The 206212-nt window shown below is 31.7% G+C and carries 164 protein-coding genes and 9 tRNA genes; 105 read left to right on the top strand and 68 right to left on the bottom strand.

All coding sequences use genetic code 11. The features are described 5' to 3' along the window. Positions 1 to 243: 243 nt before the first annotated feature. From ACOSP6_RS02915 to ACOSP6_RS02940, 6 genes are all read left to right on the top strand, one after another. Positions 244 to 1650 (top strand): glycogen synthase, encoded by a 1407-nt coding sequence (locus ACOSP6_RS02915; protein WP_422092892.1) that lies wholly within the window; start codon positions 244 to 246, stop codon positions 1648 to 1650. Positions 1651 to 1660: 10 nt separating this feature from the next. Beyond that, positions 1661 to 2935 carry a glucose-1-phosphate adenylyltransferase gene (locus tag ACOSP6_RS02920; protein ID WP_422092893.1) on the top strand — a complete coding sequence of 425 codons (1275 nt, stop codon included), beginning with the start codon at positions 1661 to 1663 and terminating at the stop codon, positions 2933 to 2935. A gap of 14 nt (positions 2936 to 2949) precedes the next feature. Next, on the top strand, positions 2950 to 4863 hold the full coding sequence (gene glgB, locus ACOSP6_RS02925; protein WP_422092894.1) for a 1,4-alpha-glucan branching protein GlgB: 1914 nt from the start codon (positions 2950 to 2952) through the stop codon (positions 4861 to 4863). A gap of 111 nt (positions 4864 to 4974) precedes the next feature. Continuing rightward, complete coding sequence (locus tag ACOSP6_RS02930; protein ID WP_422092895.1) at positions 4975 to 7377, top strand: glycoside hydrolase family 31 protein; 2403 nt, start codon at positions 4975 to 4977, stop codon at positions 7375 to 7377. A gap of 59 nt (positions 7378 to 7436) precedes the next feature. After that, positions 7437 to 9533, top strand: a complete 2097-nt coding sequence (gene pta / locus ACOSP6_RS02935) for a phosphate acetyltransferase (protein ID WP_422092896.1) — start codon at positions 7437 to 7439, stop codon at positions 9531 to 9533. Between the two features lie 3 nt (positions 9534 to 9536). Further along, a complete protein-coding gene (locus tag ACOSP6_RS02940) occupies positions 9537 to 10715 on the top strand; it encodes an acetate/propionate family kinase (RefSeq protein ID WP_422092897.1) in 1179 nt (392 codons plus the stop codon). Here the strand turns inward: ACOSP6_RS02940 and ACOSP6_RS02945 are convergent. Next, positions 10710 to 11870 (bottom strand): pyridoxal-phosphate-dependent aminotransferase family protein, encoded by a 1161-nt coding sequence (locus ACOSP6_RS02945; protein WP_422092898.1) that lies wholly within the window; start codon positions 11868 to 11870, stop codon positions 10710 to 10712. The two genes, ACOSP6_RS02940 and ACOSP6_RS02945, sit on opposite strands and share 6 nt — an antisense overlap. 260 nt (positions 11871 to 12130) lie before the next feature. Here ACOSP6_RS02945 and ACOSP6_RS02950 point away from each other — a divergent pair, with 260 nt between their 5' ends. Beyond that, complete coding sequence (locus tag ACOSP6_RS02950) at positions 12131 to 12847, top strand: tRNA pseudouridine(38-40) synthase TruA (RefSeq protein WP_422092899.1); 717 nt, start codon at positions 12131 to 12133, stop codon at positions 12845 to 12847. Between the two features lie 37 nt (positions 12848 to 12884). Here ACOSP6_RS02950 and ACOSP6_RS02955 read toward each other — a convergent pair whose 3' ends face one another. The 7 genes from ACOSP6_RS02955 to ACOSP6_RS02985 form a co-directional block, all read right to left on the bottom strand. Further along, the gene (locus tag ACOSP6_RS02955; protein WP_422092900.1) at positions 12885 to 13583 is read right to left on the bottom strand and encodes a hypothetical protein; all 699 of its coding nucleotides are present in this window, start codon (positions 13581 to 13583) and stop codon (positions 12885 to 12887) included. A gap of 274 nt (positions 13584 to 13857) precedes the next feature. Beyond that, the gene (locus tag ACOSP6_RS02960; RefSeq protein ID WP_422092901.1) at positions 13858 to 14550 is read right to left on the bottom strand and encodes a hypothetical protein; all 693 of its coding nucleotides are present in this window, start codon (positions 14548 to 14550) and stop codon (positions 13858 to 13860) included. Between the two features lie 19 nt (positions 14551 to 14569). Beyond that, complete coding sequence (locus tag ACOSP6_RS02965) at positions 14570 to 15628, bottom strand: GTP pyrophosphokinase (RefSeq protein ID WP_422092902.1); 1059 nt, start codon at positions 15626 to 15628, stop codon at positions 14570 to 14572. Positions 15629 to 15664: 36 nt separating this feature from the next. Further along, a complete protein-coding gene (locus ACOSP6_RS02970) occupies positions 15665 to 16660 on the bottom strand; it encodes a carboxylesterase family protein (protein ID WP_422093049.1) in 996 nt (331 codons plus the stop codon). Between the two features lie 141 nt (positions 16661 to 16801). Beyond that, positions 16802 to 18049, bottom strand: a complete 1248-nt coding sequence (locus tag ACOSP6_RS02975; protein WP_422092903.1) for a glycosyl hydrolase family 18 protein — start codon at positions 18047 to 18049, stop codon at positions 16802 to 16804. Between the two features lie 45 nt (positions 18050 to 18094). Continuing rightward, positions 18095 to 18379, bottom strand: coding sequence for a hypothetical protein (locus ACOSP6_RS02980; protein ID WP_422092904.1), 285 nt, complete (start codon positions 18377 to 18379; stop codon positions 18095 to 18097). Positions 18380 to 18543: 164 nt separating this feature from the next. Continuing rightward, on the bottom strand, positions 18544 to 19686 hold the full coding sequence (locus ACOSP6_RS02985) for an acyl-CoA dehydrogenase (RefSeq protein ID WP_422092905.1): 1143 nt from the start codon (positions 19684 to 19686) through the stop codon (positions 18544 to 18546). A gap of 94 nt (positions 19687 to 19780) precedes the next feature. Between ACOSP6_RS02985 and ACOSP6_RS02990 the strand changes: the two genes are divergently transcribed. From ACOSP6_RS02990 to rfbB, 31 genes are all read left to right on the top strand, one after another. Beyond that, positions 19781 to 20842 carry an anhydro-N-acetylmuramic acid kinase gene (locus tag ACOSP6_RS02990; protein WP_422092906.1) on the top strand — a complete coding sequence of 354 codons (1062 nt, stop codon included), beginning with the start codon at positions 19781 to 19783 and terminating at the stop codon, positions 20840 to 20842. Between the two features lie 147 nt (positions 20843 to 20989). Then, on the top strand, positions 20990 to 22216 hold the full coding sequence (locus ACOSP6_RS02995) for a Glu/Leu/Phe/Val dehydrogenase dimerization domain-containing protein (RefSeq protein WP_422092907.1): 1227 nt from the start codon (positions 20990 to 20992) through the stop codon (positions 22214 to 22216). A gap of 14 nt (positions 22217 to 22230) precedes the next feature. Then, complete coding sequence (gene nhaB / locus ACOSP6_RS03000) at positions 22231 to 23703, top strand: sodium/proton antiporter NhaB (protein ID WP_422092908.1); 1473 nt, start codon at positions 22231 to 22233, stop codon at positions 23701 to 23703. Between the two features lie 111 nt (positions 23704 to 23814). Next, positions 23815 to 24504 carry a MotA/TolQ/ExbB proton channel family protein gene (locus ACOSP6_RS03005; protein ID WP_422092909.1) on the top strand — a complete coding sequence of 230 codons (690 nt, stop codon included), beginning with the start codon at positions 23815 to 23817 and terminating at the stop codon, positions 24502 to 24504. Continuing rightward, positions 24504 to 24896 carry an ExbD/TolR family protein gene (locus ACOSP6_RS03010; RefSeq protein WP_422092910.1) on the top strand — a complete coding sequence of 131 codons (393 nt, stop codon included), beginning with the start codon at positions 24504 to 24506 and terminating at the stop codon, positions 24894 to 24896. Before ACOSP6_RS03005 ends, ACOSP6_RS03010 begins: the two co-directional genes overlap by 1 nt. Positions 24897 to 24900: 4 nt before the next feature. After that, the gene (locus tag ACOSP6_RS03015) at positions 24901 to 25734 is read left to right on the top strand and encodes an energy transducer TonB (protein WP_422092911.1); all 834 of its coding nucleotides are present in this window, start codon (positions 24901 to 24903) and stop codon (positions 25732 to 25734) included. A gap of 3 nt (positions 25735 to 25737) precedes the next feature. Continuing rightward, positions 25738 to 26949 carry a bifunctional folylpolyglutamate synthase/dihydrofolate synthase gene (locus tag ACOSP6_RS03020; RefSeq protein WP_422092912.1) on the top strand — a complete coding sequence of 404 codons (1212 nt, stop codon included), beginning with the start codon at positions 25738 to 25740 and terminating at the stop codon, positions 26947 to 26949. A gap of 70 nt (positions 26950 to 27019) precedes the next feature. After that, positions 27020 to 27094, top strand: a tRNA-Val gene (locus ACOSP6_RS03025). An 18-nt stretch (positions 27095 to 27112) separates the two neighbouring features. Beyond that, positions 27113 to 27187, top strand: a tRNA-Val gene (locus ACOSP6_RS03030). 102 nt (positions 27188 to 27289) lie between these two features. Then, on the top strand, positions 27290 to 28273 hold the full coding sequence (locus tag ACOSP6_RS03035; protein ID WP_422092913.1) for an SDR family oxidoreductase: 984 nt from the start codon (positions 27290 to 27292) through the stop codon (positions 28271 to 28273). A 9-nt stretch (positions 28274 to 28282) separates the two neighbouring features. After that, positions 28283 to 29563 carry a nucleotide sugar dehydrogenase gene (locus ACOSP6_RS03040; protein ID WP_422092914.1) on the top strand — a complete coding sequence of 427 codons (1281 nt, stop codon included), beginning with the start codon at positions 28283 to 28285 and terminating at the stop codon, positions 29561 to 29563. Then, positions 29564 to 30532 carry a Gfo/Idh/MocA family protein gene (locus ACOSP6_RS03045; RefSeq protein ID WP_422092915.1) on the top strand — a complete coding sequence of 323 codons (969 nt, stop codon included), beginning with the start codon at positions 29564 to 29566 and terminating at the stop codon, positions 30530 to 30532. 7 nt (positions 30533 to 30539) lie between these two features. Further along, positions 30540 to 31592 (top strand): non-hydrolyzing UDP-N-acetylglucosamine 2-epimerase, encoded by a 1053-nt coding sequence (wecB, locus tag ACOSP6_RS03050; protein WP_422092916.1) that lies wholly within the window; start codon positions 30540 to 30542, stop codon positions 31590 to 31592. 83 nt (positions 31593 to 31675) lie between these two features. Continuing rightward, positions 31676 to 32107, top strand: coding sequence for an adenylyltransferase/cytidyltransferase family protein (locus ACOSP6_RS03055; RefSeq protein ID WP_422092917.1), 432 nt, complete (start codon positions 31676 to 31678; stop codon positions 32105 to 32107). A gap of 3 nt (positions 32108 to 32110) precedes the next feature. Next, positions 32111 to 33433 (top strand): UDP-glucose dehydrogenase family protein, encoded by a 1323-nt coding sequence (locus ACOSP6_RS03060; RefSeq protein WP_422092918.1) that lies wholly within the window; start codon positions 32111 to 32113, stop codon positions 33431 to 33433. A gap of 1 nt (position 33434) precedes the next feature. Next, positions 33435 to 34409: a type I phosphomannose isomerase catalytic subunit gene (locus ACOSP6_RS03065; protein WP_422093050.1), complete on the top strand. Its 975-nt coding sequence runs from the start codon at positions 33435 to 33437 to the stop codon at positions 34407 to 34409. Position 34410: 1 nt separating this feature from the next. Beyond that, complete coding sequence (locus tag ACOSP6_RS03070) at positions 34411 to 35427, top strand: mannose-1-phosphate guanylyltransferase (protein ID WP_422092919.1); 1017 nt, start codon at positions 34411 to 34413, stop codon at positions 35425 to 35427. A 9-nt stretch (positions 35428 to 35436) separates the two neighbouring features. Beyond that, entirely contained in the window at positions 35437 to 36489 is a 1053-nt protein-coding gene (locus ACOSP6_RS03075; protein ID WP_422092920.1) for a glycosyltransferase family 4 protein, read from the top strand. Beyond that, positions 36486 to 37052: an acyltransferase gene (locus ACOSP6_RS03080; protein ID WP_422092921.1), complete on the top strand. Its 567-nt coding sequence runs from the start codon at positions 36486 to 36488 to the stop codon at positions 37050 to 37052. The genes ACOSP6_RS03075 and ACOSP6_RS03080 overlap by 4 nt, the downstream gene beginning before the upstream one ends. 316 nt (positions 37053 to 37368) lie before the next feature. Continuing rightward, positions 37369 to 38187 (top strand): hypothetical protein, encoded by an 819-nt coding sequence (locus ACOSP6_RS03085; RefSeq protein ID WP_422095696.1) that lies wholly within the window; start codon positions 37369 to 37371, stop codon positions 38185 to 38187. After that, positions 38153 to 39178, top strand: a complete 1026-nt coding sequence (locus ACOSP6_RS03090; protein ID WP_422092923.1) for a hypothetical protein — start codon at positions 38153 to 38155, stop codon at positions 39176 to 39178. Before ACOSP6_RS03085 ends, ACOSP6_RS03090 begins: the two co-directional genes overlap by 35 nt. Beyond that, positions 39178 to 40272, top strand: a complete 1095-nt coding sequence (locus tag ACOSP6_RS03095; RefSeq protein ID WP_422092924.1) for an alkaline phosphatase family protein — start codon at positions 39178 to 39180, stop codon at positions 40270 to 40272. The genes ACOSP6_RS03090 and ACOSP6_RS03095 overlap by 1 nt, the downstream gene beginning before the upstream one ends. Next, a complete protein-coding gene (locus ACOSP6_RS03100; RefSeq protein ID WP_422092925.1) occupies positions 40253 to 41359 on the top strand; it encodes a hypothetical protein in 1107 nt (368 codons plus the stop codon). Before ACOSP6_RS03095 ends, ACOSP6_RS03100 begins: the two co-directional genes overlap by 20 nt. A gap of 7 nt (positions 41360 to 41366) precedes the next feature. After that, positions 41367 to 42260 (top strand): hypothetical protein, encoded by an 894-nt coding sequence (locus tag ACOSP6_RS03105; protein ID WP_422092926.1) that lies wholly within the window; start codon positions 41367 to 41369, stop codon positions 42258 to 42260. Further along, entirely contained in the window at positions 42260 to 43150 is an 891-nt protein-coding gene (locus ACOSP6_RS03110) for an NAD-dependent epimerase/dehydratase family protein (protein WP_422092927.1), read from the top strand. The genes ACOSP6_RS03105 and ACOSP6_RS03110 overlap by 1 nt, the downstream gene beginning before the upstream one ends. After that, positions 43150 to 44127: a UDP-GlcNAc--UDP-phosphate GlcNAc-1-phosphate transferase gene (locus tag ACOSP6_RS03115; RefSeq protein WP_422092928.1), complete on the top strand. Its 978-nt coding sequence runs from the start codon at positions 43150 to 43152 to the stop codon at positions 44125 to 44127. The genes ACOSP6_RS03110 and ACOSP6_RS03115 overlap by 1 nt, the downstream gene beginning before the upstream one ends. 1 nt (position 44128) lies before the next feature. Continuing rightward, entirely contained in the window at positions 44129 to 44713 is a 585-nt protein-coding gene (locus ACOSP6_RS03120; RefSeq protein ID WP_422092929.1) for an acetyltransferase, read from the top strand. Between the two features lie 54 nt (positions 44714 to 44767). Next, positions 44768 to 45643 (top strand): glucose-1-phosphate thymidylyltransferase RfbA, encoded by an 876-nt coding sequence (gene rfbA, locus ACOSP6_RS03125; protein ID WP_422092930.1) that lies wholly within the window; start codon positions 44768 to 44770, stop codon positions 45641 to 45643. Positions 45644 to 45645: 2 nt separating this feature from the next. Next, positions 45646 to 46200 (top strand): dTDP-4-dehydrorhamnose 3,5-epimerase, encoded by a 555-nt coding sequence (gene rfbC, locus ACOSP6_RS03130; RefSeq protein WP_422093051.1) that lies wholly within the window; start codon positions 45646 to 45648, stop codon positions 46198 to 46200. Position 46201: 1 nt separating this feature from the next. Further along, a complete protein-coding gene (gene rfbD / locus ACOSP6_RS03135; RefSeq protein WP_422092931.1) occupies positions 46202 to 47053 on the top strand; it encodes a dTDP-4-dehydrorhamnose reductase in 852 nt (283 codons plus the stop codon). Between the two features lie 4 nt (positions 47054 to 47057). Next, positions 47058 to 48119 carry a dTDP-glucose 4,6-dehydratase gene (rfbB, locus tag ACOSP6_RS03140; protein ID WP_422092932.1) on the top strand — a complete coding sequence of 354 codons (1062 nt, stop codon included), beginning with the start codon at positions 47058 to 47060 and terminating at the stop codon, positions 48117 to 48119. Between the two features lie 44 nt (positions 48120 to 48163). On the opposite strand, the gene ACOSP6_RS03145 is transcribed toward rfbB, so the two are convergent. The 6 genes from ACOSP6_RS03145 to porU all read right to left on the bottom strand — a co-directional run bounded on the left by ACOSP6_RS03145 (position 48164) and on the right by porU (position 58027). After that, entirely contained in the window at positions 48164 to 50044 is a 1881-nt protein-coding gene (locus ACOSP6_RS03145) for a LysM peptidoglycan-binding domain-containing protein (protein WP_422092933.1), read from the bottom strand. A 36-nt stretch (positions 50045 to 50080) separates the two neighbouring features. Beyond that, positions 50081 to 51616: a glutamine-hydrolyzing GMP synthase gene (gene guaA / locus ACOSP6_RS03150; protein WP_422092934.1), complete on the bottom strand. Its 1536-nt coding sequence runs from the start codon at positions 51614 to 51616 to the stop codon at positions 50081 to 50083. Positions 51617 to 51665: 49 nt separating this feature from the next. Beyond that, positions 51666 to 52727, bottom strand: a complete 1062-nt coding sequence (locus ACOSP6_RS03155; RefSeq protein ID WP_422092935.1) for a 3-oxoacyl-ACP synthase III family protein — start codon at positions 52725 to 52727, stop codon at positions 51666 to 51668. A gap of 227 nt (positions 52728 to 52954) precedes the next feature. Continuing rightward, positions 52955 to 53437, bottom strand: a complete 483-nt coding sequence (cdd, locus tag ACOSP6_RS03160; protein WP_422092936.1) for a cytidine deaminase — start codon at positions 53435 to 53437, stop codon at positions 52955 to 52957. A 72-nt stretch (positions 53438 to 53509) separates the two neighbouring features. Then, on the bottom strand, positions 53510 to 54607 hold the full coding sequence (gene porV / locus ACOSP6_RS03165; protein WP_422092937.1) for a type IX secretion system outer membrane channel protein PorV: 1098 nt from the start codon (positions 54605 to 54607) through the stop codon (positions 53510 to 53512). 39 nt (positions 54608 to 54646) lie between these two features. Then, positions 54647 to 58027, bottom strand: coding sequence for a type IX secretion system sortase PorU (gene porU / locus ACOSP6_RS03170; protein WP_422092938.1), 3381 nt, complete (start codon positions 58025 to 58027; stop codon positions 54647 to 54649). Between the two features lie 186 nt (positions 58028 to 58213). Between porU and gldJ the strand changes: the two genes are divergently transcribed. Both gldJ and ACOSP6_RS03180 read left to right on the top strand, forming a co-directional pair. Then, a complete protein-coding gene (gldJ, locus tag ACOSP6_RS03175) occupies positions 58214 to 59920 on the top strand; it encodes a gliding motility lipoprotein GldJ (RefSeq protein WP_422092939.1) in 1707 nt (568 codons plus the stop codon). Positions 59921 to 60003: 83 nt separating this feature from the next. Then, positions 60004 to 61263 (top strand): UDP-N-acetylmuramoyl-tripeptide--D-alanyl-D-alanine ligase, encoded by a 1260-nt coding sequence (locus ACOSP6_RS03180; protein ID WP_422092940.1) that lies wholly within the window; start codon positions 60004 to 60006, stop codon positions 61261 to 61263. Here ACOSP6_RS03180 and ACOSP6_RS03185 read toward each other — a convergent pair. Next, the gene (locus ACOSP6_RS03185) at positions 61256 to 62107 is read right to left on the bottom strand and encodes an N-acetylglucosamine kinase (protein ID WP_422092941.1); all 852 of its coding nucleotides are present in this window, start codon (positions 62105 to 62107) and stop codon (positions 61256 to 61258) included. The two genes, ACOSP6_RS03180 and ACOSP6_RS03185, sit on opposite strands and share 8 nt — an antisense overlap. Positions 62108 to 62250: 143 nt before the next feature. Here ACOSP6_RS03185 and ACOSP6_RS03190 point away from each other — a divergent pair, with 143 nt between their 5' ends. Continuing rightward, positions 62251 to 62988 (top strand): tyrosine-protein phosphatase, encoded by a 738-nt coding sequence (locus ACOSP6_RS03190; protein WP_422092942.1) that lies wholly within the window; start codon positions 62251 to 62253, stop codon positions 62986 to 62988. A gap of 34 nt (positions 62989 to 63022) precedes the next feature. Here the strand turns inward: ACOSP6_RS03190 and ACOSP6_RS03195 are convergent, their stop codons facing one another. The 5 genes from ACOSP6_RS03195 to ccsA are packed head-to-tail and all read right to left on the bottom strand — an operon-like array spanning position 63023 to position 71926. Next, positions 63023 to 65437 (bottom strand): GumC family protein, encoded by a 2415-nt coding sequence (locus ACOSP6_RS03195; RefSeq protein WP_422092943.1) that lies wholly within the window; start codon positions 65435 to 65437, stop codon positions 63023 to 63025. 10 nt (positions 65438 to 65447) lie between these two features. Further along, positions 65448 to 66218, bottom strand: coding sequence for a polysaccharide biosynthesis/export family protein (locus ACOSP6_RS03200; protein ID WP_422092944.1), 771 nt, complete (start codon positions 66216 to 66218; stop codon positions 65448 to 65450). 28 nt (positions 66219 to 66246) lie between these two features. Beyond that, positions 66247 to 68148, bottom strand: a complete 1902-nt coding sequence (locus ACOSP6_RS03205; protein WP_422092945.1) for a polysaccharide biosynthesis protein — start codon at positions 68146 to 68148, stop codon at positions 66247 to 66249. A gap of 54 nt (positions 68149 to 68202) precedes the next feature. Continuing rightward, entirely contained in the window at positions 68203 to 68718 is a 516-nt protein-coding gene (locus ACOSP6_RS03210; RefSeq protein ID WP_422092946.1) for a DUF2892 domain-containing protein, read from the bottom strand. 49 nt (positions 68719 to 68767) lie between these two features. Continuing rightward, on the bottom strand, positions 68768 to 71926 hold the full coding sequence (gene ccsA, locus ACOSP6_RS03215) for a cytochrome c biogenesis protein CcsA (protein WP_422092947.1): 3159 nt from the start codon (positions 71924 to 71926) through the stop codon (positions 68768 to 68770). Between the two features lie 174 nt (positions 71927 to 72100). On the opposite strand from ccsA, the gene ACOSP6_RS03220 reads away from it, so the two are divergent. Then, complete coding sequence (locus ACOSP6_RS03220; RefSeq protein WP_422092948.1) at positions 72101 to 74866, top strand: M16 family metallopeptidase; 2766 nt, start codon at positions 72101 to 72103, stop codon at positions 74864 to 74866. A 56-nt stretch (positions 74867 to 74922) separates the two neighbouring features. Here the strand turns inward: ACOSP6_RS03220 and ACOSP6_RS03225 are convergent, their stop codons facing one another. The 13 genes from ACOSP6_RS03225 to ACOSP6_RS03285 all read right to left on the bottom strand — a co-directional run bounded on the left by ACOSP6_RS03225 (position 74923) and on the right by ACOSP6_RS03285 (position 84669). After that, the gene (locus ACOSP6_RS03225; RefSeq protein ID WP_422092949.1) at positions 74923 to 75801 is read right to left on the bottom strand and encodes a phosphatidylserine decarboxylase; all 879 of its coding nucleotides are present in this window, start codon (positions 75799 to 75801) and stop codon (positions 74923 to 74925) included. A 2-nt stretch (positions 75802 to 75803) separates the two neighbouring features. Further along, on the bottom strand, positions 75804 to 77867 hold the full coding sequence (scpA, locus tag ACOSP6_RS03230; RefSeq protein ID WP_422092950.1) for a methylmalonyl-CoA mutase: 2064 nt from the start codon (positions 77865 to 77867) through the stop codon (positions 75804 to 75806). Beyond that, entirely contained in the window at positions 77860 to 79206 is a 1347-nt protein-coding gene (locus tag ACOSP6_RS03235) for a methylmalonyl-CoA mutase subunit beta (RefSeq protein ID WP_422092951.1), read from the bottom strand. Before ACOSP6_RS03235 ends, scpA begins: the two co-directional genes overlap by 8 nt. After that, a complete protein-coding gene (locus ACOSP6_RS03240; RefSeq protein ID WP_422092952.1) occupies positions 79206 to 79523 on the bottom strand; it encodes an FtsB family cell division protein in 318 nt (105 codons plus the stop codon). Before ACOSP6_RS03240 ends, ACOSP6_RS03235 begins: the two co-directional genes overlap by 1 nt. 2 nt (positions 79524 to 79525) lie before the next feature. Further along, positions 79526 to 80131 carry a uridine kinase gene (udk, locus tag ACOSP6_RS03245; RefSeq protein WP_422093052.1) on the bottom strand — a complete coding sequence of 202 codons (606 nt, stop codon included), beginning with the start codon at positions 80129 to 80131 and terminating at the stop codon, positions 79526 to 79528. 88 nt (positions 80132 to 80219) lie between these two features. Further along, a tRNA-Thr gene (locus ACOSP6_RS03250) sits at positions 80220 to 80293 on the bottom strand. A 76-nt stretch (positions 80294 to 80369) separates the two neighbouring features. Beyond that, entirely contained in the window at positions 80370 to 81200 is an 831-nt protein-coding gene (locus ACOSP6_RS03255) for a universal stress protein (RefSeq protein ID WP_422092953.1), read from the bottom strand. 124 nt (positions 81201 to 81324) lie between these two features. Then, positions 81325 to 82623: a cryptochrome/photolyase family protein gene (locus ACOSP6_RS03260; protein WP_422092954.1), complete on the bottom strand. Its 1299-nt coding sequence runs from the start codon at positions 82621 to 82623 to the stop codon at positions 81325 to 81327. Next, a complete protein-coding gene (locus ACOSP6_RS03265) occupies positions 82616 to 83083 on the bottom strand; it encodes an SRPBCC family protein (RefSeq protein ID WP_422092955.1) in 468 nt (155 codons plus the stop codon). Before ACOSP6_RS03265 ends, ACOSP6_RS03260 begins: the two co-directional genes overlap by 8 nt. 1 nt (position 83084) lies before the next feature. After that, positions 83085 to 83546 (bottom strand): TspO/MBR family protein, encoded by a 462-nt coding sequence (locus ACOSP6_RS03270; protein WP_422092956.1) that lies wholly within the window; start codon positions 83544 to 83546, stop codon positions 83085 to 83087. After that, the gene (locus tag ACOSP6_RS03275) at positions 83543 to 84016 is read right to left on the bottom strand and encodes a glutathione peroxidase (protein WP_422092957.1); all 474 of its coding nucleotides are present in this window, start codon (positions 84014 to 84016) and stop codon (positions 83543 to 83545) included. Before ACOSP6_RS03275 ends, ACOSP6_RS03270 begins: the two co-directional genes overlap by 4 nt. 43 nt (positions 84017 to 84059) lie before the next feature. Next, on the bottom strand, positions 84060 to 84284 hold the full coding sequence (locus tag ACOSP6_RS03280) for a hypothetical protein (protein WP_422092958.1): 225 nt from the start codon (positions 84282 to 84284) through the stop codon (positions 84060 to 84062). Positions 84285 to 84594: 310 nt separating this feature from the next. Next, positions 84595 to 84669 (bottom strand) — tRNA-Pro (locus ACOSP6_RS03285). Between the two features lie 210 nt (positions 84670 to 84879). Here ACOSP6_RS03285 and trxB point away from each other — a divergent pair. The 5 genes from trxB to ACOSP6_RS03310 all read left to right on the top strand — a co-directional run bounded on the left by trxB (position 84880) and on the right by ACOSP6_RS03310 (position 89154). Beyond that, the gene (gene trxB, locus ACOSP6_RS03290; protein ID WP_422092959.1) at positions 84880 to 85827 is read left to right on the top strand and encodes a thioredoxin-disulfide reductase; all 948 of its coding nucleotides are present in this window, start codon (positions 84880 to 84882) and stop codon (positions 85825 to 85827) included. Between the two features lie 150 nt (positions 85828 to 85977). After that, entirely contained in the window at positions 85978 to 86526 is a 549-nt protein-coding gene (locus ACOSP6_RS03295) for an RNA polymerase sigma factor (RefSeq protein WP_422092960.1), read from the top strand. Between the two features lie 4 nt (positions 86527 to 86530). Continuing rightward, positions 86531 to 87322: a HEAT repeat domain-containing protein gene (locus tag ACOSP6_RS03300; RefSeq protein ID WP_422092961.1), complete on the top strand. Its 792-nt coding sequence runs from the start codon at positions 86531 to 86533 to the stop codon at positions 87320 to 87322. Positions 87323 to 87413: 91 nt separating this feature from the next. Next, positions 87414 to 88328 (top strand): hypothetical protein, encoded by a 915-nt coding sequence (locus tag ACOSP6_RS03305; protein WP_422092962.1) that lies wholly within the window; start codon positions 87414 to 87416, stop codon positions 88326 to 88328. A gap of 4 nt (positions 88329 to 88332) precedes the next feature. Then, complete coding sequence (locus ACOSP6_RS03310) at positions 88333 to 89154, top strand: DUF4097 family beta strand repeat-containing protein (RefSeq protein ID WP_422092963.1); 822 nt, start codon at positions 88333 to 88335, stop codon at positions 89152 to 89154. Positions 89155 to 89238: 84 nt separating this feature from the next. On the opposite strand, the gene ACOSP6_RS03315 is transcribed toward ACOSP6_RS03310, so the two are convergent. Next, entirely contained in the window at positions 89239 to 90387 is a 1149-nt protein-coding gene (locus ACOSP6_RS03315; protein WP_422092964.1) for a histidine decarboxylase, read from the bottom strand. 159 nt (positions 90388 to 90546) lie between these two features. On the opposite strand from ACOSP6_RS03315, the gene ACOSP6_RS03320 reads away from it, so the two are divergent. Beyond that, entirely contained in the window at positions 90547 to 90999 is a 453-nt protein-coding gene (locus tag ACOSP6_RS03320) for an Lrp/AsnC family transcriptional regulator (protein ID WP_422092965.1), read from the top strand. A gap of 88 nt (positions 91000 to 91087) precedes the next feature. Here the strand turns inward: ACOSP6_RS03320 and ACOSP6_RS03325 are convergent, their stop codons facing one another. The 6 genes from ACOSP6_RS03325 to ACOSP6_RS03350 all read right to left on the bottom strand — a co-directional run bounded on the left by ACOSP6_RS03325 (position 91088) and on the right by ACOSP6_RS03350 (position 100193). Further along, complete coding sequence (locus ACOSP6_RS03325; protein ID WP_422092966.1) at positions 91088 to 93181, bottom strand: DUF2306 domain-containing protein; 2094 nt, start codon at positions 93179 to 93181, stop codon at positions 91088 to 91090. Positions 93182 to 93329: 148 nt separating this feature from the next. After that, positions 93330 to 94076: a LytTR family transcriptional regulator DNA-binding domain-containing protein gene (locus tag ACOSP6_RS03330; protein WP_422092967.1), complete on the bottom strand. Its 747-nt coding sequence runs from the start codon at positions 94074 to 94076 to the stop codon at positions 93330 to 93332. Between the two features lie 195 nt (positions 94077 to 94271). Then, on the bottom strand, positions 94272 to 96083 hold the full coding sequence (locus tag ACOSP6_RS03335; RefSeq protein WP_422092968.1) for an acyl-CoA dehydrogenase family protein: 1812 nt from the start codon (positions 96081 to 96083) through the stop codon (positions 94272 to 94274). A gap of 28 nt (positions 96084 to 96111) precedes the next feature. After that, a complete protein-coding gene (locus ACOSP6_RS03340) occupies positions 96112 to 97302 on the bottom strand; it encodes an acetyl-CoA C-acyltransferase (protein WP_422092969.1) in 1191 nt (396 codons plus the stop codon). A gap of 3 nt (positions 97303 to 97305) precedes the next feature. Continuing rightward, positions 97306 to 99714, bottom strand: a complete 2409-nt coding sequence (locus ACOSP6_RS03345; protein WP_422092970.1) for a 3-hydroxyacyl-CoA dehydrogenase NAD-binding domain-containing protein — start codon at positions 99712 to 99714, stop codon at positions 97306 to 97308. A gap of 20 nt (positions 99715 to 99734) precedes the next feature. Beyond that, positions 99735 to 100193 carry a MarR family winged helix-turn-helix transcriptional regulator gene (locus tag ACOSP6_RS03350; RefSeq protein WP_422092971.1) on the bottom strand — a complete coding sequence of 153 codons (459 nt, stop codon included), beginning with the start codon at positions 100191 to 100193 and terminating at the stop codon, positions 99735 to 99737. A gap of 298 nt (positions 100194 to 100491) precedes the next feature. Between ACOSP6_RS03350 and ACOSP6_RS03355 the strand changes: the two genes are divergently transcribed. The 5 genes from ACOSP6_RS03355 (at position 100492) to ACOSP6_RS03375 (ending at position 105610) form a co-directional block, all read left to right on the top strand. Next, on the top strand, positions 100492 to 101421 hold the full coding sequence (locus tag ACOSP6_RS03355; protein WP_422092972.1) for an ABC transporter ATP-binding protein: 930 nt from the start codon (positions 100492 to 100494) through the stop codon (positions 101419 to 101421). A gap of 4 nt (positions 101422 to 101425) precedes the next feature. Then, complete coding sequence (locus ACOSP6_RS03360) at positions 101426 to 102751, top strand: ABC transporter permease (protein ID WP_422092973.1); 1326 nt, start codon at positions 101426 to 101428, stop codon at positions 102749 to 102751. Between the two features lie 153 nt (positions 102752 to 102904). After that, positions 102905 to 103603 (top strand): mechanosensitive ion channel family protein, encoded by a 699-nt coding sequence (locus ACOSP6_RS03365; RefSeq protein ID WP_422092974.1) that lies wholly within the window; start codon positions 102905 to 102907, stop codon positions 103601 to 103603. A 633-nt stretch (positions 103604 to 104236) separates the two neighbouring features. Beyond that, the gene (locus ACOSP6_RS03370; RefSeq protein WP_422092975.1) at positions 104237 to 105400 is read left to right on the top strand and encodes a sigma-54-dependent transcriptional regulator; all 1164 of its coding nucleotides are present in this window, start codon (positions 104237 to 104239) and stop codon (positions 105398 to 105400) included. Between the two features lie 21 nt (positions 105401 to 105421). Further along, the gene (locus ACOSP6_RS03375) at positions 105422 to 105610 is read left to right on the top strand and encodes a hypothetical protein (protein ID WP_422092976.1); all 189 of its coding nucleotides are present in this window, start codon (positions 105422 to 105424) and stop codon (positions 105608 to 105610) included. 53 nt (positions 105611 to 105663) lie between these two features. Here ACOSP6_RS03375 and katG read toward each other — a convergent pair whose 3' ends face one another. Next, positions 105664 to 107868, bottom strand: coding sequence for a catalase/peroxidase HPI (gene katG / locus ACOSP6_RS03380; RefSeq protein ID WP_422092977.1), 2205 nt, complete (start codon positions 107866 to 107868; stop codon positions 105664 to 105666). 291 nt (positions 107869 to 108159) lie between these two features. Between katG and ACOSP6_RS03385 the strand changes: the two genes are divergently transcribed. From ACOSP6_RS03385 to ACOSP6_RS03395, 3 genes are all read left to right on the top strand, one after another. After that, positions 108160 to 108801, top strand: coding sequence for a peroxiredoxin (locus ACOSP6_RS03385; protein ID WP_422092978.1), 642 nt, complete (start codon positions 108160 to 108162; stop codon positions 108799 to 108801). Positions 108802 to 108889: 88 nt separating this feature from the next. After that, on the top strand, positions 108890 to 109198 hold the full coding sequence (locus ACOSP6_RS03390) for a thioredoxin family protein (RefSeq protein WP_422092979.1): 309 nt from the start codon (positions 108890 to 108892) through the stop codon (positions 109196 to 109198). A gap of 1 nt (position 109199) precedes the next feature. Then, a complete protein-coding gene (locus ACOSP6_RS03395) occupies positions 109200 to 109457 on the top strand; it encodes a DUF6952 family protein (RefSeq protein ID WP_100923960.1) in 258 nt (85 codons plus the stop codon). Between the two features lie 35 nt (positions 109458 to 109492). On the opposite strand, the gene ACOSP6_RS03400 is transcribed toward ACOSP6_RS03395, so the two are convergent. From ACOSP6_RS03400 to ACOSP6_RS03415, 4 genes are all read right to left on the bottom strand, one after another. After that, on the bottom strand, positions 109493 to 109993 hold the full coding sequence (locus tag ACOSP6_RS03400; RefSeq protein ID WP_422092980.1) for a cupin domain-containing protein: 501 nt from the start codon (positions 109991 to 109993) through the stop codon (positions 109493 to 109495). Beyond that, a complete protein-coding gene (locus tag ACOSP6_RS03405; protein ID WP_422095697.1) occupies positions 109983 to 110147 on the bottom strand; it encodes a hypothetical protein in 165 nt (54 codons plus the stop codon). The genes ACOSP6_RS03400 and ACOSP6_RS03405 overlap by 11 nt, the downstream gene beginning before the upstream one ends. Further along, positions 110140 to 111582, bottom strand: coding sequence for a sodium:solute symporter (locus ACOSP6_RS03410; protein WP_422092981.1), 1443 nt, complete (start codon positions 111580 to 111582; stop codon positions 110140 to 110142). The genes ACOSP6_RS03405 and ACOSP6_RS03410 overlap by 8 nt, the downstream gene beginning before the upstream one ends. Before the next feature lie 92 nt (positions 111583 to 111674). Next, positions 111675 to 112307: an NAD(P)H-dependent oxidoreductase gene (locus tag ACOSP6_RS03415; RefSeq protein WP_422092982.1), complete on the bottom strand. Its 633-nt coding sequence runs from the start codon at positions 112305 to 112307 to the stop codon at positions 111675 to 111677. A gap of 214 nt (positions 112308 to 112521) precedes the next feature. On the opposite strand from ACOSP6_RS03415, the gene ACOSP6_RS03420 reads away from it, so the two are divergent. Together ACOSP6_RS03420 and ACOSP6_RS03425 are read left to right on the top strand one after the other, a co-directional pair. Further along, positions 112522 to 113823: a DUF2851 family protein gene (locus tag ACOSP6_RS03420; RefSeq protein ID WP_422092983.1), complete on the top strand. Its 1302-nt coding sequence runs from the start codon at positions 112522 to 112524 to the stop codon at positions 113821 to 113823. A 54-nt stretch (positions 113824 to 113877) separates the two neighbouring features. Then, positions 113878 to 114639 carry an SH3 domain-containing protein gene (locus ACOSP6_RS03425; RefSeq protein WP_422092984.1) on the top strand — a complete coding sequence of 254 codons (762 nt, stop codon included), beginning with the start codon at positions 113878 to 113880 and terminating at the stop codon, positions 114637 to 114639. A gap of 55 nt (positions 114640 to 114694) precedes the next feature. Here ACOSP6_RS03425 and ACOSP6_RS03430 read toward each other — a convergent pair whose 3' ends face one another. The 4 genes from ACOSP6_RS03430 to ACOSP6_RS03445 all read right to left on the bottom strand — a co-directional run bounded on the left by ACOSP6_RS03430 (position 114695) and on the right by ACOSP6_RS03445 (position 123426). Next, a complete protein-coding gene (locus tag ACOSP6_RS03430) occupies positions 114695 to 117130 on the bottom strand; it encodes a zinc-dependent metalloprotease (RefSeq protein ID WP_422092985.1) in 2436 nt (811 codons plus the stop codon). A 135-nt stretch (positions 117131 to 117265) separates the two neighbouring features. Beyond that, entirely contained in the window at positions 117266 to 119719 is a 2454-nt protein-coding gene (locus tag ACOSP6_RS03435; RefSeq protein ID WP_422092986.1) for an alpha-ketoacid dehydrogenase subunit alpha/beta, read from the bottom strand. 117 nt (positions 119720 to 119836) lie between these two features. Then, complete coding sequence (locus ACOSP6_RS03440; protein ID WP_422092987.1) at positions 119837 to 122620, bottom strand: aminopeptidase; 2784 nt, start codon at positions 122618 to 122620, stop codon at positions 119837 to 119839. 98 nt (positions 122621 to 122718) lie between these two features. Further along, positions 122719 to 123426 (bottom strand): TIGR00730 family Rossman fold protein, encoded by a 708-nt coding sequence (locus ACOSP6_RS03445; protein WP_422092988.1) that lies wholly within the window; start codon positions 123424 to 123426, stop codon positions 122719 to 122721. Between the two features lie 265 nt (positions 123427 to 123691). Here ACOSP6_RS03445 and ACOSP6_RS03450 point away from each other — a divergent pair, with 265 nt between their 5' ends. Further along, positions 123692 to 126193: a hypothetical protein gene (locus ACOSP6_RS03450; protein WP_422092989.1), complete on the top strand. Its 2502-nt coding sequence runs from the start codon at positions 123692 to 123694 to the stop codon at positions 126191 to 126193. Positions 126194 to 126466: 273 nt separating this feature from the next. On the opposite strand, the gene ACOSP6_RS03455 is transcribed toward ACOSP6_RS03450, so the two are convergent. Then, a complete protein-coding gene (locus tag ACOSP6_RS03455; protein ID WP_422092990.1) occupies positions 126467 to 129166 on the bottom strand; it encodes a CHAT domain-containing protein in 2700 nt (899 codons plus the stop codon). 3 nt (positions 129167 to 129169) lie between these two features. Next, positions 129170 to 129568, bottom strand: coding sequence for a hypothetical protein (locus ACOSP6_RS03460; protein WP_422092991.1), 399 nt, complete (start codon positions 129566 to 129568; stop codon positions 129170 to 129172). 102 nt (positions 129569 to 129670) lie between these two features. Between ACOSP6_RS03460 and ACOSP6_RS03465 the strand changes: the two genes are divergently transcribed. Together ACOSP6_RS03465 and ACOSP6_RS03470 are read left to right on the top strand one after the other, a co-directional pair. Then, a complete protein-coding gene (locus ACOSP6_RS03465; RefSeq protein ID WP_422092992.1) occupies positions 129671 to 130231 on the top strand; it encodes an RNA polymerase sigma factor in 561 nt (186 codons plus the stop codon). Continuing rightward, positions 130228 to 131037 (top strand): tetratricopeptide repeat protein, encoded by an 810-nt coding sequence (locus ACOSP6_RS03470; RefSeq protein ID WP_422092993.1) that lies wholly within the window; start codon positions 130228 to 130230, stop codon positions 131035 to 131037. Before ACOSP6_RS03465 ends, ACOSP6_RS03470 begins: the two co-directional genes overlap by 4 nt. A 491-nt stretch (positions 131038 to 131528) precedes the next feature. On the opposite strand, the gene uvrA is transcribed toward ACOSP6_RS03470, so the two are convergent. The 3 genes from uvrA to ACOSP6_RS03485 form a co-directional block, all read right to left on the bottom strand. Beyond that, the gene (uvrA, locus tag ACOSP6_RS03475; RefSeq protein ID WP_422092994.1) at positions 131529 to 134351 is read right to left on the bottom strand and encodes an excinuclease ABC subunit UvrA; all 2823 of its coding nucleotides are present in this window, start codon (positions 134349 to 134351) and stop codon (positions 131529 to 131531) included. Between the two features lie 82 nt (positions 134352 to 134433). Next, complete coding sequence (locus tag ACOSP6_RS03480; RefSeq protein ID WP_422092995.1) at positions 134434 to 135156, bottom strand: tetratricopeptide repeat protein; 723 nt, start codon at positions 135154 to 135156, stop codon at positions 134434 to 134436. Further along, on the bottom strand, positions 135156 to 135743 hold the full coding sequence (locus ACOSP6_RS03485) for an RNA polymerase sigma factor (protein ID WP_422092996.1): 588 nt from the start codon (positions 135741 to 135743) through the stop codon (positions 135156 to 135158). Before ACOSP6_RS03485 ends, ACOSP6_RS03480 begins: the two co-directional genes overlap by 1 nt. A gap of 93 nt (positions 135744 to 135836) precedes the next feature. On the opposite strand from ACOSP6_RS03485, the gene ACOSP6_RS03490 reads away from it, so the two are divergent. From ACOSP6_RS03490 to ACOSP6_RS03645, 32 genes are all read left to right on the top strand, one after another. Beyond that, positions 135837 to 136799, top strand: coding sequence for a hypothetical protein (locus ACOSP6_RS03490; protein WP_422092997.1), 963 nt, complete (start codon positions 135837 to 135839; stop codon positions 136797 to 136799). Positions 136800 to 136978: 179 nt separating this feature from the next. Next, on the top strand, positions 136979 to 138958 hold the full coding sequence (locus tag ACOSP6_RS03495; protein WP_422092998.1) for a DUF7619 domain-containing protein: 1980 nt from the start codon (positions 136979 to 136981) through the stop codon (positions 138956 to 138958). A 3-nt stretch (positions 138959 to 138961) separates the two neighbouring features. Next, entirely contained in the window at positions 138962 to 141448 is a 2487-nt protein-coding gene (locus ACOSP6_RS03500; RefSeq protein ID WP_422092999.1) for a CHAT domain-containing protein, read from the top strand. Continuing rightward, the gene (locus ACOSP6_RS03505; protein ID WP_422093000.1) at positions 141448 to 141672 is read left to right on the top strand and encodes a PspC domain-containing protein; all 225 of its coding nucleotides are present in this window, start codon (positions 141448 to 141450) and stop codon (positions 141670 to 141672) included. The genes ACOSP6_RS03500 and ACOSP6_RS03505 overlap by 1 nt, the downstream gene beginning before the upstream one ends. Continuing rightward, positions 141669 to 142673: a potassium channel family protein gene (locus ACOSP6_RS03510; RefSeq protein WP_422093001.1), complete on the top strand. Its 1005-nt coding sequence runs from the start codon at positions 141669 to 141671 to the stop codon at positions 142671 to 142673. The genes ACOSP6_RS03505 and ACOSP6_RS03510 overlap by 4 nt, the downstream gene beginning before the upstream one ends. Before the next feature lie 174 nt (positions 142674 to 142847). Continuing rightward, a complete protein-coding gene (locus ACOSP6_RS03515) occupies positions 142848 to 144536 on the top strand; it encodes an alanine/glycine:cation symporter family protein (protein ID WP_422093002.1) in 1689 nt (562 codons plus the stop codon). A gap of 25 nt (positions 144537 to 144561) precedes the next feature. Continuing rightward, positions 144562 to 145428 (top strand): ComEA family DNA-binding protein, encoded by an 867-nt coding sequence (locus tag ACOSP6_RS03520; RefSeq protein WP_422093003.1) that lies wholly within the window; start codon positions 144562 to 144564, stop codon positions 145426 to 145428. Positions 145429 to 145458: 30 nt separating this feature from the next. Continuing rightward, positions 145459 to 146616 carry an acyl-CoA dehydrogenase family protein gene (locus tag ACOSP6_RS03525; RefSeq protein WP_422093004.1) on the top strand — a complete coding sequence of 386 codons (1158 nt, stop codon included), beginning with the start codon at positions 145459 to 145461 and terminating at the stop codon, positions 146614 to 146616. Positions 146617 to 146801: 185 nt separating this feature from the next. Next, the gene (locus ACOSP6_RS03530) at positions 146802 to 148184 is read left to right on the top strand and encodes an alpha-amylase (protein WP_422093005.1); all 1383 of its coding nucleotides are present in this window, start codon (positions 146802 to 146804) and stop codon (positions 148182 to 148184) included. 138 nt (positions 148185 to 148322) lie between these two features. Beyond that, positions 148323 to 148520, top strand: a complete 198-nt coding sequence (rpsU, locus tag ACOSP6_RS03535) for a 30S ribosomal protein S21 (RefSeq protein WP_422093006.1) — start codon at positions 148323 to 148325, stop codon at positions 148518 to 148520. A 42-nt stretch (positions 148521 to 148562) separates the two neighbouring features. Continuing rightward, positions 148563 to 149486, top strand: coding sequence for a tyrosine-type recombinase/integrase (locus ACOSP6_RS03540; protein ID WP_422093007.1), 924 nt, complete (start codon positions 148563 to 148565; stop codon positions 149484 to 149486). Between the two features lie 5 nt (positions 149487 to 149491). Continuing rightward, a complete protein-coding gene (locus tag ACOSP6_RS03545; protein WP_422093008.1) occupies positions 149492 to 149800 on the top strand; it encodes an HPF/RaiA family ribosome-associated protein in 309 nt (102 codons plus the stop codon). Positions 149801 to 149897: 97 nt separating this feature from the next. After that, positions 149898 to 149971 (top strand) — tRNA-Thr (locus tag ACOSP6_RS03550). A gap of 43 nt (positions 149972 to 150014) precedes the next feature. Further along, a tRNA-Tyr gene (locus ACOSP6_RS03555) sits at positions 150015 to 150097 on the top strand. Between the two features lie 23 nt (positions 150098 to 150120). Further along, a tRNA-Gly gene (locus ACOSP6_RS03560) sits at positions 150121 to 150193 on the top strand. Positions 150194 to 150206: 13 nt separating this feature from the next. Next, positions 150207 to 150279, top strand: a tRNA-Thr gene (locus ACOSP6_RS03565). A 62-nt stretch (positions 150280 to 150341) separates the two neighbouring features. After that, a complete protein-coding gene (gene tuf, locus ACOSP6_RS03570; RefSeq protein ID WP_422093009.1) occupies positions 150342 to 151529 on the top strand; it encodes an elongation factor Tu in 1188 nt (395 codons plus the stop codon). Positions 151530 to 151582: 53 nt separating this feature from the next. Then, positions 151583 to 151655 (top strand) — tRNA-Trp (locus ACOSP6_RS03575). Positions 151656 to 151672: 17 nt separating this feature from the next. Next, positions 151673 to 151864, top strand: coding sequence for a preprotein translocase subunit SecE (secE, locus tag ACOSP6_RS03580; RefSeq protein ID WP_422093010.1), 192 nt, complete (start codon positions 151673 to 151675; stop codon positions 151862 to 151864). Between the two features lie 3 nt (positions 151865 to 151867). Beyond that, the gene (nusG, locus tag ACOSP6_RS03585; RefSeq protein ID WP_422093011.1) at positions 151868 to 152416 is read left to right on the top strand and encodes a transcription termination/antitermination protein NusG; all 549 of its coding nucleotides are present in this window, start codon (positions 151868 to 151870) and stop codon (positions 152414 to 152416) included. 66 nt (positions 152417 to 152482) lie between these two features. Then, complete coding sequence (gene rplK, locus ACOSP6_RS03590) at positions 152483 to 152920, top strand: 50S ribosomal protein L11 (RefSeq protein ID WP_422093012.1); 438 nt, start codon at positions 152483 to 152485, stop codon at positions 152918 to 152920. 17 nt (positions 152921 to 152937) lie between these two features. Beyond that, on the top strand, positions 152938 to 153630 hold the full coding sequence (rplA, locus tag ACOSP6_RS03595) for a 50S ribosomal protein L1 (RefSeq protein ID WP_422093013.1): 693 nt from the start codon (positions 152938 to 152940) through the stop codon (positions 153628 to 153630). A 20-nt stretch (positions 153631 to 153650) separates the two neighbouring features. Continuing rightward, positions 153651 to 154169 (top strand): 50S ribosomal protein L10, encoded by a 519-nt coding sequence (gene rplJ / locus ACOSP6_RS03600; protein ID WP_422093014.1) that lies wholly within the window; start codon positions 153651 to 153653, stop codon positions 154167 to 154169. Positions 154170 to 154215: 46 nt separating this feature from the next. Then, positions 154216 to 154593: a 50S ribosomal protein L7/L12 gene (rplL, locus tag ACOSP6_RS03605; RefSeq protein ID WP_422093015.1), complete on the top strand. Its 378-nt coding sequence runs from the start codon at positions 154216 to 154218 to the stop codon at positions 154591 to 154593. Between the two features lie 245 nt (positions 154594 to 154838). Next, on the top strand, positions 154839 to 158648 hold the full coding sequence (rpoB, locus tag ACOSP6_RS03610) for a DNA-directed RNA polymerase subunit beta (protein ID WP_422093016.1): 3810 nt from the start codon (positions 154839 to 154841) through the stop codon (positions 158646 to 158648). 100 nt (positions 158649 to 158748) lie between these two features. After that, the gene (gene rpoC, locus ACOSP6_RS03615) at positions 158749 to 163020 is read left to right on the top strand and encodes a DNA-directed RNA polymerase subunit beta' (protein WP_422093017.1); all 4272 of its coding nucleotides are present in this window, start codon (positions 158749 to 158751) and stop codon (positions 163018 to 163020) included. A 56-nt stretch (positions 163021 to 163076) separates the two neighbouring features. Then, positions 163077 to 163385, top strand: a complete 309-nt coding sequence (locus tag ACOSP6_RS03620) for a DUF3467 domain-containing protein (RefSeq protein ID WP_422093018.1) — start codon at positions 163077 to 163079, stop codon at positions 163383 to 163385. 70 nt (positions 163386 to 163455) lie between these two features. After that, positions 163456 to 165285 (top strand): DUF885 domain-containing protein, encoded by a 1830-nt coding sequence (locus ACOSP6_RS03625; protein WP_422093019.1) that lies wholly within the window; start codon positions 163456 to 163458, stop codon positions 165283 to 165285. 144 nt (positions 165286 to 165429) lie between these two features. Further along, positions 165430 to 168588: a hypothetical protein gene (locus ACOSP6_RS03630; RefSeq protein ID WP_422093020.1), complete on the top strand. Its 3159-nt coding sequence runs from the start codon at positions 165430 to 165432 to the stop codon at positions 168586 to 168588. A gap of 6 nt (positions 168589 to 168594) precedes the next feature. Continuing rightward, positions 168595 to 173319 (top strand): DUF6443 domain-containing protein, encoded by a 4725-nt coding sequence (locus ACOSP6_RS03635; RefSeq protein ID WP_422093021.1) that lies wholly within the window; start codon positions 168595 to 168597, stop codon positions 173317 to 173319. Between the two features lie 10 nt (positions 173320 to 173329). Then, positions 173330 to 173683: a hypothetical protein gene (locus ACOSP6_RS03640; protein WP_422093022.1), complete on the top strand. Its 354-nt coding sequence runs from the start codon at positions 173330 to 173332 to the stop codon at positions 173681 to 173683. Positions 173684 to 174024: 341 nt separating this feature from the next. Further along, on the top strand, positions 174025 to 174288 hold the full coding sequence (locus tag ACOSP6_RS03645) for a hypothetical protein (protein WP_422093023.1): 264 nt from the start codon (positions 174025 to 174027) through the stop codon (positions 174286 to 174288). A gap of 728 nt (positions 174289 to 175016) precedes the next feature. Here the strand turns inward: ACOSP6_RS03645 and ACOSP6_RS03650 are convergent. The 9 genes from ACOSP6_RS03650 to ACOSP6_RS03690 all read right to left on the bottom strand — a co-directional run bounded on the left by ACOSP6_RS03650 (position 175017) and on the right by ACOSP6_RS03690 (position 183366). Beyond that, a complete protein-coding gene (locus ACOSP6_RS03650; protein WP_422093024.1) occupies positions 175017 to 175733 on the bottom strand; it encodes a DUF4369 domain-containing protein in 717 nt (238 codons plus the stop codon). Between the two features lie 37 nt (positions 175734 to 175770). Next, entirely contained in the window at positions 175771 to 177039 is a 1269-nt protein-coding gene (locus ACOSP6_RS03655; RefSeq protein WP_422093025.1) for a DUF819 domain-containing protein, read from the bottom strand. Between the two features lie 34 nt (positions 177040 to 177073). Next, positions 177074 to 177739, bottom strand: a complete 666-nt coding sequence (locus ACOSP6_RS03660) for a DUF2490 domain-containing protein (protein WP_422093026.1) — start codon at positions 177737 to 177739, stop codon at positions 177074 to 177076. A gap of 77 nt (positions 177740 to 177816) precedes the next feature. Beyond that, positions 177817 to 181023, bottom strand: a complete 3207-nt coding sequence (locus ACOSP6_RS03665) for a VPS10 domain-containing protein (RefSeq protein WP_422093027.1) — start codon at positions 181021 to 181023, stop codon at positions 177817 to 177819. Between the two features lie 84 nt (positions 181024 to 181107). After that, positions 181108 to 181275 (bottom strand): Arc family DNA binding domain-containing protein, encoded by a 168-nt coding sequence (locus tag ACOSP6_RS03670; protein ID WP_348724320.1) that lies wholly within the window; start codon positions 181273 to 181275, stop codon positions 181108 to 181110. A gap of 74 nt (positions 181276 to 181349) precedes the next feature. After that, positions 181350 to 181850 (bottom strand): hypothetical protein, encoded by a 501-nt coding sequence (locus ACOSP6_RS03675; protein WP_422093028.1) that lies wholly within the window; start codon positions 181848 to 181850, stop codon positions 181350 to 181352. A gap of 14 nt (positions 181851 to 181864) precedes the next feature. Beyond that, positions 181865 to 182023 (bottom strand): DUF4177 domain-containing protein, encoded by a 159-nt coding sequence (locus ACOSP6_RS03680; protein ID WP_422093029.1) that lies wholly within the window; start codon positions 182021 to 182023, stop codon positions 181865 to 181867. A 2-nt stretch (positions 182024 to 182025) separates the two neighbouring features. After that, on the bottom strand, positions 182026 to 182493 hold the full coding sequence (locus ACOSP6_RS03685) for a hypothetical protein (RefSeq protein ID WP_422093030.1): 468 nt from the start codon (positions 182491 to 182493) through the stop codon (positions 182026 to 182028). Positions 182494 to 182505: 12 nt separating this feature from the next. After that, on the bottom strand, positions 182506 to 183366 hold the full coding sequence (locus ACOSP6_RS03690; RefSeq protein WP_422093031.1) for an SPFH domain-containing protein: 861 nt from the start codon (positions 183364 to 183366) through the stop codon (positions 182506 to 182508). 116 nt (positions 183367 to 183482) lie between these two features. Between ACOSP6_RS03690 and ACOSP6_RS03695 the strand changes: the two genes are divergently transcribed. The 3 genes from ACOSP6_RS03695 to ACOSP6_RS03705 all read left to right on the top strand — a co-directional run bounded on the left by ACOSP6_RS03695 (position 183483) and on the right by ACOSP6_RS03705 (position 185553). Beyond that, positions 183483 to 184265, top strand: coding sequence for a S1/P1 nuclease (locus tag ACOSP6_RS03695; protein ID WP_422093032.1), 783 nt, complete (start codon positions 183483 to 183485; stop codon positions 184263 to 184265). Positions 184266 to 184372: 107 nt separating this feature from the next. Further along, the gene (locus ACOSP6_RS03700; protein WP_422093033.1) at positions 184373 to 184933 is read left to right on the top strand and encodes a TlpA disulfide reductase family protein; all 561 of its coding nucleotides are present in this window, start codon (positions 184373 to 184375) and stop codon (positions 184931 to 184933) included. A 5-nt stretch (positions 184934 to 184938) separates the two neighbouring features. Then, the gene (locus ACOSP6_RS03705; RefSeq protein WP_422093034.1) at positions 184939 to 185553 is read left to right on the top strand and encodes a thioredoxin family protein; all 615 of its coding nucleotides are present in this window, start codon (positions 184939 to 184941) and stop codon (positions 185551 to 185553) included. Between the two features lie 53 nt (positions 185554 to 185606). On the opposite strand, the gene tsaD is transcribed toward ACOSP6_RS03705, so the two are convergent. Beyond that, entirely contained in the window at positions 185607 to 186635 is a 1029-nt protein-coding gene (gene tsaD / locus ACOSP6_RS03710) for a tRNA (adenosine(37)-N6)-threonylcarbamoyltransferase complex transferase subunit TsaD (protein WP_422093035.1), read from the bottom strand. A 187-nt stretch (positions 186636 to 186822) separates the two neighbouring features. Between tsaD and ACOSP6_RS03715 the strand changes: the two genes are divergently transcribed. From ACOSP6_RS03715 to ACOSP6_RS03735, 5 genes are all read left to right on the top strand, one after another. Continuing rightward, positions 186823 to 191238, top strand: a complete 4416-nt coding sequence (locus ACOSP6_RS03715; RefSeq protein ID WP_422093036.1) for a translocation/assembly module TamB domain-containing protein — start codon at positions 186823 to 186825, stop codon at positions 191236 to 191238. Then, the gene (locus ACOSP6_RS03720) at positions 191222 to 192145 is read left to right on the top strand and encodes a DUF368 domain-containing protein (protein WP_422093037.1); all 924 of its coding nucleotides are present in this window, start codon (positions 191222 to 191224) and stop codon (positions 192143 to 192145) included. The genes ACOSP6_RS03715 and ACOSP6_RS03720 overlap by 17 nt, the downstream gene beginning before the upstream one ends. Positions 192146 to 192159: 14 nt before the next feature. After that, entirely contained in the window at positions 192160 to 193170 is a 1011-nt protein-coding gene (locus ACOSP6_RS03725) for a DUF368 domain-containing protein (RefSeq protein ID WP_422093038.1), read from the top strand. After that, positions 193148 to 193909: a shikimate dehydrogenase family protein gene (locus ACOSP6_RS03730; RefSeq protein ID WP_422093039.1), complete on the top strand. Its 762-nt coding sequence runs from the start codon at positions 193148 to 193150 to the stop codon at positions 193907 to 193909. The genes ACOSP6_RS03725 and ACOSP6_RS03730 overlap by 23 nt, the downstream gene beginning before the upstream one ends. Before the next feature lie 111 nt (positions 193910 to 194020). Continuing rightward, positions 194021 to 195874, top strand: a complete 1854-nt coding sequence (locus ACOSP6_RS03735; protein ID WP_422093040.1) for a DUF349 domain-containing protein — start codon at positions 194021 to 194023, stop codon at positions 195872 to 195874. A gap of 50 nt (positions 195875 to 195924) precedes the next feature. Here ACOSP6_RS03735 and ACOSP6_RS03740 read toward each other — a convergent pair whose 3' ends face one another. From ACOSP6_RS03740 to mtaB, 4 genes are read right to left on the bottom strand one after another with little or no spacing between them, the layout of a single operon-like run. Continuing rightward, positions 195925 to 196869 carry a lytic transglycosylase domain-containing protein gene (locus ACOSP6_RS03740; protein ID WP_422093041.1) on the bottom strand — a complete coding sequence of 315 codons (945 nt, stop codon included), beginning with the start codon at positions 196867 to 196869 and terminating at the stop codon, positions 195925 to 195927. 12 nt (positions 196870 to 196881) lie between these two features. After that, on the bottom strand, positions 196882 to 197553 hold the full coding sequence (locus ACOSP6_RS03745; RefSeq protein WP_422093042.1) for an alpha/beta hydrolase: 672 nt from the start codon (positions 197551 to 197553) through the stop codon (positions 196882 to 196884). 3 nt (positions 197554 to 197556) lie between these two features. Further along, positions 197557 to 198291 (bottom strand): DUF6438 domain-containing protein, encoded by a 735-nt coding sequence (locus ACOSP6_RS03750; RefSeq protein ID WP_422093043.1) that lies wholly within the window; start codon positions 198289 to 198291, stop codon positions 197557 to 197559. Positions 198292 to 198329: 38 nt separating this feature from the next. After that, complete coding sequence (gene mtaB, locus ACOSP6_RS03755) at positions 198330 to 199664, bottom strand: tRNA (N(6)-L-threonylcarbamoyladenosine(37)-C(2))-methylthiotransferase MtaB (protein ID WP_422093044.1); 1335 nt, start codon at positions 199662 to 199664, stop codon at positions 198330 to 198332. A gap of 40 nt (positions 199665 to 199704) precedes the next feature. On the opposite strand from mtaB, the gene ACOSP6_RS03760 reads away from it, so the two are divergent. The 4 genes from ACOSP6_RS03760 to ACOSP6_RS03775 all read left to right on the top strand — a co-directional run bounded on the left by ACOSP6_RS03760 (position 199705) and on the right by ACOSP6_RS03775 (position 206076). Beyond that, positions 199705 to 200205 carry a GNAT family N-acetyltransferase gene (locus ACOSP6_RS03760; protein ID WP_422093045.1) on the top strand — a complete coding sequence of 167 codons (501 nt, stop codon included), beginning with the start codon at positions 199705 to 199707 and terminating at the stop codon, positions 200203 to 200205. Next, entirely contained in the window at positions 200202 to 200519 is a 318-nt protein-coding gene (locus tag ACOSP6_RS03765) for an antibiotic biosynthesis monooxygenase family protein (RefSeq protein ID WP_422093046.1), read from the top strand. Before ACOSP6_RS03760 ends, ACOSP6_RS03765 begins: the two co-directional genes overlap by 4 nt. After that, complete coding sequence (locus tag ACOSP6_RS03770; RefSeq protein ID WP_422093047.1) at positions 200503 to 202104, top strand: ABC transporter substrate-binding protein; 1602 nt, start codon at positions 200503 to 200505, stop codon at positions 202102 to 202104. Before ACOSP6_RS03765 ends, ACOSP6_RS03770 begins: the two co-directional genes overlap by 17 nt. Positions 202105 to 202263: 159 nt before the next feature. Beyond that, positions 202264 to 206076, top strand: coding sequence for a M36 family metallopeptidase (locus ACOSP6_RS03775; protein ID WP_422093048.1), 3813 nt, complete (start codon positions 202264 to 202266; stop codon positions 206074 to 206076). Positions 206077 to 206212 lie beyond the last annotated feature (136 nt).

A 206212-nucleotide genomic window follows, 5' to 3' on the forward strand; every position in this document is an offset into this window, starting at 1 on the left:
TGGTGGGAGAGTAGGTCGTCGCCTTTCTTTTAAATAAAAAACGCTCAATTTTATATTGAGCGTTTTTTTTTGATCAAAACTGAGTCACTATATATCGTTATAGTTAAAGCTATGTAAGTTATAGCTAAAAAATTACTTTATTTTTATCAAGTTCACACTTTTAATAGCTTTTTTTTAATAATTATTTTATCTCATTCTAGAAGGTATTACTTAAATTTAAAGGAATATTAATACCTCTCTCTAATGAAAGTTCTCCATGCAAGTTTTGAATGTTATCCGATAGCCAAGGTTGGTGGTCTAGCGGATGTAGTAGGCTCACTTCCTGCTTATCAATCAACATTAGGAATAGAGTCTGATGTAGTCATCCCTTACTACAGCAATGAGTTTGTAAGAAAGCAGATAAAGAATGAAATCTTTTCAGGCAATATATCTATAGGTAGCAAAGAATATGATTATAAGGTATACAACATAGTTAATAAGAAAATTAAATATGGTTTATATTTTATATATATAGAAGGGTTATTAGATAGAGAAGCTGTTTATGGATATGATGATGAAACCGATAGGTATATTGGCTTTCAGTTAGCTGTGTTAGATTGGTTAAATAAGGAGAAATTAAATTTTGATGTAATTCATTGTCATGATCACCATACTGCTTTAATTCCCTTTATGATTAATAATTGTTATGATTTTAGAGGACTTAGTAACACTTCAACTATTGTAACTATTCACAATGCTCAATATCAAGGGCAGTTTTCACACGATAGAATGGATATTATCCCAGCTTTTGATTTTAGTGACGCCGGTCTTTTGGATTGGTATGGCTCAATTAATCCATTAGCAACGGGGATAAAATGCGCTTCAAAGGTAAATACAGTTTCTCCTTCATACATGGAAGAATTAAAAAGTCAGGCCAATGGTCTAGAAGGGTTGTTAAGAACAGAATCAGATAAGTGTACAGGAATTTTGAATGGAATTGATACTGATTTTTGGAATACAGAGACAGACAAGATGCTACCAAAGAATTATAAAGTTAGTAATGTAGTGTCAGGGAAAAAGGCGAATAAGAAAGTATTATGTGAAAAATATGGATTCGATACGGAATTACCGTTATTTGGCTTTATAGGACGATTAGTAGGAGAAAAGTCTGCCGACTTACTTCCTGAAGCTATACGTGAAGCATTAAAAGATAATAAGGAAATTAGTATATTTATATTAGGATCTGGTCATAAAGAAATAGAAGATCAATTAATTGAATTAAAAGATCATTTTAAAGGTAACTTTAATGTACATATCGGTTATGATGAAAAACTTTCACATCTAGTATATGCTGCATCAGATTATCTATTAATGCCATCAAGAGTGGAACCTTGTGGTTTGAACCAGATGTATTCTTTACGTTACGGAACAATACCAATTGTCAGAAGAACAGGGGGACTTAAAGATACTGTTATTGATATAGGAGATGAAGGATTTGGTATTTGTCATGATCAAGCTTCGGTTTGGGATATTTGTTATTCCGTAGGAAGAGCTGTTGAGTTGTATAAAGATGTAAATTCATTTAGAAAGATACAAAAGCGAATAATGAAAATAGATAATTCTTGGGCCAAATCAGCTCAAGAGTACATCGACTTATACAAATCAATTTAACAGACCGACCATGATAAACAAAAAAGTTTTAGCCATTATTTTAGGGGGAGGACAAGGTACTCGTCTATCACCACTTACAGACAATAGATCAAAACCAGCAGTTTCTATAGCAGGTAAATATCGTTTGGTAGATATTCCAATTTCCAATTGTATTCATTGCGATATTAAAAGAATGTTTGTTCTCACACAGTTCAATTCTGCGTCTTTAAATAGACATATAAAAAACACGTATACATTTAGTACATTCAGTGAAGCTTTTGTGGATATAATGGCTGCTGAACAAACTCCTGAAAATAAAACATGGTTCCAGGGTACAGCAGATGCAGTTAGACAATCAATGCACCATGTTTTGAATCACGAGTTCGAATATGCTTTAATTCTTTCAGGTGATCAATTGTATCAAATGGATTTTGATGATATGCTTGATCAACATATAAATAAGAAAGCTGAGATTAGTATAGCAACGCTTCCTGTCAACGCAAGCGACGCCACTGGATTTGGAATATTGAAGACTGATGATGAAAGCTTTATTTCTTCTTTTGTTGAAAAACCTTCCTCAGAACAGTTAAAAGGGTGGGAATCGGAAGTGGATGATGAAATGAAGTCTCAAGAGAGAAATTATTTGGCTTCTATGGGAATTTATATTTTCAATCGTGAATTGCTGGTTGAACTAATGTCTAATCCTGATACAATCGATTTTGGAAAGGAAATTATTCCTCAATCCATAGGAAAAAACAAAGTTCTTGCTTATCAATATAAAGGCTATTGGACAGATATTGGAACAATTACTTCTTTTTTTGAAGCGAATATAGGACTAACTGAAGAAGTCCCTCAATTCGACTTATTCAATACTTCGAAAAATGTTTTAACAAGGCCAAGAATTCTTCCACCGTCTAAAATTTATGGAACACTATTAGATAAATCAATGATTGCGGATGGTTGTATCATCAACGCAAAAAATATTGAAAACTCCGTTATTGGAATTCGTTCCAGAATAGGAAAAGGTTGTGATATAAAAAGTACTTATATGATTGGTGCAAATGTATATCAAGAAATAGATGAAATTGAAAAAGATAAGGAAAAAGGTATACCATATATAGGTGTTGGAGAGAATTGTATTATCGAAAACGCAATTATTGATAAAGATGCTAGAATAGGAAACAATGTTGTACTAAAAGGAGGAAAGCATTTGAAAGATGTAACTGAAGATGCTTATGTAATCAAAGATGGAATAATAGTAGTAAGAAGAAGAGCTATTATACCGGAAGGATTTACAATTCAATAAGCCTATTATTTTTTATGAGTAAAGTTATTGCACATAGTTTTTTTACAGATTTTGATATCAATTTATTTAAAGGAGGAAAACATTACCGACTATATGAAAAGTTAGGGGCTCATATTACTACTGTAAACGGAGAGGAAGGAACTTACTTTGCAGTTTGGGCACCTTCGGCTAAGTCTGTTTCAGTTGTTGGTGATTTTAATTTTTGGAATGAAGAAGAACATCCATTAAATGTCCGTTGGGATGAATCTGGGATTTGGGAAGGTTTTATTCCTAAAGTAGGAAAAGGAAATTTATATAAATATAAAATTCATTCAAATAATGATGGAATTGTTACCGAAAAAGCAGATCCTTTTGCTAGACGATGTGAACATCCACCGAAAACTGCTTCTGTAGTTTGGGATGATCCTTTCATTTGGGGAGATGCTAATTGGATGAAGAAACGTCATAAACATAATGCTATTAATGCTCCTTATTCGGTTTATGAAGTGCATCTTTCGTCTTGGAAAAAGAAATTCGACGATAACAATCGATCTTTATCTTATGTTGAAATGGCCGATGAATTAGTTTCCTATGTAAAGGAAATGCAATTTACACATGTAGAATTAATGCCCGTAATGGAATATCCGTACGATCCTTCTTGGGGTTATCAAATTACAGGATATTTTGCCCCAACTTCACGTTTCGGTTATCCTGATGATTTTAAATTCTTAATAGATAAGTTTCATCAAAATGACATTGGTGTAATTTTAGACTGGGTTCCTTCTCATTTTCCTGAAGATGCTCATGGACTAGGTTTATTTGATGGAACACATTTATACGAACATCCAGATAAAAGAAAGGGATATCATCCAGATTGGAAAAGTTTGATTTTCAATTATGGTAGAAACGAAGTAAAAAGTTTTTTAATTAGTAATGCTATCTTTTGGTTAGATCAATACCATGTAGATGGATTAAGAGTAGACGCTGTAGCTTCGATGATATTTTTGGATTATTCTAGAAATTATGGAGAGTGGGAACCGAATATGTTTGGTGGAAATGAATATCTAGAAGCAATTGATTTTCTGAAAGAATTAAATGAAGAAGTTTATAAAAGTTTTCCTGATGTTCAAACCATCGCTGAAGAATCAACAGCTTTTCCTAAAATTTCAAGACCAACGTATTTAGGTGGTTTAGGTTTTGGAATGAAATGGATGATGGGTTGGATGCACGATTCTCTTCAATATTTTAAGAAAGAGCCTATCTATAGGAAACATCATCAAAACGATCTTACGTTTAGTATGACCTATGCATTTACCGAAAACTTTATGTTACCATTATCTCACGACGAAGTTGTATATGGTAAGAAAAGCATTATTGGAAGAATGCCTGGAGACGAATGGCAAAAGTTTGCGAATTTAAGATTGCTATATAGTTATATGTTTACACATCCTGGAGCAAAACTTTTGTTTATGGGAGCGGAATTTGGGCAGCATGGAGAGTGGAATTTTCAAGAGAGTTTAGATTGGTACGTTCTTGAATATGATTTTCACTCGGGTGTTCAAAAATTAGTAAAAGATTTAAATTCTTTATACAGAAAATATCCTGCTTTATACGAAAAGCAGTTCGAGCAAGACGGATTTGAATGGATTAGTTATGACGATCACGAAAACTCCGTGATTAGCTACATAAGAAAAGGAACTAACGAAAACGAACTTTTAGTTGTAGTGTGTAACATGACGCCAATTCCAAGATCAAATTATAGAATCGGTTTATCGCAATCGGGAAAATTGACTCAGATATTTAATAGTGATTATAAAAAGTATGGCGGTAGTGGTGTATCAAATAAAAAACACATTGATATTGATAAAATACATTGGAATCACAGAGAATATTCAGTAGAAATTACACTTCCTCCATTAGGAGCGTTGGTTTTTAAAATTGATAAATAACCATATAAAACGATTTCGTAAAAACAATAAATAATTGTTTTACAATTCAATACGATGTCGTTTTTTTATAAATAAGTTGAATCATAGAAATAATCCTAAAATTTAAGTAATATGATTATTAATACAGAGCTAGAGTATAAGGGGAATTTATTTCCAGGAAGAATCAATTCTTTCTCCCAGGATGTCGATAAAATTTACTTTAAAACAGAAAACGGAGTCATTCTTCAAGTTACTGTATTAAGAGGAAGTGTGATTCGTTTTAGGTATGCGACTGATAATAATTTCGAAAAGGATTTTTCATATGCTATAAGCGAAGATGGAGCTCGTGGTTACAGCAAACTAGAAGTTGAAGAGCATAATGATTGTTATAAAATTATTACGATAAAAATTATCATTAGGATTGATAAGGCTGATTTAAAAGTTTCGATTTTTGATGTTAATGGAAATGTTGTTTGTAAAGATGATTGGGGTTTTCATTGGGAACAAAGCTATGAGTTTGGAGGAAACATTGTGAAAATGAGCAAAGCTGCTCCTCAAGGAGAATGTTATTATGGTTTAGGTGATAAACCAATGCATTTAAACTTGAAAGGAAAACGAATTGAAAATTGGGCAACAGATCAATATGCTTTTGGTAAAGATCAAGACCCTTTATATAAAAGTGTTCCTTTTTATGTAGGAATGCATGAAGAACGAGCTTATGGAATTTTCTTCGATAATACATTTAAAACATTCTTTGATTTTTGTCACGAACGTAGAAATGTGACAAGTTTCTGGGCACATGGTGGAGAAATGAATTATTATTTCTTTTATGGTCCAGATATGGAAGATGTTGTTACACGATATACTGATTTAACAGGAAAACCTGAACTGCCGCCATTATGGGCATTAGGTTATCATCAATGTAAATGGAGTTATTACCCAGAATCAAAAGTAAAAGAAGTAACAAGTAAATTCAGAGAATTGAGAATTCCTTGTGATGGAATATACTTGGATATTGATTATATGGAAGGTTTCCGTTGTTTTACTTGGAATAAAGAGTATTTCCCAGATCCAAAACGCATGGTAAAGGAACTCGCTGATGACGGGTTTAAAACAATTGCGATTATTGATCCCGGAATTAAAATAGATGATGATTACTGGGTGTACAAAGAGGCAATGGAAAATGATTATTTCTGTAAAAGGGCTGATGGTCCTTACATGCGAGGAAAAGTTTGGCCAGGTGAATGTTATTTCCCAGATTTTACAAATCCAAAAGTGAGAACTTGGTGGTCAGGTTTATTCAAAGAAATTATAGACGAAATTGGTGTTAAAGGAATTTGGAATGATATGAATGAACCTGCTGTAATGGAGGTTCCAGGAAAAACTTTCCCAAATGACGTACGTCATAATTATGACGGTCATCATTGTAGTCATAGAAAAGCACATAATATTTACGGAACTCAAATGGCGAGAGCTACTTATGAAGGAGTAAAGAAATACGCATATCCACTTCGTCCATTCATTATTACACGTTCAGCTTATTCAGGAGCGCAACGTTTCACATCTTCATGGACAGGCGATAATATTGCAACTTGGGAACATTTATGGATTGCCAATATTCAAGCGCAACGAATGAGTATGAGTGGAATGTCATTTACTGGAAGTGATATCGGTGGTTTTGCTGAACATCCAACAGGAGAATTATATGCAAGATGGATTCAGTTAGGTGTTTTCCATCCTTTCTGTAGAACACATTCTTCCGGAGATCATGGAAATCAAGAACCTTGGACTTTCGGTCAAGAAGTAATTGACGTTACCCGTAAGTATGTGGAATTGCGTTACCAACTACTTCCGTATTTATATACCATGTTTTGGGAATATGCGGAATATGGAGTGCCAATGTTAAAGTCATTGGTATTATTTGATCAATACGATCCGCAAACTCATTACAGAACTGATGAATTTGTTTTTGGTAATCAAATTTTAGTTTGCCCAATTCAAGAACCAAATTCTAAAGGAAGAAGAATGTATATTCCAAAAGGTCATTGGTATAACTATTGGACAAAAGAGTATGTTACTGGTGGTTTGGAGCAATGGGTAGATGCAGAGTTGGATACAATCCCGATGTTTATTAAAGAAGGAGCAATTATACCTAAATATCCAGTTCAACAGTATGTTGGAGAGAAAAAAATCGAAGAACTTAGATTAGAGGTTTACTTTAAACTTGGTGAAAAAGAAGTGTCTAAAGTCTTCGAAGATGCTCAAGATGGATATGACTATATGAAAGGTAGATATAGCTTACGTTCTTTTCGATTTACGGGTAAAGAAAAAGAAGTTATTATCCAACAACATAAAGACGGAACTTTTGTTACCGAGTATGAAACAATGCTTTTTGAATTTTTCGGATTACCTTTTGATATCAAGGAAGTTGAGATTGATAATGTAGTGGTAGATTTAAAATCTGTAGATTTTGATCCTAAAAATAATACAGTAAGAATTCCTAAAGGTTTTACGGAAATTCATCTAGTTGGATAAAACTCTCATAGAGTAGGATGCTTTATTAAAATTAAACTAATTTTGCACAAAATTACAATATGAATAAAGCAATCTATATCGCAGCTAGTGGTGCCAATTCAGGAAAATCAATGTTAAGTCTTGGTTTAATGCAATTATTATTGCGTAATAAACCTAAAGTAGGTTATTTCAGACCAATAATTGATAATCCAGTTGAAGGGAAAAAAGATAATCACGTAAATACGATTGTTAGTTTTTTCAATCTAAAGTGTGATTATGAAGATACGTATGCTTTTACCAGATCTGAACTTATTGATTTACTGAATGATGATAAAGAAGATGAAGTTATCAATGAAATCTTAAGTAAATATAAAAAGCTTGAAGAGGAAAATGACTTCGTGATTGTGGAAGGAACAGATTTCTCAGATCATGGTGCTGTGATTGAAATGGATTTAAACGTTTTAATCGCAAAAAACCTTGGAATTCCTGTTATTATTGTTTCTGGTGGAATCGATAAAACTTTGGAGGATTTTATTCAAGGTTTACGAATTACGTATGATTCATTTACCAATAAAGAAGTTGAAGTAATTGCTGTGATTGCCAACAAAGTTCAAGAGAAAAATGTTGACATTATCATTAATGGAATTGGTGAGAATTTACCAAAGTCATTATTAATTAATGCGATTCCAATAAATAGTAAGTTAGATAATCCAACGATTCATGAAATTTCTAAAGCTCTTGAAGCTGAAGTTCTTTTTGGTGAAGAATTACTAAACTCAACAACAGGTGAAATAAAAGTAGGAGCAATGCAGCTTTCTCACTTTTTAAATCATCTTACTGAGGAAGCCGTAGTAATTACACCTGCTGATCGTTCAGATATTTTACTTGGGACTTTACAAGCAAATATTTCAAGTCGTTATCCAACAGTATCTGGTATAATTTTGACAGGTGATATGGATTTAAGTCCTTCTGTAATTGAATTAATTACCGGATTAGAGAAAATCGTTCCTATTCTAAAAGTAAAAGGAGGAACTTTCGGAATTGCTTCAAAATTAGGTTCAATTCGTTCTCACATTTATGCGGAGAATAAAAATAAAATCAAATTATCCATTAGTACTTTCGAAAAGTATGTTGATGTAGATGCTTTAAGTGATAAGTTAATTACATACAAAGGAACAAACGTGCTTACACCAAGAATGTTCCAGTATAATCTGTTAAAAAGAGCGAAACAACAAAGAAAACATATTGTATTACCTGAAGGAAATGACGATAGAATACTAACAGCAGCTTCACAATTGCAAAAACTAGATATTGTCGATTTAACAATTCTAGGGAAAAAAGTAAATGTTGAGACCGCTGTAAAAAGATTGAATATTTCATTCGATTTTGAAAAGACAAAAATCATAGATCCAATTTCATCAGAATATTTTGAAGATTTTTCTAAAACTTTATATGAATTAAGAAAACACAAAGGATTAAGTCCAGCAATGGCAGAAGATTTAATGGCAGATGTTTCTTATTTCGGAACTATGATGGTGTATAAAGGTTTAGCAGACGGAATGGTTTCTGGAGCTGCTCATACAACTCAGCATACAATTAAACCATCATTACAATTTGTAAAAACAAAACCTGGTTTTTCAGTAGTTTCTTCAATTTTCTTTATGTGTTTAGAAGATAGAGTTTCTGTATTTGGTGATTGTGCAATTAATCCAAATCCAACTTCAGAGCAATTAGCTGAAATCGCAATTTCTTCTGCAGATTCAAGTATTGCATTCGGAATTGATCCAAAGATTGCGATGTTATCATATTCTTCAGGAAGTTCTGGAAAAGGTGAAGATGTAGATACTGTAAGAAAAGCTACAGAAATTGTAAAACAAAAACGTCCTGATTTAAAAGTAGAAGGACCAATTCAATATGATGCAGCTGTTGATCCTACAGTTGGTAAAAAGAAATTGCCAAACTCGGAAGTAGCAGGACAGGCGAATGTGTTAATTTTCCCAGATTTAAATACAGGGAATAATACGTATAAAGCAGTTCAAAGAGAAACAGGAGCATTAGCAATAGGTCCAATGTTACAAGGATTGAAAAAACCAGTAAACGATTTAAGTAGGGGCTGTACAATTGATGATATTTACAATACCATTATTCTAACAGCAATTCAAGCACAAGAAAATTAGTATATGAAAGTATTAGTTTTAAATTCAGGAAGTTCATCTATAAAATATCAATTATTTACAATGCCAGAAGAAAAAGTAATTTGTTCTGGTTTGATTGAAAGAATTGGTTTAGAAGAAGGAGGAGTTCATTACGAATCAGCAAATGATGAAGTTACTGAACATATTAAAATTGAAAATCATAGAGTTGGTTTAGAAAAGGTAGTTGCTTTACTTTTAGATGAAAAGATTGGTGTTATTTCTTCTACTGATGAAATTGAAATCGTTGGTCATAGAGTTGTACATGGTGGAAGTTCTTTCACAAGCACAACTGAAGTTACGGAAGAAGTAAAAAGTAAAATCGAAGATTTATTTTCTTTAGCTCCTCAGCATAATCCAGCAAACCTTGAAGGAATTAAAGTTGCTGAAGCGATTTTCACCAAAGCAAAACAAGTTGCGGTTTTCGATACAGCATTTCATCAAAGTATTCCGGAGAAAGCATATATGTATGCAATTCCTAAAAAGTTTTTAAATGAAAACAAGATTCGTTTATATGGATTTCATGGAACTAGCCACAAATATGTTTCTGAAAAGGCCATCGAGTATTTAGGGAAAAAAGAATCTAAAATAATCACAGTTCATTTAGGAAATGGGTGTAGTATTTCAGCTATTGAAAATGGGAAAAGTATTGATCACAGTTTGGGATTTGGACCGGTTACAGGTTTGGTAATGGGAACAAGAAGTGGAGACATTGATCATACATTGATATTCTATTTAGTGAATAATTTAGGTTATGATATTAATACTGTAAATACACTTTTACAAAAAGAAAGTGGAATGTTTGGATTAACAGGACATAGCGATTTACGTGATATTGAAGCGGAAGCATCTAAAGGAAATAAAGATTGCCAGTTAGCCTTAGACATTAATACCTACAGAATAAAAAAATATATTGGATCATACATTGCTGCAATGAATGGAGTTGATGCCATCGTATTTACGGCAGGTATAGGTGAAAACTCTTCATTAGTTAGAGAGAAAGTTTGTGAAGATTTAGAGTTTTTTGGAATAGAAATCGACACAGATAAAAATAGTATTAGAGCTAAAGAATTAACGGAAATTCACACTGAAAATTCTAAAGTAAAACTATTAGTGATTCCAACTAATGAAGAATTAGAAATTGCAAAGCAGGCTTTTACTTTATAAATTTTCTAAGAAAGTTCCAATGCTTTCTCCAAGAGTAAAAGAGTAGTTTTGTTTGGCAAGAGCAAATTCAATAGCACTAAGTGTAGCAACAATATCACTTTTGTTAATAGCTCCCATATGTCCAACTCTAAAATATTGAGTTTTTATTTCTGAATGTAAACCACCAGCTAAAATTACTCCGTACTCACTAATATCTTTTCTAAATTGATTTCCATCAATTCCATCTGGATAATAAATGGCACTCATTGTATTTGCAGCGATTTTTTCTCTTTTTGGAACTAACTGTAAATCTATTTTTTGAATAGCTTTTCTAAATGCTTTTGCACACGTAAGATGCGATTCAACTCTATTTTCAATTCCTTCAGCATTGATGAGACTTAAACTAACTTCTAATGCACGAATTAAATTTACTGGAGGTGTTCCAAAGTATGAAGGACGTCTTTCCTCATAAGCTTCCATAATCGGTAACCAATTGGTAAAACTTCCATAATAATTTTGAACAGGAGTTTTTCTGTTTTTCCATACATGCATAGCTTTTTCAGAAACTACTAATAAAGCTAAACCTGGAGGAACTCCAATTGCTTTTTGAGAACCAGTTAACACAACATCAATTCCCCATTCTTCTTGTGGAGTACTTTCACCAGCAGTTGCACAAACACCATCTAGCACAGTTAGTGTATTATATTTTTTTGCTATTTCTGCAATAGGTTTAGGATCTGTTAATACACCAGTCGAAGTATCAACATGAGTAATAGTAACTAACTTATAATTTTTAGAAGATAGTTCTTCTTCAATTTTCTCTAAAGGAACAATCTCTCCAATTTCAGCTTGTAAAACAGTTACATTTGCTCCATAAGTTGCTAAAATATTTTTATAACGTTCTCCAAAATATCCAGTAGAAATTACTAATGCATTATCTCCTGGTTCGAGTAAATTACTTACGGCCATATCCATTGCTAAAGTTCCACTCCCTGCTACAATAAAAGGTTGTCCTTTTGGAGCCAACCAAATTTTTCTCATTAATTCTATAGCGTTTCCAAAGCTTTCAATAAAGTTAGGCGCAACATGACTTGTAGTTACTTCTCCCATGGCTCTTAGTACCGAAGGATCAACTTCAATTGGGCCAGGAATCATTAATAATTTTCTGTTTTTCATGAAATTGTGGTCTAAAAAATAAATGTTATTGCTGTGAAATTACAGAATAGTTTTTACTAAAACCTTATAGTAATGAAAGTTTACGAGTATCATAAAAATGAGCTATTTATTTTATGATTTTCTGATTTTGAAATAGTGAATTTTATGCATTTGTAGCGTTGTAAGTTTGTTAGCTTTGCAATATGAATTACAATTACTCATATTTAGTTAGGTTTCAATATTTAGGTTTCCGATTTCATGGTTGGCAAAAGCAACCGAATTTGAAAACAGTTCATTGGGCTTTGGATAAAACATTAAAATTTGTTTGCAAAGGAATTCGGTTTAAAACAATTGGAGTTGGAAGGACGGATGCGAAAGTATCTTCAACAAATTATGCGTATCAATTATTCATAGATGAAAGGTTAGAAGAAGGAAGTTTTGTCGAAAGTTTTAATATTAACTCTCCTTCTGATATTCGAGTTGTTGAGGTTCAAGAATTAAAGGATGAGAAGTTTAATATTATTCAACATCCAAAAATAAAAGAGTATCGCTATTATTTTTCCCATGGAGAAAAGAATCATCCGTATTGTGCACCTTTTTTGGTAGGATATTTACAAACTTTAGATATCGAATTGATGAAAAAAGCAGCCAAGTTATTTGAGGGTTTTCATAATTTTAAACATTATTGCACAAAACCAACTGAAGAGACAAAAGTTGAACGTACTATTGATAGTTGCGAAATTATTGAAAATACAGAATTAACTGCTTCTTTTTTTCCTGAGAAAAGTTATGTTTTAATTATAAAAGGACAAGGTTTTTTACGAAATCAAATTCGACTAATAATGGGAGCATTAGCCGAGGTTGGAAAAGGAAATTATGATTTAAATTTTATAAAAGAAAGTTTAGATGGTAATACAGAAATAGATTTCTTAAAGACTATCGCACCAGCTTCTGGTTTGCATTTACATAGCGTTCATTTTAAAAATAAGAAAATATAAACGCTGAGTAAATTAACGATACAAAAAATCTTAAAATTTAATAATCTACAAAATCTTCATTATTGATATTAAATTCAAATTCAGTTAAATCTGAAGAATTGGTTGCATTCATGTCAATTAAAACACGTTGTCTTTGTCCATCATTAGTTTCTCTTTTCAACATTACTTGCCAATCAGAGTTTTTATCTATGTAGAATAAACGAGTGATTTCGACTCCAGTTTCATTTAAATTGTTTACCGGTCTAAAATATGGTTTGTCTATTCTAATAGGTAAAAATTGGACATCAGGAGCAAGTGTTATTTTAAGTTGAACAGGAAATAAAAATAAAGCATCAAAATTTAGTTCATTTTCTTCTCCTAACTTTTCAATTCTAGTAGGATAACCAGGATAATTTAATAAGCTAAAGTTATCATCTGAATTGAAATCTATCTCTAAAGTATATCGATCTCCATCACCACTAGTTTCAAAAGTAACATCGTAATATCCGTTAGAATCAGTATAAACTGAATCTACATATCTAATAAATTCAATATTGGGAAAAGTTCCAAACCCGGGAATAGTGTTGTACTCTCCAATTCTCAATTTTTTATTTACAACTGGTAAATCATTCTCAGCATCATACATTCTACCAAAAACTCTAGTTTTTATATTGCTAGGTAGAACGGTGTCTTCGCATGAAGAAAGTATTGCAATCATTACAAAAAGTACAAAGAAATAATTGATTTTAGAGGTCATTAAAAGTTGTCTTTAGAGATGTTTGGTTTTAACTTGTTAGTATTAAATGATAATATTATCGATTTAATATCGAGCGCAAATCTAGTCTTTTTTTAAAAACAAATGATTGTCACTTTGTTGAATTATAGTTAAAATTTTTGCATTAATTAGTAAGAGGTTTTTATGAGCTAGTTGATAGCTGATCGTTCTTTTAATAAAAGAAACAACCTTAACCTTAGTAAGGTCTTTATATGATAATAAGCATGGATAAAAACTCTACTTAAAATGGATTTAATTAATTTGGGAAGTCATGAATTCTTACAAAAGAACGTGTAACTGCACTATCAGAATTCAATAATGTCAATACAATTTTATTTTCCAAAAAATTAATCTTCCAGAAACTTCTTTTTAGTTTATCTCCGTAAGGAATTAATTCTATTTCAGGTTTATGACCGTGAACATTATATACACCGCTAAATTTTCCTAGACTGGAGTTGATGTTAAATCGCCTATCCCATCTCAAAAATAGAAATCCATTGTCATTGAAAAGACTTCCTTTACCCTCAAAACTTTCCAACTTCCATAAACCTAAAAGTTGATCTCCGTATGTTTTTGGCAGTTTAGTGGATTTTTTAAGAATCACTTTTACGGGTTGGCCTTCTTCAGTTCTCGTCCAAGTCATTGATTCCCCATTTATGTTCACAACAAAAGGAGGAGCGGTGTCGTTAACACCGTTTGTGTTTATTACGGTTAATTCTTTAGTTTCTTTATTTAAATTCCAAGTTCCTATAGAATGTTGAAACCATCCATTACCTGATTCTTGAGTGAAGTCAGCATTAAATTTCATCCACCTTGCATTTGGTGTCATTTCTTGGTTTCCAATTTGAACAGATTTTACAACCCATAAACCTTCAATTGATGATTTATTTTGTTGACAACCTATAAAAAGTGACATAATTATAACAGCAATAAAAGTGAAGTTTTTCATAGTAGTAGTTTGTAATTGGTTAAAAATTTTCTTCTTTATGTATGTTTTGAAGTTCTATTTGACTTTTAATACGTTCAATCTCCACTTCTTTAGAATTTGCATTTTTTAATACAGATAGCGCCGAGGTTAATTCTAAATTATTCGGAGCATTTCCGGTTTCGGAGATATAGGTATTTCGAATTGTCATTAAACGAGTTGGAGTTGCAATTTTATAGAGTTTACCAATTGTAGTAATTCCTCTACTAAATAAAGCTCTTATAATGGGGTATAGTTCCGTTAAAGCACATTGAATACCAATATCTGCCAAGACTTTTGGTGCATTTTCAAAAGTAATAGTGTCTTTTTCGTCAAAGATTGCTGTTTTTTGACTGTAAATAAGTTCTTCATATAATAAGTCAAAATGTTCATCAATGACTGCAATTTCACGACTTAATATTTGAAATCTCCTCTTGGCTGAAAAGTGTGGACGTGTTTCAGGTTTATAAGAAAGTACATGTTCAAGTTCACTCCACAATTCTTGCGCTAACGTTCTCACCTGTATCTCGAATACAGGTCGATCTTTTGGAGGGATAACACTTTGTTTTAGTTTCATCATGTAATGAATAGAGCAGTAGCCACTTTCTTTGTGCTTGTTTTCAATATGTGATAATCCTAAGTTTTTTAGTTTGTCGGCTTCATAAAAAGCTTCGGGTGGATTATGCTCATCAATTTCTAAAACAGATGAATTTCTTAATTCTCGATCAATCAAAGAAAGTTGTGAAGGAAAATAAACTAAAATTCTAACTCCTAATGCATCATGCATTTTCTGAATACTTTTTATAGATAGTTGATCTGGAAAAAGATTTGGTTTACGATGAATTTTTTCAATGGCTTTCTCAGGATCTTTTATCCTGGACATAATCATTCTTATTGGAGAAGGAGTTGCGACGCCATCTCCCAGCGTGTATTTATTCCAATATTGTGGCTTTTCAAGTTCCTTTAAATAGTTGTTAAGTTCTAAAAGAGTTGGAGACAATATTGTTGATTCATAATTATTGTACTCTTCTATAAAGTTGTGTAGTTTTTTGGCTAGTTTCATTTGAGATTAATTCTTTATAACCTATTTATTTGGTATTTACTCTTTTAATATTCTTATAATAAAAGTTATCATATCCTCTCCATTCCGATTATCAATTTCCATTTTAGGTATGTAAGCTTTACAAGTAACATTATTAATTTCAGCATTGTCTAATAAAGCCTTTGCATGTAAAGGGTGATGCAAAATATCATCTCCATTTTCAGGATATTTATATTCCACATCAGTATTTTCTACATATATTTCAGGATCGTCATTTGATAGTAAACTTAACATGTCCAAACTGTTGATGTTGTCCTTAATATCCAAATTATCCAAATCTTCTAGCTTTATTATACCATAAAAATCTAGTATTGTTTTTTCTGTAACCAGATTCTTAATTGCATCAAAATTCATTCCAAGGTTTTCGTATTCCTTAAATGTAGAGTTGTGCCAATTGATAACATTATAACTAGATTGTGTTGATAAAGCAACAATTCCGTTAACTCGTGTCGATTCTTTTAAAATTGGATCGCTCGATGTGTTTTTAGCTAAATCATCGCTTAATCCAATCCACAAACTAGTACCAGCGCCTGCAGAACTGCCCATTAATAAAATTTTGTTCTTATCAATATTAAAGGAACCTGAATAATAGCGGATGAATTGAAGTGCTCTTTTACTATCATTTAGAGAATTTAAAACCCCTTTTCTGTCTTTTGCTCCAATGAAACGATAATTTATGGATGCTACTGAAATTTTTTGATGTAATAAATGATTAACAAAATTTTGAAACCCAATTTCGTTGTAATGAATAGATTTATCTCCTCCTGTAAATCCGCCTCCATGAATAAAAATCACCAGAGGAGTAGGAGCTAGAGAATTAGGAGAGAAAAAATCTATTAGATTTCTCTCATGATTTCCATAGCTTATATTTCTATAGAAACTTGAGGAAGCACTTAGGTTAAAAGGCGAAGTGTTTTGAATTAAATTTAATGAATCTGATTCTTGTTCTCTAATCGCATTTGAACAAGATGATAATGAACTTAGAATAATGATTGATAATAAAAGTCATTTCATAAGGGATGATTATCTTTTGATTTATCTATAGGTAGAGGTATTTAGTTGTATATAAAGATAATCAATAAGTTACTTAATGATTTTGTTTAAAATTGCAATTTTTGATGCTTTTCAGTGCGATTAGTTTTTGGATAAATCAGTAGTTTTTTCTTGAATGGAAAATTTTTCAGTTAATAAATTCCAGAGTTCCGGATTACCATTGTCGTAACCCAAAGCCCAAATTCCAACACCACCTATTTTTTTCTTTTTAATCCAATCATATTTAATAGTTAAAGATTTTTTGTCCTCAAAAAATAGTTGTCGATATCCTTGGTTATTATCATTTAAAATAAGATAACTCGAAGAGCTATTAGTGTCAAATTTTGGAGTAATTTTTAAGGAGTCGATATAATATTTTTTAATAGAATTATATTTCGGATGAGATTTGAATTTGGTTACAGCAGTTCCGATTTCTGGCTTGTTGGTATACCATTCGGCTCCATAATAAGGTAATCCTACAATTAGTTTTTGTAGAGATACACCTTGCTTGTTATAATAATCAACGGAGTATTCAATACCATTTCCAAAGAGTTTACTTTTTTGAAGAGGTGAAACTGGGCCTGTAGTTTTACTAAAACTACCATAATAATCATATCCCATTAACGTATAGAAATCTATAGATGCATCGATACTTTTAATATCAAAAACATGATGCCAGTCTTCTGCATAAAGGCAAATGGATATCATGTATTTTGGGTTTATTTTTTTTAATCTCTTAGAGACTTCTAAAATAAAGTTTGTGAAGTCTTTTTTGTTTTTTTTAGTAACACCTTCAAAATCGATATTAATTCCATTTACATTTCTTAATGCAAGTAGATTTGAAAGGCTATCAATTAATGTTTTTTGAGCTTTTGGATTTTCTAAAAAAGTAGTATTGTTTTTGTTTCCGAAATTTGAAACAGAAAGAAATACTTTACAATTATTAGCTTTGGCACTGTCAATTAAGGCTGTAGTTTTCCATTGATGAATGTTTTTATAACTTCCAGTTTGTGGTTCTATGGAATAAGAAAAATAGGAAATTCCCCAGAGAATAGAAAAGTTGTAATTTTTCCATGAAGACCCATTTGAATAAAGATGCCAACCGAAAGTTTTAATATCGGGATGAATCTGTCCTTTTTTATACAAAACTTTCTGATGAGTAATTTTGTTCAAACTATCCCATTGTGCCTCACTCTTTAAATTAAAGTCTTCAAATTGTTGTTCGATTAAACCTCTATGAGTTAGTAACTCTTTTTGATTTTTTGAAACAGTCGAAATCTCTTTTTCACTTGTATTAAAACATGAAGTTAGTAGAAATGATAGTATAAGAATCGTTATTAGTGTTTTCATTTAGCTTAGGTATAAGAGGTGGTTAGTTTTTTGGTTATTAAATAGTCAAATTGATTTTATTATTGCCATGCCTACTAAAAAAAATAATAGCCAAAATATGATTCCAAGAATTCTTGTTTTTTCAGCTTGCTTGATCTTTTTTTCAAATCCGTATTTTTTAAATCTATCCATTTCGGACTCTGTTGCATCATCATTTCTCCATGAAGGTGCTGTTGTAAAAAAAGGCAGTATAAAAAATGTCCACCATTCTTCATTCGTTAATGGAGCTTCTTTTCTCTTTTGTTTAAGTTCTTCTGATAGCTTGCGTTCAAATTCGGTTTCTTTTTTCAAAATGGATAAATGATTTATTTATAACTTTCTATGGAAATTACATTTTACAACATAATTAAAAATTCTAGAAAGGTAGATTGGTTGTCTTCACAAGATAGTAATAAAGTAGTATAAAAAAAGCCCATCATTATTGATGAGCTTTTAAAAATATAGGTAGTTTAAAACTATTCTTTAATTAAACTTCTAGAAATTACAATTTTTTGAATTTCAGAAGTTCCTTCGTAAATCTGAGTAATTTTTGCATCACGCATTAAACGCTCAACATGGTATTCTTTTACGAAACCATTTCCACCGTGAATCTGTACAGCTTCAACAGTGTGTTCCATCGCTATTTTAGAAGCATATAATTTTGCCATAGCTCCAGAACGATCATAGTTATTACCAGAGTCTTTATCACAAGCAGCTTGCATTACTAAATGACGAGCAGCTGTAATATCAGTGTACATATCTGCTAATTTAAATGCGATTGCTTGGTGATTGCAAATTTCAGTTCCAAAAGCTTTACGCTCTTTAGAATATTTTAATGCTAATTCATAAGCTCCTGAAGCAATACCTAATGCTTGAGCAGCAATACCAATTCGTCCACCAGATAAAGTTTTCATTGCGAATTTAAATCCGAACCCATCTTCACCAATTCTATTCTCTTTAGGAACTTTTACATCGTTAAATTGTAACGTGTGTGTATCAGAACCACGAATTCCTAATTTATCTTCTTTAGGTCCGATGTGGAATCCTTCCATTCCTTTTTCAACGATGAAAGCATTAATACCTCTGTGTCCTTTAGCTCTATCTGTTTGAGCAATTACTAAATATACATCAGAACGTCCACCATTTGTAATCCAGTTTTTAGTTCCGTTTAATAAGTAGTAATCTCCTTTATCTTCTGCAGTTGTTGCTTGAGAAGTTGCATCCGACCCAGCTTCTGGCTCGCTTAAACAAAAAGCTCCGATAGACTCACCAGTTGCCAACTTCGTTAAATATTTTTGTTTTTGCTCTTCTGTTCCGTATGCTTCTAAACCGTAACATACTAAAGAGTTGTTTACAGATACCATTACAGAAGCAGAAGCATCTATTTTAGAAAGCTCTTCCATAATTAATACGTAAGAAATAGTATCCATTCCGCTTCCTCCGTACTTTGGATCTACCATAACACCCATAAATCCAAGCTCTCCCATTTTACGAACTAATTCGTTCGGGAATTCTTGTTTTTCATCTCTTTCAATAACACCTGGTAATAATTCATTTTGTGCAAAGTCTCGAGCAGCATCACGTATCATTAAATGCTCTTCTGTAAGATTAAAATCCATTCTAAATCGTTGTAGTTATAAATTATTCTTAAAAAATGTTCCCAAAGATACTCCTTTAATATTATTTTTTCAAAAGCTTTTATATTTTTACTTTATGCAGAATGAGTATAAATATGTAATCGGATTAATGTCCGGAACTTCGCTAGACGGATTAGATTTGGTTTATGTCAAATTCCATCAAGAAAATTTCCAAGATTTTACAATTATTCATGGAGAAACTAAGTCCTATTCAAAATATTGGAAAGAAACACTGCAAACCGCAATTCATAATTCCAAAGAGAAACTAGATGCTATAAATATTGAATATGGTAAACTTCTTGGGGATTTAACTAATGAGTTTATAAATGAGAAAGACATTGACATTATTGATTTTATTGCTTCTCATGGGCACACCGTTTTTCATCAGCCAGATAAAGGAATAACATTGCAAATTGGAGACGGACAAACTTTAGCAAACGTAACTCAGCAAAAGGTGATTTGCGATTTTCGAACGCAAGATGTTCAATTAAAAGGCCAAGGAGCTCCGTTAGTACCAATTGGTGATAAATTATTGTTTTCGGAATATGATTACTGTTTAAATCTTGGAGGTTTTGCCAATATTTCGTTTGATAAAGGTAACGAAAGAATTGCCTTTGATATTTGTCCTGTGAATATTGTTTTGAATCACTATACCAATAAAATCGGGTTGGAGTACGATGAAGGTGGTGTGTTAGCATCTTCTGGAAAAATTAATACAGATTTATTAATTGAGTTGAACTCTTTACCATTCTATAAAAAAAATCCGCCTAAATCACTAGGTTTAGAATGGGTGCAACAAGTTGTCTTTCCGATAATTGACAGTTTAGAAACAGACATACCATCAATTTTAAGAACATTTATAGTGCACTCGGCGGAACAAATTGGTAAGATTTTTGATAAGTCAGATAAGGTTTTAGTTACGGGAGGAGGAGCTTATAATACCTATTTAATCGAAGAAATTGAAAATTATTCTAATACTAAAATAGCGAAAGCAGATGCAAAAATAATCGAGTTTAAAGAGGCTTTAATTTTTGCATTGCTAGGTTTATTAAGGAATAATAACAAGGTAAATTGTCTAAGTTCTGTTACTGGAGCAATAAAAGATCACTCATCAGGTAAAATTTTTAGTCCGAATTAAAGGAAAAACTAGTTTTTCTAATTAAGTTTGTAGGGTTAGAATTATAATAAAAAAATAAACAAAATGACACAACTTTAGCTTACATGATTTTAAAATAAACAAAACACACAACCAAACTTTTAAACAAACCTTAACTTATTTTAAATCATGAAAGAATTATTAAAAAAATACGAAGAAAAGCAACCAGAAATAGTTTTTAATTGGAAAGACTCTGAAACCGAGGCAGAAGGATGGACAGTAATCAATTCTCTTAGAGGAGGAGCTGCTGGAGGAGGAACAAGAATGCGTAAAGGATTGGACAAATATGAAGTAATGTCACTTGCCAAAACGATGGAAGTGAAGTTTACTGTTTCAGGTCCTGCAATTGGTGGAGCAAAATCAGGAATCAACTTTGATCCACATGATCCTAGAAAAGAAGGGGTTTTAAGAAGATGGTATCAAGCAGTATCTCCTTTATTAAAGAACTATTATGGTACAGGAGGAGATTTGAATGTAGATGAAATCCACGAAGTTATTCCGATTACCGAGGATTGTGGTGTTTGGCATCCACAGGAAGGAGTTTTTAATGGGCATTTTAAACCAACGGAAGCTGATAAAATTAATAGAATCGGCCAATTGCGTCATGGTGTAATTAAAGTGTTAGAAAATGAACATTATTCACCATCGGTTCAGAAAAAATATACAGTAGCAGATATGATTACTGGTTATGGTGTTGCTGAAGCGGTAAAACATTACTATAATATTTACGGAGGAAGTGTTGTTGGTAAGAGAGCTGTTGTTCAAGGTTTTGGAAATGTAGGTTCTGCTGCGGCGTATTATTTAGCTCAAATGGGAGCTAAAGTAGTTGGTATTATTGATAGAGTAGGAGGGGTTATAAATGAAGAAGGATTTTCTTTCGAGGAAATTAAGGAGATGTTTTTAAATAAAGACGGAAACACATTGGTTTCTGAGCACATGATTCCTTTTGAGGAGATGAATGAGAGGGTGTGGAATTTACCTTGTGAAATTTTTGCTCCTTGCGCTGCTTCTCGTTTAATTACTGAAAAACAAATCAATCAAATGATAAATACAGGATTAGAAGTGGTTTCTTGTGGGGCAAATGTTCCTTTTGCTGATAAGGAGATTTTCTTCGGTCCGATTATGGAAGAAACTGATAAAAAAGTAAGTTTAATTCCAGATTTTATTTCGAATTGTGGAATGGCAAGAGTATTTGCTTATTTCATGGAGAAAAGAGTTTCAATGAATGACGAAGCTATTTTCCATGATACTTCTAATACTATTCGAAAGGCTTTAGAAATCGCTTTTGCAAAGAATTCTTCAAAAACACGCATAAGCGAAACAGCGTTTGAAATAGCGCTTAAAGAATTAATTTAAAATAAAAACAAATTATGTTGAAACATTTTTTAGGAAATAGCCCCAAATGGTTTAAAATGACCATGATAGGTTTCTTAATTTTTAATGTGTTTTCCTTTTTTATATTAGGAAAAACAATAACGGCTTGGTTGTTTATTGGTGAGTTTATTTTCACTTTGGCTATGGCATTGAAATGTTATCCATTACAATCAGGTGGTTTGTTAGCAATTGAAGCATTGGCTTTAGGACTAACGACTCCAAAAAATGCTTATCACGAGGTAGATCAAAACCTAGAGGTAGTATTACTTTTAGTATTCATGGTAGCAGGTATCTACTTTATGAAGCCTTTACTGATGTATATTTTTAGTAAAGTGTTTACAAAAATAAAATCAAAATTAATTCTTTCCTTACTTTTTGTGTTCTTGGCTGCAATTTTATCAGCTTTTTTAGATGCACTTACAGTAACTGCAGTATTAATTAGTGTAGCTGTAGGATTTTATGGTGTTTATCATAAGATTCACTCAAGCGCAGTAGCTGATTACGATGATGATGGTATTTTAGATAGAAAAGAATTAAGTGGAGAAACATTAGAACAATTTAGAAGTTTCCTAAGAAGTTTAATAATGCACGGAGTTGTAGGTACAGCTCTTGGTGGAGTTTGTACGTTAGTAGGAGAACCACAGAATTTATTAATTGGAGAACGTTTAGGATGGGACTTTATTGAGTTTTTCATAATGATGGCACCAATTACAATTCCTGTTTTAGCTGCGGGATTATTGACCACAGTTGTTTTAGAAACAACAGGTTGGTTTGGTTTTGGTGCAAAATTACCAGAAGTAGCTGCTGAAATTATAGAGAGTTATACTATCGAGGAAGATAAAAAACGTACAGATAAAGAAAAGTATGGGCTTGTTGTTCAGGGTGTTTCTGCAGTATTGTTAATTTTAGGCTTAGCTTTACACATTGCACCAGTTGGATTTATTGGTTTAGCATTGATTATTGTGCAAACAGCGTTTATGGGTATTATCGATGAACATAAATTAGGACACGCTTTTGAGGAGGCATTACCATTTACAGGTTTATTAGTTGTCTTTTTCGTTATTGTAGCAATGATACACGATCAGCATTTGTTCAAACCAATTATAGATTGGGCTTTAAAACAAGATCCTGCATCACAGCCAGGTTTGTTCTATATCGCAAACGGATTTTTATCGGCAATTAGTGATAATGTATTTGTTGCAACTGTATACGTTGGAGAAGTAGAAAGTGCCTTCAAAAACGGTGTTATTACTAGAGAACATTTTGAGAAATTAGCTGTTGCTATTAACACAGGTACAAATTTACCAAGTGTTGCAACACCTAATGGTCAAGCTGCATTTTTATTCTTGTTAACATCATCTTTGGCTCCGTTAATTAATTTATCGTATGGTAAAATGGTTAAAATGGCTTTGCCATATACAATTGTTTTAGGAGGCTTAGGATATTTAATGGTGAAAATCATGTTGTAAGCATCATAATTATAAAGAAATATTAAAATCCTGAATTTTTAGAATTCAGGATTTATTTTTTATACTTTTAATCAAAAGAAAACGTTTAACGAAAAACATTAAATCTGTTTTATGCTTTTATTCATTCAGGAAGTTGCTAAAGAAATTTTAGACGAGGAAACACAAGAGAAAACATTGTCGATATTTCAATTAATAAAAGATGGAGGTGTCGGAGGGCAAATAATCATTGCTTTATTATTTGTGCTCTTAGGAGTGGCTCTGTATATTTATTTTGAACGTTTTTTTGCTATTAAAGCTGCAGCTCAAGTTGATAAAGATTTTATGAATCAAATTCGTGATTTTGTAGTAAATGGTCAGTTAGATGCAGCGAAAGCTTTATGTCAAAATACAGATAGTCCAACTTCTCGTTTAATCGGAAAAGGAATTTCAAGAATAGGAAAACCTTTAGAAGATATTAATACAGCAATTGAAAATGCGGGTAAGCTTGAGATTTATAAATTAGAAAAAAATGTTTCTGTTGTTGCTACAATTGCGGGTGCTGCACCAATGATTGGGTTTTTAGGAACGGTAATCGGTATGATTGTTGCGATTCATGAAATTGCAAATTCGGGAGGGCAAATAGATATTAAAATGCTTTCGGATGGATTATATACAGCAATGACAACAACAGTTGCTGGTTTAATAGTAGGTATCGTTGCTTATATTGCGTATAATCATTTGGTGGTAAGAACAGATAAAGTTGTCTATCAAATGGAAGCAAAGTCTGTAGAGTTTTTAGATTTATTAAATGAACCTGTATAATGAATTTAAGAGGTAGAAATAAAGTAGATCCAAATTTTAACATGTCGTCAATGACAGATATTGTATTTCTGTTATTAATATTCTTCATGTTAACTTCTACTTTGGTTACAGTAAGCGCGATAGATGTTTTACTACCTAAAGCTGGCGGTAAAACAGAAAATAAAACATCTGTTGCCGTCACAATCACAGAGAGCTCTGATTTTTATATAGATAAGTCTAAAGTAACGTCCACTAATTTGGAACAAGAATTGCTTTTAAAAGTAGGGGAGAATAAGGAGAAAACGGTAGTTATAAGAGGAGATCAAAATGTTCCTTATAAAAATGTGATGAGAGTTATTGATATCGCTAATAGAAATAAATTAAAAATGATATTAGCAGTAAAAGGAAAGTAGTTATATGCAATTATTTGATACCAAACATAAAAGAAAATCAGCAATGATAACAGCAGCGATATTATTGATGCTACTATTTATTATGTATGGTTTTGGTATGAAATATATGGATCCGCCAATCGAGTATGGAGTTGCAATTAATTTTGGTGATTCTAATGTTGGAAGCGGCCCACCAGTTGAAAAGGTGAAAACTACTCAGCCTAAACAAGAAGAGGTAAAAGAGGAGCTGGAGGAGGTTGAAGAAGAATCTCAAGAAACGCCTAAAGAAGAAGTAACAGAAGAATTTATTACCGATGATTCGTCTAAAGATGTTCCTGTAGTTGAGAAAAAGGAAGATGAGAAAGTTGAGGAGGTTGAAGAAAAGAAAGAAGAAGTAAAACCAAAACCGAAGCCGAAACCTTCAAAAGCAGCAACAGATGCTTTGAATAGTTTATTAAAAGGAAATTCTCCTGACGGAGACAAGGCAAAAGGAGAAGGTGACGATAAACAACAAGGTGTGAAAGGAGATAAAAACGGAGATCCAGATAGTAATAAATACTATGGAAATACTGGAGGAGGTTCTGGAGGTAATTATAATTTATCAGGTAGGACTGCTTTATCAAAGCCTGTTGAAAAACCAGATTGTCAAGAGGAGGGGACAGTTTATGTTACTATAAAAGTTGATCAAAATGGAAATGTAATAGAGGCAAATCCGGGAGCAAAAGGAACAACCAATTCAGCAAAGTGCTTATTAGATGCAGCAAAAAAAGCAGCGTTAAAAACTAAATGGAATGCAGATGGGAAAGCTCCTGAAACACAGAAAGGAACCATTATTTATAAATTTACGCTATCTAAATAATTTATGACATACCAAGAAACTGTAAATTGGATGTTTCAGCAGTTACCGATGTATCAAAATCAAGGTAAAACTGCATATAAGAAAGATTTATCAAACACAATTAAACTTTCTAACTATTTAAAAAATCCCGAAAAAAAGTTTAAATCAATACACGTGGGTGGAACAAATGGTAAAGGTTCTACTAGTCATATGATTGCATCAATTTTGCAAGAAGCAGGTTACAAAGTAGGTTTATATACTTCTCCACATTTAAAAAGCTTTACTGAAAGAATTCGTATTAATGGAAAAGAAATTTCTGAGGACGCTGTTCTAGATTTTATCACAAATCATAAAGTTTTTTTTGAAGAAAATAGATTGTCATTTTTTGAAATGACGGTTGGAATGGCTTTCGATTATTTTGCTAAAGAACAAGTTGATATTGCGGTCGTTGAGGTCGGTTTAGGAGGTCGACTAGATTCAACCAATGTCATTACCCCAGAGATATCGGTAATAACCAACATCGGCATGGATCATGTTCAGATATTGGGTGATACTATGGAGAAAATAGCAGGAGAAAAAGCAGGTATTATAAAACCAAATATTCCCGTAATTATTGGAGAGAAACAAGAAGAGATTGAAGAGGTTTTTAAAACAAAAGCGCAAGAATGTAATTCTCGAATTTATTTTGCTTCTAAATTTATTAAAGAAGAATATAAAACCGATTTATTGGGGAGTTATCAAAAACACAATGCTAAAACAGCAGTTTGTGCTATTCGTAATCTGCGAAATTTTGTTGTGAGTGATGACGATATTATTGCTGGCTTATTAAATGTTAAGATAAATACAGGTTTAAGAGGTAGGTGGGAAGTGTTAAACGAAGTTCCTAAGGTGATTTGTGATACAGCTCACAATAAAGAAGGCTTAACGTATGTTTTACAACAATTAAAAAAAGAAAAATATAAGAACTTACATATCGTGATGGGGGTAGTTTCAGATAAAGACTTGAATGAAATCTTACCGTTATTTCCTAAAGAAGCTACGTATTATTTTTCAAAACCTAATATTCCTAGAGGACTTTCGGCGGAAATTTTAAAAAAAACTTCGAAGGAATATAAGCTGATGGGTGATGTTTATGAATCTTTATTAGATGCTTATGATCAGGCTCTTAAAGGTTCTTCAGAAAATGACTTAATCTTTGTAGGAGGTAGTACTTTTACCGTCGCAGAAATTTTATAAATAAAAAATCACAAAAAAATATTGTCAGAATTCAAAACTGTCTTATATTTGCCTCCGCAATAGCAAATAAGGGCGCGTAGCTCAGTTGGTTCAGAGCACTTGGTTTACACCCAAGGGGTCAGGGGTTCGAATCCCTTCGCGCCCACAACCTTAAATGCTATTCGGGCGCGTAGCTCAGTTGGTTCAGAGCACTTGGTTTACACCCAAGGGGTCAGGGGTTCGAATCCCTTCGCGCCCACAGAGGCCTTCAGATTTTCTGAAGGCTTTTTTTATTTCACTTCACTATATTGTTTCCTATAGTTTTCGTAGGTTTGTTTATTGGAATAGTTAGAGTAATATTATGAATATTGAACTTTCGAATAAAAAAATTTTAGTTACCGGAGGTGCTGGTTTTATTGGTTCTAATCTTTGTGAAGAACTTTTAAATAAAGGGAATAAAGTAGTTTGTTTAGATAACTTTGCTACTGGTAAAAGAGAAAATGTAGAAATATTTTTAGGTAATTCCTTATTTGAATTAATCGAAGGTGACATTAGAAATTTAGAAGATTGTAGAAAAGCAGTAAAAGGTGTAGACTATGTCTTACACCAAGCAGCTCTAGGTTCTGTGCCAAGGTCAATAAAAGATCCCATTACCTCTAATGATGTTAATGTTAGTGGTTTTTTAAATATGTTAATTGCTGCTAGAGATGAAGGAGTGAAGCGTTTTGTATATGCGGCTAGCTCCTCTACTTATGGTGATTCTGAAGCACTTCCTAAAGTTGAAGATAAGATAGGGAAGCCTTTATCTCCTTATGCAATTACGAAATATGTCAATGAATTGTATGCTGATGTATTTTCGAAAACTTATGGTCTGGAAACAATTGGTTTGCGTTATTTTAATGTTTTTGGAAGAAAGCAAGATCCAAATGGAGCTTATGCGGCTGTTATTCCTAAGTTCGTAGGTCAATTTATGAGAGGTGAATCTCCGGTAATCAATGGGGATGGTACTTATTCTAGAGATTTTACTTATATCGATAATGTTATACAAGCTAATTTACTTTCTCTAGTTGTTGATGGTTCAGATGCTATTAATACTGTTTATAATGTGGCTTATGGGGAAAGAAATACGTTGAATGATCTAGTTGAGTATCTTAAAAAATATTTACCAGAATTTGATAGTTCTATTCAAAGTATTGAGGTTAAACATGGTCCGAATAGGCAGGGTGATATTCCGCATTCGTTAGCAAGTATTGAAAAGGCTAAAGAATTATTAAATTACAAACCTAAATTTTCATTAGAACAAGGATTGAAAGAGGCGGTAAAATGGTACTGGGAAAATTTGTAAGATTTTTTTATGAGCAAAATTAAAATAGGTGTTGTAGGTTTAGGTTATGTGGGATTGCCACTTGCCAGACTATTTGCTACAAAGTATTCAGTTATTGGGTTCGATATAGATCAAGCTCGAGTTGATGAATTAATGAATGGAGTTGACTCAACTTTAGAGGTTGACAATGATTTGTTAAAATCGGTTTTACAAATTGATAATTCCAATAAAGGACTTTTCTGTTCAACTGACATAAATGCTTTATCAGGTTGTAATTATTACATTATTACTGTACCTACACCAGTAGATAAAAATAATCGTCCAATTTTGACACCTCTTATAAAAGCTAGTGAAACAGTAGGTAGTGTTTTAAAGAAAGATGATATTGTTATATATGAGTCAACAGTTTATCCTGGAGCTACTGAAGAGGATTGTATTCCGGTTCTTGAAAAGGTTTCTGGGTTGAAGTTTAATGTAGACTTTTTTGCAGGTTATTCACCAGAAAGGATTAATCCGGGAGATAAAGAACATACGGTTGAGAAAATCCTAAAAGTAACATCGGGTTCAACTGCGGAAATTGGCAAAAAAGTAGATGACTTATACAGTTCAGTAATTACAGCAGGAACGCATCTGGCTCCGACAATTAAAGTTGCCGAAGCAGCCAAAGTCATAGAGAATTCACAAAGAGATATAAATATTGCTTTTGTGAATGAGTTAGCTAAAATATTCAATTTGATGGATATTAACACCTATGATGTTTTAGAAGCAGCAGGTACAAAATGGAATTTTTTACCATTTAAACCTGGATTGGTAGGTGGGCACTGTATTGGTGTTGATCCATATTATTTAGCACAAAAGGCTCAAGAATTTGGGTATCACCCTGAAATTATTTTGGCAGGAAGAAGATTGAACGATAGTATGGGAGATTATGTCGCTTCTGATGTGGTTAAATTAATGATAAAAAATGATGTTAGAATAAAAGATGCTAACATCTTGGTGCTTGGAATAACTTTTAAGGAAAATTGCCCGGATGTTAGAAACACTAAAGTGGTTGATGTTATTAAAGCTTTGGAAGATTATGGAACAAATGTGACTTTATATGATCCATGGGCAAATCCTGAAGAGGTTAAAAGAGAATACAATCTGATTTCTGAGTGTGAGCTAACTGATGAAAAGTTCGATGCAATTGTATTAGCTGTTGCACATAATGAGTTTAAGAACTTAGATTTTGGAGTTTTGAAAAAAGAGAAAGCCATTGTGTATGATGTGAAAAATATTCTAGACAATAGCGTTAAAGATAAAAGTTTATAGATGAAGAAATTTGCACTCATTGGTTTAGCTGGCTACATTGCGCCTAGGCATTTAAAAGCAATAAAAGACACTAATAACGAACTTATTGCTGCTTTGGATAAGTTTGATAGTGTTGGGGTAATGGATAGCTATTTTCCTAATGCTGATTTTTTTGTAGAAATAGAACGTTTCGATAGGTATCTAGAAAAGTTAAAGTACGATAAAGGGCAAATATTAGATTATATGAGTATTTGTACTCCGAATTACTTACATGACTCTCATATTAGAATGGCTTTAAGAAGAGGTGCTGACGCAATTTGTGAGAAACCTTTAGTTTTAAATCCATGGAATATTGATGCGTTGCAAAAGATGGAGAAGGAATCTGGAAAAAGAATTTGGAATATTCTTCAGTTAAGGATGCATCCTAGTATTTTAAAGTTAAAAGAAAAAGTAGATAACTCTCCTGAAGATAAAATTTTTGATATAGACTTAACATATTTAACTTCTAGAGGCAATTGGTATTATACTTCTTGGAAAGGAGATCAATCTAAATCTGGTGGAATAGCAACAAATATTGGAGTTCATTTTTATGATATGTTATCATGGATTTTTGGAGATATACAGTATAACACAGTTCATGTGCATACTCATGATAGAGCAGCTGGATTTCTGGAGTTTAAGAGAGCTAGAGTTCGTTGGTTTTTATCAATAAATTACAATGCTTTACCGGAAGAAATTAAAAGTAAAGGACAAAGAACATACAGGTCAATTAAGATTGAAGGAGAGGAGTTAGAGTTTTCTGGAGGTTTTACAGATTTACATACAAAAGTATATCAAGGTATTCTTGACGGGAATGGATATGGATTAGAAGATGCTAGACAAGCAATTGAAATTGTTCATGAAATTAGGAATGCAAAGCCAAAGGGTTTGATTGGAGACTACCATCCTTTTGCGGCGAAAGATTTGGAGGCGCACCCTTTTAATAGATAAATACTGTATGAAAATTATAGCGATTATTGGAGCCAGGCCTCAATTTATTAAGCATTTTCCTTTTGAGAAAGCGAGTGAAGGAAAATACCTCTTAAAAACCATCCATACGGGTCAGCATTACGATGAAAATATGAGTGCTGTTTTTTTTGAGCAATTAGGGATGAGAAAACCGGATTTTATGCTTAATGTAGGAAGTGGCTCTCACGGAGAACAAACGGCGAAAATGATGATCGAAATCGAAAAGATTCTTTTAAAAGAAAAACCAAATGGTGTTGTTGTTTACGGAGATACAAATTCTACACTTGCAGGTGCTTTAGTTGCTTCAAAAATTCATGTTCCTGTTTTTCATATCGAAGCTGGTTTGAGAAGTTTTAATAAAAAAATGCCTGAAGAAATAAATAGGGTTCTTACAGATCACGTTTCAAGTTGTCTTTTTACACCGTCAAAAACAGCTACGATAAATTTGAAGAAAGAAGGAGTTGTAGAGAATGTTTTTGAAGTAGGAGATATCATGAAGGATTTGGTTTTTTATGTGAAAAATAATAACCTATTAAAAGATATTACTTCCGAAGAGTCTTATTATTACGCTACGATACATAGACCTTATAATACTGATAGTACGGAAAGGTTGAGCTATGTTTTGGAAGTGTTAAACAAATTAAATGAACCCGTAATAATGGCTCTTCACCCTAGAACAAGAAATACGGCGAAGGTGTTTGAAATAGACTTGAAAAACTTCGACAATATTAAGTTTATTGAACCTCAATCATACATTGATAATCTTTCGTATTTATATAATTCAAAAGGATTGATAACTGATAGCGGAGGAATGCAAAAGGAGGCATACTGGCTAAGAAAAAAGTGTGTCACAGTTCGAACAGAAACGGAGTGGATTGAAACATTGAAAGACGATAATAACGTATTGCTTTTTGAAGATTTGACTGGTTTGAATAATGAAATTCAAAAACAATGCGTTATATGGGATGATTCGTTGTATGGAAATGGTTTTTCTTCGAATACGATTGCGAAAAAAATACTAGAACTAAATTTAAAACATTAGTGTAAACAAAACATTAATAAAACGCAAAAAAACTTTAGTTTATAGAATAACTTAATATATTTGTCCATTGAAAGAAATAGAATATGAAAGTAGGTATAACGTTTAGTGCATTTGATTTACTTCACGCAGGGCATATTAAAATGTTGGAGGAAGCCAAAAGACAGTGTGATTACTTAATTTGTGGTTTACAAACTGATCCAACTCTTGATCGACCAGAAAAAAATCGCCCAGTTCAGTCTGTTGTTGAAAGATATATCCAACTAAAAGGATGTAAATATGTAGATGAAATTGTTCCTTATGCGACAGAACAGGATTTAGAGGACGTGTTGAGATCTTTTCATATTGATGTTCGAATAATTGGTGACGAGTATGCGAATAAACAATTCACCGGAAGAGATTATTGCGAAAAAAAAGGAATTAAGCTATACTTCAATAAAAGAGAACATAGGTTTTCTAGTAGTGGTTTAAGAAAAGAAGTTCATCAAAAAGAAAGTCTTAAAAGAAAGGATAAATAACTTATGAATATAGCTGTCGTTGGTACAGGTTATGTGGGTTTAGTTTCAGGAGCTTGCTTTTCAGAAATGGGAAACAAAGTTACGTGTGTAGACGTAGATCAAGTTAAAATAGATAATCTTCATGAAGGGATTGTTCCCATTTATGAGCCTGGTCTGGAAAGAATGGTGTTTAAAAATGTAGAAAAAAAGAACTTATTTTTTGCTACAAAACTTGAAGAAGCGATTGATGATGCTGAAATTGTTTTTATTGCTGTAGGTACACCAATGGGAGAGGATGGTTCTGCTGATTTACAATATGTACTGGCCGTAGCAAAAGAGATTGGTCAAAAAATGAATCGTAGATTAATAGTGGTTGATAAGTCTACCGTACCAGTTGGTACTGCGGACAAGGTAAAAGCTACTATTCAAAAAGAATTAGATAGTAGAGGTTCTGATTTAGAGTTTTATGTCGTTTCTAACCCCGAGTTTTTAAAAGAAGGGGATGCTATTAATGATTTTATGAAGCCCGATAGAGTAGTGATTGGTGCAGATTCTAAAATAGCATTTGAGAAGATGAAAGAGCTTTATAGTCCTTTTTTTAGAACACACGATCGTTTTATAACAATGGATGTTCGCTCAGCAGAAATGACTAAATACGCTGCAAATGCAATGTTGGCTACTAAAATTTCTTTTATGAATGAAATGGCAAATATTTGTGAAAGGGTAGGGGCAGATGTTAATAATGTTAGAATAGGTATTGGGTCAGATTCAAGAATAGGTTATAGTTTTATTTATCCAGGTGCTGGTTATGGAGGTTCATGCTTTCCTAAAGATTTAAGAGCACTTGATAAAATAGCTTCAGATTATGGTTATAATGCTCAGTTGATTAAATCTGTAGAAGATGTGAATAATCGTCAAAAGTTAGCGATAGTAAAAAAGATTTTAAGAAAATTTGGAGAGGATCTTACTAATAGAACTTTGGCTATTTGGGGGTTGGCTTTTAAACCAGGAACGGATGATATGAGGGAGGCTCCATCTCTTTATACCATAAGAGAACTTATCAGAAGAGGCGCTAAAGTAAGAGTTTATGATCCTAAAGCTATGGATGAATCTAGAAAATTTTACTTTAAGAATGTAGAGGGAATTGAATATGGTTCTTCAAAATATGATATATTAAATAAAGCAGATGCCCTGATTCTTTTGACCGAATGGAAGGAATTTAGATCTCCGGATTTTGAAGAGATTAAAATTCAGCTTAAACAACCTTTAATTTTTGATGGAAGGAATCAATATATAGCATATAATTTAAAAGATAAAGGATTTGATTACATTAGAATTGGAAAATAGTATGGAATTATACCCTTTAAAATTTAAAGCTATTTTAAAGGAGAAAATTTGGGGGGGAGACGTTCTTGTTGAAAAACTAAACAAGGAATCAAATAGTACCAAAATTGGAGAAAGTTGGGAGTTGTCCGGGGTAGCAGGAAGCATATCAGAAGTAAGCAACGGTAAATATAAAGGTGCTTCATTAAATGAGTTGCTAGAGACTTATAAAGGTCAATTTGTTGGTAATTCAGTATACAAGGTATTTAAAGATGAGTTTCCTTTACTTTTTAAGTTTATTGATGCAAGACAAAATCTATCGATTCAATTACACCCGAATAATGAATTAGCAGCAAAAAGGCACAATTCATTTGGGAAAACTGAAATGTGGTACGTCTTAGAGGCTGATGAAAGAGCAAAATTATATGCTGGATTAACAAAGCAATTAACTAAAGAGGAGTATTTAGAGGCCTTTAATGAGGGTGAGTTGTTGAATCTAATTCATGTTGATGAGGTTCAAAAAGGAGATGCTTTTTTCATTGAAGTTGGTACAATCCATGCAATAGGAGAAGGGATTGTTTTAGCGGAGATTCAACAAACTTCCGATGTAACTTACAGAATATATGATTGGGATAGATTAGATACTAATGGGGTATGTAGAGAATTACATACAGATTTAGCTCTAGATGCGATTGATTTTGAGAAAGTTGGATCATGTAAATTGGTCTTTGAAGAAGAGGTAGGTGCTGTTAATCAGGTTTTTAGTTGTCAGTATTTTACAACTAACAAATTGAAAATAACCGAAGAGTTAGAAAGAGATTTGATGAATATTGATTCTTTTGTGGTTTATATGTGTGTAGAAGGAGAGGGGCAAATGAAAATTGAAAATAATACTGAAAATATCAAGAAAGGAGAAACATTATTAATTCCTGCTGAAGCTGAAAATATTTTGATTCGTGGAATTAATGGGTTAGAATTACTTGAAGTGTATATAGAATAGAATGGAAAGAAAAATTTTTAACGTTATTTTGAGCGGTGGCTCTGGAACTAGACTTTGGCCATTGTCTAGAGAAAGCAGGCCAAAACAGTTTTTGAAGATGTTTGGCGGTTTATCGCTTTTTCAACATACAATAAACAGAAATAAAGAGATAGTTGATGATTTTTTTGTAATTACAAATTCATCTCAAATAAATTTAGCAGAGGAACAGTCCAAAAGCGTTGATAAATATATAAGTAAAAGAATAATAGAACCAGTAGGTAGGAATACTGCTCCCGCTATTGCCTTGGCCGCTTTTAGCCTTCATGATGATGATATTATGTTAGTCACTCCGTCTGATCATATGATAGGAGACCAAAAAATCTACAAAAATTCAGTTAAAAGAGCAATTGAGTTAGCAGATGACGACTTCTTAGTTACATTTGGTATTAAGCCTCTTACTCCTAATACGGGTTTTGGATATATAGAGCATGATGGAGAAAAAGTAGTAAACTTTAGAGAGAAACCAGATTATGAAACAGCAAAACAATTTTTAGACCTAGGTAATTTTAGCTGGAATAGTGGAATGTTCTGTTTTAAAGCATCTGTTTTTTTAAATGAGCTAAAGAAGTATAATAAACCAATTTATAATTCTTCCAAACTTGCTTATGGATCTATAAATACTAAAGGGGAAGTTGATAGAGAGTTAATGTTAGATATTCCTTCCGATAGTATTGACTATGCAGTATTAGAGAAAAGCGATAAAATAAAAGTATTATTGTCAAAGTTTTATTGGACAGATTTAGGTACTTACGATTCAATAATAGACTATTTTGAACAAGGGAATATTGTTAATGGTCTAACTAAAAATAAGACTAAAAGCTATATTTTTTCAGATGATAAACAACTTTTTACGAGTAAATCTGAAATAATTGTTGTTGATTCTGAAGGTGTAATCGTAGTGCTAGAAAGGAATAACACGGATAAAATAAAAGAAATATATAAAGAAGCTGTTAAAGAAAAAGAAGAATTGATTAAGTAGATTTATAGTATGGGAGTAAAAAATAAAAAAGTTGTCTTAGTGGATGTCCATGGGATGAATGGAGGAGCCGAAAAAGTTTTGCTGGCTTTGAACGAAATCTTGCATGAGAGCTTCAAATCCGTTTGTTTTTTTCCTAAAAATTCATTTATGTCAGAAAAAAAAATGACAAAAAATGTGCTAAATTATGACGGAGTTTTTAATTTAGCTTGGAAAATATCTAAAGAAAAAGCAGATATAGTTGTATTAAACAATAAAACAGCATTAAAATATCTTTTAATTTTAAAAATATTTCTTCCGAAATCAAAAATAATATTTTACTCTCACTCTTTTTTTAGGACAAACGCTGAGAGAATGTTTTATGACTTACTATGTGTGCCCTTTTTATACAAAGTTATATGTGTAAGTGATAGTTTGAGAAGAAATCATACTTTTAATTTGAAAAAACATTTAGATAAGCACATTAAGATTTATAATGGTTTTGATTACAAATATCCTGATACAGTAAAAAAACAAAAAGACAATATAAAAATATTCTTTTGGGCTCAATTTAGGGTTTGGAAAGGACATTTGTTTTTTATAGATGTCCTGAATTCAATCAGTAAAATAAATGATAAAATAGAGTTGCATTTAGTTGCCAATATTCAAGATGCAGAGAGTAAGAAGGTTTTTGAATTAATTAAACAAAAGATTAAGCAATATAATTTAGAAAATATTGTCTATTTTCATTTAGATATTTCTAATCATTTACACTTTATTAATGAAAATGCGGATATTTCTGTTAGTTGCTCTAATTTAAAAGATCCATTACCAACGGTGATAATTGAATCTTTGTCAATGGGACTTCCTATATTAGCAGTGAATTTAGGTGGTAGTAAAGAAATTTTAAAAGAGTTTCCTTTCATGTTGTCTAGTTTTGATGAAAATGAGTTTGCTGATAAATTGAATTTTTTAATTAATGAATTAAGTAACTTAGAAAAACAGAAATTACAAGAATATTATAGGTTAAACTTCACTAAAGATATTTATAAAAAAAATATCATAAACTTTTTTCAAAATTTATGAAACGCATTATTATAATTTTATTATTAATATTAAATCGAAACGGATATGCCAGAGCAAAATTTTTGAAAAAGAAAAAATATTTTCATTCTCAAGGAGAAAACTGTTTTTTTTCGACTCATTTATTTGGAACTGAACCCAAACATATTTCGTTTGGAGATAATGTGTGGTTGGCTACCAGGGTTAGTTTTATCACACATGATGTATCCGTGCTAATGATACAAAACTATTTGAATGACGACTCGCTTATGTTTGACTATGTAGGATATGTGAAAATTGGCAACAACGTTTTTATAGGCGCTGATTCAATTATATTACCGAATGTTGTTATAGCTGATAATGTCGTTATAGGAGCAGGTTCGATTGTTTCAAAATCAATTAAAGAGTCAGGTGTTTATGTTGGAAATCCTTTAAGAAAGGTTAAAACATTTAGTGATTATTGCAGTGATTTGGTTGAAAAACATACTAATTATCCTTGGAGTTTCGAATTGAGAGATAGAAGAAAGAATAAGAAAGTTTTGAATAAGCTCAGAGAGCAATATGTTAGAACAGAATTAGATGATTAATTTAATTTACCAAGGACTAGCAGTTTTACTGAGAACTGTTTTAGTATTTGCTTTTATATTTTTTGTTTCAAAAAATAATGACGAAAAGGCAATTTCAAACATTTTAGCAATTTTTACTTACTCCTCAATCTATGCAAACATAATATGTTTTGGGTTCGATTACTATTTTGTCCAAAATAGAGACAATAAACTAAAATTTGATTCTCTTAGTTTTTTAATCAAAGTCTTATTAGGAATTTTTATTTCAGGGATTATAATTTATCTACAAGATTTAAGCATTGAAGTGTTATTTTATGCAGTTTCTTTTTCCTTACCCTTGATTTTTAAAGGATATATAAGATTCAGTAAAGAACATCGACTTGATTTTTTTATAAATTTATTTGTGCTTACTTCATTTTTAATTGCATTACTATTTTTTGAAAATAAATTTGAAATTTTAACATTGTTGTCTCTTTGTATTTTTATTCCTTTTAGTTTTTTATTGATAAAAAAAATAGAGTTTAATATTTTAAAATTTAATGATGAAGTATTTAAGTCAATTTTTAATTCTTTTCCCTTGATGATTTATAGTTTATTGGGTTATTTATTGTTAAATATAGACTTATACGTGTTTGAGTATTGGGATAAAGTAGATTTTTATGCTAACTTTGCTGTTTCTAATAAGTTTTTTTTAAATATAACTATGATTCCGGTCATTTTGGCAAATTATAGGATAAGTTTTTTATCTGAAAAAGAAGAAACGAGAGAATCAATTTATCGAGAATTTTTAGGGTTAGGAATTGTTTTAGCTTTTATCAGTTTTGTTTTATCTGATTTTTTTATTGATTTACTTGGTCATGGTAAGATCTTATTAACGGTAAATGAAAAACTCTTATTTAGTTTAATGATTTTTCTAAGAACGATTAATACTTATTACGGTTTGAGGGTATTAATGGCTCTTAATAATTGGGTTAGATTATATACTATTTTAATCATACTAACAATTCATTTATCATTGTTATTTGTTTTTATTTATTATTTCGACTGGAGAGGAGCACTCTATGCTCTAGTTGCAAGTTCATTTTTATTTGTAGTGCTCAATTTTATTGTTTTAAAAAGAAATGGAAATAGTAGAAAAAATAATCTCTTACATTAAGAAATTCTATTTAGATAAGAATTTTAGAGGTGTTTTATTAATGTCTGGAGGTTTTTCTAGAGGAGAAATATCGGTTGTAGATAATATTCTTGTTAGTGATATGGAAACATTATTTATATTTGAAAATGCAATTGATAAAACTACCATTAAGAAAAGTTTATCAGAATTATCTAAATTACTTAAAAATAAGTTTGATATTATTCCGGAGATATTTGAAATAGAAGTAGATTTTATTTCAATTAATGATTTAAAACGGAACCATAAGAGCCTTCCAGTACATCAGTTTGAAACCTTCAAAACTTTCAATGTTTTATTTTCAAATAGTTATTTAGATTTTAATTCATTTAATTGGCGAGTCTCTTTGGAGAGTGTTTACGATATTTTTTTTCATAGAGTATTGAACCAAATTTCATTGGCTTATAATTTTAATAACAAACCCTTGAATAATATTTTTTATAATAGGTCAAAGAAGAATTTATCTGATTTTTTAACATATAAGTACCTTTTGCAATATAATGGTGGTTCATGGTTAGTAAAGAAGAAAGAAAGATTACTTTTTTTATTCGATAATTTAAAACTGATAGAGCTTGATAAAAAAATATTTGAGTCGGAATTCCAAGAAAAAGTAAATGGAGATGTTTTTTTTCATAGATGGAAAGAAATAATGCTGTGTTGGCTTATTGATTATGAAGAAAGAAGTAAAAATGGTTTAAAGACATTATCTAATGTGAAATCAAGAAAGGCTAAAATTTATAGTGCTATGGTTATTTGTTATTTAAAATTTTTTAAAAGTAAAAGAGTTGACCAAAATTCAATTATAAGAGTTTTTAAAAATTCATTAATGATTTCTGAAAGTTTTAACCACATGAATAAAAGCCTAATTGAAGGGTTGAAATCATTAGGTTATACAAAAAAAAATTATCCTTTTTTAAATGGTTATTTTTTTATTTATTGGATAAGAGATATTAATTATTATAAATCCTTAAAGTAATGTTGATAGTTTTTATTGATGCTTTACCAGCATCTAAGGGATTTGAGTTTTCAAAACTCAAAACATCTAAATTAATACCTAATTTGGGATATAGTGTTAATTTGCATAATGAGTTGTTCAATGGTAAAACTCCTGATCAAATGGGTTTTTTTGGGGAGTACTTATATAACGAGGATGTAAAACCTAGCAAAGAGTATCTTTTTAAAGCTTTAAATTTGATCGAATATTTACCCTTTAAGTTGAACTATTTATTCAAAATTTTTCTCAGAAAATTTTTCAGGGTAAGAATCGGTCAGATTCCCTTTAAATATGTTCCCTATTTTAATCGTAAAGGGAAATATCCTTTTATTAAGGAATGTAACTCTATGTTAGATAGTTTCAAAACATTTATTACTGATGATTTACAAAACGGACTAGGAAATAGAGATGAAGTAGCTCTCAAGGGAGTTTTTTCCTACCTTAAACAGGGGAATGATTTAAATAAAGATATATTCATAAGTCTTTGTGATTTAGATGGTATAGGTCACAAATTTGGAACCATGTCACCAGAGTATAATCAACGCTTGGATTATTTGAGTGAAAATGTTGAAAATGTTATGAATGTTTATGAAGAGATTTTTCCTAATGAACCTATGGTTGTATTGAGTGATCATGGTATGTCTAATGTTGAGAGTTATGTTGATCCTAGAAGTGTAATTAAGGAAATAGAAAAGAAGTATAATTCTAAAGTATTTTATGATAGTCTTTATATACAAGTTTTTATTAATTCAGTCAATGATATAACCAAAGATGTAGAGTCAATAAGTAATTTATTATCTGCAAGTCTTCCTGTCAAAGTTTTTAATGAGGAGGAAAGAAAAATGTATGGTGTCACAAATAAAACATTTGGGAATGTTTTAGGAGTTTTAAATGATAGATTAGCTTTTAGTCCAAATTTATTTGGATATTTAAAAATGAAGGCCTATCATGGTTATTTGCCTAACAGCGATGATAATAAGGGCATTTTTTTACACAAAAATTTAATTGAAGGGAACTTAGAAGAGATTAATTCAATTGAAGTATATAAGTTGTTTAATGGAATTCAAAAAGCTTAATTTTTTTTATATTTTTTGTTTAAGTCTGGTTATTATTATAATACAATATTTATGTCTGTATAGCTTCTACGATTCTAATAATTTTCTGTTCGGAGATTTTGGTGATGATTACAATTATATTAATAATTTTAAATATATTAATAATGCTAATATAACACTGATAGGTCTCGCTCAGCTTGGTTTAATTACACCTTATAATTATATTCTGTATTTACTTGTAAACGCAGGAGGAGTGTTTCTTTATTGGCTTATTGAGTTCTTACTTTTTGCAATTTCTAATTTCTTTTTTTATAAAATTGCAATTACTTGTTTGAACAAAAAGAATGCTTATCTGGCATTAATTATATTTTTAATCTTACCCCTCAGATACATTTGGCTATTTGGATACTATAAGGATTCACTTTTACTCAGTTTGTCAATTATTTTTGTATTTTTTTTTTATTTCAAGAGAAAAGCTTTAGTTCCACTGATATTAGGAATTCCAATCTTTCTAATTCGTCCATTACTATTAGGTATTTTAATTGGTAGTGGACAAAAAATCAGATTTAATTTCAAAACACTGGGGTTAATTTTAACTTCGATTGTAATTTTATTTTATATTTTTCAGGAGTATTTATATTTTTTTAGAATTGAAAGAATTGAAATTTTGATGTCTAAAATGAATACATTACCATTCAACTCTTCAGGAATGTTAACCATTTTCTATATGCCTTTTTTATGGGTTCTTACGCAGGTACAGCCTTTATTTTTAGCATACAATAATGGCGAAGTATGGCACAATATTAGTCCAGTAGTTCAGGTTGATGCACTTTTAAAACTTCTATTAATGCCTCTTATAATAAAGGGGCTTTTAAATACAAGGTTTTATTTAAAGGACAAAAAAATATCAATCATATTAAAACTCATGTTGGTATTATCTTTTCCAGTTGCCATTGGTTTTCTTTTTTTAACAAATAGGCATATTTTAATAATACTACCATGGCAAATTATATTTGGTTTTTATGTTTATCAAACAAAAGGATATAGTATAAATCTTTTATTTCTTTATATTATGTTGACGATAACTCTTAATTTTTTGAAATTATAAATATTTAATGAAAATAATAGCTTTTACAACAAATAAAATTCTTCTACATCATTGTAAACTGATTAATGAGAAATTTAAAGAGGAGATTCTTTGGAATGTAAAAAGAAGTGTTAAAGATTATCTCAAAGATATTTTTCGGGTTAAAATAATAAGAAAAGATATCTTATTTATTTATAATACTAGCTTAGCTAATTTATTAACTTCAATAATCTCAATACCATTCGGAAGCAAGGTGATATTTCATTTACATGACCCAATTCCGCATTCAGGAATTTTAAATCCATTTATTTATATAATAAACTTCTTCCAAGTTCTAGTATCGAAAAAAGTTTGTATATTTTCAGAAGAGATTAGAAAAGACATACTGAAATATTATATTATAAAAAATAATAATATTCATGTACTAACTCATGGAACTCCTATTTTTAACTACAAAAAAAGTCCAATTCCATTAGATAAATTAAATATAGGTTTTTTTGGTAGAAATTTACCCTATAAAAACCTTAATCAATTTTTAAAAATCGCAAAGAGTAATAAAAATATAAGCTTTTACATAATTGGTAAAGGTTACGATAATGTGGACTTATCGGAGAACGTAAAATTATTTGATGACTTTATAGACAACGATCTTTATTATTCAATGATGCTAGAAATGGACTATATTTTATTGCCTTACAAACAAGTTTCCTTTAGCGGGATAGTGTCGGATTGTATAAATCTTGAAAAAAAAATGATTGTTTCTGACATTATTTTTCGAAAATATAAAAATAAAAATATGTCTATGCTTAAAAGTTTGAATTTCAACGAATTACCTAAGCAAAATAATATTGGTTTTGAAAATTTTAAATCTAGCTGGGAAAATTATTCAATAGGATTAAAAAATATTATAGAATTATTATAATGGATAAAGTTTTAATAACTGGAAGTACGGGTTTTTTAGGAAAGGATATAGTTAAGTTTATTAGGGAAAAAACTGATTGTACTTTTACTAGTGTTGGAAGATCTAAAGAAAACGACATTATTATTGATTTGTCAAAAGCTAGACCTAAAATAAGTCAAGTCTATGATGTCGTTATTCATGCGGCGGGAAAAGCACATTTAATTCCTAAAACCGATATAGAGAAAGAAGAGTTTTTTAATGTAAACTATCTTGGAACTAAAAACCTTTTAAAAGGATTGGAAAACAATATGCCTGATACTTTTATTTTTATTAGTACAGTATCGGTTTATGGGGTAGATTTTGGAGAAATGATAGACGAGTCTTTTCCTTTGAATGGAACTAGTCCATATGCATTAAGTAAAATAAAAGCTGAAAGAGAGGTGTCGAACTTTTGTAGAAATAATAATGTTAACTGTGTCATTTTGAGATTACCTTTGGTTGCAGGTGAAAATCCTCCTGGAAATCTAGGAGCTATGATTAAAGCAATTAAAAAAGGTTATTATTTTAGAATTGGAAAGGGGCAAGCAAGAAAGTCCATTGTCTCAGCTCAAGATATTGCACAATTTATACCTCATTTATATGGTAAAAATGGTATTTATAATTTAACCGATACTTTACATCCAACTTTTAAAGAAATAGAAGATTATATAGCTTCAAAATTTAATAGAAAAATAATTAAACTCCCCCAAGTTTTATTTTTCGTTTTAGCCAAAATAGGAGATGTGTTGCCATTTTTTATAATCAATACTGATAAATTACATAAAATAACCAAGTCTTTAACATTCTCGAATGAAAAAGCAATTAAAGAATTAGGTTGGAGTCCAAGTTCTGCATTACAATCAATAAAATAATGAATTATTTAATAATATTTTTAGTTCTATCTGCCTTATCATTTATATACTTAAAACTCGCAGATAAGTTCAATATCATAGATAAACCCAATCATAGAAGTTCTCATACCGTACCAACAATTCGAGGAGGTGGAATTCTTTTTTATTTTGGAATTTTAATTTATTTCTTACTCTTCGGATTCAAATACCCATATTTTGTCATTGGTGTAACATTGATTTCCATTATTAGTTTTATAGACGATATTATTTCCTTAAAAATACTGGTAAGGTTACCATTTCAATTCTTAGCAATAGCTTTAAGTTTATATCAGGTAGAAATAATTTTGGACTCAGGAATTTCATTTGAATCTTTTTTAGTCGCCTTTCCACTTTTATTTGTTGGTGTAGCGTTTATTAATGGATACAACTTCATGGATGGAATTAACGGAATCACTGGTTTTTATAGTATCGTTAGTCTAATAAGTTTGTTTGCTATAAATCATTATGAAAATCTAATAGATTCAGAGCTCCTAGCTTCGGTCTTTATATCGATTTTGGTTTTTGGTTTTTATAATTTTAGGAAAAAAGCTAGGATGTTTGCGGGAGATATCGGGAGTATTTCGATGGCCGTTTTGATATTTTTCGTAGCAGCTTTACTTATTTATAAAACCAAAGCTCCAGTTATATTATTACTAGTCGCAGTTTATAGTGTCGACACTATTTTAACGATGATACACAGAAAAAGAATAGGAGAGAAGTTAACGGAGCCGCATAGAAAACATATTTATCAAGAAATGGTTCACACACTAAAGATGTCTCATTTGAGTGTGTCAGCCATATATGGAGTTTTACAATTAGTAATTAATACTGTGGCGTTTTTTACTTATAAATTAGGCTTTGTTTATCAAGTGATTATTTTATTATCTGTTACCGCGTCTGTTATAGGGCTATATTTAGTAGGGTTTAATAAAATTAAAAAAATGAAATCTTCGCAATAAAATGAAAAAAATCGCTATTATCGGATCTGGAGGATTGGGAAGAGAAGTCCATGGAATTATTCAAGCAATAAATAGAAAGAATCCTGCATGGGATTTTATTGGGTTTTACGATGATAGTTTAACCGATGAATTAATTAATGGTTACCCTGTTTTAGGCAAAATAGATGATTTAAATCAAATAAAGGAACAACTTGAAGTAGTAATTGCAATTGGAAATCCAAAAGTTAAAGAGTTAATAAAGAATAAAATAACCAATCCAAAAATTAAGTTTCCAAACTTAATTCATCCTTCGGTAGAAATTTATTCAGAGGAAAATGTAGTTCTTGGTCAAGGGGTTGTAATAGCAGCTAATTCAGTATTAACAGTTAATATAGAAATTTCCGATTTCGTATATGTCAATACTGCTGCTGTAATAGCACATGATACTAAAATAGGAACTTTTAGTATGATTATGCCTACAGTATCTATTTCAGCTGGAGGAATAATAGGTAAAAAGGTTTATATTGGGAACGGAGCAAAGATTGATTATTCTATTAATATTGAGGATAATACCAAAATTAAAGCCGGTTCTATCTTAACTCAATAAAAACAGTTCTTTTTAACTTATTTGCTTAATTTTAAAGCTTTATACTATATTTTAATGAAAGGAATAATATTAGCAGGAGGTTCAGGTACAAGACTGTATCCAATAACAAAAGGAGTTTCAAAACAGCTACTTCCAGTGTACGATAAACCCATGATTTATTATCCTTTGTCGGTTTTAATGCTTTCTGGAATTAAGGAGATTTTAATTATTTCTACTCCACATGATTTACCAAATTTTGAAAAACTTTTAGGATCAGGAACTGATTTAGGTATACAAATAAGTTATGCCGAACAACCATCTCCAGATGGTTTAGCTCAAGCTTTTATTATAGGAGAAGAGTTTATTGGGAATGATGACGTTTGTATGGTATTAGGTGATAATATTTTTTATGGGCATGGTCTTCCAGAGTTATTTAAAAAAGCAATAGATAATGTTCAGAAGGAACAAAAGGCTACCATTTTTGGATATTATGTTAAAGATCCTGAACGTTATGGTGTTGTTGAATTCGATGATGAGGAGAATGTAATTTCAATAGTAGAGAAGCCAAATGCTCCTAAATCTAATTATGCTGTTGTTGGATTGTACTATTATCCTAATTCGGTAGTTAAAGTAGCTAAGCAGGTCAAACCATCAAAACGAGGAGAATTAGAAATCACATCTGTAAATCAAACCTATTTACAACAAAACAAATTGAAAGTTGAATTAATGGGAAGAGGTTTCGCGTGGTTAGATACTGGTACACATGAATCTTTAATGGAGGCGGGTCAGTTTATAGAAACAATTGAAAAAAGACAAGGACTTAAAGTAGCATGTTTAGAAGAGATAGCATATTACATGGGTTATATTACAAAAGAACAAGTTAAAGTGTTAGCCGAACCCTTGAAAAAGAATAGCTATGGCCAATACCTTTTAAGTTTGGTAAAAGAATAATGATGAATTTTAGAGAGACGAAAATAAAAGATTTAACGATTCTAGAACCAAAAGTGTTTGGAGATCATCGTGGATATTTTTTTGAATCTTTTAATGCAAATGCATTTGAAGAAAATATTTATGAGGTGAATTTTGTTCAAGATAACGAGTCAAAATCTTCGAAAGGCGTACTAAGAGGATTACATTTTCAAAAACCTCCTTATGCTCAAGCAAAGCTTGTAAGATGTGTAAAAGGTAGCGTGTTAGATGTGGCAGTTGATCTTAGAAAAGATTCTCCAACATATGGAGAATATGAAGCCGTTGAATTATCAGAACATAATAAAAGACAGTTTTTTGTTCCAAGAGGATTTGCACATGGATTTATAGTACTGTCTGAAGAGGCAATCTTTTCATATAAAGTTGATAATTGGTACGCTCCAGCTCATGAATCCGGAATTTTATGGAATGATGAAACTTTAAATATAGATTGGAAGATTGATGTTAAAGACGTTATACTTTCTGATAAGGATAAAGAGCTTTCAGCATTTAGTAATTTTCAAAGTCCTTTTGACTACTAATATGAATGTATTAATAACAGGGGCTTCTGGCCAATTGGGATCAGAAATATTTCATGAATCTAAAAAAAGCTCTCATACTTTTTTCTTTGAAGACTCAAAAGGTTTAGATATTACAAATTCTTTGGAGGTTGGGCGTTATATAACAAAGAATAACATCGATTTTGTAATTAATTGTGCGGCGTACACAGCTGTAGATAATGCAGAAGAAGATCAATTCAGAGCTATAGAAGTAAATGCTGTAGGTGTTAAAAACATAGTTGAAGGATTGAAAGATAGAGGAAAAATGATTCATGTTTCTACAGATTACGTTTTTAGTGGAAATGGTAACGTTCCTTTCAAAGAAAATGACGAGGTTGATCCGGTAAATTTTTATGGTGTTTCAAAACAAAAAGGGGAAGAGTATTTTTTAAATTCCAATATAGAAGGCACAATAATTAGAGTTTCATGGTTATATTCTTGCTTCGGAAAAAACTTTGTAAAAACAATGTTGCGTTTGGGGAAAGAAAAGGATAATATTAATGTTGTGTCAGATCAAATTGGAAGTCCGACGTATGCAAAGGATTTAGCAAAACTATGTATTTTAATGTTAGATAAAAATCTTGATAAAGATTGTAAGATCTATCATTATTCTAATGAGGGCGCTATTTCTTGGTATGAATTTGCACGGGAGATTATGATAATTGCGAATTTATCGTGTAAAGTGAATCCAATAGAAACAAAAGATTATCCCACTTTAGCTAAAAGACCTTATTTTTCGGTTATGAATACTGATAAAATAAAAGAAGATTTTAATATTGATATTCCTTTTTGGAAGGATTCATTAGAAGAATGTATAAAGAATTGTAAAGAGTAAGTTTATGGAGAATATTTTAATAACTGGAGGAGCGGGCTTTATTGGTTCACATGTTGTTCGATTGTTTGTCAAGAAATATCCGAATAAACGCATTATAAATCTTGATGCCCTAACTTATGCAGGTAATTTAGAAAATTTGAAGGATATCGAGAGTGAGGAAAATTACACTTTTATAAAAGCAGATATTTGTGATTTTAATTCAGTCAATTCAATTTTTAAAGAATATAATATTGACAGTGTAATTCATTTAGCTGCTGAGTCTCACGTGGATCGCTCTATTAAGGATCCATTGGCATTTGCGTATACAAATGTGATTGGAACCTTAAATTTATTACAGGCTGCTAAAATTCAGTGGAATGGTAATTTTTCAGATAAATTATTTTATCATATCTCAACGGATGAGGTTTATGGTAGTTTAGGGGATGATGGCTTTTTTACAGAAGACACACCTTACGATCCGCATTCACCTTATTCTGCTTCAAAAGCTTCTTCGGATCACTTTGTAAGATCATTTCATGACACTTATAATTTACCAACAATTATTTCAAATTGTTCAAATAATTATGGTTCTTATCAATTTCCAGAGAAGTTAATCCCTCTCTTTATTAATAACATATGCAATCATAAACCATTGCCTGTTTACGGAAACGGAGAAAATGTGCGAGATTGGTTGTTTGTTGAAGATCACGCGAGAGCTATTGATGTTATTTTTCATGAGGGTAAAGTAGGAGAAACGTACAATATCGGAGGTTTTAATGAGTGGAAAAATATTGATTTAATAAAAGTGCTTATCAAAACCGTAGATAAGATTTTAGGGAATCCTTTAGGTACATCAGATAAATTGATAACTTTTGTAAAAGACAGAGCTGGTCATGATTATCGATATGCAATAGATTCGAGTAAATTGAAAAATGAATTAGGGTGGGAACCTTCTTTACAGTTTGAAGAAGGAATTGAGAAAACTATAAAATGGTATCTTGATAATCAAGATTGGGTCAAGAATGTAACTAGTGGCGATTATCAGAATTACTATAAAGAAATGTACGATAACAAAAAACCGATATAATCAGAATATTATATCGGTTTTTTATTATGAATTGATTTGTGCTATTATTTCAATCGTTCAAGAAATAAATCCTTGGTATATTTTACAATAAACAATCCTCTATTATTTGTCGTTCCTAAAAACTTCTTCTTGAAATCGAACTTATTTACAAGTCTCATTGAAACTCCTTCTTTATAAGTGTCAGTTAAATCTTCACCAGAAGCTAATCTAATTAGAACATCGTAGGTCAAATCGAACCCTCGAATGGCATATTCAGAAGGATTTGCTCTATTTCTCTTTTTGTATTTTTTTACAAAAGATTTAAGATTCTCATCATTGTCGTCATAATAATTATCTGTGACAAATGTGAAGTCGATTCTTGCCAGGATGTTATTATCAATACCTTCATAAGCATCTGTTTTGTCAATTGAGAAAACTTGAGCAGTAACATCTTCAGGAAGTACAACCATACTGTTAATTGCATCTGCTAAGTAAGATTCTTTATCAGAGGTTAGAATTACCCAATTATGAACATTTGGTTTCATCTTATCTGTAAAGCGTTCCTTTTTTATGTAACCATCCTCTGGTTTTAAAGTGTAGATTTGTGTTATTGAATCGTTCTTCTTGAATAGCTTTTCGATAAATTCAAGTTGTTCATCAGATTCTTTTTTTCCATCACTTACAATAAAAATTGTTTCTCCATTGTAAATCTCATTTAGGTATTCTACTAAGAAAGCACTGTGCGTTTCTTTGTCTGGCGCAGACTTCACAATGTTGGATGAAGAAAACTTATCTTGATTATTTGAGAAGTGTGGAAAAACAACAGCATTTTTAGCTTCATCTGCTACTTTTTCAACTTGATCTGAGTAAAATGGACCTATTATAGCATCTCTATCGCCTAATTTATCTTCCTCAATAAGTTGCTCAACATAGCTTCCTCTATTTCCTGTATCAAAAACAGCTACATCTACTTGAATTCCCATACTTGTTATAGAGTCTAAAGCCATTTCAGCTCCTAAATAGAAGTCAGTTACCATATTAGCTACTCTAGCACTACGGTTCGATTTTATTTCGTCAAAAATATCTTCTTCAGGAAGGCTATCAAGCTCTTTGGCCTTAAATGGCAATAAAAAGGCAAGTTTTATAGGTTCAGAAATAGCAATAGTATCAGTGTATATTTTAAAACTATCAGATGTTAATTTCTCTTCAATTGGACGAATTCTTAACACTTGACCAATAGATAACGCATTGTTCTCTATTTCTGGAAATTCAGGATTTAAATCTATTAACTGTTGTTTACTGATGTTATAAAAACGAGTTAAACTATAAACAGTCTCTTTTGGTTGTACAGTATGAGTGACATGATTTTTTAAATCTTCTTCTCTTGAGATATAAACAACTTTTTTCTCAGCTACTTTAACTTTCAGTTTTTGGCCAACACTTAATAAGTTATCCTTGATTTTTGGAAACTCTGGATTTAACTTAATTAACTCATCTTTTGAAATATTATAAGTCTTAGTTAATCGATAAACCGTTTCTCCTGGTTGAACTGTATGAAATTTATAAGAGTATACCGTTCTAACAATTTGTGTAGAATCTGGAGCATCTTTAACTTCATCAATATCTGTTTCAGGAGTTTCAATATCTGTATCTGTTCCAGTGTCAGTATCAGTTTTCACTTCCTTGTCTTTGTCGGTTTTTTGAATTATAGGAAGCGTTTTTTTAAATTCTGGGTTTGGAATAATAATAGTGCTATTCGCTGTTGGATTTTCACCAACATCAGGATTTAACCTTTCTAAATCTTCTGTTTTAACATTGATTTTCTCAGCAATATCTCTCATAGTTTCACCCTGTTGAACTTTGTAAGAGATGTATCTTTTTTGTTGACTACAAGAAACCAAAATTGCTAATACACATGTAATAGCCCAAAATTTTATTTTACTCATATAACTTTTTTTAAACCAAAAATGAGACTTGTTTTTTTATTCCCATTCTATTGTTGCAGGAGGTTTAGAGCTAATATCGTAAACAACTCTGTTTACCCCTTTTACGTTATTTATTATTTTATTTGATGTTTTTTGTAAAAATTCATAAGGTAAATTTACCCAATCTGCAGTCATCCCATCAGTACTTTCTACAGCTCTCAAAGCGACTACTTTTTCGTAGGTTCTTTCATCTCCCATTACACCAACCGAATTTACTGGTAATAAAATTGCACCAGCCTGCCACACATCATTGTATAATCCATTTTCCTTTAAACCATCAATAAAAATAGCATCAACTTCTTGCAAAATACGAACTTTTTCTGAAGTGATATCTCCTAAAATTCTAATGGCTAAACCTGGACCAGGAAAAGGATGTCTTCCTAACAATTCCTTGTCAATTCCCATTGATGCTCCAACACGTCTAACTTCATCTTTAAAGATCATTCGTAGAGGCTCCACAACTTTTAATTTCATAAAATCAGGTAAACCGCCTACATTGTGATGACTTTTAATTGTTGCAGAAGGGCCACCGTTTACGGAAACAGATTCAATCACGTCTGGATAAATTGTTCCCTGTGCTAACCATTTTGCATTTTCAACTTTTGCCGCTTCATCATCAAAAACTTCAATAAATACTCTACCGATTGTCTTTCTTTTTGTTTCCGGGTCGCTAATTCCTTCCAAAGCGGATAAAAAACGTTCAGATGCATCTACACCTTTAACGTTTAATCCCATGCCTTCGTATTGCTTAAGTACATTTTCGTACTCATTTTTTCTAAGAAGTCCGTTATTTACAAAAATACAGTGTAAGTTTTTGCCGATTGCTTTGTGAAGTAAAACACCAGCTACAGTTGAATCAACTCCACCAGAAAGTCCCAAAATAACTTTATCGTCACCTACTTTTTCTTTTAAATCATTAACAGTTGATTCGACGAAAGAATTAGGTGTCCACTCCTGTTGTAACCCAGCAATATCAACTAAAAAGTTTTTCAATAATTGAGTTCCATCTGTTGAGTGATACACTTCCGGGTGAAATTGGATAGCATAAGTAGTTTCACCTTCAATTTTATAAGCAGCATTTTCTACATCATGAGTACTTGCTAGTAAAACGCCATTTTCAGGAAGGTTTTTTATGGTGTCCGAATGACTCATCCATACTTGGCTTCCGGCAGATATATTTTTAAAGAAAGACTCATTTTCTTTTACGAAAGATAAGTTTGCTCTACCATACTCACGTGTATTTGAAGGAGCTACTAATCCACCAGAAAAATGGGCTAAGTATTGAGCTCCGTAGCATACGGCTAATAAAGGTTTTTTACCTCTAATCTCAGATAAGTCTGGATGTGGAGCTTCTTCTGATCTTACTGAGTATGGACTACCCGATAAAATCACGGCTTTAAAATTATCTATGTTCTCTGGAATTTTATTGAAAGGGTGAATCTCACAATAAATATTTAATTCTCTAACGCGGCGAGCAATTAACTGTGTGTATTGCGAGCCGAAATCTAAAATAAGTACGTTGTGTTGTTGCATCCGCAAAAATAATAGTTTGATTTTATTTTTGCTTGTATTTTTTTAGAATTTAATATCTGTAAACAATTGCGTTAATATTCATCCCTGCTCCGACAGAGGCTAATATAATAACATCACCTTTTTCAACCTTGTGATTTTCAATTTTGTTGTTCAAAACTAAGTCTAACAAAGTTGGTACTGTTGCTACTGAGCTATTTCCTAATTTATGAATACTCATTGGCATAATAAATTCAGGGACAGGCTTTTTGTAGAGTCTGTAAAAGCGTTTTATAATTGCTTCATCCATTTTTTCATTAGCTTGATGAATAAAAACTTTTTTAACTTCAGAAATATCAACATTACTTTTATCTAATGCAATTTTCATAGCATTAGGTACATGGGTTAATGCAAATTCATAGATTTTTCGCCCGTACATTTTAATGTAGCGAACATTTGGATCTTCATTTTTGTCGTAGGAATTGCCAAAAAATAAATGAAAAGCTTCTTTTTTAGCAAAAGTTTGCGAAGCATGACTTAAAATTCCACTTTCAGAATCATCTGAAGCTTGCACAATACAAGCACCAGCTCCGTCACTATAAATCATTGAATCTCTATCGTGTTTATCAATAACTCTAGATAACGTTTCTGAACCAATCACTAAAACAGTTTTAGCAATTTCAGCTTTTATAAAAGCTTTTGCCTGAATTACTCCTTCAACCCATCCTGGACAACCAAATAATATATCATAGGCAACACAATTTGGATTGTCAATTTTCAACAAATGCTTCACCCTTGTTGCTAAACTAGGTAGGATATCACTTTGAATGGCATTATTCTTTACATCTCCAAAATTATGAGCAAATATAATGTAGTCTATATCCTCTGAATCAATACCGGCATTTTCAATGGCCTTTTCAGCCGCTAAGTATCCTAAGTCAGAAGCGTTGAAATGATCTTCCGCATATCGACGTTCTTCAATACCGGTAATAGTCTTAAACTTTTGAATAATAACGGTATTATTAGAATCAAAAGAAGAGCCATCTGCGTTTAAAAAACGATTACCACTAAATTGTTTATTTTCCTTCTTAATGGTAGGGATGTAGCTACCTGTTCCAGAAATTACTGCTGTCATATTAAATAAATATTAGGGCTTACTATAACAACAAATAAAAAGGATTTAGTGTGTATAACCTATTAATTATCAAAAGTATATTTTATTTTTATGAATTTCAAAATTTAACACATGTGAAATTGTGTTATTCATAAAATAACTGGGTTAAAAATAACAATATAAAATCTATAACCTTTTAGTAATAGTGGTTTTTGTATGGAAATTCTTAAAAAAATATAAAAAATATATTATAGGTACGAGCTATCAAAAGAAAAGGGTAGAAGTGAAGCCAGAGAATTCACTTTGATAATTTTGCCTGTTTCTCCCATAAATATTATTTCTATTGGTTCCTTTTGATTGAATTCGTATTCGTAAAGTGCTTGTCTACAAGCTCCACAAGGTCCAACAGGATTTTTAACCTCTATTTCAGAGGATGCAGCTGTGATAGCTATTTTTTTTACGGTCATGTTTGGGTATTTCGCTCCCGCACTCCAAATTGCTACTCGTTCTGCACACATACCTGAAGGATATGCCGCATTCTCTTGATTATTTCCAGTAATAATTTCACCATTGTCCAATAATAAAGCAGCTCCAACTTTAAACTTAGAGTACGGAGCATACGCATTTTTTCTGGCGGTTGTAGCCTCTTTCATTAATTCTTGTTCGTCTTGATTTAATTCAGAAACAAGATTATACATTTTCGCTTTTAAAGAAAAATCGATTTCTTTCATAAATTTTAAAGTCAAAAAAAGCAGTCATGGCGACTGCTTTTAATTTTATACTAATATACTAAAAAAACAATATTAATAGTCTTCATAAATTTCACCAATGTCAAATGATAATGAAAAACGTAATGTATTTTCTAATGGGTTATTGACATCAGATGTATTTACTAAATAAGATAAGTCTACAGAAAAAGCTTGAGCCGTAAAACCTGCCCCTAGTGTGAAGAACTTTCTGTTTCCTTTAGTTTCACTTTCATTAAAATAACCTGCTCTAACAGCAAATGCGTTATTGTATAAGTATTCAGCTCCTAAAGACCAGTTAACTTCTCTTAACTCTTCGCTAAAAGGTCTGTCTCCTAAAGACGTAAACATTCCTTCAAACCATCCTCTAGGTGAATCCGAACCACCCGATGGAACTAGCAATTTTCTAAATTCAAGATTAACTCCTAATGTATTATAATCATCAAAGATAAAATCGAATCCTCCACCTAATTTACCAATAGTTGGAATGAAATTTTCTTCTCCTGGCGTATATTCTACTTTAGGACCAATATTTGCTACATTAACACCAATACGGTAACGTCCATTAAATGTTCCATAATTTTCTTCATCTGATTGATAATAAGCCGAAATATCCACAGCAAATGAATTAACTGCTTCTAGAGAGTTATTATCAACATCTAAGTTCGAATTGATATATTTTAAACCTACTCCCATTGAAAATTTTTCACTCAATTTTAAAGAGTAATATCCTGAAATAGCAAATTCACTTGGGTTTATACTTCCAGTGCTATTTCCACTGTTATCTGTTAGATCTATTCTACCTAGCGAGAAGAATTTTAAATCAGCACCCCAAGCACTGTTCTCACTAAATCTGTTTACTACAGAAAAGTTTCCTGCAAAAATATCATCTGTTAAATTACGTAACCATGGCACATAACTTACTCCAACACTTAATTTACTTTTATTAAAAGCTATTTTGGCAGCGTTATGAAATAATGCATAAGCATCAGAAGAAGTGGCAACACCGATTTCTCCCATACCTCCAGCTCTAGCGTCTGTGCTTATTTGAAGAAATGGAACCGAGGTAGTAATAGCTCCTTCATTAACTTGTGCCCTCGATGTAAAAGCTAAAATATTAGCGAATAGTAGTGTAAGTATTGTTGATTTTCTCATTTTTGATTTTAACATTGTTTTGGCAAATATATAATTTTATTATAGTATAACTAGTTTCTCAAATTTTTCGGAGGAAAGATTACTCACTGTAGACCTGACTTTTAATTTATATAAGTAAACACCTTTACCTATTTTGTTGCCAAAATCATCAAGACCATTCCAAGTTATGTTTCTTGATAATCCTCCTGTTGTTTGAACCGTTTGATTGATAGTTTTAACTAATTTACCTGAAATAGTGAAAACTTGCACTTGTACTTCTAGTGGCTCATTTGGCTTGTTGTGATTAAACCAGAATTCGGTGTAGTTTGTGAAAGGATTTGGATAATTCAATACATTTTCTAAAACTAACGTTGCATCACTCACAACCTCAAAAGTTAACGTTGCTTCGGAAGAATTATTATATGTGTCCCAAGCTTTTATTTTTATCGTATGAGTTCCAACTGATAAATCTCTAAGTTGGTAATTAACAGTTCCTTTAGTGAAGTCGTCCAACTCTGTTTCGTAAAAGTCATTCAGAATAATAGGTTCTGATTGATTATCATCAAGTATGGCCACAATATCGTGATCTACCGCGGTAATGGAGGTGTTAATCCCACTGATGTCAGATAGCTTTACAATTAAGTTTGGAGATGTATTAGTTGTTCCCCCGTCTATAAAAGACTCATCATTCATGAATGGCTGTATTTCTGGCCCAATAATATCTTCAGGAGCGTTATTGTTAATTCCACCAACAATCATGTCTAAATTTAATCCTGATTTATCAATCTCTTGATTTTCTGAGTAAAAACTAACTTTAGCATTACCGTAAGTAATTTTTATATCCTTTGGTACTATGAATTCAAAACTGAAATTACCATTTTGTACAGATGATTTACCTCGGAATATTTTACTTTCTTGAGAATCAAAAGTATTTACAATCCCAAAGCCATCGTTATCTAAAGTTGTTTTGTCAATAGGCTTATCAAAAATTGTCGTAAAAACTGTTCCGTTAAAGTTGTTCAGTGGTGTTCCGGAGTTATCAGTAACAATTCCATCTATTTTAATTCTTGATAAAGCTTTTAATGTGTCCACTGGTTGCGTTATAGGGACATCATTTATTCTGCTAATTCGAACATCTGGTTTAGGAATTGCTAATTTCATAGCTGGATCACCAAAATAATAGATAAAAAATCGCTGACTACTAGTTGTCTGGTTTTTTGTTTTTATCAGATTCGTAGAAATCGCATCATCTGAATTATCAAAATCCAATACATAGGTCGTAAGTTCTTTATTGAAAGCTTCTCCTAGGGAAATAAAAATATCTCTAGTTGTGGTAATCATACTAACAGAACCTCCATTTGGATTTAAGAACAATTGTTCGCCTGCTGTATCTCTTAAGGGGTTGTCAAATCTAGAAAACTCGCAAGTAACAGTAATGAAAAGAGGAAGGAAGTCGTTATTGAAATCTTGTATTTGTGGAATTTCTAAAACACGTTCCGCAGCTAAACCATCTTCACCACCATGTCCAAAATAGTCAAATACCAATGTTCCTTTTTCAATAACGTTTGTAATAGCGTTTTTCACTAAAGGATAACGTTCACCACCAGAAGAATTTTCCTGTTTGAAAGCATCAGCGTAAATTTTATTAACGTTAAAAATAGGTTTGTATTTTTTTATACTATCTGCTACTTCTTCCAAACCCGATTGTAATGTGGCATCTGTAGAAACATCAATATCATCAGCAACCAAAGTAACAGTGTTTCTCCAATCTCCAAAAGATGATGAATTGTAGTATTTTAAAATTTTGTTTACTACATCGTTTGCTTGCTGTACTGTAGAAACAGGAATTCTACCCGAACTAATATCAATGTTGTCATTTCCAAGCATTCTTCCATCGTTGTCATCAACCATAACAAAGTAATCATCTGTAACAAAAGAGGAAACTAAATCGAAACTTTGAACCGCATGGAAAGTGGGAACAATATTATTATTTCCAGAAATACGGTCTTTATAATCATAAGAGGAGTCTCCAAAGAAACAAACGTATTGTAATTGATTTGTTGTTGAGGTATCGTAAAGGTGTTTTATAAAATCTCTAATTCCAGTAATATCGGGACTTCCGGACGAAAATTCATTATAAATTTTTGAAAGTTCTACAACTCTCGAGTTTAAATTCGAATTATTTTGATGATAATCAGCTAACCTTTGAGCTTCACCTAACAAGTTTTCATCAGTAATTATTAAGTAATCAATATTACGAACTACGTGTAAGTTCTGATTGGGTACTGTCCTTTCTTGTATTTGAATTGGCGTGAAATAATCGTCTTCGTTTAATACAACATACTCATTTAAAGTTCCGCCATTTGATTTAAAAATAAAATTACCGTTTGTATTGGATTCATTTTGAATATTCTTAACGTTTAGACGATCGGTAACATTCCAAACCTGAAAGATTTCTGAAGAATTCTCAATTGCAAACTCTACTATATCAATACTTTTCGCTTGTTCAAAACTTCTAAAAGAGAATTGTTTTCCTGAGGAGATTAAACGTTTTTTTCCTGTTATTTCAATGTAATCTAAAAAAGCTCTCGCTGAAGGATTACCATTATTGTTATAATCTAATTGAACAACAATATTATTAGCACCATTAACCTGAGAGATACTTTGTCCATATCTTGCCAAACCAGAAGAAGTAGAACTAGAAACAGGAGGGAAGCCAATGGTTGGAGTATTACTTCCATTTACAGTGATATTCATATTCGATGACGTCGAAGATTGTGCGGCTGCAGTAACTTTTACATTAACTTGAGACCCACTTAAAGCATTATCAAAAGGAAGAGTGAAGGTTTGTGAACGATTCACAGAAAAATTTTCTCCAAACCATAGTCGACCAACGGCAAGGAGGCTGACTTCTTCTTTTTCGTAAAAAAGAAAGTCATCATATGAGTTTAAGGTTATTGCGGCATTACCACTCAAAACACCTTCATTATTTATTCTTTTGCCAGGATTGTCTCCAAGGGTAATGAAGTAAAAAGCTTGATTAGTGTATATATTTTGAACATGATTTGCTGTTTCATTTGTAATGTCAGTAGTCCAGCTGTGTGGACCCACACCGTAAAAAAGAATATAATCATTACTGTTAAAAACACCATCTTCGGCACCACTAACATAAATCGCATTTTCTTGCAAATCTGAATATCTAAAATCAGAAGCTAATTCAGGTAATGTGTTTCCTCCATTGCCATAAATTTTTATATTGCGAGGGTCTATTGAATTTAAATTGAATCCTAAGTTTCTTAGAAAATCAGCATCTATTTTGAAAACACCGGTAGTGTCAATAGCAAACTTATACCAAGTACCAGATGAAAGAACGGAATTGGTTGTTTGACTACCTCCGAAAAAAAATGAAAATGATAATAAGAAAAATAGAAGTCTTTTCATAAATTCAAATAAGATAACGAAATGGTTATTACGTTAGTATATCTTTTTGCAAGATTACTTATAATAAAATGAAAAAACAATCGTTAAGAAAGAGTATTTCTAACATATAATAAAATTATTATATTTATATAATTGAATTCAATGATAAATGTTGTAAATTGCCAGACCCTAAAATTAAGTAAATACATGAAAAGTACATTTAAGTTATTTAGCTTACTAACTGTCTCTATTGTTGTTTTAACTTCATGTCAAAGTTCATCAAGAAGATCAGGTTCTTCTTCTTTGACTGGATGGAATTTTAACGATCCAAGTTATGGAAATTACATAAAAGGAGATTTTAAAGATAATGTTGTTCCACCTGGGATGGTGTACATTGAAGGAGGAACTTATACAATGGGGTTAGTACAAGATGATGTAATGTTTGATTGGAACACAACTCCTAAACAAATGCATGTGCGTTCATTCTTTATGGACGAAGCTGAGGTAACAAACGCTGAGTATGGTTTATTTTTACAATATACCAAAGATGTTTTTCCTCCAGAGGATCCTCAGTTTAAGCATATCTATCCATCAATTCTTCCAGATACTTTAGTTTGGAGAAAAGGATTAGGAAATACAAATTTACTTTCTGAGAGTTATTTAAGACATCCAGCTTACTCTGAATATCCAGTTGTTGGTGTTACTTGGTTACAAGCGAATGAGTATTGTAAGTGGAGAACGAATGCTGTGAATTTAAAAATATTAATGGATAAAGGGGTAATCACTAATATTTTTAAAGAAGATTCTTTACAGTTTAGAGGAAAGAATAATTTTGATACAGACGTATATTTAGATCAGCCATATGCATTATTCGATGGTGATTCTACAATTTATAAAAAAGGTATTCCAGTTCCTAGAAAGAAAGGAGAGCCTAAACCAGCAAAAGGAGAATTTACAGGAAGACAGGTTACTTCTTCAGATGGTATTTTATCTCAAAAATTTAGATTACCTACAGAAGTAGAATGGGAATATGCTGCAAAAGCAATTTTTGAAAACAGAGAATACAATAATATTCGAGGAAGAAAGAAGTATGCTTGGTCAGGAAAATACACTAGAAACAGATCTAAATCTCAAAGAGGTGATCAATTAGCAAACTTTAAACAAGGTAAAGGAAACTATAGTGGTATTGCAGGATGGAGTAGTGATGGTGCTGATATTCCTAATGCGGTAAAGAGTTATCCACCAAATGCTTTTGGTTTATACGATATGTCTGGGAACGTAGCGGAATGGGTTGCTGATGTTTATCGTCCGATTGTAGATGCAGAGGCGAATGATTTCAACTATTTCAGAGGAAATATTTTCACAAAGAAATTGATTGATCAAGATGGTAAAGTTGTTATTGTTGATGATAGTCAAGTTGAGTTAGATACTTTAGTAAACGGAAAGGTAATGCCAAAAGCTTTACCAGGTTCTTTTAGATATATTCCTATTACTAAGGATGATACCTATATGAGAAGAAATTATTCTTTTGCGGATAATTCTGATTTAAATGATGGAGATCAAAAGTCATCAAGATTCTTTAGTTTAGAAGAAGATCAGTTAGCGGGTACACCAAGAATGTACAACTCTCCGATAAGACCAGAGAGTGAAAAAGATTCTTTAGGTAATACGATTGTCAAGTTAGAATATGACAAGAAAAACAGAACAACTCTTGTAAGTAATAAAACTAGAGTTTACAAAGGAGGATCATGGGCAGATAGAGAGTACTGGTTAGACCCAGCACAAAGAAGATATTTCCCAGAATATATTTCTACCAATTTTATTGGATTTAGATGTGCTACGGATAAGGTAGGGCCTATGGTTAGAAATGAAAAGAAAACTGCAACTCCTAGATACAATTATTCTAAGAGATAATATTAATAATATTTATAAGTGTAATAATAAATACACATCTAGAAAACCTCGCTGATTTCAGTGAGGTTTTTTATTTTTACAACATGAGAATAAAAGAGCTTTACAAGTTATACATAAATAGTTATTTAGTAGATACTGATACTAGAAGGATCAGAAAAGGATCAATCTTTTTTGCATTAAAGGGCGATAACTTTAATGGAAATGAATTTGCTGAGGAAGCATTGAATAAAGGTGCCTCTTATAGTATTGTGGATGAGGAGCGATATAAAACAAATGATAATATAATACTTGTAGGTAATGTTTTAGAGACCTTACAACAATTAGCTAACTTTCATAGAAGAGAGCTAAATATACCAATTATTGGTTTAACGGGGAGTAATGGTAAAACAACTACTAAAGAGTTAATCAATGCGGTATTAAGTAGAAAGTATAAGACCACAGCTACTTTAGGAAATTTAAATAATCATATTGGAGTTCCGCTTACCTTACTATCCATGAATAAAGAGACAGAGGTTGGAATAGTTGAGATGGGAGCAAACCATCGAGGAGAGATTAAGTTATTAGCTGAAATAGCGGAACCGTCATTAGGGTATATAACTAATTTTGGTAAAGCTCATTTAGAAGGTTTTGGTTCGGTTCAAGGAGTTATTGAAGGTAAATCAGAATTGTATCAATTTATCAGAAAATCAAATAATACCATTGTCGTAAATCAGGATGATTTAATTCAAATGGAAAGGTCTACTGACACGAATAGAGTTTTCTTTAATGAATCGTTAAAGTATGTTGGAGCAAACCCTTTTGTAAAACTTAATTTTAAGGATATTACTATACAAAGTAATCTTTTAGGTAAATACAATTACAATAATATTGCTGCAGCAATTACTATTGGAGAGTACTTTGAAGTGTCAACTGAAGAAATGAAATTTGCCATAGAGAATTATACTCCAACAAATAATAGATCTCAAATTTTAACAAAAGGAAGTAACGAGATTATACTGGACGCTTATAACGCGAATCCAACAAGTATGAAAGCTGCTCTTGAAAACTTTGATAATTATGATGCAGGTATCAAGGTGGTAATTCTAGGAGATATGTTCGAATTAGGTAATGACAGCAGTGTCGAACATCAAAGAATTGTCGAACTAGCCGAGGGATCTAGTTTTTCCAAGATATTACTAGTTGGTGAAAACTTTAACAATACCAAAGTCCAAACAGCAAAACGGTTTAAGAGTTTTCAAGACCTAAAAGAGCATTTAGTACACTTTAAAATAACAAATACTAGTATCTTAATAAAAGGTTCAAGAGGAATGGCCTTAGAACGTTGTTTAGACTATATTAATTAATATTGTTTTTGTGGAATTCTAACAAGTTATCAATAGGTCGTTGAATAATACCAGTGACAGTTAAATTATGCTTATTCGCTACTTTTTCCAAAGTTTCTTTGAAGTAATAAGCGATAGATCCAATAAAGTATATTGGTGTTTCACTGTCTTTTTTATAAGGTAGTATTCTATATTTGAAAAATTCTTGAAATCCTTTCTTTATTAATTTCTTAATGTACTTTTCATTCTTGAATTCGAACATGAATTTTGCAAATGAAGCGAGATACATATTAGGATTAGGTTCTCTGTATAAGTGCTGTTTGATATAGTCCGCATCTAGATTAAATTCATTTTCGAATTTTTTAGAGATTGCTTTCGGCATTTTGTGATAATAATAATCTCTAATTAAAAGTCTCCCAAAATAGTTACCGCTAGCCTCATCCATTATAGAGTAACCAAGTGATGCTGTTAGCATTTCAATATTTTCACCATTAAAATAACAACTATTCGATCCGGTTCCTAATATACATACGATTGAAGGAGTTGTTCCAGCGGCTGCATAAACTGCAGCAAGCATATCTTCTGCAATATTTATTGTTGCATTCGTAAAAATCCCTTTCATTACATCGTGTAATATTTGAACTGGTTTTGGTGTTCCACAACCTGCACCGTAAAAATGAATTTCTTCAACTTCATCTTTAATGTTGATCAGCTGAAACATATTCACAATTCTATTTTTAAGTTCTTCTTCTGGAACTACTGCAGGGTTTAGACCTAATGTTCTAGCTCTAAAAATTTCTGTTTTATTTTTATCTAAAGCTATCCAATCGGCTTTAGTTGAACCTCCATCTGCTATTAAAATCATCTTAATAAATAATTGCGTTATTCAAATATATATTAACAAATCTTCTTATACAATACCCTGCTAAAACTCAATCGTTTTCGCAGTAAAGAAAGTCGATTTTTATTTAAAAAAGAGTAATTTTGTGCAGAGAAAAAAGCCTTAAGATGTTCTTATTTAAAGAAAAAATGATTTCACTCACTGAAATCTTTGATGAAACCTTTGTAGATATTCATTCACATTTACTACCAGGAATTGATGATGGAGCTAAGAGTATAGAAGATTCAATAGCATTAATTTCAAAGATGTATTCCTATGGTATTAAAAACTTTATTACAACTCCACATGTTTTAGGTGATGTATACCCAAATTCTTCTGAAGAGATTTTGGAGAAATTAGAAGAGGTTAAACAAGCTTTGGTTAAAAATGGATTTCACGATATAAACATTAATGCTGCTGCTGAATATATGATGGACGAGCAGTTTGTTGAAAGATTGGAAAAGAATGATATACTTACGCTAAAAGATAATATGATTCTAGTAGAGATGTCTTATTTTAATGCGCCTATTAATTTGTACGACATTCTTTTCGAAATACAATTAAAAGGGTACAAGCCGGTTTTGGCTCATCCTGAAAGATATAACTTTTATCATAATGATTTTCAAAACTATTATAAACTGAAAAAAGCGGGATGTTTATTTCAGTTGAATCTTTTATCATTAACTGAACAATATGGGGGTGGAGTTAAGAAAACTGCTGAGAGACTGATAAAAGAGAATTTATATGATTTTGTTGGAACCGACACACATCATATAAATCATCTAAGACTATTAGAGAAGATTGGAACTAAAAAGATGAAAAAGAAAATTTTAAATCTAGTTGAAAATAACAGTAAGTTTTACTAAAAGAAAAAAGGAACTCATATGAGTTCCTTTTATATTATTTACCTATTAGTTTTTTGTACCAAGGTTTCTTTTCGTCTTCTTTTATATTTCCATAACCATATCCGTATCCGTATCCGTAACCGTAGCCATAACCTCGCTTCATATCGGTGTCATTAAGTATTATGGCCATATTTGGAAGCTTATTCTCTCTGTATAATGTATCCGGAACAGAAAGTAATCTCTTGTCTAAATAATTAGCTCTACTTACATATAAAAATACATCTGCATATTTTGATATTAATAAGGTATCTGTTACTAAATTAACTGGTGCAGTATCAACTAAAATATAGTCGTATTCTTCTCTCAAGTTAGTAAATAATTCATTTACTCTTTCAGACATTAATAGTTCAGCAGGATTTGGTGGTATAACTCCTGATGCAATGATGTCTAAATCTTTTAAAACAGGTACTTGAAACTTAAGTGAATCTATCGTAATATCGGAGTTGGTAATATAGTTGGTAATACCTTTTCGTTCAGGAATATTTAAATATTCCGTTACTTTAGGTGCACGTAAATCCATTCCAACAAGAATAACTTTTTTTCCAGATAGCGCTAGGGTTGCCGATAAATTAATGGAAATAAAAGACTTTCCTTCCCCACTAGTTGTAGAGGTGATAAATATAGTTTTTCCGTGTTTAGCTTTTTCAGTGCCAGTAAGCATGAAATCAAGGTTAGTTCTAACTAACCTGAATGCTTCTGCTGTACTAGACCTGGCATCTGTCCCAACCACTATTTTTTCTTTTGTTTCCGAGTGCGGAATATCACCAATAAATGGTACCGAAGTTAAATCCTGAATATCTTTCTTAGTATGAACTTTAGTATCTAATAAATCACGCAGATATATAATGATAAATGGTATAATCAATCCAAGTAAGCCAGCAGCTAAAAAAATAATTTTCTTTTTTGGGGATACAGGAATGTCGGACCCATAAGCTTTATCAATAATTTTGGCATTTGGAACCGTAACGGCGAGTGAAATCGCTGTCTCTTCTTTCTTTTTTAATAAATATGTATAAAGACCAGCAATAATTTCTTGTTGTCTGGCAATATCTAAAAACTCTCTTTCTTTTGAAGGAATCGAAGATATTTTCGAATTGAATCTGTTCGCTTCTCTATTTAGGTTATTTACATTAAGTTGTATTGATCTTTCCTGATTTTCAAGACTATTCTCAAGGGACTTTCTTAAACTGTCAATATTTTCTTGAATTTCAATAATTACGGTGTTTTTTTCACCTGCACTCTTTAATAATCTCCTTTTTCGACTCAGTAATTCGTTGTATTCAGCTATAGATCGAGCAATATTTGGATCTTGTACTCCTAAATTTACGGGTAGAATATCTTCAGACTCAGCTAATTCTTTTCTTAGCGATTTTACGATACTTAATTGAATGTTAGCGTCTATTAACTTTTCTTTGTTTAATGTGCTCGTTTGAAGCACTAATTGAGCTTCTGATTGAATATCTGTTACACTATTTTTTTTCTTGAAATTTTTTACATTGTCATCTACTACAGCCAATTCACTTCCAACATTATCTAATCGCTCATTAATAAATTTAACTGTCTTCCTTGATACCTCGCTTTTATCGTTTTTAGCATCCAAGTTATATTGAAAAACTATTTCATCCAGAACATCCTCAGCTTTTTGGAGAACCGAAGATTGTAATGAGAGTTTTAATACGCTTGAGTTTTTATTAATAGGGTTTATACTTACACTTTTTATTAATCCATCTATTATAAAATCGGAAGGATAGACATTTACAATAATTTTTTTAGCAATATTTTCCTCTGAAAAATAATTAGATTTTGTAATAAAAATATCCTTTAAAACTAGAGGGGTTAAACTCTCTGTTATTACTAAATCAAACTTCGAATTAAAAGTGATATCATTAACAAGTTGATTTCCTTCATAGTCTGTAACATCAAAAGAGGTGTCAGATTTAACGATTATATTGAAGGAGAAAGGCTTGGAAATGTTTTTTAGCACTAAGGAGTCAGTAATGTTGAATATAATTGGTGATAATTTATATATTTCTGAATTTTTTACTCTACCTTCCGAAATGTATTTAATGTTGAGTTTTAGTTTTTTAACTACATCACCCAATATTTTACGCGATTTTAAAATTTCAATTTCGTTATCGGGATTATTGCTAGAACCACCTCCTACAATTCCTAAATCGCTAAATGCTTCTAATTCAGCAGAAATTCCAGACTTTTGATTGTCCTTTATCATGATTTTTGAGACTGCATTAAATTTAGGAGTACTGTATCTTAAATATAAGAAGGCTATTAATAAACTTATAAGGAACCCTAGGGCAAACCATCTCCAGCGTATCAGGTACTTTTCTAATTCTGCTCTAATATTTATGGTATCGTGCTCTTCTATTTGTTGAGTGTTGATATTGTTATTCATCAATGAGGATTTATCTAGTTAAAACAGCAATTAAAGAAACTATGATTGATCCAATCGAAACAAATAAACCTGTATTTCTATTAAATGCAGCATCTTGCGAGGAGGATTTATTTTGATCTACGTAAACTAAATCATTCTGCTGTAAGTAGTAAACAGGAGAAGTAAATATTTTGTTAGATCTTAAATCTAGGTCAAATTTCATCTTCTTACCATTAATTTCTCTAAAAACTTTTACAGTATTTCTTTTTCCTGTTATATTTAAATCACCTGCTAAACCTATGGCCTCTAGAATAGTAATGCGCTCATTAGGTATAGTGTATGTTCCGGGATTTCTAACATCTCCTAAAACAGTAACAGTGTAGTTTGCTATTCGAATATTTATTGTTGGATTTTTAACATAGTCAGGATCTAATTTCTTTTTAAGTAAAGCAATAGATTCCTGTCTAGTCAAGCCACCAAATTTTAATTTACCTAACACAGGAAAGTCAATATAGCCATCATTATCAATAAGATAAGTCTGTTGTTGTGGTGTTCCTAGCGCTCTGTCCGTAGTAGTTAAAAAGTTTACAGCAGGCAAATTAAAAGCTTTTACACTTTCAAATTCAACCGCAGAAACAGTAATTTGTAACAAGTCATCAGGTTTGAATATGGTCTTATATGAATTTGAGACTTTTGCTTGTTCAATATCATCATACTGGAAATAAGTAATATCTTTTTTTGATACACAAGATGATAAACTTGCAACTAAAAATAATAGGAGAAGACCTTTAGCTTTTTGCATTCTTAAATTTTTTGCGAAAATAATCAATTTAATTGGTTTTTTGTACGTCTAACTTTTCATAAATTGAATTGTTCGACTTATACTCTGGTACTATTTGTTTAATTAGTTTTACAGACAAACTATTGTCATTCTTTGCGTTTTCAAAACACAATGATTCAATTTTTTCTTTTATACAATCAACATTTATTTTTTGATTCTTAGCAATCATAATTTTTTCATGATATGTTGGAGTAGTATTCTCTCCATTCGCTAATAGCTCTTCGTATAGTTTTTCTCCTGGACGTAATCCTGTAATTTTAATATCGATATCCTCTGGGTACTTAAGTCCAGATAGATGAATCATTCGTTTAGCGATATCATAAATTTTTACGGATTTTCCCATATCAAAAATATAGATTTCACCACCTTCCCCCATAGTTCCTGCTTCTAATACTAATTGACAAGCTTCTGGTATTGTCATAAAATATCGAGTAATTTCTTTATGAGTAACAGTAAGTGGTCCTCCAGCCTCAATTTGTTTTTTAAATAATGGTATTACCGATCCATTAGAGCCTAATACATTACCAAAACGTGTTGTTGTAAATTTTGTTGTTGAGTTCAGGTGACTTAGGCATGATATATACATCTCAGCAACACGTTTTGTCGCTCCCATAACATTCGTAGGGTTTACGGCTTTATCAGTCGACACCATTACAAAACGTTCAACATTATATTTAACCGCTAAATCAGCAATTGTTTTTGTGCCTCCTACATTTATTTTTATAGCTTCGTATGGACTTTCTTCCATTAAAGGTACATGCTTGTAAGCAGCAGCGTGGTAAACTTTGTTGGGTTTGAATTCTTTAAAAACAGATTCCATTCTGTTTTGATCTCGAACATCAGCTACAATTGAAGTAAAGTTTTGGATGCCTTTTCTTATTAAATCTTGCTGTATTTCATACAAAGGAGATTCAGCTTGATCAATCAATATTAAATGTTTATGGTTATAGTTACTTATTTGCCTTGAAATTTCACTACCGATAGAACCAGCAGCTCCTGTAACTAGAATTACTTTGTCATTAACATCTCTTTTAAGAATTGGGTTGTCAATTGAAATAGGTTTTCTATCTAATAAATCTTCAATTTTTACCTGTTTAATTTGGTTAGCCTCGAAATCACCACCAATCCAATTAGTTAATGGGGGTACAATTTTTGGTTTTACTCCTAATTCTAAAGTTTTATCAGTTAGATATAAGAGTCTTTCAGATTTAATGTTTTGGATAGAGAAAATGATTTCATCCACTTGTTTTTTTTCGATAAAATCTTTATCAATTTCAGAGCGACTATATATTTTAACTCTATCAATTTTTTTTCCAACTTTGGTTTTATCATCATCAATAAAACCAATAACTTCATAATTGTTTTTCGTATCTCTGTTTAAAGCTCCATAAGTTATTAATCCTGAGTCTCCCGCCCCATAAATCATAACGTTAGTGATTTCTTTTAATTCAGACGAAATAATTTCATAGAAAGCTTTGAATATAAATCGGCTTACAACTAAAACAAATACAGTAATGAAATAATGTATTAGAATAATGGTTTTAGGGATGGTATGATTAGGAAATATCTTGTATACGCTATTTATTGCAACTAAAAAAATAATACTCATAGAAGCAATTGTAACACCAATAAAAACGTTAAAAGCATCCCTAGTACCAGTATGTCGAATAATACCTCTATTTGAACCTACTAACCAGAAGCAGCATAAAAAAATAAATGAGATAAAAGGAAGTTGATAGGCTAAATCTTCTGTGTTAAAATTTAAAGAGGCGTTAAAGCGTATCGTATAGGCAAGGATAAAAGATAATGCAACTAATATAGTATCTATTAACAATACAATCCAATGCGAAGCATGTCTGTTTAAAGCTTTTAAAAGAAAGTTTCTAATCATTTTTCAGAGTCAAACTGGGTAAAGATACAATATTTGTTTAAATCACATTTGAAGTTAAATCTTCTTCATTTGTTGCTTTAACATTTGAATTTGTTCTTTTAACATTCCGTGTTTATCTAATTTTTTAGCCTCATTCATTAAAGTGGTAGCTTCTCTTTTTCTTCTTTTAGTCATAGCTATACCCGCCAATTGTAGTTTTGCCATAGCTAAGTCATGGTCCATTGATAGTCCTAACTTCACAGCTTTCTTAAGGAACTTTTCAGCTTGAGTAATGTTTGTTTGCGACAACATAATTCCATGGAGGTAGTTGTAATATCCCTGTTGTTTTTTGGTAAGAGCTCCTTCTGGGTTTTTAATATATGCTAACCATTTTTGTGCACCAGGGAAGTTTTGTTTTCTTAACTGTAAAAAGGCTAGTAAAATAAACTCGTTTTTAAAGTAGAATAAAATAAAGATACCCGCTAGAAGTAAAATAGCAATTCCATTTCCTATATGACCTAGTGAGAATTCATACACTGCCCAAATTGTTATTAATACTGCTAAAATTAATTTTATATTTTTATTAAACATTTTATTCTTTTTTTTGATTCGCAAATGTACATTTTTAAACCTAACTAGGTTACTTACGGTAAAACTTTTTGTTCTTGAACCAAGCTAAAACTCCTACAATACTTACAAAGGCAATTGAGTAGTACACTGAATTAGGAGTAATTACTTTATCACCACTTGCATAAGAGTGTAGTCCAGATAAATAAAAATTCACACCAAAATAGGTCATCATAATTGATGCATAAGCTATTATCGACCATAAATTAAATGTGTATTTACCTCGTAAACCAGGAATTAACCTCATGTGCAGGACAAAAGCATAAATCATAATAGAGATTAATGCCCATGTTTCTTTAGGGTCCCAGCCCCAATAACGACCCCAGCTCTCATTGGCCCACATACCACCTAAAAAGTTTCCAACGGTTAACATAACTAATCCAACGGTTAAAGACATTTCATTAATTATGGTAAGCTCCTTAATATTGGTCTCCATTTTCTTTTTATTCTTCTTGTTTGTAAATATTATTAGGAATAAAGCCACAATTCCCAAAACCATTCCTAAAGAAAAAGGTCCATAACTAGCCACAATAATAGATACATGTACTAATAACCACCAAGAGTTTAGAACAGGTTGTAAATTGGCAATCTCTGGATCCAACCAGTTTCCAAGAGCAATCATCAGAATAACACATGAAACAAAGGTCGCAGCTCCTATTGTTAAAGATGATTTTCGGCCAAGGTATAAACCAAACAACATTGTTGCCCAAGCAACATAAATTATACTTTCATAGGCATTACTCCAAGGAGCATTTCCACTGATGTACCATCTAGATAATAATCCTAAAGTGTGAAACACAAATAACATTATTATAATTCCGATTAAACCTTTTACAATATAATTCAAGATTTTCTTCTGCGAGAAAATACTCAGAACGACAAAAGAGATTAATAGAAAACCGAATAGGCCATAAAACAAGAATAATTTTTTGAAAATGTTTATTTTGTTGTATGCTATTTCTAAGTTGATTTTATCATCAGAAGGAATTACCTCTTTACCATATTTTTTTTGGAATTTTTTAATACCATCGAGGATTTTGGTAGCTTCTGTATAATCCCCACTTTTCTTAGCTTTTTGAAGTAACTGCATGTAAACAGGTAATGACTGTCTTACAAAAACAGAGTCAGTGGCTCTGAAACCAGCAGTAGCGGTTTCTGGTTGAGAAACCCATTTGTTTTCTTCATTGCCAGGAATTGGATAAATCTTTAATATTCCGCCTCCTAGTGCTTGAGATAATAACCAAATTCTTCTTTCTATTTTAACTAAATCTTTTTCAAATTTATTCTGAATCTTCTTTTTTTGAGCCTCCACAACCAAATTACCGATCTTTGAATTCCCTCGAGAATCATAAAAATCTAGGAATCGAGCATGTGTTGCATCTTTTTCAAGTCCTAGTATTTGTCGTATTTCCGTGTTCCCTTCTTCTAGGTAAATAAATGGAACTTGTAACCAAAATGTTGGGTTTTCCGTAATCGATAATAGCACTTGACTCGGAGTCATGTCATTAAACTTGTTAGTTTGTGCTACTTTTCTCACTAACTCCGAAGCAAAGGTGTGAGCAGGTTTCATTCTACCTCCAGCATCTTGAATTACTAAACGACTAAACTTTTCAGCATGTTCAACATCAACTAAATTAGATTTTAAGATACTATCAATTTTCTCATTGCTTAGTTTTCTTTGAGATTGATTATAGTGCGTTTCATTGTGCTGTGCTAATGAAATTGTTGACATCAAAACTAATGGTAGAAATAAGGCTGCTTTTTTCTTGCGAATTTTTCGTAGTCCCTTTTTTAAGTCATCAAAGCGAGTGTGTTTTGCAAATAAGGAAGAAATCAGACCAATGTAAAGTAGTGAGTACCCAATATAGGTTATAAAAGTACCCCAGAAATCATGATTTACAGAAAGGTGTGTTTGCTCAATTGCTTCTCCAGCATTTTGATAGCTTGCTTGAAAAAATTTATAACCTTTATGATCTAAAATATGATTCATAAAAATTCTATAATCAAAAGTATCATCCTTATCAACTACTGTTACTTCACTTGCATAAGAGGAGGCACTTTCAGATCCAGGATATTTTTCTAGTTGAAAATCATTAAGTTTAATACTAAACGGAGTTTGTAATAATTTTGCTCCATACCAAGCTCTAAAATTTAAGTTGTCAATTGTAAATTCTTCTTTTCCTTTTGTGTTGAATTGCCCTCCAGTGAATTCAACGCGCTCGGTTTTACCGTTATTAGTAATATCGAAAACAACAATATCAAACTTTTTATCGTCCTTTTTTCCTCGGATTGTCCTCATTTCACCTTTTTGAGCAGGTTCTGGTACAACAAATTGAAACCCATTTAAAGTATGTAAAGTTCTGTATTGAAAAAAGTGAACGCTATCTTGAACAATCTGACCTTGTTTTTGATCAGCCATTCTAAGCCATTGTCCGTCTTGTTTAGAGGTCATTTTTAAGCTTCCGTCTTCGTAAAATAAATTAATGGTTGCATTTCTATTGGGTGCATCAAAACCAACTAAAACATTATGAATGTTTTGTATAGAACCTCTTTTTATGTAATGATCATGTCTGGTTCCGCTAGAGCTCTCTACAAAATGTAAATGTTCTATTCCGTTTTCATCTAACACAAGTTTGGTTTCAGCCCAAGGGATAAAATCTACTAATTTGAAAGTAACTTCTTGTTTTGGTTTGCTTTTATTCGGCTGAAATACGAATGAAAAATCTTCTGAATTTTTCCCCCAAGCGGATAGAAGTAGTTTCTTTTCATAAGATTTCTGTGAAGCATTATCATCAATAATTACATTAAGATAATTCGTTTCAGATAAGAATGTATTTGTTGTTTCCCCTTCGTCAATAATCATCATTCCTTCGTATCCGATATATCTAGTAATTCCCGCTCCGATTAAAATGAATAGAAAGGAGATATGGAACATAAAAACTGTCCACTTTTCTTTTCTCAGTAGTCGGTATCTAAAAATATTACCAAAGAAATTAATAACAAAGAATAGCATTATCAATTCAAACCACCATGCGTTGTAAATCAGCTTTTTTGCTGTTTGCGTTCCAAAGTCATTTTCTATAAAAGTTGCTATTCCCATGGCTGCTGCAAAAACAAGAAATAAAACAGCCATTAAACGAGTAGAGTAAAGTGTATTTAAGATTTTTTTCATTGTAAAATGAGTAGATAAAAACTTTGCAAATTTACGGAAAGTTACCTTAAATAATTACTCGTTTCACTTATATTTTATTATATAAAATGATTCCGTTTTAAGCTTTTTTTAATAGTATTTTTTGGTTTTTGACACTTCTTTAAGAGTATATTTGTGAAAACATAAAACTTTATTATGAAATCAAATAAATTATTAAAAATTGCAGGGGTTTTATTTTTGATCCCATTATGGACTTCTACCATTAATGCGCAAATTACAAAAACTGCTAGTGTAGAAGGAATTACAGAGTACAAATTGGATAGTAACGGAATGAAAGTGTTACTTTTTCCTGACAATTCTTCTCAAACAATAACTGTAAATATTACTTATAAAGTTGGTTCGAGACATGAAGGTTACGGAGAGAAAGGAATGGCTCACTTACTGGAGCATTTAGTCTTTAAAGGAACACCTAATCATCCAAATATTCCAAAAGAATTATCGGATCATGGTGCGCGTCCAAATGGAACTACTTGGTATGATAGAACGAACTATTTTGAAACATTTAATGCTACAGACGAAAATTTAGATTGGGCCTTAGATTTGGAGGCTGATAGAATGGTGAATTCATATATCGCCAAAAAAGATTTAGAATCGGAGTTTTCTGTAGTTAGAAATGAGTTTGAGTCAGGAGAAAATTCACCAACAAGTGTTTTAATGAAGTCAGTGATTAGTTCAGGTTTCCTTTGGCATAATTACGGACAATCTACAATTGGTAACCGCTCGGATATTGAAAGAGTACCAATTGAAAATTTAAAGGCGTTTTACAAGAAATATTATCGTCCGGATAATGCTGTTTTAATGGTTACGGGTAAGTTTAATACAGAAAAAACTTTAAAACTTATTGAAGAAAAGTTTGGTAAAATTAAAAATCCTAGTGCTCCTTTAAAATATGTTCCAACTATTGAACCACCTCAAGACGGAGAGAAAAGAGTTGTATTAAATAGGGTAGGAGATTTACAAGTTTTATCTACAATGTATCATACTCCTGCTGGTTCTGATAAAGACCACGCGGCTCTAGCAATTGTAGAAAATGTTTTGACAGATCAACCTTCCGGAAGATTATACAAAGCTTTAATTGATGGAAAAAAAGCTTCTAGTATGTGGTCTTTTGCGCCATTTACGAAAGAGCCATCATTTATGTATTTTAATATTGATGTTCCTTCTGATAAATCTTTAGCAGAAGCAGAGAATACAATGTTAGGCTTATTTGATAATTTATCTAAAAATCCTATTACTGCGGAAGAGTTAAAAAGAGCCAAATCTAATTTACTCAAACAACAGGATCAGGTTTTTAGAAATTCTTCTTATTTAGGAACTTATATGAGTGAATTTATTGGTGCTGGAGACTGGAGATTAGCTTTTATTTTTAGAGATAGAATTGAGAAAATGACATTGGCAGATGTGAATGCTGCAATGAGTAAATATTTTATCAAAACAAATAGAACGGTTGGAAATTTTGTACCAACGAAAAATCCTGAGCGTGTTGCGATTCCACATACAGAAGGGGTTGATGAATTAGTTAAGAGTTACAAAGGAAAGAAGTCTTTAGGTACTGGTGAGGCTTTTGATGTTTCTTACAATAACATTGAAAAAAGATTAAATACTGGGACTTTACCTAAGACTAATATAGAGTATGGATTTATCAAGAAAGATAATCGTGGTAAAACGGTAAGTGTTTCTTTTACGTTTAGAAATGGAACAGAAAAAGACTTAATGAATAAAGGTCTTGTTGCTCGTTATACAGCGAGTATGATGAACAAAGGAACTGCAAATAGAACTAGACAGCAAATTGAAGATGAGTTGAGTGCTATCAAATCTTCAGTTTCTATTAGAGGTGGAAATGGAAGAACATATGTAAATATTAGTTCTACCGAAGAAAATCTTCCTAAGGCTTTAGAATTGATGACCGATATGTTGAAAAATCCTAAGTTTGATGAAGCTGAGTTGGAGAAAATAAAAACAAGAGCTCTAGCTAATCTTGAGCGTAATAAAACTGAACCAACATTTTTAGCGTCAAGAAAAGCAGGCCAAATTAATCAAAAGTATAAAAAAGGGCATCCTTTATATAGAATGTCTATTGAAGAAGAAATTCAGGCGGTTAAAGATGTAACTGTAGATAAATTGCAATCGTACTACAAAGATTTTTATGGTATTTCTAATAATGCAACGTTAATCGCAATTGGTAATATGGATGAAGAGAAGTTAAAAGGATATTTCGAAGAAAACTTCGGGGATTTTAAATCTAAATTATCTTTTACTCCAGTTGCTGATAAATATAGCGCTAATAAAGCTGCTAATGAGAGTATTAAAACTCCAGATAAAAAGAATGCATTTACGACAGGGTCATTATCTTTTGAATGTAGTCAAGATGATGAAGATTATGCCGCATTACAAGTTGCTGGTGAAATTTTTGGTGGTGGATTTTTGAATTCGAGGATTGCTAATCGTTTACGTCAAAAAGATGGTGTGAGTTATGGAGCAGGAGGTGGAGTTTCTGTTGATGGAGATAATAAGGATAAGAATTCTGTTATGTATATCTATGCTATTTATGCTCCTCAAAATGCTGCGAAAGTGCAAAAAGGATTTCAAGAAGAGATTAAGCGTTTCATAGAAGGCGGTGTAACTCAGGAGGAGTTAGACGGTGTTATTAAAGGTTGGGTACAAGCAAAAGCAGTATCTAGAGCAAAAGATAGAGAGCTTTCAGGTTTGATTAATAACAACCTATACTATGATAGAGGTTTCGATTTTCATAGAAATTTAGAAGCTAAAGTGAAGAAATTAACAGTAGAAGATGTAAATAGAGTTATTAAAAAGTACTTTAAGAATTACGAGAAATGGACTGTTGTTAATGCTGGAGATTTTAAGAATATGGCATATTTAAAGGATAAAATGAAAAACTAATCAAATTTTTGATTTGTGTTTCAACGAAAAGGGCTGGTTATTTTAACCAGCCCTTTTTAGTTTCCTATTGTTTCACCCATTTTTACAAAGGTTTCAATTTTGTTTTTTGTATTATCTAAAATATCTGGATCGATTTTTATTTTTTCTTTATTTATCAAAATTACTACTGTAGAACCACCGAAAGCAAAATATCCCATTTCGTCACCTTTATTTACTTTTTTATCTGGATGGTAGGTTTCTATAATACTTCCAACCATAGTAGCTCCAACAGGAGCAAGAAGAATATCGCCCTTATCGTCAGTTTTTAAAATACAGTACTCTCGTTTGTTTTCACAAAAAACTCTAGTGAAATTACTGACTAAAGCATATGGAGAAACCGATAAGTAGTTTCCTTTAATTTTAGTCATACTCGTTGGTGTTCCTTCATATGGAAAATGATAACGATGGTAATCATTTGGAGCGAGTCGAAGAATTAGTAAAGATGAGTTGCTGAAAGTTGAAGCTAATTCATCGTCTTTTAAGAATTCTTGTAAAGTGAATTTTCTTCCTTTAACAAAGAAATTATGTATATCAGATATATTTTCAAAGGCCAATAACTTTCCGTCTCCCGGCGAAACAAAGCCTTGACCAACTGGTCGCGCTTCTGGTTTTAATTTTCGATAAAAGAAATCGTTAAAAGAGGTAAAATCATTTATCGATTTTTCAGCTTCGTTAATATCAATGTTTAAATCATCAACAAACTTTTGAATCTTTGAAACAGAAGAAGGTTTACTCATTTGTTTGCCGTACCACTCAGATAAAAACTTTCTTTTTACTAATGGCAAGAAAGCTAATTTTCCAAAAGGATTATTGTAAAGCATTTTTAAAAATACTTCTCCTGGTGGCGTTTCAACTTCTGTTTCTCCAGTTTGTCTATTGATGAATTTTATTTGCATAATTATTCTTCAGTACTATCAATTAAAATCTCTAACATGTCAATAGCAGCTTGAGCAATTTTTGTTCCAGGACCAAAAACTCCTACAGCTCCAGCATCAAATAAAAATTGATAATCCTGTGCGGGAATTACACCACCAACTATTACCATAATATCTTCACGGCCATAACTTTTTAGTTCTTCAATAACTTGAGGAACTAATGTTTTATGTCCAGCAGCTAATGATGAAATACCAATAATGTGTACATCATTTTCTATCGCTTGTTTTGCTGCTTCTTTTGGAGTTTGGAACAAAGGTCCAACATCAACATCAAAACCTAAATCAGCATAACCTGTTGCCACTACTTTTGCTCCACGATCATGGCCATCTTGACCTAGTTTTGCAATCATAATTCTTGGTCTGCGTCCTTCAATTTCTGAGAACTGATCAGCGAGCTCGCTTGCTTTTTTAAATAATGAATCGTCTTTTATTTCTTTACTATACACGCCAGATATGGTTTTATGAACAGCTTTATGTCTTCCGAAAACAGCTTCAAGTGCATCTGAAATTTCACCTAATGTGGCTCTGTTTCTTGCGGCATCTATCGCTAAAGCTAATAAGTTTCCATTTCCGGTTTTAGCACATTCCGTTAAAGCTTTTAAAGATATCTCTACTTTACTTGAATCTCTTTTTGCTTTTAAATTCTCAAGTCTTTCAATTTGAGATTTACGAACTGCTTCATTATCTACTTCTAAAATGTGTAAAGGATCTTCCTGTTCTAATTGGTATTTATTAACACCAACAATTACATCTTGTCCGCTATCAATTCTAGCTTGTTTAATTGCTGCGGCTTCTTCAATACGCATTTTCGGAATTCCTTTTTCAATAGCTTTCGTCATTCCGCCTAACTCTTCAGTTTCTTGAATTAGTTCCCAAGCTTTGTTGGCAATTTCCTCGGTTAATTGTTCTAGGTGATAACTTCCAGCCCAAGGATCTACAGTTTTGGTAATATGAGTTTCTTGTTGAAGATATATTTGCGTATTCCTAGCGATTCTAGCCGAGAAATCTGTTGGTAATGCAATGGCTTCATCTAATGCATTTGTGTGTAAACTTTGTGTGCCACCAAAAGCAGCAGCCATAGCTTCAATAGTAGTTCTAGCAACATTATTAAAAGGGTCTTGCTCGGTTAAACTCCAACCACTAGTTTGACAGTGAGTTCTTAAAGCTAGTGATTTGGGATTTTTAGGATTAAATTGTTTTACCAATTTCGCCCAAAGCATTCTAGCCGCGCGCATTTTAGCAATCTCTCTGAAATGATCCATTCCAATTGCCCAGAAAAAAGATAGGCGAGGAGCGAAAGTGTCAATATCCATCCCTGCTGCCAATCCAGTTTTTATGTATTCTAATCCATCTGCTAAAGTATAGGCTAATTCGATTTCAGGAGTTGCACCAGCTTCTTGCATATGATATCCTGAAATAGAAATCGAATTAAACTTAGGCATATTATTGCTGGTATATTCAAAAATATCGGCAATAATTTTCATGGATGGAGTAGGCGGGTAAATGTAAGTGTTACGCACCATAAACTCTTTTAGAATATCATTTTGTATAGTTCCTGATAACTTTTCAGGAGATACTCCTTGCTCTTCTGCGGCAATAATGTAAAATGCTAGAATAGGAAGTACAGCACCATTCATAGTCATGGAAACTGACATTTTATCTAAAGGAATCTGATCGAAAAGAACTTTCATATCCTCAATAGAGTCAATGGCAACTCCAGCTTTTCCTACATCTCCTTGCACACGTTCATGATCTGAGTCGTATCCTCTATGCGTTGCTAAATCAAAAGCAACAGATAAACCTTTTTGACCAGCAGCTAAATTTCTTCTATAAAAAGCATTACTTTCTTCAGCAGTTGAAAACCCAGCATATTGTCTAATTGTCCAAGGTCTTCTTACGTACATAGTAGAATACGGACCTCTTAAATTCGGAGCAATACCAGCCACAAAATCTTCGTGTTGTAAACTTTGATTATTCACAGATGAGCTCTTCTCAAGCTTTATATTTGATAAATTCTTTCTACTCATTTTCTAATCGTTCTTGTTCAAGTTGCTCCGCTAATCTTTTAGCGATAATAGGTTGAATTAATGTTTTTTGTGAACGTTTTTTTACGAATGGGAATAATTCCAAATCATTCTTCATTTTATCGTTGCTGTTCTGAATCTTATTAGTTCCCAATAATACTAATTCCCCTTTATCAAAAAGTTCTTGTTCTTTTTGTGCAGATTCAGAAATTTTACGTTGAATAATTCCTTCTTTAAGTTGTTTAAGGAAACCACCACCTTCTTCAATTAATTTAAAAATTTCTAGAGCCTTTTCAGCTAATTGTTCTGTTAAACTTTCGATATAATAGCTTCCATTAGCAAAATGTTGTGCATTTTCAAAACCACTTTCTTCTTTTAAAATCAATAGCTGATTTCTAGAAATTCGTTCGCCAAATTCATTTGATTTATGGAAGATTTCATCATAAGAAACGTTTGATATGGTATTTGCACCACCTAAAACTGCACTCATGCATTCTGATGTTGTTCTTAGCATATTAGTGTTGTAGTCGTATAGTGTTTTGTTTCTTAATGTAGGTTGTGCAAAAATGTGAGTTTCTTTTTCTTGAAATCCATACTCCTTCAGAAGAGCGCTCCATAGAACTCTAAATGCTCTTAATTTTGCAATTTCAAAGAAATAATTCGTTTCAACTGAAAAGTTAAAGTGAATTTTGTCGGCTATTTTTTCTCCAAAATGATTTAAATATTCGTTTGCGTGACTTAAAGCATATGCAAGTTGTTGAATTGAATTTGCCCCAGCGTTTTGATAAATAGAAGCATTAACAGCGATACAATTTTTTAGTTCTTTAAGTTCTTCTAATTTTTTGTGATCACTATTTAGATTTTCAAACCAATTTCCTGTTTTAGCTAAATTACCAATGATGTCAATATTTAAAAAGCAATTGGTTGAGTTAATATTATTGGCTAGATTTTTAGTGAAGTCAACATTCAAGAAATTTAGTTTGAAATAAACTTTGTTTGTTGATACATCAATATTTTTAATCACTTTTTTGAAGTCAAAATCTTTATCAGCAATAAATTCTATAGCATTTGCACCTCTTTTTAAAGCATCAATTGCTAGTTTATTGGCAACTATTTCATTATCTACAAAAATGGATTGACAAATAGAAAAGTTAGCACTTGGAAGTTGAGGTTTTAGAGAGGATCTGTCTTCTTTGGTATAAAAAGGTTTAACAGTTATTCCTTCATTTGTATTCCATAAAAGCGTTTCATTGTAGTCTAAACCTTTTAAATCGACTTGGATTTTTTGTTTCCAAGCTTTCTTAGAAACGCCTTCAAATTCATCAAATAAATAAGTGCTCATTATTTTTGTATAGTATCAAATTCGATTATGTAAATATCTTCATTCTTCTTTTTCATCAAATACTTTTCTCTTGCAAATCTTTCCAATTCTAAAGAATCTTGCAGATTTTTTATAGTCTGTTTATCTTCAGCAGTTTTTCTTTTATGGTATTCAATCCAAGTTTCTAAATCTTTTATTTCTTGATTGAATTCTCTGTGAGTTAGGTAAGAGTTTTCGTCAAAAAAAACCATCCAAACCACAAATACGGTTAAAATGATAACGTATATATTTGTTACCACTTTTACTACAGGTTTGTTTTGTATAGACTTTAAATTCATTATTAAAGGCGTTCGCTAATTACAGATCTTACGACATCGATGGCAACTGTGTTATAACGATCATTTGGAATAATGATATCTGCGAAATTTTTTGTTGGCTCAATAAATTCTTGATGCATAGGTTTTAAAGTATCTTGGTATCTACTTAAAACTTCGTTGATGTCTCTTCCTCTTTCAGAGATATCTCTCCTTACTCTTCGAATCAATCTTTCATCAGCATCAGCATGAACAAATACTTTAATGTCGCATAAATCACGTAATTCCTTATTGTTAAAGATAAGAATTCCTTCTACAATAATAACTTTTCTTGGATGTGTTTTTATTGTGTCTTTTGTTCTGTTATGAGTAACAAAAGAATAGACAGGTTGCTCTATAATTTCAGCATTTTTCAATTTTTTTAGATGATCTACTAACAATTCGAAATCAATAGCTCTTGGATGATCAAAATTTATTTTAGATCGTTGATCGTATGTAAGATTATCGGTAGCGTTATAGTACGAGTCTTGAGATATTACGCAAACTTCATCAGGTGGAAGTTCATTTATAATTTGATTTACTACGGTAGTTTTTCCACTTCCAGTTCCTCCTGCAATACCTATTATAAAAATGTTTTTCATTATTGTAGTTTGTGTGAGCAAATTTAGAAAAAATAGGGCATAAAAAAAGACATCATTTCTGATGTCTTAATTTGTTTTGAGCCGATAGAGGGACTCGAACCCACGACCTGCTGATTACAAATCAGCTGCTCTAGCCAGCTGAGCTATATCGGCTGTTGCTTTTAAAGCGTGGCAAATATATAATGTTTTTTGATTATGGCAAATATTTTTTTATTTTTTTTAATTTACCTTAAGATTCTATTTTAAAAGACAGCACAGGAAGGGGAGAATGATTCGCTACATCTTCTGTTATGCTACCATCAAAAAAGTGCGCTAAACCTTTTCTACCATGAGTTGCCATGGCAATTATATCGGCGTTATGATTCTTTGCGAAATTGATGATGCCTGATTCGATTGTGTAATCTGAAATATATTGTACATCTTTAATATGATCTGCACTTGTTCCTGCTTTAGAGAAGAAATCTTTTACAATTTCTCTCATTTCGGAAGAACTTTTAAATGATTTAGTTGGTGTGTTAACATAAATCATTTTCATTTTACAATTAATTGATTTAGCAAATTTTCTTGCTTTCTTATATGCTTCAATAGCGTCATTAGAAAAATCACAAGCAAATACCGCATTTTCGAAGGTTTCAATTGGCTTGTCTTTTATAACTAAAACAGGAATGTCTGAATTTCTAATAACTTTTTGAGCATTAGAGCCAATAAAGATTTCTTTAAAGCCTGTAGCGCCTTGAGATCCCATAAAAACAATATCAATATTTTCTTCTTTACATAATTCGTTTAATTCGCTGAATATTTTATAATGTTTAATGATTGGAGTAATCTTTACATCTCTCAGGTAATCTTTGTCTAAAAATTCGTTTAGTTTTTTCTCAATTATTTTAAGATAAAAAACAGTTTCTTGGGTCGTAACTGTATTCGTAACAACTGCATTTGAAATTTCAAGCATGTGTAAAACAACAAGTTCAAAGTCAAATTTTTTGGCAAAATTAGCTGCAGTAATGAGCGCGTTCTCAGATTGGGTTGAAAAATCGATAGGTACTAATACTCTTTTCATGATATTGAAATTTAGAATGTTACACCTTTATAATTTACAAAAAATTATGCGATTTTAACATAATTAGTCTTCAAACTAGTCATTATATGTAGTTAAAATAAAATAATATGATGTCTAAAGAATTTTAATTCAATGCTTCTTTATAGGTTTGTAAGCAACGTTCTCGAGCAAATTTATGATCAACAATTTCAGATGGGTAGGTTAGCTCTTGAAAGTTTGGAACCCATTTTTTGATATACTTTAGGTCTTTATCGAATTTTTTAATTTGAGTTGTTGGATTAAAAATTCTAAAATAAGGAGCAGCGTCAACACCACATCCTGCTACCCATTGCCAGTTTCCTACGTTACTTGATAATTCGAAATCGAGTAACTTTTCTGCGAAATAAGCTTCGCCCCAACGCCAATCTATTAAAAGATGTTTGCAAAGAAAGCTTCCAACTAACATTCGAACTCTGTTATGCATAAACCCAGTTTTATTCAACTCTCTCATTCCTGCATCAACTAACGGGTAACCTGTTTTACCAGAACACCATTTGTCAAATTCATCTTTGTTATTTCTCCACTTAATATTATCATACTGTGGTTTGAAAGCTTTTGTTACTGTATGAGGAAAATGCCAGAGGATTTGCATAAAGAATTCTCGCCAAATTAGTTCTTTAAGAAAAGTGATGTTGTCACTTTTACAAGCTTCATTTACAGCTTCTCTAACAGAAATAGTTCCAAACCTCAAGTGTATTCCTAATTTAGATGTACCATTAATCGCTGGAAAGTTTCTTTTTGCTTTGTATTCATCAATAAGTGTAGAATTGATTTTGTATTCAGGGATTTCAATTTTAGAGCTTGTAAATCCAATTTCTTCTAAACTTATAATTTCTTTGTTCTCTGTTTTAAAAAAGTTACTAAGAAAATCCTCTGAATTGAAAGGCTCTGAGTGCTTAGAGGTAAAATTACTTAACCATTTTTTTGAGTATGGTGTATAAACTTTATAAGGGTTTCCGTCGTCTTTGGTAATCTCATTTTTTTCGAAAATCACTTGATCTTTAAATGAATAAAAGTCAATATTATTTTCTTTTAATAAGTCTTCGATTTCCTTGTCACGTTTTAAAGCGTAAGGTTCATAATCTCGATTCGTGAAAACGGCGTTGATATCGTATTTTTGAATAAGGTTTTTATAAATATCAATTGGGGTTCCATATAAAACTTTTAAAGAACTATTGACGTTTTGAAGCTTGTTATTTATTTCTTTGAGTTGATTATAGATAAAGTTTACTCTAGCATCATCTTTCGGCAGTTTGTCGAGAATGTTTTTGTCAAAAATAAATATGGGTAATACATTGTTATTGTTCTTAAGAGCTTCAAATAACCCATGATTATCATTCAGTCTTAAATCTCTTCGAAACCAAAAAACAGTAATTTTATCCATTGAATTCTCCAAATAGTTCTATTAATTTTTTTTGTCTGTACTCAAAAATTTCGTTCAATTTAGGTTTAACTAATATTGGATGTACAAGTCTTCCTAACAAACCTAAAGGAATTTTATAGTCAATTATATCTTCCATTTCAACGCCTCCTTCAATTGGATTGATGAAATGTTTGTGATGCCATAAAGCATAAGGCCCGAAGCGTTGTTCATCCACAAAGTATTTTTTGTCCATTACGTGAGTAATTTCTGTAACCCACTTTGTTTTTATTCCTAAAACAGGAGTAACGACGTATTGGATAATTTGCCCCGGATACATTGGTTTTTCAGCTCCTGAAAGAATTTCAAACCCCATGTAGTCTGGTGTGATTGTTTTTAAATTTCGAGGACTGGATAAAAATTCCCATGCTTCATCAACTGTTATAGGTAAGTTTTGTTTCTTGTGAAGACGGTAGATTTTCATTTTAATTATGGATTAGAATATATAAATTCAGTGAAGTAGCAATACAAAGCCAAATAATATAAGGTAATAGTAATAGTCTTGCTTTTTTAATATCATTACTTAGATTGAAAAAGAAATATAAAAGTGTAACGATTAAAAGAATAAGAACTAGAACACCTAAACTAACTAGTTTTTGATTAAAGAAGATAAAGTTCCAACTTATATTTAAAACTAACTGTATTAAAAAAGTTATTTGCTCTTTTTTTGTGTTCGACTTATTAAATAAGTAGCCTAGATAAATCGAAAAGCAAATCATTATAAAGGTCCAAGCAGTTCCAAAAACCCATCCTGGTGGCGTCCATGGTGCTTTGTTTAATGATAAGTACCAATCGTCTCTTGGTCCCACTCCCATTAATAAGCTACCAATCCATAAGGCACTGAAATTAATAACTAAGAATAGAAGAATGTATTTTATTTTGTTCATGAGGTTAAGTGTTTGGTTATTTTTTTGCTCGTTGGTTTTGTTATAGAATACCAATAATCAACTAAATTACCATTCTCATCAACTAAATATTTTTGAAAATTCCATTTTACTGAGGAGCTCTTTTTTCCATTTAACTTTTTATCCGTTAAGAAAGAATATAAGGGATGCTTTTCGTTTCCTTTGACCTTTATCTTTTCGGTAATAGGAAAAAATACTCCATAGTTAATTTCACAAAACTCTTGAATTTCTTCCGAGCTTCCAGGTTCTTGAGAACCAAATTGGTTACAAGGAACTCCAATTACAACTAAATTATCTTGATAATCGTTTTGTAATTGTTGAAGCTCCTTGTACTGTGGGGTGAAACCACATTTTGAAGCTACATTTACGAATAAGATTTTCTTGCCCTCAAACTCTGAAAGATTTAATTCTTTCCCTTGAAGGTTGTTAATTTTTATTTGGTAGAAAGACATAGTTTGTGCCACTAATAAAATAGTGGAGTAGTTTAGTTAAATTTTACGCTGTTAAAGGTTTTCCTTTTAACCTTTTTTCTATACGTTGTTTTACAACAGTTAATCTTTTCATTAATTCCATTAGATTACTGTCCTTGCTTTTTTTGTATTCTTCATTAATTTCTAAGATCAAAGCCTTTGCTTCTCTTGAAGCTAAAATTCTATCACTAGTCGTGATGAATTTAAATTTTCTGTTCTCAAATTCTGTTGCTTTCTCTATTAATGTCATAACTATTCAATAATTATAAAGTTTTACCAAATCTTTGTTTGGTTATTAAATCGTAAGATTAGACGTATGTTTAGGTTAGTACTTTCATTCTATTCGCCTAATTTTGAGTCTTGGGGCAACAAATGTATATATAACTTTAATATATAGCGTTACAAAATCTATTGTTTTAGACAATATAGTGATATATTTTTCTTATATAGCACTAATTTGTTTATCAAAATTACAAAAAAAATAAACAAAACAAAATAAAAGGAGAATTATTATTTTTTAGGAATAAAAAAAGCCTCGCAAAATATTGCAAGGCTTTTAGTCGGGGTGGCAGGATTCGAACCTGCGACCTCCTGCTCCCAAAGCAGGCGCGATGACCGGGCTACGCTACACCCCGAAAAGTGTATTGTTGTAGTGTAGTTTATTTCGAGCGAAGTCGAGAAGCTACACCCCGAATTTTCGGATTGCAAATATAAATGTTTTTTTATAACAATGATTAATTTTATGAAATTATTTTAAGTTATTTCACGATTGATAAAAGATATACGTAGAAGCTTTTAGTTTTTAAAAATAAATTACATTTGTAGTTCGATTAAAATAATACCCAATGTCAAATACTGTTGAAAGAATTAAATGTTTAATAATAGGATCTGGACCAGCTGGTTATACAGCAGCTATATATGCAGCTAGGGCAGATATGAAACCTGTAATGTATACAGGAATGCAAATGGGGGGTCAATTAACAACTACTACTGAGGTTGATAATTTCCCGGGATATCCAAATGGAACGGATGGAACAGCAATGATGGAAGATTTAAAAAATCAAGCAGAGCGTTTCGGAACTGATGTTCGATTCGGAATGGTTACTAAAGTTGATTTTTCTACTGAAGTTGGAGGGATTCATAAAGTAGTTGTTGATGAAACGACTGAATTAGAAGCTGAAACAGTTATTATTTCTACAGGAGCTACAGCCAAATATTTAGGATTAGAAAGTGAGCAACGTTTAATCGGTGGAGGAGTTTCTGCTTGTGCAACTTGTGATGGTTTCTTCTATAAAGGTCAAGATGTTGTTGTTGTAGGAGCTGGAGATACTGCTGCTGAAGAAGCAACTTACTTAGCGAACATTTGTAGTAAAGTTACGATGCTAGTTCGAAAGGATTATATGAGAGCATCAAAAGCTATGCAACATAGAGTAAACAAAACAGAAAATATTGAGGTATTGTTTAATACTGAGATTGATGAGGTTTTAGGTGATAATGTTGTTGAAGGTGTTCGCGCGGTAAATAATCAAACAGGTGATAAGCATGATATTCCTGTAACTGGAGTTTTTATTGCGATTGGTCACACGCCAAACACAGAATTATTTAAAGGTGTTTTAACCATGGATGAAACTGGATACTTAATCACTGATGGTAAATCAACTAAAACAAATGTTCCAGGTGTTTTTGCAGCAGGAGATGTTCAGGATAAAGAATACCGTCAGGCGGTAACTGCGGCAGGTACTGGTTGTATGGCAGCTTTAGATGCAGAACGTTATTTAGGAGCTTTAGAATAGAGAGTTCTTAAAATAAAACATATAAAAAAAGAGATTACCTAAGTAATCTCTTTTTTTATTCCTTTTGATAAAAAAAAGAAAAAAGAATGTAACGTTTTATAAAACGTCAAGTTAGTCTGTATAGAAACAACTAATTAATACTTTAAGAAATTGAATACACTATCAGATAGTGCCTTAATGTTAAAAGTAAAAGCCGGAGAAAGTCATACGTTAGGTTTGCTTTACGAGCGATATAAAAAACGATTGTTTGGTTTTTTCTATCAAATGTGTAAAGATGCTAATTTGTCGGAAGATCTTGTTCAAAATGTATTCATAAGAGTGCTTAAATACAAACACACGTATAATGAAGAAAGTAATTTTTTGTCTTGGCTTTTTAGAATTGCTCGTAATGTTTATTATGACCAGTTTAAAGTAAACTCGAAAAATAGAACAACTGATTTGGATGAGGTTAACAATGCTTTTATTGTTGGGAATGTAGAGAGTGATATTGAGAAAAACGAAAAAGTATCATTATTAAAAGAAGCTATGAATCAACTTCCAACAAAAAAGAAAGAATTAATTGTACTGAGTAAATTAAAAGAACTAAAGTATAAAGAGTTAGGTGAGATAGTTGGTTGTTCAGAAGGAAATGCAAGAACAAGAGTACATAGAGCATTACTCGATTTGAAGCAGATTTATTTAACCCTAGAAAAGAGATAGAAAGATGAAATATATAGAGTTTAAAGAACTACTTACGGATTATGTACTTGGGAATCTATCAAATAGTAAAAACCAAGAATTGGAACTTTTCTTAAAAGAAAACCCGGGGTATTATATAGAACTTGAAGAAGCTAGTTTCTTTTTGGAGAGTATACATGACGAGATTCCTGAACCAACAACTTCAATGGATATAAAATTTTATACCATGTTGAATTCTGAAAAAGCCAAGGAGGAAAACATCTCTTTTGTCAGTAAAATTGAAAAGTTTCTTTCAGGAAATGTATTTAAGAAAGTAGCATACTCATTAACGATTCTAACTGTGGGCTTTTTCTTAGGAAAGGGATTTAATAATAAATCTGATATAGAAGTTCAGAATATTGAAAAGGTTCAGCAGGAAGCAGAAACTGTTCGATCTCAATTAGTCTTAACCTTGTTAGATCAGCCTTCAGCAAATAAGAGATTGCAAGCTGTAAGTGAAGTGAATAAACTAAATAAAGTAACAGAAACTATTTTACAAGCATTGTTCAAAACGTTGAATAATGATGAAAATGTAAATGTGAGACTTTCAGCAATTGAAGCTCTTGGTAATTACACAGAATATCCGCTTGTAAGAGAAGGATTAATAGCATCAATTTTAAAGCAAGATTCTCCATTGGTTCAAATTGCATTAGCAGATTTAATGGTGTTACTACAAGAAAAAGCTGCAATAAAATCTTTCGAAAAGATTTTAGACGAAGAAGACACAAATGAAAGTGTAAAACAAAAAATGGAAGAAAGTATTGAACGTATTATTTAAATAAGAGTCATAAAGTTTTGATGTAATTGGCAAGTCCTAGGTCGCTTTTTACTGAAAAGAAAATCAAGTCATTCATCAAAAAAGGTAAGTCATGAAAATTTTAAAAATCAATTTATTAACTATTTTAATTTGTGTTAGTAGTATTGGATACGCACAAAAGTATAGGACGGAAAAAAAATTAAAAAGCAAAGAGATAATTCAGAAAGAATTACATTTTTCAACAAATAGTTCAGATAACATTCTAGTCGTAGATAATGTATATGGATCTATTCAAGTAGAAGGGTATAACGGAACAAAAGTAATTCTTGAAGTTGTAAAACATGTGTATGCTGATTCACAAGAAGAATTAGAAAGAGGTAAACAAGAAATAGGAGTGAAGACAGCTCAAAAAGATGAAGCTATCTATGCGTATTTAAGTTCTCCTTATTCAAAGTTCGATTTAGAAACAGGATTATTTGAACATAGAGAATTCAATTTTAATTCAAGACGCAGTTATAAACATCGAAAAAAAAGATTGTATAAGTATCGATTAGATTTTAAGATTAAGATTCCAAAAAACACGAGTATCGACGTACAAGCAATTAATGATGGAGAAATTATTGTAGAAAACGTTCACGGAAAATTATTAATAGCTCATAATATAAATGGTCCGATAGATTTATATAATGTTTCTGGTAAAACAGATGTAAATGCTTTGAATAAAGATATTAATATCACATATGCTAAAAATCCTACTGAAGAAAGTTGGTATCGATCCCTAAATGGAGACATCAACGTGAAATTTAAAGATGGATTAGACGCGGCTATTAGTTATAAAACGATGAATGGGAAGTTTTACACAAACTTTGCCGTAGAGAGCACTTTACCAAAAGTTGTAAAACAAACCAAGCGAATAAAAAAGGGTACAAAATACAAAATAGATTCAAGCAAGCATTTTAAAATAGGGAATGGAAATGTGCATTTACATTTCGATCAATTAAATGGAGATGCAATCGTAAAAAAATAAAATCATGAGAAGTAGAAATTTAAAAATAGTATTGTATAGTTTGATTTTGTTAATCGGATTTAACATATCAGCGCAAGAAACAGTAAATGTTCCGTTGTCAGACCCATCAAAACCAGGATTCTTGAAAGTTAAAATTTTGAATGGAGGAATTACAGTAAAAGGAACAGATACAAAAGAAGTAATTGTGAAAGCAATTTTAAGAACAGAGAAGAAGGGTTATAAAAAAAGAAGAAAATCGAGTAAAAAACTAGAAGGCTTAAAGCGTATTTCAAATGAAGGATTAGATTTTAGTGTGAAAGAATTTAATAACGCAATCGATATTGATTCTGACAGAAACGGTATCACGGATTTTGAAATAGAAGTTCCAAGGAATTTTTCACTCAAATTATCAACTTATAACAGTGGCGACATTTATGTTGAAAACGTGAATGGACAGATGGATATTAGCAATGCCAATGGTAAAATTACCTTGAAAGATATTAGTGGAGCGGTAATAGCCGATGCATTAAATAGAGATATTACGGTAAATTTTCTAAAAGTTGATCCTGATACTCCAATGGCATTTAGTAGTTTAAATGGCGATATTGATATCACATTTCCTAAAAATATAAAAGCTGATGTTAAGATAAAATCGGAGAGAGGTGAGATATACACAGATTTTGACTTAAAGATGAAAAAGGAAAAACCAAACTTCACTAAAAGTGAATATAAAAATAGTGGTTATCGTTTAAAAATTGAAAAATGGATTTCAGGATCGATAAATGGAGGAGGACAGGAAATTCTTTTTAAGAATTACAATGGTGATGTTATTATTAGATCAAATTAGTTAATCTAAATCATAGAAAATAATAAAGCTGTAGATTTTAAATCCACAGCTTTGTTTTTTTATAAGTACAGTAAGAGTACTTTATTAGTAATAAAGCAATTCTTCTTCTAATGGAGTTGTTTCCATTTCAGCTTTTACATCTTCAATAAATAAATCAATTTGATCTTTAGTAACATTTGGCATACAAATGATATGAGTTATATCGTCTTCTGTTGCTAATTGCCATTTGTTTTTTAAGTTATCCGTTACTTTCGGGAAAACAACAGTGATAGAACCTGGATTGCTCCAAGCATTTATTCCTATATTTTGTAATTGTTGTCTGCAATAATTTGCAACTTCTAAACTATGTTGATAACGCTCTCTTAATCCTTCAACTCCCATTTTTTGAATTGCATACCATAAGAATAAAGGACTATGACCATTTCTGGATCCAGTAATTGTTGTGTCTAATGAACCTATATAAGAAATACCTTTTGATACACGATCACGCAATGAACGCTTCGTCACAATTACTCCAGCTGGAATTGGAGAACCAATAAATTTATGCCCACTTATTGAAATACTATCCGCACCATCTAAAAAATCAAACGGGCTACGAGGTTCTGCAAATGCTCCAAATGTTCCGGATAAAGCTCCGTCACAGTGTATATAATGATCTTGAATTGCTAGTTTTTTTAGGATTCCTTTAATTCTAGAAACATCATCTTTAGCTTCTTTCATTGTAGTACCATGAGTTGCTAAAATAATGGCTGGTTTATGTCTATTGAAGCGTAAAGTATCTTCTAAATCATCATAATCGATTTCTCCATTTTCTTGAGATCGAATTACAATACTCGGAATATTTAATAAATGAATATTCTTTTTTACACTATAGTGAGTAGATTCTGAATAATATACCATCGCTTTCGGATACATTTCTCTTGCAATATATAATCCGTATAAATTACTTTCAGATCCACCATTAGTAACATAACCCCAATAATCTTTTGGATTTGCTCTAAATAGTTTTGCAAAAAAATCTACAACTTCACGTTCTATTTCATGAGTATGAACTTTATAAGTGCTATCTTCAAAAGGATCTCCTAAATTGTTTATCGGATACTGTAAAAATTCATATAAAGCAGAATAATCAAAATCCTTAGATACTGGATATCCTAAGAAAGAATCTCTGGCGTTTTTTACTTTATTTAATAAGTCACCTAAACGATCATTTAAAGAAGTGTCAGTTATCATTGTGTTTTGAAATAAAATTTTCGCAAATGTATATTTTTAAAGAAATAAAAACTATGTTTATTATTAAATAAGAAAATTAATCTATTTTTGAATAGTTAAAGACTTTTTCATTCTTTTTTGATTGGGTTGAGACTAATGTTTCAGAAATATCTTCTAATTATGGATGTAGTAGACAAGAAAATAATAGACGAATTACAGCAGAATGCTAAACAAAACACCAAAGAAATCGCTACAAAAATTGGGTTATCTGTTACTCCAACTTATGAGCGAATAAAACGTCTGGAGAAAAATGGCGTGATTAAAAAGTATGTTGCTCTCGTTGATCGTGAAGTAGTTGGAAAACAGATTATAGCCTATTGTCAGATTACGTTATTCAAACACCAAAAAAGTTTGATTGATGAATTCAAACAAAAAATGTTTGATTTATCTGAAGTTATGGAGTGTCATCATGTTTCTGGAAACTTCGATTTTCTAATAAAAGTTGCTGTAAATGACATGAATAGTTTCCAGGTATTTATAAATGAAAAGTTATCCGTTGTTGAAGGAATTTCCACCATTCATAGTTCATTCGTACTAGATTCATTTAAAGAAACGACAGCGTATCCGCTATAATATCTTATTAAGACTCTTTTTATTGGAGTCTAAAAATGTCAGCTCTAGGATTTTGTTTATCTGAAAAATAATACTAGAGCTGATTATATCATTTTTTTAAAGTTTTAATCATGTTCTTAGCAGTTGGATTATCAGAGTTAAGCTGAAGTGACATTTCAAATGCTTTTAAAGCATCGTCTTTTCTGCCTAGTTTCAGCAAACTTTCACCGTAATAATTGTAAATTCTATGAGTATAATAACCGTGATTAGGATAGAGTTTTAAATTTAATTCATAAAACTTTATAGCATCTTCATCTTTGTTTTCTTCAGCTAGAGATAAAGCATATTCATTTATTAATCGTTCTGAAATAGCATATTTAGAGTCTTTATTGTACTCAGTTTTAATAAACTCTAATACTTCATTTGTTGTTTCGTCTTGAGCAAATTCAGCAATTGGTTTTCTATTCAACATTAATTTTCTCAAAATCCACCAATATTTCCATGATGGCAGTTTCGTTCTATCCGAAAGTTTCGTATGTGTTAAATAATCCAGTTTGGTTTTATGAGCAATTACAACATTTCTTTTGGGTATTACAGTAATGAATTGTCCAGATTCATCCCAAGAAGTATAAGCACCTTCAAAATCAGGATTGTCATAAAAACGTTCAAAAAGCCACCATAAATAACCATAAGATTGTTGTAATGGACTAGAAACATCTCTACCTGTTCTAGATGTAACCGAATCTTTAGATATTGCTGTTGAGGTGATTGTATTGATCCATTCTTTTGAAATTAGTTGTTTGTCGTTCCAATTTCCTTTTTGAAGTAGTAGTTGTCCAATTTTCGCCATATCTCGGGTAGAAATATGTATTTCATTTGAACCAAATTTTGATTTTTTCTTGTCATAAACAGTTTTTTGATTTTTAACATTCCAATCTTCAAATTCTAAAGGAATGGCAAGCTGATTTTCTAGTTCTTTTGCAAAGCTATTTCCAGATTTTTGTTCTAATAAATAAGAAGCAACATTGAAATCCCAGTTATTAAATTTAAAATATTCACCAGGCTCAACTTTTCCTCTTTCTCGTATTTTCTTGATTGTGTAATATTCCATCTCATTTTTCAAATACATTACACCAGAAGAGGAGGTAAGTAAATTTTTTATTGTAGCTCTTTTTTCAATAGGAAGTAAATCGTAATATTCATTAATGTTATTACTTTCAATTGTACTGTTTAAATCCAAACTGCCATTTTCAATATACTTACCAACAAGTAAACTAATAATTCCAGTTTTTGAATGACCCAAATTGTAAATTTCAGAAACATCACCATACTCATAAACTATTTTTCCGTTTTCAAGAACTATCATACTCGTGGTTTCTGATTCTTCAATAAGATATTGATTAATCTCGGAGAACTTTTCTTCAGAAAAATATGAGTTCTGGTCTATTTTTTGTTTTTCTAATGGAGTTCCTGTGAAAGAAGCGCCTTTATAAAACCAAGTTTGTACACTCGTATAAGACAACATAAAGAATAATAGAAAAACACCCACTGTTACACGTAAAATGTTTTCTACTTTATACTTGATGTAATACTTTTCCATAATTTCTTTTCTATGAATAATTAAGTAAGCAATAATGACATTTGGAATCCAACTTAGCCAAACAGAAATACCATAAGCAACTCCAAAGTTACCAATTGTTGAAATAAGAAGAGGTAACCAGAAGCGTAATGTTACCGCTGCAAATGTTCCAGCGTAGCTGTAAGTCATGTATTCTATATGAGCAGAAACATTTCCTTTTCTAATGGCGCGATATCCCAAATAAGTTGCAGTAAGCCATATTAATGAGCCAAATGTAAATCCTATTTCGGTTGGTAAACCTCCTTTAACAAAAAAACTAATATAAAATGCTACCGGCGCAGCGATAAAAATGGATGTAATATAAAGTTTACCTATAATTTTATGTAGTTTAGGGTATTTTTTCCTAATAGGTTTTATGAATTGAATCCAGCCGATTAGTAGAGAGATTCCTCCAAAAGTAATATGTATATAAAAAGCTATTTTGTAAAAAATACTATTTAATACATCTTCGGGTTTTGTAGCTAGTAAATCTATTGGACCTTCAGCTAGCACATACTTTAACGGTCTATTTATACCAATAAATAATGCTAAACTAATTAATACGATTCCAATCAATCTTTTCATTCTATTTGTGTTTTTTATGTTAAGACGATGGAAAAGTAATCTGAATAAATTGAGTAAAAATTTATAGTTTAAATTAGGGTATAAAAGAGTCTTTTTTAGGTGTAAATAAAAGGACTAGGTATAAAATATGCGTTTTTTGGTATGAAATTTATAGGTCTAGAAGATTGTTTTTATAGCTTTTTGAAACAGGAAGTTCAATTTTTGTAAGCATGATTGTATTGGCATCTTTCCAAGATTGAAAATGTGTTGGATTGATTAAATGAGAGCGGTGCACTTGTAATAAAAAACTAAACTCTGATAATAATTTTTTTAAGGAACTACGAATCAGTTTTGATTTTAAGTTGTCATCTTCCAAATAATATATTTCTACATAATTCTGAGCGTTTGATATACAAACTAAATTAGAAGGTTTTATTTTTAATATATCTAATTTATTATCACCTTTAATTGTTATTTTTTCTTCTTCGTTTTTCTGAATAAGCTTTAAGGTGTACTTTCTTGCTACAATAACAATTGGAGTGACAATTAAAATTATATTGATGATAATTTTTATTAGAAAATCATAGATATCATAAAAACCTCTAATAAATGAACTTTTATAAATTGAATAAGTTAATAGAGTGTAAGTAGTGAAGAATAATATATAAATTAGAAATTCATATAATAAAGACCACGACTTAATTACTTTGTGAATTCTGTTCTGAACAATACTTATAAAAAAGTAGCACATGAAAATTGATATACTGAACGCAGCACTAACTTTTAGCCAAATTTTCAGGTCCATATATCCGTGTTCGAATGGTCTCGCAAAGAAACCAAATAAAAAAGCCCAAATCATCAAAACAAGTGCTACTAACGTATGGTGTTCAATTGATGGGTTTAACTTTACTTTCATTTTAGTGTGTCTTAAATAGAATAAATATTGTTGGGCATGATTTAAGATAGCGCTAAAATAATTCTTTTTCATAAAAAAAGATCACTGAAGTGAATCAGTGATCTCTAAACAAACAACTAAATTCTAAAACCTATAAAAGTTGAAGAAATTTTGTTAAAACCACTTTTTACTAAATTCAAAAGTGGTTTAATATTGTTAGAAGCAGTACTTGTTTTCTGCTTTTAATTTCTCTGCGATTGTGTTACGTAATTCAACTACGTTAGGGTAGTTTGTATACTTAGTAAAACGCTTTAATCCCATTAACATCATACGTTGCTCATCTCCTTCAGCGAAAGAAATAATTCCTTCTCTACCACTACGAGTAATGATTTCAACAGCATTGTATAAGTATAATTTAGCCATAGCGATTTGCTCTTTTTGAGCAGCTTCACCAAAACGCTTCACGTTCTTTTCTGTTCTTAAGATTGCTGATTCAGCCATGTAAATCTCAATTAAGATGTTAGAAGCAGCAGTTAATAATTGTTGGTGTTGCTCTAAAGCTGGACCAAATTTTTGAACTGCAGAACCAGCTACCATTAAGAATACTTTCTTTAAACGAGCGATAATGTCTTTTTCCTCAGAAAATAACTCAGAAAAATCTGGAGCATCGAAAGAAGGAATTCCCATTAACTCATTTCCTACAGCAGTTGCTGGTCCTAATAAATCAACGTGACCTTTCATTGCCTTCTTTACTAACATCCCTACAGATAACATACGGTTAATTTCGTTTGTTCCTTCATAGATACGAGCAATACGAGCATCTCTCCATGCAGATTCCATTGGAGTTTCTTCAGAGAATCCCATACCTCCAAAAATTTGGATACCTTCGTCAGCACAGTTTTGAATATCTTCTGATACTGCTACTTTTAAGATAGAGCACTCGATAGCAAATTCTTCAACACCTTTTAATTCAGCATCTTGATGAGAATTTCCTTCAGATTCACGAATTGCGATTCTATCTTCAATGTTTTTAGCAGCTCTATAAGAAGCAGATTCACCTGCATATGCATTAGTAGCCATTTCAGCTAACTTCATTTTAATAGCTCCGAATTCAGCAATAGGAGTTTTAAACTGCTTACGCTCGTTAGCATATTTTACTGCATCAGTAATAACTCTTCTTTGAGAATCTAAACAAGCAGCAGCTAATTTAATACGACCAACATTTAATGCGTTCATCGCAATTTTAAATCCACCACCACGCTCAGATAACATGTTTTCAACTGGAATTAAAGTATCGTTGAAGAATACTTGACGAGTAGAAGAAGCTCTAATACCTAATTTGTGTTCCTCTTCACCTAACGTTACTCCGTTTGGATTGTCTTTATCATATTCTAAGATAAATCCAGTAATGTTTTTATCATCTTCGATACGAGCAAAAACGATGAAAATCTCAGCAAAACCTGCATTCGATATCCACATTTTTTGTCCGTTAATTTTATAGTGTTTACCATCTTCAGTTAACTCAGCAGTAGTTTTACCCGAGTTCGCATCAGATCCTGCACCTGGCTCCGTTAAACAATAAGCTCCAAATCTTTCACCCATTGCTAAAGCTGGTACGTATTTTTGCTTTTGCTCTTCAGTTCCATATAATGTAATTGGCATAGTACCAATACCAGTGTGAGCACCAAAAGCAGTACTAAAAGATCCTGTTCCACTAGAAATGTAATCACAAGTTAACATTGTAGAAACGAATCCCATTCCTAATCCTCCGTAAGCTTCAGGAACAGCAACTCCTAAGAATCCTAATTCACCAGCTTTACGCATAGTTTCTTCTGTTAAAGCGTAATCTTTCGCTTCAAAACGAGTTTTATGAGGAATGATTTCACGCTCGTTAAACTCCTTTACAGCATCACGCATCATTGTTTGCTCTTCAGAAAAGTCTTCAGGAGTAAATACGTCTTCACATTTAGTTTCTTTAACTAAAAACTGTCCTCCTCTAATGATATCTTTATTTAATGTTTCAGCCATTTTTAATAATTTTTTGTTCGTTTAAATGTTAGTTTAAAAATTCAAAAATACCAGCAGCTCCTTGACCAGTACCTACACACATAGTTACCATTCCGTACTTGTTTTTCATTTCACGCTTACGCATTTCATCGAATAACTGTACTGATAACTTCGCTCCTGTACATCCTAATGGGTGACCTAATGCAATAGCTCCACCATTTACGTTGATGATATCAGGATTTAATCCTAACTCTCTTATTACTGCTAATGATTGAGAAGCGAAAGCTTCATTCAATTCAATTAAGTCTATATTGTTTTGTTGTAAACCTGCTTGCTTTAATGCTTTTGGAATAGCAGCAACTGGACCAATTCCCATAATTCTTGGAGGAACTCCAGCAGCAGCATAACTTACCATACGAGCAATTGGTTCTAAGTTTAATTCTTTCACCATTTCTTCGCTCATTACCATTACGAATGCAGCACCATCACTAGTTTGTGAAGAGTTACCTGCAGTAACAGATCCGTTAGCAGCAAATACTGGGCGTAACTTAGCTAATGCTTCAACACTTGTTCCTCTACGAGGACCTTCATCTTTTGTTACAGTGAACTTACGAGTAGCTTTCTTTCCATTTCCGTCTACATAAGTTTCTTCAACTTCTATAGGAACGATTTGATCTTGGAAACGGTTCTCATCCAATGCTTTTAAAGCTTTCATGTGAGAATTGTAAGCAAACTCATCTTGATCAGCACGAGAAACATTATACTCTTGAGCTACAGCTTCAGCAGTATTTCCCATTCCCCAGTAATAATCTTCATGACCAGCATTCACAATGTTGTAGTTTAATTCTGGTTTGAAACCTGTCATAGGAACAGAAGTCATACTTTCAGCACCACCGGCAATAATACATTCTGCCATTCCAGATTGAATTTTTGCTACAGCCATACCAATTGTTTCTAATCCTGAAGAACAGAAACGGTTAACAGTAACACCAGGTACATCAACAGAATCTAATCCAATTAATGAAATGATACGAGCCATATTTAATCCTTGTGATCCTTCTGGCATTGCATTTCCTACAATTACATCATCAATACGCTTTACGTCAAACTCAGGAAGTTTGCCCATCATGTATTGAATTGTCTCAGCAGCTAATTCATCTGCTCTTTTAAATCTAAAACCACCTCTTTTTGACTTTCCTACGGCAGTTCTATATCCTTTTACTATATATGCTGTTTTCATTGTTTAGTTTCTTAATGGTTTACCAGTTTTTAACATGTGCTGAATACGCTCTAATGTTTTACGCTCTGTCGTTAGACTTAAGAACGCTTCACGCTCAATGTCTAATAAATACTGTTCAGAAACTTTTGTTGGTTCTGATAAATCTCCACCAGCCATTACATAAGCTAGTTTATTTGCAATCTTTTGATCATGCTCTGAAATAAATCTACTCGCTTGCATTGAATCTGTAGCTACCATAAATGCTCCTAATGCTTGTTTACCAAGGACTAATACATCTTTACGGTTTACAGGTTGTGTATAACCAGCTTCAGCTAATAATAATGCATGTTTTTTAGCTTCGGCAATTTGACGATCTCTATTTACTACAACAACATCTTTACCTTTTTGTAATAAACCTAAATCAAATGCTTCGTAAGCAGAAGTCGAAACTTTAGCCATACCAATCGTTAAGAAATACTCTTGTAAAACATTTAATTGAACATCTCCAGCACGGAAAGTATCAGATGCTCTTAAAGCCATTTCTTTAGATCCACCACCACCAGGGATAACTCCAACACCGAACTCTACTAATCCCATATAAGTTTCAGCAGCAGCTACAACTTTATCTGCGTGTAATGACAATTCACATCCTCCACCTAAAGCCATTCCATGAGGAGCAGCAATAACAGGAATAGAAGAATAACGCATACGCATCATTGTATCTTGGAAGTATTTGATAGCCATGTTTAACTCGTCATATTCTTGCTCAACAGCCATCATGAAAATCATACCGATGTTTGCTCCAACTGAGAAGTTTGCACCTTGATTCCCTACTACTAATCCTTCGAAGTCTTTTTCAGCTAAATCAACTGCTTTGTTTAATCCAGCTAAAACATCTCCACCAATCGTATTCATTTTAGATTGGAACTCACAGTTTAAGATTCCGTCTCCTAAATCTTCAATTACAACTCCAGAGTTTTTGAATACTTCGTTAGATTTTCTAATATTATCTAAAATAATGAATGAATCTTGTCCAGGTTTTTTAACTTGAGCCTTTTCATTTACATCATAATAATAAGTAGCACCGTCTTTAACAGTATAGAAAGCAGTTTCTCCTTTAGCAACCATTTCAGTTACCCAAGCAGCAGGTTCTTTACCTTCAGCTTTCATTAATTCGATACCTTTTTCAACACCTACAGCGTCCCAAATTTCAAATGGTCCATTTTCCCATCCAAATCCAGCCTTCATGGCATCATCAATTCTGTATAATTCATCTGAAATTTCAGGAATTCTATTTTGAACATAAGCAAACATTGCTGCAAAGTTTTTACGGTAGAATTCACCCGCTTTATCTTTACCATTAACTAATACTTTAAATCTGTCAATTGGTTTATCAATCGTTTTCGTTAATTCTAAAGTAGCGAAAGAAGCTCTTTTCTTAGAACGATATTCCATCGTATCTAAATCAAGCGTTAAGATTTCTTTTTTACCTTCTGCATTTACAGACTTTTTGTAGAAACCTTGTTTAGTTTTGCTTCCTAACCATTTGTTTTCCATCATTGTGTTGATGAAATCTGGTAACTTAAATAAGTCGTGAGCCTCGTCATTAGGACAGTTTTCATAAATACCATTAGCAACATGTACTAAAGTATCTAAACCTACAACATCTACTGTACGGAAAGTAGCAGATTTTGGACGACCAATTACTGGTCCTGTTAATTTATCAACTTCTTCAACAGTTAAACCTAATTCTTTTACTTGATGGAAAAGTGATTGAATTCCGAAGATACCAATACGGTTTCCAATAAATGCTGGAGTATCCTTTGCTAAAACTGAAGTTTTACCTAAGAACTTATCTCCGTATTCCATTAAGAAATCAGTAACTTCTTGCTTACAATCTGGTCCAGGAACAACTTCAAATAATTTTAAATAACGAGGAGGGTTGAAGAAGTGAGTTACAGCAAAATGCTTTCTGAAATCTTCACTACGTCCTTCGTTCATAAACTTAATAGGAATACCTGAAGTGTTAGAAGAAATAATAGTACCAGGAGTTCTGTATTGTTCAACCTTTTCAAAAACACTTTGCTTAATGTCTAAACGTTCTACAACAACTTCCATTACCCAATCTACATCTTTAATTTTGTGTAAATCGTCGTCAATATTACCAGTCGTAATTCTATCTGCAAACTTCTTGTTGTAGATAGGAGATGGTTTAGATTTCAAAGAAGCTGTTAAAGCATCGTTTACTAAACGGTTACGAACAGCTTTGTCTTCTAAAGTTAATCCTTTTGCTTTCTCTTTGTCGTTTAATTCTCTTGGAACGATATCCAAAAGTAATACGTCAACACCGATATTCGCAAAGTGACAAGCAATACCTGATCCCATAATTCCAGATCCGATAATTGCTACTTTTTTAATTCTTCTTTTGCTCATTACTTGAATAGGTTTGATTGTTATACAGCCTCAGATGACATGTCTCCATATATCTGTTTGTCGGCTATAAGTTTGTTTATGATTTCGGTTACTTTAAAAAATGAATTGATTTCACCTTCTGTAAGGTTTTCACGTATCTTATTATTAAACTGATATACGTGTCCTTTTGAGATTTCTCTTTTTTCCTTACCAAACTCTGTTAATTTGATAATAACACTTCTTCCATCATCAGGATTTTTAACACGTACAATTAAGCCCTTATCTTCCATTGATTTTAAAATTCTTGAAAGACTTGTAGGCTCCATTCCCATTAAAGGTCCTAATGCAGTAGAAGGAGTTCCTTCTTCAATATCTATATTAAGTAATACAAATGCCATTGCCATAGTACTATCATGTTTAGAGGCTTGCTCATTATACATTTTAGCCACGGCTTGCCATGTTGCTCTTAATTGATGATCTATTGTTTTACTTTTATCCATATTTAGCGATTCCAAATATACAGAAATTTATTATGCATGCATAGTAAATTCAAAAAAAATTATGCATGCATAATAAATATTAACAATTAATTAATATGTAAAACTGAGATTATGGGATTATAACTTCAATATTTTTAAGGGATTATCAATTTTTTTAGAAAATTAGAAAAGTGTAAGGTTTTTTCTTTTTCGCTATTTACAGCTAAAGATGTAACATATTTGAATCTTATTATACTAATCTTTCGAAAGTCTGTATGTTTGCATTACAGCAAGCTAAACTAAAAATCAACTTAAGCCTATGAATAACTTATTAGAAATTAATAATGTAGTTAAACGTTACGGAGATTACACTGCATTAAATGATGTTTCTATGCATGTTCCTAAAGGGAGTGTTTTCGGATTGCTAGGTCCGAATGGAGCAGGTAAAACATCATTAATTAGAATTATCAATCAAATAACAATGCCCGATAGTGGAGAGGTTATTTTAGATGGAGAAAAATTAGCTCCGAAGCATATTGCCCATATTGGTTACTTACCTGAAGAAAGAGGATTGTATAAATCAATGAAAGTTGGAGAGCAAGCTTTGTATTTAGCTCAATTAAAAGGAATGAGTAAATCAGAGGCTAAACAAAAACTAAAATATTGGTTTGATAAATTTGATATTGGTGCTTGGTGGAACAAAAAAATTGAAGAGTTATCAAAAGGAATGGCACAAAAGGTTCAATTTGTTGTAACTGTATTACATTCACCAAAACTTTTAATCTTTGACGAACCGTTTTCAGGGTTTGATCCAATTAACGCTCAGTTAATCGCTAAAGAGATTCTGCAATTAAGAGACGAAGGTTCTACTATAATTTTTTCGACTCATCGAATGGAGAGTGTTGAAGAAATGTGCGATCACATTGCATTGATTAATAAGTCGAATAAAATTTTAGATGGTAAACTGGAAGACATCAAAAGACAGTACAGAACAAATATTTTTGAAGTTGGTTTAAAAACAGATGCGCCTGATATTGTTCAGAATGAGTTAAAAGAAAACTTTGAGGTTAGTGAAGCAGATTTTAAATCGTTAAATGAAGGTTTAAAATTAAAGGTTAAATTAATTAATGGTAAAACATCTAATGAACTATTATCATATTTAACAAATAAAGGAGAAGTAAATCATTTTGTAGAATTAGTTCCTAGTGCGAACGATATTTTTATTCAAGCAGTAAATAAAAACCAATAAAGTTATGGACAAGTTAAAATTAATTATACAACGTGAGTTTCTTGCTAAAGTAAAGAACAAGTCATTTATCATTATGACTTTCTTGAGTCCGTTATTAATGGTTGGAATGGGAGCTTTGGTTTATTTTTTAATGAAGAAGAATGACGAGAAAGTCAAAAAAATAGTTTTTGTTGATGACTCAGGTATTTTTTCTAAAGAAACATTCAAAGATTCTAAAACCGTTGTTTACGAAGATTATACAAAGTTAGGTGTTGAGGAAACTAAGAAAAAAGTTGAAGAAGGAAATTATTACGGAGCTTTAATCATTCCTAAAAAAGATAGTTTAGAAATTCTTGCAAATTCAATAGAATTTTATTCTAAGGATTCACCAGGATTATCTTTAATGGGTGAAATAGAAGGTAAGATAGAAACAAGATTGCGTAATCTAAAGCTTACAAAGTTTGGTATTGATTTAGAGAAAATCAAAGCATCTAGAATTTCATCAGATATTAAAATGTTTAATTTCTCTGGAGAAGAATCATCGAAAGCGAAAAACGTAGCGAGTATTATTGCAGGAGGAGCTGCAGGATATTTACTTTTTATGTTTGTTTTAATTTATGGGACTTCTGTAATGCGAAGTGTTATTGAAGAAAAAACAAGTAGAATTATTGAGGTAATTATTTCTTCTGTAAAACCATTTCAATTAATGCTAGGTAAGATTATCGGAAATGCTTCAGCTGGATTAGTACAATTTTTTGTTTGGGGAATTATCATTTTCATTTTAAGTATGGTATTGCCGATGGTATTTGGAATAGACATGACTGAAATGCAATCTGCAAGAGTTTCTCCAGAACAAATGGAAGCAATGAAACAAGCTGCAGGTGGAGGAAAAATAGAAAGATTAATTCAAGGAGTTTTAGCATTACCGTTGTTAAAAATGTTTGTGTTATTTATTTTGTATTTCTTCGGAGGTTATATGTTGTATAGTTCTTTATTTGCTGCGATTGGAGCTGCTGTTGATAATGAAACAGACACACAGCAATTTATGACACCAATTATGTTACCATTAATTTTAGGTGTTTACGTTGGTTTCTTCACGGTTATTAACGATCCACACGGGCCAATATCTGTAATTTTCTCATACATTCCGTTTACATCACCAATTGTAATGTTAATGCGTGTTCCTTTTGGAGTTGCTTGGTGGGAAATAGCGTTGTCTCTTTTCATTTTAATAATTACCTTTATGAGCGCTGTATGGATAGCCGCTAAAATTTACAGAGTTGGTATTTTGATGTACGGTAAAAAAGCGAATTATAAAGATTTATGGAAGTGGATTAGATATAGCTCTTAATCCTTTATTTTAAAATTAATGGAAAAATTAAAGAATTTTTTAAATTATTCCTTTAAATATAATGATCACATAAGTATAAGCGTAAAGTCTCTGCTTATACTTTTTGTGATTATCATGATGGTTTCTTTTTTACTGAAACTATTTAGAAGGTATGTGCAGAAAAAATTACAAGAGCAGGATCAAAATAAGTTTGATACTGTTTTTTCTTTTGCTAAATGGTTACTGTACATTATCATTTTCTTAATTACTTTACAAAGTTCGGGAGTCGAAATTACAGCCCTATTCGCTGCTTCAGCGGCACTGTTAATTGGTGTTGGTCTTGCGTTACAAACCTTTTTTCAAGATATTATTTCTGGAATATTTATTATCATGGATCAAAGTGTTCATGTAGGAGATATTATTGAGTTAGATGGTAAAGTTGGTCGAGTAGATGAAATTAGACTTCGAACAACAAGAGCAGTTACTATTGATAATAAAGTGTTGGTAATTCCAAATCATTTATACTTAACTAATAGTTTGTTTAATTGGACTCAAAACGGAACAACTACAAGAGAAAGTGTTGAGGTTGGTGTCGCTTATGGAAGTGATGTAGATTTAGTGAAACAACTTTTAATTCAAGCAGCATCAAATCATCCGAAAGTTATAAAGTTTCCGGAGCCATTAGTTCTTTTTACTGATTTTGGTGATAGTGCTTTGAATTTTAAATTGATATTTACTTTAGATGATAGTTTCCAGGCAGCTATTCCTAAAAGTGATATAAGGTTTTCCATAAATAGATTATTTAAAGAAAATAACATTGCTATACCTTTCCCACAAAGAGATGTTCATATTATTGGGAAAACTAAAGAGTAGAGTTTTGTTGTTTTAAAAATCTGCATGAAGAACTTAAAGATAATTCGCTTAATAACTGTTGGTTGTTTCATATTGTTTTGGATATTCAACTTTGTCGAGTTTGAGTTATCGATTATTCTTGGTATTGTAGTGTTGCTTTTACTCACTGGTATAAAAGCCTTCGAAGTCTTTAGGTTTTATTATTTAAGGAGGAAAAGAAAAAAGATGGGATATCTTGAATTATTTACTACAAAATTTAGGGATATTTTGATTTCTATTGTAGCTATAGCTTTGCTATGTTTTAGCGTTAAATTCTCTTATTTAATAGACTTTAAACCTACAAGATTTATGAATTATTTCTTTAATACTTCAGAGAATCCTTTTCCTTATTTTATAATTTCTTTAGCTTATCTTATCGGAATGTTTCTAAGCAACGATCATGTTTTTATATAACAGAAAACGGTTTGGTCACGTTTGGTAATTACTTCGAATCTTATTTTTGGAAAGATTTTAAAGAGTTTTCTATAATTGAGGAACAGTCTTTGATAAGGTTTAAAAAGAAAAACGATAAATTTCTTTTTGTAAAGTACGAAGAATCGTATTTTGAAGAAAATAAAATAGAGATTTTAAAAATATTGAAGAAAAATATACAATATGTCTAAAATATTAATCATAGAAGACGAAGCAGCAATTCGTAGAGTATTAAAGAAAATTATATCAGAAGAAAGTGATAGTTACCAAGTTGAAGAAGCGGAGGATGGTTTAGAAGGTATTGAAGCTATAAAGAATAACGATTACGATTTAGTATTATGTGATATTAAAATGCCAAAAATGGATGGGGTTGAAGTTCTTGAAAAAGCTAAAAAAATTAAGCCAGAAACTCCTATCGTTATGATTTCGGGCCATGGTGATTTAGATACAGCTGTAAATACGATGCGCCTTGGAGCTTTCGATTATATTTCAAAACCACCAGATTTAAATCGTTTGTTAAATACAGTCCGTAATGCTTTAGATAGAAAGGAGTTGGTTGTTGAGAACAAGCGCCTCAAAAAGAAAGTGAGCAAGAATTACGAAATGATTGGTGAAAGTGATGCTATTACTCATATAAAAGATATAATTGAAAAAGTAGCTGCAACAGACGCACGTGTTTTAATTACTGGTCCAAACGGAACAGGAAAAGAATTGGTTGCTCATTGGTTACATGAAAAGTCAGATAGATCGAAAGCGCCAATGATTGAAGTTAACTGTGCGGCTATTCCGGCAGAGTTAATTGAAAGCGAATTATTCGGACATGTAAAAGGAAGTTTTACTGGAGCTAACAAAGATAGAGCAGGGAAATTTGAAGCAGCAAACGGAGGAACAATTTTCTTGGACGAAATTGGAGATATGAGTTTATCTGCACAAGCTAAAGTTTTGCGTGCTTTACAAGAGAACAAAATTCAGAGAGTAGGTTCGGATAAAGATATTAAAGTAAATGTTCGTGTTGTTGCTGCAACAAATAAGGATTTAAAGAAGGAAATTGAAGAAGGACGATTTAGAGAAGATTTATATCACAGATTAGCTGTGATTTTAATTAAAGTTCCGGCTTTAAATGATAGGAGAGAAGATATTCCGTTGCTAGTAGATTTCTTTACTAATAAAATTGCCCAGGAGCAAGGAACACCTAAGAAAACATTCTCAGATAAAGCTGTAAAACTTTTACAAGAGTATGATTGGACAGGTAATATTAGAGAACTTCGTAATGTTGTTGAAAGACTTATAATCCTAGGAGAAAAAACAGTTTCAGATAACGACGTGAAGTTATTTGCGAGTAAATAAAATAAATTAATAAAAAAGAATATGATAAAGAGGTTTGAAAAATTTGAGTTAAACAGACTTAGTTCAATTACTGGAGGTATGAATTATAAAGATCATTCTGACAATGGTGGAATACCTCCTGATGAGCAGGATAAGTACTCTCTGTTTCCATATAGCAATAGAGATCATTGTGATGATAGAGGTTTACCTCCCGATGGGGCTAAAAAATAAAAGAAGAGCATTTTTGCTCTTCTTTTTTATTTACATATAATTACTAACTTGAATTAAGCCAAGTCAAACCTGTCTAAGTCCATAACTTTACTCCACGCTTTTATAAAATCAGAAACAAATTTTTCTTGTCCGTCATTTGCTCCGTAGACCTCACAAACTGCTCTTAACTCAGTGTTGGAACCAAAAATTAAATCAGCTCTAGTTCCCGTAAATTTAGTCGCTCCAGTTTTTCTATCACGTCCATCAAAGGCTGTTTCTTCCGATGAGGTAGCGCTCCATGTAATCGAGAAGTCAAGAATATTACTAAAAAAATCATTAGTTAAACTACCCACATTGTCAGTAAACACTCCATGATTCGATCCATCATAGTTTGTGCCTAAAACTCGTAAACCACCTACTAAAACTGTCATCTCAGGAATTGAAAGTGTTAATAAATTAGCCTTATCTACTAACATATCTTCAGCGGCAACACCTTTAAGTTTTGAACTCATATAGTTTCTAAAACCATCTGCTAAAGGCTCTAAATGACTGAACGATTCTATATCTGTTTGTTCTTGCGTTGCATCTCCTCTTCCTTGAGAGAAAGGAACCGTGATATCATGACCGGCATTTTTTGCTGCTTGTTCTACACCTACATTACCTGCAAGTACAATTAAGTCAGCCATAGAAATAGTTCCGTTGAACTCTTTTTGAATACCTTCTAGAACACTTAATACTTTACCTAATTCTTTTGGATTGTTTACTTCCCAACTTCTCTGTGGTTCTAACCTAATTCTAGATCCGTTAGCTCCTCCACGTTTATCTGATCCTCTAAAAGTAGATGCAGAAGCCCAAGCTGTTTTTACTAATTCTGAAACTGTCAATCCGGAAGCAGCAATCATTTTCTTTAACAATTCAATATCTGAAGCACTTAATGTATAATTAACTTTAGGTATCGGATCTTGCCAAAGTAGTTCTTCACTCGGTACTTCTGGTCCTAAGTAACGATCAATCGGTCCCATGTCACGATGAGTTAATTTGTACCAAGCTCTTGCAAAAGCATCTTCGAAAGCAGCGTGATCTTCATGAAAACGCTCTGATATTTCTCTGTAAACTGGATCCATTTTCAAAGCCATATCGGCTGTAGACATCATTAAAGCTTGTTTTTCATTAGGATTTCCGGCTTTTGGAGCCATTCTGGCATTTGAATCTGCAGTGGGTGTCCATTGATATGCTCCTGCAGGACTTTTTGTTAATTCCCAATCATAATTCAGCAATACATCAAAATAATCATGATCCCATTGAGTAGGATTAGGTGTCCAAGCACCTTCTAATCCACTTGTAATGGTATCATCTAAAAAACCAGTTCCAAAAGAGTTTTTCCATCCAGTACTCATTTCCTGAATTGTAGCACCATGAGGCTCAACACCAACATATTTGTCTGGGTCAGCAGCACCGTGAGCTTTACCGAAAGTATGTCCACCAGCAACTAAAGCAACAGTTTCTTCATCGTTCATTGCCATACGACCGAAGGTGATTTTAATATCGTGTGCAGATTTTAATGGGTCTGGTTCACCATTTGGTCCTTCAGGATTTACATATATAAGTCCCATATGCACTGCTCCTAAATGACCTTCTAATTCGCCATCACTTGTATCATAACGTTCATCATTTCCTAACCATTGATTTTCACTTCCCCAGTAAATATCTTGCTCTGGTTCCCAAACATCTTCTCTTCCTCCAGCAAAACCAAATGTTTTGAACCCCATAGATTCTAGTGCACAGTTTCCAGCTAAGACCATTAAATCTGCCCAAGAAATCTTATTACCGTATTTTTTCTTTATTGGCCATAATAACAAACGTGCTTTATCTAAGTTTCCATTGTCTGGCCAACTATTAAGAGGCGCGAAACGGTGAGTTCCTGATCCTGCACCACCACGACCATCACCAACACGATAGGTACCAGCACTATGCCAAGCCATACGAATCATAAAGCCTCCGTAATGTCCATAATCTGCAGGCCACCAATCTTGTGAATCTGTCATCAAATCAATAACATCTTGTTTTAATGCCGCAAAGTCTAAACTGTTAAACGCTTCAGCGTAGTTGAAGTCGCTGCCTAAAGGGTCGTTTTTGCTTGCGTTTTGACGTAGGATGTTTAATTTTAATTCATTCGGCCACCAGTCTCTATTAGTGGTTCCTCCTCCAGCAGGCCTTTTTTGTGCGCTGTGGAAAGGACATTTAGAGATGTCGCCTGAGTTATTGTTACTGTGATTCATTATAGTAGAATTTTAAGTTAGTTCGTGTTTCAAAGCTACAATAAAACATTGAATTGTTTTTATTTATAATTTTTATTTTAAAATAACAAAAAACTATAATTATGTTTTATTTGATTGTTTTGTAGGGTCTTATAAAGATACAATAAATGCTCTTTAGTTAGTATTGAATTTTCTTATGATGAAATAAGAATTTCTTGTAGAATTCTTCTTGAATTATACTTATTACGCGATATTTTTGCAGCTGTTTTCAAAAACAAATTTTAATATTAATTCAATAAAATAATTAAAAGAATGGCAACATTAGTTGGTAAGAAATTTCCAAATTTGAACGTAGATGCAATGAACGAAATGGGAGATACGTTTAAATTGAATGTTTTAGAAGAAGCAGTAAACAACAAGAAAAAGGTAATTTTATTTTGGTACCCAAAAGACTTTACTTTTGTATGTCCAACTGAATTACACGCTTTCCAAGCTGCTTTACCAGAGTTTGATAAAAGAAATACAATCGTAATTGGTGCTTCTTGTGATACTCCGGAAGTACACTTTGCTTGGTTAAACCAATCTAAAGATAACGGAGGTATCGAAGGTGTTACTTATCCTTTATTAGCTGATAGCAACCGTAACTTATCTTCTATCTTAGGAATTTTAGATATTACTAATGAGACTTATGATGAGGCTACTGGTACTGTACAAGTAGAAGGTGATAACGTAACTTATAGAGCTACTTATATCATTGACGAAGAAGGTACTGTAGTTCATGAAGGAGTAAATCACATGCCAATTGGACGTAATGTAAACGAATATTTACGTTTAATCGATGCTTACACACACGTACAAGAAAAAGGTGAGGTTTGTCCAGCTAACTGGGAAGAAGGTAAAGCAGCAATGCAGCCTAACGCTAAAGCTACTGCTGAGTACTTAGCTGTAAATTAATAAAATATATCAAGAATGTTGAATTACGAATTAAGTTGTCATGACTATTATAATTCGTAATTCTTCATTTTAAATTTCAATAAAAATTATGATTCAAGAATTAGCTCAAGATAATTTAGAAAATATTGTAGCCGAGAATAAGAAAGTAGTAGTTCAATATTCTGCAACTTGGTGCGGAAACTGTAGAATTATGAAACCAAAATTCAAAAAATTGGCTACTGAGAATGACGATGTTTCTTTTATCATTGCTGATGCGGAAAAATTTCCAGAAAGTAGACAATTAGCTACGGTAGATAACTTACCTACTTTTGCAACTTTTGTTGATGGGAAATTCGTAAATCAAGTACAAACGAACAAGTTTGACGTTTTAAAGGAACTAGTAAACGAAGTAATTTAAGATGAAATTACCAGTAATTAAACACTTGACTTCTTTCATCGAAGAGAACGATCAAGACTATATCATTGAAACAATTGAAACTTTAGAAGCTCTAACTGAGGTTCCATCATTAAAAGATGAAGAATTAGATGTAATTGGAGAGTTAATTTCCAATATGTATGGAGCGATTGAAGTTGATAAAATGATAAAAGAAGGAACACCAAGAAAAGAAGCGCTGAACAATTTTATGCAACGCGTTTTGGGTTCTATAGACAAATAAAAATCCTAAGTTTTAAACTTAGGATTTTTTTAATTTTATGAATGTGTTAGTCTTGTAATAATTTCCTTGTGTTGTGGAAATATTTCAATCAACTCTTTTCTTTCAGGTAATACAAAATCTTTAAAATCAAACCCTGGAGCTACCGTGCAACCTGTAAAAGCAAAGGAATTATCTTCTATAACTTCTGCTGCGAACCAATATTGAGCTGGAACTGTAAACTGTGGTACTTCATTATTGAGAATATCATTTCCAATGAGTACATAAGAATATTCACCTTCTGGAGAAATCATATGAAGTTTTAAAGTTGTTCCTAGATAGAAATGCCACATTTCATCTTGATTAATTTTATGAAATGCTGAAAAACTATCTGAAGTTAGTAAGAAGTAAATTCCCGTAGAATAGTTTCGATCACCAATAAAATCAGTACTTAAATTCTCGTTTGCAATACTTCCTGAGCTTCTATAAGTTTCTTTAAAATATCCACCTTCTGGATGTTGATTTAAATCAAACTTTTCAATTATATCTTTAATCTTCATTTTGTTCTTTAGCTTCGTTTGCTTTTTTAATAATAGCTTTTAGTCTTTCTTTAGTTCGCTGTTTTTCTAAACGAAGTTTATTTTCCTTCTGTTTCATTAAGCGAGTGTGTTTCGCCTTATTAACGGTGTTTTTGGCTTTTCCTTTTTTAGGCATGCTTTGATTCTTTTATACTTAATAGTCCAATGAATGTTAGGAAACCGTTTAAAATTAATACGAAAAATCCGAAGTCGAAACCTAAATTAGTTTTACTGTAATCACTAATAAAATAGGTAAGAATTGGAGCGATAACACATATATAAGGAACTAGTTTGTCTTTCACATTTAATTTAGTGAATAGTCCAAATGCATACAAACCTAATAAAGGTCCGTAAGTATAACCTGCGAATTGAAATATCTTAGCGATAACACTATCATTGGCAATAAAATATTTGAAAACTAAAATTGTTGCAATCAAAATAACGGAGAATAGTACATGAATTTTTTTTCGTATTTGTTCTTTTTCTTGTTCGTTTTCTTTCTTGTCAATTTCTAAAATATCAATACTAAAAGAGGTAGTTAAAGAGGTTAAAGCACTATCAGCACTTGAGTAAGCTGCGGCAATTAATCCTAATAAAAAGAATAAAGAAGTGACTAAACCTAAATCACCACTCATCGCAACTGTTGGAAATAAATTGTCTTTATGTGCATTGATTTCATTTATAGTAGCATAATCGGTAAGTAATACACCTAATGCTAAAAAGAAAAAGTTTACAATAACCAAAACAAATGTAAACCAAAACATGTTTTTTTGAGCATCTTTTAAATTTCTACAAGTAAGATTTTTTTGCATCATATCTTGATCTAAACCTGTCATTACAATAGCTATAAACGCTCCAGAGAAAAATTGTTTCCAAAAGTAATTTCCTGCTTTTATATCTTCAAAAAAGAATATTTTCGAGAGTCTATTTTCTGAAATATAATCGAATAAACTTTCAATTTGTAATTCATCCTTAATCATTACAATACAAACTCCTACAGCAATTAGCATAAATAAAGTTTGTAAAGTATCCGTCCATACAATAGTTTTTATTCCACCTTTAAAAGTATATAACCAAATCAATAAGATAGTTATCGTAACCGTCATCCAGAAAGGAATTCCATATTCATCAAAAAGAATTAACTGTAATACTTTTGCGACTAAGAACAAACGAAAAGCAGCTCCAACAGTTCTAGAAATTAAAAAGAAGGTGGCGCCTGTTTTATAAGATAATTTTCCAAATCGATCTTCTAAATATGTGTAGATTGAAGTTAGGTTAAGCTTGTAATATAGCGGAAGTAAAACTAATCCTATAACGGCATAACCAATGGTATATCCTAATACCATTTGCATGTAACCCATTTGTTGATCTTCTATCCAACCTGGAACAGAAATAAAAGTAACTCCAGATAAAGAAGCTCCAATCATTCCGAAAGCAACTAAATACCAAGGAGAAGAATTATTAGCCTTGAAAAAAGTTTGATTGTTGGCAGATTTTCCTGTTATGTAAGAAATAAAAACAAGTACGCTGAAGTACGCTACAATGAGCAATAGAATATAAAGTGGTTGCATTTACTATATTTTTCGGCTACTAATATAAAAAGAAAAAGGGCAGAAGATAGATTAACTATCAACGCCCTTATATATAAATCCCCAATTAAGTCTTAATTAATGTGTAAAACCGTTTCGTCAGTTTCTTTTCTAACTTTTTTCAAGTCTTTCATAAAATCATCTTCAGCTCTGTAACCTACTGGTAATACTAAAACAGATCTTAAATTTTTAGAAGCAAGATCTAATACTTCATCATATTTTTCTGGAACAAAGCCTTCCATCGGACAAGAATCAATCTTTTCAATTGCACATACTGTCATTAAATTTCCTAATGCAATGTATGCTTGGTTTTTATTCCATTGATATAATTCCTCTTGGGTTTTTTGTTTGAAATTTCCCATCAAAAATTCTTTAAACGGATTTAAGATTTCGTCTGGTGTATTTCTTATTTCTTTTACTAAATTGAAATAGTGCTCTACATCTTTTTCAGTATGTTTTGCAGGAACACATAACACTAAAACATGTGATGCCTGAGCAACTTGTTGTTGATTCCAACTATGTTCAACTAGTTTTTGTTGAATTTCTTTATTTTGAATAACTAACAAAGTAATAGGTTGTAAACCATAAGAAGTAGCAGTTAAATTAAAAGCTTCTTTTAATGTATTTATTTGCTCGTTAGTTAAGGTTTTATTTTCGTCAAATTTTTTAACAGCATAACGCCATTGCAAACTTTCAATCGTATTCATCCGAATTAATTTTAATGCAAAGTTACGCATATAAAAGCCTTGCTAATTGTACTAACTATTGAAAAAACTTATAAGCTTATATCTAATTTTTTAATGAATTAGTTAAATCTCTTATACTGTTGATGTAATAATGAAACACTAATTTTTTCCAAAAATGACTTTAACAAAAATTTTATAATTTTACAGTCGAAAAATTGAAAGAAAATTACACGCTATGAAAGAAAAATTTCTCCACTATTTGTGGCGATATAAACTATTGCTACATTCTAAACTCATCACATCTCATAATGAAAGAATTTCTGTAATCAATTCAGGAGTTTATAATATGAACTCAGGTCCGGATTTTTTAAATGCTAAAATTGAAATTGACGGTCAACTTTGGGTTGGTAACATTGAAATACATGTAAAAGCTTCGGATTGGTATTTACATCATCATGAAAATGATACCAATTATGATGCAGTAATTCTTCATGTTGTTTGGGAGAATGATGCCGATATCTACATGAAAAACAATCAACCAATTCCGACTTTAGAATTAAAGAATAGGGTAGATCCCGAAATACTAAATAATTATAGAGAGTTGTATGCAAATAATTTGAATTGGATCGCATGCGAGAATCAAATTGGTGAAATTGATTCTTTTCTGATTGAGAACTGGTTAGAGCGTCTTTATTTTGAAAGATTAGAAAATAAGGCTACGATTATTCTCTCTTTATTAAAAGAAACTAATAATGATTATGAAGCGGTTTTATTTCAAATGTTGGCTAAAAATTTTGGATTAAAAGTAAACGGTGAGGCGTTTTTAAAACTCTCAAAATCATTTGGTTTTAAAATTTTAAGAAAGGTAAGGCAAGATAAAGTATCATTAGCAGCTTTAATGTTTGGGCAAGCAGGCTTTTTAAATGAAGATGAAGAGAATAGTTATTTTAAAAAGCTTAGTAAGGAATTTGAATACATGAAACACAAGTATGAGTTGAAACCAATTTCTAAAAATCATTTTCAATTTTTTAGAATGCGGCCAAATAACTTTCCTACTGTTCGTATTGCACAATTAATTGCGTTGTATAGTAAACATCAAAATTTGTTTGCAGAACTCATAAGAGAAACTGAAATAGATAGAATTTATGATGTGTTTGATATTACGTTAGATTCTTTTTGGAAATCGCATTACACTTTTAGAAAAGAGAGCAAGAAGAGCTCAAAAAAATTAAGTAAATCATTTGTTGATTTACTTGTTATGAATACAATAATACCCTTAAAGTTTGTCTATCTAAAAGAAAAAGGAAACTTAAACCCAGACGAATTACTAGAAATTATGAAATCATTGAAACCAGAAAGAAATTCTATTATTTCAAAATTTGAAAAAATGAATATTACTTCTGAAAATAGTTTTAAAACTCAAGCGTTATTAGAATTGAAAAACAATTACTGTAATTTAAAACGTTGTTTAGACTGCGCTATTGGAAGTGATTTGTTGAAAAAGAACAGTAAGTATGTGAATTATATTTACAATTAGTTAAAAAAGTACTTAATAATTAAATTATATATTTGTCTTTAAAATCAATTTAAAATGAAAAAAATAATCATTGCTATCATTTCACTTTCAACAATTCTTGTAAGTTGTGGACCAAAAAGTGAAAAATCTGACAAAACTACTGAAGAACAATCGACTGAAGTTAAAAAAGAAGAAACTCCAGTGGCTGAAACTGAAGACAAAAGTGGAGATGCTATTTGTGTTTTAGATAAATTATCAGTTAGAGAAACTCCTGATGCAAAAGGTAAGTGGGTAACTTCTATGAGTTTAGGAGAGAAGGTTTACTTTACAGGAGAATCTACAATGGATTCAGTATCTAAAAAAGAATATTATAAAATTAAGTTAATCGATGGGAAAGAAGGTTGGTCTCGTGCTACTTTCTTAGCTGTTGATAGTAAAGTTGGAGTTATGTTACAAGATGCAAACGTATACAAGCGTCCTGATTTATTAACTAAAACTGATACTAAATACAGTCCAATGGATATTATTGCTGTAGTAGCAACTCAAGATGATTGGGCTCAAGTAAAAGGTAAAAGAGCAGAAGGAAAGTACATCGAAGAGGTTTGGGTTAAGTCTGCAAACATTTCTGAGAAGCAAGTTGATATTGCTGTTGCAAAATTCGCTGGACAAGCAATGGCTAAAGAAACAATGACCGATAGAATTAAAGCTTTAAAAGAGATTGTTGATAATTCTGATTTCGCTGGTGCATCATTTATGGATTTAATAAAAGATAAAATCAGAGATTACGAATCTAAGAACAAAGAAATTGATGTTCAAGATGTAAAAGTTGAAGAATAATATCAATTTTAATAAAATTAAAAATCCCGATGAAACTCATCGGGATTTTTTTATGTTACTTTTTAGGATTTAGAATTGAGTTAATCCTTTCTAAACAATCTTTGTAATGATATTTTGTAATTCTATTTACAGCTCTTTTGCTTGCTAAATTTAATTGATATTTTAAAGAAATCAATTCACCTCTTACAATAGACGGGATATCTGTATTTGAAATTTTCTTATCATTTAACAAAGAATCCATTCTACCAATAAAACTCTTTTGTAAGTTTCTACGATAAACATCTACATTTTTTAAGCTTTTGGTTTCTTTGAATAACCCTTTTCTTAAATCACTCATAAATTCAGAAGCACTATAAAAGTCAGAACTTATTACTTCTGTGTTAATCATTCGTTCTAGTCTGCTTGTATTTAATAAACCAGATAGTTGTCTGTTTTGTAAAGACAGCATTCTGTTGGTATAGTTAGTATGACTAATTTTGGCAAGAAGATTTTTGTCTAACAACCAATTTTGAGTAGTAAACACATTTTTTAACAACCAGTTTAGTGATTCTTTCTGCTTTTCTTTCGAAAGAACCGTATATACATTACCCGATTGTTCCGGTTTTTTATTGTCTTCAAAAACTCCACCAATATTTCCAACAACGTGACCTGCGTATCTATTCCATACTCCAAGTAGTTCAGAGTAAAGTTCACTTAAATCATCATAATTATTAGTTTGGTCTGAAGTCCAGTTTTGTAAGTTTTTAGCAACTATTTTCAAGTTTTTAACTCCATATGTACTTGCTTTTACTTGATCATTTCCAATACCTTCCGTTTGAGAAGCAGGATCGAAACCATTATAACGTTGAATACCGAACTTATAAATAGGATTATCTGCTTTATCGCTAATCCATTTATCCAAAGTTTTTATCTCATCTTCTGGTTTACTAGCAAAAGGTAAATAACGGTAACCCCAATTGATAGCGTAATGGTCGTATGGACCTATTTTACGAATAAAACGAATATTTTTATCACCAGGTTGCGCAACATAATTATATCGAGCGTAATCCATTATAGTAGCGGCAATACCATACTTTTGAGTAAAAGTACCTGAACGCAAAGAATCTACTGGATATGCATAACTTGCAGCCATGTTGTGCGGTAAACCTAGAGCGTGACCTACTTCATGAGCTATTACCATACGCATCATTTCACCAATTTCTTCATCTGGTGTATTTAAAGTTCTTGCTGATGGATTAGCTGCTCCTGTTTCCAGTAAATATCTATTTCTGTAAGATCGTAAATGATTATGATACCAAATAATATCACTTTCAATAATTTCACCTGAGCGAGGGTCAGAAACGCTTGGTCCCATTGCATTTCTTGTCGTACTTGCTACATACCTAATAGCAGAATAACGGATATCTTCCATACTAAACTCTGGATCTTCTTCTTTTGTAGGTGGATCTTTTGCGATAATTGCATTTTTAAAACCAGCCGTTTCAAATGCTTTTTGCCAATCCTCAACACCTTGTTTAATATATTTTCTTAGCTTTTTTGGAGTAGCAGGATCCAAATAATATACAATTGGTTTAATAGGTTCTACTAATTCACCTCTGTTGTATGCTGCTTTATCTTTTGGTTCTAGTCTCCATCTTCGTATGTACATTTTACGATCTGCTTTTAAAGCTTCTGAACTATAATCTACAGTTCCGATTGAGAAATATCCTACCCGTTTATCAAAAACTCTTGGCATCATTGGGTTCTCAGGAAGTAGAATCATTGATTGATTCATTCTAATACTTATACTTCCAGCAGCTCTTTGAGATGGAGGACTACTAGCATCATATGTGAAGTCTTGTACTACTTCAATATTTTTAGGATAACTTTTTATAGAGTTGATAAAACTTCTTTTAGCATCTAATTTTCTAACTTTATATTGTTTCCTTGTCCTCTCTCTAATACCACTAATAGCCTTTATGTCAGATGTAAAAAACTTAGAAACGTCAATAAGAACAGCTGTTGAATCGTTATTTTGAACTTTAATATCAAAAGCATGAATTATAGGCTCTAAGTTATTTGATTTTACAGATTTATATATAGGAAGAGAGTCGTTTGCTATTGCCTGATATGATTTTATTTTTAATAAAACTTTCTTTTTATAATGCTCCCAAACAACAACTTGTTCATTAGTTTTAGAACCTGCATTAATATATCCGCCACCAAAACCAGAAGGTAATGCCTTAATTCTACTTACCAAAAGCATTTCCTTTCCTAGTAGTGCTTTAGGAATTTCGTAGTAATATTTTCCGTTGGTTTCGTGAACTTTGAACAAACCATCATCTGTCTTTGTTTTTTTATTTACAAAATCAGTATACTTAGGTTTTTTCTTTTTAGGTGTTTTTTTAGCAATTTCCTTTTTATCACCTTTTTTTGATTTTTTTCTTTGGGCTTCTATATTATTAGGAATGCCTAAACAAACTAAAAGTAAAAGAAGTAATATTCGTTGCATGTTTTTTAAAATTAGTTGATAAGCCAACTAAATTATCAAAAACTTATGAAATAGATAGTTAGACTTAAGTTAAAATATGAAACGAAAAAAACCGATGAAACTTCATCGGTTTTAAATATTGTAAATGACTATTCTCTAGTATAAACTATTAAATTGAGATGGATTTGCTTCGTGCATAATCTCGTATACTTTTTCAAAAATATCTTCAACTGATGGTTTAGAGAAGTAATCACCATCTGTTCCATAAGCTGGTCTGTGTGCTTTTGCACTTAACGTTTGTGGCTTACTATCTAAATGAACATATCCATTTTGATTTTCAAGAACTTGTTGTAACAAGTAAGCTGAAGCTCCTCCTGGAACGTCTTCGTCAACCACTAACAGTCTATTAGTTTTTGCTAAAGATTTTACAGTGTCTTGATTCTTATCAAAAGGTAATAAACTTTGAGCATCAACAATTTCAGCATTGATACCAACTTGCTGTAAATCTTTTGCAGCTTCTTCTACTAATCTTAATGTAGAACCGTAAGATAAAATTGTAATGTCTGTACCTTCTTTAATTACTTCAACTTCACCGATAGGAGTTTTAAATTCTCCTAAGTTTGTTGGTAATTCTTCTTTTAATCGATATCCATTTAAACATTCAACAACTAAAGCAGGATCATCACCTTCTAATAAAGTATTATAGAACCCGGCAGCTTTAGTCATATTTCTAGGAACTAAAACGTGAATTCCTCTAACATTATTAATAATTCCTCCCATTGGAGAACCAGCATGCCAAATTCCTTCTAAACGGTGTCCACGAGTACGAATGATTAACGGAGCTTTTTGTTTTCCAAAAGTTCTGTAACGTAAAGTTGCTAAATCATCACTCATGATTTGCAATGCATACAGTAAATAATCTAAGTACTGAATTTCAGCAATCGGACGTAATCCTCTCATTGCCATTCCGATTCCTTGACCAATAATTGTAGCTTCTCTAATTCCAGTGTCAGAAACTCTTAGTTCACCAAACTTTTCTTGTAATCCTTCTAAACCTTGATTTACATCACCAATATAACCAGCGTCTTCACCAAACACTAAAACTTCAGGATGCTTTTGTAAAATAGCATCAAAGTTGTCTCTCATAATAATACGAGCATCGACTAAGTTTTTTTCACTATTGTAAATTGGTTTAACTTCCTCGGAGTTAACAACTGAATTAGCGTTATCATTTAATAGATGAGAAGAATATTTTGTGTAAGCACTATCAATACTTTCTTTAATAAAGTTTTGTAATGCAATTTTTTCTGGGAAGTTTTCATCACGAATTAAACGTAATGTTTTTCTACACGCTGTTAAAATATCTTTTCTAATTGGCTCGGTAATTCCCGCTAAATCATTCCTATATTTTGTGATGAAAGTACCATTACTACTTTTTGTTGCTACTTTTTCTAAAAGAGTTGTTGCTGTAATAACTTCAGATTTAATTTCATTAATGAAGCTATTCCAAGCATCGCGTTTAGCAGTACTTACCTCTTTTTTAATTGCCTTATCAAGAGCAGTTAATTCTTCTTCACTTTCAACAAAACGTAAAACATCACCTTGATCATCTGTTAATTCAAACTCAAGAATCCATTTTCTCATTTGAGCAATACAATCAAACTCTTTTTCCCATTCTAATCTTTCTTTAGACTTGTATCTTTCATGAGATCCAGAAGTTGAATGTCCTTGTGGTTGCGTTAATTCTTTAACATGAATTAAAACAGGAATATGTTGTTCTCTTGCTATTTCAGCAGCTTTATTATAAGTGTCAATTAATTTTACGTAATCCCAACCATTAACTACGAAAATTTCATAACCATTAGTATCATTTTCTCTCTGGAAACCTTTTAATATTTCAGAGATACTTTCTTTTGTTGTTTGATGTCTTGCATGAACAGAAATTCCATATTCGTCATCCCAAACACTCATAACCATTGGTACTTGTAAAACACCAGCAGCATTTATAGTTTCAAAGAATAATCCTTCACTTGTACTAGCATTACCGATAGTTCCCCAAGCTACTTCGTTTCCTTGATTAGAAAAATTAGAATGATTTTTTAATTCTTCAACATTTCTATAAATTTTTGAGGCTTGAGCCAAACCTAATAATCTAGGCATTTGTCCGGCAGTAGGAGAGATGTCAGATGAAGAATTCTTTTGAGCAGTTAAATTCTTCCAGTTTCCTTTTTCATCTAAAGAATGTGTAGCGAAGTGACCACCCATTTGTCTTCCTGCAGACATCGGTTCTTGAACGATATCAGTATGCGCGTATAATCCAGCGAAAAATTGTTGAGCGTTTAACTCACCAATCGCCATCATAAAAGTTTGATCTCTATAGTAACCAGATCTAAAATCGCCGTTTTTAAAAGCTTTAGCCATTGCTAATTGTGGAACTTCTTTACCGTCTCCAAAAATTCCAAATTTAGCTTTACCAGTTAATACCTCTCTTCTTCCTAGCAAACTACATTCTCTACTTAATCTGGCAATTTTATAATCATTTAATACTTCATTTTTAAAGTCTTCAAATGATAATTTTTGTGGATTTGAAATTTCTACACTTTGGCTCATAAATAAACTTTTTGTTCGTTTCCACAAAGATAGTTTTTTTAAATGAAATTTAAAAATATTTGTTTTTATTGCTAAAATCGTAAAAAAATACTCTTTTTCAGGATTCCATTGAATTTTCTACAATAATCCTCTACGAATAAAATTGTAAATTCTATCTAAGCTTGAGGTAATTACAAATCGAATTTTACCGGGGTAGGTATTATCTGTAATTTCAAAACCTTCGTTTGTGTAAATCGGAAAATATAATTCTAAAATGTTGGGAACGAAGTTTAAACGAATTCCGTTTTCATAAAAGAACTTTGGGTTTTCGTTTTTACTTTTAAGCATTGCGGCATCATTATACGCTTCGACCCATCTCCAAATGCTTACACTTGTGTTGGCAGATAACATTAACTGATTAGCAAATGATGGTTGATTAAAGAATGATTTAAAACCTCCGTCGGAAATAACGAATTGCTGGCTAAATAATCCCGTGTTTTCCGATCGCCCAAATAAATTTTGTTCGAATAAATAATCAGAACTACGATTTAACCCGAAACTAAAATAATCTCCTTCTGAGCTATTAGTAACAAATAGACCACCAAAGAATCGTAAATTAAAACTTCGCTGTTCATCAAAGAATTTTAAATAGCGAATATCAGTTGAAAGTTTTGTGAAATTATTACCGAGTTCAGCATTAATGGCATATTGTAATCGCCTAATAACATTGGGTTGACTGTAGATATATCGGAAATTAACAATACTATATCGATCACTTTCTATAGCCTGTTGCGTGGGTTGAATTTCTCTGTTGACATAAACAATTCTTGATAAGATTGATTTTGTTCCAACATCTCTCAAAGTATTTCTTTTGAACTGAATATTTACAAAAGGATAGAAGGTGTTATATGATAATTCTGGAGCATAATGGAAGTTACTCCCAGCAATACCATACCTAATTTTATAAATCTTAGTTTCTTCAAAGAATTGGTCATAAGCAAAAGAAAAAGAACCTGTTAAATTCTGACTTTTAAATGCGTAGTTAGGTGTCAAACTAAATTCAAAATTGTGCTTAATCACCGGACGATTGTTGAAATTTACACCTAAAATAATTCCATCATAAAGGTTATACTTTATGTTAGGATTATAAAAAATTTGATTGTAATAAGGATCCTCAATATCTTTCAAAAACCGAAACTGTAGAGGTTTGCTAATAATCGAGTTGTTAATACTTTTGAAATTATTTAAAGAATTATATTCAGGGTAAATTTGCTCGTAATTCAAAGCTAATTTATCGTAGCCATTAGCTTTAAGTTTTATAGTTTTAACACTATCCACTCCAGTAATCCAAATTTTGGATTTAATCTGTTTGTCTTTTACAGTATACAAAGAAACTGGAGCTGTGATATTTCTCTTATTTTTAATAGTGACTTCAACAGAATCTTCTTTTTTTAATAATTTGACTTTCTTGATTTTATAATCAATCTTTTTACTTGTTTTAATGTAATCGTTAAAAAACCAGTCTAAATTTTTATCGGTATTATTTGTGATAACTTTTTCAAATGCATTTGAATTGGTAATTTTCAAACGATGATCTCTATAAAATTCTTTAAAAGAATTGGTAAGAGAATTATTACCTATGAAATCTTGTAAATAGCGCAGTCCAAGACCAGCTTTATACGGACTTACAACTTTTCGATTAAAGTTTGAAAGTGAGTCAGCACGAGTGGTTAATGCCTGATCGAAAAATCTACGAGCACTAAATTGATATAAAAATGGATATTTATCATTTTGCTTGAGTTTCGCTAAATTATAGTTGCGAAACCCCCATAGATTTGAAAATCTACCAAAAACTGTTACATCAGGATAGTACTTATTAATGTATTCCATCATTAAAAAAGTTTGAATTCCCTCTGTTAACCAATAATCATTTCGTTTATTAAATAATAGAACATCGTCTATATACTTGCTAACTAAAGCTTTAAAAAAGCGGGTTTCCCATTTGAAGTTTTCGGGATAAGGTTTTAACCAATCTGGAATACCGTATAAATCGCGCAAGGAATTTTTATTGACTGTATTTGCATCTACTAAAATTTCGGTGTGAGGATGTTTTCCGATAAAATTTTCAATAAAGGTAATCTGACGTTGAATGATTTCGTTAGTGGGGTTGTATTCGATTCGCTTGTTATAAATGTCTGTTTTAATAACTCGCTCTTTCAATTTAAAAATTTTGAAATTACGCGAATTGTTACTGATGTTTAAAATGATATCTTTTCTTTGATTTCCAACCAAATAATACTCGTTAGATGTTTCACTAGAACTTTGGTAATGGTATAAATTACTTTGAAGGTGAAATTTTTTAGGAATACTTATTTCAATAACAAAATTTGCAACATCTTCAAATAAGTCATCCATATTTAGATTACTCATTAATTGCCAACCATTTTGATATACAGCTGGAGTAACATACCAAAATCGTAAGTGATAACCATTTTTAGTGCGCCCATAGCCAGTGTATTGTGCTTTCGGTATTTTAATGGTGTAATTTGCCCTAATTTCAATGCTGTCATTAGGTAGTAAAGGAGTGTTTAACTGAACTTCAACAACGTCCTCTTGCCCATATAGTTCTTGAAAGTCAAGATCGGTATTATGATTTTTTAAAGAGTGAATTTTAGAAAAACCTCTTTCACTGTCCTCTGCGAAATAAAAATCTTTTTTATAATCTTCAATTAATCTTTTTCCTAAAGGAGTTTCATTATCTTTAAAACTGTTTGCCCAATTGTGAAGGTAAATGTCTTGAAGTTTTTTTTGTGTTTTATTATAAAATATTAATGTTTGTTCGACATTTAATGTATGATTAAGTGTGTCTAATTCAGCTTTTATTTTTATGCTATGTTCTTGCGAGGATGCAAAAAAAGGCATTATCAAGAGGATAATATGTAGTACTTTGTATATTCTCAAAATAAAAAACTCGTTGCTTTAGACAACGAGTTGAAAGATAACTTTATTTTTTTATTTAATTAAAAGTTTGGCTTCAATTGATATTTAGCATAGAACTTATTAAAATGCTCCACAGCTTCTTCAGCTGTATCAACCACTCTAAATAAATTTAAATCTTCCGGGCTAATATTTCCTTCTTCTAATAATGTGTTTTTAATCCAGTCTAGTAATCCTCCCCAGAATTTTTTTCCTACCAGTACAATTGGGAAACGACCTATTTTATGAGTTTGGATTAAGGTAATTGCCTCAAATAGTTCATCTAATGTTCCAAAACCACCAGGCATTACAACAAATCCTTGAGAGTACTTTACAAACATAACTTTTCGAACGAAGAAATAATCAAAGTCTAAGCTTTTACCTGGGTCAATCCAAGGATTGTCATGTTGCTCAAAAGGTAATTCGATATTTAAACCAACAGAAGTACCTTTTCCTCTATTTGCACCTTTATTACCAGCTTCCATAATTCCAGGTCCACCACCTGTAATCACACCGAAACCACTTTGAGTAAGTTGGTAAGCAACTTCTTCTGCTAGTTTATAATATTTATGCTCTGGTTTTGTTCTTGCAGATCCGAAAATTGATACACATGGACCAATTTTACTTAGGCGTTCATAACCATCAACAAACTCAGCCATAATTTTAAAAATAGCCCAAGAGTCGTTTGTTTTAATTTCGTTCCAAGTTTTTTTCTGTAATTTCTCGCGAATTTTTCTATCGTCGTTCGTCATAATCTTTATTTTTTGTACACTTTAGTAAGCGTGTATTTTATATCAAGTAATTGCTCTGATTTCAACATATTAATAAGAAACTATCAAAAGTTGATTTTACCGTGTTTCAAAACAAGCCTGCTAATTTACTTCTTTTTTTAGAAAAGGATTCTATTTGACTAAAAAAATGATGGTAATTAATGTAAGTGTCTGTTTATTAGCTCTGCAATTTGTGATTTCATTATCAATTCCATAACTTTAGTTTGGGAATATTAGAAAAACTTTTATGAAAACTATTACTTTATCTAGCTTGTTGTTCTTTACTTTTTCTTTGGGGGTTCTAACCAATATAAAAGCGCAAACATATGTGTATCAAGAAGAATTTTATTCACAATCAAATTGGACAAAAGGAAATAACGACGATCGAGAATTGTATGTATCTGATGGAAAGTATTATTTTCATCATAAGCAAAATACAGGTTTCAGAGAGTTTACAACGAGAACATTTAATTTAGATTTTAATCGTGATTTTGAAATCTTGACTTCTATTAAAAAGATTTCTGGAGAACAGGATAGAGGTATTTCATTTTTATTTGATTACCAAGATAAAGATAATTATACCGAATTTGGCTATACTGCAACGGGTTATTATAGAGTGGCTGAGTCAACTACACAGAAAAAATATACCAATATAAAATCATGGACTTCATCATCTTACATTAACAAAGGAAACTATTCTAGCAATAATTTAAGGATTAAAAAGTCTGGAGGGAGATTAAGTTTTTATATAAATGGAAGCTATGTGTATGGAATGGATTTCTCAAGATTTAAAGGAAAAAAGATGGCGATGCGACTGTATAGAAATCAGAAAGTCGCGATTGATTATTTCAGAGTTAAGTATATCGGGAGCTCTGGAGGTTCAGCAGGAGGTGCAGCGGGAGGATCTACAGCAAGTAAAACTTCGAAGACTATTTTGTTTGAAGGATTCAACAACAATAATAATAATTGGCATCAGCAAGATGATTCAAGTGCTCGATTATCAGTTGAAAATGGAGAATACGTTTTTAATCATAGAAGACAAACAGGAGGTTGGTCTTCAACCATCGTAAAGTATATTAATTCCTCGAGAAACTTTCGAATTTCAGCTCAAATTAAAAAGGTTTCGGGTATTCAAAATAATGGTTTCGGAATTACATTTGGTAAAAAGAATAATGATAATCAAAACCATTTTTTAATTTCAGCGGATGGGTCTTATAAAATAGTGAAGTTCGAAAATGGAAAAAGAACTTATCTAAAGGATTGGACAAAATCGAGTTACATAAAAAAAGGAAACTACGCTACAAATTATCTAAAAGTCCAAAAAGCAGGAAGTGCATATAAGTTTTACATAAACAGCAACTTGGTTTACACTGGTTATTCTGTAAAGTTATATGGAAGTCGAGTTGGTTTTACAGTGTATGATAATCAAACCATTAAAGTTGGTTATTTAAGTCTCGTATATGAAGATGGGAAATCTGATTCTAACTCAAATACGAATAATAATATTTTTAATTCAGTAAGCTCGAAGAATAAACATGTGTCAAAAGAAACCATTTTATTTGATGGTTATAATGATAATAGAAATAATTGGTCTACTACAAAAAATGAAAATGTATCTCTTGATGTTTTAAATGGTAATTATTTTTTCGATCACAAAAGAGCCAAAGGAGGCTGGTCGAGTACTATTCCTAAATATATTGATACATCGAGAGATTTTAAAATCGTTGCGGATATTAAAAAAGAGAGCGGAATTCTTAACAATGGTTATGGGATTATTTTTGGTAGAAAAGACTCGAATAATCAAAATTTATTTTTCGTAAACGGGAACGGTTCTTATTCAATAAATAAAATAAAAAACGGAAAAGATAACTTTCTAAAATCCTGGACTCCCAATAGTGTCGTTCGAAAAGGTAATGGTGGATATAATGTGTTAAAGGTAGTAAAGTTAGGTAAGAAGTTAGAGTATTATATTAATGATACAAAAGTATACACTGATTATTCTCCTGAATTTTTCGGAGAGCGTGTTGGATATATTTTATACGATAGACAGAAAATATCTGTAGCTTATATAAGTGTGGGTTATTTGGATAAGAAAAAAGGTTCTGTTAATACAAGCAGTTCAACTTTAAATTCAGTTAACAATAGCGGTACTACAGTTGATAAAACGAATAGTTACAATTATGATAACAGTGGATATCATTTTAGTGATCAGTTTAATAATAATAGAAACGGGTGGTACATTGTTGATGATGATAAAATAAGATTTAAGATTAAAAATGGAAAGTATTATTTAAAGCATAAGCGAAGTTTTAAAGGGTGGGCTACTTATGATTATAATTATATCGACACAAATAAAGATTTTGAAATTCAAACTAAGATTGATAAAATAAGTGGAACAACTGATTACGGCTACGGATTAATTTTCGGTAAACATGAGTTGAATGATTTCAGATTTTATATTTCCTCAGGTGGTTCTTTTAAGGTTTCAAAAAAGATTAATAACAAAGAGGAAGCAATTAAAGATTGGACTAAGAGCTCATATATTAATACTGGAAACCAAAAGTCGAATATTCTTACAGTTAAAAAGATAAAAGGATATTATAAATTTTACATCAATGGAACTTTTGTATATCAGATGGATTTTCAAAGTTTCTTTGGAAACGATTTAGGTTTTGTGGTGTATAACAATCAAGAAGTTGCCGTAGATTATATAAGAGTAAAATATGCAGGAAGTTTTGTAAATGATTAAAACTTTAAAACAGAAAAAAGAAAAGCAGTAACCTAAGTTACTGCTCTCTTTGAAATAAGAGCCTCCCAACTCTTACTACCCTTACTTTTTCATAAAAATTCTCCCCGACCTTACGATATTGTATAATGATTTTCAAGGTCAAAAAATAAAATCATTATTGGTTTTAACGTTCATGTTTTCATAGCAATTTTTTTAGAACGTATAGCAATTTTAAACAATGAGTAATTTATTATTACTGATTATTTACACTACTGTTCAAAAGTTGGTAAAACGTTACCCTCTTTTTTTGAAAAAAAATAAAATAATTGAAAAAATGATTATTACTCCAAGTATATAAACCCAAAAAGGAGTAGCAGGATAGGTTGGAGAAGTATCTCCAATTAAAACAAAAGAAGCCCAATAATAAGGAGATTGTTGAGATAAAGATTGCTCTTTAAGATACTTACGTTTAGCATTGTTCAATGCTTCCGATTTAGATTGGTTATTATTCAGATTTTTATAAAAATCTTGCATAATACTTGAGGTAGAAGCATCATTTACGTTCCATAGAGAAGAAACAACTGATTTTGCTCCAGAATAGAAAAAACCTCGGGATAAACTAAATACACCTTCTCCTTTTTTGATTTCACCTAAGTTAGTTTCACATGCACTTAAAACAACTAAATCTGCATTGGTTTTATGTGTGTATAATTCGTGTAGTTTTAATGTGTCTTTAGAAAAATAAATAGCAGGATTATCAGAAGAAGAAGCATGTGTAGCTAAATGCAAAATTTTGTAATCACTACTGTTCCTTAGGAAGTTAGTTTTGGTAGCATTTATGTTTGTAAAAACATCACTACTAATTTCGTTTTCAATGGTTTTTACTTCTGATTCGGTAGCATTAAGAGATTTTAGTTCTGAGTTAGAAAACGAAACAGGAGCAAAGGCTGCTAAATTTTTAGAAGTTTCTCTTTTTAAAGAATTATTAAAATCTAAAAAAGAAGCTGAATAAGCATAACTAATATTATGATCTTCGATTAAATATTTTGGATTTTCATTATTAGTATTGAACGACTCAAAAGGGATGTTTTGAAGAACATCGTTAGATAGAATAATCAGGTTTTTATTTTTAATAAATTCTCTAGATTTTTTATTGGGAAACAAATTATTAAATAACTTGTTAGATGTACCATAAAAATCTTTGAACTCCGATTTTTGTGTTAAAGGTTTTGATATGAGTTTTTTATAATTATTAACTAATTCATAGAAACTAGAATCTATTTTAGTTTTAAAAGTATAATTGCTGTTTTTTGATGTAAACAGACCAAATAAATTATTGTTATTTGAATCTAAATGGTAAGAAAGAATAACAGAATTACTATTCAAGTTTTCTTTCATTTTCTCTAAAGAAATAGGTTGAATATTATTTCTCTTAGAAAAATACTCGGGATACACTTTAACAATAGAATCTTTAAATCGATCGAAAGAAAGTTTTACATTGAATAAAGAATCCTTGATTTTTTTATTCTCGTCAGATTTTTCTTCAAGCGAATAGATATTCTCTTGATATTTTTTTAATTGAGTTTTTACTTGGTAAGGTAAATTTAGTTGACTGTTATTTTCTTTAATACTTTGAATAAGTAAAAAAGCTTTGTTTTTTTCGATAATCGAGTTCATCAGTTCGTTATCCCCCAAACTATAGGCAGCCAATACACCATAGTTATAGATTTCAGAAACATCATCTCTCCATAAGAATTTAGTGTTTATTTCAGTACTGTTTTGAATAGTGTAATTTATAAAAGCATCAGACAAATTAACTGTTTTAACACTTTTTTCTAAATATTCTTTCTTTTGAGTTTTATTGTATAAATGGTTAAGAATATTAAGTTTGTCCTTAAAAGCGAGCACTATGTTTCTTCTAGAAATAGCATTTTTAAAATGATTGACTTTAACATCAGTTTTATCTTCAAGTGGTATTTCAAAACAAGAGTTTATAGCGTAGTTGATATTTTTTGAAGCTAGCGTATAATAATTTTCTATAGAGTAGTAATTAGCTATGTTACGATAGGTCTCTGATGTAATTGCTTTTTTATCAAGGTTGTCAAGTTTTTTTGCGTAAAACAATCCCTTGCTTAAATAATAAAATGCACTATCATTACCTTCTTTCGTATAAAGCTCACCGAGGTTACCGTAAGAAACCGCTAATGTATAATTATTTTCTTGTGAATGACCAATTTTTAATCCTTTGAGATAGTTCTTTCTTGCTTTATGATATGAGTAATTTTCTTCTAAAAAGTACAAATTGCCAAGATTGTTAAACAGATAACTTTTTTCTCTAATATTAGATAAATGAATATTGTTATTAATAATACTGTCGCATTTTTTTAAATATTTAATCCCTAGCAGAGCATGCTTTTTAGTTTTTATTTGGTTACAGGTTAAAGAAAAGCTAAGAGTATAATTAATTACATCAATTATATTTCCTTGGCTTAATAATAAATCAATCCCCTTAAGATAATAATCTGTTGCTTTATGTAATTCACCTTTCATCCTGTAGTAGTCGCCTAAGACACATAAAGACTGACCAACTTTTTTAGGGTAATGATTTAGTTTTGTGGCTTTGCTAAAATAAATATAAGAGGAATCTAGCTCATTTTTTAGCACAAAGTATTTTCCGATTAGAAAATAGGAATTGTGATAATGTTTTGGGTAAAGATTAAATTCTTTTGATAATTGATTTTGAAGTTTTGCGTATTTTATAGCGGAAGCTAGCTTATTCTTTTTGTAAAATATCCTGGAGAAGTTAAAAGCTTTTATAACTTTTTTATCTACGTCTGAATTGAGGCAGTTTAAAATACTATCGGCTTCTCTTTCAGTTATTTTTTTATCACTGGTAGTATTTAGGTTATAATTAAAAGAGTTCTGTCCTATTATAACAGTAATGTTTAAATAGGACAATATCAAAAAAGTGACAAAAACTCTAATAATTTTCATGCTTTAATTAAAAGTGAAAGTAGGTGTGTTTGGATCAAAATTAAACTGTACACTAATGTATTCACTTCCTGCACAGTTTGTAGGAGGTACTCCTTCATCAGTTCCTGTAGCTCCTGCATGTCCTGCAGTAGTTCCTGTGGGCGACAAATATGTCCAGGTTTCATAAGCCTCGTTACTCTCTACTAATCTTTGTAAATTTATGCCGTACATGCACTCTACAGCATTTCTCCCTGTTCTTCTTTGCTGTGGAGTTAATCCTGGAATAAAATAAATTCTAAGTTGTTTCTGTTGAGTAATTTCTTTTAGAGAATTTACATCTTCTTTTTTCGTCATGGGGTTAGTTGTAAACGAATAAATCCCAACCGTTACTAAAGCAATTAATACAATTTTTAATAATTTCATAATTTAAATTTTTATATGTTCCTCACACCTTAGTAATTAAAAAACTAAAATGTTACCCGCGCAAAAATAGAAAATTTTATTTTTGCTTTATAATTGTAATTTATGGACGGAAATTATTACCTCGATGCACTTGTCAAAGGCGACTCTAAAGTAGTTTCAAAAATATATGATGTCAACTTTAAACAGGTAAAACGATTTATATTACAAAACAAAGGAAATACGGAAGATGCTGAGGATATTTTTCAAAAAGCATTACTTCAAATTGCTGTTCGTCATAAGAAAGACGGAATTACAATAAATACTACTTTCGATGGTTTTTTATTTACAGTTTGTAAAAATTTATGGCGTAGAGAATTAAATAGTCATAAAAGTCGGGTAACAAATAGTGATGTGGTTGAACAGGTAGGTGAAGAAAAAGACAATGCAAGGGCAATTATCGAGCAAAAAAGACAAGAATTATTTATAGAGATGCTCGATAAAATCTCTGAAAATTGTAAAATGATTTTATCGCTATTTTTTGCAAAAACACCTTATGCAGAAATAGTTGCGAGTACTGAGTATACCTCAGAAACGGTAGTTCGTCAGCGAGTTTTTAAATGTAAAAAGAAACTGACGGATTTAATTAAAGAAGACCTTAGATTTAATTCTTTACGAGAACTATGAATTTAGAAGACGACATATTAATAGAGCAATTTTTAAGAAATGAGCTTTCCGAAAATGAAAGACAAGAATTTCTTGAAAGAGTTAAAAACGATACCAATTTTAGAGAGACGTATCTGTTAGAAAAACAGCTTTTTGAATCTCTCAATGAAAACGATTGGAGCTTTGCAGAGAACGTTAATGAGAAGGAATTAAATGATTATGCTGCTGTATTTAAAAGCGATGAAATTCAGAACCTAAAAAAGGTGCTTAAAAATACTAAGGACAAACAAAATGATGGTAAACAAATGAATAGGGGAAGAATAATCAGTCTTTTCTCTAGTTTAGCTGCAGCTGTAGTTATTGCAATATTCGTTTTTAAGCCTATGCTATCACCATCTGTTTTAGACACCAATTCCTTATATATTAATTATTCAGACTTTAATAACTTACCATCTTTTACAGAAAGAGGAATTGATGATACTAATAATTTGCTCGTTGATGGAGAAAAGTTTTTCAAACAAAAAAAATATAAAGAAGCAGTAGTTATTTTTGATGAGTTTCTGAAGGAAAACAAAAGTGAAAGTGGTGCTTACATTTACAATGCATTAGCGCAAACAGAACTTAAAAACTTTGACGAAGCAATAGAAATACTTGATGTTTTGAAAAAGAGTGATTTAATTGATGCTGAAAAGGCTTATTGGTATATGAGTTTGGTGTATTTAAAATCTAATCAAACTGAAAAAGCTGAAAAAGAATTACAGTATATTATCAATAATTCACTGTTTAATAAACCAAAAGCGGAAGAGTTAATAAGTAAATTACAGTAAGCTTCTGTGATGGACCTGAAGTTGTTTTAGGTTCTAGTCTTAAAATATAAAATTTCAACTAAAAAGAAAAGTAGCAACAAGAGTTGCTACTTTTTTAGTTTGTAAGATCCCTACATCTTACCACTTTACTTCTTCATGTTAACCTTCCCTTCGTTCGACTATTCTTAAATTCCCCAATAACAGAATAGCCTTTTGGTTCTTTTTCATGAAGCGTATTTTTTCATTATTTTCTTATCATAGCAATTTTTTTATTTCACATTACATGTGATACGAGAAAAATTGTTTAAAAATAAATTGCTTTCAAATGGTATTGAAGAACTATATGAAAGAGTTATTTATTAGTAAGTTACTATTGTGGTAAAAATGTTACTATCAATTTTGAAAAAAAATAAATTTATTTTTTAAGTTGCTGTATTTCAGTGTTTTTAAGAGTGAGAAAAGAGGAGGGTTTGCCTATCTTTTTATTGATTGTATCAAGAATAGATAATCGTTTAAATCAACTCTTTTTTCAAAAATTTAGCGGTATAACTTGTTTTATGTTTGGCTACTTTTTCGGGAGAGCCAGTAGTTATGATTTGTCCACCGCCTTTTCCACCTTCCATGCCAACATCAATAATGTAGTCGGCAAGTTTAATAACATCTAAATTGTGTTCAATAATTAAAACAGTATTTCCTTTATCAACTAATTTATTTAACACTTCCATTAAAACACGGATATCTTCAAAGTGTAAACCAGTTGTTGGTTCATCAAGAATATAAAATGTATTACCTGTGTCACGTTTTGACAGTTCAGAAGCTAATTTAATACGCTGCGCCTCTCCTCCTGATAACGTTGTCGATTGTTGTCCTAGAGTTATATAACCTAAACCAACATCTTTAATAGTTTTTAGTTTTCTGTGAATTTTAGGAATGTGTTCAAAGAATTCTACAGCTTGATTAATCGTCATTTCTAAAACATCAGAAATAGATTTCCCTTTATATCGAATTTCTAAAGTTTCTCTATTGAAACGTTTTCCTTGACAAGTTTCACATTCCACATGAACATCAGGTAAGAAATTCATTTCAATAACACGTAAACCGCCACCTTGACAAGTTTCACATCTTCCGCCCTTTACATTAAAGCTAAAGCGTCCTGGTTTATAACCTCTAATAGATGCTTCAGGAGTTTTAGAAAATAAACTTCTAATTTCACTAAATACACCTGTATAAGTTGCTGGATTAGATCTTGGTGTTCTTCCGATAGGAGATTGATCAATATCGATAACTTTATCAATATATTCTAAACCAGTAATTTTTTTATACGGCATTGGTTCTTTTACACCTCGGTAAATGTGAGCATTTAAAATCGGATAAAGTGTCTCGTTAATTAAAGTGGATTTTCCACTTCCAGAAACTCCGGTAACACAAATCATTTGCCCTAAAGGAAATTCAACAGTAACATCTTTTAAATTATTTCCGCTTGCTCCTGAAAGTTTTATTTTATTTCCGTTTCCTGCTCTTCGTTTCTTAGGAACTTCAATAGTTTTTCGTTTCGATAGATAATCCGAAGTGAGAGTTGCTTCTTTGATGATTTCACTATAAGATCCATTACTTACAATTTCTCCTCCATGTCTTCCAGCACCTGGACCTACATCTAAAACATAATCAGCGTTTTTAATCATGTCTTCGTCATGTTCTACAACTAAAACAGAGTTTCCAACGTCACGAAGTTTGATTAAAGAATCGATTAACTTTTGATTGTCTCTTTGATGTAAACCAATACTTGGCTCATCTAAAATATATAATACCCCAACGAGTTGAGAGCCAATTTGTGTTGCCAAACGAATTCGTTGTGCTTCTCCACCAGAAAGCGATTTAGAAGTTCTGTCTAGCGTTAAATAATCTAAACCAACATCCAATAAAAACTGAATTCGAGTTCTGATTTCTTTTAAAATTTCAGAAGCTATTGTTAATTGTTTTTCTGAGAGCTTCTCCTCAATTTTAGAAAACCATTCAGCTAACTCATTTACATCCATTTGCGCTAAATCGCTGATGTTTTTTTCAATGAATTTAAAATGTAAAGCCTCCTTTTTTAAACGTTTTCCATTACAAGAAGTACATTTTATTTCATCCATGAAACCTTTTGCCCATCTTTTGATAGAGGAACTATCGGTATTTTTATATTGACTCTCAATAAATGAAACAATTCCTTCAAAATCGATTTGATAGCTTTTTGTAACACCAGCTGTCTTAGATTCAACTTTAAAAGACTCTTTTCCTCCATGTAAAATTACCTCTAAAGCCTCTTTAGGAATTTCAGAAATAGGGTCTGTCAGTTTAAATTTATATCGTTCAGCAATTGTTTGAAGTTGTTTGAAAATCCAACTATTTTTTTGCTCACCTAGTGGATTAATTCCTCCATTCTTTATAGAAACGGAGTTATCAGGAATTACTTTTGTAATATTTACTTCGTTTGTTGTACCTAAACCATTACATTTTTCGCAAGCCCCTTTTGGAGAGTTAAATGAAAAAGTATTAGGCTCAGGATTGGGATATGCAATTCCGGTAGTAGGACACATTAACTCTCTACTGAAATATCTAGGTTTTTCATCATCAACATCAATCACCATTAAAATATTATCACCAGTATATAGAGCTGTTTTGATAGTTTCTTCTAAACGCTTTTCAGAACTTTCATCAACAACAAGTCTGTCAATAACAACTTCAATATCATGTGTTTTATAACGATCTAACTTCATTCCTTTTTCGATTTCTCGAATTTCACCATCTACTCGAACTCGTAAAAAGCCTTGTTTTGAAATTTGTTCAAATAATTCTCGGTAATGTCCTTTTCTGGATTTAATTAATGGAGCTAAAACGGCAACACGCTTTTCGTTGAAATCTTTTAAAATAAGTTCTTTGATTTGCTCATCAGAGTAACTTACCATTTTTTCATTTGTGTTGTAAGAATAAGCATCGGCAGCTCTAGCAAAAAGTAGACGCAAGAAATCGTAAATTTCCGTAATTGTTCCAACAGTTGAACGCGGACTTTTATTGGTCGTTTTTTGCTCTATTGAAATAACGGGAGATAATCCTTCAATTTTATCAACATCTGGTCTTTCTAAACCTCCTAAAAACTGACGAGCATAAGCGGAAAAGGTTTCAATATACCTTCTTTGTCCTTCAGCATATATAGTGTCAAATGCTAAAGATGATTTTCCGCTTCCACTTAAACCAGTAATTACGACTAGTTGTTCTCTAGGGATTTTAACGTCAATATTTTTAAGGTTATGAGCTCTAGCTCCGTATACTTCAATGAATTCTTGTTCTTTCAAGGTTACGATTTTACACAAAAAAGCAAAGTTACCAAATAGAATTTATTAATTCATGGTGATTTCAAATTGTATTTGGAGTTGTTCATTTAGGTAAATTTTGCAAAAGCTTTTGAGCTTTTTTAAATTGAGTAAATTCTTCTGGAAGTTGTGTTAATAATGCTTTACATTCTGAGTGTTTTTCTTGTTTTAAATTACTCAAAGCTAAATACCAAATTGCAGTGTATTTATAACTTGTGTTTCCTTCAGATATTGGTTTTAAAACAGTTTCAGCTTCCTGAAATCGATTTATTTCTATGAATGAAAATCCTTGGTATAATTTTAACTCAGTATTAGTAGGGTCTTCATTCAAAGCTTTTGAAAGTAATTCAATGGCTTTATCGAAGTTTTTATCGTTAAACGCATTTTGAGCGTCAATTAAATTTTTTTGTTCACTTCCACGTGTAACGAAATTGACAGTTGGATACTCAATATACTCTTCGTAGGTAGCTTCCGAAGAAGGGTAAAACAAGTAAACGCTTAAAAGTATGGCGATACTTGCAGCAGCGGAATAAATCCATCTAAAGCTTCTTTGATTAGTTTCTTTATTAAAATATTGAGTAGAGATGTTTTTTAAGTTTTTTTCAAAGCTTTCTAATTCTTTTTCGCTTTTGAAAGAGTTTTCCAATGAATGATGAACTTCTTTGTATTGTTCAAAATCTTCTTTGAATTCAATATTCGATTGAAGAGAGTTTTCAAAATTTATGAGATCTTCTCCAGATAGCTCTCCAGCCAAATAGTTTTCAAATAATAAAAATTGATCCACCATTAAGAATTGTTTTTTAATTCGTTATACTCTGAACTTGTTGTGATTAGTTGCGTAAGCTTTCCTATACATTGCGATTTTTTCTTTCTAGCATAGGCGTAGGAAATACTTAATTTCGATGCTACTTCTTCCATAGATTTTATTGTAAAGCAAGCTTTTAATAAACCTTTGCAAGCATCACCCAATTTTTGAAACATCTTTTCAAATAATTCATGCTTTTGTTCAAATAAAGAAGTTTCAAACACTAAATTCTCTGCTTCTTCATATTTAGATACTTCTTCATTTAGAATTGTTACCTGTTTATTTTTAGTTTTCTTTAATTCATTCAACCATTTTCGTTTGCATAAAAGAAAAAAGTAGGCATCAAATGGACATGTAAGTTGCAAGTCGTTTTGAGTTGCTTGCTTATAGATTGTAATTAAAACTTCCTGAATTACATCTTCTGCGTTTTGTGAGTTCCCGCTATTATTTTTTATAAACTGAATAACTTTCGGTGCAAACCGATTATAAATATCACGAATGATAAATGAGTTATTAGTTGCCAATCCGTCAATGTATTTCTGGTCGATGTGTACCTTTTTTTCAGGCATTTAGGTTGATTTTTATGCTAATTTAAAAAAAATGGGGTAACAAAATTTTAATGTTGTTGATATAAGGGTGTAAAAACTTTAAAACTTAAAATTATGAAAGCAAAGAGATTAGTATTTGGGGTAATGGTTTCGATGATGTTATTTGTGAACTGTTCTAAGGAGAATGATAATTTAGATAATGATTGTAATGGAAACTGTGAATTAGTGAATTACAATTCAATGGAAGAGTTTTTTGAAAATAACGGAGTACAGTATCAATCATTTACCCTTTCTGCAGATGCGGGAGGAGAAATTACAGGTGAAAAAGGAACAAAAATTACATTTCAACCGAATTCATTTCAAGATCCGAGTGGAAACGCAGTAACCGGAAATGTAGATATAAAAATTAAGGAAATATTTACCGTTAGTGATATGATTTTATCTAATAAACCAACCAATGCGGTTAATAATTCTGGAGAAAAAACTTTTTTATTATCAGAAGGAGAAACAGAAATTGTTGCAGAGCAAAATGGTATTACTTTAACAAGTGCACCGGGAAAACCGATTCAAATTAGTGTTCCTTCAACTGGAGGAGAAGATGTTGATATGCGAGCTTTTATTGGAACCGTAGATGCGGATGACACTATTGTTTGGAATCAATTTTTTAATACTGAAGTAAGATTTCAATCGGCACCTGATAGTTACATATATGATGTGTTCGAATTAGGATGGACGAACTGTGATAAATTTTATAGTTATCCTGGAGCTAAAACAACAAATTACGTGGATTTAACATCAAGTCCAAACCAAAGTGAAGCAAGAATTTTTATCGTATTCAAAGAAAACAATCTTCCAGCTGTAGTTAGTTTTACACAAACCTACACTGATGGTTTACAAAGTTATTTGAATTCACTGCCTGTCGGTTTAGAAGTAACTTATGTTGGATTAACGATAAAAGATAATCAACAATACATGGCAACAAAAACGGTGAATATTGGGTCTGATGCATACGTCAATTTAAACTTCAACGCTGTTTCTACTGATGATATTTTAGACACATTAGCATTGTTAAATTAATCGATGATGGCTCAAAAAGCAACAAAAGAAAATTTAGTAAAGTTTTCGATACTATTATTTATTACAGTATTAGGTATGTTAGTTATGCTGTTTTAGAGGCTTGTTTGATAGCATCTTAATTCTAAATATGGAGTTAAGATGCTTTTTTTATATTTACTTAACTGTTAGAATGTTACTCTATGTGTTTTCAACCAAATCAAAAAACATTATTAGTTTTTTTATTGTTTCTATGTATATGTGAAGTCAATGCTCAAGAAATAATTAAAAAAGATACCATCAGAAAAGAGGCGAAGTTTGAACATGTCTTAAAAAACAATGAAATAGTTTTAACTCCAATTCCACCTAAACTAACTCAAATTGCCGGAGCGCCTAAAGCGTATTATTCTTATTTCTGGGAATTTGGGGATGGTTATTTTAATAAAGAGAAATCTCCAAAACATATCTATAAAGAAAAAGGGGATTACGAAGTGAAGTTATGGGTAACGAATCATTATGACTCTGGAAAACCACCAGCAACTAGACCACAAAAAGTTTCTATTAAAGATGACGCATCAATTAGTAATAATGTGGCAACCATGACAAATGATTTCGATTTGTTAACTAACAGAGATCCAGTTCCAGACGAAAAAATGGTATTTGTTATGAGATATAAAAACAATAAACAATATGTTACAAGCGGACGATTATATCTTTTTTATAATGAAAGGAAATACAAGACAGATAATTTTGAAATAGAAGATATAAGAACACATAATGGAGAAGAATTAGTCATCGAAGAAGAGAGTCAAGTAGTAGCTGTAGATGAAGTGGATGATAATGCAATTTTATACAGTTCTCTTTCTGATGAATTTGAAGGAATTCAACAACTACAAGATTCTACAAAAACGGATTTAGATAAAACATTAAAGGAGTCTAAAGAGTATTATAAAAACTGGAGCATTTTTAATTTCGATAATTTGAATCCAAATGAAGAAAGAAATGTGTTTTTTACCTTAAAAACACCTCCTGAAATGTTAAAAGACACGAGTGCAATTATTACAATTAGAGGAGTTCATGTTCCTGATAGAAATTTTAAAAATCACACTGTAAAAGAGAAAGAAATGGAAATTGTTACTTCTCACGATCCTAATAAAATGTCTTCAAACGGAACTATTTTAAATTACAGATTTGTAAAGTTTAAAACTGTGAAGTACAAAATCCAATTTCAAAATGATGGAGAAGGGCCGGCAAAAACGATTCGCTTAGAAACTGATATTCCTGATATGTATGACAAATCAACTATAAAAGTAGTGGAAATGTATCCGAAAGTTGTTATTTGCCCGAAAAAGCCAGTAAGTTATAGTTGTTTGGATACGACATTCACAGAGAAACAAGCTATTTTTACTTTTAAAAATATTTACTTACCAGGAAGTAATCAGAGAGGAGTTCAAGAAAAAGATTCTACGAAAGGTTTTGTGAAATACAGTATCAAATTTGGAGATGATTTTCATAAGAGAAAAACTGTAAGTAAAACAGCTATAATTTTTGATAAAAATGAACCCATCATAACGAACAGGTCTACAACTCGTTTTTTACCTGGAATTTCGGTAGGAGCCAAGACAGGTTATAATTCGTTTGCTCATTTAAATGATTCTAGAAGCTATTTTGTGGGAGCTACAATTTCTCCTTTTAAATCGTACAGATGGTATTGGCAGTTAGAACTATTGAATAGTTTACATTCTTATAAAAGTAATACGCAAACAACTGAAGTTACAGAAGATTTACCAGCATTGAATATTCGTAGAACAACCCGAACATCTGTTGCGTCGGATTACACTAATGTAGATGTTGAAATTCCACTTTTAGTTCGATATAACGTAAATAATTATATCGGTCTAGGCGCGGGAGTTCAAGGGAAAATAAGTTTAAGTGAAAAGAAAACTAAGGAAACATTCGTAGAAATTTCGGAACAACCAATTCAAGGAGATGGAGTGGTAAATGTTACTAACAATACTATTGAAGATAAAGAAACTTCTTCGTTTACAAATTTTAGGAAAGGTTTTTTATTAGAAGCTACAGCTGGTTTTTCTCGAATTGGTCCGAGTATTGGAGCTCGTTATGTTTTTGATACACAAAAAGAAAATAATTACTGGCAGTTGTATTTGATTTGGAAATTTTAATTTATGAGAAAACTTCCGATTCTATTTTTCTTTTGTTTGTTAACTATTTCTGCTCAGAATTTAGAGGATGAAATATATACTGCTTTAGATAGTTTTTTAGAGAATCCATCTGAAACCGCATTTCAGAAATTAACGAATCAAGAAAAACAATTTCAAACTAAATTAGTTACTAAAAATGAGCATTTGGCATTTGTGATTTTGCAGTGTAATAAAGCCTATCATCTGAAAGAAGATGGAAGGTTTTTATCAGCAATTGATGTTTATGAAAATGCTTGGCAAAGATTTAATTCAAAGGAATTATCTAGGTATGATATTATAGAATATTGTTTGAAACCTCTAGGTAACCTATATATAAAAACCAATAACTACAGTAGCGCGGAGGCAACTATTAAATTATATATTTCTAAGGCGGAAAAAGAGAAGAACAGGCATCAGAGAATCGCGGGAATTATAAACCTTTGCTTACTATATCAAACGATACATAAACACAAAACAGTTGTTAAAATTATTGACCAAACACTCCAGTTATATGAAATAGGAAAAGAGCAAAAGGATAAATTACTTTCAATTAGAAATAACAGTAGTTTACATATCGGTAGGTTATCAGGAAATTTCGGTTCTAATTATGTTCAATACAAACAAAAACTACTAGAAAAGGAATTTACAAAAGCATATTTTTTCTTCAAAAAAGCAAAGGAAGATGTGTCTCAGTCTTCTTTAGGTTACAGAGAACAAGTTAAGTGGGTTTTAGAAGAGGCTCAATTATTATTGTTTTTAAATAAAAGCGAGGAGGCAAAATCTATGTTAAATGAAGTATTGCATAGTTTACTACCGAAAAATTCAGATAAAGATTATGCCAATTTATATCCCGAGAGTTTATTAATCGATGTTTTTGATTTGAAAGCTCAATTAGAAGAGGATGCCAAATTGTCTTTACGGTATTACGATAAAAGTTTTTTTGTTGAAGATTTACTGAAAAATCAAACTACTACGCAACAATCAAAATTATTTTACCAAGTCAATAGCAGAAAGAGGAGTGAAAAATGTATAGAATTGTCATTGCAAGAATACTTTAAAACGAATGATAATGATATGTTGCATAAAGCATTGCATTATGCGAATAAAGGAAAATATCACTTAGTGAATACCAAAAGGAATATTGAAAAGTTAAGAAATAATAACCCAAATGATAGTTTACTTATTCTTGAAAAGGAATTACAACTTCGGAAAGAAAATATAATATCCAAATTCCAAGGTAAAGATTCTCTCGATATTTATTATTCTTTGTTTTCTTCTATAAATAGAGAATTAAAAAACGTAAATCAAAAATTGGCAAATAAGTATCCAAACTTACACCGAGATTCAGTTGATGTGAATTTGATACACGATAAAGCCGCAGAGGTAAAAGCTACTTTTGTTATGTATTTCTATGGGAAAAGTAATATTTATCAATTTATTATTGATGCTTATAAAGTAAAGATTCATTCAATCGAATTAACCACTCAATTAAAAGAAGATATTATTCAGTATATTAGGTTTTTTAGGTCTCCTTCCAAGATTAATAATGATGTAACTGCATATAAAGATTTAGCATTTAAATTGTATAAAAATTTAGAGTTAGACAAGTTAGAATCTTCTAGTAAAATAGCTTTAGTAACAGATGGGATTTTAAGTTTTCTTCCTTTTGAGACTTTACTAACAGAAAAAACTGAAACAGTCTTCTTTAGTAAAATGCCTTTTTTAGTAAAAGAGAAAAGCATCACGTATAACTTCAATTTACTTATGTTTTTAAATGAAGATGAATTGAAAGAAGAGTTTACAGTTGCCGGATTTTTTCCTGTTTTTAAGAATTCAGAAAAAGCACTTTTGTTTTCTGAAGAAGAAGCTGAAGCTATTAAATCAAATTTTGAATCAACATTATATTATAATGAGGATGCGAGTTTAATGAGTTTTGTTCGAGAATTAAATGAAAAAGACATAGTTCATGTTTCTACACATTCAGAAAATATTGGGATTTCGAGTGAGGCTTTTATTGATTTTTATGATGAAAAATTATACTTAAATAAACTTTACAGTTTAAATACTAAAGCAAATTTAGTTGTGTTAAGTGCATGTGAGACAGGAGTGGGAAGTGTTATAAAAGGAGAAGGACCGATGAGTTTGGCAAGAGGTTTCAGTTATATTGGTTCTGAAAATTTATTATTTACTCTATGGAAGGTCAACGATAAATCATCTTCTGAAATTATAGGAAGTTTTTATAACTCATTAAAAACGAGATTAGATGTATCAGAAGCTAATCACTTAGCAAAAATAGAGTACTTGAATAATTCAAATATCGATAATGCACATAAGTCTCCATATTATTGGGGTGCATTCGTTTATTATGGAGTCATTACACCCAAAGAAAGTTCAAATGAATTATTATTTCTGTTTTTTGGTGTACTTTTATTATTTATGATATTTTTACAATTAAGAAAACAGATGAAGTAATGATAATTAGCGGAATAAGACATTTTTTTGAACGAAACGGTTTTGATGTTTCTTCTAGATTAGCAGATCGTTTGGGAATGAGAGCTGTAAACGTTCGCTTGTTTTTTATTTATATTTCATTTGTAACTGTTGGTTTATCATTTGGTTTATATTTAATCATAGCTTTTTTGTTGAGACTAAAAGATATGATTTACACAAAAAGGACTTCAGTATTTGATTTATGATTCGATTTGCATCAGGTTCTCGCTTATATAAAGCTATATTTTTTACTGGGTTAACCTTTTCTATAGGAGTTCTCGGGTACGTTTTCATGTTCCGCTACTCTTTCGTAGATGCTTTTTATATGACGGTTATTACCATAACAACAGTTGGTTTTGGTGAAGTGCATCCGTTCTCGGCAGAAGAAAAAATATTTACGATATTTTTAATTTTATCCAGCTTATTTACTTTTGGATATGCAGTATCTTCATTTTCTGAATATTTAATCAGTGGTGATTTTTTTCAACAACTAAAAATTAAAAGAGTGCAAAAACAAATAGAACAACTCGATGGTCATATAATTGTTTGTGGTTTTGGTCGTAACGGAAAACAAGCACTAGCGAAATTAAAGAGTTATAAGCGTGATGTAGTTATTATTGAAAAAGACAAAGATCTGATCAAACGATTAGATGAGGAGAAAATTCTCAATGTGCAGGGAGATGCAACTTCTGACGATACTTTGTTAAAGGCAGGAATCGATAAAGCTAAGTTTCTAATAACAGCATTACCTTCTGATGCAGATAATTTATTTGTGGTATTAAGTGCAAATCAATTGAATAAAAATTGTAAAATCATAAGTAGGGCTTCAAAAGAAACGACTTACAACAAATTAAAAATTGCAGGCGCAACAAATGTTATCATGCCAGATAAATTAGGTGGAGATCACATGGCTTCTTTGGTAGTAACTCCAGATGTTATAGAGTTTGTAGATAGATTGACAATTGAAGGAGATACTACGGCAAATTTAGAGGAGGTTGCTATTGATGGTTTACCTAAAGAATATCTACATAAAACTATTTTAGATTTAGACTTGAGAAGGAAAACAGGATGTACAGTTATCGGTTACAAAACTTCAGATAATGAATACATTATTAATCCAGAGTCATCTTTAAAATTAGAAGAAGGAGGGAACTTAATTGTCTTGGGAAGACCAGAACAAATAGTAAAACTCAGAGAACTTTTTTAACCTTCACATAGATTGAATTTACCTTTTTTGACTTTACATTACATTGAACTTTATCTATCTTTAAAATAAAAAAGAGAATTAAAATTCAGTTTTAACTTTAAAAACTTGTCAAAAGGTCAGTTTTTTAAGATATTGCGCACCACTAATTCAAAAAAATCTATTATTTATACTATTATGAATAAAAAACTTTTAACGTTACTATTAACTATAGTACCGATGTTAACCTTTGCTCAGGAGAAAGGTTTAGATCAGCAAATTGATGAAGCATTTAAACCAGTTTCAGATTTCTTTAGCAGTGTTATTTTCTTTCCAGTTTTTGGAACACCGTTCGTTTTAATTTTATTAGTAGCAAGTGCTGCTTTTTTTACGATTTACTTTGGGTTTCCAAATATTAGATATTTTATGACTGCAATTAATGTTGTAAGAGGAAAATATGAGGATATAGAAAAGCATGGTGCTCAAGTTCTTTATGGTGAAGACGGAATAGCACAAGGAGTAGATATGAACAATGTTGATAACATTGAAGATCATATCGAAAAAGTAGAGAATTTACATAGTGATTTAGCTATCGATGGAGATATAAAAGATACAATCAGAGATGAAAGTGAAGAAGGTGAAGTATCGCACTTTCAGGCATTGGCTACCGCTGTATCTGGTACGGTAGGAAATGGAAATATCGCTGGAGTAGCTCTTGCAATTGCGTTAGGAGGTCCAGGTGCAACATTTTGGATGATTATTTGTGGATTGTTAGGAATGTCTACAAAATTTGTTGAGTGTACGTTAGGAGTTCAATATCGTGATGTAGGAGAGGATGGAACTGTTTATGGAGGTCCAATGTATTATCTATCGAAAGGTTTAAAAGAAAAAGGATTCCAAACGTTAGGAAAAATTACAGCCGTATTGTTTGCTATTTTCTGTATCGGAGGTTCTTTCGGTGGAGGTAACGCAGCACAATCAAATCAGGCAACAATCGTTATCAAAGAATTACTTGGTTTAAATAGTACAGCAGCTGGAGCTATAATTGGTGTTGTATTGGCAATATTAGTTGGAATTATTATCATTGGAGGAATTAAAAGAATTGCCTCGGTAACAGAGAAAGTTGTACCATTTATGGCTGTACTATACTTACTAGCTTGTTTATATATTTTAGGTGCAAACTTTAGCTTAATTGATGACGCTATTTCATTAATTATTAAAGAGGCATTTAATCCTACGGCTGTTGGAGTTGGTAGTGTAATTGGAGTTTTATTAGTTGGATTTAAAAGAGCTGCTTTCTCAAATGAGGCTGGAGCTGGTTCTGCTTCAATTGCGCATTCGGCTGTAAAGACAAAATACTCTGCTTCGGAAGGTTTAGTAGCGTTATTAGAGCCTTTTATTGATACCGTTGTAATTTGTACGATGACAGCTTTAGTTATAATTATATTTAACTTCGGTGGTGAATTTGTATACGGAGGAGACGGAACTGGAACTGTTTTTATTGATGGTGTAGCTTATGAAGGTGCAGGAATTACATCAAAAGCATTTGCAAAATATATTCCTTATTCTAATGTCTTCTTAACAGTGGCAGTAGTTTTATTTGCTGTTTCAACTATGATTTCATGGTCTTACTACGGATTACAATCATGGAAGTTCTTATTTGGAAGAGGAAAGAAAGCTGATTTAACTTATAAACTTTTATTCTTAACTTTTGTTGTAATCGGAGCAGCAGCAAGTATGAAGTCAATCTGGGATTTCTCAGATGCAATGATTTTTGCAATGGTGTTTCCTAACATGGTAGGTTTATTTTTATTAATGCCAGTAGTTAAGAAGCAATTAAAAAGATATTTAGGAGCTATTCAATTAAAAGAAGAAGCAGTAGACTAATATCTATTTTTGGAATATGAAAAAAATGAAACCCCATTTCTGGTATACTAAAAGCCAAAGAAATGGGGTTTTGTTATTCTTAATAATTATAGTTTTACTCCAGTTATTTTATTTTTTTGCGGATTATCGTGTTGACAAAGGCGAAAAGCTGAATACTTCAGAGATTATTGCTTTCGAAAAGGAAATTGATAGCTTAAGAAATGTTGAAATTGAAAATAGAAAGCCGAAATTATTTCCTTTCAATCCGAATTTCATTACTGATTTTAAAGGATATCAGTTAGGTATGTCAACTGAAGAGATTGACAGGCTACATAGTTTTCGAAAAAAAGATAAATATGTAAACTCTGCTTTGGAGTTTCAAAGAGTAACTAAAGTTTCAGACTCGTTGTTAGAACGAATCTCGCCATATTTTAAATTTCCTGATTGGGTTACTAAAAAGAAATCAAAAACTTCTTCCTATAATAAAATAGATAAAAAAGAAGTTGAAGTATCAACAAATGATATTAATCTTGCGAATCAAAATGATTTCAGAACAATCAAGGGGATAGGTGAGAAGCTTTCTGAAAGAATTATTAAGTATCGTTCTAAATTACAAGGTTTTTCTTTCAAAGAACAACTTAATGAGGTATGGGGATTAGAAGATGAAGTTGTTAAAAGAGTCTTTAATGTTTTTTCAATTCAAAAACTTCCCGTTATCAAGAAGATTAATGTTAATACGGCGAACTTCAAGGAATTATTGGCGAATCCCTACATAGATTACGATTTATGTAAGAAAATTTTTGATTATAGAGATGAGGTTGCTGAGCTGCAAAATATCTCAGAATTAAGAAATATTAAAGATTTTCCTCAAAACAAATACGATAGAATAGTCTTATATTTGAAAGCAGAATAAACAAACAACCAAAATTAAATTTTATACAGTATGTATTTTACTGAAGAGCATGATTTTTTTCGTAAAAGTTTTAGAGACTTTTTACAGAAGGAGGTAGTTCCGCATATCGAAAAATGGGAAGAAACCGGTACGATAGATCGTTTTATCTGGGAGAAATTCGGAGAAATGGGTTATTTCGGTTTAAATCAACCTGAAGAATATGGTGGGTTAAACCTTGATTTATTTTATACAGTTATCTTTCTTGAAGAATTACAAAGAATAAACTCTGGTGGTTTTGCTGCCGCAATGTGGGCACATGCTTATTTAGCTATGACGCATCTAAATAAAGAAGGTGATGATAGAATAAAAAGAGAATACTTGACTCCAAGTATTGAGGGAAAAATGATAGGTTGTCTTTGTATAACCGAACCTTTTGGAGGTAGTGATGTAGCAGGAATGAGAACTACGGCTATAAAAGATGGTGATTCTTATGTTTTAAATGGATCAAAGACTTTTATTACAAATGGAGTGTATTCTGATTACCTAATTGTAGCTGCCAAAACAAATCCAGATGATAAGCATAAAGGAATGAGTATTTTCTTAGTTGATAGAAATACTCCCGGAGTTTCATCTACAAAATTGAATAAATTAGGATGGAGAGCCTCTGATACCGGAGAAATTGCTTTTGATAATGTTGTAATTCCTAAAGAGAATTTAATGGGAGAAGAAGGAAAAGGATTTCCTTACATTATGCAGCATTTTGCTCTAGAGCGTCTCGTGATGGGAGTTAATGCGCATGCAAGAGCTGAATATGCGGTAGAATATGCTATTCAGTATATGGATGAACGCGAGGCTTTCGGTAGAAAAATTAATAATTTTCAAGCTTTGCGTCATAAGGTAGCTGAAATGGCTTCGAAGGTCGACATGTGTAAGGAGTATAATTATTCTATTACAAAAAGATTGAATGATGGAATCTATGTCGTGAAGGAGGCAAGTATGAGTAAGTTACTTTCTACAAAAATAGCTGATGAAGTTATTTATGATGCTCTGCAATTATTGGGAGGATACGGATACATGGAAGATTATCCTCTTGCCAGAATGTTTAGAGATAGTAGACTTGGACCAATTGGCGGAGGTACTTCTGAAATTTTGAAGGAGATTATTGCCAAAATGGTCATCGACAAAAAAGAATACAAACCAGCGACATAAATCTGGTTTTTAAATATTTTTAAAAATGAGAATCTTTAGTGGTTCTCATTTTTTTTATGATAAATTTTATTGTTTATAGTTGTTAATTAATTAATTTATTAACACGAAATCGATTTCGTTTCTACACCGATTTCGCAGATTGGTTTTCAATGTATAACTTCACTAGAAACAAAAACTTAATTAACATGAAAACCTTTCAAAAACTATTGATTATCATTTTGTTTGTTCACTTTTCGTGTACAGATGAAACAACTATTCAAACAGATAATCAACAAACAGAATCTAATTTAAAAGAAAACGTAAATGTAGCTTCAAGATCGAGCCTAAAGCAAATAGGTACGGGTGTAATGATGCAAGCATTTTATTGGGATGTTCCAGCAGGAGGAACATGGTGGCAGGTAGTAGAAGGAAAAGTACAAGACTGGAGCAATGCAGGAATTGATGCGATTTGGTTACCTCCAGTATCGAAAGCTCAAAACGGAGCTTTTTCAATGGGTTACGATCCTTTTGATTATTATGATTTTGGTCAGTATAATCAAATGGGAAGTACAGAAACCAGATTTGGTTCTAAAACTGAACTAGAGAGTTTAATTAATGAAGCGCATATCGCGCGATTAAGTGTTATTGCTGATATCGTAATAAATCATAACAGTGGTGGAGATCTTGAGCCTAATCCATATACAGGTACTCCGTACTATACAGATTTTAATCCACTTTCAGGTAAGTTTTATAGAAGTAACGCCGATTTTCATCCTAATGCAACTTGTTACAGTGATTCAGGTGTATTTGGTGGATTTCCTGATTTAAGTCACTGTCAGCCTTACGTGCAAGATTGGTTATGGAAAAGATCAAATAGTGTAGCGAAATATTACAAGAATGTTATGGGATTTGATGGATGGAGATTTGATTATGTAAAAGGTTTTGAGCCTTGGGTAGTTAGAGAATGGAATAATTCCGTTGGAGGTTTCTCTGTTGGTGAGTACTGGGATGGTAATGCAGGAACTTTAGATTGGTGGTCTGGTGAAGCACAAGCTTCTGCCTTTGATTTTGCTTGTTACTATAGAATGAGAGATGCCTTTATGGGAAATAACTTAAATAGATTAAATGACGATATGCTTTGGAAGAGGAATGCTTCTAAAGCAGTAACATTCGTTGCAAATCATGATACAGACGAAATCATTAATAATAAATTACTGGCTTATGCTTATATTTTAACGCATGAAGGATATCCAACTATTTTTTATAGAGATTATGAAGAATGGTTGAGTAAATCAAAGTTGAATAACCTTATCTGGATTCATAACAACTTAGCTGGAGGTTCTACTAATATACTGTATACAGATAACGATGAGTATGTTGCTAAAAGAAATGGTTACAATAATGCTGGTTTAGTGGTGTATATCAATAATTCGAATTCTTGGAAAGAACGATGGATTGAAACTAATTGGTCTAATACACGTATTAAAGATTATACAGGACATTCAAATTGGGAACCTGTAACACAAGGAGGTAGATGGGTTAAAATACAAGTGCCTCCAAAAAGTTACTCAGTTTGGGCACCTAAATAAAAATAAAATAAATAGGATTATAAAAATTAATATGTATCTTTGCAGCCCGATAAAATGTAAAACAATTATTTACAGCTAATTAAATAGTGAGTAAATAAATAAAATATATAAGATACGGATGAAAGGAGGTGCAAAAACATGTTAATTATTCCTGTAAAAGAAGGTGAGAATATCGATAGAGCTTTAAAACGTTACAAGCGTAAATTCGATCGTACTAAGACAATGAGAACATTACGTGATCGTAAGCAGTTTACTAAACCATCTGTTGCGAAAAGAGCTCAAAGAATTAAAGCATCTTACATTCAAAGACTAAGAACACAAGAAGAGGTAGGATAGTTTCCTAAATTTTCTTAGAACAAATAGAAAAACCTGTGCACAATGCACGGGTTTTCTTTTTTAGTATATTTATCATCCATGTATATAGAATCTTTCTTAGAATATTTATTGTTAGAACGAAATTATTCAAGCCATACAGTAAAGGCTTACAAAACTGATTTGGAAGCCTTCAATAATTTTTGTTTGAAGAATTTTGATACGGATTCATTGGAAGAAGTTCACTACAATATGATTCGAAATTGGATAATAACTTTGGTGAATCAAAACGTTTCCAATAGAACTATTAACAGGAAGATAAGTAGTTTAAAAACTTTTTATAAATTTCTGCAAGAGATAGAAGTCGTCAAGGTTAATCCTTTGGCGAAGCATAAATCATTAAAAACTAAAAAAGACCCACAAATACCATTCAGTTTTGAGGAAGTGCAAAAAGTATTACACGAGTTAAGTGAAGAAGATTTTGCTACTTTAAGAGATAAGTTAATAGTTGATTTATTGTTTTCAACAGGAATTAGAAGAACGGAACTAATCAATTTGAAAGAAAAAAATATCGATCTGAATTTAAAAGTAGCGAAGGTATTGGGTAAAAGAAATAAAGAAAGATTGGTGCCGTTGCTGCCAGAAACTTTAAGGGTTTTACAGAAGTATCTAAAATTAAAGTCAGAATTGGGTTTAAATAACGAATACTTGCTAGTTACTTCAAAAGATAATAAAATATACGAAACACTTGTTTATCGAGTAATAAATTATTACTTTAGTAAGGTATCAGCGAAGGTAAAATGTAGCCCCCATATTCTTAGACACACTTTTGCTACAGAATTACTAAAAAAAGGAGCTGATTTAAATTCGGTTAAAGAATTACTAGGACATTCAAGTTTAGCCTCAACCCAAGTTTATACTCATAATAACTTGGATCAATTAAAACAAGTGTTTAATAAAGCTCATCCTAGGAGCCCAAAAAAAGATTGAAAATTATGAAGGTATTCACACAATCTGTAAATTTCAAAGCTGACATTGATTTAGTAAAGTTTATTGAAAAGAAAGTAGGAAGCTTAGATAAGTTTCACGACAAGATCGTAGATGCTGAAGTTTTTATGAAAGTTCAAAAAACTAGTGATAAAGAAAATAAAATAACAGAAGTCAAAATTAATATACCCGGAAACGAACTTATTGTAAAGAAGACAACAAAAACGTTTGAAGAGGGAGTAAGTTTAGGTGTTGAATCACTGAAAAGGCAGTTGAGAAAATCAAAAGAAAAGCAAAGAGATGCTTTAGTTTCATAAAAGAAGAAAAAAAAACTTAAAAAGTTTTACAAATTCAAAATTACTTTTTACATTTGCAGTCCGTTAGAAATAACGGATTGTTTTTTTATGGCAAAAAGCCGATATAGCTCAGCTGGCTAGAGCAGCTGATTTGTAATCAGCAGGTCGTGGGTTCGAGTCCCTCTATCGGCTCAAAATAAAAAAAAAGAAGTTCATTAAAATAGTAAATTTTGTAGGGGAGATTCCAGAGCGGCCAAATGGGACGGACTGTAACTCCGTTGTCTTTCGACTTCGCAGGTTCGAATCCTGCTCTCCCCACAAATTTTAAATGTTTAATTATTGCGGGAGTAGCTCAGTTGGTAGAGCGTCAGCCTTCCAAGCTGAATGTCGCCGGTTCGAACCCGGTCTCCCGCTCTAAATTATCCAGGCCGGTGTAGCTCAGTTGGTAGAGCGCATCCTTGGTAGGGATGAGGTCACGGGTTCAAATCCCGTCATTGGCTCTATAAAGTAGAGTTTATAAATAACACTAAATATATTTAACTAAGAATTAAAATTAATAATCATGGCAAAAGCAACTTACGATCGTTCGAAACCGCACTTAAACGTAGGTACTATCGGTCACGTAGATCACGGTAAGACTACATTAACTGCTGCTATTACTAAAGTATTAGCTGACGCAGGTTTTTCTGAGGCTAGAGACTTCGATCAAATCGATAACGCTCCTGAAGAAAAGGAGAGAGGTATTACAATTAACTCTTCTCACGTAGAGTACGCAACTCAAAACCGTCACTACGCACACGTTGACTGTCCAGGTCACGCCGATTATGTAAAGAACATGGTAACTGGTGCTGCTCAAATGGATGGAGCTATTTTAGTAGTAGCTGCTACAGACGGGCCAATGCCACAAACTCGTGAGCATATCTTATTAGGACGTCAGGTAGGTATTCCAAGAATCGTTGTATTCATGAATAAAGTGGATATGGTTGATGATGAGGAGTTATTAGAGTTAGTAGAAATGGAAGTAAGAGACTTATTATCTTTCTATGAATATGATGGAGATAATGGTCCTGTAGTAATGGGTTCTGCTTTAGGTGCTTTAAATGGTGAGCAAAAATGGGTAGATACAGTTTTAGAATTAATGGAAGCTGTTGATACTTGGATCGAGGAGCCACCAAGAGATACTGAGAAAGATTTCTTAATGCCAATTGAAGATGTATTCTCTATTACAGGTCGTGGTACTGTAGCTACAGGACGTATCGAAACTGGTATTATCAATTCTGGTGATCCTGTAGAGATTATCGGTATGGGTGATGATAAATTAACTTCTACGGTAACTGGTATTGAAATGTTCCGTCAAATCTTAGATAGAGGTGAGGCTGGAGATAATGCAGGTATCTTATTAAGAGGTATTGAAAAAACTCAAATCAAGAGAGGTATGGTAATCTGTAAGCCAGGTTCTGTAACTCCACACGCTAAGTTTAAAGCTGAGGTATATATCTTAAAGAAAGAAGAAGGTGGTCGTCACACTCCTTTCCACAATAACTACCGTCCACAGTTCTACGTACGTACAACTGACGTAACTGGTAACATTGCTTTACCTGATGGAGTTGAAATGGTAATGCCTGGTGATAACTTAACTATTACAGTTGATTTAATCCAACCAATCGCATTAAACTTAGGTTTACAGTTCGCTATCCGTGAAGGAGGTAGAACAGTTGGAGCTGGTCAGGTAACTGAAATTTTAGACTAATTATAGTTTATAAATAAATTAGAGGTATCCCTTCTAAGGGATGCCTTTCTAATACGGGTTTAGCTCAGTTGGTAGAGCACTGGTCTCCAAAACCAGGTGTCGGGAGTTCGAGCCTCTCAACCCGTGCAAATTTTCTAGAAACAATGAGTAACTTTATACAATACATTAAAGACTCTTTTGAGGAGTTAAATACTAATATGACTTGGATTTCTCGTGAAGAGGCGCAAAAGTCTACAGTAGTTGTGGCAGTTTTTACAATTATTTTTGCATTAGCTGTTGCTGTAATAGATAAAGTTTTTCAAACAGGTTTAGATAACTTCTTTAAATTATTTTAAGAGATGGCTGAGTCGGTGATGAAATGGTATGTTGTAAGAGCTATCGGTGGTCAAGAGAATAAAGTTAAGACTTACATAGAAACTGAAATAGCTAGACATGGCTTATCGGATTATGTAAGTCAAGTTATTGTCCCTACTGAAAAGGTTGTTCAGATTAGAAATGGAAAGAAAATAAACAGAGAAAGAGTTTACTTTCCGGGTTATATAATGGTTGAAGCTAATCTTGCTGGAGAGGTTCCTCACGTTATTAAAGCAGTTACAGGAGTAATTGGTTTTTTGGGTGAAACTAAAGGTGGTGATCCAGTACCTATGCGTAAATCAGAGGTTAACAGGATGTTAGGTAAAGTAGATGAACTTTCTGTTAATGAAGAAGCGGTTGCAATTCCTTATACAGTAGGAGAAACAGTGAAGGTAGTAGATGGACCTTTCAATGGTTTCGATGGTATTGTAGAAAAAGTAAATGAAGAGAAACGTAAACTAGAGGTGATGGTTAAAATTTTCGGAAGAAAAACACCTTTAGAATTAAGTTACATGCAAGTAGAGAAAATATAACTGTTACATATATATTTTAAGTGTATTTGAAGCTTCCACGACAGATACACAATTAAATCTTAAACAATGGCAAAAGAAGTAAGTAAATTAGTTAAACTACAAGTTAGGGGAGGTGCTGCGAATCCGTCGCCACCAGTTGGACCCGCTTTAGGTGCTGCCGGAGTTAACATCATGGAGTTCTGTAAGCAGTTTAATGCTCGTACACAGGACAAGCAGGGTAAAGTTTTACCTGTTGTGATTACAGTATATACTGATAAATCATTTGAATTCGTTGTTAAAACACCTCCAGCTGCAGTACAGTTATTAGAAGCGGCCAAGATTAAGAAAGGTTCAGGTGAACCAAATAGAAAGAAAGTAGCAAGCGTTACTTGGGATCAAATTAGATCTATTGCAGAAGACAAGATGGTTGATATGAATGCCTTCGAAGTTGAGTCAGCAATGAGAATGATCGCAGGAACTGCTCGTTCTATGGGATTAACAGTAACAGGTGATGCACCAGCATAACTTAAAAGAGAATTAAAATGGCAAGATTAACAAGAAAGCAAAAAGAAGCTCGTGCTAAGATTGACACCTCTAAAGTTTATGACTTAAAGGATGCATCAGCATTAGTAAAAGAGATCACAAACGTAAAGTTTGATGCATCTGTAGATTTAGCAGTACGTTTAGGAGTAGATCCTCGTAAAGCAAATCAAATGGTACGTGGAGTTGTAACATTACCTCACGGAACGGGAAAAGATGTAAAAGTACTAGCATTAGTTACTCCAGATAAAGAAGCAGAAGCTCAAGCGGCCGGTGCTGATTATGTAGGTTTAGATGAATATCTACAAAAAATCAAAGGAGGATGGACTGATGTTGACGTTATTATAACAATGCCTAGTGTAATGGGTAAATTAGGTCCATTGGGTCGTGTTTTAGGTCCAAGAGGTTTAATGCCAAACCCTAAGACAGGTACAGTTACTATGGATGTTGCAAAAGCAGTAAAAGAAGTAAAGGCTGGTAAAATTGACTTTAAAGTTGATAAAACTGGTATCGTTCACGCTGCAATCGGAAAAGTATCTTTTGATGCTGATAAGATTTTCGAAAATGCAAATGAATTAGTACAAACACTTATTAAATTAAAGCCAACAGCGGCAAAAGGAACTTATATTAAAAGTATTTTTATGTCTTCTACTATGAGTCCTAGTGTTCCTGTAGATGTGAAATCTGTTTCATAAGGCAGTTAAAATGTATAATCATGACTAGAGAAGAAAAATCACAAGTAATACAAGATTTAACAGCACAGTTAGCAGATACAAGTACAATCTATTTAGCAGATATTTCTGGTTTAGATGCATTAACTACATCTAACTTACGTAGAGCTTGTTTCAAAGCGAACGTGAAATTGGCTGTTGTGAAGAATACGTTGCTTGAAAAAGCAATGGAGGCTTCTGATAAAGACTTTGGTGAATTACCTGGCGTATTGAAAGGTAATACATCATTAATGATTTCTGAAGCGGGTAATGCTCCTGCTAAGGTTATTAAAGAGTTTAGAAAAAAATCAAAAGATAGACCTTTATTAAAAGGTGCTTTTGTAGAGGAAGCTATTTACATAGGAGATGATCAATTAGACGCTCTTGTAAATATCAAGTCTCGTGAAGAACTTATCGGTGATATTATCACTTTATTACAATCTCCTGCGAAGAATGTTGTTTCAGCATTACAATCTGGAGGTGGTAAATTATCAGGTATCTTAAAAACGTTATCGGAAAAATAATTAAGCGCACTAATAAACTAATAATAAAAAATTAAAACAATTTAAAATGGCAGATTTAAAAGAATTCGCAGAACAATTAGTTAACTTAACAGTAAAAGAAGTTAATGAATTAGCTGATATCTTAAAAGATGAGTATGGTATTGAGCCTGCAGCTGCAGCTGTAGCAGTAGCTGGTCCAGCTGGTGGAGCTGGTGGAGATGCTGGTGAAGAGAAAACTGAATTTGATGTTATCTTAAAAGCAGCAGGAGGTTCTAAATTAGCAGTTGTAAAATTAGTTAAAGAATTAACTGGTTTAGGATTAAAAGAAGCTAAAGGAATCGTAGATAGCGCTCCAGCACCAATTAAAGAAGGAGTTTCTAAAGATGAGGCTGAAGGTCTTAAAGCGTCTTTAGAAGAAGCAGGAGCTGAGGTAGAGTTAAAATAATATAGCTCCCCACAAAAAAGTGGGATAACAAAATACAGGTTTAGGTGCTAAAACAATAGTTTTAGCCCTAAACCATTTTGTGTATATATTTGTTCTTACTAAATTCACAATCGCAATTTGTGTTTTTTTTCAACTTCTTTAGTTGATTATTAAATTGTTAATTATCAATTTAAAGTAGTAAAAATTGCAAGAAAAACTGTAAAAGTTTTTTAATAAAATATTTTTAATTAAAAATAGATACTCTTTTGGCAACGATAAACACTACTGAAAGAATCAACTTCGCATCTTCTCGTATTGGATCTGATTATCCAGATTTTTTGGATATTCAAATTAAATCTTTCCAAGATTTTTTCCAATTACAAACAAAGGCAGAAGAACGAGGTGAAGAAGGTTTATATAAAACCTTCATGGATAATTTCCCAATTACCGATACAAGGAATCAATTCGTATTAGAATTTTTAGATTATTTTGTTGATCCTCCAAGATATAGCATTCAAGAATGTATTGAAAGAGGTTTAACATATAGTGTTCCATTAAAGGCTAGACTTAAGTTATACTGTACGGACCCTGAACATGAAGACTTCGAAACCATTGTTCAAGATGTGTACTTAGGTACAATACCTTATATGTCTGGTTCTGGAACATTTATTATTAATGGAGCTGAGCGTGTTGTGGTATCGCAATTACACCGTTCACCAGGAGTGTTCTTTGGACAATCTTTCCACGCTAACGGAACAAAGTTATATTCAGCAAGAGTTATTCCTTTTAAAGGATCTTGGATTGAATTTGCAACGGATATCAATCAGGTAATGTATGCCTATATTGATAGAAAGAAGAAATTACCAGTAACTACTTTATTCCGTGCGATAGGATTTGAAAGAGATAAGGATATCTTAGAAATATTTGATTTGGCTGAGGAAATTAAAGTTTCTAAAGCTGGATTGAAGAAGGTATTAGGTAGAAAGTTAGCTGCGAGAGTATTAAAAACATGGCATGAAGATTTCGTTGATGAAGATACAGGAGAGGTTGTATCTATTGAGCGTAATGAGATTATCTTCGACCGTGATACTATTTTAGAGAAGGAACATGTAGATGAAATTATAGATTCTGGAGCTAAGACAATCTTACTTCATAAAGAAGATCACCAAATGGGTGATTATGCTATTATTCATAATACATTACAAAAAGATCCAACAAACTCTGAGAAAGAGGCTGTTGAGCACATCTATCGTCAATTGCGTAATGCAGAACCGCCAGATGAGGAAACTGCTAGAGGGATTATCGATAAATTATTCTTCTCAGAACAAAGATATAATTTAGGAGAAGTTGGTCGTTTCAGAATGAACACTAAACTTCAATTAAATGAAGCTATAGATCAAAAAGTATTAACGAAGAATGATATTATTACTATTGTAAAATATCTAATTGAGTTAATTAATTCAAAAGCTGAAGTGGATGATATCGATCACTTATCTAACCGTCGTGTACGTACAGTAGGTGAGCAATTAGCTGGTCAGTTTGGTGTTGGTTTAGCACGTATGGCTAGAACTATTCGTGAGCGTATGAACGTTCGTGATAACGAGGTCTTTACTCCAATTGACTTAATTAATGCAAAAACTTTATCGTCAGTAATTAATTCATTCTTTGGAACGAACCAGTTATCTCAGTTTATGGATCAAACAAATCCATTAGCAGAGATTACGCATAAACGTCGTTTATCAGCATTAGGACCTGGAGGTTTATCAAGAGAAAGAGCAGGATTTGAGGTTCGTGATGTTCACTATACTCATTACGGTCGTTTATGTCCAATTGAAACACCTGAAGGTCCAAATATTGGTCTGATATCATCACTAGCTGTATATGCTAAGGTGAATAATATGGGATTCATTGAAACTCCATATAAGAAAGTTGAAGATGGTCAAGTATTGTCGGAAGATCCAATTTATTTGAGTGCTGAAGAGGAAGAAGGAATGAAGTTCGCACAATCAAATATTGAGGTTAAAGAAGATGGTACAATTGATAGAGATAAGGTAATTGCAAGAGAAGAAGGTGATTTCCCAGTAGTAACTCCTAACGTAGTAAACTACATGGATGTTGCTCCTAACCAAATTGCTTCTATTTCTGCATCGTTAATTCCATTCTTAGAGCATGATGATGCCAACCGTGCATTAATGGGATCGAACATGATGCGTCAGGCAGTACCATTATTAAGACCTGAATCACCAATCGTAGGAACTGGATTAGAGCGTAGAGTTGCCAAAGACTCTCGTATTTTAATAAACGCTGAAGGAAATGGAGTTGTAGAGTATGTTGATGCTAATATGATTACCATCAAATATGATAGAACAGAGGAGGAGCGCTTAGTAAGTTTTGATCCAGATGAAAAATCTTACAACTTAATTAAGTTTAGAAAAACAAACCAAGGTACGAATATCAATCTAAAACCAATCGTAAAGAAAGGTGATAGAGTTGAAGAAGGTCAGGTTCTTTGTGAAGGATATGCAACGCAACAAGGAGAGTTAGCTTTAGGGAGAAATATGAAAGTTGCCTTCATGCCTTGGAAAGGATATAACTTCGAGGATGCGATTGTAATTTCTGAGAAAGTTGTACGTGAAGATATTTTTACTTCTATCCATATTGATGAATATTCTTTAGATGTTCGTGATACTAAGTTAGGAGCAGAAGAATTAACAAACGATATTCCAAACGTTTCAGAAGAGGCTACTAAAGACTTAGATGAAAATGGAATGATTCGTATTGGAGCTGAAGTAAAACCTGGAGATATTTTAATTGGTAAGATTACACCTAAAGGTGAATCTGATCCAACACCAGAAGAGAAATTATTAAGAGCAATCTTTGGAGATAAAGCTGGAGATGTAAAAGATGCATCTTTAAAAGCTTCGCCTTCATTAAAAGGAGTTGTAATTGATAAGAAGTTATTTAGAAGAGCGGTTAAAGATAAGAATAAGAGAGCTAGAGATAAGGAGGCAGTTGCTACGTTAGAAGCTTCTTTCGTTTCTAAGTTTGAAGATTTAAAAGATCGCTTAATCGATAAATTATTTGGTTTAGTAACAGGAAAAACTTCTCAAGGAATTCATAATGATTTAGGAGAGGAAGTTTTACCAAAAGGTAAGAAGTTTACTCAAAAAATGTTGAACTCAGTTGATGATTTCACGCATTTAAGTGGAACTTGGACTACCGATAAGGAATTGAATAAATTAGTTGGAGAATTAATTCACAACTATAAAATTAAAGTTAACGACTTACAAGGGGTTTTACGTCGTGAGAAATTTACTATTTCTGTAGGAGATGAATTACCAGCAGGTATTTTGAAGTTAGCTAAAATTTATATTGCGAAAAAACGTAAGTTAAAAGTTGGAGATAAAATGGCAGGACGTCACGGTAACAAAGGTATTGTTGCAAGAATTGTTCGTCAGGAAGATATGCCATTCCTAGAAGATGGAACTCCAGTTGATATCGTATTAAATCCATTAGGGGTACCATCTCGTATGAATATTGGTCAGATTTATGAAACTGTACTTGGATGGGCAGGTCAAAAATTAAACCAAAAGTATGCTACACCTATCTTTGACGGAGCTTCTTTAGATGAAATTAATAAATTAACTGATGAAGCAAGCATTCCAAGATTTGGTCATACTTACTTATATGATGGAGGTACAGGACAACGTTTTGACCAACCTGCAACAGTGGGGGTAATCTACATGATTAAGCTAGGACACATGATTGAAGATAAGATGCATGCTCGTTCTATTGGACCTTACTCATTAATTACTCAACAACCATTAGGAGGTAAGGCACAATTCGGAGGTCAACGTTTCGGAGAAATGGAGGTATGGGCACTTGAAGCTTATGGTGCATCTAGTATTTTACGTGAAATTTTAACGATAAAATCGGATGATGTATTGGGTAGAGCTAAAGCTTACGAGAGCATTGTAAAAGGAGAGCCAATGCCAGAACCTGGATTACCAGAATCATTTAACGTATTAATGCACGAACTTAAAGGTTTAGGTTTAGACGTTAAATTAGAAGAGTAAAAAAGATAATCAAGATTGATAAATTATATCAATCTTGATTTCAGTGTCTATATAATTTTATAAGTTAAGCTACATTGCTTAAAGCATTTTGCAAAACATTATGGCAAGAAAAAACGAAAAATACACTGTTAAGAAGTTTAACAAAATTTCAATTGGTTTAGCTTCTCCAGAGTCTATTTTAGAAGCATCTAAAGGAGAGGTTTTAAAACCAGAAACAATTAATTACCGTACACACAAGCCAGAGAGAGATGGACTTTTCTGTGAAAGAATTTTTGGTCCTGTAAAAGATTATGAGTGTGCATGTGGTAAATATAAAAGAATCCGATATAAAGGGATTGTTTGTGATCGATGTGGTGTTGAAGTAACTGAGAAAAAAGTTCGTCGAGATAGAGTTGGTCATATTAACCTAGTTGTGCCAGTTGCACACATTTGGTATTTTAGATCATTACCTAACAAGATGGGATATTTATTAGGATTACCATCTAAGAAGTTAGATATGATTATCTATTATGAGCGTTATGTTGTAATCCAACCTGGTATTGCTAAGAATGCTGAAGGTGATCCATTACAAAAACTTGATTTCTTAACAGAGGAAGAGTATTTAGATATCGCTGATACCTTACCACAAGACAATCAATACCTAGAAGATTCAGACCCAAATAAGTTTATAGCTAAAATGGGAGCTGAGTGTTTAATCGATTTATTAGCTCGTATCGATTTAGACGAGTTATCTTATCAGTTAAGACACAAGGCAAATACTGAAACATCTAAACAACGTAAGAACGAAGCGTTAAAAAGATTAAATGTAGTTGAAGCGTTCAGAGAGTCTCAAAAGAATAGAGAGAATAAGCCAGAGTGGATGATTATGAAAGTGGTTCCTGTAATTCCACCAGAATTACGTCCATTAGTTCCATTAGATGGAGGTCGTTTCGCTACTTCTGACTTAAATGATTTATATCGTCGTGTAATTATCCGTAACAATCGTTTAAAGAGATTAATGGAGATTAAAGCTCCTGAAGTAATCTTACGTAACGAAAAGCGTATGTTACAAGAATCAGTAGATTCATTATTTGATAATACACGTAAATCTTCAGCGGTAAAAACAGAATCAAACAGACCATTAAAGTCTTTATCTGATAGTTTAAAAGGTAAACAAGGACGTTTCCGTCAAAACTTATTAGGTAAGCGTGTTGATTATTCTGCTCGTTCTGTTATTGTTGTTGGACCAGAATTAAAATTATACGAATGTGGATTGCCAAAAGATATGGCAGCTGAATTATATAAGCCTTTTGTTATTCGTAAGTTAATCGAAAGAGGTATTGTTAAGACGGTAAAATCTGCGAAGAAAATTATAGATAGAAAAGAGCCTGTAGTTTGGGATATTCTTGAAAATGTAATTAAAGGTCACCCAGTTTTATTAAACCGTGCTCCTACATTACACCGTTTAGGTATTCAGGCATTCCAACCTAAATTAATAGAAGGTAAAGCAATTCGTCTTCACCCATTAGTGTGTACGGCATTTAACGCCGATTTCGATGGGGATCAAATGGCGGTTCACTTACCTTTAGGACCAGAGGCTATTTTAGAAGCTCAGTTATTAATGTTAGCTTCTCATAATATCTTAAACCCTGCAAATGGAGCTCCTATTACTGTACCATCTCAGGATATGGTATTAGGTCTTTACTATATGACTAAAGAGCGTAAATCTACTCCTGAATTAGAAATTAAAGGAGAAGGTTTAACATTTTACTCTCCTGAAGAAGTAACTATTGCTTTTAATGAAGGTAGAGTAGACTTAAATGCTGGAATTAAGGTTCGTACGAAAGATGTAGAAGATGGACAAGTAGTTACGAAAATTATTCAAACTACCGTTGGTAGAGTATTATTTAACGAAGTTGTTCCAGAAGCAGCAGGATATATTAATGAGGTATTGACTAAGAAATCCTTAAGAGGTATTATCGGTGGTATTTTAAAAGTTACTGATATTCCTTCTGTTGGAGAGTTCTTAGACCAAATCAAGAATATGGGATATAAATTTGCCTTCCAGGGTGGTTTATCATTCTCATTAGGAGATATCATTATTCCTGAAGAAAAGCATTCAATGATTGCTGAGGCGAATAAAGAAGTTGACGGAATTGTTATGAACTATAACATGGGTATGTTAACTCAAAAGGAACGTTATAATCAGGTGATTGATGTTTGGGGTTCTACCAACAACAGATTAACTGAATTATCTATGAAGCGTTTACGTGAGGATCAGCAAGGATTTAACTCGGTATTTATGATGTTAGATTCTGGAGCCCGTGGATCGAAAGAGCAGATTCGTCAGTTAACAGGTATGCGTGGATTAATGGCGAAGCCTAAGAAATCTACAGCAGGTGGTGGAGAAATTATTGAAAACCCAATTCTTTCTAACTTTAAAGAAGGACTTTCAATTTTAGAATACTTTATCTCTACGCACGGTGCTCGTAAAGGATTAGCCGATACAGCATTAAAAACTGCCGATGCAGGTTACTTAACACGTCGTTTAGTTGATGTTTCTCAAGATGTGATTGTTAATGAAGTAGATTGTGGTACTTTACGTGGATTAGAAGTAACTCCACTTAAGAAGAATGATGAAATCGTTGAGTCTTTAGCTGATAGAATTGAAGGTAGAGTTTCATTACACGATGTTTATCACCCAACTTCAGATGAAGTTTTAGTAGAGGCAGGTGAATTAATTACATTTAAGTTAGCTGAGAAGGTTCAAGAGTCAGGAATTGATAGAGTAGAAGTTCGTTCTCCATTAACATGTGAGTCTAAAAAAGGAATTTGTGCGCAGTGTTATGGTAAGAGTTTATCAACTGCGAAGAAAGTTCAAAGAGGTGAAGCAGTAGGAGTAATTGCAGCACAATCGATTGGAGAGCCTGGTACTCAGTTAACATTACGTACTTTCCACGTTGGAGGGGTAGCAGGAAACATTTCAGAGGACAATAAGTTAATTGCTAAGTTCGATGGAAACGTTAAAATTGAAGACTTAAGAACTGTAAAAGGTAAAGATACAAACGGAGAAGAGGTTGATATCGTAATTTCTCGTACAGCTGAAATCAAAATTGTTGATAAAAAGACTGGAATTACATTAAGTACGAATAACATCCCTTATGGTTCTATCATTTTTGATAAAGATAGAAAGTCAATCAAGAAAGGAGATGCTGTATGTCAGTGGGATCCTTTCAACGGAGTTATCGTTTCTGAATTCGGTGGAAAAGTTAAATTCGACAACTTAGAGCAAGGTATTAACTACTCTGTAGAGGTTGATGAGCAAACAGGATTCCAAGAAAAAGTAATTACAGATTCTAAGAATAAAAAAATCATTCCATCTTTAATTATTGAAGATGCTGATGGTAACGCTTTACGTTCATACAGTTTACCTGTAGGTGCACACTTAATGGTAGACAATGGTGATAAAGTAGAAGAAGGTCAAACTTTAGTTAAGATTCCTCGTAAGTCTGGAAAGGCTGGGGATATTACAGGAGGTTTACCACGTGTAACGGAGTTATTTGAAGCACGTAATCCTTCTAACCCTGCAGTAGTTGCTGAGATTGATGGTGTTGTTTCTTTCGGTAAGATTAAGCGTGGTAATCGTGAGATTATCGTAGAGTCTAAAACTGGAGAGATTAAGAAGTACTTAGTGAAGTTATCGAACCAAATTTTAGTTCAAGAAAACGACTTTATTAAAGCAGGTATGCCATTATCTGATGGAGCTACAACACCAGCAGATATCTTAAGAATTAAAGGACCTTCTGCAGTGCAAGAATACTTAGTAAACGAAATTCAAGAAGTATATCGCTTACAAGGGGTAAAGATTAACGATAAGCACTTTGAAGTAGTTGTACGTCAGATGATGCGTAAAGTTAGAATTATTGACTCAGGAGATACGTTGTTCTTAGAGAATCAGTTAGCTCATAAGAATGATTTCATTGAAGAGAATGATAAGATTTACGGAATGAAAGTAGTTGAAGATGCTGGAGATTCTGAAAACTTAAAAGCAGGTCAATTAGTTACTGCACGTCAATTAAGAGATGAAAACTCAATTTTACGTAGACAAGATAAAAACTTAGTGGTAGCAAGAGAAGCACAACCTGCAACAGCAGAACAGGTATTACAAGGTATTACTAGAGCGTCTTTACAAACTAAGTCATTTATCTCTGCAGCTTCTTTCCAGGAAACTACGAAAGTATTAAATGAGGCAGCTGTAAATGGTAAGATTGATACTCTTGAAGGATTAAAAGAGAATGTAATTGTAGGTAAACGTATCCCAGCTGGTACTGGTATCAGATCTTACGAAAACATCATCGTTGGTCCTAAAGATGAAATAGAAAAAAGCTTATAATATTTAATTTTAAAAAGACCTCATATTGAGGTCTTTTTAGTTTATAACATATTTTAATGGAAGAAAATAAAGAACCACAAATTAACATTGAGTTAGATCAAGAGGTTGCTGAAGGAACTTATTCTAACTTAGCAATTATAAATCACTCTGTATCTGAATTTATCGTTGATTTTATTAATATTATGCCAGGTGTTCCAAAGGCGAAAGTAAAATCAAGAATTATTTTAACTCCTCAACATGCAAAGAGATTAACAAAAGCTTTAGCAGATAATGTTCGAAAGTTCGAACAGGTTCATGGAGAAATAAAAGATTATGAGCAGCCTCCAATTCCAATGAATTTTGGAGGAACGACAGGAGAAGCTTAAATTATAAGAACCGAAACATATTTGTTTCGGTTTTTTATTTACGTATTTTTAGGACTCAAATATTTCAAAAATGAAGTTTAAAAACATATCTAAATATGTCGCATTATCTATTGTTTTAGTAAGTGTGGCTTGTAAAACAGAACAAAAAGAAACACAACCAACTACGGAGGAGATTCAAGCTGAATCGTCAAAAGTAAATGCGTTTTTCCAAAAACAATTTGAGCAATCAATGGATTTACATCCAATGTATCAAACCTATCTTGGAATAAAAAAAGATGCTGATAAATGGGATAATTTGTCTGATGCATTTGCGGATAAAGAGTTGGCCTTAACTAAAAAGGCTTTACAATGGATGAATGATTCTGTCAATGTTAAGGCTTTAGATAAGAATACCAAGCTTAGCTATGATTTGTTCAAGCAAAATTTGGAAAATACAATTTCCGATGACAAATACAGATTATATACCTATCCTGTTAATCAAATGCATGGCGCACAAGCCGAAATCCCAGCATTTTTAATTAATATGCATCAAATTTCAGATAAAAAAGATGCTGAAAATTACATAAGCAGATTGAAAGGAATTAAATCAATGTTCAATCAAATATGTGACGGTTTAAATAAGAGGCAAGAAGCAGGAATAATGATTCCTAAGTTTGTTTTTGCGAAAGTCTTAGATGATTCTAGAAACCTCGTTAAAGGACAACCTTTTGATACTTCAGAAAAGAAGAGCACACTATTAGTTGATTTTGAATCTAAAGTTTCAAAGCTTGAAATAGCTGATCATGAGAAGAAAGAATTATTAGAAGCTGCAACAAAAGCTTTAAAAGAAGATGTTCTAGCGGGATATAAGATGTTAATATCAACTTTAGAAGAGCAAGAAAAAATAGCGACAACTGATGATGGTGCTTGGAAGTTTCCGAATGGTGAAGCGTTTTATAACAATGCTCTAAAGAGAACGACAACTACAAATTTGACGGCTGATGAAATTCATAAAATTGGATTAGCAGAAGTCGAGAGAATTCATGGAGAAATGAAAAAAATCATGAAAAAAGTTGGTTTCAAAGGAACACTTCAAGAATTCTTTGAATTTATGAAAACTGATAAGCAATTCTATTTTGCAGCAACTGATGAAGGAAGAAAAGAGTATATGGATAAAGCGACAGCTATCATTAATACGATGAAAGGGCGATTAGATGAATTATTTATTACAAAACCAAAAGCAGGTCTACAAGTAAAAGCTGTTGAAGGCTTTAGAGAGAAGTCTGCAGGTAAAGCTTTTTATCAACAGCCGGCGATAGATGGATCTCGTCCAGGAACTTATTATGCAAATATGTATGACATGGCAAGTATGCCTTCTTATCAAATGGAAGCCTTAGCATATCACGAAGGAATTCCAGGTCATCATATGCAAATTGCAATTGCGCAAGAATTAAAAGATGTACCGATGTTCAGAAAATTTGGACGATATACTGCTTATGTAGAAGGTTGGGGATTATACTCTGAGTTTATTCCTAAAGAAATGGGGTTCTATTCTGATCCATATTCTGATTTTGGTCGTTTAGCCATGGAATTATGGAGAGCTTGTCGTTTAGTTGTAGATACAGGTATACACTCAAAAAAATGGACAAGAGAAGAAGGTATTAAATATTATACTGATAATACACCAAACGCCGAATTAGATGCCATTAAAATGGTAGAAAGACATATTGTAATGCCAAGTCAGGCAACAGCATATAAAATAGGAATGATTAAAATTATAGAGCTTCGAGAAAAGGCTAAAAAAGCTTTAGGAGAGAAGTTTGATATCAGAAAATTCCATGATGTTGTTTTAACAAATGGTCCATTACCACTTGATATTTTAGAAAATTTAGTTGATGAATATATTGTTTCTGAAAATTAAAAAGTAAACAAATTATAATATCTAAACCGTTGAATTTTTCAACGGTTTTTTTGTGTCCTTCAATGGCCTTATCTATTTGGTAAAAAGAAAATTAATAGTACATTTGCAGCCGGGAAATAAAAATTGTTATAAAATAAATTCAATATGTTTTATTATTTAATTGATAGACTAAAACAATCTTTAGTATTGTTAGTCTTTGGTATGTCTTCATTTGTAATGTCTCAGGATTTTAGCTTTGTTAATGAAGATGATGGTATTTCATATGATACCACACATGAGAGTACTAATATAGTAATACCATTATATAATGTTAAAATTAATGGAGCTACATTTCCAATTACTCTTAGTTATGATAATACTGGGACTAAAGTTTCTGATATTCCCTCTAGTGTAGGGTATAATTGGAGCTTACTAGCTGGTGGACAGATAAATTCAACTATAAATCATTTGCCTGATTATAGTGAAAATGGTTGGTTTAATTCTTCAATACCTCAAGAATATACAGCCGAAATGTCCAATAGCATTCTCTATGAAAATCATGATGCTCATCCAGATTATTTCTCTGTGTCAATGAGTAATGGAGATAATTTTCAATACTTGATGAGAAAAAATTATACCACTAATGGTTCTTTTTATTTATCTACTTTATTTATGAATCCCATAAATGATGTGGCTAACATAGCTAATAGACTTAATGAACAAGATGAACAACTTTTTGAGTCTTATGATAAGGCAGGAGATATAGAGATAAAGAAGAGGAACGGTATTAATTATATTTTTAGAAGTGGAGTAAAAAGGAAATTGCCTTATGACTTAAAAAGATATATTGCTAATTCTTACATGGATGTAGATACAATTGTAAAATCTAATTTTTATTTACACAAAGTATTTAGTGATAAAAATACTGATTTTATAGATTTCAAATATAAAGAAACTATACTCAATAAGTATATCATGCATACTAAAGCTACTAGATCAATTGAAACTGAAAGAGATGGAAGTAAAAGTTATTATTTAGACGGTTATCATCAAGATATATCGGTTGAGGATATCTCGAGAAAAGAAATAAAAGAAATTATAACAAATAAAATTAGGGTTGAATTTATTTATAAAAAAGAAATATTTACTCGAAATCTTTCAAGTTTCATTGATTTTAGCCATGGTTATCCAATTGAAAAGTTAGAAAATCAACAAATAAACTTACTAGACCAAATAAATATTTTTGATAATACTGGAAATTATATTAAAGGTTTTAGTTTTGAGTATACCCAACAGACACAAAATCAAGAGGATTTTGAGGGCTTATTGAGGATTAAGAGGATATTTGAAATAGCAAGAAATAAAACATCAAAAAGGCTTTTCAGGGAGTTTAACTATAATGTTTTTCCGACTGGAGAAACTGTTTATACACAAGCTAAAGATTTTTTTGATTATCCTAACGGAGCCTTTACCAATAATCAATTCAATCAGTTTTTAATGATAAGAACTCAATCAGGTGAACTAAATAGAAGACCCAATTTAGATCATATGAAAAAAGGAGTTTTAAAGTCGATACTTACACCAGAAGGAAAATTAATTGAATATTTATACAAAATTAATGAGGTCAATGGACAGTATTATGGAGGTTTATTAGTCGATAAAATAATAACCTATGATGGAGAAAACAAACTATCAGAAAAGGAATTTATTTACGAAGAACCAGAAGGTTTTTATATCCCTATTGATACAGAAAGCATTCCAAATATTTCAAATGATCATCTTTTTTCTAAGGGGTATTTCGATAACACACTAATGCAGTATCCTTGGCAAACCTTATTTACAGAAAAGGATCCTCAAAGTACTTCTAATAGTTTAAAGTATAACTTATATGATTCTCCAGTAGAATTAGTCCAGAATACAACACTTTTAGATCAAAAAGTAAATGAGTTAAACTTAGAGTTCAGTCAAATTAAATCAGGTTCTTTCTATAGAAAAATTTCAAGTAGTGTAAAGAACATTCACACGAATACTTTTGAAAAAGGTTCTGTTGTCAATTATTATGAACCATCTTTGTCAGGTTTTTATTTAGATAAAAATATTTCTAAAACTGAATATTTAAATTCAAATAATCAGAAGGTTAAAGAAACTACTTATACTTATAGTAATGTTAATTTGACTCCAATTCAAGTTTATGAATACAATAATGTTCACTTGAATTCAGGCTCTAGAAATACCAGTTTATTTAGATATGTAATAGAGCCTAAGTTTTTTTATGGAGCTTGGGAAGTTATTCGTAGCTCAGAGAATACTAATTATTCTTTAACAGGTGAAAACATATTATCTAGTCAAAAGATAGATTATACATACGTAAATGAGAATTCTGAAGAACCAAATGATTACACTTTAGTTAAAGAAGTGATAACATCATCAAAAGGTAAACTAGTAAGTAAACAAAACTATGTTTATTACAGAGAGTTAGTTGGTCATAGAGATGATCTATTTCTGTATATCGCAAATCCGATTATTCAAACTAATAACTGGATTATGAAAGATAACAATTGGTTATTAAATTCTTCTTCAATAAATGAATATAGAGATTATAATAATGCAAAAGTAAAATTAGTTAAAAGCTATTCAGTAGACAACTCTAATCTTAATGGAGCATTATTATTTGAAGATAATTTCTCTCATAGTTATTATGATAATTCTAATAATTTGATAATTCAGCCTGTGACGAATAATTTTATTGAATTTTATTATGATTCTGACGGAAAATTATTAGGTAAAAGAAATAATTTAAATTCAGTTACAGAAGCTTATCAAAAAAGTGAAGAGTATGATGGTTTGCATGTTGACGCTATTCTAACAACGAATCTACCTTTTACCTCTGTTAGTGAATTATTTATCAAAAAAAGTTTTGAGAATTCAGATGAAAGTGACGTTGTTAAAGTATCTAATGCATTTTCCGGAGATTATGTTTTTAATGGTAATACTATTTCTTTAGGAGAATTTCCTGCAGGTTATCTAGTTTCATATTGGAAATTTTCTAATGATAAATGGAATTATGTTAGTTTAATTCATAATGGTGGGGCTGTTCTCATTAATAAACCTACAGATGCTTTATATATTGATGAAATAAGAGTGCAACCACCTAATTCTAGCATCCAATCTTTTACTATGAAACCTCAAATAGGCTATACCTCAAAATTAAACAATAGAGGAGAGGGAGAAAGAGTTGAATATGACATTTATGGAAATACAATGTTCTTATTCGATAAAGATAAAAACGTATTGCAAGAAACAAGAATAAACAAAAGAAATTAATTGATTATGAAAAAGATACTATTACTAATATCTATACTTCTATATTCTGCTATATATGCTCAAATGAATCCTAGAGAATATGCTCAATATTTAGATGCTAATTTTAGTACGTTAAAAGGGGCTATTCAGGCGACCGACACATATTGGTCATTTCGAAATCTAGGTTCTTGGTCAAAAGTTTATAAGTTTTATAAGGATGTTGATAATGATGGTTTTCCAGATAGAAATGGAGAATATATTGCATATAGAAATGCAGATGGACTAAGTACAAGTGATGAAATTAAAACTGTCAATATTTTTGATGTTAATGGATTAAATACTGGTGAAACTGTAACTTATAAACTGGCCAGAAAGTTCTTTGATGGTAATTATTGGGTCATGCCTTATTTAGTTGAAGGAGCATCTTACGATTATTATGATTCTAATGGTCAATATGTTAGTTTGTGGCATGATTCTACTAATCCTATTAACTTTATTAAAGATTGCAATGATAATTCTTCTGATAGCAATTATAAATTAGGTATCTATTATAAAGATACGGACAATGATGGTTATGGAGATGCTTCAGCAACTAAACCAAAATATTTCCCTTTATTCTGTCCTGATAATGGTTATGTTGGTAATAATGAAGATTGCAATGATAACGATTCAACAATTACTAACCAACCTGTAAATTGGTACAGCGATTTTGATAATGATGGTTTTGGGGATTCTAATAGTTTTATCAATTCATGTACCTCTCCAGGAAGTTATTATGTAAGAAATAATCAAGATTGCGATGATACCAATCCTAATTATAATAATAAAGATATTACTTGGTATGCTGATTTAGATGGTGATGGTTTTGGTGATCCGAATGATTCAATTGTAGCATCTTGTCCGCCACTTAATTATGTAACCAATTGTTACTTTGATGAATGTCCTACAGAAGCTGGAACGAGAGAAAACGGATGCCCACTTGTTGATTTTGATTTTGACAATCAAAATCAAAATTATACTTATAGTCGTTCTTATTCAGAACCTGTAAAAAGTGAAAATCTTTCTTCGGTTAATTCAGATAAAGTTATTGAGAATATAACTTACATTGATCCAGCTGGAAGAATTATTCAGGAAAATGGTATAAAAATAGGAGCTACAGGAAATGATATTGTCAAACACTATGAATATAACGGAAATGGTGAGTTGTTAAAAGAGTATTTACCTTATTCAAAAATCTCAAGTAATGGTTTATTATCTAACAATGCTAAACAAGAAACATTAAGTTATTACAATACTACAGAGTATGATAATACAGTAAATCCTTATACAAATTCTAGAGTTGAAAATTCACCATTAAACAGAACACTTGAAGTAGCAGCTCAAGGGAATACTTGGCAATTGGATGAGAACAATGATACAGATCATACAGTAAAATATGAATATGGTATCAATTCAACTTCAGACAACGTTAGAAAGTTTGCAGTTAATTTAATTGCTGATAATACAAGTAATCCTGAACTAGTTGAAAACTCAGTTTTTCCTGAAGGAGCCTTAAAGAAATCAATTGTAAAAAATGAAAATTGGCAACCAAATCAAGAGTTTAGCACAGATAATACTACAGAAACTTATGAGGATGAAAGAGGTAGAATTATTTTAAAGAGAAGTTTCAATAAAGCAGAGAAGATAGATACCTATTATGTATATGATGTTTTTGATAACTTAACTTATGTACTGTCACCTAAATTATCATTAAAATCAACAATAACTCAAGTGGATCTTAATGATTTAGCACATCAGTTTAAATTTGATGGAAAAGGAAGAATTATTGAACGAAAAATACCTGGAAAAGGATGGGAATTTTTAGTTTATGATAGAGAAGATAAAATTATTTTTACTCAAGATGCTTTACAAAGACAAAGAAATAAATGGGTTTCATTAAAATATGATTTTAAAAACAGGTTAGTTTTAAACACTATTTATAATAGAGATATTTCTAGAGAATCTCTTCAAAACGAAGTAAACTCAAATTCAAGTACTCAATTATTTGAAACTAGGTCTAATGTTAATGTTTTAATAGATGGAGAAAATGTTTTTTATTCGAATTTAGCTTTTCCTGTTACAACTAGTCAATTGGAAGTTAATGTAGTTAACTATTATGATAATTATGAAAATGTATTACCATCTGGTCTTACAAATACCATAACTACTTCATTTGGCATAGAATCTTCTAGTAACACTACTGATTTATTAACAGTATCTAAAAAAGCAATTTTAGACACGAATCATTGGATTACATCTGTTATTTATTATGATAATAACGGGAGACCTATATATGTATATTCGCATAATTCATTTTTAAATACTATAGATATTGTTGAGTATAAATTGGACTTTTTAGGTAAAATTTTGCAAACTAATGAAATTCATAAACGAGAAGGTTATGAAGATATATCTATTGTAAACAGATTAGATTACGATAGAGCAGGTAGATTACTAACTCAAAAACAATGTTTAAGTAAAGGAGAGGTAAATTGTAATGAATCTGTTGAAGATTCAGTTACTTTATCTTCTGAATTAAATAACACAAACGGAACTGAGGTGATAAATGCAGCAAATAGTATTGTATTATTACCAGGTTTTAAAGCTACAGCAAGTCAAAATTTTGCATTAAATCTAAAAGTTACAAATAGTAATACTACATTTGAGACTATAGTAGAAAACTCATACAATGAGCTAGGTCAAATTATAGAAAAAGGTGTTGGAGGAAAAGGTAATCAAAGATTGCAAAAAGTAAATTATGCATTTAATGTTAGAGGTTGGTTAAAGAAAATAAATAATGATACCGCTAATGATAATGATTTATTTAATTATTCATTAAAGCACGAAGATGCAACAAATGAGGCTGATAAATTGTATAATGGAAATATTAGTGAAATTAGTTGGAATACATTAAATGTTGATTCAAGTACTAAAAAGTATACTTACCAATATGATGCCTTGAACAGATTAACTAAAGCTATTGATAATTCAGCTAAATACAATGTTGAGCTAAGCTATGATGAAAATGGTAATATACAAACGCTAAATAGGCAAGGACATACTAATGAGGAAGCAACCGTGTTTGGTACTATGGATGATTTAACCTATGATTATGATAATGGTAACAAACTTAAAAGAGTTGTTGATGCATCAGGAATTGATTTTGGTTTTAAAGATGTAAACAATACTAACCCTGATGGAACTTATGTAGATGATTACACTTATGATGTAAATGGAAATACTACATCTGATCTTAATAAAGGAATAACCAGTATAACCTATAACAATTTAAACCTTCCAGATGTAATTACAACAAGTCAAGGTACTATTAAATATGTGTATGATGCTGGGGGAAAAAGGTTGGCTAAAACTGTAAAGTTAACTACTGAAACAGACGGTAAGACTACGGAATATGCAGGGAACTACATTTATCAAAACTCTGGAGTTAGTGGAAGTGTTTCAGAATTACAGTACATAAACCAAACCGAAGGTTATATTAAGTATGATGATAATCAATTTATTTATGTATATCAATACAAGGACCATTTAGGAAACATTCGTTTATCATATGCAGATATTAATAACGATGGTTTAATTACAAGTAATTCTGAAATATTAGATGAATCTAATTATTATCCTTTTGGTTTAAAACATGTTGACCAAAACAGTATCTTTAGCTCAAATGGTAATAGTATAGCTCAAAAACTAGGTTATAATGGAAAAGAACTTGAAAAAGGTTTAGGAGTTAATTTATATGAGATGGATTGGAGGAGTTATGATCCTTCAATTGGAAGATGGACTGTAATCGATCCTGTTATTCATTTATCTTTAAGTCCTTATAATGCTTTCGATAATAATCCTATTTATTTTAGTGATCCTAGTGGGGCTGATTCAGAACAGGTTTTATCGCCACCCGAAAGAGATGGTGAATTTGATGGTGAGATTGTTGATAGAGATGGAACAAGTTATATTTGGGATGTTGTAACAAAACAATGGACTGAGCTTTTAGATGAAGTTGTTGTACAGGGAGCAACTAATAATAAAACAGGTTATGAACCTACTGAAAGAGATTGGGAGATATTGGAAATGATAAGAGAATCTTCACCTACTTTATATAAACAAATACGAGGTAGGTATGATAGAGGTGAATATTTCGCTCTAGGAAATGATGGTCGTTACAGAGGTTTTTCGGCGAATTGGAGAGCGGGCTGGTTAAACTCTGACCCCAATGGAATTGGTAATACATTAAGCAAATTAGCAGCTGTAACTATTGGTGGAACTTTGGTGCTTAGTAATCCTGTTGTGGCTTCGTTTGCTGTTTCGGGAGGTAATTTAAGTTTAGGTACAGTATCACAAGGTTTCAAAGGAAGAATGGCGTACGATTTTGCTAGTGAGCTTATAACTAATGATTTTAATATAAAGAAAGTTAATTTTTTAGGAGTAGCATTAACTGCTGTCACCGGAAGCAAATTTGTAGAAGTTATTGGAGCTGGAGTTGACGTTACATTTGCTGATGGGATTCAATTTAAAAGTGTAGAACAAACAATAGTGAGTTTTTATGCAGGTAGACTTAATAGTAATAAATTATCTACAGATGGGTTTGTTCAGTCTATTGGACCTGCAATAATTCAAGGTGGAGTTAAAAAAGTAGAAGATTACATTAATAGTAATTTAGATAATTGGACTATTTTTGGAGCTCAAAAAGCTTATTAAATATATTATTATGAAAATTGGAGATAAATTAGTTTTTTTTGCGGTGGTATTGATTGTTGTAGGAATTTTAGTAAATACCCTTATAAATGAAAAAGAGTTAGCAGAAAATAAGAAATTCACTACTGGGAAGATAATTGAAGCTTCATATACTGGAGGAAAGTATTATATTAAATATAGTTTTAAAGTAAAAAATAAAAAATATTACGGTGAAGTTAGAACAAATTTTTTTAAATGTGATAATGGTATTGATGGTTGTCTAGGAGAGAATTTCGAAGTAATATATTCAGGTATAAACCCTAATAATAATGACATAAATTTAGGGAAATATAATCACTTTAAAATGAGAAATAGAATTATCAAATAAGTTAAATTTTATTTCCTAGAGCTCGGATTTTTCATCCGGGGAAAAATGATTAGTTTTTTAATACTTACAATAGCTCGGAAATTATTTCCGGGCTATCTTTTTTCAATTAAGTATAAACTATAGTTATGAACGAGATAGAGTTTTAGGATTCCTTCGTCATTTCACTTCTAGGAGTGGCGTTTTTTTTGCCATTGCGAGCCTAGCGAAGCAATCTTTTTAAATGTACCCTAATATTTAACTTTTTTATAAAATCACCCTTTTCGGGTGAGTAAGACCATGTTTTTAGCATTTATATTTGTTGGAGTATTAATCAATTATTAAAAATTTAAATACAAAAAGAAATGGAATTTTTAAAAAACATGAACGCTAAAGCGTTATCAAAAAATCAGTTAAAAACTATTGTTGGAGGTGCTAGCTATAGCTGTAGATGTGCAAACGGAAGTAAATCTTGGACAAAAGATTACAATTCAGATTTATCAGCTGCTATTGATGCAACAAATCAATGTGGAGGAGCTGTTGCTTATTGTGATACAGTTTCTGGTTCATTAGCTGGCGGACCTGCACCCGATAGCGCGGATTTGCAACCCGATGGCCCGGATTTGTAATCCGTGCAATAATATAAAGTTATATACTATTTTTAAAACCCGATAGCGCGGATTTGCAATCCGTGAGAATTAACACTAACAATTAAGATATATACTATTAATAAAAGCTCGGAAATCATTTCCGAGTTTTCTTTTTTGTATTATGTCATTGCGAGCTTCTAGATATAGAAGCGAAGCAATCTTTATATTTAATAATGAGATTCCTTCGTCAAGTTGTTAAAACAGGTTTACAACTTTCCTCGGAATGACGATAGTTTTGTTGAGTACGTCATTGCGGGCCTAGCGAGGCAATCTTTTCCCCGCTCCCGCCAGTTTGTAACTGGTGGCGATTATGAGTAAGAAGAATAGTAATTAATATATATACACTATTTATAAATCCTCGGGGAATGACGTTTGCTTTTTGCTTGTCATTGCGAGCCTAGCGAGTCAATCTGTTCATTTGTATCTCTATCTGCCCCTAATTGTAACTATTTAAGATTTCTAAATGAACAATCTATTGTTTGATACTTTTTTGTCATTTTTTAGTAGAATAAAAACTAACTAACAGCTTAATAATCAGTAAATCAATTGTTTCTTAGTTTTTTCATATATTTACACCATGGGTCTATCCTATGTTTTAAGGGAAAGTAAAATTTGGGGGAATGCTACTGAACTTAAACTAAAAGACCAAAAAAAGCCTTTCTGAAAAGAAAGGCTTTATATTTTTATAGGATAGAAGTACTTAAAACTTACTCCGCTTTTTTACTTTCAGCTTCTTTTATCTCAGTTACGAACTTGTTCAAGCGCTTACCGTAATCAGAGTTTTTTACCTTTTCTGATAAACTATTATTAATTGTATCTAATAAATATAAATTTGCATCATATAATTCAGTTAAAGCGATATACGGTGCTGCTTCACTGTCTTTATTTGAAATCGCAAAATTTGTTGCAAATAAGAAACGACGACGAACTAATTTATTGAAAGCTTTGGATAAACTGTCAGCTTTAATACTGTCATTTTTAGAACGAGCTTCTAAGTCTTTTGCAATGAAGTCTAAACGTTTTGATTTGAATTGCTTATCAATTTCATTGAATTTATCCATTACTTCTTGATTTGAAGATCCAGTAATAGATGGCTCAATTCCAAAATTTTCAACATTATCTTCAATTGTAATGTTTCCTTTTTCTCCAAAGAACATTATTTTCTTAGGAGTAGTATTACCATCAAAAGTTAAATAATACATTACCGGAGAGTCTACATTATCAGTAAGAGAAAACTTATCATCACCTAATAACTGAATAGAATCAACTGAAACGATGGCTGTATCTTTCATTTTTTGAAGATACAATGTTCCTTTTTTCAGACCTTTAATTTGACCAGATACTACCATGTTTCCTTTTTTCTTCTCTGATGAACAGGAAAAAGCTATTAAAGAAACGAATACTAATGCGATAATATTTCTCATGTGTGTTTTAAATTTTCGATTGCAAATATGCAGAATTCTAGGCAACTTTTGAGGCGATTTCCATTAAAATTGTACACAAAATGGCTCCATAGGTTCCGACAACATATCCGAATACTGCTAATAGCACACCAACAGTTGCTAAAGAAGGATGAAATGCCGCTGCAACTACAGGTGCGCTAGCCGCTCCACCGACATTTGCTTGGCTTCCAACTGCCAAAAAGAAATATGGAGCTTTTATCAATTTCGCAACTAAAATTAATAATCCAGCATGAATAGCCATCCAAACTAAACCAACTACAATCAACCATGGGTTTTCAAATATTCCACTTAAATCCATTTTCATTCCTATCGTTGCAACAAGTATGTATATAAAAACACTACCTAATTTACTTGCTCCCGCGCCTTCATAATTTTTAGCTTTGGTAAATGACAGTCCAATACCAATTGCCGTAGCAATGGTAATCATCCAAAAGAATTTTGAGGAGAATGATGACAAGGCAGAGCTTTTATCGGCTACAGCACTTACATTTTCTGTTAAAAATGATGAGATAGATTGTGCACCCCAATGTGCAATACCAACTGCGCCGAAAGCTAAGGCTAAAAGAATCATTAAGTCAGTCAAGGTAGGATTTCGCTTTACGCTCTCCGCAAAAGAACTTACTTTTTGTTTCAATTCTTCAATTGCCGAATTATCTGCTTTCAACCAGTTATCAATTTTATCGGACTTTCCAATACCGACTAATAAAATGGCCATCCATATGTTGGCTACAACAATATCAACCAAAACCATTCCTCCATACTTTTGAGGGTTGTACTGATAAATTTCTAACATAGCTGCTTGATTTGCCCCTCCACCAATCCAACTTCCGGCTAGAGTTGATAACCCTCTCCAAACCGCGTCAAATCCTAAACCTCCAACGGTTTCAGGAGAAACCAAAGAGATTAATAGAATAGCTAAAGGACCACCAATTATAATTCCTATTGTTCCTGTAAAAAACATAATTAATGCTTTAGGCCCGAGATTAAAAATGGCTTTTAAATCAATACTTAAAGTCATTAATACCAAAGAGGCAGGTAATAAAAATCGGCTAGCGATATAATATGTTTTAGAGGTATCTGCAGAGATAATACCAAGAGAATTAAAGATAGCTGGAATTAAATAGCACATTAATAATCCTGGGATGATTTTATAAAATTTTAACCAGAATCCTTTTTTAATACTTTCAGTATAAAAAACGAATCCGAGAGAAATCATTAAGATTCCGAATACAATTGCATCGTTAGTAAAGAACGGTTGATTTTCCATTAGTTGTTAAGTTTTTGCTAAGGTATCAAATTTTTTATTTTGCTTTTTTTCTATGGTCAGTGCTTATTGCAATTCCCAATTGAATTCGATCTAAATTTTGATTATTGATATTAATACTCATATAACCTAGCTGGAGTTTTGCAGTTTTTGAAAGTTGGTATTTAACTCCTAATCCAAACCAATTTTGGTTGTAAGCATCGCCACCGTCAAAATCAAAAAATACTTCATCATATATATAACTCGACCATTTTTTTGAGATTGGATATCCTAATCCTAATTGATATCTTAACAAATGACCAGTTTGAGAATTAAAAAAACGATGTTCTGCTCGCAAACGGTGAGCGAAACTTAAATTGGCTGCTTTATGGTTTGATAATATATCTTCATAAATACGATGATCATCAAAAGTACCACCCTCAATTCCAAAGGTTGTGTCCGTATCTAAAAAAGCATATCCAAGGGTAGCGCTAAATGTTTTATTCAACTTGTAGTTCGCGCCAAAACGCAAAATATACTGTTGTAAATCGTCACCAAATTCGTAGAAACGAAAATGTGCCATTGATTTAATACTGAATTTGTCCGATATTTTATGAGAACCATTGTACATATACCATACACCTAATTCTTTTTCAGGGTTTTCTTGTGCTTTTACAAATTGCGCTCCCACAACAAAAAGTACAAGTAGGGCTATTTTTTTCATATTATTCGAAAGTTTTAAACAAAAAGAAATCCTTGTTAATAGTAAATTAAACAAGGATTTTCTATGTTTTATATGTATTAGTTTAAGCTAAAAATCTTGGTTTCCTTGAACGGGGAAATTACAATTTTTTCAACTTCTGCTTTATATGCCGGCCAATCTTTATTGAAAAATGCATTGGTTTGTCCTAATGCATCTTTTAAAGACGTTTTAAATTGATTGACTAGTCGGGTCTCTGTTGGAGTTTGATTTCCAAATCGACTATTGATATACCAACTAGCAGTTCCTAATCTCGAGCTAACATTTGGATCAGGACTTCTAACAATTCCTTGACGTTTATCTACTTTTCCTAAGTAAACTGTTAGTATGGTGTCTATCTTTTTAATGATGTCTTTAGAAGATTTAATTTGATCTTTATACTTTTCCTTATCCTTAGTTGATAATTCTTTTTTATAACCTTCTGCAATATTCTTGCTTTCAACTAATTGTTTTACAGCGTTAGCCATAACTTCTTGATGTTTTTCAAGTTCTTTAGAAGTATTATATTTTTGATCAATTGCTTCTTTGGAAATAGTAAGTCTAGGATCATATTCAACGGTAATATTTTGTTCTGAGACTTGATCTCCAAAACTTGCCTTAATTCTATAAGTTCCTGGTTTAACTGTTACTCCAGAAGGTTCAAACTTTGATTTTCTGATACTTCTTGAAGCTCTTGCTACTCCTTTTTCTCGCATTCTCCATGTAATAGAGTGAATTCCATTTTCTTTCGGAGCTTTTCTTTTTAAAGTTCGAATTAAACGAGCTCCATCATAAATTTCTAATTTAATTGAATCCCACTTAATTTTATTCTCTTCTTTTTTATCGGCTTTTTCAGAAGATTTTTCTTCTTTGTTTGTAGACTTCTTTTCTGGCTTATTAATGTAGTATTTAATTAAAGCACCGCCAGGTCTGTTTTCACCATTAAATAAAGCATCAGCTCCAAATCTGCTACCAGTTGGTTGTTGATAACTAGCTTGGTATGCGGTTGGAGGAGCGAATAATTCAAAGTTTTTAGATAAAACGTTTTGATTAGCGGCAATTGCTCGTAATGGACGAATATCATCTAAAACCCAAGCGGCTCTACCAAAAGTACCAATAACTAAATCGTGTTCTCTAGGTTGTATTACCAAATCCTTTACAGATACCGTTGGGAAACCTTGTGTCCATTTAGTCCACTTTTTACCAGCGTTAAACGAAATGTATAATCCGTCATCAGTTCCTAAGAATAATAAATTAGGCTCTATCGGATCTTCAACAATACTTAAAGTGTAACTTTTAACATCATTTTCATCTACGATACGTTCCCAAGTTTTTCCGTAATCTTTTGTGCGGTAAGCGTAAGGAGTGTAGTTAAAACGACGATAATCGTTAGCAATTAATAGAGCTTCTCCTTTATTTTTATTAGAAGCTTTTACTTGAACAATCCAACTATTTACAGGTAAACCTTTTATGTTTTTCGAAACATTAGTCCAATTTGCACCACCATTTTTAGTTACATGAACCTGTCCATCATCCGTTGCCGCCCACAACATATCTTTTTCAACAGGCGATGGTTCAATAACTAAAACAGTACAGTGGTTTTCTGCACCAGTTGCATCCATGGTTAAACCACCACTTTCGTGCTGTTTTTGTTTTGATTTATCGTTGGTAGTTAAATCAGGAGAGATAACTTCCCAAGTTAATCCTTTATCAGTTGATTTATGTACGAATTGACTACCGAAGTAGATTGTAGCATTATCGAATGGATCAATATTAATCGCAGAGTTCCAGTTAAAACGTAATTTTACGTTGGCGTCTGGATGGGTTGGACGAACTGTGTAATTATTTCCGGTTTTATAATCATAGCGAGAAACAAAACCTTGCTGACTCATAGACCATCCGTAGCGAGAATCATCTTTGTCTGGAACAACATCAAATCCATCTCCAAAACTAATTTCTTGCCAATAAGAGTTACGAATTCCTTGTGCTTTCCATACATAAGCAGGACCTCTCCAAGAACCGTTATCTTGCATTCCTCCGTAAACATTATATGGATATTCATTATCTACATTTATATGGTAAAATTGAGCAACAGGTAAATTCCCAATAAAGCGCCAAGTTTTACCACCATCTTTAGTAATGTTTAGTCCACCATCATTCCCGTCAATCATGAATTTGCCATTTTCTGGATGAATCCACCAAGCATGATGATCTGGGTGAACACCATTATTTGCTCCATAGGCAGGCATAAGCATTTTAAAACTTTTTCCTCCATCATGAGAAACATTTACGTAGGTGTAAATACTGTAAACTCGATTTTCGTTTTGCGGGTCTGTATATATTTCAGAATAATAAAAAGGACGATTTCCAATTCCGTTAGTTCCTGATTTATTGTTAACCATTTTCCATTTGAATCCACCATCATCACTTCTATATAAAGCATTTTTTTTCGCTTCAACTAAAGCGTAAACAACATCAGGATTACTTCTAGAAATTGACACTCCAATTCTACCTAAATCCCCTTTAGGGAAGCCATCTTTATCAGATACTTTTTTCCAATTATCTCCACCATCATGAGTAATGTATAATCCGCTTCCTTTACCACCAGATTTAAAAAACCAAGGATCACGTTTGTGTTCCCACATCGCTGCAATTAATTTATTAGGATTTGATGGATCTATAACTAAATCAGCGGTTCCAGTTTTATTATTATTGAATAAAATTTGTTTCCAAGTTTTTCCTCCATCAGTAGTTTTATAAACACCTCTTTCTGGATGTTCACCCCAAGGAGAACCAATGGCCGCAACATAAACAATATCAGGATTATCTGGATGAATAATAACGCGATGAATATGGCGAGTTTTTTCTAGTCCCATAGATTTCCAAGTTTTACCGGCATCTAAAGATTTATAAACTCCGTAACCACCATTTAAGCTGTTACGTGGATTTCCTTCTCCGGTTCCAACCCAAATAACACTTGGATTTGATTGTTGGATTGCAACAGCTCCAATAGATGCTGTTACTTCTTTATCGAAAATAGGATCCCATTTAATTCCGCCTGAAGTAGATTTCCATAAACCTCCAGAGGCAGTTCCAACATACATTATATCTGGGTTTTTTAGCACAACATCGATTGCGGTAACTCTTCCGCTCATTCCACCTGGACCAATATTTCTTGGTTTCATGTTTTTAACCATGTCCATAGAAAACTCTTGTCCAAATACAATTGATGTTACTAGTAAAAGTAGTAGTGAGATAGATTTTTTCATGAAATATGAATTAGTTGATTTAAGAAAACTTAAAAATACATCTAATTCATTATAGGAATTCTTAAAAAAGTGTTAACGGATGTTTTATTCCTCGTTTTTCTTTTTCGGTTCACGCTTAGCTTCTTTTAACGTTTGCATTAGCATCCATTCAATCTGACCATTGGTAGATCGAAATTCGTCAGAAGCCCATTTTTCAATTGCTTTGAGCATGTCTTCATTAATACGTAATGCAAATGCTTTTTTCTTAGCCATAATATGATTTCCAAATAATTTAAATTAATGTAATCACCCAATGAGTGATATATAAAAAAAGATATAGTAGTAGTTTAATCATTGTTTTCTTTGTTAAAGTAATGGTTAATACATTGGTGTACCTTTGTAATTTGTTGTGTTCCTATTAGTATTTTTTTTCCTTCCTTAGTTATTATTTGGAGACCTTCATCTCCAGATATGTTGAATGCAACTCCGTTTTCTTTTTTCCAAAATATTCCTCCTTTACATCCCCAACCTCCATATTCACTAATAGCGTCGTATTTTCTAGTGTAAACATCTTGCATTTCTGTCCATCTGATTAGTTTGTAAGAAAAATGTATTGGTGAAAATTTATAATGAACTCCTTTTTGATCGATTCTTGTTGAAAGCTTGAAAACAAATATGAAAAGGAAGCTAATTAGAATTAGAGAAGAGGCAAAAATAACTTGTCTTAAAGACATTTCGTTATTCGTGTAGGCTCTTATAAAAAGTACTAACGGAACTATTGAGCTCATAATAAGAACTACAATAATCCATGCTTGTGTAAATCGCTGTTCTTCTTTAAATACTCGCATTTTGTATCTTCTAATTATCTGTTTTTATCTCTTTCAAAAACGATGTTTGTCCAACTTTCACCGATATGCTTTAAGATCCAACCTTCTCGTGCATATTGATTTAGGAGTTCTTCTAATTTACTGTACCTGTTTTTAAAACCTAGTTTAGGCATAATTACTTTATATTCTTTCATAGTTAACTGTTTTTGATTACAATTCTTGAATTTCTCTTCATTAAATCTTCAATAAAAGGTTCAACTTGATTTTCTAATGTTCTAAACACAATAGTTTTTTCTCTTTTATTAGATGTTACAATGTTCAATTCAGTTTCATTTTTGTTTTGTTCTATTTCGATAGATTCTATCATGTTAATTTTTATGGTATTTAACCAGTTGTATCTAAGTAAATAGTAGAAAACTAATGCAACAATGAATATTACAACGACTAGCCTTAATCCAAAACCAACATAATCCATGGTTGTTTCAAAATCATTTTTAAAAACACTTTTTTGAATTTTGTAAATTATAAGTATTGAAATTACTAAAAGCCAACCTTTTTCCTTGATTTCCTTTACTAACCCACCATCTTTATAAATTTGGAGAGATTCACTATTAACAACAGCTTTTCCATCTACTAAAATGTAACTGAATTGATATTTACTCATTATAACTATTCATTAATGATTTAAAGTTCCTGTGTTTAAAACTGGAGAAGCATCTTTATCTCCACATAAAATCACCATTAAGTTGCTTACCATAGCAGCTTTCCTTTCTTCATCTAACTCTACGATTTCTTTTTTGTTTAATTCTTCTAAAGCCATCTCAACCATACTTACGGCTCCTTCAACGATTTTGTGTCTAGCAGCTACAATAGCTGTTGCCTGTTGCCTTTTAAGCATTGCATTAGCAATTTCTTGTGCGTACGCTAAATACCCAATTCTAGCTTCTAAAACTTCTATTCCGGCAATTGCTAGTCTTTCCTCTAACTCCTTTTCTAAGGTTTCGCTTACCTCATTCACACTAGAACGTAAAGTAATATCTTCTTCATGGCCTTCATCAGCAAAATTATCATAAGGGTACATACTTGCTAGTTTTCTTACCGCAGCATCCGTTTGAACACGGACAAAATTTTCGTAATTATCCACATCAAAGGCTGCTTTGTATGTATTTGTTACTCTCCAAACAAGAATCGTACTAATCATAACTGGATTACCAAGTTTGTCATTTACTTTTAATCGTTCACTATCAAAATTACTAGCTCTTAAAGAGATTTTTCTTTTAGTATAAAATGGGTTTGCCCAATACAATCCGTTTTGTTTTATAGTTCCGATATACTTTCCGAATAATAACACAACCTTCGAAGTGTTAGGGTTAACAAGGATGAATCCAAAAGATAAAACTAAAGCTATAAAGGTTATAATTAAGAATATTGGATTTTCATATTTAATAGATGCTGTAATGCTTCCAAAAAATAGGACGAAGAAAATGGTTAGCATTAAATATCCATTTGCTGGTTTGATGATTTTTTCTGATTCCATAAACTAAAATTTTAATATGATATTATTTTGATATCACAAATATATTATATTTTTTTTAAATTTTCCAAATTTCTGAGGTAAATAATTATTACTTTAGCAACGAAAACGGATAAAAAATGAGAATAAAAATCTTTGCTATCGTAGCATTAATAATGGCTTCACAATCAATTTATTCAATAACTGATACGTGGGGTCCAACGGGACATAGAGCAACGGGTAAAATTGCAGAAAAGCATCTGTCGAGAAGGGCGAAAAAGAAAATAGATGAATTATTACAGGGTGAAAGTTTAGCTTTTATTTCTACTTATGCTGATGAGATTAAATCGGATAGAAATTTTAGAAAATATTATAGTTGGCATTATGTAAATATGCCTTTAGATAGCGATTATGAAAGTTCAGAAAAGAATCCTAAAGGTGATTTAGTAACTGGAGTAAATTATTGTATTAAGGTATTGAAGGATGAAAAATCGAGTATTGAGGATAAGAGATTTCATTTGAAAATGTTAGTTCATTTAATAGGAGATTTACATCAGCCTTTACATATTGGAAGAAAAGAAGATAAAGGAGGTAATACCATTCAGGTTCAATGGCACGGAAAGGGTTCGAACTTGCACAGAGTTTGGGATGAAGATATGCTAAGAAAATGGGGTATGAGTTATATAGAATTAGCAGATAATGCTAAGGATTTATCGAAAAATCAGATTAAAGCGATTCAGAATGGTTCATTGTTAGATTGGGTTAAAGAGTCTCATGAACTTACAAAAATGGTGTATGCTTCTGCTGAAAATGGTGAAAAATTAAGATATAGATATTCGTATGTTCATTTTCCGATTGTGAGAGAGCAATTACAAAAAGGAGGTTTACGATTGGCTAAATTACTTAATGAAATTTTTGATTAATTATATTAGAAAGAATAAAAGCGAAAAGTCTCTAATTTTAGAGGCTTTTTTAGTTAAAAAAAGTTAATATTTCTCATTCGATAATTACATTCATTAATTTTAACAAGATGAAAATAAAGACAATTATATTATTTTTTCTCACATTAGGTTTAATCTACTCATGTAAAGAAAACACTAAAAAAGAAATCGAATTAGATTCTAAAAAGAAAGAAGTTGTTCTAACGACGAAAGCAGTCAAGAAGACATATGAAGACTTGAAGGTGTTAAATTTTGATGAGTTAAAACCTTATTTAGAAAAAAAAGATGATAAGATCCATGTCGTAAATTTTTGGGCAACTTGGTGCAAACCATGTGTTGAGGAATTACCAGCCGTTGAAAGAATTTATCGTGAAAGAGCATCTAATAACGTTGAAGTATTATTGGTTAGTTTAGATTTTCCAAATGAAATAGAAAGCCAATTGATTCCGTTTATTAAGAACAATGGTTTAGAGCCAGAAGTAGTGGTGTTAGATGATCCGAATCAGAATAAGTGGATTAATGGAGTTGATAAAAGTTGGTCCGGCGCGATTCCAGCAACGATTATTTATTCTAAAAATAAAAGATCCTTTTTTGAAAAATCATTTTCATATGATGAACTAAATACTGAATTACAAAAATTTATAAACTAATATATATGAAAGCTTTAAAATCAATATTGGTATTGGCAATAGTTGCTGTAACGGTTGCTTTTACAACAAAATCAAAAGGAGGATATGCAATAGGAGACACAGTTGATAACTTCACTTTAAAGAATATAGATGGTAAAATGGTATCTCTTAATGATTATAAAAGTGATAAAGGTGTAATCCTGGTATTTACATGTAATCATTGCCCATACTCTAAAATGTATGAGGATAGAATTATAGCTTTAGATAAAAAATATAAGTCAAAAGGATATCCAGTTGTGGCGATTAATCCTAACGACCCAGCCGTTTCTGCGGGAGATGATTTTGATTCTATGAAAGAAAGAGCTAAATCGAAAGGATTTACTTTTCCTTATCTTTTTGATGATGGACAAAAAGTATTCCCTAAGTTCGGAGCAACGCGTACGCCACATGTATTCATCTTAAAAAATGAGAAAAAGAATTTTGTGTTATCTTATATCGGAGCGATTGATGATAATGCAAGAGATGCAGCTAGTGTAAATGAGTTATACGTAGAAAATGCAGTAGATGATTTATTAGCTGGTAAATCACCGAGAAAAACAGAAACAAAAGCTATCGGTTGCTCAATCAAAGTGGCGAAATAACAATTATAATTTAGAGAAACAAAAAAGAGCGAATTGTATAATTCGCTCTTTTTTTATTCTGTTACTTTTAATCTAGCTTTTGCTGCTACAGAAATATCAGCATAATCATTATTAAGATATTTTAAATATCCTGCTATTGCAATCATTGCAGCATTATCAGTTGTGTATTGAAATTTAGGAATGTAAGTATTCCATCCCCAATGTTTATCTGCTTCATTCAGGCGTTTTCTTATCTCGGAATTAGCAGATACACCACCAGCAATTGCTATATCTTTAATACCAGTTTGCTTTACGGCATTTTTTATTTTCTTCATTAGTATTTCAACAATTGTATGTTGAATAGAAGCACAGATATCATAAAGGTTTTCCTCAATAAAGTTAGGATTCTCTTTCACATTTTTTTGTATAAAGTATAATATCTGTGTTTTTAGTCCGCTAAAACTAAACTCTAAATCGCCAACTTTAGGTTGTGTAAATTGGAAAGCTTTTGGATTTCCCTGTTGTGCGTATTTATCTACCAATGGACCACCAGGATAAGGAAGTCCTAATATTTTAGCAGATTTGTCGTAAGCTTCACCAACTGCATCATCAATGGTTTCTCCTAATATTTCCATTTCAAAATGATTTGTAATTTTAACTATTTGTGTATGTCCACCACTAATAGTTAAACAGATAAAAGGAAAAGGAGGGATTTTACAGTCGTCTTCTTTAATAAAATGAGCTAATATATGTGCTTGCATGTGGTTTACATCAATCAAAGGAATGTTTAATCCTAATGCCAAAGATTTAGCAAAAGAGGTTCCCACTAATAAAGATCCCATTAAACCCGGACCACGAGTGAATGCAATTGCACTTAATTGTTCTTTGGTGATTCCTGCACGTTCAATAGCTTGTTGTACAACCGGAACAATATTTTGCTGATGTGCTCGAGAGGCTAACTCTGGAACAACTCCACCATATTTAGAATGTACATCTTGATTAGCAATAACATTACTAAGAACTTCATTGTTTCGCAAAACTGCAGCACTAGTGTCGTCACACGAACTTTCAATACCTAAAATATAGACCTCTTTTTTTTCCAATTATTTAAGTTTTTGAAATGCAAAAATATCCATAATACGTTAGATATTCGTTAAAATTGCAGTTTCTTTGTACTAAGGCAAAATTTTTGTAGTTTTTTATAGTCTAATTTTTGTACTAAAAGTCATTAAAAAAGTAGGTAAAATAATATTTCGTTTCCTAAGAGTCATCTTGATTCTCGTCCTACTTTTGGTACTTGTTTTATCTACTCCTTTTGTTCAGAGTAAACTAGCAGAGGTAGTTACTAATAGAATTAATGATGATTTTGACACCAATATAGTCGTAAAAAAAATAGATTTATCATTACTTGGAAATGTAAATCTAAAGGAAATAGAAATAAGAGATCATCATAACGATACACTCATATTCGTTAAAAGCTTAAGAACTTCACTTAAAAATGTAAAACAAGTTTTAAATAACGAAGTAAATCTTGGCGATATTACACTTAGTGGTGTAGATTTCCATATGAAGCAGTACAAAGGAGAAAAAGATGATAATTTAGCTGTTTTTATTGAAGCTTTTGATGATGGTTCAGACGAGAAAAGTGAGCATCCATTTGTGCTGAAAACAAAAAATATATATGTAGATGATTTGACTTTCAAACTTTATGATTTTGAAAAAAGTGAACCATTACAGTACGCTGCCTATAACGCCGGAGGTAATATTCAAGATTTTTCTGTTGTTGGTCCTGATGTTAATGCCAACATTCGTGGTTTGTATTTAAAGGATAACAGAGATGTTTATATCACGAATTTAACAACGAACTTTACGTACACTAAAACCCAAATGAAGTTTAAAGACTTATCATTAATAACCGATAATGAAACAAATATTATCGGAGAATTAGTGTTCGATTATAAACGTGAGGATTTTGCTTACTTTTCTGATAGGGTTCGTTTAAAAGCAAACTTCCAAAAAAGTAAGATATCGATAAAGGATCTTCATAAGTTTTACAATGAAATTCAAGGAAATGACATGTTATTTCTTAGAGGGAATTTTAATGGAACTCTAAATAATTTTAGTACCCCTAATTTGAATATGTACTCTAAAAATGGATTGGTAATTCGTGGAGATATGGGGTTTGTAAACGCTTTTAATAGTAAAAGAGGGTTTATCTATGATGCAGATTTGTCCAAAGTAGCTTCAAATTACAATCAATTAAAAAGTTTATTACCCAATGTTCTAGGAAAAACGTTACCAACAAGTTTTAAACGATTGGGAAAATTTTCACTTTCAGGTTTAATAAAATTAACACCTGAATTAATGGAGGCGACTGTCTCGATGACCTCAGATGCAGGAAGTACCATCTCGGACTTACAACTAACTAATATAGACGATATAGATTACGCAACTTATAACGGAGAAATTGAGTTTATAGATTTAGATTTGGCCAAAATAGCAGATGATGAGGATTTAGGTAAGATATCTTTAAAAGCTGATGTTCGAGGAACTGGTTTTAAAATTGATAATATAAATTCTGTAATTATAGGGAATGTTTCTAAAGTTGATTTTAGAGGTTACACTTATAAAAATTTGAATGTAAACGGTCAGTTTCAAAAGAAAAAGTTTGATGGTTATTTAAAGTCTAATGATGAAAATTTTAAACTAGAATTTAAGGGGTTAGCCGACTTTTCAGAGGAAATCAATAAGTTTGATTTTACCGCTGATATTGATAAATTAGATTTGAGAGAAACAAATCTTTTTAAGAGAGATAGCATTTCAGAAATTGCAGGAAAAGTGCGATTAGACATTGTTGGAAATACGCTAGATAACATTATTGGAAAAGCTGACTTTAATGATTTGACATATAAAAATGAGTATAAAACATTTTTGTTTAAAGATTTTCAAATCAATTCTTCTTTAAAAGACAGTATTAAAACCATTGAGGTTAATTCTAAAGATATTGTTCAGGGTAAATTAGAAGGGAAGTTCGTATTTAAAGATTTATTACCGGTTTTTAGAAATGCTTTAGGAAGTGTTTATACCAATTATACGCCAATACCGGTGGACCCGAATCAATTTATAAAATTCGATTTTAAAATTTACAATCAAATTGTGAGCGTTTTTCTTCCGGAAATTACAATTGATAAGGATACGCGTATTAGAGGTAAAGTTGATTCGAATGATAATGAGGTGAAGTTGACCTTTAGTTCACCTAATGTAAAAGCGTATGAAAATATAATAGATGAGATTGTTTTAAGAATAGATAATAAAAACAAATTATATAACACTCATTTAACTGCGAATGAAATACGAACCAAACATTACGATTTAGGAGAGTTGAATTTAATCAATAGAACAGTAAATGATACCTTGTTTTTTAAATCAACATTTAAAGGAGGAAAGAAACTTACTGAAAACTTTAATTTAGATTTCTTCTATACCATTAACAAAGATCACAAATCCGTTGTAGGAATTCAAAAATCAAGTTTTAATCATAATAATTACGATTGGCAAATTAATCCTAAAAATGACAGGAATAATAAGTTAACTTTCGATTTAACCAAGAATGATTTTGTTTTCAGTCCATTTCAACTGGTTTCAAACGAACAAAAAATTGAGTTTGAAGGAAGTTTACTAGGTGAGCATCAGAAAGATTTAAAGGCTAATTTTACCAATGTAGAATTACTAGGTGTTCTACCAGAAATGGAAGATTTAACATTATCTGGATTACTTAACGGTAAAGTTTCCTTAAAGGAAGAAGAAGGTCTTGTGGCTCCAATTGCAAACATTACTGTTCAAGATGTTATAGTAAATGATTTCTCTCAGGGTACTTTAAAGGTAAATGTTGAAGGAGAAAACTCATTAAATAAGTATAAAGTAGACATTTCATTACGAGATTATAAATTTGATAACGTAAAAATTGTAGGAGGGTTAGATTTTTCTCAGAAAGATCCTCAAGTTGATTTAAATATTAACTTTAAAGAATACGAATTAAATGGATATAGTGAGTTTGGTGGAGATGTAATTTCTAATATCCGTGGTAGAGTATCTGGTGATTTTATCGCAAAAGGTTCTGCAGTTAATCCCGTCTTCAAAGGAGATATTTCTCTTGCTGATGCCGGTTTGACTTTTCCTTATTTAAATATTGACTTTGACTTTATAAACAATACAACAATACAGCTTTTTAATCAGTCATTCATTATAAATGATATGATTTTAGAGGATACAAAATACGATACAAAAGGTTCTTTGTCAGGAAGTATTACCCATCAAGATTTTGAAAAATGGTATATGAAGCTTGATATTGATTCTCCAAATTTATTGGTTTTAGACACAAAGGAAGCGGAGGAAGTGCCGTATTACGGAAAAGGCTTAATAAGAGGGAATGCGCAAATCAGAGGATTAACCAGTAATCTTAGTATTAATGTGAACGCAAGAACCCAACCAGGTACACTATTTGTAATTCCTTTAAATGATGTTTCAACAGTTAATAATTATAAGTTGATTCGTTTCAAAACAGATGAAAAAGAAGGTAGTTTCGAAGCTTTAAATATTGACAAGGTAAAAGGGTTAAACCTGAATTTTAATTTGGCAGTAACCAAAGATGCCGTCGCGCAAGTTGTAATCGATAAGGTTTCTGGTAGTGATTTAAAAGGTAGTGGAAATGGGAATTTAAATATAGAAATTGACACTAGAGGGAAGTTTATTATGGATGGTGGAATCACCATAGAAAAAGGAGTTTATAATTTCAAATACGGAGGAATTATTAGTAAACCTTTTACAGTACAACGAGGAGGTACTATTTCTTGGACAGGTGATCCGCTAAATGCTCAGCTTGATTTAACAGCAATCTATCAAACAAAAGCAAATCCTGCTCAATTATTAGATAATATTAATTCAACTAGAAAAATTCCAATAGACTTATACACTAAAATTACTGGTGGATTATTCGATTCTAAACAAGAGTTTGATATTAAAATTCCTAACGCAAATTCAACAGTAGCTTCAGAATTAGAATTTAAATTGAATGAAAACGACTTAAACACTAAGATGCAACATTTTACTTTTTTAATGGCTTTTGGAACTTTTTACGATGAAGAAGCTATTGGAAATAGTGCATCTCAAGGTTTAACCGGAACAGCAGCGCAAGTAGCAACGAGCATTCTATCTAGTGTAATTAATAAAGAAGATGGTAAGTTTCAGGTTGGTTTAGGATATGTTCAGGGAGATAGAACTAATGTAGATCAGCTTCAAAATGCAATCGACGATCAAGTTGATGTATCAGTTTCCACACAAATTTCTGATAGAGTTCTAGTGAATGGTAGAGTAGGGGTTCCTGTAGGAGGAAATACGCAAACAAGTGTTGTAGGAGAGGTGAAAGTAGAGGTTTTATTAAACGAGGAAGGAACGTTAAGAGGAACGTTTTTTAACAAACCTAACGATGTCCAGTTTGATATTGATAATGAAGGTTACACACAAGGATTAGGTCTTTCTTATCAGGTTAATTTTAATAACATTTCTGAACTAGGAGAAAAACTAGGTTTTAAAAAGAAAAAGAAGAAAGTAGAGAAAAAAGATAGTATTATTGTAAAGAAAAGAAAGCTTATCAGCTTTAAAACCAAACCAGATTCTACAAAAACTAAAAATGAACAGAAAAATTAAAGATTACCTCTTAATCTCTTTAAAAGGTGTTGCTATGGGAGCGGCAGATGTTGTACCAGGAGTTTCAGGAGGAACCATAGCATTTATTTCAGGAATTTACGAGGAGTTACTTCAATCAATTAGTAATATTAACTTAGATCTTTTTAAAACGTTAAAGTCTGACGGGTTTAAAGCAGCTTGGAAACAACTCAATGGTAATTTTCTATTGGCATTATTTTTAGGAATAATTGTAAGTGTTTTATCATTAGTAAATGCAATTACTTGGATGTTAAAGAACCATCCGATTTTATTATGGTCTTTTTTCTTTGGATTGGTATTAGCTAGTATTATTTATGTAGCTAAGCAAATTGAAAAGTGGAACATTCTTTCGGTTTTATTGTTAATCGGTACAACGATTTTAGCTTATGTTATCACAACACTACCGCCGTTAGTTTCAGAAGACTCTTCCATGCCATTTATATTTTTAGCTGGGGCTATTGCAATTTGTGCTATGATTTTACCAGGTATTTCAGGTTCTTTTATTTTAGTTTTACTGGGAGCTTATAAACCAATTTTAAATGCAGCTACGAATAAGGATATTCCGATAATAGTAGTATTTATGTTAGGTGCAGTAACAGGATTACTGTCTTTTTCAAGAGTGTTAAAATGGTTGTTTGCAAACTATAAGAATCTAACATTAGCAGCGCTAACTGGTTTTATAATTGGTTCATTGAATAAAATTTGGCCTTGGAAGAAAGTGTTAACTTATAGAACGAATTCGCATGGTGAAAAAGTGCCATTCAATGAAGAATCTATTTTACCGTCTTCTTTTGACGGTGATCCTCAAATTATGTATGCATTCCTACTCGCGCTAGTTGGATTTGGAGTAATATTATTGTTAGAAAAACTAGCTCAAAAAAGTATATAGTTTATCATTAACTCATGTATAAAGAAAGAAAGTTTGGCCAAAAAGTAGGTCTTTTTTTAAAAGGCTTAGCTATGGGAGGAGCAAATAAAGTTCCTGGAGTCTCTGGCGGAATGGTTGCTTTTGTCATGGGATTTTATGAAGAACTTATTTACACATTTAGAAGGATCAATCTAAATGCATTTAAGTTACTATTTAATGGGAGATTTAGAAGCTTTGCCAGATACACAAATTTTCAATTTCTAGTTTGGGTAATGCTAGGAAGCATGTTTAGTTACTTTAGTGTTTCCTTAGTTTTAGATTACTTTTTAAAGAACTATCAACTTTATGTTTGGTCTTGGTTTTTCGGAATGATTATAGGTTCGATTTATTACATTTCAAAAGACTTTGGTGATTGGCGATTAAAGAATCTAGCTTGGCTCTTCATTGGGGCGGCTATTGGTATTGCCATTAGTTTTATGTCGCCAGCAAAAGAAAACGATAATTTAGTATTTGTTTTTATTTGCGGAATTATTGGAGTTTCAGGAATGACATTGCCAGGGTTATCAGGATCCTTTATTCTAATTTTATTAGGGAATTATGTCTTGCTTTTAGTGGATAGTGTAAACGTTCTTGGAGGTGTTATCTCTTCTTTGGTAACAGGAGATTTTTCAGTTCTAAGTGATCCAGTGAAAATTAGATATTTAAAAATCATCGTGACTTTCACACTAGGATCTGCTTTCGGATTGGTTTCTATATCTCATTTGTTAGGATATGTTTTAAAAAAATGGAAGCAACAAGTAACGGCAATTATTATTGGTTTTATTACAGGGTCGTTAGGTATAGTTTGGCCATGGAAAGAAACCATCTATAAAACTGAAGAAGGTATTTTTCTATTAGATTCTAAAGGCAATAAAATAATAGAAAACTATGAACGATATCTACCAAATATAAAAGATAATGAAACTTTAATTTCTATCGGTTTTATCTTGGTTGGTATAGTTCTAATTCTTGCAATCGATTATTATGGAAATAGACGAAAACGTTAAACTATTTGGTTTATTAGGTAGAAATATTTCTTATTCATTTTCAAGAGGATATTTCGCTGAAAAGTTTGATTTATTAGAATTGACAAATCACAAATATGTTAATTTTGATTTGCATCAAATAGATGAACTTCCTCTTTTAATTGATAAACACAAGGAACAATTGATTGGTTTTAATGTCACCATTCCTTACAAGGAAGAGGTGATTCCTTTCTTGGATAAAATAGATAAAAAAGCTGCAAAAATAGGAGCGGTAAATACCATTCGAATCACAAAAAGTGGTAAGTTAAAAGGATACAATACAGATTATTATGGGTTTAAAAAATCGTTGGAGCCTTATTTGAATAAACTTCATAAAAAAGCATTAATCTTAGGAACTGGAGGAGCGTCAAAAGCGGTTGCTTTTGCATTAAAAAATATGGATATAGAAGTGTGTTTTGTTTCTAGAAAAAAAGAAAAGAATAATACTATAACTTATGATGAACTTAATGGAGAAATTATTAAAGATTATTTATTGATAATTAATTGTACTCCCTTAGGAACACATCCAAACATTGAAAATTGTCCAGATATTCCTTATGATTATTTAGGTGTAAATCATATTCTTTACGATTTAATCTACAATCCAGCGAAAACACTTTTTCTAAAAAAAGGAGAGGAGAACGGAGCAGTCATTAAAAACGGATTAGAAATGTTGGAACTTCAGGCAGAGAAAGCATGGAGAATTTGGCAAAAAAGTTAAGTGAATTTTATCAAATTCGTAACTGTTTTAAAGTTCTTTAAATAAAACCTCGAGCTAATAAATATTCATTATCTTTAGCATAAATAAACTGGAACTTTAAACATCATTGACATGTTAGAAAATAGTGATAATAACTTAGAGGAAAATACCAAAGGAGAATCTCAAAACCAAATTACCCAAGAAACAGAACAGACAGAAACAGCAGTTAGCGAAGTAGAAAACGTGGTTGCTGAAAATTCTGAAAAAGAAGAAAACAATGAAATACCAATGAAAGATTACAGCGGTATGGAATTGGATACACTCGTTTCTGAACTAAAAAGCCTTTTAAAAAATAATCCAGTTCATCTAATCAAAAAAAATGCAGACGCAATTAAGAATGCGTTCACTCTTAAATTTGGTAAGTTGTTATCTGAAAAGAAAGCAGAGTTTTTGGCGGAAGGCGGAAATTCAATAGATTTTCAATTTTCTAGCCCTATAAAAACTGAATACAATAAGTTATTAAAAGAGTATAAAGAAAAAAGAGATCATTACTACAAACAACTTGATGATCAACTTAAAAATAACTTAGATAGAAGGAATACATTGATTGAGGAGTTGAAAAACTTAATCGAAAATGCAGATCCTAAAACAATGTATAATGATTTCCAAAAAATTCAAGAGCAATGGAAATCTGTAGGTCCAGTTCCTAGAACAAGGTATAATGATACTTGGAAAACATATCATCATCATGTTGAGCGTTTTTACGATTTATTGCATTTAAATCAAGATTTTCGAGAGCTCGATTTTAAACATAATTTAGAAGAAAAATTAAAGTTAATCGATAGAGCAGAAGCTTTATTAGAGGTTGAAGATGTAAATGTTGCTTTTAAAGAATTACAAGAGTTACATCGTCTTTGGAAAGAAGAGGTAGGACCTGTAAGTAGAGAGTTTAGAGAAGATGTTTGGAATAAATTTAGCAATGCTACAAAGAAGCTTCATGATAAGCGTCATGATTTTTTCCGAGATTTAAAATCAAAACACCAAGAAATTATTAATGAGAAATTGTTAGTAGTAGAAAAAATTAATAACTACGATTTCTCTAAGAATAAAACTCATAAAGATTGGCAAAGAAGTATTAAGGAGATTGAGGCGCTAAGAAAGAAATACTTCGATGTTGGAAAGCTCCCATATAACAAGAGTGAAGCTGTTTGGCAAAAGCTTAAAGAGGCGACAAAAAGATTCAATTCGGCCAAAAATAAATTCTATAAGGAAGAAAAATCTTCTCAAACAGATAATTTGAGAAAGAAAATGGAATTAGTAGAATTAGCTGAGAGCCTTAAAGATAGTGATGATTGGGAGACTACTACAAATACAATGAAAAGAATTCAATCTGAATGGAAGAAAATTGGACATGTTCCAAGAAAGTTTTCTGATGAAATTTGGAATCGTTTCAAAACAGCTTGTAATAGTTATTTTGATCGTTTGAACGCGCATAGAGATGGAGTTTCTCAAGAACAAGAAGCTGTAGTTATAGAGAAGAAAAAATTCATTGAGGATTTTAAAAATAATGATGCTCTTTCTGTAGAAGATGTTAAAGAAGCTATTGTAAAATGGAGAGAGTTAGGTTCCTTGCCTCGAAATGCTCGTCATTTAGATGGTAAATTCAATAAAGAAGTTGATGCTAAGTTAACTTCAATGAATTTAGATCGTGAAGAAATAGAAATGATGAAATTCAGGAATATTGTTGACAATCTATTCGCTCAAGAAGATTACAGAAAGTTAGATAGCGAGCAGTTTTTTATTCGTAAGAAAATTTCGGAGACCGTCCGAGAAATGCAGCAATTAGAAAATAATTTAAGTTTCATATCAAATGCAACAGAAGATAATCCATTGGTACAAAACGTAAGAAAAGGTATTGATGAATTTAAAGAGCAATTAGATATTTGGCAATCTAAATTAGATTATCTTAAGAAGTTAGATTATTAAAACAAATAAATAGAATAGTATTTAAAAAGCCCACATTATGTGGGCTTTGTTTATGATTTTAATGGAATTTTGATTTTATATTCTTTACCACTTTTGTTATTGAGTTTTGTTTCTCTTAACCAAGGGTTGACTAGTTTTAATTCCTTATACGTAATGTTGTATTGTTTAGCGAAATCGGCTATATCCTCAATGGGTTTGTCTATAATAATTTCTTTTACCTTTGGATATGTATATAAATCATCCTCTTCATAAAGAAAACCGTATTTTTTTGGATGCGACATAATTTCTTTCAAGGCTAAAATTCGAAATAAATAACGACCAGTCTCCACATTTAATAGCAAGTCGTAATAATCTGTTACTTTTTGTTCCTTTAAACGTTGAGAAATTCTACCATTTCCAGCATTGTAAGCTGCCGCAGCTAAAGTCCAACTACCAAACTTTTCTTTAGATTTTTTCAAATATTCAGCAGCAACTTTTGTTGAAAGCTCTAAATTATAACGCTCATCAACATTTTTGTTAACTTCTAATCCATATTCTCGTCCAGTAGAAGGTAAAAAATGCCAATACCCAGCTGCACCTTTATAAGAAGGTACTTGAATTAAGGCGCTTTCTGCAACACATAAATATTTGAAATCATCTGGAAGATTATACTTTTTTAGTAATGGTTCTATTAAAGGGAAAAATTTATTTGCTCTTTTAATTAATAATAAAGCATTTGATTGCCAATAGGTGTTCACCAATAATTCTCTATCTAATCTTTCGAAAATATCTGATTTTTCTAAAGGTACTCGTTCTCCTGCAAATTCCATAGATTCTGGAACTTTTACAGCTTTTACTTCATACGTATCACTAACACTTTTATCTATGCTAATAGAATCTTTTTTGATGTTAGCAGTTTCATTTTTATCAGATTTAATTCTTGTAAGGTTTAATAAAAAGAAACCTACAAAAAGTATCAATGCTAAGGATATTGTGCGTAAAAATTTAAATTTCATAAGTATTATTTTTTATGAGACTTTAACGGCACATTGTTCTTCAAGAATTTTAGAAATGATTCTTGCTTTATTTAGAATCATAATATGTGTGCCGTTTTCGACTTCGATATAGTTTTTTATATGTTTTGAAGGAAAGATTTCATCTTTATTACCATGAATATGAATAATATCATCCAGTTCAAAATCTTGTTTCCAATTTAACACATTATGTATCGCCCATTCTAAATATGTTGCATTCCTAATAGACAAATACATTTTATAAAGTTCAGCTCTCTTTTTCAGGTAATCTCCAAAGAACAAGTGCTCATAATTCTCGATATTCTCGATAACTTTAGTTGGAAACAATTTATAAGCTTTTGTTTTTTGAGCTATTTTTAATCTGTTTGGTAATTCTTTATTGCTTTTAATACTCGATATAATTATGGTCTTTTTACAGTTCATAATTTTACTCATCTCCTGAACCATGACGCCTCCAAAAGACACTCCAATTAAAACCGGATTTTCATGTTTAATTTGTCCGCACATTCGAGCTGCATAACTTTCAATAGACTCATCAATAGATATTGGTATAATCCAATCTAAGAAATGAGCTTCAAATAAAGTTTCGTCAAAGGTTAAATACTCAAATATTTTTGTATTTGCTGCTAAACCAGGAACAAAGTATAAATGAGTTTTTTCTACCATATATTATTCAAAGAATTTTTTTTCTAAAAGTATTCCCTCGATATATTCATTTAGTTCCATTAATTCCTCGGGAACATCATCGTTCCATAAACGAACTTGAACTTGTTTTCCATCATGAACTAAGTACGTACTTTGTAAATCCATAATTCTTGGATTATCATACACATCTTTGTAGCTAGAAAAATCTTTCTTTTTTAAGATGTCTTTTATAGTGCTTAATTCTTTTTCTGAAAGTTTAAATTCCTTACTTCCTTTTTCTAAAACAAATTCTATTCCTTCATAAGAAACGTTTCCTTCCTTGTCAATATAAACATTGTAAGATGGGCAATCTCCCATACATCTTGTTTTACGAATTGCAATGAAAGTATTGTTCTCTCTCTTAATTAATTTTTCGGCAATATCTTTTCTGTTTACCTCGATACTTCTAAATTCCCTAGAGTTTAGCAAACGTTCTTTCCAAGTGTCTAGGTTTTCATCAGGAGTCTCAATAACGGCAATTTTAGAAGTTGCATTATCCATTAACATGCTTTTCCATTTCATTCCACTATTGGTAACCAATGCTTTTACGTTGTCTAAACTTTTCGGATTGTTTAAAACAACAATAAGTTCGTTCTTAGGTTCCTCTTTAATAGTTTCAGTTTTTGTAGCTGGTGTTGTTCTTGTCGTGTCCGATGATTTCTCTTTTGGAGCTCCACAACTCAATGCTAACAATAAAATGGCCATGCAAATTGACTTCATACTTAATTTTTATTGGGTAAATATATAATGACGTTAAGTTAAGCAATTACTTTGGTATCAACAAAGTTGAAACGTACCAATCCATCTTCGTCAATTTCTGTTAGTTTAACTTCGTGTAATGTATTCACTAAACTTGGATTCCAAGGGGTTTTAACTTTTACATAATTCTCTGTAAATCCGTGAATGTAACCTTCCTTGTTTTCACTTTCGAATAAAACAGTTAATGTGTTTCCTAATTGACTTTCATAAAAGGCTCTTCTCTTTTTTACAGATAAACCTCTTAACATTTTACTTCGTTTAGCGCGCACATTTTTAGGAACTACACCATCCATTAAAACCGCTTCAGTATTTGGTCTTTCAGAATAAGTGAAGACATGTAAATAAGAGATGTCAAGTTCCGACAAATAGTTATAAGTTTCTAAGAATAATTCATCAGTTTCACCAGGAAACCCAACAATCACATCAACACCTATACAGGCGTTTGGCATTACTTCCTTGATTTTTGCTACTCTGTTCGTGTAAACTTTTCTTAGATAACGACGTTTCATTTTCTTTAAAAGCTCATCACTTCCTGATTGTAGCGGAATATGGAAATGAGGAACAAATGTTTCTGAATTAGCTACAAAATCAATTGTTTCATCTTTTAATAAATTAGGTTCTATAGAAGAAATACGAAGTCTATGAATACCTTCAACTTTATCTAAATTCTGAACTAATTCTAAAAACGTATGTTCGTGTTTTTTATTTCCAAATTCACCTTTTCCGTAATCTCCGATATTCACTCCAGTAAGAACAATTTCTTTAATTCCTTTTTCAGAAATCTCTTTAGCATTCTTTAATACATTTTCTAAAGTATCACTTCTCGAAATTCCTCTTGCTAACGGAATTGTACAATAAGTACATTTGTAATCACATCCGTCCTGGACCTTTAAAAAAGCACGAGTTCGATCTCCAATAGAATAAGAACCTACATAAAAATCGGCATCTTCAATTTCACAAGAATGAACTTCACCAATATCGTTTTTAGTTAAATCGTTAATGTAACTGGTAACATTAAATTTTTCCGTTGCACCCAATACTAAATCTACTCCATCAACCGCTGCCAATTCTGCAGGTTTTAATTGAGCATAACAACCAACAGCAATTAAAAAAGCTTCAGGGTTTTGTTTTAAAGCAGATTTAACGATAGTTTTAAATCGTTTATCAGCATTATCTGTAACCGAACAGGTGTTTATCACATAAACATCTGCTTTTTCTTCAAACTCAACTCTGCTAAATCCCTCGTTTACAAAATTACGAGCGATGGTTGAAGTTTCTGAAAAATTTAATTTGCATCCTAATGTGTAAAAAGCTACTTTTTTTTCCGCATTCATTCTTGTACATTTAACCGATTGCAAAAGTACAATATTGAAAATGATTTTTGAAACAGAAAGACTAGTAATTAGAAGGTTGTTGATGAGTGACTTAAATTCTTTTTTTGAGTTGGAAAGCAATCCAAATGTTTTGCAATATGCAACAGGGGAAGTAAAAACATTATCAGAATGTGAAAAAGAATTATCCGAGTTAATTAAAAAGTATGATTCAGATCAGAACGATTTTTGGATTTATGCTGTTGAAATGAAACTTAATAGAGAGTTTATCGGAACGTTGGCTTTAGTTAAGGATGATGCAGGAGATGATGAAATAGGTTATCGATTTATTGAACGTTTTTGGGGTAACAATTACGCGAGTGAATTGTGCAAAGGTTTAATTGTTTATTGTAAACAAATTGGAATGAAAAAGCTCATAGGAAATGTTGTAAATGAAAATGTTGCCTCTGAAAAAATTCTATTGAAATATGGTTTTATGAAAGTAAAAGAATTTGTAAGTGATGATATTGGCTTACCAGAAACAAAATACCAACTAATTTTATGATTGCAAACACTCCAGCTCCTCCTTATTATGCAGTAATTTTTACGAGCCTTAGAACAGAAGTAGATGACGAATATAACAGTGCAGCTGACAAAATGGTTCAATTAGCAGAGCTTCAAGAAGGATATTTAGGTATTGAAAGTGCCAGAAATGAATTAGGGATTACTGTTTCTTACTGGAAAAATTTAGACGCTATAAAGAAATGGAAAATGCATGTCGATCATAGCGAAGCAAGAGAGAAAGGAAGAATTACTTGGTATCAGAAATTTAAGGTGCGAATAAGCAAAGTAGAAAGGGATTATGGTTTTGAGAAGTAGTATTTTATTATTCATATTTTGTGTACTTTCATCTTGTAAGGAAAGGCAAAGTGAGTTTAACGATAATCAGGTTTTTAGATATAACGAGCATTCAAATATTACATCGTTAGATCCGGCTTATGCTAGAGATCAAAGAAATATTTGGGCGGTTAATCAGTTGTTTAATGGTTTAGTACAGTTAGATGATTCTCTCAATGTTAAACCCGATATAGCGAAAAAATGGACTATAAATAACGACGGAACTGAGTATACTTTTTTGTTGAGAAATGATGTTTATTTTCATGAACATAAATTATTCGGGGAGGATAAGACCAGAAAAGTTGTTGCGAATGATTTCTATTATTCTTTAAATCGATTGCTAGATACTAAAGTTGCTTCTCCAGGAAGGTGGGTGTTACAGAATGTGAAAAACATAAATGTTGTCAACGATTCTGTGCTTAAAATTAAATTGAATCAACCCTTTCCACCTTTTCTTGGTTTGTTAAGTATGAAATACTGTTCGGTAGTTCCAGAAGAAGTGGTGTCATTTTACGGAAAAGAATTTCGATCTAACCCAATTGGAACAGGTCCTTTTAAGTTTAAATTATGGGTGGAGAATACCAAACTAGTCTTTAGAAAAAATGATAAATATTTTGAAAGAGATAGAAAGGGGAATAAGTTACCATATTTAGAGGCTGTTGCGATTACATTTCTTCCTGATAAACAAAGTGAGTTCCTTCAGTTCGTTCAAGGTAACTTAGATTTTATGAAAAGTCTAGATGCTTCCTATAAAGATGAAATTTTATCTACCTCCGGCGAGCTGTTAGATAAGTATAAAGGTAAAGTAAACATGCAAAAAGCATCTTACTTAAATACTGAGTATTTGGGATTTTTTCTAGGTGGAGATGAAGATGATCCCGTTAAATCAAAATTAATCCGAAGAGCTATTAACTATGGTTTCGATCGACAAAAAATGATTACTTTCCTTAGAAATAATATTGGCGATCCTGCGATACACGGTTTTGTGCCTAAGGGCTTACCTTCGTTTAATGGTCAAAAAGGATATACTTATCAACCAGAAAAAGCAAAAGAGTTAGTTAATCAATACAAAAAAGAAACAGGTAAAACCTCTGTTGAAGTAACAATAACAACGAATAGTAGTTATCTTGATTTATGTGAGTTTATCCAAAGTGAGTTAGTAAATATTGGTTTAAAAGTAAATGTAAATGTAATTCCTCCATCAACCTTGCGACAGGGTAAAGCAAATGGTAAATTACCTATTTTTAGAGCAAGCTGGATTGCTGACTATCCTGATGCAGAAAACTATTTATCTTTATTTTATAGTAAGAATTTCACTCCGAATGGTCCGAATTACACCCATTTTTCGAGTTTAACTTTTGATAAATTGTACGAAGAGTCTATAAAGGAAGTAAATAATGAAACTCGATATAAGTTATACCAAAAAATGGATAGTATTCTTATAAGTGAAGCTCCAGTCATTTCTTTGTATTACGACCAAGTTATTAGATTTTCACAGAAAGATGTTGAAGGACTTGGTATAAATCCTATAGATATGTTGAGTTTAAAGAGAGTTTACAAGAAGTAGATTGAGTATTGTTTAATTTTTTATAAAATATTTGTAATTATTTTATCGTTTTGTTATAAAAAATAACATACAGATTGTTTTTGTTTATTTTTTAAGTTAAATATTTTGTGATTTAATAATTTTTTAACTTTATAAAAAACCTTTCAAAATCAATCAATTATGAAAAAAACCTACCTGCTGATAGCAGTATTCTTGCTATCTCAAACAATTTTTTCTCAAAATTCAACGCCAAAGGATCTTGGCATTATTCAACAACATTTTAATAACCTCAAGAAGAATAGTGAGAATGCTTCTGAGGACTTTTCCGAATGGAAAGTAACTAGTACAGCTTCTTCATTGAAGAAGGGGCTTACTCATTACTATGTTACGCAATACCATAATAACATACCAATTATTAATGGTACCTATAACATGTCGGTATTTAAGGGTAAGGTTAACTTTAAATTAAATCAGTTTGTTCCTGAAATTAAATCTAAGTTAACTTCATCAAAAACGTCCGGAATTACTCCTGAGGCTGCGATTCAGTCAGTAGTAACAAAACATCGTCTTCGTTCTTCTGCAAACCTTGTAAGAGTTTCTAAAAGATCAAGCAGTGGTGATGACGTTATACATTTTGTTAACTCTGGAATTACTGAAGACAACGAACCAATTACTGCAAAAAAGGTATATGTTTTCCAAGACAACCAATTAAAATTGTGTTGGAATATTAACTTATACGAAGAAGGTGGACAAAATTGGTGGAACAGTTTTGTAGATATTTCTTCTGGTAAAGTTATTGCCGAAGATAACTGGGTGATTTCTTGTAACTTCGGAGAGGTTGAGCATTCACATGTAAAAGGCGAATCTCACTCAAATACGGCAGAAGTAAATTATGTAGAAAGAAATTCTGGAGTTCCTTACGCAAAGGAATCTATGATGTTTGCACCAGATTCTTACAATGTATACGCTATGCCTTTATCGGATCCAGATGATGGAGGTAGAACAATTGTTACTAATCCAGCTAATTTAACTGCCTCACCTTTCGGTTGGCACGATACTAATGGAGCTGCAGGAGCAGAATTTACCATTACAAGGGGTAACAATGTTTGGGCACAAGAAGATGCTAATGGAAATAATGGTACTGGGGCATCACCTAATGGAGGAGCTAGTTTAGATTTCGATTTTCCAGTGAATTTAGGATTGTCTCCTTCAAATTATAGAGATGCTTCTACCACAAATTTATTCTATTGGAATAATATTATGCACGATGTTTTCTATCAGTACGGTTTTGATGAAGCAAGTGGAAATTTCCAAGAAAATAATTATGGTAAAGGTGGTGCAGGAAGTGATTCTGTTAATGCAGATTCACAAGACGGAAGCGGAACAAATAATGCGAATTTTGCAACTCCTGGTGATGGAGGAAATCCTCGAATGCAAATGTTCTTATGGAATCAAACGAATCCTGGAAGAGACGGATCTTTTGACAACGTAATAATTGCGCACGAATACGGGCATGGTATTTCTACACGTTTAGTTGGTGGTCCAAATAGTAACACTCTTGGTGGTTCTGAACAAATGGGTGAAGGTTGGTCTGACTGGTTCGGATTAATGCTTACCATGAAGGCAGGAGATCAAGGAACAGATAGTAGAGGTGTAGGAAACTACGTTTTAGGTCAAGATGAAAACGGTCCAGGAATACGTCCGACGCCATATTCAACAAACCGTTCAATCAATAACACTGATTATGCTGATATAGGAAGCTTAGCAAGACCTCACGGAGTTGGATATGCCTTTGCAACTATTTTATGGGATATGACTTGGTTGATAATTGATCAAGAAGGATTTGACCCAGATTTTTACAATGGAACTGGAGGAAATAACATTGCAATGGCTTTAGTAATCGAAGGATTGAAGAACACAGCTAATAATCCAGGTTTTGTTTCTGGACGTGATGGAATTTTACAAGCAGATCAAGACTTATATGGTGGTCAGTATAGATGTTTAATCTGGAAAGCTTTTGCTGAAAGAGGTGTAGGAGAAGGAGCGAATGAAAATAATAATGGAGGAACTAATGGTCAAACAGATCAAACGGTTTCTTTTGTAAATCCATGTGATGGAGGTGGACCAGATCCGCAACCTGAGGTTTGTTCTGGAGATGTAACTACCTTCCCATTTAGTGAAAGTTTTGAAACTAACTTAGGAGAGTGGGTAAATTCAACTTCTGATGATATTGACTTTACAAGAAATTCAGGTGGAACGCCTTCAAGTAACACAGGACCGAGTGCAGCTTCTGATGGGTCGACATACGTTTATGTTGAAGCATCTGGGGATGGAACAGGTTTTCCAAATAAAAGAGCAGTTTTAAATTCTCCTTGTCTTAACTTTAGTTCATTAACAGAACCAAATTTATCTTTCGAATATCACATGTTCGGTAGCGCAATTAATTCGTTAACTGTTGAGGCTAGAACTGATAATACCGGTGATTGGACTTCTGTATTTACCAGATCAGGAGATCAAGGAAACCAATGGAATGGAGCTAGTGTTGACTTAGCAGCTTATGCTGGTCAGGCGAGTGTACAGCTTCGTTTTGTAGTTGTTACAGGTACAGGAACTAGTGGTTGGCAAAGTGATATCGCATTAGATTCAGTTGCTATTCAAAATGGAGGAACTGATCCAGGACCAGGTGATGGTTGTACTGGTGAAATTACATCTTTCCCATTTAATGAGAGTTTTGAAACTAGTTTCGGAGATTGGTCAAATGCTACATCTGGAGATGATATCGATTTTACAAGAGATACAGGAGGAACTCCTTCAAGTAATACAGGTCCAAGTACTGGAGCGGATGGTGCTACATATATTTATGTTGAAGCCTCAGGAGATGGAACAGGTTTTCCAAATAAAACAGCGATATTAAACTCTCCATGTTTAAACTTTAGTTCATTGACTGCACCTAGTTTACAATTCCAATATCATATGTTCGGTAGTGCAATTAATTCTTTAACTGCAGAAGCTAGAATTAATAATGGAGCTTGGACATCTATCTTTAGTAGAAATGGAGATCAAGGAAATCAATGGAATGCAGCAAATATTGATTTAACTGCATATGCGGGAGAGTCGAGTGTTCAAATAAGATTTACGGTAGTAACAGGTTCAGGTACTAGTGGTTGGCAAAGTGATATTGCACTAGATGCTATAACTATTGGTGAAGATACTGGAGGTCCAGATCCTGATCCAGGTTGTGCTTCGTTAGACTTTAATAGTTTTACCATTACACCATTCTCTAATCAAGATTCAGCTGGTAATTTCTCTATTGGTAATGGAGGCGCGTCATTAACATTAACTAATAATACATGGAAATATATTCCATTAAATTATACGGTTACTCCAAATACTGTTATTGAGTTTGAATTCAGCAGCACTTCTCAGGGAGAAATTCATGGAGTTGGATTTGAAAACGACAATACGCTAACATCTACTAGATATTTTAAAGTTCATGGAACACAAAACTATGGAATCACGAACTTTGATAATTACTCAGGAGGTACTCAAACTTATGTAATTCCAGTAGGAGATTCTTATACAGGTACTATGGATAGATTAGTATTTATAAATGACAATGATGCAGGTTCAGGAAATAATTCTACGTTTACGAATGTTAAAATTTACGAAGGTTCGTGTAGTTCTTCTTTAGTCGAGGTTGTTAGCTTCGGAACGAGAATTGATCAGATTGGTGATCAAGATGAAGATGTGTTATCATCAATAACGATTGCACCTGTTCCTGTTAAAAAAGGAAATCTTTTAAAAGTTATTAGTCAAGGTAAAAACTTATCAAATACAACCTATAGTGTTATTAATGTATTAGGTCAAGTTTTAGATAAAGGAAATTTAAATGATACTAGAGCTATTAATATAGATCGTTTTAAATCAGGAGTGTATATTCTGCAATTAGAGAATGAGTATACCAAGGTTAACAAACGATTTATTATTGAGTAGAAAATAGATTCTTTTAAAAGAATAAAAATAAGGCCTCTTGATAATTCAAGAGGCTTTTTTATTGGTCACAATTTTGGGTCTAAAACCCTGCAATTTTATTGCAGCACTTTCAGTTATATGAAAAATTAATACCTTT

The sequence above is a fragment of the Tenacibaculum sp. MEBiC06402 genome (genome assembly GCF_049239625.1).
Lineage (GTDB): Bacteria > Bacteroidota > Bacteroidia > Flavobacteriales > Flavobacteriaceae > Polaribacter.

What these genes read in the sequence shown, in the direction of transcription:
- ACOSP6_RS02915 (WP_422092892.1), top strand. Translation starts at nt 244, where the DNA reads ATGAAAGTTCTCCATGCAAGTTTTGAATGTTATCCGATAGCCAAGGTT.
- ACOSP6_RS02920 (WP_422092893.1), top strand. Translation starts at nt 1,661, where the DNA reads ATGATAAACAAAAAAGTTTTAGCCATTATTTTAGGGGGAGGACAAGGT.
- glgB (WP_422092894.1), top strand. Translation starts at nt 2,950, where the DNA reads ATGAGTAAAGTTATTGCACATAGTTTTTTTACAGATTTTGATATCAAT.
- ACOSP6_RS02930 (WP_422092895.1), top strand. Translation starts at nt 4,975, where the DNA reads ATGATTATTAATACAGAGCTAGAGTATAAGGGGAATTTATTTCCAGGA.
- pta (WP_422092896.1), top strand. Translation starts at nt 7,437, where the DNA reads ATGAATAAAGCAATCTATATCGCAGCTAGTGGTGCCAATTCAGGAAAA.
- ACOSP6_RS02940 (WP_422092897.1), top strand. Translation starts at nt 9,537, where the DNA reads ATGAAAGTATTAGTTTTAAATTCAGGAAGTTCATCTATAAAATATCAA.
- ACOSP6_RS02945 (WP_422092898.1), bottom strand. Translation starts at nt 11,870, where the DNA reads ATGAAAAACAGAAAATTATTAATGATTCCTGGCCCAATTGAAGTTGAT.
- ACOSP6_RS02955 (WP_422092900.1), bottom strand. Translation starts at nt 13,583, where the DNA reads ATGACCTCTAAAATCAATTATTTCTTTGTACTTTTTGTAATGATTGCA.
- ACOSP6_RS02960 (WP_422092901.1), bottom strand. Translation starts at nt 14,550, where the DNA reads ATGAAAAACTTCACTTTTATTGCTGTTATAATTATGTCACTTTTTATA.
- ACOSP6_RS02965 (WP_422092902.1), bottom strand. Translation starts at nt 15,628, where the DNA reads ATGAAACTAGCCAAAAAACTACACAACTTTATAGAAGAGTACAATAAT.
- ACOSP6_RS02975 (WP_422092903.1), bottom strand. Translation starts at nt 18,049, where the DNA reads ATGAAAACACTAATAACGATTCTTATACTATCATTTCTACTAACTTCA.
- ACOSP6_RS02985 (WP_422092905.1), bottom strand. Translation starts at nt 19,686, where the DNA reads ATGGATTTTAATCTTACAGAAGAGCATTTAATGATACGTGATGCTGCT.
- ACOSP6_RS02990 (WP_422092906.1), top strand. Translation starts at nt 19,781, where the DNA reads ATGCAGAATGAGTATAAATATGTAATCGGATTAATGTCCGGAACTTCG.
- ACOSP6_RS02995 (WP_422092907.1), top strand. Translation starts at nt 20,990, where the DNA reads ATGAAAGAATTATTAAAAAAATACGAAGAAAAGCAACCAGAAATAGTT.
- nhaB (WP_422092908.1), top strand. Translation starts at nt 22,231, where the DNA reads ATGTTGAAACATTTTTTAGGAAATAGCCCCAAATGGTTTAAAATGACC.
- ACOSP6_RS03005 (WP_422092909.1), top strand. Translation starts at nt 23,815, where the DNA reads ATGCTTTTATTCATTCAGGAAGTTGCTAAAGAAATTTTAGACGAGGAA.
- ACOSP6_RS03010 (WP_422092910.1), top strand. Translation starts at nt 24,504, where the DNA reads ATGAATTTAAGAGGTAGAAATAAAGTAGATCCAAATTTTAACATGTCG.
- ACOSP6_RS03015 (WP_422092911.1), top strand. Translation starts at nt 24,901, where the DNA reads ATGCAATTATTTGATACCAAACATAAAAGAAAATCAGCAATGATAACA.
- ACOSP6_RS03020 (WP_422092912.1), top strand. Translation starts at nt 25,738, where the DNA reads ATGACATACCAAGAAACTGTAAATTGGATGTTTCAGCAGTTACCGATG.
- ACOSP6_RS03035 (WP_422092913.1), top strand. Translation starts at nt 27,290, where the DNA reads ATGAATATTGAACTTTCGAATAAAAAAATTTTAGTTACCGGAGGTGCT.
- ACOSP6_RS03040 (WP_422092914.1), top strand. Translation starts at nt 28,283, where the DNA reads ATGAGCAAAATTAAAATAGGTGTTGTAGGTTTAGGTTATGTGGGATTG.
- ACOSP6_RS03045 (WP_422092915.1), top strand. Translation starts at nt 29,564, where the DNA reads ATGAAGAAATTTGCACTCATTGGTTTAGCTGGCTACATTGCGCCTAGG.
- wecB (WP_422092916.1), top strand. Translation starts at nt 30,540, where the DNA reads ATGAAAATTATAGCGATTATTGGAGCCAGGCCTCAATTTATTAAGCAT.
- ACOSP6_RS03055 (WP_422092917.1), top strand. Translation starts at nt 31,676, where the DNA reads ATGAAAGTAGGTATAACGTTTAGTGCATTTGATTTACTTCACGCAGGG.
- ACOSP6_RS03060 (WP_422092918.1), top strand. Translation starts at nt 32,111, where the DNA reads ATGAATATAGCTGTCGTTGGTACAGGTTATGTGGGTTTAGTTTCAGGA.
- ACOSP6_RS03065 (WP_422093050.1), top strand. Translation starts at nt 33,435, where the DNA reads ATGGAATTATACCCTTTAAAATTTAAAGCTATTTTAAAGGAGAAAATT.
- ACOSP6_RS03070 (WP_422092919.1), top strand. Translation starts at nt 34,411, where the DNA reads ATGGAAAGAAAAATTTTTAACGTTATTTTGAGCGGTGGCTCTGGAACT.
- ACOSP6_RS03075 (WP_422092920.1), top strand. Translation starts at nt 35,437, where the DNA reads ATGGGAGTAAAAAATAAAAAAGTTGTCTTAGTGGATGTCCATGGGATG.
- ACOSP6_RS03080 (WP_422092921.1), top strand. Translation starts at nt 36,486, where the DNA reads ATGAAACGCATTATTATAATTTTATTATTAATATTAAATCGAAACGGA.
- ACOSP6_RS03090 (WP_422092923.1), top strand. Translation starts at nt 38,153, where the DNA reads ATGGAAATAGTAGAAAAAATAATCTCTTACATTAAGAAATTCTATTTA.
- ACOSP6_RS03095 (WP_422092924.1), top strand. Translation starts at nt 39,178, where the DNA reads ATGTTGATAGTTTTTATTGATGCTTTACCAGCATCTAAGGGATTTGAG.
- ACOSP6_RS03100 (WP_422092925.1), top strand. Translation starts at nt 40,253, where the DNA reads ATGGAATTCAAAAAGCTTAATTTTTTTTATATTTTTTGTTTAAGTCTG.
- ACOSP6_RS03105 (WP_422092926.1), top strand. Translation starts at nt 41,367, where the DNA reads ATGAAAATAATAGCTTTTACAACAAATAAAATTCTTCTACATCATTGT.
- ACOSP6_RS03110 (WP_422092927.1), top strand. Translation starts at nt 42,260, where the DNA reads ATGGATAAAGTTTTAATAACTGGAAGTACGGGTTTTTTAGGAAAGGAT.
- ACOSP6_RS03115 (WP_422092928.1), top strand. Translation starts at nt 43,150, where the DNA reads ATGAATTATTTAATAATATTTTTAGTTCTATCTGCCTTATCATTTATA.
- ACOSP6_RS03120 (WP_422092929.1), top strand. Translation starts at nt 44,129, where the DNA reads ATGAAAAAAATCGCTATTATCGGATCTGGAGGATTGGGAAGAGAAGTC.
- rfbA (WP_422092930.1), top strand. Translation starts at nt 44,768, where the DNA reads ATGAAAGGAATAATATTAGCAGGAGGTTCAGGTACAAGACTGTATCCA.
- rfbC (WP_422093051.1), top strand. Translation starts at nt 45,646, where the DNA reads ATGAATTTTAGAGAGACGAAAATAAAAGATTTAACGATTCTAGAACCA.
- rfbD (WP_422092931.1), top strand. Translation starts at nt 46,202, where the DNA reads ATGAATGTATTAATAACAGGGGCTTCTGGCCAATTGGGATCAGAAATA.
- rfbB (WP_422092932.1), top strand. Translation starts at nt 47,058, where the DNA reads ATGGAGAATATTTTAATAACTGGAGGAGCGGGCTTTATTGGTTCACAT.
- ACOSP6_RS03145 (WP_422092933.1), bottom strand. Translation starts at nt 50,044, where the DNA reads ATGAGTAAAATAAAATTTTGGGCTATTACATGTGTATTAGCAATTTTG.
- guaA (WP_422092934.1), bottom strand. Translation starts at nt 51,616, where the DNA reads ATGCAACAACACAACGTACTTATTTTAGATTTCGGCTCGCAATACACA.
- ACOSP6_RS03155 (WP_422092935.1), bottom strand. Translation starts at nt 52,727, where the DNA reads ATGACAGCAGTAATTTCTGGAACAGGTAGCTACATCCCTACCATTAAG.
- cdd (WP_422092936.1), bottom strand. Translation starts at nt 53,437, where the DNA reads ATGAAAGAAATCGATTTTTCTTTAAAAGCGAAAATGTATAATCTTGTT.
- porV (WP_422092937.1), bottom strand. Translation starts at nt 54,607, where the DNA reads ATGAGAAAATCAACAATACTTACACTACTATTCGCTAATATTTTAGCT.
- porU (WP_422092938.1), bottom strand. Translation starts at nt 58,027, where the DNA reads ATGAAAAGACTTCTATTTTTCTTATTATCATTTTCATTTTTTTTCGGA.
- gldJ (WP_422092939.1), top strand. Translation starts at nt 58,214, where the DNA reads ATGAAAAGTACATTTAAGTTATTTAGCTTACTAACTGTCTCTATTGTT.
- ACOSP6_RS03180 (WP_422092940.1), top strand. Translation starts at nt 60,004, where the DNA reads ATGAGAATAAAAGAGCTTTACAAGTTATACATAAATAGTTATTTAGTA.
- ACOSP6_RS03185 (WP_422092941.1), bottom strand. Translation starts at nt 62,107, where the DNA reads ATGATTTTAATAGCAGATGGAGGTTCAACTAAAGCCGATTGGATAGCT.
- ACOSP6_RS03190 (WP_422092942.1), top strand. Translation starts at nt 62,251, where the DNA reads ATGTTCTTATTTAAAGAAAAAATGATTTCACTCACTGAAATCTTTGAT.
- ACOSP6_RS03195 (WP_422092943.1), bottom strand. Translation starts at nt 65,437, where the DNA reads ATGAATAACAATATCAACACTCAACAAATAGAAGAGCACGATACCATA.
- ACOSP6_RS03200 (WP_422092944.1), bottom strand. Translation starts at nt 66,218, where the DNA reads ATGCAAAAAGCTAAAGGTCTTCTCCTATTATTTTTAGTTGCAAGTTTA.
- ACOSP6_RS03205 (WP_422092945.1), bottom strand. Translation starts at nt 68,148, where the DNA reads ATGATTAGAAACTTTCTTTTAAAAGCTTTAAACAGACATGCTTCGCAT.
- ACOSP6_RS03210 (WP_422092946.1), bottom strand. Translation starts at nt 68,718, where the DNA reads ATGTTTAATAAAAATATAAAATTAATTTTAGCAGTATTAATAACAATT.
- ccsA (WP_422092947.1), bottom strand. Translation starts at nt 71,926, where the DNA reads ATGAAAAAAATCTTAAATACACTTTACTCTACTCGTTTAATGGCTGTT.
- ACOSP6_RS03220 (WP_422092948.1), top strand. Translation starts at nt 72,101, where the DNA reads ATGAAATCAAATAAATTATTAAAAATTGCAGGGGTTTTATTTTTGATC.
- ACOSP6_RS03225 (WP_422092949.1), bottom strand. Translation starts at nt 75,801, where the DNA reads ATGCAAATAAAATTCATCAATAGACAAACTGGAGAAACAGAAGTTGAA.
- scpA (WP_422092950.1), bottom strand. Translation starts at nt 77,867, where the DNA reads ATGAGTAGAAAGAATTTATCAAATATAAAGCTTGAGAAGAGCTCATCT.
- ACOSP6_RS03235 (WP_422092951.1), bottom strand. Translation starts at nt 79,206, where the DNA reads ATGAGCACTTATTTATTTGATGAATTTGAAGGCGTTTCTAAGAAAGCT.
- ACOSP6_RS03240 (WP_422092952.1), bottom strand. Translation starts at nt 79,523, where the DNA reads ATGAATTTAAAGTCTATACAAAACAAACCTGTAGTAAAAGTGGTAACA.
- ACOSP6_RS03255 (WP_422092953.1), bottom strand. Translation starts at nt 81,200, where the DNA reads ATGAAAAGAGTATTAGTACCTATCGATTTTTCAACCCAATCTGAGAAC.
- ACOSP6_RS03260 (WP_422092954.1), bottom strand. Translation starts at nt 82,623, where the DNA reads ATGGATAAAATTACTGTTTTTTGGTTTCGAAGAGATTTAAGACTGAAT.
- ACOSP6_RS03265 (WP_422092955.1), bottom strand. Translation starts at nt 83,083, where the DNA reads ATGAAAATCTACCGTCTTCACAAGAAACAAAACTTACCTATAACAGTT.
- ACOSP6_RS03270 (WP_422092956.1), bottom strand. Translation starts at nt 83,546, where the DNA reads ATGAACAAAATAAAATACATTCTTCTATTCTTAGTTATTAATTTCAGT.
- ACOSP6_RS03275 (WP_422092957.1), bottom strand. Translation starts at nt 84,016, where the DNA reads ATGTCTTTCTACCAAATAAAAATTAACAACCTTCAAGGGAAAGAATTA.
- ACOSP6_RS03280 (WP_422092958.1), bottom strand. Translation starts at nt 84,284, where the DNA reads ATGACATTAATAGAGAAAGCAACAGAATTTGAGAACAGAAAATTTAAA.
- trxB (WP_422092959.1), top strand. Translation starts at nt 84,880, where the DNA reads ATGTCAAATACTGTTGAAAGAATTAAATGTTTAATAATAGGATCTGGA.
- ACOSP6_RS03300 (WP_422092961.1), top strand. Translation starts at nt 86,531, where the DNA reads ATGAAATATATAGAGTTTAAAGAACTACTTACGGATTATGTACTTGGG.
- ACOSP6_RS03305 (WP_422092962.1), top strand. Translation starts at nt 87,414, where the DNA reads ATGAAAATTTTAAAAATCAATTTATTAACTATTTTAATTTGTGTTAGT.
- ACOSP6_RS03310 (WP_422092963.1), top strand. Translation starts at nt 88,333, where the DNA reads ATGAGAAGTAGAAATTTAAAAATAGTATTGTATAGTTTGATTTTGTTA.
- ACOSP6_RS03315 (WP_422092964.1), bottom strand. Translation starts at nt 90,387, where the DNA reads ATGATAACTGACACTTCTTTAAATGATCGTTTAGGTGACTTATTAAAT.
- ACOSP6_RS03320 (WP_422092965.1), top strand. Translation starts at nt 90,547, where the DNA reads ATGGATGTAGTAGACAAGAAAATAATAGACGAATTACAGCAGAATGCT.
- ACOSP6_RS03325 (WP_422092966.1), bottom strand. Translation starts at nt 93,181, where the DNA reads ATGAAAAGATTGATTGGAATCGTATTAATTAGTTTAGCATTATTTATT.
- ACOSP6_RS03330 (WP_422092967.1), bottom strand. Translation starts at nt 94,076, where the DNA reads ATGAAAGTAAAGTTAAACCCATCAATTGAACACCATACGTTAGTAGCA.
- ACOSP6_RS03335 (WP_422092968.1), bottom strand. Translation starts at nt 96,083, where the DNA reads ATGGCTGAAACATTAAATAAAGATATCATTAGAGGAGGACAGTTTTTA.
- ACOSP6_RS03340 (WP_422092969.1), bottom strand. Translation starts at nt 97,302, where the DNA reads ATGAAAACAGCATATATAGTAAAAGGATATAGAACTGCCGTAGGAAAG.
- ACOSP6_RS03345 (WP_422092970.1), bottom strand. Translation starts at nt 99,714, where the DNA reads ATGAGCAAAAGAAGAATTAAAAAAGTAGCAATTATCGGATCTGGAATT.
- ACOSP6_RS03350 (WP_422092971.1), bottom strand. Translation starts at nt 100,193, where the DNA reads ATGGATAAAAGTAAAACAATAGATCATCAATTAAGAGCAACATGGCAA.
- ACOSP6_RS03355 (WP_422092972.1), top strand. Translation starts at nt 100,492, where the DNA reads ATGAATAACTTATTAGAAATTAATAATGTAGTTAAACGTTACGGAGAT.
- ACOSP6_RS03360 (WP_422092973.1), top strand. Translation starts at nt 101,426, where the DNA reads ATGGACAAGTTAAAATTAATTATACAACGTGAGTTTCTTGCTAAAGTA.
- ACOSP6_RS03370 (WP_422092975.1), top strand. Translation starts at nt 104,237, where the DNA reads ATGTCTAAAATATTAATCATAGAAGACGAAGCAGCAATTCGTAGAGTA.
- ACOSP6_RS03375 (WP_422092976.1), top strand. Translation starts at nt 105,422, where the DNA reads ATGATAAAGAGGTTTGAAAAATTTGAGTTAAACAGACTTAGTTCAATT.
- katG (WP_422092977.1), bottom strand. Translation starts at nt 107,868, where the DNA reads ATGAATCACAGTAACAATAACTCAGGCGACATCTCTAAATGTCCTTTC.
- ACOSP6_RS03385 (WP_422092978.1), top strand. Translation starts at nt 108,160, where the DNA reads ATGGCAACATTAGTTGGTAAGAAATTTCCAAATTTGAACGTAGATGCA.
- ACOSP6_RS03390 (WP_422092979.1), top strand. Translation starts at nt 108,890, where the DNA reads ATGATTCAAGAATTAGCTCAAGATAATTTAGAAAATATTGTAGCCGAG.
- ACOSP6_RS03395 (WP_100923960.1), top strand. Translation starts at nt 109,200, where the DNA reads ATGAAATTACCAGTAATTAAACACTTGACTTCTTTCATCGAAGAGAAC.
- ACOSP6_RS03400 (WP_422092980.1), bottom strand. Translation starts at nt 109,993, where the DNA reads ATGAAGATTAAAGATATAATTGAAAAGTTTGATTTAAATCAACATCCA.
- ACOSP6_RS03405 (WP_422095697.1), bottom strand. Translation starts at nt 110,147, where the DNA reads ATGCCTAAAAAAGGAAAAGCCAAAAACACCGTTAATAAGGCGAAACAC.
- ACOSP6_RS03410 (WP_422092981.1), bottom strand. Translation starts at nt 111,582, where the DNA reads ATGCAACCACTTTATATTCTATTGCTCATTGTAGCGTACTTCAGCGTA.
- ACOSP6_RS03415 (WP_422092982.1), bottom strand. Translation starts at nt 112,307, where the DNA reads ATGAATACGATTGAAAGTTTGCAATGGCGTTATGCTGTTAAAAAATTT.
- ACOSP6_RS03420 (WP_422092983.1), top strand. Translation starts at nt 112,522, where the DNA reads ATGAAAGAAAAATTTCTCCACTATTTGTGGCGATATAAACTATTGCTA.
- ACOSP6_RS03425 (WP_422092984.1), top strand. Translation starts at nt 113,878, where the DNA reads ATGAAAAAAATAATCATTGCTATCATTTCACTTTCAACAATTCTTGTA.
- ACOSP6_RS03430 (WP_422092985.1), bottom strand. Translation starts at nt 117,130, where the DNA reads ATGCAACGAATATTACTTCTTTTACTTTTAGTTTGTTTAGGCATTCCT.
- ACOSP6_RS03435 (WP_422092986.1), bottom strand. Translation starts at nt 119,719, where the DNA reads ATGAGCCAAAGTGTAGAAATTTCAAATCCACAAAAATTATCATTTGAA.
- ACOSP6_RS03440 (WP_422092987.1), bottom strand. Translation starts at nt 122,620, where the DNA reads ATGCCTTTTTTTGCATCCTCGCAAGAACATAGCATAAAAATAAAAGCT.
- ACOSP6_RS03445 (WP_422092988.1), bottom strand. Translation starts at nt 123,426, where the DNA reads ATGACGAACGACGATAGAAAAATTCGCGAGAAATTACAGAAAAAAACT.
- ACOSP6_RS03450 (WP_422092989.1), top strand. Translation starts at nt 123,692, where the DNA reads ATGAAAACTATTACTTTATCTAGCTTGTTGTTCTTTACTTTTTCTTTG.
- ACOSP6_RS03455 (WP_422092990.1), bottom strand. Translation starts at nt 129,166, where the DNA reads ATGAAAATTATTAGAGTTTTTGTCACTTTTTTGATATTGTCCTATTTA.
- ACOSP6_RS03460 (WP_422092991.1), bottom strand. Translation starts at nt 129,568, where the DNA reads ATGAAATTATTAAAAATTGTATTAATTGCTTTAGTAACGGTTGGGATT.
- ACOSP6_RS03465 (WP_422092992.1), top strand. Translation starts at nt 129,671, where the DNA reads ATGGACGGAAATTATTACCTCGATGCACTTGTCAAAGGCGACTCTAAA.
- ACOSP6_RS03470 (WP_422092993.1), top strand. Translation starts at nt 130,228, where the DNA reads ATGAATTTAGAAGACGACATATTAATAGAGCAATTTTTAAGAAATGAG.
- ACOSP6_RS03480 (WP_422092995.1), bottom strand. Translation starts at nt 135,156, where the DNA reads ATGGTGGATCAATTTTTATTATTTGAAAACTATTTGGCTGGAGAGCTA.
- ACOSP6_RS03485 (WP_422092996.1), bottom strand. Translation starts at nt 135,743, where the DNA reads ATGCCTGAAAAAAAGGTACACATCGACCAGAAATACATTGACGGATTG.
- ACOSP6_RS03490 (WP_422092997.1), top strand. Translation starts at nt 135,837, where the DNA reads ATGAAAGCAAAGAGATTAGTATTTGGGGTAATGGTTTCGATGATGTTA.
- ACOSP6_RS03495 (WP_422092998.1), top strand. Translation starts at nt 136,979, where the DNA reads ATGTGTTTTCAACCAAATCAAAAAACATTATTAGTTTTTTTATTGTTT.
- ACOSP6_RS03500 (WP_422092999.1), top strand. Translation starts at nt 138,962, where the DNA reads ATGAGAAAACTTCCGATTCTATTTTTCTTTTGTTTGTTAACTATTTCT.
- ACOSP6_RS03505 (WP_422093000.1), top strand. Translation starts at nt 141,448, where the DNA reads ATGATAATTAGCGGAATAAGACATTTTTTTGAACGAAACGGTTTTGAT.
- ACOSP6_RS03510 (WP_422093001.1), top strand. Translation starts at nt 141,669, where the DNA reads ATGATTCGATTTGCATCAGGTTCTCGCTTATATAAAGCTATATTTTTT.
- ACOSP6_RS03515 (WP_422093002.1), top strand. Translation starts at nt 142,848, where the DNA reads ATGAATAAAAAACTTTTAACGTTACTATTAACTATAGTACCGATGTTA.
- ACOSP6_RS03520 (WP_422093003.1), top strand. Translation starts at nt 144,562, where the DNA reads ATGAAACCCCATTTCTGGTATACTAAAAGCCAAAGAAATGGGGTTTTG.
- ACOSP6_RS03525 (WP_422093004.1), top strand. Translation starts at nt 145,459, where the DNA reads ATGTATTTTACTGAAGAGCATGATTTTTTTCGTAAAAGTTTTAGAGAC.
- ACOSP6_RS03530 (WP_422093005.1), top strand. Translation starts at nt 146,802, where the DNA reads ATGAAAACCTTTCAAAAACTATTGATTATCATTTTGTTTGTTCACTTT.
- rpsU (WP_422093006.1), top strand. Translation starts at nt 148,323, where the DNA reads ATGTTAATTATTCCTGTAAAAGAAGGTGAGAATATCGATAGAGCTTTA.
- ACOSP6_RS03540 (WP_422093007.1), top strand. Translation starts at nt 148,563, where the DNA reads ATGCACGGGTTTTCTTTTTTAGTATATTTATCATCCATGTATATAGAA.
- ACOSP6_RS03545 (WP_422093008.1), top strand. Translation starts at nt 149,492, where the DNA reads ATGAAGGTATTCACACAATCTGTAAATTTCAAAGCTGACATTGATTTA.
- tuf (WP_422093009.1), top strand. Translation starts at nt 150,342, where the DNA reads ATGGCAAAAGCAACTTACGATCGTTCGAAACCGCACTTAAACGTAGGT.
- secE (WP_422093010.1), top strand. Translation starts at nt 151,673, where the DNA reads ATGAGTAACTTTATACAATACATTAAAGACTCTTTTGAGGAGTTAAAT.
- nusG (WP_422093011.1), top strand. Translation starts at nt 151,868, where the DNA reads ATGGCTGAGTCGGTGATGAAATGGTATGTTGTAAGAGCTATCGGTGGT.
- rplK (WP_422093012.1), top strand. Translation starts at nt 152,483, where the DNA reads ATGGCAAAAGAAGTAAGTAAATTAGTTAAACTACAAGTTAGGGGAGGT.
- rplA (WP_422093013.1), top strand. Translation starts at nt 152,938, where the DNA reads ATGGCAAGATTAACAAGAAAGCAAAAAGAAGCTCGTGCTAAGATTGAC.
- rplJ (WP_422093014.1), top strand. Translation starts at nt 153,651, where the DNA reads ATGACTAGAGAAGAAAAATCACAAGTAATACAAGATTTAACAGCACAG.
- rplL (WP_422093015.1), top strand. Translation starts at nt 154,216, where the DNA reads ATGGCAGATTTAAAAGAATTCGCAGAACAATTAGTTAACTTAACAGTA.
- rpoC (WP_422093017.1), top strand. Translation starts at nt 158,749, where the DNA reads ATGGCAAGAAAAAACGAAAAATACACTGTTAAGAAGTTTAACAAAATT.
- ACOSP6_RS03620 (WP_422093018.1), top strand. Translation starts at nt 163,077, where the DNA reads ATGGAAGAAAATAAAGAACCACAAATTAACATTGAGTTAGATCAAGAG.
- ACOSP6_RS03625 (WP_422093019.1), top strand. Translation starts at nt 163,456, where the DNA reads ATGAAGTTTAAAAACATATCTAAATATGTCGCATTATCTATTGTTTTA.
- ACOSP6_RS03630 (WP_422093020.1), top strand. Translation starts at nt 165,430, where the DNA reads ATGTTTTATTATTTAATTGATAGACTAAAACAATCTTTAGTATTGTTA.
- ACOSP6_RS03635 (WP_422093021.1), top strand. Translation starts at nt 168,595, where the DNA reads ATGAAAAAGATACTATTACTAATATCTATACTTCTATATTCTGCTATA.
- ACOSP6_RS03640 (WP_422093022.1), top strand. Translation starts at nt 173,330, where the DNA reads ATGAAAATTGGAGATAAATTAGTTTTTTTTGCGGTGGTATTGATTGTT.
- ACOSP6_RS03645 (WP_422093023.1), top strand. Translation starts at nt 174,025, where the DNA reads ATGGAATTTTTAAAAAACATGAACGCTAAAGCGTTATCAAAAAATCAG.
- ACOSP6_RS03650 (WP_422093024.1), bottom strand. Translation starts at nt 175,733, where the DNA reads ATGAGAAATATTATCGCATTAGTATTCGTTTCTTTAATAGCTTTTTCC.
- ACOSP6_RS03655 (WP_422093025.1), bottom strand. Translation starts at nt 177,039, where the DNA reads ATGGAAAATCAACCGTTCTTTACTAACGATGCAATTGTATTCGGAATC.
- ACOSP6_RS03660 (WP_422093026.1), bottom strand. Translation starts at nt 177,739, where the DNA reads ATGAAAAAAATAGCCCTACTTGTACTTTTTGTTGTGGGAGCGCAATTT.
- ACOSP6_RS03665 (WP_422093027.1), bottom strand. Translation starts at nt 181,023, where the DNA reads ATGAAAAAATCTATCTCACTACTACTTTTACTAGTAACATCAATTGTA.
- ACOSP6_RS03670 (WP_348724320.1), bottom strand. Translation starts at nt 181,275, where the DNA reads ATGGCTAAGAAAAAAGCATTTGCATTACGTATTAATGAAGACATGCTC.
- ACOSP6_RS03675 (WP_422093028.1), bottom strand. Translation starts at nt 181,850, where the DNA reads ATGCGAGTATTTAAAGAAGAACAGCGATTTACACAAGCATGGATTATT.
- ACOSP6_RS03680 (WP_422093029.1), bottom strand. Translation starts at nt 182,023, where the DNA reads ATGAAAGAATATAAAGTAATTATGCCTAAACTAGGTTTTAAAAACAGG.
- ACOSP6_RS03685 (WP_422093030.1), bottom strand. Translation starts at nt 182,493, where the DNA reads ATGAGTAAATATCAATTCAGTTACATTTTAGTAGATGGAAAAGCTGTT.
- ACOSP6_RS03690 (WP_422093031.1), bottom strand. Translation starts at nt 183,366, where the DNA reads ATGGAATCAGAAAAAATCATCAAACCAGCAAATGGATATTTAATGCTA.
- ACOSP6_RS03695 (WP_422093032.1), top strand. Translation starts at nt 183,483, where the DNA reads ATGAGAATAAAAATCTTTGCTATCGTAGCATTAATAATGGCTTCACAA.
- ACOSP6_RS03700 (WP_422093033.1), top strand. Translation starts at nt 184,373, where the DNA reads ATGAAAATAAAGACAATTATATTATTTTTTCTCACATTAGGTTTAATC.
- ACOSP6_RS03705 (WP_422093034.1), top strand. Translation starts at nt 184,939, where the DNA reads ATGAAAGCTTTAAAATCAATATTGGTATTGGCAATAGTTGCTGTAACG.
- ACOSP6_RS03720 (WP_422093037.1), top strand. Translation starts at nt 191,222, where the DNA reads ATGAACAGAAAAATTAAAGATTACCTCTTAATCTCTTTAAAAGGTGTT.
- ACOSP6_RS03725 (WP_422093038.1), top strand. Translation starts at nt 192,160, where the DNA reads ATGTATAAAGAAAGAAAGTTTGGCCAAAAAGTAGGTCTTTTTTTAAAA.
- ACOSP6_RS03730 (WP_422093039.1), top strand. Translation starts at nt 193,148, where the DNA reads ATGGAAATAGACGAAAACGTTAAACTATTTGGTTTATTAGGTAGAAAT.
- ACOSP6_RS03735 (WP_422093040.1), top strand. Translation starts at nt 194,021, where the DNA reads ATGTTAGAAAATAGTGATAATAACTTAGAGGAAAATACCAAAGGAGAA.
- ACOSP6_RS03740 (WP_422093041.1), bottom strand. Translation starts at nt 196,869, where the DNA reads ATGAAATTTAAATTTTTACGCACAATATCCTTAGCATTGATACTTTTT.
- ACOSP6_RS03745 (WP_422093042.1), bottom strand. Translation starts at nt 197,553, where the DNA reads ATGGTAGAAAAAACTCATTTATACTTTGTTCCTGGTTTAGCAGCAAAT.
- ACOSP6_RS03750 (WP_422093043.1), bottom strand. Translation starts at nt 198,291, where the DNA reads ATGAAGTCAATTTGCATGGCCATTTTATTGTTAGCATTGAGTTGTGGA.
- mtaB (WP_422093044.1), bottom strand. Translation starts at nt 199,664, where the DNA reads ATGAATGCGGAAAAAAAAGTAGCTTTTTACACATTAGGATGCAAATTA.
- ACOSP6_RS03760 (WP_422093045.1), top strand. Translation starts at nt 199,705, where the DNA reads ATGATTTTTGAAACAGAAAGACTAGTAATTAGAAGGTTGTTGATGAGT.
- ACOSP6_RS03765 (WP_422093046.1), top strand. Translation starts at nt 200,202, where the DNA reads ATGATTGCAAACACTCCAGCTCCTCCTTATTATGCAGTAATTTTTACG.
- ACOSP6_RS03770 (WP_422093047.1), top strand. Translation starts at nt 200,503, where the DNA reads ATGGTTTTGAGAAGTAGTATTTTATTATTCATATTTTGTGTACTTTCA.
- ACOSP6_RS03775 (WP_422093048.1), top strand. Translation starts at nt 202,264, where the DNA reads ATGAAAAAAACCTACCTGCTGATAGCAGTATTCTTGCTATCTCAAACA.